General features: G+C 60.9%; 211 protein-coding genes, 8 tRNA genes, 3 rRNA genes and 1 riboswitch (1 of these 223 running past the window's edge). Of the genes, 95 read left to right on the top strand and 127 right to left on the bottom strand.

Translation table 11 applies throughout. The features are described 5' to 3' along the window. The 8 genes from REH59_RS02920 to REH59_RS02885 all read left to right on the top strand — a co-directional run. Positions 1–947, top strand: the 3' portion of a protein-coding gene (locus REH59_RS02920) for a 3-oxoacyl-ACP reductase (protein WP_014861047.1). Its footprint begins 406 nt before the window's first position; only the last 947 of its 1353 coding nucleotides appear in the window; its start codon lies off the left edge, out of view; its stop codon occupies positions 945–947. Between the two features lie 2 nt (positions 948–949). Continuing rightward, positions 950–1801 (top strand): MaoC family dehydratase, encoded by an 852-nt coding sequence (locus REH59_RS02915; RefSeq protein WP_047605346.1) that lies wholly within the window; start codon positions 950–952, stop codon positions 1799–1801. Between the two features lie 78 nt (positions 1802–1879). Then, entirely contained in the window at positions 1880–2185 is a 306-nt protein-coding gene (locus tag REH59_RS02910; protein ID WP_003255298.1) for a MazG-like family protein, read from the top strand. Further along, complete coding sequence (locus tag REH59_RS02905; RefSeq protein WP_014861045.1) at positions 2182–2931, top strand: methyltransferase domain-containing protein; 750 nt, start codon at positions 2182–2184, stop codon at positions 2929–2931. Before REH59_RS02910 ends, REH59_RS02905 begins: the two co-directional genes overlap by 4 nt. A 22-nt stretch (positions 2932–2953) precedes the next feature. Next, entirely contained in the window at positions 2954–3589 is a 636-nt protein-coding gene (locus REH59_RS02900) for a DUF4136 domain-containing protein (protein WP_014861044.1), read from the top strand. A 19-nt stretch (positions 3590–3608) separates the two neighbouring features. Beyond that, positions 3609–4178, top strand: a complete 570-nt coding sequence (locus REH59_RS02895; RefSeq protein ID WP_012051095.1) for a DUF4136 domain-containing protein — start codon at positions 3609–3611, stop codon at positions 4176–4178. A gap of 304 nt (positions 4179–4482) precedes the next feature. Then, on the top strand, positions 4483–4953 hold the full coding sequence (locus REH59_RS02890; RefSeq protein WP_010951848.1) for an A24 family peptidase: 471 nt from the start codon (positions 4483–4485) through the stop codon (positions 4951–4953). A 119-nt stretch (positions 4954–5072) separates the two neighbouring features. After that, positions 5073–5849 (top strand): response regulator transcription factor, encoded by a 777-nt coding sequence (locus tag REH59_RS02885; protein WP_128573933.1) that lies wholly within the window; start codon positions 5073–5075, stop codon positions 5847–5849. A gap of 72 nt (positions 5850–5921) precedes the next feature. On the opposite strand, the gene REH59_RS02880 is transcribed toward REH59_RS02885, so the two are convergent. Together REH59_RS02880 and pbpC are read right to left on the bottom strand one after the other, a co-directional pair. Beyond that, complete coding sequence (locus REH59_RS02880; protein ID WP_128573760.1) at positions 5922–7586, bottom strand: ShlB/FhaC/HecB family hemolysin secretion/activation protein; 1665 nt, start codon at positions 7584–7586, stop codon at positions 5922–5924. Positions 7587–7678: 92 nt separating this feature from the next. Further along, positions 7679–10039: a peptidoglycan glycosyltransferase PbpC gene (gene pbpC, locus REH59_RS02875; RefSeq protein WP_320450384.1), complete on the bottom strand. Its 2361-nt coding sequence runs from the start codon at positions 10037–10039 to the stop codon at positions 7679–7681. 77 nt (positions 10040–10116) lie between these two features. On the opposite strand from pbpC, the gene REH59_RS02870 reads away from it, so the two are divergent. After that, positions 10117–10410 carry a hypothetical protein gene (locus tag REH59_RS02870; RefSeq protein ID WP_012270337.1) on the top strand — a complete coding sequence of 98 codons (294 nt, stop codon included), beginning with the start codon at positions 10117–10119 and terminating at the stop codon, positions 10408–10410. 151 nt (positions 10411–10561) lie between these two features. Here the strand turns inward: REH59_RS02870 and REH59_RS02865 are convergent, their stop codons facing one another. Beyond that, positions 10562–15463, bottom strand: a complete 4902-nt coding sequence (locus REH59_RS02865; RefSeq protein WP_265536591.1) for an alpha-2-macroglobulin family protein — start codon at positions 15461–15463, stop codon at positions 10562–10564. 279 nt (positions 15464–15742) lie between these two features. Between REH59_RS02865 and REH59_RS02860 the strand changes: the two genes are divergently transcribed. From REH59_RS02860 to REH59_RS02850, 3 genes are all read left to right on the top strand, one after another. Beyond that, positions 15743–17098 carry an MATE family efflux transporter gene (locus tag REH59_RS02860; RefSeq protein ID WP_014861036.1) on the top strand — a complete coding sequence of 452 codons (1356 nt, stop codon included), beginning with the start codon at positions 15743–15745 and terminating at the stop codon, positions 17096–17098. 96 nt (positions 17099–17194) lie between these two features. Next, positions 17195–17581 carry a polymorphic toxin type 44 domain-containing protein gene (locus REH59_RS02855; RefSeq protein ID WP_172402827.1) on the top strand — a complete coding sequence of 129 codons (387 nt, stop codon included), beginning with the start codon at positions 17195–17197 and terminating at the stop codon, positions 17579–17581. Positions 17582–17657: 76 nt separating this feature from the next. After that, positions 17658–17990, top strand: coding sequence for a hypothetical protein (locus REH59_RS02850; RefSeq protein ID WP_014861035.1), 333 nt, complete (start codon positions 17658–17660; stop codon positions 17988–17990). Positions 17991–18025: 35 nt separating this feature from the next. On the opposite strand, the gene speA is transcribed toward REH59_RS02850, so the two are convergent. The 4 genes from speA to REH59_RS02830 form a co-directional block, all read right to left on the bottom strand. Continuing rightward, a complete protein-coding gene (speA, locus tag REH59_RS02845) occupies positions 18026–19939 on the bottom strand; it encodes an arginine decarboxylase (RefSeq protein WP_003255317.1) in 1914 nt (637 codons plus the stop codon). A gap of 150 nt (positions 19940–20089) precedes the next feature. Then, positions 20090–20461, bottom strand: coding sequence for a translation initiation factor Sui1 (locus tag REH59_RS02840; protein ID WP_003255318.1), 372 nt, complete (start codon positions 20459–20461; stop codon positions 20090–20092). Positions 20462–20700: 239 nt separating this feature from the next. Continuing rightward, positions 20701–21234: an NUDIX hydrolase gene (locus REH59_RS02835; protein WP_003255319.1), complete on the bottom strand. Its 534-nt coding sequence runs from the start codon at positions 21232–21234 to the stop codon at positions 20701–20703. Positions 21235–21236: 2 nt separating this feature from the next. Continuing rightward, positions 21237–22304 carry a DUF2333 family protein gene (locus tag REH59_RS02830; RefSeq protein ID WP_003255321.1) on the bottom strand — a complete coding sequence of 356 codons (1068 nt, stop codon included), beginning with the start codon at positions 22302–22304 and terminating at the stop codon, positions 21237–21239. 248 nt (positions 22305–22552) lie between these two features. Here REH59_RS02830 and REH59_RS02825 point away from each other — a divergent pair, with 248 nt between their 5' ends. From REH59_RS02825 to accC, 6 genes are all read left to right on the top strand, one after another. Next, a complete protein-coding gene (locus REH59_RS02825; RefSeq protein WP_014861034.1) occupies positions 22553–23908 on the top strand; it encodes a diguanylate cyclase in 1356 nt (451 codons plus the stop codon). A gap of 143 nt (positions 23909–24051) precedes the next feature. Continuing rightward, positions 24052–26013, top strand: coding sequence for a methyl-accepting chemotaxis protein (locus REH59_RS02820; protein ID WP_014861033.1), 1962 nt, complete (start codon positions 24052–24054; stop codon positions 26011–26013). Between the two features lie 189 nt (positions 26014–26202). After that, complete coding sequence (locus tag REH59_RS02815) at positions 26203–27975, top strand: protein-disulfide reductase DsbD (protein WP_014861032.1); 1773 nt, start codon at positions 26203–26205, stop codon at positions 27973–27975. Between the two features lie 179 nt (positions 27976–28154). Then, positions 28155–28610 carry a type II 3-dehydroquinate dehydratase gene (aroQ, locus tag REH59_RS02810; protein ID WP_003255330.1) on the top strand — a complete coding sequence of 152 codons (456 nt, stop codon included), beginning with the start codon at positions 28155–28157 and terminating at the stop codon, positions 28608–28610. A gap of 100 nt (positions 28611–28710) precedes the next feature. Next, positions 28711–29172, top strand: coding sequence for an acetyl-CoA carboxylase biotin carboxyl carrier protein (gene accB / locus REH59_RS02805; protein ID WP_003255332.1), 462 nt, complete (start codon positions 28711–28713; stop codon positions 29170–29172). A 17-nt stretch (positions 29173–29189) separates the two neighbouring features. Continuing rightward, entirely contained in the window at positions 29190–30545 is a 1356-nt protein-coding gene (gene accC / locus REH59_RS02800; protein ID WP_003255333.1) for an acetyl-CoA carboxylase biotin carboxylase subunit, read from the top strand. A 496-nt stretch (positions 30546–31041) separates the two neighbouring features. Here accC and REH59_RS02795 read toward each other — a convergent pair whose 3' ends face one another. Then, positions 31042–32895 carry a sigma-54-dependent Fis family transcriptional regulator gene (locus REH59_RS02795; RefSeq protein WP_003255335.1) on the bottom strand — a complete coding sequence of 618 codons (1854 nt, stop codon included), beginning with the start codon at positions 32893–32895 and terminating at the stop codon, positions 31042–31044. A gap of 283 nt (positions 32896–33178) precedes the next feature. Between REH59_RS02795 and REH59_RS02790 the strand changes: the two genes are divergently transcribed. The 7 genes from REH59_RS02790 to REH59_RS02760 all read left to right on the top strand — a co-directional run bounded on the left by REH59_RS02790 (position 33179) and on the right by REH59_RS02760 (position 41129). Beyond that, entirely contained in the window at positions 33179–34234 is a 1056-nt protein-coding gene (locus tag REH59_RS02790) for an ATP-NAD kinase family protein (RefSeq protein ID WP_014859888.1), read from the top strand. A gap of 22 nt (positions 34235–34256) precedes the next feature. Next, positions 34257–35234, top strand: coding sequence for a thiamine pyrophosphate-dependent dehydrogenase E1 component subunit alpha (locus REH59_RS02785; protein ID WP_003255338.1), 978 nt, complete (start codon positions 34257–34259; stop codon positions 35232–35234). Between the two features lie 33 nt (positions 35235–35267). Beyond that, the gene (locus REH59_RS02780) at positions 35268–36290 is read left to right on the top strand and encodes an alpha-ketoacid dehydrogenase subunit beta (RefSeq protein WP_003255340.1); all 1023 of its coding nucleotides are present in this window, start codon (positions 35268–35270) and stop codon (positions 36288–36290) included. After that, entirely contained in the window at positions 36287–37393 is a 1107-nt protein-coding gene (locus REH59_RS02775; RefSeq protein ID WP_003255342.1) for an acetoin dehydrogenase dihydrolipoyllysine-residue acetyltransferase subunit, read from the top strand. Before REH59_RS02780 ends, REH59_RS02775 begins: the two co-directional genes overlap by 4 nt. Before the next feature lie 52 nt (positions 37394–37445). Then, positions 37446–38510 (top strand): 2,3-butanediol dehydrogenase, encoded by a 1065-nt coding sequence (locus REH59_RS02770; protein WP_223279163.1) that lies wholly within the window; start codon positions 37446–37448, stop codon positions 38508–38510. A gap of 213 nt (positions 38511–38723) precedes the next feature. After that, complete coding sequence (locus REH59_RS02765) at positions 38724–40457, top strand: C13 family peptidase (protein WP_088513626.1); 1734 nt, start codon at positions 38724–38726, stop codon at positions 40455–40457. Between the two features lie 27 nt (positions 40458–40484). Beyond that, positions 40485–41129, top strand: a complete 645-nt coding sequence (locus tag REH59_RS02760; RefSeq protein ID WP_003255346.1) for an oxidoreductase — start codon at positions 40485–40487, stop codon at positions 41127–41129. A 106-nt stretch (positions 41130–41235) separates the two neighbouring features. Here the strand turns inward: REH59_RS02760 and REH59_RS02755 are convergent, their stop codons facing one another. The 4 genes from REH59_RS02755 to REH59_RS02740 all read right to left on the bottom strand — a co-directional run bounded on the left by REH59_RS02755 (position 41236) and on the right by REH59_RS02740 (position 45577). Further along, the gene (locus tag REH59_RS02755) at positions 41236–41523 is read right to left on the bottom strand and encodes a YceK/YidQ family lipoprotein (RefSeq protein ID WP_004577011.1); all 288 of its coding nucleotides are present in this window, start codon (positions 41521–41523) and stop codon (positions 41236–41238) included. After that, positions 41520–42149, bottom strand: a complete 630-nt coding sequence (ubiX, locus tag REH59_RS02750; protein WP_003255348.1) for a flavin prenyltransferase UbiX — start codon at positions 42147–42149, stop codon at positions 41520–41522. Before ubiX ends, REH59_RS02755 begins: the two co-directional genes overlap by 4 nt. After that, entirely contained in the window at positions 42146–43495 is a 1350-nt protein-coding gene (gene mpl / locus REH59_RS02745) for a UDP-N-acetylmuramate:L-alanyl-gamma-D-glutamyl-meso-diaminopimelate ligase (protein WP_265536590.1), read from the bottom strand. Before mpl ends, ubiX begins: the two co-directional genes overlap by 4 nt. A gap of 66 nt (positions 43496–43561) precedes the next feature. After that, on the bottom strand, positions 43562–45577 hold the full coding sequence (locus REH59_RS02740; RefSeq protein WP_230064818.1) for a sigma-54-dependent Fis family transcriptional regulator: 2016 nt from the start codon (positions 45575–45577) through the stop codon (positions 43562–43564). A gap of 254 nt (positions 45578–45831) precedes the next feature. Between REH59_RS02740 and REH59_RS02735 the strand changes: the two genes are divergently transcribed. The 14 genes from REH59_RS02735 (at position 45832) to REH59_RS02670 (ending at position 60988) form a co-directional block, all read left to right on the top strand. Then, positions 45832–47352 (top strand): aldehyde dehydrogenase family protein, encoded by a 1521-nt coding sequence (locus REH59_RS02735; RefSeq protein ID WP_014861396.1) that lies wholly within the window; start codon positions 45832–45834, stop codon positions 47350–47352. Positions 47353–47578: 226 nt separating this feature from the next. Further along, positions 47579–49027 (top strand): ethanolamine permease, encoded by a 1449-nt coding sequence (gene eat, locus REH59_RS02730; protein WP_003255355.1) that lies wholly within the window; start codon positions 47579–47581, stop codon positions 49025–49027. 46 nt (positions 49028–49073) lie between these two features. Next, on the top strand, positions 49074–50468 hold the full coding sequence (locus tag REH59_RS02725; RefSeq protein WP_003255356.1) for an ethanolamine ammonia-lyase subunit EutB: 1395 nt from the start codon (positions 49074–49076) through the stop codon (positions 50466–50468). Between the two features lie 8 nt (positions 50469–50476). Beyond that, a complete protein-coding gene (gene eutC / locus REH59_RS02720; protein ID WP_003255358.1) occupies positions 50477–51295 on the top strand; it encodes an ethanolamine ammonia-lyase subunit EutC in 819 nt (272 codons plus the stop codon). A 107-nt stretch (positions 51296–51402) separates the two neighbouring features. Then, positions 51403–51861, top strand: a complete 459-nt coding sequence (locus REH59_RS02715; RefSeq protein WP_003255360.1) for a GNAT family N-acetyltransferase — start codon at positions 51403–51405, stop codon at positions 51859–51861. A gap of 217 nt (positions 51862–52078) precedes the next feature. Beyond that, positions 52079–52726 carry a DedA family protein gene (locus REH59_RS02710; protein ID WP_003255361.1) on the top strand — a complete coding sequence of 216 codons (648 nt, stop codon included), beginning with the start codon at positions 52079–52081 and terminating at the stop codon, positions 52724–52726. Between the two features lie 20 nt (positions 52727–52746). Then, complete coding sequence (locus REH59_RS02705) at positions 52747–53562, top strand: zinc-dependent peptidase (protein WP_014861393.1); 816 nt, start codon at positions 52747–52749, stop codon at positions 53560–53562. 92 nt (positions 53563–53654) lie between these two features. After that, positions 53655–54182 carry an inorganic diphosphatase gene (ppa, locus tag REH59_RS02700; RefSeq protein ID WP_003255365.1) on the top strand — a complete coding sequence of 176 codons (528 nt, stop codon included), beginning with the start codon at positions 53655–53657 and terminating at the stop codon, positions 54180–54182. Between the two features lie 186 nt (positions 54183–54368). Further along, on the top strand, positions 54369–55070 hold the full coding sequence (locus REH59_RS02695; protein ID WP_014861392.1) for a LexA family transcriptional regulator: 702 nt from the start codon (positions 54369–54371) through the stop codon (positions 55068–55070). Positions 55071–56027: 957 nt separating this feature from the next. Continuing rightward, positions 56028–57989, top strand: a complete 1962-nt coding sequence (locus REH59_RS02690) for a copper resistance system multicopper oxidase (RefSeq protein ID WP_265536589.1) — start codon at positions 56028–56030, stop codon at positions 57987–57989. Beyond that, the gene (locus tag REH59_RS02685; protein ID WP_128573901.1) at positions 57986–58321 is read left to right on the top strand and encodes a hypothetical protein; all 336 of its coding nucleotides are present in this window, start codon (positions 57986–57988) and stop codon (positions 58319–58321) included. Before REH59_RS02690 ends, REH59_RS02685 begins: the two co-directional genes overlap by 4 nt. Continuing rightward, on the top strand, positions 58311–59246 hold the full coding sequence (locus REH59_RS02680) for a copper resistance protein B (protein WP_003255369.1): 936 nt from the start codon (positions 58311–58313) through the stop codon (positions 59244–59246). Before REH59_RS02685 ends, REH59_RS02680 begins: the two co-directional genes overlap by 11 nt. A 9-nt stretch (positions 59247–59255) precedes the next feature. Next, positions 59256–60029 (top strand): c-type cytochrome, encoded by a 774-nt coding sequence (locus REH59_RS02675; RefSeq protein ID WP_014862080.1) that lies wholly within the window; start codon positions 59256–59258, stop codon positions 60027–60029. A gap of 494 nt (positions 60030–60523) precedes the next feature. After that, positions 60524–60988 (top strand): hemerythrin domain-containing protein, encoded by a 465-nt coding sequence (locus tag REH59_RS02670; RefSeq protein ID WP_003255371.1) that lies wholly within the window; start codon positions 60524–60526, stop codon positions 60986–60988. Positions 60989–61164: 176 nt separating this feature from the next. Here the strand turns inward: REH59_RS02670 and REH59_RS02665 are convergent, their stop codons facing one another. Next, positions 61165–63342 carry a TonB-dependent siderophore receptor gene (locus REH59_RS02665; protein WP_047605332.1) on the bottom strand — a complete coding sequence of 726 codons (2178 nt, stop codon included), beginning with the start codon at positions 63340–63342 and terminating at the stop codon, positions 61165–61167. Between the two features lie 181 nt (positions 63343–63523). Here REH59_RS02665 and REH59_RS02660 point away from each other — a divergent pair, with 181 nt between their 5' ends. The 3 genes from REH59_RS02660 (at position 63524) to REH59_RS02650 (ending at position 66538) form a co-directional block, all read left to right on the top strand. Continuing rightward, complete coding sequence (locus tag REH59_RS02660; protein WP_012051067.1) at positions 63524–64216, top strand: response regulator transcription factor; 693 nt, start codon at positions 63524–63526, stop codon at positions 64214–64216. Continuing rightward, complete coding sequence (locus REH59_RS02655; RefSeq protein ID WP_003255374.1) at positions 64216–65544, top strand: HAMP domain-containing sensor histidine kinase; 1329 nt, start codon at positions 64216–64218, stop codon at positions 65542–65544. The genes REH59_RS02660 and REH59_RS02655 overlap by 1 nt, the downstream gene beginning before the upstream one ends. A gap of 100 nt (positions 65545–65644) precedes the next feature. Continuing rightward, complete coding sequence (locus REH59_RS02650; RefSeq protein ID WP_014862078.1) at positions 65645–66538, top strand: alpha/beta hydrolase; 894 nt, start codon at positions 65645–65647, stop codon at positions 66536–66538. A 21-nt stretch (positions 66539–66559) separates the two neighbouring features. On the opposite strand, the gene REH59_RS02645 is transcribed toward REH59_RS02650, so the two are convergent. Further along, positions 66560–67540 carry a zeta toxin family protein gene (locus REH59_RS02645; RefSeq protein WP_012051064.1) on the bottom strand — a complete coding sequence of 327 codons (981 nt, stop codon included), beginning with the start codon at positions 67538–67540 and terminating at the stop codon, positions 66560–66562. Positions 67541–67689: 149 nt separating this feature from the next. Continuing rightward, a riboswitch (FMN riboswitch) is annotated at positions 67690–67831 on the top strand. An 80-nt stretch (positions 67832–67911) separates the two neighbouring features. On the opposite strand from REH59_RS02645, the gene ribB reads away from it, so the two are divergent. The 5 genes from ribB to REH59_RS02620 all read left to right on the top strand — a co-directional run bounded on the left by ribB (position 67912) and on the right by REH59_RS02620 (position 74310). After that, positions 67912–68562, top strand: a complete 651-nt coding sequence (ribB, locus tag REH59_RS02640) for a 3,4-dihydroxy-2-butanone-4-phosphate synthase (protein WP_003255379.1) — start codon at positions 67912–67914, stop codon at positions 68560–68562. Between the two features lie 165 nt (positions 68563–68727). Continuing rightward, a complete protein-coding gene (locus REH59_RS02635) occupies positions 68728–68970 on the top strand; it encodes an exodeoxyribonuclease VII small subunit (protein WP_003255380.1) in 243 nt (80 codons plus the stop codon). Beyond that, complete coding sequence (ispA, locus tag REH59_RS02630) at positions 68967–69854, top strand: (2E,6E)-farnesyl diphosphate synthase (protein ID WP_014862077.1); 888 nt, start codon at positions 68967–68969, stop codon at positions 69852–69854. Before REH59_RS02635 ends, ispA begins: the two co-directional genes overlap by 4 nt. 176 nt (positions 69855–70030) lie before the next feature. Beyond that, positions 70031–71926: a 1-deoxy-D-xylulose-5-phosphate synthase gene (dxs, locus tag REH59_RS02625; protein WP_014862075.1), complete on the top strand. Its 1896-nt coding sequence runs from the start codon at positions 70031–70033 to the stop codon at positions 71924–71926. A gap of 512 nt (positions 71927–72438) precedes the next feature. Further along, on the top strand, positions 72439–74310 hold the full coding sequence (locus REH59_RS02620) for a TonB-dependent receptor domain-containing protein (protein WP_128573747.1): 1872 nt from the start codon (positions 72439–72441) through the stop codon (positions 74308–74310). Here the strand turns inward: REH59_RS02620 and REH59_RS02615 are convergent. From REH59_RS02615 to nrdR, 12 genes are all read right to left on the bottom strand, one after another. Then, a complete protein-coding gene (locus REH59_RS02615; protein WP_014860924.1) occupies positions 74288–75100 on the bottom strand; it encodes a cobalamin-binding protein in 813 nt (270 codons plus the stop codon). The two genes, REH59_RS02620 and REH59_RS02615, sit on opposite strands and share 23 nt — an antisense overlap. After that, positions 75100–75519: a hypothetical protein gene (locus REH59_RS02610; protein ID WP_014860923.1), complete on the bottom strand. Its 420-nt coding sequence runs from the start codon at positions 75517–75519 to the stop codon at positions 75100–75102. The genes REH59_RS02615 and REH59_RS02610 overlap by 1 nt, the downstream gene beginning before the upstream one ends. Further along, the gene (gene ribA, locus REH59_RS02605; RefSeq protein WP_003255389.1) at positions 75516–76133 is read right to left on the bottom strand and encodes a GTP cyclohydrolase II; all 618 of its coding nucleotides are present in this window, start codon (positions 76131–76133) and stop codon (positions 75516–75518) included. Before ribA ends, REH59_RS02610 begins: the two co-directional genes overlap by 4 nt. 181 nt (positions 76134–76314) lie before the next feature. Next, entirely contained in the window at positions 76315–77058 is a 744-nt protein-coding gene (locus REH59_RS02600; protein ID WP_003255390.1) for a substrate-binding periplasmic protein, read from the bottom strand. 16 nt (positions 77059–77074) lie between these two features. Next, positions 77075–77578 (bottom strand): phosphatidylglycerophosphatase A, encoded by a 504-nt coding sequence (locus tag REH59_RS02595; RefSeq protein WP_003255391.1) that lies wholly within the window; start codon positions 77576–77578, stop codon positions 77075–77077. Next, a complete protein-coding gene (thiL, locus tag REH59_RS02590) occupies positions 77575–78543 on the bottom strand; it encodes a thiamine-phosphate kinase (RefSeq protein ID WP_011953348.1) in 969 nt (322 codons plus the stop codon). The genes REH59_RS02595 and thiL overlap by 4 nt, the downstream gene beginning before the upstream one ends. Before the next feature lie 18 nt (positions 78544–78561). Further along, positions 78562–79062 (bottom strand): transcription antitermination factor NusB, encoded by a 501-nt coding sequence (nusB, locus tag REH59_RS02585; protein ID WP_003255393.1) that lies wholly within the window; start codon positions 79060–79062, stop codon positions 78562–78564. Then, positions 79059–79535 (bottom strand): 6,7-dimethyl-8-ribityllumazine synthase, encoded by a 477-nt coding sequence (gene ribE, locus REH59_RS02580; protein WP_003255395.1) that lies wholly within the window; start codon positions 79533–79535, stop codon positions 79059–79061. The genes nusB and ribE overlap by 4 nt, the downstream gene beginning before the upstream one ends. 91 nt (positions 79536–79626) lie before the next feature. Further along, positions 79627–80718: a bifunctional 3,4-dihydroxy-2-butanone-4-phosphate synthase/GTP cyclohydrolase II gene (gene ribBA, locus REH59_RS02575; RefSeq protein WP_003255398.1), complete on the bottom strand. Its 1092-nt coding sequence runs from the start codon at positions 80716–80718 to the stop codon at positions 79627–79629. A gap of 18 nt (positions 80719–80736) precedes the next feature. Further along, positions 80737–81402 (bottom strand): riboflavin synthase, encoded by a 666-nt coding sequence (locus REH59_RS02570; protein WP_003255399.1) that lies wholly within the window; start codon positions 81400–81402, stop codon positions 80737–80739. Between the two features lie 42 nt (positions 81403–81444). Next, positions 81445–82575 (bottom strand): bifunctional diaminohydroxyphosphoribosylaminopyrimidine deaminase/5-amino-6-(5-phosphoribosylamino)uracil reductase RibD, encoded by a 1131-nt coding sequence (gene ribD, locus REH59_RS02565; protein WP_014860920.1) that lies wholly within the window; start codon positions 82573–82575, stop codon positions 81445–81447. 2 nt (positions 82576–82577) lie between these two features. Then, the gene (nrdR, locus tag REH59_RS02560) at positions 82578–83042 is read right to left on the bottom strand and encodes a transcriptional regulator NrdR (protein ID WP_003255402.1); all 465 of its coding nucleotides are present in this window, start codon (positions 83040–83042) and stop codon (positions 82578–82580) included. A 106-nt stretch (positions 83043–83148) separates the two neighbouring features. Here nrdR and REH59_RS02555 point away from each other — a divergent pair, with 106 nt between their 5' ends. From REH59_RS02555 to trxA, 3 genes are read left to right on the top strand one after another with little or no spacing between them, the layout of a single operon-like run. Beyond that, entirely contained in the window at positions 83149–83595 is a 447-nt protein-coding gene (locus REH59_RS02555; RefSeq protein ID WP_003255404.1) for a YbaY family lipoprotein, read from the top strand. A 3-nt stretch (positions 83596–83598) separates the two neighbouring features. Continuing rightward, positions 83599–84255 (top strand): class I SAM-dependent methyltransferase, encoded by a 657-nt coding sequence (locus REH59_RS02550; protein ID WP_003255405.1) that lies wholly within the window; start codon positions 83599–83601, stop codon positions 84253–84255. Positions 84256–84286: 31 nt separating this feature from the next. Next, a complete protein-coding gene (trxA, locus tag REH59_RS02545; protein WP_014860919.1) occupies positions 84287–85159 on the top strand; it encodes a thioredoxin in 873 nt (290 codons plus the stop codon). Positions 85160–85416: 257 nt separating this feature from the next. On the opposite strand, the gene REH59_RS02540 is transcribed toward trxA, so the two are convergent. After that, a complete protein-coding gene (locus REH59_RS02540) occupies positions 85417–85761 on the bottom strand; it encodes a hypothetical protein (RefSeq protein WP_003255407.1) in 345 nt (114 codons plus the stop codon). Between the two features lie 130 nt (positions 85762–85891). On the opposite strand from REH59_RS02540, the gene REH59_RS02535 reads away from it, so the two are divergent. From REH59_RS02535 to REH59_RS02515, 5 genes are all read left to right on the top strand, one after another. After that, positions 85892–86467, top strand: a complete 576-nt coding sequence (locus REH59_RS02535; RefSeq protein WP_004576907.1) for a DUF2796 domain-containing protein — start codon at positions 85892–85894, stop codon at positions 86465–86467. Next, positions 86468–87178 carry an ABC transporter ATP-binding protein gene (locus REH59_RS02530; RefSeq protein ID WP_014860917.1) on the top strand — a complete coding sequence of 237 codons (711 nt, stop codon included), beginning with the start codon at positions 86468–86470 and terminating at the stop codon, positions 87176–87178. After that, positions 87178–88443 carry an ABC transporter permease gene (locus REH59_RS02525; protein ID WP_014860916.1) on the top strand — a complete coding sequence of 422 codons (1266 nt, stop codon included), beginning with the start codon at positions 87178–87180 and terminating at the stop codon, positions 88441–88443. The genes REH59_RS02530 and REH59_RS02525 overlap by 1 nt, the downstream gene beginning before the upstream one ends. A gap of 126 nt (positions 88444–88569) precedes the next feature. Beyond that, positions 88570–89082 carry a DUF3299 domain-containing protein gene (locus REH59_RS02520; RefSeq protein WP_014860915.1) on the top strand — a complete coding sequence of 171 codons (513 nt, stop codon included), beginning with the start codon at positions 88570–88572 and terminating at the stop codon, positions 89080–89082. Positions 89083–89191: 109 nt separating this feature from the next. Further along, the gene (locus REH59_RS02515; protein WP_003255412.1) at positions 89192–89875 is read left to right on the top strand and encodes an OmpW/AlkL family protein; all 684 of its coding nucleotides are present in this window, start codon (positions 89192–89194) and stop codon (positions 89873–89875) included. Here the strand turns inward: REH59_RS02515 and REH59_RS02510 are convergent. Next, the gene (locus tag REH59_RS02510) at positions 89863–91068 is read right to left on the bottom strand and encodes an MFS transporter (protein WP_014860914.1); all 1206 of its coding nucleotides are present in this window, start codon (positions 91066–91068) and stop codon (positions 89863–89865) included. The two genes, REH59_RS02515 and REH59_RS02510, sit on opposite strands and share 13 nt — an antisense overlap. Positions 91069–91171: 103 nt before the next feature. Here REH59_RS02510 and REH59_RS02505 point away from each other — a divergent pair, with 103 nt between their 5' ends. Beyond that, positions 91172–91615 carry a winged helix-turn-helix transcriptional regulator gene (locus tag REH59_RS02505; RefSeq protein WP_010951791.1) on the top strand — a complete coding sequence of 148 codons (444 nt, stop codon included), beginning with the start codon at positions 91172–91174 and terminating at the stop codon, positions 91613–91615. 30 nt (positions 91616–91645) lie between these two features. On the opposite strand, the gene REH59_RS02500 is transcribed toward REH59_RS02505, so the two are convergent. Next, positions 91646–92578 (bottom strand): NAD-dependent epimerase/dehydratase family protein, encoded by a 933-nt coding sequence (locus REH59_RS02500; RefSeq protein WP_003255418.1) that lies wholly within the window; start codon positions 92576–92578, stop codon positions 91646–91648. Beyond that, positions 92571–93455: a sugar nucleotide-binding protein gene (locus tag REH59_RS02495; RefSeq protein WP_003255419.1), complete on the bottom strand. Its 885-nt coding sequence runs from the start codon at positions 93453–93455 to the stop codon at positions 92571–92573. Before REH59_RS02495 ends, REH59_RS02500 begins: the two co-directional genes overlap by 8 nt. A 258-nt stretch (positions 93456–93713) precedes the next feature. On the opposite strand from REH59_RS02495, the gene REH59_RS02490 reads away from it, so the two are divergent. Genes REH59_RS02490 through REH59_RS02480 form a run of 3 tightly spaced genes read left to right on the top strand, consistent with a single transcriptional unit; the run spans position 93714 to position 96417 of the window. Then, complete coding sequence (locus REH59_RS02490; protein WP_014860912.1) at positions 93714–94754, top strand: TauD/TfdA family dioxygenase; 1041 nt, start codon at positions 93714–93716, stop codon at positions 94752–94754. Positions 94755–94771: 17 nt separating this feature from the next. Beyond that, positions 94772–95563: a TSUP family transporter gene (locus REH59_RS02485; RefSeq protein ID WP_014755162.1), complete on the top strand. Its 792-nt coding sequence runs from the start codon at positions 94772–94774 to the stop codon at positions 95561–95563. A gap of 8 nt (positions 95564–95571) precedes the next feature. Beyond that, positions 95572–96417 carry an alpha/beta hydrolase gene (locus tag REH59_RS02480; protein WP_004576901.1) on the top strand — a complete coding sequence of 282 codons (846 nt, stop codon included), beginning with the start codon at positions 95572–95574 and terminating at the stop codon, positions 96415–96417. Positions 96418–96428: 11 nt separating this feature from the next. On the opposite strand, the gene REH59_RS02475 is transcribed toward REH59_RS02480, so the two are convergent. After that, positions 96429–97238, bottom strand: a complete 810-nt coding sequence (locus REH59_RS02475) for a helix-turn-helix domain-containing protein (RefSeq protein ID WP_003255426.1) — start codon at positions 97236–97238, stop codon at positions 96429–96431. A gap of 178 nt (positions 97239–97416) precedes the next feature. Between REH59_RS02475 and REH59_RS02470 the strand changes: the two genes are divergently transcribed. Both REH59_RS02470 and REH59_RS02465 read left to right on the top strand, forming a co-directional pair. Continuing rightward, positions 97417–98859: an alanine/glycine:cation symporter family protein gene (locus REH59_RS02470; protein ID WP_010951788.1), complete on the top strand. Its 1443-nt coding sequence runs from the start codon at positions 97417–97419 to the stop codon at positions 98857–98859. A gap of 63 nt (positions 98860–98922) precedes the next feature. Next, a complete protein-coding gene (locus tag REH59_RS02465) occupies positions 98923–99921 on the top strand; it encodes an asparaginase (protein WP_011953333.1) in 999 nt (332 codons plus the stop codon). Between the two features lie 106 nt (positions 99922–100027). Here the strand turns inward: REH59_RS02465 and REH59_RS02460 are convergent. The 9 genes from REH59_RS02460 to REH59_RS02420 all read right to left on the bottom strand — a co-directional run bounded on the left by REH59_RS02460 (position 100028) and on the right by REH59_RS02420 (position 110936). Further along, positions 100028–100123: transfer RNA gene (locus REH59_RS02460), tRNA-Sec, on the bottom strand. 6 nt (positions 100124–100129) lie between these two features. Beyond that, positions 100130–102049, bottom strand: a complete 1920-nt coding sequence (gene selB, locus REH59_RS02455; RefSeq protein ID WP_014860910.1) for a selenocysteine-specific translation elongation factor — start codon at positions 102047–102049, stop codon at positions 100130–100132. Next, positions 102046–103473 (bottom strand): L-seryl-tRNA(Sec) selenium transferase, encoded by a 1428-nt coding sequence (gene selA / locus REH59_RS02450; RefSeq protein WP_014860909.1) that lies wholly within the window; start codon positions 103471–103473, stop codon positions 102046–102048. The genes selB and selA overlap by 4 nt, the downstream gene beginning before the upstream one ends. A 144-nt stretch (positions 103474–103617) precedes the next feature. Beyond that, a complete protein-coding gene (gene fdhE, locus REH59_RS02445; RefSeq protein WP_014860908.1) occupies positions 103618–104544 on the bottom strand; it encodes a formate dehydrogenase accessory protein FdhE in 927 nt (308 codons plus the stop codon). A gap of 4 nt (positions 104545–104548) precedes the next feature. Continuing rightward, the gene (locus tag REH59_RS02440; protein ID WP_003255435.1) at positions 104549–105205 is read right to left on the bottom strand and encodes a formate dehydrogenase subunit gamma; all 657 of its coding nucleotides are present in this window, start codon (positions 105203–105205) and stop codon (positions 104549–104551) included. Continuing rightward, positions 105202–106152: a formate dehydrogenase subunit beta gene (fdxH, locus tag REH59_RS02435; RefSeq protein ID WP_003255436.1), complete on the bottom strand. Its 951-nt coding sequence runs from the start codon at positions 106150–106152 to the stop codon at positions 105202–105204. The genes REH59_RS02440 and fdxH overlap by 4 nt, the downstream gene beginning before the upstream one ends. Next, on the bottom strand, positions 106152–109220 hold the full coding sequence (fdnG, locus tag REH59_RS02430) for a formate dehydrogenase-N subunit alpha (protein ID WP_146034175.1): 3069 nt from the start codon (positions 109218–109220) through the stop codon (positions 106152–106154). Before fdnG ends, fdxH begins: the two co-directional genes overlap by 1 nt. Positions 109221–109367: 147 nt before the next feature. After that, positions 109368–110129 (bottom strand): SDR family NAD(P)-dependent oxidoreductase, encoded by a 762-nt coding sequence (locus tag REH59_RS02425; protein WP_003255442.1) that lies wholly within the window; start codon positions 110127–110129, stop codon positions 109368–109370. A gap of 21 nt (positions 110130–110150) precedes the next feature. Next, positions 110151–110936, bottom strand: coding sequence for a sulfite exporter TauE/SafE family protein (locus tag REH59_RS02420; RefSeq protein WP_003255443.1), 786 nt, complete (start codon positions 110934–110936; stop codon positions 110151–110153). 200 nt (positions 110937–111136) lie between these two features. Here REH59_RS02420 and REH59_RS02415 point away from each other — a divergent pair, with 200 nt between their 5' ends. Continuing rightward, the gene (locus REH59_RS02415) at positions 111137–112519 is read left to right on the top strand and encodes a PLP-dependent aminotransferase family protein (protein WP_003255445.1); all 1383 of its coding nucleotides are present in this window, start codon (positions 111137–111139) and stop codon (positions 112517–112519) included. Between the two features lie 296 nt (positions 112520–112815). On the opposite strand, the gene REH59_RS02410 is transcribed toward REH59_RS02415, so the two are convergent. The 8 genes from REH59_RS02410 to REH59_RS02375 all read right to left on the bottom strand — a co-directional run bounded on the left by REH59_RS02410 (position 112816) and on the right by REH59_RS02375 (position 122780). Next, positions 112816–115104 (bottom strand): ATP-dependent DNA helicase, encoded by a 2289-nt coding sequence (locus REH59_RS02410; protein ID WP_319006593.1) that lies wholly within the window; start codon positions 115102–115104, stop codon positions 112816–112818. Continuing rightward, positions 115101–115538, bottom strand: a complete 438-nt coding sequence (locus REH59_RS02405; protein WP_319006592.1) for a VPA1267 family protein — start codon at positions 115536–115538, stop codon at positions 115101–115103. The genes REH59_RS02410 and REH59_RS02405 overlap by 4 nt, the downstream gene beginning before the upstream one ends. Further along, positions 115538–115951 (bottom strand): hypothetical protein, encoded by a 414-nt coding sequence (locus tag REH59_RS02400; protein WP_319006591.1) that lies wholly within the window; start codon positions 115949–115951, stop codon positions 115538–115540. Before REH59_RS02400 ends, REH59_RS02405 begins: the two co-directional genes overlap by 1 nt. A 1-nt stretch (position 115952) precedes the next feature. After that, positions 115953–117950: an integrase gene (locus tag REH59_RS02395; RefSeq protein ID WP_319006590.1), complete on the bottom strand. Its 1998-nt coding sequence runs from the start codon at positions 117948–117950 to the stop codon at positions 115953–115955. Beyond that, positions 117943–119475 carry a site-specific integrase gene (locus REH59_RS02390; RefSeq protein ID WP_320450586.1) on the bottom strand — a complete coding sequence of 511 codons (1533 nt, stop codon included), beginning with the start codon at positions 119473–119475 and terminating at the stop codon, positions 117943–117945. Before REH59_RS02390 ends, REH59_RS02395 begins: the two co-directional genes overlap by 8 nt. Position 119476: 1 nt before the next feature. Further along, entirely contained in the window at positions 119477–120688 is a 1212-nt protein-coding gene (locus tag REH59_RS02385; RefSeq protein WP_319006589.1) for a site-specific integrase, read from the bottom strand. A 142-nt stretch (positions 120689–120830) separates the two neighbouring features. After that, complete coding sequence (locus REH59_RS02380; protein WP_003255446.1) at positions 120831–121376, bottom strand: single-stranded DNA-binding protein; 546 nt, start codon at positions 121374–121376, stop codon at positions 120831–120833. 9 nt (positions 121377–121385) lie between these two features. Next, a complete protein-coding gene (locus REH59_RS02375; protein ID WP_014860904.1) occupies positions 121386–122780 on the bottom strand; it encodes an MFS transporter in 1395 nt (464 codons plus the stop codon). A gap of 129 nt (positions 122781–122909) precedes the next feature. Between REH59_RS02375 and uvrA the strand changes: the two genes are divergently transcribed. After that, positions 122910–125744 carry an excinuclease ABC subunit UvrA gene (gene uvrA, locus REH59_RS02370; protein ID WP_014860903.1) on the top strand — a complete coding sequence of 945 codons (2835 nt, stop codon included), beginning with the start codon at positions 122910–122912 and terminating at the stop codon, positions 125742–125744. Between the two features lie 72 nt (positions 125745–125816). On the opposite strand, the gene bfr is transcribed toward uvrA, so the two are convergent. From bfr to tyrS, 56 genes are all read right to left on the bottom strand, one after another. Beyond that, the gene (gene bfr / locus REH59_RS02365) at positions 125817–126281 is read right to left on the bottom strand and encodes a bacterioferritin (protein ID WP_003255449.1); all 465 of its coding nucleotides are present in this window, start codon (positions 126279–126281) and stop codon (positions 125817–125819) included. Positions 126282–126444: 163 nt separating this feature from the next. Then, a complete protein-coding gene (locus REH59_RS02360; protein WP_014860902.1) occupies positions 126445–127884 on the bottom strand; it encodes a catalase in 1440 nt (479 codons plus the stop codon). Positions 127885–128056: 172 nt separating this feature from the next. Further along, entirely contained in the window at positions 128057–128443 is a 387-nt protein-coding gene (gene rplQ / locus REH59_RS02355) for a 50S ribosomal protein L17 (protein ID WP_003255451.1), read from the bottom strand. 42 nt (positions 128444–128485) lie between these two features. Continuing rightward, positions 128486–129487, bottom strand: coding sequence for a DNA-directed RNA polymerase subunit alpha (locus REH59_RS02350; RefSeq protein WP_003255452.1), 1002 nt, complete (start codon positions 129485–129487; stop codon positions 128486–128488). 22 nt (positions 129488–129509) lie between these two features. After that, positions 129510–130130, bottom strand: a complete 621-nt coding sequence (rpsD, locus tag REH59_RS02345) for a 30S ribosomal protein S4 (protein WP_003255453.1) — start codon at positions 130128–130130, stop codon at positions 129510–129512. 15 nt (positions 130131–130145) lie between these two features. Next, on the bottom strand, positions 130146–130535 hold the full coding sequence (rpsK, locus tag REH59_RS02340) for a 30S ribosomal protein S11 (protein WP_003255454.1): 390 nt from the start codon (positions 130533–130535) through the stop codon (positions 130146–130148). Positions 130536–130553: 18 nt separating this feature from the next. After that, the gene (rpsM, locus tag REH59_RS02335) at positions 130554–130910 is read right to left on the bottom strand and encodes a 30S ribosomal protein S13 (protein ID WP_003255457.1); all 357 of its coding nucleotides are present in this window, start codon (positions 130908–130910) and stop codon (positions 130554–130556) included. A 131-nt stretch (positions 130911–131041) separates the two neighbouring features. Then, on the bottom strand, positions 131042–131158 hold the full coding sequence (gene rpmJ / locus REH59_RS02330; RefSeq protein ID WP_002555468.1) for a 50S ribosomal protein L36: 117 nt from the start codon (positions 131156–131158) through the stop codon (positions 131042–131044). Positions 131159–131186: 28 nt separating this feature from the next. Next, positions 131187–132518 carry a preprotein translocase subunit SecY gene (gene secY / locus REH59_RS02325; protein WP_003255459.1) on the bottom strand — a complete coding sequence of 444 codons (1332 nt, stop codon included), beginning with the start codon at positions 132516–132518 and terminating at the stop codon, positions 131187–131189. Continuing rightward, positions 132519–132953, bottom strand: coding sequence for a 50S ribosomal protein L15 (rplO, locus tag REH59_RS02320; RefSeq protein ID WP_003255461.1), 435 nt, complete (start codon positions 132951–132953; stop codon positions 132519–132521). It lies immediately after the preceding gene. 3 nt (positions 132954–132956) lie between these two features. Continuing rightward, entirely contained in the window at positions 132957–133133 is a 177-nt protein-coding gene (gene rpmD / locus REH59_RS02315; protein WP_003255463.1) for a 50S ribosomal protein L30, read from the bottom strand. A 2-nt stretch (positions 133134–133135) separates the two neighbouring features. Then, complete coding sequence (gene rpsE, locus REH59_RS02310) at positions 133136–133636, bottom strand: 30S ribosomal protein S5 (RefSeq protein WP_003255465.1); 501 nt, start codon at positions 133634–133636, stop codon at positions 133136–133138. Between the two features lie 3 nt (positions 133637–133639). Next, the gene (gene rplR / locus REH59_RS02305) at positions 133640–133990 is read right to left on the bottom strand and encodes a 50S ribosomal protein L18 (RefSeq protein WP_003255467.1); all 351 of its coding nucleotides are present in this window, start codon (positions 133988–133990) and stop codon (positions 133640–133642) included. Between the two features lie 10 nt (positions 133991–134000). Then, positions 134001–134534, bottom strand: coding sequence for a 50S ribosomal protein L6 (gene rplF / locus REH59_RS02300; protein ID WP_003255469.1), 534 nt, complete (start codon positions 134532–134534; stop codon positions 134001–134003). A 12-nt stretch (positions 134535–134546) separates the two neighbouring features. Continuing rightward, entirely contained in the window at positions 134547–134939 is a 393-nt protein-coding gene (gene rpsH / locus REH59_RS02295; protein ID WP_003255471.1) for a 30S ribosomal protein S8, read from the bottom strand. Positions 134940–135147: 208 nt separating this feature from the next. Further along, positions 135148–135453 (bottom strand): 30S ribosomal protein S14, encoded by a 306-nt coding sequence (rpsN, locus tag REH59_RS02290; RefSeq protein ID WP_003255472.1) that lies wholly within the window; start codon positions 135451–135453, stop codon positions 135148–135150. Between the two features lie 13 nt (positions 135454–135466). Beyond that, positions 135467–136006, bottom strand: a complete 540-nt coding sequence (gene rplE, locus REH59_RS02285; RefSeq protein ID WP_003255474.1) for a 50S ribosomal protein L5 — start codon at positions 136004–136006, stop codon at positions 135467–135469. A gap of 20 nt (positions 136007–136026) precedes the next feature. Then, positions 136027–136341: a 50S ribosomal protein L24 gene (gene rplX, locus REH59_RS02280; protein ID WP_003255476.1), complete on the bottom strand. Its 315-nt coding sequence runs from the start codon at positions 136339–136341 to the stop codon at positions 136027–136029. Between the two features lie 11 nt (positions 136342–136352). Continuing rightward, positions 136353–136721, bottom strand: a complete 369-nt coding sequence (rplN, locus tag REH59_RS02275) for a 50S ribosomal protein L14 (RefSeq protein WP_002555479.1) — start codon at positions 136719–136721, stop codon at positions 136353–136355. A gap of 23 nt (positions 136722–136744) precedes the next feature. Further along, positions 136745–137011 (bottom strand): 30S ribosomal protein S17, encoded by a 267-nt coding sequence (rpsQ, locus tag REH59_RS02270; RefSeq protein WP_003255478.1) that lies wholly within the window; start codon positions 137009–137011, stop codon positions 136745–136747. 2 nt (positions 137012–137013) lie between these two features. Beyond that, entirely contained in the window at positions 137014–137205 is a 192-nt protein-coding gene (gene rpmC / locus REH59_RS02265; RefSeq protein ID WP_002555481.1) for a 50S ribosomal protein L29, read from the bottom strand. Next, entirely contained in the window at positions 137205–137618 is a 414-nt protein-coding gene (gene rplP, locus REH59_RS02260; protein ID WP_003255479.1) for a 50S ribosomal protein L16, read from the bottom strand. Before rplP ends, rpmC begins: the two co-directional genes overlap by 1 nt. 12 nt (positions 137619–137630) lie before the next feature. Beyond that, complete coding sequence (gene rpsC, locus REH59_RS02255; RefSeq protein WP_003255481.1) at positions 137631–138317, bottom strand: 30S ribosomal protein S3; 687 nt, start codon at positions 138315–138317, stop codon at positions 137631–137633. Between the two features lie 13 nt (positions 138318–138330). Then, on the bottom strand, positions 138331–138663 hold the full coding sequence (gene rplV, locus REH59_RS02250) for a 50S ribosomal protein L22 (RefSeq protein WP_003103908.1): 333 nt from the start codon (positions 138661–138663) through the stop codon (positions 138331–138333). Between the two features lie 11 nt (positions 138664–138674). Then, positions 138675–138950, bottom strand: coding sequence for a 30S ribosomal protein S19 (gene rpsS / locus REH59_RS02245; RefSeq protein WP_003255482.1), 276 nt, complete (start codon positions 138948–138950; stop codon positions 138675–138677). A 16-nt stretch (positions 138951–138966) separates the two neighbouring features. Beyond that, positions 138967–139791, bottom strand: coding sequence for a 50S ribosomal protein L2 (gene rplB, locus REH59_RS02240; RefSeq protein WP_003255483.1), 825 nt, complete (start codon positions 139789–139791; stop codon positions 138967–138969). A 14-nt stretch (positions 139792–139805) separates the two neighbouring features. Beyond that, the gene (gene rplW / locus REH59_RS02235) at positions 139806–140105 is read right to left on the bottom strand and encodes a 50S ribosomal protein L23 (protein WP_003255484.1); all 300 of its coding nucleotides are present in this window, start codon (positions 140103–140105) and stop codon (positions 139806–139808) included. Continuing rightward, entirely contained in the window at positions 140102–140704 is a 603-nt protein-coding gene (gene rplD, locus REH59_RS02230; RefSeq protein ID WP_003255485.1) for a 50S ribosomal protein L4, read from the bottom strand. Before rplD ends, rplW begins: the two co-directional genes overlap by 4 nt. Positions 140705–140716: 12 nt before the next feature. Continuing rightward, the gene (gene rplC, locus REH59_RS02225; RefSeq protein ID WP_003255486.1) at positions 140717–141352 is read right to left on the bottom strand and encodes a 50S ribosomal protein L3; all 636 of its coding nucleotides are present in this window, start codon (positions 141350–141352) and stop codon (positions 140717–140719) included. An 80-nt stretch (positions 141353–141432) separates the two neighbouring features. Then, positions 141433–141744 carry a 30S ribosomal protein S10 gene (gene rpsJ / locus REH59_RS02220; protein ID WP_003186070.1) on the bottom strand — a complete coding sequence of 104 codons (312 nt, stop codon included), beginning with the start codon at positions 141742–141744 and terminating at the stop codon, positions 141433–141435. 142 nt (positions 141745–141886) lie between these two features. Beyond that, positions 141887–143080, bottom strand: coding sequence for an elongation factor Tu (gene tuf / locus REH59_RS02215; RefSeq protein WP_003255489.1), 1194 nt, complete (start codon positions 143078–143080; stop codon positions 141887–141889). Positions 143081–143107: 27 nt separating this feature from the next. Beyond that, on the bottom strand, positions 143108–145255 hold the full coding sequence (gene fusA, locus REH59_RS02210; RefSeq protein WP_003255490.1) for an elongation factor G: 2148 nt from the start codon (positions 145253–145255) through the stop codon (positions 143108–143110). Between the two features lie 30 nt (positions 145256–145285). Next, positions 145286–145756, bottom strand: coding sequence for a 30S ribosomal protein S7 (gene rpsG / locus REH59_RS02205; RefSeq protein ID WP_003246741.1), 471 nt, complete (start codon positions 145754–145756; stop codon positions 145286–145288). 106 nt (positions 145757–145862) lie between these two features. Next, complete coding sequence (gene rpsL / locus REH59_RS02200; protein WP_003255492.1) at positions 145863–146234, bottom strand: 30S ribosomal protein S12; 372 nt, start codon at positions 146232–146234, stop codon at positions 145863–145865. 211 nt (positions 146235–146445) lie between these two features. Further along, entirely contained in the window at positions 146446–150645 is a 4200-nt protein-coding gene (rpoC, locus tag REH59_RS02195) for a DNA-directed RNA polymerase subunit beta' (protein WP_003255493.1), read from the bottom strand. 64 nt (positions 150646–150709) lie between these two features. Continuing rightward, positions 150710–154783, bottom strand: coding sequence for a DNA-directed RNA polymerase subunit beta (gene rpoB / locus REH59_RS02190; protein ID WP_003255495.1), 4074 nt, complete (start codon positions 154781–154783; stop codon positions 150710–150712). A gap of 220 nt (positions 154784–155003) precedes the next feature. Beyond that, positions 155004–155369 carry a 50S ribosomal protein L7/L12 gene (rplL, locus tag REH59_RS02185; RefSeq protein WP_003255496.1) on the bottom strand — a complete coding sequence of 122 codons (366 nt, stop codon included), beginning with the start codon at positions 155367–155369 and terminating at the stop codon, positions 155004–155006. Positions 155370–155445: 76 nt separating this feature from the next. Beyond that, the gene (rplJ, locus tag REH59_RS02180; protein ID WP_003255497.1) at positions 155446–155946 is read right to left on the bottom strand and encodes a 50S ribosomal protein L10; all 501 of its coding nucleotides are present in this window, start codon (positions 155944–155946) and stop codon (positions 155446–155448) included. Between the two features lie 197 nt (positions 155947–156143). After that, positions 156144–156839 carry a 50S ribosomal protein L1 gene (gene rplA / locus REH59_RS02175; RefSeq protein ID WP_003255499.1) on the bottom strand — a complete coding sequence of 232 codons (696 nt, stop codon included), beginning with the start codon at positions 156837–156839 and terminating at the stop codon, positions 156144–156146. Next, positions 156839–157270 carry a 50S ribosomal protein L11 gene (gene rplK / locus REH59_RS02170; RefSeq protein WP_003255500.1) on the bottom strand — a complete coding sequence of 144 codons (432 nt, stop codon included), beginning with the start codon at positions 157268–157270 and terminating at the stop codon, positions 156839–156841. Before rplK ends, rplA begins: the two co-directional genes overlap by 1 nt. A gap of 119 nt (positions 157271–157389) precedes the next feature. Continuing rightward, on the bottom strand, positions 157390–157923 hold the full coding sequence (gene nusG / locus REH59_RS02165; protein WP_003255501.1) for a transcription termination/antitermination protein NusG: 534 nt from the start codon (positions 157921–157923) through the stop codon (positions 157390–157392). 9 nt (positions 157924–157932) lie between these two features. Then, positions 157933–158301 carry a preprotein translocase subunit SecE gene (secE, locus tag REH59_RS02160; protein WP_003255502.1) on the bottom strand — a complete coding sequence of 123 codons (369 nt, stop codon included), beginning with the start codon at positions 158299–158301 and terminating at the stop codon, positions 157933–157935. A gap of 44 nt (positions 158302–158345) precedes the next feature. Continuing rightward, positions 158346–158421 (bottom strand) — tRNA-Trp (locus tag REH59_RS02155). A 54-nt stretch (positions 158422–158475) separates the two neighbouring features. Next, positions 158476–159669 (bottom strand): elongation factor Tu, encoded by a 1194-nt coding sequence (tuf, locus tag REH59_RS02150; protein WP_003255489.1) that lies wholly within the window; start codon positions 159667–159669, stop codon positions 158476–158478. Positions 159670–159747: 78 nt separating this feature from the next. After that, positions 159748–159823: transfer RNA gene (locus REH59_RS02145), tRNA-Thr, on the bottom strand. A gap of 29 nt (positions 159824–159852) precedes the next feature. Next, positions 159853–159926 (bottom strand) — tRNA-Gly (locus REH59_RS02140). A gap of 24 nt (positions 159927–159950) precedes the next feature. Further along, a tRNA-Tyr gene (locus REH59_RS02135) sits at positions 159951–160034 on the bottom strand. A gap of 152 nt (positions 160035–160186) precedes the next feature. Next, positions 160187–160612, bottom strand: a complete 426-nt coding sequence (locus tag REH59_RS02130) for a hypothetical protein (RefSeq protein ID WP_003255504.1) — start codon at positions 160610–160612, stop codon at positions 160187–160189. Positions 160613–160619: 7 nt separating this feature from the next. Next, positions 160620–161369, bottom strand: a complete 750-nt coding sequence (locus REH59_RS02125) for a pantothenate kinase (RefSeq protein ID WP_004575793.1) — start codon at positions 161367–161369, stop codon at positions 160620–160622. Further along, on the bottom strand, positions 161359–162318 hold the full coding sequence (gene birA, locus REH59_RS02120) for a bifunctional biotin--[acetyl-CoA-carboxylase] ligase/biotin operon repressor BirA (protein WP_121784231.1): 960 nt from the start codon (positions 162316–162318) through the stop codon (positions 161359–161361). The genes REH59_RS02125 and birA overlap by 11 nt, the downstream gene beginning before the upstream one ends. Positions 162319–162501: 183 nt before the next feature. Next, positions 162502–162617, bottom strand: a 5S ribosomal RNA gene (rrf, locus tag REH59_RS02115). A gap of 131 nt (positions 162618–162748) precedes the next feature. Further along, positions 162749–165641 (bottom strand): 23S ribosomal RNA (locus REH59_RS02110). Between the two features lie 234 nt (positions 165642–165875). Further along, positions 165876–165951 (bottom strand) — tRNA-Ala (locus tag REH59_RS02105). Positions 165952–165957: 6 nt separating this feature from the next. Further along, positions 165958–166034, bottom strand: a tRNA-Ile gene (locus REH59_RS02100). Between the two features lie 77 nt (positions 166035–166111). Continuing rightward, positions 166112–167648, bottom strand: a 16S ribosomal RNA gene (locus REH59_RS02095). Together the 16S, 23S and 5S rRNA genes with 2 tRNA genes alongside form the textbook arrangement of a ribosomal RNA operon. Before the next feature lie 573 nt (positions 167649–168221). Then, positions 168222–169421, bottom strand: coding sequence for a tyrosine--tRNA ligase (tyrS, locus tag REH59_RS02090; RefSeq protein WP_004574941.1), 1200 nt, complete (start codon positions 169419–169421; stop codon positions 168222–168224). 213 nt (positions 169422–169634) lie between these two features. Between tyrS and REH59_RS02085 the strand changes: the two genes are divergently transcribed. Both REH59_RS02085 and REH59_RS02080 read left to right on the top strand, forming a co-directional pair. Next, entirely contained in the window at positions 169635–171056 is a 1422-nt protein-coding gene (locus tag REH59_RS02085; RefSeq protein WP_003255509.1) for a peptidoglycan DD-metalloendopeptidase family protein, read from the top strand. Between the two features lie 3 nt (positions 171057–171059). Continuing rightward, positions 171060–172151 carry an anhydro-N-acetylmuramic acid kinase gene (locus REH59_RS02080; protein WP_014861772.1) on the top strand — a complete coding sequence of 364 codons (1092 nt, stop codon included), beginning with the start codon at positions 171060–171062 and terminating at the stop codon, positions 172149–172151. A gap of 59 nt (positions 172152–172210) precedes the next feature. Here REH59_RS02080 and erpA read toward each other — a convergent pair whose 3' ends face one another. Together erpA and argC are read right to left on the bottom strand one after the other, a co-directional pair. Then, complete coding sequence (gene erpA / locus REH59_RS02075; RefSeq protein ID WP_003255511.1) at positions 172211–172561, bottom strand: iron-sulfur cluster insertion protein ErpA; 351 nt, start codon at positions 172559–172561, stop codon at positions 172211–172213. A 147-nt stretch (positions 172562–172708) separates the two neighbouring features. Then, positions 172709–173743, bottom strand: coding sequence for an N-acetyl-gamma-glutamyl-phosphate reductase (gene argC / locus REH59_RS02070; protein WP_003255512.1), 1035 nt, complete (start codon positions 173741–173743; stop codon positions 172709–172711). 142 nt (positions 173744–173885) lie between these two features. Here argC and hemJ point away from each other — a divergent pair, with 142 nt between their 5' ends. The 6 genes from hemJ (at position 173886) to REH59_RS02040 (ending at position 178312) form a co-directional block, all read left to right on the top strand. Further along, positions 173886–174311, top strand: coding sequence for a protoporphyrinogen oxidase HemJ (hemJ, locus tag REH59_RS02065; protein WP_003255513.1), 426 nt, complete (start codon positions 173886–173888; stop codon positions 174309–174311). A 28-nt stretch (positions 174312–174339) separates the two neighbouring features. Next, entirely contained in the window at positions 174340–175296 is a 957-nt protein-coding gene (locus REH59_RS02060; RefSeq protein WP_014861771.1) for an NAD(P)H-dependent flavin oxidoreductase, read from the top strand. Between the two features lie 67 nt (positions 175297–175363). After that, a complete protein-coding gene (locus tag REH59_RS02055; protein ID WP_014861770.1) occupies positions 175364–176146 on the top strand; it encodes an SDR family NAD(P)-dependent oxidoreductase in 783 nt (260 codons plus the stop codon). Between the two features lie 63 nt (positions 176147–176209). Continuing rightward, positions 176210–176548, top strand: coding sequence for a histidine triad nucleotide-binding protein (locus tag REH59_RS02050; protein ID WP_003255518.1), 339 nt, complete (start codon positions 176210–176212; stop codon positions 176546–176548). A gap of 65 nt (positions 176549–176613) precedes the next feature. Continuing rightward, positions 176614–177261 (top strand): 2-polyprenyl-3-methyl-6-methoxy-1,4-benzoquinone monooxygenase, encoded by a 648-nt coding sequence (gene coq7, locus REH59_RS02045; protein ID WP_003255520.1) that lies wholly within the window; start codon positions 176614–176616, stop codon positions 177259–177261. A 10-nt stretch (positions 177262–177271) separates the two neighbouring features. Further along, positions 177272–178312: a hypothetical protein gene (locus REH59_RS02040; RefSeq protein WP_003255522.1), complete on the top strand. Its 1041-nt coding sequence runs from the start codon at positions 177272–177274 to the stop codon at positions 178310–178312. 76 nt (positions 178313–178388) lie between these two features. Here REH59_RS02040 and REH59_RS02035 read toward each other — a convergent pair whose 3' ends face one another. After that, on the bottom strand, positions 178389–178811 hold the full coding sequence (locus REH59_RS02035; RefSeq protein ID WP_004376171.1) for an OsmC family protein: 423 nt from the start codon (positions 178809–178811) through the stop codon (positions 178389–178391). Between the two features lie 191 nt (positions 178812–179002). On the opposite strand from REH59_RS02035, the gene crp reads away from it, so the two are divergent. Beyond that, positions 179003–179647 (top strand): cAMP-activated global transcriptional regulator CRP, encoded by a 645-nt coding sequence (crp, locus tag REH59_RS02030; RefSeq protein WP_003255524.1) that lies wholly within the window; start codon positions 179003–179005, stop codon positions 179645–179647. Here the strand turns inward: crp and REH59_RS02025 are convergent. The 4 genes from REH59_RS02025 to REH59_RS02010 form a co-directional block, all read right to left on the bottom strand. Continuing rightward, positions 179644–180348, bottom strand: a complete 705-nt coding sequence (locus REH59_RS02025) for a lipoate--protein ligase family protein (RefSeq protein WP_003255526.1) — start codon at positions 180346–180348, stop codon at positions 179644–179646. The two genes, crp and REH59_RS02025, sit on opposite strands and share 4 nt — an antisense overlap. A gap of 147 nt (positions 180349–180495) precedes the next feature. Beyond that, positions 180496–181329, bottom strand: coding sequence for an indole-3-glycerol phosphate synthase TrpC (gene trpC, locus REH59_RS02020; RefSeq protein WP_003255528.1), 834 nt, complete (start codon positions 181327–181329; stop codon positions 180496–180498). Beyond that, positions 181326–182375 (bottom strand): anthranilate phosphoribosyltransferase, encoded by a 1050-nt coding sequence (trpD, locus tag REH59_RS02015; RefSeq protein WP_003255529.1) that lies wholly within the window; start codon positions 182373–182375, stop codon positions 181326–181328. Before trpD ends, trpC begins: the two co-directional genes overlap by 4 nt. A gap of 9 nt (positions 182376–182384) precedes the next feature. Beyond that, positions 182385–182978: an aminodeoxychorismate/anthranilate synthase component II gene (locus REH59_RS02010; protein WP_004574924.1), complete on the bottom strand. Its 594-nt coding sequence runs from the start codon at positions 182976–182978 to the stop codon at positions 182385–182387. 367 nt (positions 182979–183345) lie between these two features. Between REH59_RS02010 and estP the strand changes: the two genes are divergently transcribed. Continuing rightward, entirely contained in the window at positions 183346–185235 is a 1890-nt protein-coding gene (gene estP, locus REH59_RS02005; protein ID WP_014861767.1) for an esterase EstP, read from the top strand. Positions 185236–185619: 384 nt separating this feature from the next. On the opposite strand, the gene trpE is transcribed toward estP, so the two are convergent. The 9 genes from trpE to REH59_RS01960 form a co-directional block, all read right to left on the bottom strand. Continuing rightward, a complete protein-coding gene (gene trpE / locus REH59_RS02000) occupies positions 185620–187101 on the bottom strand; it encodes an anthranilate synthase component I (RefSeq protein WP_003255536.1) in 1482 nt (493 codons plus the stop codon). A gap of 69 nt (positions 187102–187170) precedes the next feature. Next, positions 187171–187989, bottom strand: coding sequence for a phosphoglycolate phosphatase (locus tag REH59_RS01995; protein ID WP_003255538.1), 819 nt, complete (start codon positions 187987–187989; stop codon positions 187171–187173). Continuing rightward, entirely contained in the window at positions 187986–188660 is a 675-nt protein-coding gene (rpe, locus tag REH59_RS01990; protein WP_003255539.1) for a ribulose-phosphate 3-epimerase, read from the bottom strand. The genes REH59_RS01995 and rpe overlap by 4 nt, the downstream gene beginning before the upstream one ends. A gap of 149 nt (positions 188661–188809) precedes the next feature. Next, positions 188810–189637 (bottom strand): ABC transporter permease, encoded by an 828-nt coding sequence (locus tag REH59_RS01985; protein WP_003255542.1) that lies wholly within the window; start codon positions 189635–189637, stop codon positions 188810–188812. Between the two features lie 10 nt (positions 189638–189647). Continuing rightward, positions 189648–190895, bottom strand: coding sequence for an ABC transporter permease (locus REH59_RS01980; protein WP_003255544.1), 1248 nt, complete (start codon positions 190893–190895; stop codon positions 189648–189650). A gap of 60 nt (positions 190896–190955) precedes the next feature. Next, the gene (locus REH59_RS01975; RefSeq protein ID WP_010951750.1) at positions 190956–191990 is read right to left on the bottom strand and encodes an ABC transporter substrate-binding protein; all 1035 of its coding nucleotides are present in this window, start codon (positions 191988–191990) and stop codon (positions 190956–190958) included. Positions 191991–192030: 40 nt separating this feature from the next. Further along, positions 192031–193155: an ABC transporter ATP-binding protein gene (locus REH59_RS01970; RefSeq protein ID WP_003255547.1), complete on the bottom strand. Its 1125-nt coding sequence runs from the start codon at positions 193153–193155 to the stop codon at positions 192031–192033. A 295-nt stretch (positions 193156–193450) separates the two neighbouring features. Further along, positions 193451–194083 carry a response regulator transcription factor gene (locus REH59_RS01965; RefSeq protein WP_173401663.1) on the bottom strand — a complete coding sequence of 211 codons (633 nt, stop codon included), beginning with the start codon at positions 194081–194083 and terminating at the stop codon, positions 193451–193453. A 7-nt stretch (positions 194084–194090) separates the two neighbouring features. Next, positions 194091–196478, bottom strand: coding sequence for a PAS domain-containing sensor histidine kinase (locus tag REH59_RS01960; protein WP_128573657.1), 2388 nt, complete (start codon positions 196476–196478; stop codon positions 194091–194093). Positions 196479–196573: 95 nt separating this feature from the next. Between REH59_RS01960 and REH59_RS01955 the strand changes: the two genes are divergently transcribed. Then, positions 196574–197572, top strand: a complete 999-nt coding sequence (locus tag REH59_RS01955; RefSeq protein ID WP_014860201.1) for an alpha/beta hydrolase family protein — start codon at positions 196574–196576, stop codon at positions 197570–197572. Between the two features lie 27 nt (positions 197573–197599). Here REH59_RS01955 and REH59_RS01950 read toward each other — a convergent pair whose 3' ends face one another. Genes REH59_RS01950 through REH59_RS01940 form a run of 3 tightly spaced genes read right to left on the bottom strand, consistent with a single transcriptional unit; the run spans position 197600 to position 200056 of the window. After that, entirely contained in the window at positions 197600–198367 is a 768-nt protein-coding gene (locus REH59_RS01950; protein ID WP_003255552.1) for a TerB family tellurite resistance protein, read from the bottom strand. A gap of 1 nt (position 198368) precedes the next feature. Next, a complete protein-coding gene (gene murU, locus REH59_RS01945; RefSeq protein ID WP_003255553.1) occupies positions 198369–199040 on the bottom strand; it encodes an N-acetylmuramate alpha-1-phosphate uridylyltransferase MurU in 672 nt (223 codons plus the stop codon). Further along, the gene (locus REH59_RS01940) at positions 199037–200056 is read right to left on the bottom strand and encodes an aminoglycoside phosphotransferase family protein (protein WP_014860202.1); all 1020 of its coding nucleotides are present in this window, start codon (positions 200054–200056) and stop codon (positions 199037–199039) included. Before REH59_RS01940 ends, murU begins: the two co-directional genes overlap by 4 nt. Positions 200057–200186: 130 nt before the next feature. Here REH59_RS01940 and REH59_RS01935 point away from each other — a divergent pair, with 130 nt between their 5' ends. The 11 genes from REH59_RS01935 to REH59_RS01885 all read left to right on the top strand — a co-directional run bounded on the left by REH59_RS01935 (position 200187) and on the right by REH59_RS01885 (position 214232). Then, positions 200187–202994 (top strand): LPS-assembly protein LptD, encoded by a 2808-nt coding sequence (locus tag REH59_RS01935; protein ID WP_014860203.1) that lies wholly within the window; start codon positions 200187–200189, stop codon positions 202992–202994. Continuing rightward, complete coding sequence (surA, locus tag REH59_RS01930) at positions 202969–204294, top strand: peptidylprolyl isomerase SurA (protein ID WP_019750284.1); 1326 nt, start codon at positions 202969–202971, stop codon at positions 204292–204294. Before REH59_RS01935 ends, surA begins: the two co-directional genes overlap by 26 nt. After that, positions 204291–205280 carry a 4-hydroxythreonine-4-phosphate dehydrogenase PdxA gene (pdxA, locus tag REH59_RS01925; protein WP_014860204.1) on the top strand — a complete coding sequence of 330 codons (990 nt, stop codon included), beginning with the start codon at positions 204291–204293 and terminating at the stop codon, positions 205278–205280. Before surA ends, pdxA begins: the two co-directional genes overlap by 4 nt. Next, positions 205277–206080, top strand: coding sequence for a 16S rRNA (adenine(1518)-N(6)/adenine(1519)-N(6))-dimethyltransferase RsmA (rsmA, locus tag REH59_RS01920; RefSeq protein WP_003255558.1), 804 nt, complete (start codon positions 205277–205279; stop codon positions 206078–206080). The genes pdxA and rsmA overlap by 4 nt, the downstream gene beginning before the upstream one ends. Before the next feature lie 197 nt (positions 206081–206277). Then, a complete protein-coding gene (gene apaG, locus REH59_RS01915) occupies positions 206278–206658 on the top strand; it encodes a Co2+/Mg2+ efflux protein ApaG (protein WP_003255559.1) in 381 nt (126 codons plus the stop codon). After that, positions 206658–207524, top strand: a complete 867-nt coding sequence (locus REH59_RS01910) for a symmetrical bis(5'-nucleosyl)-tetraphosphatase (protein WP_004576191.1) — start codon at positions 206658–206660, stop codon at positions 207522–207524. The genes apaG and REH59_RS01910 overlap by 1 nt, the downstream gene beginning before the upstream one ends. Before the next feature lie 14 nt (positions 207525–207538). Continuing rightward, entirely contained in the window at positions 207539–207871 is a 333-nt protein-coding gene (glpE, locus tag REH59_RS01905; RefSeq protein ID WP_003255562.1) for a thiosulfate sulfurtransferase GlpE, read from the top strand. Between the two features lie 284 nt (positions 207872–208155). Continuing rightward, a complete protein-coding gene (locus tag REH59_RS01900; protein WP_003255563.1) occupies positions 208156–210078 on the top strand; it encodes a PrkA family serine protein kinase in 1923 nt (640 codons plus the stop codon). Between the two features lie 155 nt (positions 210079–210233). Continuing rightward, positions 210234–211505 (top strand): YeaH/YhbH family protein, encoded by a 1272-nt coding sequence (locus REH59_RS01895; RefSeq protein WP_003255564.1) that lies wholly within the window; start codon positions 210234–210236, stop codon positions 211503–211505. Next, positions 211502–213070: a SpoVR family protein gene (locus tag REH59_RS01890; protein ID WP_003255566.1), complete on the top strand. Its 1569-nt coding sequence runs from the start codon at positions 211502–211504 to the stop codon at positions 213068–213070. The genes REH59_RS01895 and REH59_RS01890 overlap by 4 nt, the downstream gene beginning before the upstream one ends. Before the next feature lie 55 nt (positions 213071–213125). Further along, on the top strand, positions 213126–214232 hold the full coding sequence (locus REH59_RS01885) for a multifunctional CCA addition/repair protein (protein ID WP_014860205.1): 1107 nt from the start codon (positions 213126–213128) through the stop codon (positions 214230–214232). A 186-nt stretch (positions 214233–214418) separates the two neighbouring features. Here REH59_RS01885 and folK read toward each other — a convergent pair whose 3' ends face one another. Both folK and folB read right to left on the bottom strand, forming a co-directional pair. Further along, the gene (folK, locus tag REH59_RS01880; protein WP_010951738.1) at positions 214419–214928 is read right to left on the bottom strand and encodes a 2-amino-4-hydroxy-6-hydroxymethyldihydropteridine diphosphokinase; all 510 of its coding nucleotides are present in this window, start codon (positions 214926–214928) and stop codon (positions 214419–214421) included. Then, a complete protein-coding gene (gene folB, locus REH59_RS01875; protein WP_004576188.1) occupies positions 214919–215275 on the bottom strand; it encodes a dihydroneopterin aldolase in 357 nt (118 codons plus the stop codon). Before folB ends, folK begins: the two co-directional genes overlap by 10 nt. Positions 215276–215349: 74 nt before the next feature. On the opposite strand from folB, the gene plsY reads away from it, so the two are divergent. After that, entirely contained in the window at positions 215350–215919 is a 570-nt protein-coding gene (plsY, locus tag REH59_RS01870; RefSeq protein WP_004576187.1) for a glycerol-3-phosphate 1-O-acyltransferase PlsY, read from the top strand. 17 nt (positions 215920–215936) lie between these two features. Here the strand turns inward: plsY and tsaD are convergent, their stop codons facing one another. Continuing rightward, positions 215937–216962, bottom strand: coding sequence for a tRNA (adenosine(37)-N6)-threonylcarbamoyltransferase complex transferase subunit TsaD (tsaD, locus tag REH59_RS01865; protein ID WP_011953302.1), 1026 nt, complete (start codon positions 216960–216962; stop codon positions 215937–215939). Between the two features lie 204 nt (positions 216963–217166). Here tsaD and rpsU point away from each other — a divergent pair, with 204 nt between their 5' ends. The 6 genes from rpsU (at position 217167) to REH59_RS01835 (ending at position 225769) form a co-directional block, all read left to right on the top strand. Beyond that, complete coding sequence (rpsU, locus tag REH59_RS01860; protein ID WP_003255575.1) at positions 217167–217382, top strand: 30S ribosomal protein S21; 216 nt, start codon at positions 217167–217169, stop codon at positions 217380–217382. 304 nt (positions 217383–217686) lie between these two features. Next, a complete protein-coding gene (dnaG, locus tag REH59_RS01855; protein ID WP_003255577.1) occupies positions 217687–219669 on the top strand; it encodes a DNA primase in 1983 nt (660 codons plus the stop codon). 67 nt (positions 219670–219736) lie between these two features. After that, entirely contained in the window at positions 219737–221587 is a 1851-nt protein-coding gene (gene rpoD, locus REH59_RS01850) for an RNA polymerase sigma factor RpoD (protein ID WP_003255578.1), read from the top strand. 127 nt (positions 221588–221714) lie between these two features. Continuing rightward, the gene (locus REH59_RS01845) at positions 221715–225458 is read left to right on the top strand and encodes a bifunctional diguanylate cyclase/phosphodiesterase (RefSeq protein ID WP_003255580.1); all 3744 of its coding nucleotides are present in this window, start codon (positions 221715–221717) and stop codon (positions 225456–225458) included. A 16-nt stretch (positions 225459–225474) separates the two neighbouring features. After that, a tRNA-Ile gene (locus REH59_RS01840) sits at positions 225475–225551 on the top strand. Positions 225552–225610: 59 nt separating this feature from the next. Further along, positions 225611–225769, top strand: a complete 159-nt coding sequence (locus REH59_RS01835) for a hypothetical protein (protein ID WP_004576185.1) — start codon at positions 225611–225613, stop codon at positions 225767–225769. Between the two features lie 343 nt (positions 225770–226112). Here the strand turns inward: REH59_RS01835 and REH59_RS01830 are convergent, their stop codons facing one another. After that, complete coding sequence (locus REH59_RS01830) at positions 226113–226667, bottom strand: serine acetyltransferase (protein WP_014860207.1); 555 nt, start codon at positions 226665–226667, stop codon at positions 226113–226115. Between the two features lie 187 nt (positions 226668–226854). Between REH59_RS01830 and REH59_RS01825 the strand changes: the two genes are divergently transcribed. The 3 genes from REH59_RS01825 to REH59_RS01815 all read left to right on the top strand — a co-directional run bounded on the left by REH59_RS01825 (position 226855) and on the right by REH59_RS01815 (position 230120). Then, positions 226855–227316, top strand: coding sequence for an Lrp/AsnC family transcriptional regulator (locus REH59_RS01825; RefSeq protein ID WP_011953292.1), 462 nt, complete (start codon positions 226855–226857; stop codon positions 227314–227316). Positions 227317–227628: 312 nt separating this feature from the next. Next, the gene (locus REH59_RS01820) at positions 227629–229311 is read left to right on the top strand and encodes a flavin monoamine oxidase family protein (RefSeq protein ID WP_003255585.1); all 1683 of its coding nucleotides are present in this window, start codon (positions 227629–227631) and stop codon (positions 229309–229311) included. A gap of 14 nt (positions 229312–229325) precedes the next feature. Continuing rightward, on the top strand, positions 229326–230120 hold the full coding sequence (locus REH59_RS01815; RefSeq protein WP_003255587.1) for a carbon-nitrogen hydrolase family protein: 795 nt from the start codon (positions 229326–229328) through the stop codon (positions 230118–230120). Positions 230121–230197: the final 77 nt, after the last annotated feature.

Raw genomic sequence — 230197 nt, 5'->3', positions numbered from 1 at the left:
CACTGGCCAGCGTTGCACAGCGTGCCCTTGAGGGCTTCAGCCGCTCACTGGCCAAGGAACTGCGCAACGGCGCCACTGCCCAGCTGTTGTATGTCACCCCCGGTGCCGAAGATCAGCTGGAAGGCGCCCTGCGCTTCTTCCTCTCGCCGAAGAGTGCCTTCATCTCTGGCCAGGTACTGCGCCTGCAAGCCTGCACCGGCCAGGTGGAGGACTGGACCCGCCCACTCGGCGGCCGCCGTGCGCTGGTCACGGGGGCTGCGCGCGGTATCGGCGCCGCCATTGCGGAAACCTTGGCACGGGACGGCGCCGATGTACTGCTGCTGGATGTACCGCAGGCCAGCCAGGACCTCGACGCCCTCGCTGCACGCCTCGGCGGCAAGGCACTGCCACTGGATATATGCGCTAGCGATGCGGCAACGCAACTGCTCGCGGCCCTGCCCGACGGCATCGATATCGTGGTGCACAACGCCGGTATCACCCGCGACAAGACACTGGCCAACATGACGCCGGAATACTGGGACGCCGTGCTGGCCGTGAACCTCAAGGCACCGCAAGTGCTCACCCAGGCGTTGTATGACAACGGCGCGCTGGGGGAAAACGCGCGCATCACCCTGCTGGCCTCGGTCAGCGGCATTGCCGGCAACCGCGGGCAGGCCAACTATGCCGCGAGCAAGGCCGGGCTGATCGGCCTGGCCCAGGCCTGGGCGCCACGGCTTGCCGAGCGCGGTGGCAGCATCAACGCCATCGCCCCCGGTTTCATCGAAACCCACATGACTGCAGCCATGCCCATGGGCCTGCGCGAGGCGGGCCGGCGCTTGAGTTCGCTGGGCCAGGGTGGGCGCCCGCAGGATGTCGCCGAAGCCATTGCGTGGCTCAGCCAGCCAGGCTCCGGGTCGGTTAACGGCCAGGTGCTGCGGGTGTGCGGCCAGGCACTGATGGGGGCTTGAACATGAGCCGACAATGGCACGACCTGCACAACCCGGCCGCCCGCGCCAGCCTGTACCTGCGCGCAGCCAGCAAACGCTCCATCAGCGGCGACCGGCTGCCGGACGATGGCCTGCGCTGTTTCATGCGGGTCCAACCGGGCAATCTGGGTGCCTATCGAAGGCTTTGCCACTTTCCCGATGATGGCCGCCTGCCGGGGACCTATCCTCATGTGATGGCGTTTGCCCTGCAATTGCAGCTGATGACAGCCGATGATTTCCCCTTCCCGCTGCTGGGTCTGGTACACCTGCACAACCGCATCGAAGTGCTGCGCCCCCTGGGTGGTGTCGAAGGGCTGCGTTTTGCGGTGTACGCGCACAACCTGCAGCGCCATGCCAAAGGTGGCACCTTCGACCTGGTCACCGAGGCTGAAGATGGCATCGGCCTGCTCTGGCGCGAGACCAGCCGCATGTTGGTGCGTGGCTTGACCCTGGAAGGCGAGGCAAGTGAGCCCGCCGACACGGCGCCTGATTCATTGCCCGAGGCCACCCGCTGGTATGCCGACAGTGATATCGGCCGGCGATATGCCAGGGTGTGCGGGGATTACAACCCTATCCACCTCAGTGCTGTCAGTGCGCGGTTATTTGGCTTTCCAACGGCCATTGCCCATGGCATGTGGACCAAGGCCATGGCCTTGGCCGCGCTGCGCGGGCACTTGCCGCACAGTGGCTTTGCCTTTGAGGTGGACTTCCGCAAGCCGGTCAGGTTGCCTTCAGAGGTGGTGCTCAGTGCCAGTGAAGCGGGCCCTTCGGGCCAACTGCGCCTGGACGGGCACGGGGACGTGCTGCATATGGTCGGCCGTTGGGAGTGCCTGTAGGGCCGGGCCTGTCCTGGCGGTATACGCTTGCTTTGCATCGGGCCTGGGCAGAAGCTATGCAGCAATAGGAGACCCCCGATGAACCTGCAAGAACTCACCCAACGCCTGCATCAGATCCGCGATACCAATGACTGGCGCGGCTTCCACAGCCCGAAGAACCTGGCCATGGCCGCCAGCGTCGAAATGGCCGAACTGGTAGAAATCTTCCAGTGGCTGAGCGAGGACGAATCGCGCCAGCTGCCTGCCGACAAACTGGCCCACGCCGGCCAGGAAATCGGTGACGTGGTGCTCTACCTGTTGCTGCTGTGCAGCGAACTGGGTCTGGACATGGACCAAGTGGTGCGTGCCAAGCTGGCCGACAGCGAGAGGCGCTTCGCCCGATGAACGACCGTCATTTCGATGAGCTGGCCACTCGCTTTGCCGAAAAGATCTATGGCGGCGCCAAGGGTGCGATCCGCCTGGCCGTGCTGCAGGCCGACCTGGCCGAAGCGCTACCCGACCGCCCGCTACGCATCCTCGACATCGGCGCCGGATTGGGCCACATGGCCCTGTGGCTGGCCGAGCGCGGCCACCAGCTGACCCTGGCCGAACCCGCGGCGCCCATGCTCGACGGCGCCAGGGCGCGCTTTGCCGAAGCCGGCCAGACCGCGACCTTCATCCAGGCGCCCTGGCAAGACCTGCTCGGTCAGCTGACCGAGCGCTACGACCTGGTGCTCTGCCACGCCGTGCTCGAATGGCTGGCCGAACCCGAGAGCATCCTGCCGGTGCTGCACCAGTTCACGGCCCCCGGCGGTTGGTTATCGCTGGCCTTCTACAACCGCGACGCACTGGTCTATCGCAACCTGCTCAAGGGCCATTTCCGCAAGTTGCGCAGCAACCGGCTGGAAGGTGAAAAGCAGAGCCTGACCCCACAGAAACCGCTTGATCCACGCGAACTCAAGGCGCAACTTGAGCCTATGTGGCAGGTTGAAAGCGAAAGCGGCGTGCGGGTGTTTCACGACTATATGCCCAAGGAATTCCAGAGCAAGGCCGAGCTGCTCGACCTGTTGGAAATGGAACTGGCCCACCGTCGCCACCCCACCTTCGCCGGGCTTGGCCGCTACCTGCACTGGGTTTGCCGCCCCCGCTAATCCGCCGCGCCAGGAGGAACACATGCCGTACCGTCTGTTGTGCCTGGCCCTGCTGCCCATTGCCCTGGCTGGCTGCCAGGGCAGCAACCCTTATGTGGCCAGCAGCCGCCCGTTACCACCAGCCCCTGCCCAGGCGGCCACCACCTTCGACGCCAGTGCATACCCTGCGCCCGCTCGTGATTATGGGCACTACCGCAGCTGGAGCTGGCGCAACGGCCAGTTGCCCAGCGGCGCTGTCGATGCCGACCCGGCGCAACTGGCCGATGCCGTCAGCGGTGCGCTCGACCAGCATGGCCTGCGCCCCGCTCTCACAGGCCCTGGCGACTTGCTGGTGAGCGCCGATATGCGCCTGGAAAAACGCTTGCGCCAAGTGCGTGACTACGACACCTACGACCCCTACTACGGGCCGTATCCCTATGGGGGGGTCGGCTATGGCGGCTACCGCCACGGTTATGGAGGCTATGCCAGCGTGCCCATCGTGCGTACCTACGAGGTCGAAGTCCTGGTGGTGCGCATCGACTTGTACGACGCCCGCAGCGGCCAGCCGGTCTGGAGCGCCAGCGCCGAAAGCAGCAGCAACAAGGACTCGCCCCGCGAACGCGAAAGTGCCTTGCGCGATTCTGTGCACAAGGCACTCAGCGGCTATCCTCCCAGTTAATAGCTAACGGAGAACCATCATGTTGCGCCGTCTCGTTCTACTGTCATTCGCGTTAGTGCTCGCTGCCTGCTCGAGCAATAACGTCCAGCAGGATTTCGATGCCAGCCGCGATTTTGCCGCCTACCGCAGCTGGGCATGGCAGGAGCCAGGCCTGCAGTACCGCCCGGATGACCCGCGGATCAAGAGCGACCTCACCGAGCAGCGCATTCGCCAGGCGGTGGCAGACCAACTCGACCAGCGCGGCCTGCGTCCGGTACAAGGCGGAGCGCGGCCCGACCTGGCAGTACGCACATACCTGATCGTGGAGCAGCGCCAACAACAGATCACCACCAACTACGGCGGTGGCTGGGGTGGCTACTGGGGCGGCTACTGGGGTGGCCCGATGTACAACGAAACCCGCAGTGTCGACTACAAGGTCGCCACCATCCAGGTCGACATGTTCGATGGGCGTGACGGCAAGCTGGTATGGCGCGGCAGTGCCGAGCAGATCATGAACAACTACCCGCCAAGCCCGGAAGAACGTAACAGCGCAATCCGCAACACCGTGGCCAAGGTGCTGGGCAACTACCCACCGGGCAGCAAAAAATAGCGTTGGACCGCGGCTTTGCATGCACCGTGGCCCTGCGGGAGCGGGTTTACCCGCGAAGCAATTGACCCGGTGCATGGCACCGGCTTTGCGGATGTTCGCGGGTGAACGCACGCCTACATAGATGGCGATTCCGAGTACGACTGCGTCACCGACCTGGCCTGTGTCAGCTACGACAAAATCCATTCCACGCACGCCTTTTTTCCGATGCCAACCGCACTCCCCCGCACGTTCCCGTCTATCTTCATTTAAGGAAACCTGACTGACCGGGTAGAAGTGTTCAACATTTGGGAAAGGCGACCTGCCAATGCAAAGCATTGTTCTCCTGCTGTGGCTTGCCTTGTGCTCCGAACAGGATGTGCGTCAACGCCAGATCTCCAACGTGCTGACCCTGGGGGCGGCTGGCTGCGCCCTGGCCTGGCTGTTCAGCACCGGTCACAGCTGGATAGGCGCCGAAGCCAGCGAGGCCGGTTGGGCGCTGGCCATCGTCATGCTGCTGACCCTGCCAGGCTACATGCTCGGCCGCTTCGGCGCCGACGACGTCAAGCTCATGGGCGCCCTGGCCTTGGCCACCAGCCCGCAATATGTGCTCGGCACCTTCATTGGCGCGGGTGTCACTGTACTGGTCTGGCTACTGACCCGCCGCCGCCTGTGGACGCTGCTCAACCCCAAGGTAAAGAAGCGTTTGCAGGCCCTGACCGAAGAAATGGGCGACAAGCAGGCGTTCGTGCCCTATGTGTTATCAGGTTTTCTTCTAACGGCCGTATGGATCCAATAAGCCTTCCAGTGGTCCGATAACCTGTACACGCCTTGTACATATTCGCTGAGTGCGACTACTTTTAAGCTGCCAGAGCGTCTGGCACGGGAGCAGGGCCGTATAAGAACAGGGAGTTGATCGTGTCCAGATCAGTGAGTGAAGTAAAGGTGTTGGTGGTTGATGACCAACCGGTCATTGTCGAACAGCTGAGTGAATTCCTTCAAACCAAGGGCTATACCTGCGTTACAGCCCTCTCAACCGACGAAGCCATTGAGCACTATGTGGCAGACCCGACCATCGGCTTGCTCATCTGTGACCTGCACATGCCAGATCGGGATGGCATCGAGCTGGTGCGCGCCTTGAAGGAAATCAACGGCAGCCAGCGCACGTTCGAAGCCATCATGTTGACAGGGCGGGCCGAGAAACAGGACTTGATCCGGGCGATACGCGAAGGTTTTGCCGATTACTACCAGAAGCCGATGGACCTTGATGAACTGCTGGCAGGCGTCCGTCGGCAAGAAGCGGCTTTGCTGGAGCGCCAGCGCAACCTCCGTGACCTGGGTGGGCTGAACCAGCGCCTGCAGGAACTGGCCGAGTCGGTGGACGAACTGTATCAGGACCTGGAAAAAGCCCGTGGCCAAGGCACCCACCGGCGTGCCAGTGATGCAGAAGAAAGCGAAAGCGAGCTGCCAGCAGCGTTCGAGAAACTGTCACCACGCCAGCTGGAAGTAGCGCGCCTGGTAGGCAAGGGCAAGACCAATTACCAGATCGCCTGCGAACTGGGCATTACCGAAAACACCGTGAAGCTGTATGTGTCTCAGGTATTGCGTTTGACGCATATGCACAACCGCACCCAGCTGGCTCTGGCGCTGACCCCCAGCTCGTCACCCGTGCACCAGCGGTTCACGACCCATTGAGTGAAGGCTCGGCTTACCATCTGGAGCGGCTTCGTGCTGCAAAGGCTGCTCCTGCAAGCCCATAGTTGCCTGCTACAACTGGATCGCCAGGTTCAACGACAGCCGAGGCCCACGGTCCAGGCTATCCAGCGCCACATCCGCCAACGGCTTGGCCACTTCCAGCGCCACATTGAACACATGCCCACCCCCTAACCGCACACCCAGCGCCACCGACGCCAGATGGGCGTCCTCCACCGGTCCCCGGTTGTGCAAGGCCTGAGCGGTATCCACCACCGCATAGGGCTGAACCCGCGCAAGCCAGCGACTGCGCACGCTGTAGTTGAGCTCGTAAGCCACACCCCAGCCCTTGTCACCGTCCGCCTGATCGCGCGGGTAACCGCGCCCGAAATGCTGCCCGCCAAACCCCGCACGCTCGCTGTCGGGCAATCGATCATCACTCCAGTACAACGCCCCGGACACCACCCCCTGCCCGTTTTCCAACAGGGTGTCGCTCTGCAAACCGGAAAGCCGCAAGCGCAGGAAGTCGAGATCGTAGTCAGCATCGCTGCGCGCCCCCAGGTAGTCCAGCCCCTGATGGACCCCGGCACTGACGATACGCAAACGCCCCTGCTCCACCTTGCGCCAGTCACCTTCGAATGACAGCGCCCGCACATAGGTGTCGTACTTGCGAGACGATGGCTGCTCGGCCATCCGGTCTTCATCATGCTCACTGACCGAGTACACGTGCCCCTGCACCGCCAGCCACTCATTCGGCCTGACAACCACCGGCTGACGCAGGCCGATCGCATAGCGCTCACTGTCGTGCTCGCGGGTGATATCGCGGCCATCGTTCAAACGTATGCGCGTGCCGGGCTCGCTGCGGTAGCGCGACGCCGACAGCAGCAGTTGGCTACCGGCGGCGTCCAGGTACTGGCTGTAATCGAGACGCTGGTAGTAGACCCGGTCATTGCCAGGGGGCAGCAGCCAGCTGGCCCTGACACGTTCGCCATGGCGGGTCTGGGCATTGCTGGCTACGGTGATCAGGGCCTGTGCAGCATCACGGCTGGAGTCGGCCACGCTCACAGCGGCGCTGAGCGGCTTGCGCCGTGCATGCACGGTCAGCTGGGCGACACCATCGGCAGCCCGCGCCATTGCCAGTTCGGCCTCTACCACGACCCCTGGCATGCGCGTAGCCAGGCCCAGATAGCGCTCCAGCGTTTCGCGGGTCAGTGGGCGCTCGGCCTCAATGCGCGCCAGCAGCTGCTGCAAATACTCGCTGGCCGGCCCAATATCGCCGTCCACGCGGTAATCACGTACGTAACCTTCGACCAGCACCACGTTGACCCTGCCATCGGCCACATCCTGAGGAGGCAGGTAGGCATACGACAGCAAGTAGCCCTCCTGCCGGTAGCGTTGGGTCAGGCGCTGGGTGTATTGCTGCAATTCACCCACCGTGGTTTCGCGCCCGATCAGCGGCTGATAGTGTTCGCGCAGGTCGCCCAGGGGGAACACCGTGCCGCCCTCGAAGCGCACTTTATGCAGTACCAGCCGGGTGTTGGCCGGGGCCCAGTCGGGGTTGTCGATAGCCGCCCCGGCCAGCCGTATGTGGGGGCTCACAGGGGAGTAGTCCGTCATCGGCAGGTTGGCGCTGGGCAGACGCCGCTCGTACTCATGGCTGTCGAGAAACCCCGGCAACGGCTCGGCGTGGGCAGCAAGTGCCCAAAGCAGCAACATCAGGGGCACAACCAGAGGACGCATAGGGCACTCCATGTTCCCATGGGTTGCGGGGCGCCAGCCGGTCACACCCGTCACTTGCAAGCGTAGGTGCTGGCCCGGCTGTCGTCGAACACCTACTCACTGACCTGGAACGCCACCCGCGCCGTCTGACCGCTTTCGTCCAGCGCGCTGAGTTCGGCCTGCCCCACCTGTGGCAAACGCAGCAACAGGCTGTCCTGCCCCTGGGTTTCACCCAACGTCTGGCCGTTGAGGAACCACCAGCGCCGTCCACCACCCCCCAAGGCAGAGACCTGCAATTGCAACGGCTCAGTGCTGGTGGCCGGGCGGCGCAGATTGTCGCCTGGGCGCACGCCGACAATCGACAGCGGTGGTGCACTGGCCGGCGCCTGCGGCGGGCAGGCCGGGTCGATGGCCGGCAAACGTGCCATGCGCCGCTCGACACGGGGTAGCCAAGGCTCCAGCGGTGCCGGCCACAGGGCGATGTCACGCGCCTTGGCGCCCGGGCAGCTACCATCCACCCGCAAGCCCTGCTCGTTGACCCACACTTTTTCGCGCAAGCCCAGGCCCAGCGGCTGGTCGGCTGCCTGCAAGGTGGGTGGCGTGGTGCCGTCCAGGGTCCATGCAAAGCGCTGACGCCGACAGTTGGTGTCCTGCTTGCTCATCGGCTGGCCCAGCGGCCAACAGATCGCCGCAACGCCGATATTCGCAGGTACCGGCGCTACCGGGACGCTGATGCCGCGTTGGCTGTCGCGATTGCTCAACAGATCGTGCACCTGCAACATCAGCGGCGCCGCCGACGCCAGGCCGAACTGCCCAGGCACCGGTGTACCGTCGGGGCGGCCAATCCATACGCCGATCAGGTAACGCGGCCCCACGCCAATCGACCAGGCATCGCGAAAGCCGTAGCTGGTGCCGGTTTTCCAGGCCAGTAGCGGGCGCTGCACCAGTTCGGCGTGCGGGTCGCGGTCCGGGCGCGCCTGGCCACTGAGGATACGCCGGATGATCCACGCCGCCCCCGGTGACAGCAACCGGTGCTCCACCAAGGGGGCCTGTGGCTGCAAGCGCACCTGCGCACTGTTGCCACCCCGCGCCAGCGCCGCGTAGCCGCCGACCAGTTCCTCCAGCCGGCTGCCGGCACCGCCCAGGATCAACGACAGGTTGGGCTCGGCAAGGGGTGGCAGTATCAACGGCATGCCCGCCATGCGCAGTTGTGCGGCAAAGCGTTTCGGGCCGTAGGCCTCCAGCAATTGCACGGCGGGCAGGTTGAGCGACAGGGCCAGCGCCGAGCTGGCCGACACCGGCCCGCTGAACCCCATGGAGAAGTTGCCAGGGCGATAGTCGCCATAGCGTCGTGGAACATCCTGCAACAGCGATTCGGAATGGATCAGGCCATCGTCCAGCGCCATACCGTAAAGAAACGGCTTGAGGGTCGAGCCGGGCGAACGTAACGAGCGCACCATGTCGACATGGCCAAAGCGGCGCTCATCAGACAAATCTATCGAGCCCAGGTACGCGCGCACCGCCATGCTCTGCGCTTCGACCACCAGAATGGCGGCCGAGGTACGCTCCGGCAGCCGTGCGCGCCAGCCCAGCAGCAAGTCTTCGAGGCGCCGCTGAAGCGCAGCGTCAAGCGTGGTACGGATCAGCGGCGGGCTGTCAGCGCTGTTCAGGCGCCGGGCCAACAATGGCGCCAGGGCCGGCTCCTGGCGTGGCGCCAACACCAGCGGCTCCTCGGCCGCCTCGCGAATTTGCTGGGCCGGCCATACCTGGTACTCAGCCAGACGCTGCAGCACCTTGTCCCGGGCACGCTGGGCACGCTCGGGGTGGCGGTCCGGGCGCAGCCGGCTGGGTGCCTGGGGCAGCACGGCCAGCAGTGCCGCTTCGGCAGGTGTCAGGTGCAGGGGCGACTTGCCCAGGTACGCCCAGCTGGCTGCCGCCACGCCCTGAAGCGTGCCGCCGAAAGGTGCGCGGTTCAGGTAGATCTGCAGGATGTCGCGCTTGGACAAGTGCCATTCCAGCTGCAAGGTGCGCCATAGCTGGCGCAGTTTGCCGACCAGGGTACGGTCGTGCGGGTCGAGCAGGCGTGCCACCTGCATCGACAATGTGCTGCCGCCCGACACAACACGCCCGCCGCGCAGGTTCAGCCAGGCCGCGCGGACCAATGCCAGCGGGTTGACCCCTGGGTGGTTGTAGAACCAACGGTCCTCATAAGTCAGCAAAGCCTGCAGGTAAAGCGGCGAAACCTCTTCAGGGCTTACGGGGTAGCGCCACACGCCATCAGCATCGGCAAAGCGCCACAAGGGTGTGCCGTCTTCGGCCAGCACTACCCGGGCCAGGTCATCACCCGGCAGCGGCAGCGGCAGCGGCCAGATACGATCAGCCAGCCAGAACAGGCTGCCGAGCACCAGCAGACTGATCAGCGTGGCACGCAACAACCTGCCCGCACGGCACCGTGGTCGCGCTAAGCTTGGCATCGGGAACCGACCTGGCCAGGTAATGGCCAAAGGCTTTGGGACGACAACCTCGCCGATTTTTTCATCAGGAAGCAACTATGCATGTAGAAGGTTTTTTCGAGTGGCTGGGCCAGGCACTGGGGTCGTTGATCCGCTTCATCGTCGACGCATTGAGCGGGTTGTTCAACCTGCTGGCCAATGCCGGTGGCAACTTCATCGATGGCCTGGCGCGCACCTTGGGCATGGACACTTCGCTGCTGAGCATCCTGGCCCTGATCATCGGCCTGATGCTGCTGTACTCGGCAATCCGCGCATTCATGCGCGCCTCGATCATCCTCGGAATCATCTGGCTGGTGCTGGGGCTGTGGGTGATGAGCTGGGTGATCCACTGATCTGCGCGGTCTTTGTGGGAGCGGCCTTGCGTCGCGACAGGGCTGCACAGCAGCCCCAGGCTTTCAGCTTCGCCGCTTGAATTGTCGGGGCCGCTTTGCGGCCCTATCGCGACGCAAGGCCGCTCCCACATTGTCCGCGTAGAGCGGGCCTCTAGCGGGCCTTCACCGTCATCTCCCCTTGCCCATCGCCCACGGCCTGCAGGTTCGGCCGATACATCGACTCGACCTGCGGCGGCGGCACGCGGTAGGTGCCCGGGGTCACTGCTCGCGCCAGGTACAGCAGGTGGGTGGTGCCATAGCCGTCAAGCTTGAGCGCGGCAACATAACGGTCATCACGGTACTCCTGATGCACCACGCTGGCATTCTGCATCGACTCGCGCCACGCCTTCACTGCACTGCTGGCGTTGTCCAGGCTGGCGGCGCTTTGAGCCAGGTTCTGGTTTTCCAGCTCCAGGCCGGCCGGCAGCAGGTCCACCACCAACGCATCCGGCACGCGGTCCTCAGCTTTGAGCGCCAGGTGCACCAGCACAAGGTCGCCACTGCGCAGGTTGTGCAGGTCCAGCGGCTGGCCATTCATGCCCAGGTACTCTCTGTGAATCTGCAGGCCGTTGCCGCCAGCAGCAGGTGCCTGTCGTGGGTAGCCGGACAAGGTCAGTTGCTGGTACAGCGTCTCGTTGCCTTCATTCTGCACGCTCAGAGGCGAGGCCAGTAACGGGCCTTCCAGCTTCATACCGGCCTCGGCATTGTTCAACTCGCGCACTTCACCCGCGCTGTCCAGGCGTGCCTGCCACTGGCCTTCCGGCTTGCCCAGCAGGCCACGGCCAGCGAGGAACAGTGCATTGCGCTCTTGGGTCGACAGCCAACGGTTGGCCGCCAGTTCATCCGACAAGGCGAACAGGCGCTGATCGACCTGGCTGCTGGCCAGGTTGCTTTCCTGCAGCAGCGCCAGGATCAGTGCCTGGTCACGCAGGGCGCTGCCATAATCGGCCAGCCAGCCTTTGCCACGGCTGATGCCCAGGCCCGCCTGCAAGGCTTGCTCGGCACGCGGTTTGTCGCCCATTTTGTCCAGCGCCACTGCCAGTTGTACCAGCGGCAGACCGGAGCGGGCATCAGCGCGACGTTCGAACAGCCCGCGCAGGGCACCCAACGGCGCCTGCTGGCTGCGCGACAGCACCAGCGCCGCGTAGGCCTGCACCGCAAAGCGCGTGTGGTCGGCATTTTCGCTGTAGTCCACTTCGATCAGGTTGCGTTCCTGCAGGTAACGCAGCAGGCGCTCACTGGCCTTCTTCAATGCCTCGGCGGGTACGCCATACCCTTGGTCACGGGCACGCAGCAGGAAGTCAGTCACATAGGCGGTCAGCCAGTACTCTTCCTCGCTGTCCGAACTCCACAGGCCAAAGCTGCCGTTGTAGCGCTGCATCCCCAGCAGGTGCTCGATGCCCATTTCGATCTTGCGTTTGCGCACATCCGCCGGCTCGCCCTTGATGCCAAGGCGCTTGAGGCTGTCGGCATCGGCGTACAGCGAGGGGTACAGGCCGCTGGTGGTCTGTTCGAGGCAGCCGTAGGGGTAGGCTTGCAGCGCGCGAATCTGCTCGGCAAGGTTCAGCGGCGGCCGGCTCGACAAGGCCAGGCTGGCTTCCAGGCCTGCGGGTTCGAAGGCGGCCAGGTCTGCTTCGGGCAGAGTCCACGGCTGGTCCTTCAAGGCCACACGGTAGTGCTTGAGCATTGCCGGGTAGGCCGGGCGCACGCCCAGCGTCCACTCACGTTCGAACGCATTGACCGGCTCGTTCGGCAGTTGCAGGCCCGTCACCCGGACATGCACCTTGCCCTGCCCCAGCCCCCCCTGGGCCTGCACCGGAATCATCAGCGTCGAGCGCTGCCCTTCGGCCAGGTTAACGCTCTGCACGGCATTGGCCGCCAGGCTCAGTTGCCCATCCGTGGTGATTTCGACGCTCAGTTGCTGGGCGCGGCCGGACAGGTTGGCCAGGTCCAGTGCCAGGCTGGTACGGTCGCCACCGGCCAGGAAGCGCGGGGCCGAAAGCTCGGCAATCAACGGCGCGGCGACCACGGTCTTGCCTTCGGCCATGCCGAAGTGCTCTTCGGTCCAGGCCTGCGCCATCAGCCGCAGTTCACCGTTGAAGTCGGGGATGTCGACCGTGGCCTGGCCCTCACCCTTGTCGTCCAGCGTCACCGGCAGGCTCTGCTGGGCGACGATGGTTACCGTAGTGTTGGGTCGCTTGCCCCCCTTGGCCATCGCTGCGTCACCACCGAACGCCAGGCTGGCCAGGCGGCCTTGGCCGGCCTCTATCAACTGGCCGTAGATGTCCAGTTGATCGGCACCATAGGCCTTGCGCCCGAACAGGCTGGCGAACGGGTCGGGGGTTTTGAAATCGGTGATGTTGAGGATGCCCACGTCCACCGCCGACAACAACACATGCACCTGCTTGGGCACACTGCCATCGGCGTTGGCGGCCTTTACTTTCACTGTCAAAGGCTGTTTCGGGCGCATTTTTTCCGGCGCCTGCAGGCTCAGCGCAAGCTTGCGCTCGGCGCGGTCCAGCGGCAGGTGCAGCACGCCCACGGCGCGCTTGGGCGTGGCATTGGCCTTGCGCTCACCAGGGCGGATAACCAGCGCGCTGATGTACAGGTCGTGACGGGCCCAGGCCTTGTCCAGTTGCACGTCAAAGGTCTTGCCCTCGGCGGGCACATCGATCTCCTGCCACCACAGCGGGCCATCGCTGGACCCGATCATCAGGTAGCCGCTGCCCGCAGCGGGCGGGGTGACGGTGACCTTGGCAGTAGCGCCATCGGTGTAGGAGGGTTTGTCCAGCGCCAGCTTGACCTGGTCCGGCCGCACCGCGCCGCCCTCAGCGTTGTCCTGGGCACGGTAGCCGGCCCAGAAGCGCTCACTGGACACCAGACCGGTCTGCGGGTCTTCGACCTCGACGCGGTACGGGCCCCACTCAACCTGGAAGCTGAGTTTGGCGGTGGAACCTGCCTTGACGCTGATCGTCTCTTCGTTCTGGGTCAGGAACTTCTCGTTGTAGGCGTAGCTCCAGCCGTCGCTTTGCGAGTAATTCCAGTAGTAATCGCGGCGTTCGCGAACAAGGCGCACCTTGAGCGCGTCGGCCGCCAGTTTGTTACCGTCGCGGTCGGCCACCAGGAATTCGAATTCCACGGGCCCGTCGCTATCGGTCTCCTCACCTTCGAACAGGCCTCGCAGGCCCGGCAGGCGCTCAGCCGGCCAGATAGGCTGCTCCAGGCGCCGGGTGATCGGCCGGCCACCCGACTCCTGCAGGCTGGCCTGCACGGTCAGTTGCAGCGGAGAGCGGGCTTCGGCCCAACGGCTTTCGATATCGACCACCGCCTTGCCGGCCTGGTCAAGGGTGACTTCGTCCAGTTCCAGGTCCTGGTTCAGATCGGTTTCGGTGACCGAGCCGAACTGGTAGCCAGGCAACGCCGGTACTGCCTCGCGCAGCGGGCGTACATAGGCCTGACCGCTCAGGCGGTTGCCGGCGGCCGGCGCACCATAGAGGTAACGGCCATTGACCTGGATACGCGCATCTTCATCCGGCGAAAGCGGTGTGTTGCTGCCCTTGAGCTCCAGCGCCAGGCGCTCGGGCAGGAAGTCTTCAACGAGGAATTCATAGACCTGCTTGCGCCCGCCACCCAGGTCGAGCAGCAGTTGCCAACGGCCAGTCGGGGCCTCGGTGGCCAGTTGCAACTGGTATTGGTACAAGCCATTGCTGTCGGCTTCCCAGACGAACTTGCGGCTCACCTGTTCATCCGGGCGACGCACTTCCACGCTCACCGGCTGGGCTTTGACCGGCTTGCCGTCCTGGTCGCGCAGCAGGCCGTTGAGCAGCACCGTCTCACCCGGGCGGTACAGGTCACGCGGGCCGAAGATGAAGAACTGCAGGGGGTTGGCCTGAGGCCCGGTGATGTCGAATTCGGCCAGGTCCAGGGCTGCGGTGTTCAGGCGCAGCAGCGTGGTATGCACGCCCTGGGTGGCGATCAGGGTATCGGCCTTGGGCGTGATCGGCAGCTGGGCATGCCCCTTGCCATCGCTGGTGGCCTGGGCCAGCAGCTTGCCCTTTTCGTCATGGATTTCCAGGTTGACGCCGCTCAGCGCCTTGCCGCCTTCCAGGGCTTGAGCAAACACGTCAATGCGGTCGCGGTAGCGGTGGGCCGACACGCCGATGTCGCTGAGGGTGAACAGGGTTGCCGGCTGAGAATAATCGTAGGTACCCGAGGCGCGCATCACTGCCAGGTACACGCCTGGCGCCTGCAACGGCTTGATGCCGGCAATCGGCAGCAACACGGTCTCGCGCGTGTTGCGCGCCGGGTTTAGATCGAAGCGGCCGCTGTAGACCAGCTCGGCCATGTCCAGGGTTTCCTTGGACTGGTAGTAGTACAGGCTGCTGTTGCGTCCCCAGTTGGCCAGGAAGGTCGAGAGCATGTCTGGCTTGACGCGGAAGAACTCGACATCCACTTTGTCGACGTTCAGAGCAATCACCGGCAGGCCTTCTGCCAGGCGGGTAGGCAGCAGCGAGCCGCGGCTGGCAAAGCCGATGGTCGGCTGCATGTCGCGGGTTTCCAGGCGGGTGATCGACTCGCTGTCCAGCTGCTTGCCGTTGACTGCCAGCAGCCCCTTGTCGACGGTCAGCACCAGCTTGCGCTGCGGCTCCAGGTGGCGCAGGCGCAGCTCCATCTGGTTGTCGGAGAGTTCCCAGGCGCCATCTAGCTTACCCTTGACGGTGTCGACCAGGTGCACCTTGGTAGCGAAGTCCTGCTTGGCATCCAGCGGTGCTGAGAAGCTGATCGACAGCGTTGCCGCGCCATCGAGCTGCACTTCCGACACGTCCAGCACCGTGAGTTCGCGGCCCTCGTAGCGCTTGGCGAGCACGGCCGGGTCCTCACGCTTGGGGGCGGGGGTTTCGGCGGGCGCGGGCGCCACGGTTTTCTCGACCGGCGCCGGTTTGCCCGACGTGGAAGAGTCACAGGCACTGAGCAACGCCAGCGCGCAGGCCAGCAACAATCCTTTGTTGAACATGAGATAGGAACTCTTGGGCAGCGTGTACGTGAGGGCAGCAACTATAGCGCAACGTCAGGTGCAGCACCCGGCGTTGCGCGCCAGGTCAGACCATGGTCGCGCTAAATGGTTGCCTGGTCGTTACACTGTGGCCATTCGTTAAAGGGGCCGCATGGCGTCCCTTCGCGGGCTTGCCCGCTCCCACAGGTTTGGCGCCGGCCGCAAGAGCAACACTTTCCTGTGGGAGCGAGCAAGCCCGCGAAGGGGCACACAGCGGCCCCAAAATCTCATGGAATGCACATGCCCCAACTCGCTGCCGACTGGCGCCACCGCCCCACCCACCGCAAGGTCTGGGCGCTGGCCGCGCCGATGATCCTGTCCAACATCTCGGTACCGCTGGTGGCGCTGGTCGACAGCACGGTCATCGGTCATCTCCCGCACGCCCACCAACTGGGCGCCGTGGCCGTGGGCGCCACCTTGTTCACCTTCATGGTCGGCCTGATGGGCTTCCTGCGCATGGGGTCCACCGGCTTCGCTGCCCAGGCCGCCGGCCGTGGCGACGGTGCAGCGCTACGCCAGGTACTGATGCAAGGGCTGCTGCTGGCGGTCGGCTTCGCCCTGTTGATCGGCCTGCTGGCCCTGCCCTTCAGCCAGCTCGCACTCCATGCGATGCAACCCAGCGCAGCCCTGCAGCAATCCACCGAAGACTTCTTCCATACCCGCCTGCTTGGCCTGCCTGCGGCGCTGGCCAGTTACGCGCTGGTCGGCTGGTTCCTCGGCACCCAGAACGCCAGGGCGCCACTGGCCATCCTGCTGACCACCAACCTGCTGAACATCGCCTTGAACCTGTGGTTCGTGCTGGGCCTGGACTGGGGTGTACTGGGCTCGGCGCGGGCGTCGGTAATTGCCGAATGGAGTGCCGCCCTGCTCGGTTTGGCCCTGACCCGCCCGGCCCTGCGGGCTTACCCGGGGCAGATCGTGTGGGCAGCGCTCAAGCGCTGGCAGGCCTGGAGGCCACTGCTGGCGGTGAACCGCGACATATTCCTGCGCAGCCTGGCGCTGCAACTGGTGTTCCTGCTGATTACCGTGCAGGGCGCGCGTCTGGGCGAAGCGACCGTGGCGGCCAACGCCCTGTTGCTCAATGGCCTGCTACTGACGGCCTATGCGCTGGATGGGCTGGCCCATGCGGTGGAGGCCTTGTGCGGCCATGCCATTGGTGCCCGTGACCGCGACACCTTGCGCCGCTCGCTGGTGGTCGCTTGTGGTTGGTCACTGATCACCAGCGTGGGGTTTGCCGGGCTGTTCCTGCTGGGTGGACACCTGTTCATCGACTTGCAGACCGACATCGACAGTGTGCGGGCGGCGGCTTATCCGTATTTGCCCTACCTGGCGTTGCTGCCGCTGATCGCGGTGTGGAGTTACTTGCTGGATGGGTTGTTCATCGGCGCGACCCGGGCGCGGGAAATGCGTAATGCAATGCTGGTTTCGGTGTTGATTGCGCTGCCGGTGGCACTGGCCATGAGCGGGTTGGGCAACCATGGGTTGTGGATGGCGTTTCTTGGGTTCATGGGGTTGCGGGCGGTGACGTTGGGGTGGGTTGGATGGAAACTGAAACTGGAGGGCAAGTGGGTCACAGGGCCCGGAAACACAATATGAAAAATATGCTCGATTGACTGCTTCCAAGCCTCAGGCCGATAAAGGCAGAACCCATGGAGGGGGCTCACACCAACGGCCTATGAGCAAGGAGCCATCATGTACCCTCCACCCGCGCCATCAGGTGTCTCAGTACTTAGCAACATGCACGCTGCAAGCAAAGAGCGTAACTACTTTAAAAATGGCGGCAGTGCTTTTCTAGTGTCGTGGTTCTATTCGAAGGTTCGTAATCGAGGCGAGTGGGATTACAAGCAACAGGGAAGGCAATATGAGGCTTTAGGTAATTTCAATTATGGTGCAACTGGAACTGCTGCTGGCCTTTCGGAGGAATTCCTGTTGAGGGGGGCGGGATGGGCACAGAGCCGCGCGGGGACCAGTAATTCAGCATTTGGATCATGGTGGGGCAGCTCCCCTTATGGCGACGACCCCGAGGATCAGGAATGGATCAAAAAAGGGATCGAATATGCCAAGTCATACGGGTATTAGATGGCTGATTGCTTGCCTGCTTCTGCTTATCCTCGGTCAAACCCTATGGATCTTCTCCAGAGATGCAAGGCCTGTGTTGACCAAGATTGTTTCTGAAACTCCAATTGGCAAGCAGAGTGCCATTTATGAGGTGCTCAGCGATGCTGGTGGGGCGACAGTGCCGCTGACCTACTTGTACTTTGTGGCTGAAAAACAACAGCACGATGATCGGGTCTTGAAGGGCCTTGAAAGGCTGACGCCTTTCCTGGTCACTCGCCAATCGGGCGCCGTGCTGCACGTGGAGGGCCTGAAAATAACGGCGCGGACTGAGGAGCAGGTCTATAGCTATTCGAGTACCACTCTTCTCGAAGAGGGTGGCGCAGTATTGCCCATTACAATCGAACTCACCGCGACGGCTCACCGAGAGTGATAGTCAAAGGGGCCGCGCAACGGCCCCTTTGCATTTCAGGAGGACAGGTACGAAGACCGGGTCAAGCCCAGGCGCAAGGCATCCAGATACTGGGTCCGCTCACGCGCAGTGATCTTGGCGCTGGCGACCTTGTCGCGGTAATGCGTCATCAACTCTTCCGGCGACAGGTGCACGTAGCGCAGCATGTCTTCGATGGTGTCGTGGGTTTCGATACCGGCGTGGTACACGCTGCCGTCGGCATTCTGGTAGATGTTCACCGAGTCGGTGTCACCGAACAGGTTGTGCATGTCACCCAGGATTTCCTGGTAGGCACCCACCAGGAACACGCCCAGCAGGTAATCTTCGCCTTCCTTCACCGCATGCACCGGCATGCTGGTTTCGATGCTCTGCTCGTCAACGTACTGGTTGATCTTGCCGTCGGAATCGCAAGTCAGGTCCTGCAATACCGCACGCCGCATCGGCTCTTCGTCCAGGCGGTGCAGCGGGATGATCGGCAGGACCTGGCCGATGGCCCAGGTGTCTGGCAGGCTCTGGAACACCGAGAAGTTGCAGATGTACTTGTCGGCCAGCTTGTCGTTCAGCTCGTCCAGCACCTGGCGGTGCGAGCGCTGGCGGGCTTTCAGCGAGTTGTGCAGGCGGCGGCACACGGCGAAATAGCACTGCTCGGCCAAGGCCTTCTCACCCAGGCTGATCTTGCCATCAGCGTACTGCGCGGCCACATCACCCATGTAGTGGGTGGCGCGCCAGTAGGTCTCGGTGACCATCTCGATGTCGGTCGGGCCAAGCAGGTCGACCAGCCACTGCACGGTCTCGGGCAGGGCTTCCTTGTTCTCGATGGTCGGTACGTCGTCATTGTGTTTCTCGACATCGGTGACCTGGATCACCAGCATGGCGTGGTGCGCGGTCAGCGAACGGCCACTCTCCGAGAAGATGTGCGGGTGCGGCAGGCCCTGTGCGTCGCAGAACTCCTTGAGCATGCCCACCACCACGCCGGCGTAGTCGTCCATGTCGTAGTTGATCGAGCTGGCATTGCGCGAGTGAGTGCCGTCGTAGTCCACACCCAGGCCGCCACCCACGTCGATGTGGTCGACCGGCAGGCCCAGCGCACGCAGTTCGCCGTAATAACGGATGGCTTCCTTGAAACCGTGCTGGTAGTCAGCCAGGTTGGCGATCTGCGAACCCATGTGGAAGTGCAGCAGGCGGATGCCCTGATCCAGGCCCGCATCGCGGAAGCGCTGCACCACCGAAAGCAACTGAGCGGCGGACAAACCGAACTTGGACTTCTCGCCACCGGTGTCGGCCCACTTGCTCGAGGCCAACGACGACAGGCGAACGCGCAGGCCAACCTGTGGTTTCACCTTGAGCTCGGCGGCCTCTTCGATCACCAGGGCCACTTCCGACTCTTTCTCGATGACGATGAACACATTGTGGCCAAGCTTCTGGCCCATCAGTGCCAGGCGAATGAACTCACGGTCCTTGTAGCCGTTGCAGACGATGGTGCCGCCCTTCGGCGCCAGCGCCAGCACTGCCAGCAACTCGGGTTTGGAGCCGGCTTCCAGGCCGATGGAAACGTTTTGCGTGGCGATGATGTTTTCCACCACCGCTTCCTGCTGGTTGACCTTGATCGGGTACAGCGCGGTGTACTGGCTCTGGTATTCCAGGCGCGCGATGTTGGCGTCGAAGGCACCGGTCAGCTGGCGCACACGGTCCTGCAGAATGTCAGGGAAGCGCACCAGCAAGGGCAGCGACAAGCCGCTCTGGCGCAGTTCGTCGACCTGTTCGAACAGGTCGATCGGAGCGCTTTGAGGGCCGTTGGGGCGTACTTCGACGCGCCCGGCTTCATTGATGGCGAAATAGCCAGCGCCCCAATGGCGGATGCCATAAACGCTGCGGCTGTCGGCCACGGTCCATTGGCTACCATCGTCTTTGCGTGTGCGTCGTACGGACATTCAAGTCCCCTATAGATAAGTCGAAGACACTGCCCGCAGGCAGCGGGGCGAGTGTAAAAGCTGAAAATGACGATTCATCCGTGCTCAGGCATAGACTCTGACCACGGGAACGAGTTTAGAAAGCGCTGGGCAAAAAATCGTGCGATGGCCTCAGCCGCCGGACTTTTTCGCCTTGAAACCCTGTTTGGTCAGCTCGCCGATCAACAGCTCGACATGGTCGCCCTGGATCTCGATAACCCCGTCCTTCAGGGCGCCGCCGGTACCGCAGCGGCGCTTGAGCGTGGTCGCCAGCTCCTTGAGCTGGTCGGGCGGCAGCGGCACGCCGGTGACAGTGGTCACGGTCTTGCCGCCACGGCCTTTGCTTTCGCGGCGCACGCGGGCAATGCCGTCGCCTTCGGGGATGATTTGCTGCTTGCAGGTGCAGGCGTCCACCGGCTGGCCACAGTCGGGGCAGTGCCGACCGGCGTCGGTGGAGTACACGAGACCGCCAAGGGCGGAAAAAGAAGAAGCTTTCTTGGCCACTTTTGTTCCTCGGTGCTGAGGACAAAAACTGGTCGTGCCTTGGGGTTGAGGCCGACCGCGAAGCCCCACTCTGGCAGGGGCGGCGCTACTGCTGCAAGAATTGCGGCAGCCCGAAAAGGGCGCGCAGTGTAACGATAAATACGCCGGTTGTGTAGGAGCGGGTTTACCCGCGAACAAGGGCAAAGCCCTTGCCCTGCGAAACGGGTGTCTGGGCCGGTATTTCGCGGGCAAACCCGAGCCTACAAAGTGGCCTTGTAGCGCTGCAACGCCGCCAACGAGTCCGGGCAATAAGGCTTGCTCAGGCTTTCCTGCTCAGCCTGTTCCAGACCGATGAAGCGCGCCTCGATCACCTCTTCCGGCTGCAACCGCAACGGTGCATCCGACACCGCCGAATACACCGCACACCACAAGCGGTTATCCGGCTGGTCGAAGTAGAACCGCTCGTGAAAGCGCAGCTCGGCGCCCTCGATGCCCAGCTCTTCGGCCAGCTCGCGCGCGGCCGACTCGGCATACGCTTCCCCGGCCGTGACCATGCCGCCCGCCGCCACATCCCAATACCCGGGGTACAGCGCCTTGCTCAGGGTACGCCGGTGTACACACAATTCACCGGCACTGTTGAACAGCAGAATGAACGTGCAGCGGCCAATCAGGCCACGCTCGCGCAGCTCGGCACGGGGCAAGGCGCCCAGTACCTGGTCGGTTTCGTCCACCCAGGTGACCAGCTCGCGGTCGGAAGCCGCCCGATGGGCGGCCTCGGTTGGGCTGATAGCCATCATCAACCCTGCGACAGCAGCTGACGCAGATCGATAACCGCAGCGTTGGCCCGGGAAATGTAGTTGGCCATGACCAACGAGTGGTTGGCCCACATGCCGAAGCCACTGCCGTTGAGCACCATCGGGCTCCACAGCGGCTCTTGCGAGGCCTCCAGCTCACGGATGATCTGACGCACGCTGACGGTGGCATTCTTCTTCGCCAGCACGTCGGCGAAGTCCACCTCGATAGCACGCAGCAGATGCGACAGCGCCCAGGCTTGGCCACGGGCTTCATAGAACACGTTGTCGATCTGCAGCCATGGGGTTTCCACCAGCTCCTCATCCACCTGCGGCGCCTGGCCGGCAACGACCGACTCGGTCTTCAGCGTGGTGTTGAGCTTGACCCGGCCAACGCTGGCCGACAGGCGCTGCGACAGCGAGCCCAGACGGGTGGCCACGTCACCCAGCCAGTTGTTCAGGTTGTCGGCGCGGGTATAGAAGATAGCGCCCTTGTCGCCGGCAGCCAGACGGGTCTGGTAGCGGGTCAGCGACTTGATGCCCTCTTCGAACTCCGACTCGCTCGATGGCAGGATCCAGCTCTTGTTGTCGAAGTTGAAGCGCGGCTCGGCCTTGGCCAGGTCGGCGTCTTCGGTGGACTGCGACTGCGAACGGGCGAAGTCTTTACGCAGGGCACGGGACAGGTCGCGGACCTGGACCAGCACGCCATATTCCCAGCTTGGCATGTTGTCCATCCACAGCCCTGGCGGGAAGCGGTCGTTGGAAATGTAGCCGCCCGGCTTGTTCAGCAAGGTGCCGGCCACGGTCTTGAGGGTTTCGACGGTGGTATAGCCCACCACCATCTGCTGGCCAGTACGTTCGGCTGCGGCCTGGGCGTTTTGCTGCACCGGGAACAGAGCAGGCTCCTGGCTCCAGTACCAGCCCAGGCCGATACACACCAGCAGGTACAACCCGATCAGGGTCCCCAGGGCACGGCTCCAAAGGCCGCCAAGGTAGCTACGGGCGGCAGCGCCGCGCCCGTCGACACGCTCACGGGGCTCGGCTTTGGCCTCGCGGTTTTTCCAGTCCAGCATGGCTTTGTCCTTAATCAGTCACGACGGTTCAGGGGCTTTGACCACAGGCCTGCGCTAGCGTGCCACGGGAAGCCCGAATGGCTGCACTATAAAGCAGACACCACCGTACGCATAAGCGACCATTCAGTCAGCAACTGAATATTCGTTCTGCCCGCTTTGTTGACGCAGGGCACTCACGCACGTGAAAAGAGCTGCTAGCATAGAGCCATCATTGCCCCTGCACATCCCAACCTATAAGTAGCCAGGACATGAGCCAAGCAGTCGAGCCGAGCCCGCAGTGCCCCGTCCAACAGCTGACGCGTAACGGCCTGCGCAAGGACGACCCGCTCGACCCGCTGCTGCTGCCCGTGCGCAAACCGGTGTACATCCTGCTGCAGGACCACGAGCGTGCCCAGCGCCTGGCCCAGCAACTGGAATTCTTTGGTCTGGTGGTGCAGGCGTTGCCCTGCGCTGCGGCGTTTCTCGCCTCGATCAGCGAGTACCCGCCTTCGGCCATCATCATGGATGTCGACTTCACCGGCGCCGGCCTGGGCTTGCTGCTGGCTGCTCGGGTGCAGCAGGGCCTGGCACGCGCCATTCCGTTGCTGTTCTTCAGCCATCACGAAGCCGACACCCCGACCCGTCTGGCTGCGGTACGCGCCGGTGGCCAGGACTTTCTCACCGGCAGCCTGGAAGCTTCCAGCTTGCTGGAAAAGGTCGAACTGCTGACCAACGCCACCCCGCACGACCCGCTGCGCGTGCTGATCATCGACGATTCGCGCACCCAGGCCCTGTACACCGAGCGTGTACTGGCCGGCGCCGGCATGCTCACCCGCAGCCTGACCGACCCGATCCGCACCATGGCCGAGCTTGCCGACTTCCAGCCTGACCTGATCATCCTCGACCTGTACATGCCGGCTTGCACCGGCCCGGAGCTGGCCAAGGTAATCCGCCACAGTGACCGCTATGTGAGCGTGCCGATCATCTACCTGTCTGCCGAGGACGACCTGGACAAGCAACTGGATGCCATGAGCGAAGGCGGTGATGACTTTTTGACCAAGCCGTTTCGCTCACGCCACCTGATCACTACCGTGCGCAACCGCGCCGCCCGCGCTCGCCATTTGAAGGCACGCATGGTCCGCGACAGCCTGACCGGGCTGTACAACCACACCCATATCCTGCAGCTGCTGGAAGACTGCAGCTTCCGCGCCCGCCGTGAGCAGCAGCCGTTGAGCTTTGCCATGCTCGACATCGACCACTTCAAGAAGATCAACGACCGCCACGGGCACCCCATGGGCGACCGAGTGATCAAGAGCCTTGCCCTATTCCTCAAGCAGCGCTTGCGCAAGACCGACTTCATTGGCCGCTACGGTGGCGAGGAGTTCGCCATCGTCATGCCCAATACCGCGCTGGATGCCGCACACAAGGTGCTGGACGAAATTCGCCGGCGCTTTGCCGAAATTCTCTACCCGGCGCAGCCGCGCGATTTGCAGTGCACCTTCAGTGCAGGGGTGGTGCAACTGGACGAGGGGTTGGATGCACTGACCATGGCCAGTGCAGCGGACGAGGCGCTGTACCGGGCCAAGCATGCGGGGCGTAATTGCGTCGTTCGTGTAGAGCCCTGAGATTCGCACTCACTGTGCCGGCCACACCAATAGAGGCACTGTGCCACTTTTTTCTGACACCAAGCCCCTGGCGTCATCACCCCGTCACAAAATCGCAATAACTTCAGGCGCCTACCTCTCCCCTGCGCAGGAAGTTCGCGGCTATGCGCCTGAAGTGGCTGACCAATTTCAACACCCTGTTGCTGGTGACCGTGTGTATCGCCTTGGGCGCCACCCTGTGGTGGTCGCAGCGCGCCCTCGAGCGCCCCTACCAGCTGATGGAGCGCTATCTGGGCCTGTCTCAGCAGTTCCAGAACCAGGCGGCGCGCAATATCCAGGCCTACCTGGGCAGCGGCGATGCCCTGCGTCAGGCCGCCGCCATGGAGGCGACCCAGCAGTTGCAGGCCGCACTGACGGATTGGCCCGTAGAGCTGGCCGAGAAGTTGCGCCCCAGCCTGGATAGCCTGCAGGCCTTCACCGCCAACGAACTGCTGGCCGCCGGTAAGCTGGCCGGCGACCCACAAGCCCTGCTGCTGCAAGCCGAGCGGGAGCTGGGGGCGAACTTCGAGCAGATGGCCAGCTACGCCCGCGACAGTGGCAACGCCGAGGCCAATCGCTACTTGCTGCCCTTGCTCGACGCCACCCTGCACCTGGGGCGGCTGTCATTGGCTCGCGACAAGCTGGTCAGCAGCGGCCGCCCGGAGCTGGCCGACGAGGTGGAGCGCGAGCTGCAACTGATCCGCGCCCAGGCCCAGACGGTCGACGGCCTGCCACTGCTCGGCGTAACCCGCACGGCCGAATCCGGAGCCGACGACTTCGCTGCGATGATGGGCCTGGAATCCCAGAGCAGCGCCCAGCAGGAAGACATTGCCGTGGGCCTTAAGCGTGAATTGCAAAGCCTGCTCAACCGCTACCCGGCCGAACTGCAACGCACCCGCGAACAGATCGAGCGCCGCGTCGCGCTGGCCACCACCACCGGCCAGCGCCTGGAAGCCGTACAACAGGCCATCGCCGCGCTGGAACCCGAAGTGCGCGGCCAGCATGCGAAAATCGCTGCCGAGGTGCGCATTATCCAAGGCCTCATGATCGGCCTGATCCTGCTGATCGCCCTACTGATCGACACGCTGCAACGGCGCCTGGCCCGTACCCTGACCGGACTGGCCCCGGCCCTGTCACGCTGGGCCGAGGGCGACTTCGCCCAAGCCATCGCCCTGGGCAAGACCAACCGCGAACTGCACGACATCCAGGAGTCGCTCAACCGCCTGCGTCAGTACCTGGTGGGGCTGGTCGGCACCATCCGCCATAACGCCGAGCAGGTGGCCGGCAGCAGCCACGCCCTGGCCGGCATGAGCGCTGCGCTGCACGGCGGCGCCGAGCGACAGGCCGGCGATACCGGGCAGATCCGCGATGCCTTGGGCGAGCTGGAAGCGACCATTCAACAAGTGGCTGGTGATGCCAGCGCAGCCGCCGAGGCCAGCCGCGATGCCGGGCGTGCGGTGGAACAAGGCCAGGCGGTAATCGGCCAAAGCCTGTCGGGCTTGCGTGAGCTGGTCGATGAAGTGCAAGGCAACGCCCGCATGATCGAACAATTGGCGGAAGAGTCGGCCACCATTGGCGGGGTACTGACGGTGATCCGCGCGATTGCCGAGCAGACCAACCTGCTGGCACTGAATGCCGCGATCGAAGCGGCCCGTGCCGGCGAGATGGGCCGTGGCTTTGCCGTGGTCGCCGATGAGGTACGCTCGCTGGCCCAGCGCACCACGGGGGCTACGGGCGAGATCCAGGCGTTGATCGACCGCTTGCAGCAGGCCGCCAGAAGTTCGGTGGCGGGGATGCGCGCGCAACTGGAACATGCCGAGGCCACGGCCAACCAAGCCCAGGCGGCGGATGGGGCACTGGATGAGATTGTCTGTGCCATTCGTACCATTGCCGATACGGCGGTGCGGATTGCCGATGTCACGGCGCAGCAGAGTGGCGCGGTGAGCGAGATTCGTGACCACAGCGAGCGGATTCACGCGTTGGGTGAAGACAATCTGCAGCGCATTGGCGAGGGGCGTGAACAGGGCGAACAGCTGCTGAGCCTGGGCGGTGAGCTGAACCGGGCCGTGCGAGCATTCAGGGTCTGAGTCAGCGGGGTGGTCGCCAGGACAGGTGTAGCAGTTGGGTGGTGTTTGACGGGACATGTGCTGCGCCTGGGAGATCGAGCGCCGCCCGCGCGGCGCTTCGCGGGTAAACCCGCTCCTACGTTTGTTTCGGGCCAATTATTCCTGCGCATCCGTTATCATGCCGAGCACGTTCCACCTCGCGAGTCCGCCATGCGTCGCCTGTTTTTCATGCTGTTCCTGCTGCTGGCCAGCCCTGCCTTCGCCGCAGGCCTGCTCGACAACCGCCCAAGCGCCACCCTTGGCGCCGCTTCGCTGGCCAACAACGCCGACTTTCTGCCGGTAAACGAGGCCTTCAAGCTCAACCTGGTCCAGGCCGATGCGCAAACCATCAAGCTGCGCTTCGTCGCCACCGATGGCTACTACCTCTACCGCCACCGCTTCCAGTTCCACACGGAACCGGCCGACATCACCCTGGGCACGCCGAACATCCCCAAGGGTGAGGCCAAGCACGATGAATTCTTCGGCGACGTCGAGGTGTACCACGGCGTGCTCGATATCGAGTTGCCGCGCAAAGACCCACGCGCCTTCACCCTGCTGGTGGGCTACCAGGGTTGCGCCGACAAGGGCTTGTGCTACCCGCCGGAAACCGCACGCCTGAATATCGATGGCGAAGGCGCTGCAAACACGCCTGCCACCCGCGAACACAGCTGGAACTGGAAGTCGCTGCTGCTGTTCTTCCTCGCTGGGGTCGGCCTGACCTTCACCCCCTGCGTCCTGCCAATGTTACCGATCCTTTCCGGTGTGGTGCTGCGCGGCCAGGTTGGCGGCGTGCGCGGCCTGGCGCTGTCGCTGGCCTACGTGCTGCCAATGGCCGCCAGCTTCGCGGTGCTCGGCGCACTGATGGGCCTGTTCGGCGCAAGCCTGAACCTGCAGGCGCGCCTGCAGTCGGCCTGGGTGCTGGTACCTTTCGCGCTGTTTTTCGTGGTGTTCGCCCTGGCCATGTTCGGCCTCTTCGAACTGAGGCTGCCCCAGGCCCTGAGCAACCGCCTGAACAACGTCGCCAACCACACCCGCGGCGGCTCGCTGCTAGGTGCAGCAGTGCTCGGTGTACTCTCCAGCTTGCTGGTTTCTCCATGTGTCTCGGCCCCCCTGGCCGGTGCCTTGCTCTATATCAGCGCCAGCGGCGATGCCCTAGGTGGCGCGCTCAAGCTGTTCACCCTGGGTTTGGGCATGGGTGCGCCACTGCTGCTGGTGGCCACCGGTGGCGCGGCCTGGCTGCCCAAAAGCGGCCCATGGATGAACACGGTGAAAAACGCCATTGGCGTACTGCTACTGGGGCTGGCCATCGGTTTGCTCAGCCGTGTACTGCCAGGCCCTGTGACCTTGCTGCTGGTCGGTTTCCTCGCCGCGGGTGTGGCACTGTTCCTCGGCGCGCTGGAATTCGTCGTCAAGACGGCGGCCCAGCGCCTGGCGCAACTGCTCGGCCTGGCCTTGCTGGTGTACGCGCTGGCTTGCTGGTACGGCGCACTCACTGGCCAGGGCGACCCACTGCGCCCACTGCCGGGGGCGTCACTGGCCGCCAGCGGCAGCCTCCCGACGGCAAAAGCCGATGCCTGGCAGACCATCACCACACCTGATGCTCTGGACGCAGCCCTGGCGCAAGCCCAGGCCGCCGGCCAGCCAGTGCTGCTGGACTGGTACGCCGACTGGTGCATCAGCTGCAAAGTGATCGAGCATGAGGTGCTCAATGCACCGCAAGTGCAAACACAGCTGGCCGGCTTCAAACTGCTACGTTTCGACATCACCGACAGTAATGCCGAGCAACGCACGCTGCTCGACCGCTACCAGCTGTTCGGCCCCCCCGCCCTGCTGTTTTTTGCTGCGAACGGCAGCGAAATTACCGCTGATCGGGTGATTGGCGAGATAAATGCCGGTGAATTTGCGCAGATTCTGACGCGCGTGCGTGGCAAAGTCGGTCTATAACTTCCCGCGAGCCGGGAAAAATCCTGAAATGAGTGACCGGATTTAATTATTCGGTCACATACTTCGCGCGAACCTCGGACATCGTGCTGGCTATTGCCGGGAACTGGACACTTGCCGTTGCTTTACGGCACACTCGCCGCGCTGTGTCGAATTGCCCTACAAATCCAAGGAATCCGCAGATGGCAACGCTACTGGTGCTCCACGGCCCCAACCTCAACCTGCTCGGTACTCGCGAGCCAGGCCACTACGGCGCCGTGACCCTGGCTCAGATCAACCAGGACCTGGAGCAACGCGCCCGCGCCGCAGGCCACCATCTGCAGTACCTGCAGAGCAATGCCGAATACGAACTGATCGACCGCATTCACGCCGCACGCAACGAGGGTGTGGACTTCATCCTGATCAATCCGGCTGCTTTCACCCACACAAGCGTCGCATTACGTGACGCATTGCTTGCGGTGAGCATCCCATTCATCGAAGTGCACCTGTCCAACGTGCACAAACGCGAACCGTTCCGTCACCACTCCTACTTTTCCGATGTTGCCGTAGGGGTGATCTGCGGTCTGGGCGCCAGCGGTTATCGCCTGGCCCTGGAGTCCGCGCTGGAACAACTGGCTGCCAACGCACAGCCCAAATGATGAAAACCCTGGCCTAAGTGGGCCGGGGTTCGAGAGAAACGTTTCAGATACGTTTTTTTGTATTTCGCCCCCTGACCGAACCTTTGGGAGTTGATGATTAATGGATATCCGTAAAGTCAAGAAACTGATCGAGCTGCTGGAAGAGTCTGGCATCGACGAACTGGAGATCAAGGAAGGCGAAGAGTCGGTCCGTATCAGCCGTCACAGCAAGACCCCAGCTGCCCAGCAGTTCTACGCACCGGCGCCTATGGCCGCCGCCCCTGCCGCTGCGCCGGTTGCCGCTGCTGCGCCAGCCGCCGAAGCCACTGCTGCCGCCCCGGCCCTGAAAGGCACCGTGATCCGTTCGCCAATGGTAGGTACCTTCTACCGCAAGCCTTCGCCGACCTCGCCTAACTTCGCTGAAGTTGGCCAGTCCGTGAAGAAAGGCGACACCCTGTGCATCGTCGAAGCCATGAAGATGATGAACCACATCGAAGCCGATGTTGGCGGTGTCATCGACGCCATCCTGGTAGAAGACGGCCAGCCGGTTGAGTTCGACCAGCCGCTGTTCACCATCGTTTGAATCGCGGAGAGCCAACGATGTCTGGGAAGCTCGAAAAAGTCCTGATCGCCAACCGCGGGGAAATTGCCCTGCGGATCCTGCGTGCCTGCAAAGAGCTGGGCATCAAGACCGTCGCCGTGCACTCCACTGCCGACCGTGAACTGATGCACCTGGGCCTGGCAGACGAGTCGGTCTGCATCGGCCCTGCATCGTCGAAGGATTCCTACCTGCACATCCCGGCGATCATCGCTGCCGCCGAAGTGACTGGCGCCACCGCGATTCACCCGGGTTACGGCTTCTTGGCTGAAAACGCCGATTTCGCCGAGCAGGTGGAAAAATCCGGTTTCGCCTTCATCGGCCCGAAAGCCGACACCATTCGCCTGATGGGCGACAAGGTTTCGGCCAAGGACGCGATGATCAAGTCGGGCGTACCGACCGTACCGGGCTCCGATGGCCCACTGCCGGAAGACGAAGAAGTCGCCCTGGCGATTGCCCGTGACGTCGGCTACCCGGTGATCATCAAGGCCGCCGGTGGCGGTGGTGGTCGCGGCATGCGCGTGGTGCACAAGGAAGAGGACCTGATTTCCTCGGCCAAGCTCACCCGTACCGAAGCCGGTGCTGCCTTCGGCAACCCGATGGTTTACCTGGAGAAGTTCCTGACCAACCCACGTCACGTGGAGGTGCAGGTACTGTCCGACGGCCAGGGCAACGCCATTCACCTGGGCGACCGTGACTGCTCGCTGCAGCGCCGTCACCAGAAGGTCCTGGAAGAAGCACCAGCCCCGGGCATCGATGAGAAAGCCCGCCAGGAAGTGTTCAAGCGCTGCGTCGATGCGTGCATCGAGATCGGCTACCGTGGTGCGGGTACTTTCGAGTTCCTGTACGAAAACGGCCGCTTCTACTTCATCGAGATGAACACCCGCGTGCAGGTTGAGCACCCGGTGTCGGAGATGGTCACTGGCATCGACATCGTCAAGGAGATGCTGAGCATCGCCGCTGGCAACAAGCTGTCGTTCCGCCAGGAAGACGTGGTGATCCGCGGCCACTCGCTGGAGTGCCGGATCAACGCCGAGGACCCGAAGAAGTTCATCCCGAGCCCAGGCAAGGTGAAGCACTTCCACGCCCCGGGCGGCAACGGCGTACGCGTCGATTCGCACCTGTACAGCGGTTATTCGGTTCCGCCGAACTACGACTCGCTGATCGGCAAGCTGATCACCTACGGCAAGGACCGCGACGAAGCCATGGCGCGCATGCGCAATGCCCTGGACGAGATCGTCGTCGACGGCATCAAGACCAACATCCCGCTGCACCGCGACCTGGTGCGTGATGAAGGTTTCTGCAAAGGCGGCGTCAACATTCACTACCTCGAGCACAAACTGGCCAACCAGGAGTGATCGTGTAGTGTGATGTACCAGAACCCCGGCCCTGTGCCGGGGTTTTTTATTGCCTGCCTGAAGCTGGGGCCGCGTTGCGGCCCTATCGCGACACAAGGCCGCTCCCACAGGTTGCGCGCGTGCCTCAGGACCGACGCCGTCCTTGTGGGCACCCCGGCTCTGTGCCAGGTTGTTTTATTGCCTGCCTGAAGCTGGGGCCGCGTTGCGGCCCTATCGCGACACAAGGCCGCTCCCACAGGTTGCGCGCATGCCTCAGGACCGACGCCGTCCTTGTGGGCACCCCGGCTCTGTGCCAGGTTGTTTTATTGCCTGCCTGAAGCTGGGGCCGCGTTGCGGCCCTATCGCGACACAAGGCCGCTCCCACAGGGATCGCGCCCGCTTTTAGAAATTGAGCAAGACAGTTGCTCCCACAGGTTGCGCGCATGCCTCAGGACTGACGCCGTCCTTGTGGGAGCGGCCTTGCGTCGCGAAAAGGGCGCAGCGCGCCCCCTGGGCTCTACCCCTTCATCCGCGGCATGTCGATGCGATGCTCATGCACTCGCCGATAAAGCGTCGCCCGCGAAATACCCAAAGCCCGCGCCGCATCAGCCGGCTTCCAGCGATGGCGAATCAGCGCGTCCAGCAACAGCTGCCGGGCCGGGCACGACACCCCGCTTTCAGCCGAACCAACCGCTTCACCGCGCACCTCCTGCGGCAGATCCTGAAGCCGCACCTGCCCGCCTTCACTCACCGCACAGGCATACCGCAACACCTGCCGCAGTTGGCGCAAATTGCCCGGCCAGCGATAAACCAGCAGCGCCTGCAGCGCGTCATCCGCCAACACCACCTCCACCCCGCAGGCCGCAGCCTCTTCGGCCAGCAACTGGTGAATCAGCCCCAGCCGGTCATCACGCTCACGCAAGGGGGGTAGCTCAAAGCGGGCATTGGCCAGGCGGAAGTACAAGTCTTCACGAAATCGCCCGTCCTCCACCATCGCCGCCAGATCGCGATGGGTCGCACAGATCACCTGAATATCCACCCGCTCCCGCCGCGCCGCACCCAGCGGCGCCACCTCGCCCTCCGCCAGCACCCGCAGCAGGCGGGTTTGCAGGTTCAGCGGCATGTCCCCGATCTCGTCGAGGAACAGCGTGCCGCCATCGGCCTGCTGCAACAGCCCTTGCATGCCTTTGCTGGAAGCACCGGTGAAGGCCCCGGCCACATAGCCGAACAACTCGCTCTCGATCAAGGTTTCCGGAATGGCCGCGCAGTTCAGGGTAACGAACGGGCCATCACAGCGCTGGCTTTGCTGGTGCAGCTGGCGGGCGAATACCTCCTTGCCGGCTCCGGTCTCACCCAGTACCAGCACCGCCAGGTTGCAGTCCTTGACCCGCGTGGCCAACCGCAGGTGTTGCTCGATTCGGGTGTCCTGGGCCTGGCGCAAAGGCTGCGCACGCTGGCGTTGCTGCGGTGCGCTGACCCGGCCATACAAACCGCCCAGACCAGGCAGGCGCTGGGCGGACGACGCGCTCACCCGGCGCAGTTGGTCGATGTCGAACAGTTCGCCAATATGCTCAGGCAAGCGCCCCAGGCGCTCCACCAGCCGTTGCCGCGCCAGGCTGTTGATTGCCTGCAAACGGCCATCGGCATCCCAGGCCAGCAGGTAATCGGGTTGGCTCTCCACATAGCCCGGCGTGCCATGCGCGCGCATCACCCAGTGGCCCTGGGCGCTGTGCATGAAGAAAGCGTTTTCGATTTCGCGGGCGGTCTGCTCGACCAGTTGGCGGATCAGGTGCTGGCTGCGCCGATCATCCGGCGACTGCAAGGCCGACACATCGACCACGCCCAACAACTCGCCCAACGGGTCGAACACCGGCGCCGCTGTGCAGGTCAGGCCGATGAAGGCGGCGCGAAAGTGATCGCGCTTGTGCACCGTGACCGGGGCCTTGCTGGTCAGCACCGCCGCCACACCGCATGTGCCCTCCTCGCCCTCCGACCAGCAGGTCCCCAGATACAGCCCGGCCTTGCGACAGTCGTTGCGGATGGCCGACTCGACCCGGTAATCGATGGTGCGCCCCTGGGCATCGGTAAGCAGCACGCAGTAGTCAGCGCCGCGCACCCGTTCGTGCAAGCGCGCCACGGCATCGCTGGCGATGCGCAGGAACAGCTCGGCGCGTTCGCGGCATTCGTTGAGCAGGCTTTGGGAAAGGATCCGCGGCCCCTGCTGGGAACCGGGGTCGAGGCGGTACACATCCATGGAGCGGCGCCATGAATCGAGGATCAGCGGTGGTACCGGCGCCTGCGGCAGGCGGTCGGCATTCTTCAACACCCTGCTGACGCAGTCCACATGGGCTCGGGAGTTCGCGGCAAGCATTCAGGCCCTCCGGTTCTCGTTGCTGTTTTTATCGTTGTCCGGCCATTAAGCGCCTCTGGGCATGCCCCGACAAGCACTGTGTGATTACCGGCTGGCTTGAGACGCAGCGTCTCAGCGTCTCGGCAACGCTGGCCCGGCGCTGACACCCGGCATCTCGCCGCCACACCCGTGAAGACCTGCCCGAACACGACCAGAACCCTCTAGCCCGGCCACTTCAGCCATCGCGAAGAAAGCTGGCACCCCGCTTGCTCCTGCCCTTGCAAACAAAAATACGAGGTGCGCCATGCCGCTACCCGCCCCGATTGTCGGGATCATTGCCAACCCTGCCTCTGGCCGCGACCTGCGCCGCCTGACCGCCAATGCCGGGCTCTATTCAAGCACCGACAAGGCCTCGGCTATCCAGCGCCTGCTGGCCGCTTTCGGCGCCACCGGCATTGGCCAGGTGTTGTTGCCCAGCGACATGACCGGCATCGCTGCTGCAGTGCTCAAGGCCAGCCAGGGCCCAGGGGCCCGTGACCAGCACTGGCCGGCCATCGAGATCCTCGACCTGCCACTGAGCCAGACCGTGGCCGATACCCGCCTGGCTACCCGGCGCATGGTCGAGCGCGGCGTGGCGATGATCGCCGTGTTGGGCGGTGATGGCACCCACAAGGCGGTCGCCGCCGAGGCCGCTGACGTGCCGCTGCTGACCCTGTCCACCGGCACCAACAACGCCTTCCCCGAACTTCGTGAAGCCACCAGCGCGGGCCTGGCCGGTGGCCTGCTTGCCAGTGGCCGGGTACCGGCCAGCATCGGCTTGCGCCGCAACAAACGCTTACTGGTGAACGTGCCTGAACAACAGCTGGCCGAATGGGCCTTGGTCGAGGTGGCCGTGTCGCCGCAGCGCTTCATCGGTGCCCGTGCGCTCAGCCGCAGCGAGGACCTCTGCGAAGTCTTCGCCTGCTTCGCCGAACCCCACGCCATCGGCCTGTCGGCCCTGTGCGGTCTGTGGTGCCCGGTGTCACGGCAAGACCCGCACGGCGCCTGGGTACGCCTGGCCCCCGACGCCGAACAGGCACTGTTGGCGCCGTTGGCGCCCGGCCTGCTGCAAGCCTGCGGCATCACTGCCTGCGGTCCGCTGACACCCGGCGTCGCCCAGCGCCTGAGCCTCGCCAGCGGCACCCTGGCCCTGGACGGCGAACGCGAAATCGAATTTGCCGAGCATGACACCCCCACCATCACCCTCGACCACCAAGGCCCACTCAGTGTGGACGTCGAGGCCGTGCTGGCGCATGCCGCCCGCCACCACCTGCTGGCCGTCCCGCGCGGCCACCGGTTGCACCCTGCAAACCCGTGTTGAGACAACCCCGGAGAACAACAAGATGTCCAATCAACTCAGTACTGATCAACTGCTGCATGCCTATGAAGTCATGCGGACCATCCGCGCCTTCGAAGAACGCCTGCATGTGGAGTTCGCCACCGGCGAAATTCCCGGCTTCGTCCACCTGTATGCCGGCGAAGAAGCCTCTGCAGCCGGGGTCATGGCCCACCTGCGCGACAGCGACTGCATCGCCTCGACCCACCGCGGCCATGGCCACTGCATCGCCAAAGGCGTGGACGTATACGGCATGATGGCCGAGATCTACGGCAAGAAGACCGGCGTGTGCGGTGGTAAAGGCGGCTCGATGCACATTGCCGACCTGGAGAAGGGCATGCTCGGTGCCAACGGTATCGTCGGCGCCGGCGCACCACTGGTGGCCGGGGCGGCGCTGGCGGCCAAGCTCAAGGGCCGCGATGACGTGTCGGTAGCCTTCTTCGGCGATGGGGCATCCAACGAGGGCGCCGTGTTCGAGGCCATGAACATGGCGTCGATCATGAACCTGCCCTGCATCTTCGTGGCCGAGAACAACGGCTACGCCGAGGCCACGGCCTCCAACTGGTCCGTAGCCTGCGACCACATTGCCGACCGCGCTGCCGGCTTCGGCATGCCAGGGGTCACCATCGACGGCTTTGACTTCTTTGCCGTATACGAGGCCGCCGGCGCTGCCATCGAGCGCGCCCGCTCCGGGCAAGGGCCGTCGCTGATCGAGGTCAAGCTCAGCCGTTACTACGGCCATTTCGAAGGCGATGCGCAAACCTACCGCGCCCCTGATGAAGTGAAGAACCTGCGCGAATCCCGCGACTGCCTCATGCAATTTCGCAACAAGACCACCCGCGCCGGCCTGCTCACGGCCGAGCAACTGGACGCCATCGACGCCCGCGTCGAGGACCTGATCGAAGACGCCGTACGCCGCGCCAAATCCGATCCCAAGCCACAGCCCGCCGACCTGCTCACCGACGTCTACGTCGCCTACCCCTGAGCCGCGGATTACAAGAACAACAGGAGAACCACCATGGCAAGAAAGATCAGCTACCAGCAGGCCATCAACGAAGCCCTGGCCCAGGAAATGCGTCGCGACAGCACAGTGTTCATCATTGGCGAAGACGTCGCCGGTGGCGCCGGTGCGCCCGGCGAGGATGACGCCTGGGGTGGCGTGCTGGGCGTGACCAAAGGCCTGTATCACCAATTCCCCGGCCGCGTGCTTGACGCGCCGCTGTCGGAAATCGGCTACGTCGGCGCGGCCGTCGGTGCCGCCACCCAGGGCCTGCGCCCGGTGTGCGAACTGATGTTCGTCGACTTCGCCGGCTGCTGCCTGGACCAGATCCTCAACCAGGCCGCCAAGTTCCGCTACATGTTCGGCGGCAAGGCCGTGACCCCGCTGGTGATGCGCACCATGTATGGCGCCGGCCTGCGTGCGGCAGCCCAGCACTCGCAGATGCTCACTTCGCTATGGACGCACATCCCCGGCCTGAAGGTGGTGTGCCCATCCTCGCCTTACGATGCCAAGGGCCTGTTGATCCAGGCGATCCGCGACAACGACCCGGTGATCTTCTGCGAACACAAACTGCTGTACAGCATGCAGGGCGAGGTGCCGGAAGAGGTGTACACCGTACCGTTCGGCGAAGCCAACTTCTTGCGCGATGGCGACGACGTGACCCTCGTTACCTACGGGCGCATGGTGCATGTGGCGCTGGAGGCTGCCAACAACCTGGCCCGCCAGGGCATCGACTGCGAGGTACTGGACTTGCGCACTACCAGCCCGCTGGACGAGGACAGCATTCTGGAAAGTGTGGAGAAGACTGGCCGCCTGGTGGTGATCGATGAAGCCAACCCGCGCTGCTCGATGGCTACCGACATCAGCGCGCTGGTGGCACAGAAGGCTTTTGCCGCACTCAAGGGGCCGATCGAAATGGTCACCGCGCCACATACCCCGGTGCCGTTCTCCGACGCCCTGGAAGACCTGTACATCCCTGACGCGGCGAAGATCGAAGCCGCCGTGCGCAAGGTGATCGAAGCCGCAAGGAGTGCCGCATGAGCCAGATCCATACCCTGACCATGCCCAAATGGGGCCTGTCGATGACCGAGGGCCGGGTGGACACCTGGCTCAAGCAGGAGGGTGACGAAATCAGCAAGGGCGACGAAGTGCTGGACGTCGAGACCGACAAGATCAGCAGCAGCGTCGAAGCGCCGTTCAGCGGCGTGCTGCGCCGCCAGGTGGCCAAGCCGGATGAAACCCTGCCCGTCGGCGCGCTGCTGGCGGTGGTGGTCGAAGGCGAAGCAGAAGAGGCCGAGATCGATGCCGTGGTACAGCGCTTCCAGGCCGAGTTCGTCGCCGAAGGCGGCGCCGACCAGAGCCAAGGGCCGGCCCCTCAGAAGGCGGAAGTCGGCGGGCGCCTGCTGCGCTGGTTCGAGCTGGGTGAAGGCGGCACACCGCTGGTGCTGGTGCACGGGTTTGGCGGTGACCTCAACAACTGGCTGTTCAACCACCCGGCGCTGGCTGCCGAGCGGCGGGTCATCGCCCTCGACCTGCCGGGCCACGGCGAGTCGGCCAAGGCCCTGCAGCGGGGCGACCTGGATGAGTTGAGCGAAACCGTGCTCGCCCTGCTCGACCACCTGGACATCGCCAAGGCCCACCTGGCCGGCCATTCCATGGGCGGTGCCGTCAGCCTCAACGTGGCGCGCCTGGCCCCGCAGCGGGTGGCCAGCCTGAGCCTGGTGGCCAGCGCCGGTCTGGGCGAAGCGATCAACGGGCAGTACTTGCAAGGTTTCGTCACCGCGGCCAACCGCAATGCACTCAAACCGCAGATGGTGCAATTGTTTGCCGACCCGGCGCTGGTCACCCGGCAAATGCTGGAGGACATGCTCAAGTTCAAGCGCCTGGAAGGTGTGGACCAGGCCCTGCAGCAGCTGGCAGGGGCGCTCGCCGACGGCGACCGGCAGCGCCACGACTTGCGCGGGGTCCTTGGCAATCACCCGGCACTGGTGGTGTGGGGTGGCAAGGATGCGATCATCCCGGCCAGCCACGCCGAGGGCCTGGAGGCCGAAGTACTGGTGCTGCCAGAGGCCGGCCACATGGTGCAGATGGAGGCGGCCGAACAGGTCAACCAGCAACTGCTCGCATTCCTGCGCAAGCACTAAGCCCTTTTCGTGAGCCTGGAGAACAACAATGAATGACCTGAGCCACACCCACATGCGCGCGGCCGTCTGGCATGGCCGCAACGATATTCGTGTCGAACAGGTACCTTTGCCGGCCGACCCAGCGCCGGGCTGGGTGCAGATCAAGGTGGACTGGTGCGGCATCTGCGGCTCCGACCTGCACGAATATGTTGCCGGCCCGGTGTTCATCCCGGTAGAGGCCCCGCACCCGCTGACCGGCATTCAGGGCCAGTGCATCCTCGGCCACGAATTCTGCGGCCACATCGCCAAGCTTGGCGAAGGCGTGGAAGGCTATGCCGTAGGCGACCCGGTGGCGGCAGACGCGTGCCAGCATTGTGGTACCTGCTATTACTGCACCCATGGCCTGTACAACATCTGCGAACGCCTGGCGTTCACCGGCCTGATGAACAACGGTGCCTTCGCCGAGCTGGTCAACGTGCCCGCCAACCTGCTCTACCGGCTGCCGCAGGGCTTCCCTGCCGAAGCCGGGGCACTGATCGAACCGCTGGCGGTGGGTATGCACGCGGTGAAAAAGGCCGGCAGCCTGCTTGGGCAAACCGTTGTAGTGGTGGGGGCCGGCACCATCGGCCTTTGCACCATCATGTGTGCCAAAGCCGCGGGCGCAGCGCAGGTTATCGCCCTGGAAATGTCCTCAGCACGCAAAGCCAAGGCCAAAGAGGTAGGCGCCAACGTGGTGCTGGACCCCAGCCAGTGCGATGCCCTGGCGGAAATCCGCGCACTGACTGCAGGGCTGGGCGCCGATGTGAGTTTTGAGTGCATCGGCAACAAACATACGGCCAAGCTGGCCATCGACACCATCCGCAAAGCAGGCAAGTGCGTGCTGGTGGGTATTTTCGAAGAGCCCAGCGAGTTCAACTTCTTCGAGCTGGTGTCCACCGAGAAACAGGTGCTGGGGGCGTTGGCGTACAACGGCGAGTTTGCTGACGTGATTGCCTTCATTGCTGATGGTCGGCTGGATATTCGCCCGCTGGTAACCGGCCGGATCGGATTGGAGCAGATTGTCGAGCTGGGCTTCGAGGAACTGGTGAACAACAAAGAGGAGAACGTGAAGATCATCGTTTCACCTGGTGTGCGCTGATTGCACCTTGAAGGTAACGTGGCACCTGTGGGAGCGGGCGGGCCCGCGAACAATGCAACACGGTGGAGGGCACCGGCTTCGCCGATGTTCGCGGCTGAAGCCGCTCCTACAGGGTTCGCGCCGGGTACAAGGCCTGTGCGCCGACACAGGGGCTCGCTGTCTCAGGATCCCATTCTGCGTCATACTCGGCAGACCTATTGCCCGGTCATCGCCATGCGTCCATTGCTCCCCATTACCCTGGTCCTGCTGCTCGCCGCCTGTGGCGATGGCGAATCGCTGCTCCCGCCGGACGCACGGCTGCCTGACGGTGGGCGTTACCGGGGGCAGGTGGTCGATGGCCTGCTGCAGGGTGAGGGCCGGATCGACTACCCCAATGGCAGCTGGTACGCCGGCAGCTTCAAGGACGGCCAGTGGCACGGCCAGGGCGAATGGCATGGCCAGAACGGCGAGGTCTACCGCGGCCAGTTCGCCGAGGGGCTGTTTCAGGGTTTGGGCGAGCTGACCACCCCGGGCAGCCACTATAGCGGCACCTTCCGCCACGGCCGCCGCGACGGCGAGGGCACCCTCAAGCAAACCGACCAGACCTACCGCGGCCAGTTCAAGGACGACCTGTACGACGGCGCAGGCCAACTGGAGCTGGCCGACGGCAGTCGCTACCAAGGCCTGTTCGCCAAGGGCAAGCCCAACGGCGCCGGGGTGCGCAGCGATGCCAGCGGCAACCAGTTCAGCGGCCACTTCGTCAACGGCCAGCTACAAGGCGCCGGCACCTACGACAGCGTTGATGGCGAGCAGTACATCGGCGAGTTCAAGGACAACCGCCTGGAGGGCCGAGGCCGCTACGAAAATGCCGATGGCGACGTGTGGATCGGTGAATTCAAGGACGGCTCGCTGATCGGCGAAGGCGAGTTGCTGGGCAGCGATGGCAGCCACTACAAGGGTGAGTTCGCCGACTGGCGTCTGTCGGGCCAGGGCAGCCTGCAACTGGCCGACGGCAGCAAGTACATCGGCGGTTTCCTGAACGATGCCTACCATGGCCATGGGCGGCTGATTCTGCCCAGTGGCAAGGTCGAAAGCGGAACATGGGCCAACGGCGTGCGCGTGCGCGACCAGAATGGCAAGCTGCTGCCAGACCCACTGGACCTGGCGTTGCTCAACCAGGGCCGGCTGCTGGACGAGGCGCTGGCTCGGGTACCTCGCTCGGCGCCACCGATCCAGCTGTATAGCCTGGTCGTGGCCGGCGATGGCCAGCAAAGCGTATTCCTGCGCGAAGCCGACTACGTCAGCAACCTGCTAAAGGTGCGCTTTGGCGCCCGTGGCCAAGTGACCCTGGTCAACCACCGCGACCACATGGCCACACGCCCCATGGCCACCCGCGAAAACCTCTCCCGCGCTGCCGCCACCCTGGCAGAGCGCAGCGGCCCCGAAGACCTGGTGTTCATCTACCTCACCAGCCATGGCAGCCAGGACCACCAGCTGGTGCTCGACCAGCCCCGTCTGCAACTGGCCGACCTGGCCGCTGACGAGCTGGCCACTGCCTTGGCGCCGCTGAAGGATCGCGACAAGGTCATCGTCATCTCCGCCTGCTATTCAGGGGGCTATATCGCTCCGCTCAAAGACGAGCGCACGCTCATCATGACCGCTGCCCGGGCCGACCGCGTCTCCTTCGGTTGCTCGGAGGAAGCCGACTTCACCTACTTTGGCGATGCCCTGTTCGCTGAAGCGCTGAACCAGACCGACGACCTGAAACAGGCGTTTGAACTGGCACGTGCCAGCGTTGCCGAAAGAGAACAAAGGGAAGGCTTCGAGGCCTCCGAGCCGCAGCTGTGGGCACCGCCGGCCGTGCTTGAGCACTGGCATCACCTGCGCCAGCAACAAGCCGAAGAAGCATTGCGTAACACCACACAGGCCAACGTGAGGGAACAGGCAAAAATGCCCGGCACTCACTAGACTTGTGTGTAACAAGGGAGAGACATCATGTACTTGACGCCTCAGCATGTCCTGCTTGCCGGAGCCACCGGCCTGACCGGTGAACACCTGCTAGACCGCCTGCTCAACGAGCCCACCATCACCCGTGTCCTGGCGCCTACACGCCGGCCATTGGCCGAGCACCCGCACCTGGAAAACCCGGTGGGCGACCCGGCGGTATTCCTTCCGCAACTGGCCGGGCGGGTCGACATCGCGTACTGCTGCCTGGGCACCACACTGAAGCAGGCGGGTTCCGAATCGGCTTTCCGCGCAGTGGATCTGGACATGGTGGTCGCCTTCAGCAAGCGTGCTCGAGAAATGGGCGCACGGCATCTGCTGGTGGTCAGTGCAGTGGGCGCCGACCCTAAGTCGTCAATTTTCTATAACCGGGTCAAGGGCGAGATGGAAGAAGCGCTCAAGGCTCAGGACTGGCCACAGTTGACCATCGTGCGGCCCTCGTTCCTGCTGGGCGAGCGGCTGGAGCCACGGCTCACTGAACAGCTTGTTGCGCCATTTTCCAGGTTGATACCCGGGAAGTATCGGGGAATCGAGGCTTGTACCCTGGCGCGAGCACTGTGGCGGCTGGCGCTGGAGGAAGAAGACGGCGTGCGGGTTGTGGAGTCGGATGAGTTGCGCAGGTTGGGCAAGATCTAGGCTTCGCTTGTGCTGGCCTCTTCGCGGGCACGCCCGCTCCCACTGGTGAGTAGTCACCGGAAGATTACGGAGATCCTGTGGAAGAGGGCGTGCGCGCGAAGGGCCATCACAGACCGCCGCTAGCCTGGAAGCCTATGCCGGCCGCTGTCAGCAAAGACAACGGCAGCAGCAGGGTATCGAGCAGCATGCTGCCGGGCAGATCCAGGCGCGGATACGCCGGAGCGTCCGCCCCGTAATGATCCCGCGGGCAACACCCGCCATTGATCACATACCAATCCAGCCGGGTACCGGCATACACCACCGGTGCGCCGGGCTTGTTGGCATCCAGCGTGCGCACCGTGGCGCACCCACCCAGCATCACCAGCGCCAGCAATCCCGCCAGTGCTCGCTTCAATCATCCACCCCGAAGTGGTGCTCGCCCCAACGCGGCAACATATCCTGGGGGATGTTCAGCAGGTTGAGGATACGCGCCACGACAAAGTCGACCAGGTCGTCGATGGTCTGCGGCTGGTGATAGAACCCCGGAGCCGCCGGCAGGATCACCGCGCCCATTTGCGACAGCTTGAGCATGTTTTCCAGGTGGATGGTGGAGAACGGCGCTTCGCGTGGCACCAGGATCAGCTGGCGACGCTCCTTGAGGGTGACGTCGGCAGCCCGCTCGATCAGGTTGTTGCAGGCGCCAGTGGCGATGGCCGACAAGGTGCCAGTGGAACAGGGGACCACCACCATTGCCGCCGGGGCGCCAGAACCCGAGGCTACCGGCGACATCCAGTCTTCCTTGCCATACACACGGATCTGCCCATCGGCCGCGCCGGTGTATTCAGTCAGGAAGGCCTGCATCGCCTGGGGCTTGGCCGGCAACACAACATCCGTCTCGGTGGCCATCACCAGCTGTGCGGCCTTGGAGATCAGGAAGTGCACCTCGCGGTCTTCGCGTACCAGGCAATCGAGCAGGCGAAGGCCATACTGGGCACCCGAGGCGCCCGTCATGGCCAGGGTGATGCGTTCCGGCCCGTTCACTTCAGCGCCTCGGCCAGCTTGCCGTGCAGGCCGCCGAAGCCGCCGTTGCTCATGATCACCACATGAGTGCCTGGGCGAGCCTGGCCTTTGATCCGCTCGATGATCGCTTCGAGGCTGTCGGCCACCACGCTGGGTACCTTGCACTGCGCAGCGGTGGCGGCCAGGTCCCAGCCGAGGTTGGCCGGTGCATACCAGATCACCTGGTCGGCGTCGTTGACGCTTTCTGGCAGGCCGTCACGATGGGCACCGAGTTTCATCGAGTTGGAGCGAGGCTCGATCACCGCGATCACAGGCGCCTCCCCCACCCGCTTGCGCAGGCCGTCGAGCGTGGTGGCAATGGCGGTCGGATGGTGGGCGAAGTCATCGTAGATGGTCACACCTTGTACTTCGGCAACCTTCTCCATGCGCCGCTTGACGCTCTTGAACGCACTCAGGCCGTCGATACCCATGGCCGGCACCACGCCTACATGACGCGCTGCTGCCAGGGTGGCCAAGGCATTGGCGACGTTGTGCTGGCCGGTCAGCGCCCAGTCCACCACACCCTGCACTTCGCCCTCGAACAGGACTTCAAAGCGCGAGCCATCGGGGCTGAGCAGGCGGGCTTGCCACTGGCCGCCCTCCCCGGTGGTTTGCACAGGGGTCCAGCAGCCCATGCCGATCACACGCTCCAGCGCTTGCTCGGTGGTCGGGTGGATGACCAGGCCTTCGCTGGGGATAGTCCGCACCAGGTGGTGGAACTGCCGCTCGATCGAGGCCAGGTCCGGGAAGATGTCCGCGTGATCGAACTCAAGGTTGTTGAGGATCGCGGTACGCGGGTGATAGTGGACGAACTTCGAGCGCTTGTCGAAGAAGGCGCTGTCGTACTCGTCGGCTTCCACCACAAAGAACGGCGTGTCGCCCAAGCGGGCCGACACCGAGAAGTTCTGCGGCACGCCACCAATCAGGAAGCCCGGGCTCATGCCGGCGTGCTCCAGCACCCAGGCCAGCATGCTGCTGGTGGTGGTCTTGCCGTGAGTACCGGCAACGGCCAGCACCCAGCGGCCTTGCAGCACGTGGTCGGCCAGCCACTGCGGGCCGGAGATGTAGGGCAGGCCCTTGTTCAGCACGTATTCAACCGCTGGGTTGCCACGCGACATGGCGTTGCCGATAACCACCAGGTCTGGCGCCGGATCCAGCTGGGCCGGGTCATAGCCTTGGGTCAGTTCGATACCCTGGGCTTCGAGCTGGGTGCTCATTGGGGGATAGACGTTGGCGTCGGAGCCAGTGACGCGGTGGCCAAGTTCCTTGGCCAGCACCGCCAGCGAACCCATGAAAGTGCCGCAAATACCGAGAATGTGAATATGCATGGTCGACCTCGCAAAACATCGAGGCAGGGTAGCCCAGGGCGCGACAAATCGCACCCGCTGTTTCGCTCAGTCACCCCTGGTAATGCCGTGTTTGCGCAGTTTTCGATACAAGGTATTGCGGCTGATGCCCAAGTGCTCGGCGACACGGGTGAGATGCCAGTGTTTTGCCTCCAGTACCTCCTTCAGCGCTTGCCGCTCTGCGTCGAGCAGAACCTCGGTCCCTCCAGATTCACCCACAATCTCAGCGGCACCGCCGGACCTGTGTGGGCGGGCTTGCCCGCGAACGAGGGCAACGCCCTCGCCCTCTATTGCCTGGTCGGACATCTTCGCGGGCTCGCCCGCCCCCACGGGAGGTGGGCTGGCGCGAATGACTGCGGGGAGGTCCGTAAAGGTGATGCGGGCATCTTCGCAAAGCGCCACCAGGGTACGCAGCACATTGCGCATCTGCCGCACGTTCCCCGGCCAGTTAAATGCGAGCAGCGCCTGCCGCGCCCTGGGCTCGATGTCTATGCGTTGCCCCTGCGTCTCCTGGCGTAGCAGAAAGTCCAGCAACTGCGCCTTGTCACTGCGTTCGCGCACCGCCGGCAGCGCGACCTCCAGGCCATTGAGGCGGTAATACAGGTCCTCGCGGAAACTGCCCTGTTCAACCCGTTCCAGCAGGTCACGGTGCGTAGCGCTGACGATGCGCACGTCCACCGCCTGTGGCTCTCCCCCGATCGGCACCACCTGGCGCTCCTCCAGTACCCGCAGCAGTCGGGTTTGCAGGGCAAGCGGCATATCGCCGATCTCGTCCAGCAGCAAGGTGCCGCCGTCGGCCTGCAACAGCTTGCCGCGCATGCCCTCCTTGCGCGCGCCGGTAAAACTGCCGCCGCGGTACCCGAACAGCTCACTCTCGATCAGGCTTTCCGGGATAGACGCGCAGTTGATGGCGACAAACGGCTTGCCGCGCCGCTCACTGGCCTGATGCACAGCCTGGGCGAAGGCCTCCTTGCCACAGCCGGTCTCGCCGCGCAGCAGCAATGGCACATCGCGCTCGAACACCCGCACGCTGCGGCGGAAATCATTTTGCAACGCAGGGTCCAGCAGACAGACCAGCGGCTCCACTTCACCTGCGGGCCGCGGCTGGGCGGCCGGCACCGACCACACCGGCGCCCGGGCCTGCCCCCGCAGGCTGGCGAACACCTGGCGACCGTCCAGGGTGCGCAGCGGCCAGGCAGTACTGCCGCCGGGCGTGGCACGGCTGAACATTTCGTCATGGCTGCACGCGAAAAAGCACGCCAACGGTTTGCCCAGCACGCCGCCCCGTACCGTGCCCAGCAGGTTCAGTGCGCTTTGGTTGGCAGCGCAAATGCGCCCATCGCCGTCGAACGCCAGCAAGCCTTCGCTGAACAGGCCGACCGACTCGGCTTGCAGGTGAAAACGCAATAACCATTGCTGCTCGAAATGGCGCAGGAAATAGCAGCTTTCGATCATCTTTGCCGACAGGTTGACCAACGCCATGGTGTGGAACTGGCTTTGCCGCGATACGTCGGGGCGCGCAGAGGACACGTCGAGTACCGCCAGCAGGTCGCCATGCGGGTCGAACACCGGGCTGGCCGAGCAGGTCAGCCCGGTGTGACGGCCACGGAAGTGCTCGTTCTGATGGATGGTCAGCGCCTGGCGCTCGACCAGGCAGGTGCCGATGCCATTGGTGCCCTCGCGCGCCTCGCTCCAGTCAGCGCCCAACCACAGCCCCGCACGCTCGAAGCTGCGCCGCTCGGTGGGGGTACTGACGCAATTGAGGATCACCCCACGGGCGTCGGTCAACAGCACCGCGTGGCCTGCGCCGGAAAGCTGCTGGTGCAGGCTGTTCATCTCATGGTCGGCAATTTGCAGCACCTGATGCAGGCGCTCGCGGCTTTCCAGCAGGCGCCCATGCTCAAGCACCACCGGCGCTTCGATCACCGCCGGGTCGAGGTGGTAATCCTCCAGGCAGCGCAGCCAGGAGCGGGCGATGGACGGGTCACTGCCGCCCTCCCCGGCCCCACCATGGGCAACGCTATGCACCTGCCGGGCATGGCGCGTGAAGTGATTGCTCTGCATTGTTGTAATTCTCCGCAGATAGAGCGTCAGCCCAGCATCCTCCACCCGGGTAGGCTTTGCAATGCACACGCCTGTGATGTGTCGCAAACGGCACAAAATGTCACCCCAGGCGTACCGGCACCGGTACAGCGGCCCTTGATCAGCCCCGTAAAAATGACTCAAGTCATTGATTTGCCTGGCGTGGCCAACACTGGCCCAACCCTTGCTCTATGCTTTCCAACTCCCTAAAAAGCACAATACCAAGGAGACACACCATGCGTTATGCACATCCCGGTACCGAAGGCGCGAAGGTTTCCTTCAAGAGCCGCTACGGCAACTACATCGGTGGTGAGTTCGTTACTCCGGTAAAGGGGCAGTACTTCGAAAATACCTCCCCGGTGAATGGCAAGCTGATCGCTGAATTCCCCCGCTCTACTGCCGAAGACATCGAGAAGGCCCTGGATGCCGCCCATGCTGCGGCCGACGCCTGGGGCCGCACTTCAGTGCAGGATCGTTCCAACGTGCTGCTGAAGATCGCCGACCGTATCGAGCAGAACCTCGAATTGCTGGCCATTACCGAAACCTGGGACAACGGCAAGCCGATCCGCGAAACCCTCAACGCCGACATTCCGCTGGCGGTCGACCACTTCCGCTATTTCGCTGGCTGCATCCGCGCCCAGGAAGGCGGCGCTGCCGAAATCAATGAAGGCACCGTGGCCTACCACATCCACGAGCCACTGGGCGTGGTCGGGCAGATCATCCCCTGGAACTTCCCGATCCTGATGGCTGCCTGGAAGCTTGCCCCGGCACTGGCCGCTGGTAACTGCGTGGTGCTCAAGCCTGCCGAACAGACGCCGCTGGGCATCACCGTGCTGCTCGAAGTCATTGGCGACCTGTTGCCACCTGGCGTGCTCAACGTAGTGCAAGGCTATGGCCGCGAAGCCGGTGAAGCCCTGGCCACCAGCAAACGCATCGCCAAGATCGCCTTCACCGGCTCTACCCCGGTCGGCGCGCACATCATGAAATGCGCCGCCGAGAACATCATCCCGTCCACCGTCGAACTGGGTGGCAAGTCGCCGAACGTGTACTTCGAAGACATCATGCAGGCCGAGCCAAGCTTCATCGAGAAGGCGGCAGAAGGCATGGTGCTGGCGTTCTTCAACCAGGGTGAAGTGTGCACCTGCCCGTCGCGAGCCCTGGTGCAAGAGTCGATCTATCCGCAGTTCATGGAAGTGGTGATGAAGAAGGTGCTGCAGATCAAGCGCGGCGACCCGCTGGACACCGACACCATGGTCGGCGCCCAGGCCTCGCAGCAGCAGTTCGAAAAGATCCTCTCGTACCTGCAGATCGCCCAGGACGAAGGCGCCGAGTTGCTCACCGGCGGCAAGGTCGAGAAGCTGGAAGGTTCGCTGGCTACCGGTTACTACATCCAGCCGACCCTGCTCAAGGGCAACAACAAGATGCGCGTGTTCCAGGAAGAAATCTTCGGCCCGGTGGTCAGCGTCACCACCTTCAAGGACGAAGCCGAAGCACTGGCGATTGCCAACGACACCGAGTTCGGCCTGGGCGCCGGTGTGTGGACCCGCGACATCAACCGTGCCTACCGCATGGGCCGCGGCATCAAGGCTGGCCGTGTGTGGACCAACTGCTACCACCTGTACCCGGCGCATGCCGCGTTCGGCGGTTACAAGAAGTCGGGGGTTGGGCGTGAGACGCACAAGATGATGCTGGATCACTATCAGCAGACCAAGAACCTGCTGGTGAGCTACGACATCAACCCGTTGGGCTTCTTCTAGACCGCGTCGCCTTCTTCGCGGGTAAACCCGCTCCTACAGGTCCTGCGCGGGTCTTGAATCTTGCGCAATGCCTGTAGGAGCGGGTTCACCCGCGAAGCGGCCAGGCCGGCATACCTTAAACCCAGGGCGGCAACCGTGCACCAGCCGCTCTGGCTCGCTTCCTGCAGCACCCATCACCATCGGCCCGGAACCCTTCCGGCCACCAAGAAAAAAAACAGGTGAATCTATGCCAAGCGAACATTCCGCCGGATCGCCGGCAGGCTCTTCCGTCGACTTCGAGAAAGTCGGCTCTGACTATTTCCAGCAACGTGAACTGAAAAAAGGCGCCGCCGGTTGGGTACTGCTGGTCGGCCTGGGCGTGGCGTACGTCATTTCCGGCGATTACGCCGGCTGGAACTTCGGCCTGGCGCAGGGCGGCTGGGGCGGCATGTTCCTGGCCACCTTGCTGATGGCAACCATGTACCTGTGCATGTGCTTCTCGCTGGCCGAGCTGTCGTCGATGATCCCCACCGCTGGCGGTGGCTATGGCTTTGCCCGCAGTGCCTTCGGCCCATGGGGCGGCTTTTTGACCGGCACGGCGATCCTGATCGAATACGCCATCGCCCCTGCCGCCATCGCGGTGTTCATCGGCGCCTACTGTCAATCGCTGTTCGGTATCGGCGGCTGGATGATCTACCTGGCGTTCTATATCGTGTTCATCAGCATCCACATTTTCGGCGTGGGTGAGGCACTGAAGCTGATGTTCATCATCACCGCCATCGCCGCCATTGCCCTGGCCGTATTCCTGATCGGCATGGTGCCCCATTTTGATGCAGCAAACCTGTTCGACATCGCCAAAACGGACGCCGTCGGCGCCAGCAGCTTCCTGCCGTTCGGCTATGTCGGCGTGTGGGCAGCCATCCCCTACGCCATCTGGTTCTTCCTTGCCGTCGAGGGCGTGCCGCTGGCCGCAGAAGAAACCAAGAACCCCAAGCGTGACCTGCCACGCGGCCTGATCGGCGCCATGCTGGTACTGCTGGCCTTCGCCTTGCTGATCCTGGTGGTCGGCCCGGGCGGCGCAGGCTCCGAGGCGCTGAAGGCCTCCGGTAACCCGCTGGTCGAGGCCCTGTCGAAGGCCTACGGCGGCTCCACCTGGATGGGCGGCTTCGTCAACCTGGTCGGTCTGGCCGGGCTGATCGCCAGCTTCTTCTCGATCATCTATGCCTATTCCCGGCAGATCTTCGCCCTGTCCCGCGCCGGTTACCTGCCGCGCAAACTGTCGGAAACCAACAAGAGCAAGGCCCCGGTATTGGCCTTGGTCATCCCCGGCATCATCGGGTTTGCCCTGTCGCTGACGGGCCAGGGTGACTTGCTGATCCTGGTGGCAGTGTTTGGCGCTACCCTGTCTTACGTGCTGATGATGGCTGCGCACATCACCCTGCGCATCCGCCGGCCAAAGATGGAGCGCCCCTACCGCACCCCGGGTGGCATCTTCACATCCGGCCTGGCGCTGGTGCTGGCGTGCATCGCCGTGGTCGCCGGATTCCTGGTTGACCCGCGGGTAGTCATTGGCGCTGCAGTGATCTATGCGGTATTAATTGCCTACTTTGCTTTCTACAGCCGCCACCACCTGGTTGCGGGCACACCGGAAGAGGAATTCGCCGCGATCCAGAAGGCCGAAGAGGCCCTGCACTGATCGCCGCCACCCGCCGCGGGGCAACCCGCGGCTCTGGAGATTCTGTATGGCAAGTTTCGTACACACGGTCGGCCACCTGGTCTACCGCTTCGACAGCCTCAAGGACGTGATGGCCAAGGCCAGCCCGGCACGCTCCGGGGACTGCCTGGCAGGTGTCGCGGCCAGCAACGACGGTGAGCGCGTCGCCGCGCAGATGGCGTTGGCCAATATTCCGCTGACGCACTTTCTCAATGAAGCACTGATCCCTTACGAAGCAGATGAAGTGACCCGCCTGATCATCGACACCCACGATGCCCAGGCCTTCGCCCCGGTCAGCCACCTGACCGTGGGTGGCCTGCGCGACTGGCTGCTGAGCGAGGAAGCCAACGAAGACAGCCTGCGCGCCCTGGCGCCCGGGTTGACCCCGGAAATGGCCGCTGCCGTTTCGAAGATCATGCGTGTGCAGGACCTGGTGCTGGTGGCGCAGAAAATTCGCGTGGTCACCCGGTTCCGCGGCACCATGGGCCTGCGCGGGCGCCTGTCGACCCGGCTGCAACCCAACCACCCGACAGACGAACCGGCCGGTATTGCCGCCAGCATTCTCGACGGCTTGCTGTACGGCAACGGCGACGCCATGATCGGCATCAACCCGGCCACCGACAGCATCGCTTCGATCTGCGCCCTGCTGGAAATGCTCGACGCCATCATCCAGCGCTACGACATCCCCACCCAGTCCTGCGTGCTGACCCACGTCACCACCTCGATTGAAGCAATCAACCGCGGCGTGCCACTGGACCTGGTGTTCCAGTCCATCGCCGGCACAGAGGCGGCCAACGCCGGCTTCGGCATCAACCTGAACGTGTTGCAGGAAGGTTACGAAGCAGGTCTGTCGCTGAAACGTGGCACCCTCGGGCAGAACCTGATGTATTTCGAAACCGGCCAGGGCAGCGCGCTCTCGGCCAACGCCCACCACGGCGTCGACCAGCAGACCTGCGAAACCCGCGCCTATGCCGTGGCTCGCCACTTCAAGCCGTTCCTGGTCAACACCGTGGTCGGTTTCATTGGCCCGGAATACCTCTACAACGGCAAGCAGATCATCCGCGCCGGCCTCGAAGACCATTTCTGCGGCAAGCTGCTGGGCGTGCCGATGGGTTGCGATATCTGCTACACCAACCATGCCGAAGCCGATCAGGACGACATGGACACCTTGCTGACGCTGCTGGGTGTGGCCGGCATCAACTTCATCATGGGCATCCCCGGCTCCGACGACATCATGCTCAACTACCAGACCACCTCGTTCCACGACGCGTTGTACGCGCGCCAGACCCTGGGCCTGAAGCCCGGCCCGGAATTCGAGGCATGGCTGGCCCGCACCGGCATCTTCACCCAGGCCGATGGCCGGGTGCGCTTCGGTGACAACCTGCCGCCGGCTTTCCGCCAGGCCTTGGCACAGCTTGCATAGGGACGACCATGGACCATCGCACGCCTACCCCCGACAACCCTTGGCTGGCCCTGCGCAACCTGACCCCGGCGCGCATCGCCCTGGGCCGCACCGGCACCAGCCTGCCGACCGGGGCGCAGCTGGACTTCCAGTTCGCCCATGCCCAGGCACGAGATGCCGTGCACCTGGCTTTCGACCACGCCGGCCTGGCCAGCCAGCTGAGTGACCGCGGGCGCGAAAGCCTGGTGTTGCACAGCGCTGCCAGCGACCGCCACCAGTACCTGCAGCGCCCGGACCTTGGACGGCGGCTGAACGAAGACTCGATTACGACGCTTCGCCAGCACGCCCAGGCCAACCCCGGCGGCGTCGATCTGGCCATCGTGGTGGCTGACGGCCTCTCGGCACTGGCCGTGCATCGCCACACGCTACCGTTCCTGACCCGCTTCGACGAACAGGCTGCCGCCGACGGCTGGACCAGCGCCCCGGTGGTACTGGTGCAGCAGGGCCGCGTGGCAGTGGCCGACGAGGTCGGCGAGCTGCTGGGCGCCCGGATGACGGTGATGCTGATCGGCGAGCGCCCGGGGCTGAGCTCGCCCGACAGCCTTGGCCTGTATTTCACTTACGCACCCAAGGTCGGCCTGACCGATGCCTACCGCAACTGCATTTCCAATATCCGCCTGGAGGGGCTGAGCTATGGCATGGCGGCGCACCGCCTGTTGTACCTGATGCGCGAAGCCTGCCGGCGCCAGCTTTCCGGGGTGAATCTAAAGGACGAAGCCGAGGTCCATAGCCTGGAGAATGAAGACAGCGCCAGCCAGAAAGGTAACTTCCTGCTCGGCAAAGAGTAAAAAACCTGTCACGGAAGGCGGATTGCACTTGTGCCGTGCATTGGGCAGCATGCCCTTGAACGCTGCTGGCATTCCGCTGTTTCCCAAATGGACTCTGAGGGCCGCACATGCGCATCATCAAAGCAACCCTAGAACACCTCGACCTGCTCACCCCGTTGTTCGTCAAATACCGTGAGTTCTACGGGCAGCTGCCCTATCCCGACAGCTCGCGCAGCTTTTTGGAAAAGCGCCTGAAGCGGGACGAATCGGTGATTTACCTGGCACTTCCGGATGATGACGACGGCAAACTGCTGGGCTTTTGCCAGCTGTACCCGAGCTACTCGTCGCTGTCGTTGAAGCGGGTATGGATTCTCAACGATATCTATGTAGCCGAGGACTCCCGGCGCATGCTGGTCGCCGACCACCTGATTCGCGAAGCGAAGAAAATGGCCAAAGAGACCAATGCCGTGCGCATGCGCGTGTCAACCAGCGCGAACAATGAAGTGGCGCACAAGACTTACGAATCCATCGGGTTTCGTGAGGATACCGAGTTCAAGAGCTACATCCTGCCAATCAGCCAGGATTGACTGGCACCGCCCGCTTCCACAAGCAAGGTAGTGATCCTTGTGGGAGCGGGCGTGCCCGCGAAGCGGTTGGCAAAGGAATACCCCTCTACCGTAACCCCCCGCTACAAACTCTCCGGGCATGTTCCTGACTTAGCCGTATAATGGCTCACCTGTCATGTGTGAAAATTTACCCTCCCCCCGGTAACCAAGCCTACGCCCAAGAACACAGGTGCTGTACATGGATTTCAACCCGCTGGACCTTATCCTGCATCTCGATGCCTACCTCGATCTGCTGGTCACCAATTACGGTCCCTGGATCTACGCCATCCTGTTCACCGTGATCTTCTGCGAAACCGGCCTGGTAGTGATGCCATTCCTGCCAGGCGACTCGCTGCTGTTCATCGCCGGCGCCGTGGCGGCGGGTGGCGGCATGGACCCGGTGCTGCTGGCCGGCCTGCTGATGGCCGCTGCAATCCTGGGCGACAGCACCAATTACGTGATCGGCCGAACAGCCGGCGAGCGTTTGTTCAACAACCCCAACTCCAAGATCTTCCGCCGCGACTACCTGCAGCGTACCCACGATTTCTATGAACGCCATGGCGGCAAGACCGTGACCATGGCGCGCTTCCTGCCCATCTTGCGCACCTTCGCACCGTTCGTCGCGGGCATCGCTCACATGCACTATCCACGCTTCCTCGGCTTCAGCGTTGCCGGTTCGCTGCTTTGGGTCGGCGGCCTGGTCACCTTGGGCTACTTCTTCGGCAACGTGCCGTTCATCAAGCAGCACCTGTCGCTGATGGTGGTGGGCATCATCATCCTGTCGCTGGTGCCGATGATTCTCGGCTTGCTGCGTGGGCGCCTGGGCCGTACGGCCAAGGCTCACTGAACAGGTAAAGAACAAACGGCATGTGGTCATTCAGCGCCTGGCGGCGCAAGCGTACTCTGGCGCGTTACCCGATCACGCCACAGCAATGGCAGGCCGTACGCGAGCGGCTGCCGATGCTGGACGGCATCAGCGACGCTGAAGACCGCTGGCTGCGCGAAGCCTGCATCCTGTTCCTGCTCGACAAGCACCTCACCTGCCTGCCCGGTGTCGAACTGGACGACGAGCAGCGCCTGTTGCTGGCTGCCCAGGCACAGTTACCCCTGCTTCACCTGGGTGAGCTGAACTGGTACCAAGGCTTCCACGAAATCATCCTGTACCCCGACGACTTCAAGAGCCCCCAGCGCCACCGCGATGCCAGTGGCGTGGAACATGTGTGGGACGGCGAACACAGCGGCGAAGCCTGGCAACAGGGGCCGATCATCCTGGCCTGGAACGGCGTGCAGGCCAGTGGTGGCTGGGAGGCTTACAACCTGGTCATCCATGAGCTGGCGCACAAGCTCGACATGCTCAATGGCGATGCCAACGGCCTGCCACCGCTGCACAGCAGCATGCCCGTTGATGAGTGGGCAACAGCCATGCAGCAGGCCTACGACGACCTCAACCAGCAACTGGACGCCAACCCCGACGCCGAAACCGCCATCGACCCCTACGCTGCGGAAAACCCGGCAGAGTTCTTTGCCGTTACCAGCGAGTACTTCTTTAGTGCCCCCGACCTGCTTCATCAGGCTTATCCACAGGTCTACCGCCAGTTGTCGCTGTTCTACCGGCAAGACCCGCTGGCGCGCCTGTGCCAGCTGCAGGCGGAACACCCCGAGTACCGCGAAAGCCACGCCTGACGGGCCCGCACATCAGGCCAAGCGTGGCATGCCCCGGCAGAATGTGCCTATAATCGCCGCCACTTTTTGGTCAAACACGGGGGCACTGCCCAATGAGCTACAGCAAGATTCCGGCGGGCAAAGACCTGCCGAACGACATCTACGTCGCCATCGAGATCCCGGCCAACCACGCGCCGATCAAATACGAAATCGACAAGGACAGCGACACGCTGTTCGTCGACCGTTTCATGGCTACCCCAATGTTCTACCCAGCCAACTATGGCTTCATCCCGAACACCCTGGCTGACGACGGTGACCCGCTGGACGTGCTGGTGGTTACCCCTTACCCAGTGGCCCCAGGCTCGGTTATCCGCGCCCGTCCGGTTGGCGTGCTGAACATGACCGACGACGGTGGCGGCGACGCCAAGGTCATCGCTGTTCCTCACGACAAGCTGTCGCAGCTGTACGTTGACGTCAAGGAATACACCGACCTGCCAGCCCTGCTGATCCAGCAGATCGAGCACTTCTTTGCCAACTACAAAGATCTCGAGAAGGGCAAGTGGGTCAAGATCGAAGGCTGGGAAGGCGCCGACGCCGCCCGTGCCGCGATCACCAAATCGGTCGCTGCCTACAAGGGCTGATTCCGATTGCAGGAGAAACCCCGCTTAGGCGGGGTTTTTTTATGCAGGAATGGGCAATACGCACATTACTGGTAATAAATCCTACGCCGTCCTACACCAGAGCCTTACAAACAACCACTTTTCATACAAACCCCGTCAACATCCGGTTCATATCCTGTCTGGCAATTCGCCGCTACACTCGCCGCCATGAACACTTCCGGCGACCGCCTCAGGGCCCTGCTCCAAGAATGTGGCCTGACCCCTTCCGATTTCGCCGCCCAGCGCAGCGTCACAGCACAGCACGTCAACAACTGGTTCAAACGCGGTGTACCTTTGGCCCGGCTGGATGAACTGGCCGATCTGTTCTGTGTGCACCGACGCTGGCTGCGCACCGGTGAAGGCCCCAAACACCCCAATCCACTCCTGCGCAACGGCCTTCCACGGCCAGTGCCCGCCAACCCGCTTACCCCGCTGTCGAGCCATCGTGGCCGGTTATTGAAGGTGCCCTACTACGAAGTGAGCAACGGCTTGCTGTCGCCAGTGAGCAGCAAGCACCTGCGCTTGCCGGCAAAAGCCCTGAAGGGTTTGGGTGTGCAAGCCGGCAACGCAATCTGCCTGGCAATGCCGGCCAGCAACATGCTCCCGCTGATTCCCCTGGAAGCTACCCTGGCCATTGATCTGGGCATGACCCGGGTGGTCGAGGGCGAAACCTATGCCCTGCTGCAAAACGGCATGCTCAGGGTAAACAACCTCAGTCTTGGCCCGCACGGCACCCTGTACCTGCACAGCCATGACCGGCGCAACTACACGGTCGAACGCTACACCGCTGCCCAGCGTCAGGCGCAGGGCCTGGAAATTCTTGGCTGGGTGTTCCACTGGTCACATTTCCGCCAGCAGCGGCCCAGTTGAAGCGCCCTGGGCAATTTTTTGCTGGGCATCCGCCGCCCGCCCTTGTATGCTACGCCGCACATTAAGCCCCGACCGGCGCGAGCCGCGTTCCAGAGGGCTCGGCGATATCCCACACGGGCATCTGCCATCTCTTTCAGGCCCTTGATGGCCACACAGTTAAGGCGATTGCGGCTTACCATAAATTAGTCGGAAGCGTCCCCGAGAAGCCGGCCACAAGCCGGCTTTTTAATTCCTAACCCTCTGAAGTAAAAGAGAATTTGTGCTAGGCCAAGGTCAGCCCATGCTCTGTCAAAGCACATCCCCCGCACCTATCTGTGCCAAGTCGGCATGAGAGTGAAGGCAAGCTATTTCTCACTTGGACTGAAAATCTCGGGATAGCATCGTCGAAGCCATTGACGGCTCAATAGCTTGATCACCTCAGAACTGTCGAGCAGCGTGATACACGACGGAATCGCGTCAGCATTTCATCGTAGTTTGTGAGTGATTGCGTATTGAGTCGCAAGCGAAGTGCTGTTCCTTGGTACGAGGTTACTCGGTCTTCTTTACCCGTTGCGCCAAGGGGAAGCCCTGCCCATTACTCGCAATGAAGAAATTGCCCCCTGCTCTTGGCCCTTTCAGTTTGCAGCAAGTAACGCAACCAACGGGAAGCTGACAGAAAAGTAATGTCGGGCTCAGTTATCTGACAGCATCAGGTAGCTAGATTGTCCTTGAGCATAGCGCCATCAGGCCTGTCCGCTTGATTAGGAAGGCAAGCAAACCGGCACACGAGTTGCTGAGACGCGCTTCCAAAAATGTAATTACCCCAGCATCAAAACGATGGCAGCGTCGAGCTTCTTTCCCCCGTAAAGCTTGTGCTCTTTTGAACGTCGTCGAGGCTGATGGGAGCGCTATTGAAACCGTAGGTTGCTACATCCAGCAGCCTGGACACCAGCAATCCATATGAGTGGACGCAACGGCATGCAAAGCAAAACCACCAGACGCTCCTTCGTCAAAGGCCTGGCTGCTACCGGAATACTCGGCGGGTTGGGCATGTGGCGCATGCCAGTGTGGGCGTTGAACAGTCCTGGCCAGCCGAATGTGCTGACGGGCACCGACTTTGATCTCTACATCGGTGAACTGCCGGTGAATATCACAGGTGCAAAACGGACAGCCATGGCAATCAACGGTTCTGTACCTGGCCCAACGCTTCGGTGGCGTGAAGGCGATATCGTTACGCTTCGTGTGCGCAACCGCTTGAAACAGGACACCTCGATCCACTGGCACGGCATCATCCTGCCGGCGAACATGGACGGTGTCCCAGGCCTGAGCTTCCATGGCATCGCACCAGATGGCATGTATGAGTACAAGTTCAAACTCCATCAAAACGGCACCTACTGGTACCACAGCCACTCTGGCTTCCAGGAGCAAGTCGGGGTGTATGGCGCACTGGTCATCGACGCGAAAGAACCCGAGCCTTTCGCCTATGACCGGGATTACGTGGTTATGCTCAGCGACTGGACGGATGAGGACCCTGCCCACGTTCTATCCAAGCTTAAGAAGCAGTCTGACTACTACAACTTCCACAAGCGGACCGTGGGTGACTTCGTCAACGACGTAAGCGAAATGGGCTGGTCTGCTGCGATGGCCGATCGCAAGATGTGGGCCGAGATGAAGATGAGCCCCACTGATCTCGCGGATGTGAGCGGGTATACCTACACCTACCTCATGAACGGCCAGGCTCCGGATGGAAATTGGACGGGTGTTTTCAAGCCTGGCGAGAAAATCCGGCTTCGGTTCATCAACGGCTCCGCCATGACGTATTTCGATGTACGCATTCCTGGCCTGAAAATGACAGTGGTTGCAGCGGATGGGCAGTATGTCCATCCGGTCTCGGTCGACGAGTTCCGTATCGCAGTAGCCGAAACCTACGATGTCATTGTTGAGCCAGAAGACGAACAGGCATACACCATCTTCGCTCAATCCATGGACCGTACGGGCTTTTCCAGGGGCACCTTGGCCATCCGTGAAGGCTTGCAAGCTGCTGTTCCAACCGTTGACCCACGCCCCCTCATTTCCATGAATGATATGGGCATGGACCACAGCAGCATGGCCGGCATGGATCACAGCAAAATGGCTGGCACGGACCACGGCAGCATGGCCGGCATGGATCACAGCAAGATGGCTGGCACGGACCACGGCAGCATGGCTGGCATGGATCACAGCAAGATGGCTGGCATGGACCACGGCAGCATGGCCGGCATGGATCACAGCAAGATGGCTGGCACGGACCACGGCAGCATGGCCGGCATGGATCACAGCAAGATGGCTGGCACGGACCACGGCAGCATGGCCGGCATGGATCACAGCAAGATGGCTGGCACGGACCACGGCAGCATGGCCGGCATGAGTAAGGAAATGCAGAGTCATCCAGACTCAGAGCTCAACAACCCATTGGTCGACATGCAGACGATGACCCCGACGGCAAAATTGGATGACCCGGGCATCGGGCTACGTAACAACGGCCGCCGCGTCCTGACCTATGCAGACCTGCGGAGCACCTTCATCGACCCAGATGGACGAGAGCCTAGCCGGAATATCGAGCTGCACCTGACGGGTCACATGGAGAAATTCGCCTGGTCCTTCGACGGCATCAAGTTTTCCGATGCCGCCCCCCTGCGCCTCAAGTACGGAGAGCGCCTTCGTATCACCTTGATTAACGACACCATGATGACTCACCCCATCCACCTTCATGGCATGTGGAGCGACCTGGAGGATGAGAACGGCAACTTCATGGTTCGAAAACACACCATCGACATGCCACCAGGCTCAAAACGAAGCTATCGCGTAACTGCGGATGCTTTGGGGCGTTGGGCCTATCACTGTCACCTCATGTTCCATATGGAAACGGGCATGTTCCGAGAAGTCCGTGTGGACGAATGAACGGGAGATCCGAGATGAGCAAACCAATGAAACGAAGCACGTTTTTCCTCTCCGCTGCGATGGCTGGCCTGTTTGCTATTTATGCCCCGTTGTCGTGGTCCAGCGATGACCATGAGCAGCACGCCCAGAAAACTGCCGATGCTACGAAAGGCAAAGGTTCCCAGGGCATGGATCATGGATCCATGATGGGTATGGATCATGACTCGATGAAGGGCATGGATCATGAATCCATGATGGGTATGGACCATGACTCGATGAAGGGCATGGACCACAAAAAAATGATGGAATCACATGGCAGCGACAAAGCTAAGGCAGGGAAAGATGGCCAATAGCCTGGCGCGACCATCGCTGCTGGCCTTGACCCTTTCAGCCGGCATGCTAGGCGCTGTGCCCAGCTTTGCCGCTGACGAAATGGACCATTCGGCAATGGGGCACGGGTCCATGAAAATGGGCAGGGCCCCGTCGCATGACTCGATGCCAGGCATGGACCATGGGGCGATGGATCACTCTACGATGAACCATGGCTCTGGGGAGCCTGCGACCAGCAGCCGTACCCCGATTCCCGAACTAACGGACGCGGACCGCCAAGCGGCCTTCCCCCCACTGGGCGGGCATCAGATGCACGACAGCGCGATCAACAGCTTCTTCTTGCTGGATCAACTGGAGTATCAGGACGCAGACGACGGCAGTGCGCTGTCGTGGGACGCTTCTGGCTGGATAGGCGGCGATATCAACCGGCTCTGGCTCCGCTCCGAAGGTGAACGCACTAACGGCGTCACTGAAGATGCCGAGTTGCAAGTCCTCTATGGCCGTTCTATAAGCCCCTGGTGGGATGTGGTTGCCGGGGTGCGCCAGGACTTCAAACCCGAATCCCCCCAGACCTGGGCGGCGTTCGGTATTCAGGGTATGGCACTTTACGACTTCGAAGCCGAAGCCACTGCATTCATCGGTGAAAACGGTCAGACCGCCGCTCGCCTGGAAGGCGACTACGACATTCTCCTGACTAATCGCCTCGTCCTGCAGCCAACAGTTGAAGCCAATTTCTATGGCAAGAACGATCCCGCGCGCGACGTAGGTTCCGGCCTCGCGAATACCGAAGTCGGACTGCGGCTACGGTATGAAATCGTCCGTCAGTTCGCACCCTACATAGGCGTCACCTGGAGCCGCTCCTACGGCAAGACCGCAGACTTCATCCGCGATGAGGGTGGGGATGTGGATGAAGCGCGTTTCGTTGCCGGTATCCGCATGTGGTTTTGAGAGCCTTACATGAAAAGAACAATTACAACGCTCGTAGTAGCGGGTGCCGCGGCCAGTGCAGGGGTATTGGGTGCAGCTTACCTTGGCCTGGTCAACGTCGGCGCTGACGATCCGCATTTCCCTGCAGTGCATGCATTTCTGGTCATGGCTCGGGATCGCTCCATTGAGGTACGCGCAAGAAACATCGAGGTACCGAACCTCAAGGATGAAAACCTGATTCGTGTCGGCGCCGGCAACTACAACGCCATGTGCATCGGTTGCCATCTTGCCCCTGGCGTCGAGAAAACAGAGCTCAGCCAGGCGCTTTATCCGTCTCCTCCCAACCTTGGCAAGCTTGGGGTCGGTGGTAAACCCGCCGTAGCATTCTGGACCATCAAGCACGGCATCAAAGCCTCTGGCATGCCTGCCTGGGGCAAGAGCATGGGCGATGAGTACATCTGGGGACTCGTTGCATTTCTGGATCAACTACCCCAGATGAACGCCCAACAGTACAAAGCGATGGTAGCGATCAGTGGCGGTCACCAGCATGGTGGAGGTGAAAGTGAAATGCACAGCCATGAAGGCCAACACGGCGACAACGTGCCCAATCACCCTGCAGAGGCAGTCTCGGGGAGAGATCATCATGACAGGGGACATGCAGAGGCACACCATCCCGAATCACCATCACCAGAGCCCGCACCTGAACACCACGGCCATGACGAAACCGGCAGTGATCACCACTCAAAGCCGGCGCAGAAGAAGCCTATTCACCGTGATGGTGCGGAGCATACCCATGAAGGCTGATTACGATCCGCCCATGAATCAGCCGTCATAAGTCGCAGAAAAAGCCGGTCAAAAACGACCCCAAAGTGGCGGATTTCAACGCTTTAAAAAGGTTAAAAACCAATACTAATCATATGGATAGTCTTTAAAAACCAACCATAAGCCGGCTTTTTAATTTAACAAGCCTTTAAAAACAGCAGTCACAATCCGCGGGTATCCACCCCCGACCTACGTGCACAGCACGCAGCCCCTTGCACCTCCTGTTGTGCTCAGCCCCCCGCTGTTAAGGACAGCACGCAAGCGATCCTGGTGTGTCTGCGTCTTCTTGCAATGCATAGAGACATCAAATTGATATTTCGAAATCTTCCAAGGGGGCGGTTTTTTTGAAGGTGAGCGTTTCGCACTAGACTATAATTAAAGGATTAGATGTAGGCCGACACGTGCAGCTATCCTTGGAGATTGCTTAATAATAATATTTAATCTGTAACGGCTTGGTGTAGTGATGAGGACTTAGCATGAACGCCATGTTGAAAGAGCTGCACGCCTATCATCATGAGGTGGCTACCAAAATTACTCAGATCAAAGAGTTACTGGAGAGGATAAGGCACGGATCCGCGGGTGCCGATGACTGCAAGCTGTTGTTTAAGCAGCTGGAAGCCTTGCATGGTGATGCAGAGCGACACCACCATGAAAATGAAGAGCTTATTCGGCTGGCCTTGCTGGCAACCGACGCACCGATTCACCAACGGGTCATGGCGATCGAGCAAGATCATAAAGCCTTCAAGCGAATTGCCGGACAGCTCAAGATGTTGGAGCAGTCAACGCAAGAAGCGAGAGTAATCGCCGACACGATCGAAGACTTCATCAAGAAATATTATGACCATATGGATGCCGAGGAGAATATTTTCTTTCCGGTGGCAGACAAGTGGTTGTCAGACACCCAATGGCAGGAAATAAAGCATCAATGGCACCCCGCGTAGATTTAATTTTCTTGAATTAAAAGCACGCTACTTATTAACACGCGGCCTCACAATTTTATGGCCCTGATACCCGAGGGTGCAGATACGCTCCCACGCTTCTCATCATTCAGCCTGAAGGCCGCGCCCTTTGCCGGCGCGGCCTTGTTTTATGGCGCACTTAGCAGCCACAGACTTCGTCAGAAGTCATACCGCGCCCCAACCATCATGCTGCGCGATGGCCCGTAGAAGTTGAACGTCGAGGTAGACCCCACCCGCGACAGGTAGTCCCGGTCGAACAGGTTGTTGACGTTGAGGGTGGCCGTCAGCTTCGAAGTCACCGGGTAAGACAGCATCGCATCCACCGTGGCATAGCCCGGTGCATCGATACGCACGCCGCCACTCTCGGAATGGAAGTTGCTCATCGCCGATATACCGCCACCCACGGCCAAGCCAGTCAGCGGCCCTTGGCTGATGGTGTACTTGCTCCAAAGCGAAGCCTGGTTGCGCGGCATGATGAAGAACGTGGTTTCGGCGTCCCCCTTGACGGTTTCGGTCTCCATCCACGTGTAGCCAGCCAGCAGTTCCCAGTTTGGCGTCAGCTTGCCGCTCACTTCCACTTCCGCGCCCTTCACGCGGGTCTTGCCGGATGCAACGGAGTCGGTGGTGGCCACACCATCAGCATCGTACACAGTGGTAGCGCGGTTCTTGTCGGTCAGGCGGAATACCGAGAAGCGCGTATTCAAGTCGCCGCCAAAGTAGCTGCTCTTGAGGCCGAACTCGTACTGCTCGCCTTCACGCGGTTTCAGCACCCGACCATTGCTGTCAGTGTCGGACTGCGGCTTGAACACCTGCGAATAGCTGGCGTACAGCGCGTGGTTGTCGGTCAGGTCATAGACCAGGCCACCATAAGGGGTGAAGTGGCCGTCGACGCGTTTGCTGTCATTGGTGGTGGCGCCGCTGCTAAGGGTGGTGGTGTAGAAGTCACCGCGATACCAGCTGAAGCGGCCACCGGCAATCAGCGCCAGGCGTTCCACCGGGCGGAAGGTCACTTTGGAGTACAGGCCGTACTCCTCTTCCTGCATGCCGGTCTCGGTGCTGTAGTTGGGCGACGGCTTGGCGAACTGCTTCGGCGAGTAAGTATTCACGTTGATCGCGCCGAGATTGGTGGTGCCGTTGAGGTACTCGGTGTCGTAGTTCTTGTAGTCACTCCCGACCACAAACTCGCTTACCTGCCCGAAGGTCTCGAACGGCTGGCTGTAGCTGGCGTCCAGCGAATAAGTGTCTTGCGTGAAATCACGGGCGCTGGCGCGCTCGGAGTTGGCGCCTGTGGTGGCATTGGTTGCAGTGAAGGCGTACAGATAGTTGGTGTCGCGGTGCGAGCCACGGGCCGCGACACGGCCGTAACCGCCATTGTCGAAGCGGTGTGTCAGCTCGGCGACCAAGTCGGTGGTCTTGCCGTCGAAGTAGTTCCAGTCGGCGCCCAGGAAACGCGAATGGCTGAAGTCGGGCACCTCGCCGGACAACGTGGCCGGGTAGCCGTTGTGCGGGGTGATGTTCTTCACTTCATGCATCAGGCCGAACGACAGGGTGGTGGCGTCGTCCAGGTCGATGTCCAGCGCACCGTAGTAGGTGTTGCTGGTGTTGGCGTTGTAGTCCACTTCACCATTGGTGTCGTCACGGGATGCGATGAAGCGCCCGCGCACGCGACCGGCCTCGTCCAGCGGCCCGCTCAGGTCGATTTCCTCATGATTGGTGTCCCAGGTGCCGTAGCTGCCTTCGATATGCCCCTGAAACTCGGCGGTCGGGCGCTTGCGCACCATGTTGACGATGCCACCCAGCTCGCTGGTACTGCTGAACAGCCCGGCCGGCCCGCGCATGATTTCGACGCGGTCGAACGCCGCCAACGACGGGACAGTACCGAAGATGCTGGCCATGGGCGCCGGCAGGCCGTCGATATTGAACTCGCTGTACTCGTAGCCACGGGCGTAGATCGACGAGCGGCCGCTGTCATTGGTCAGGGTGCGCAGGCCAGCGGTGTACTTGGCCAGGTCATCCAGGTGCACGAACTGGCGATCCTTGACGTAGTCCTGGGTGTAGACGGTGATCGACTGCGGGATGTCCTTGAGCGCTGCCGGCGTCTTGGTGCCCACGGTAGCGGCATCGACGCTGTAACCGCCGGTTTCTTCCGAAGGCAGCATGTCGTACAGGCGGTTGCCTTCGATGGTCAATGCAGGCAGATCAAGCGAGTTGTCTTCGGCCGCCACCTGGGCCGCTACCGTTTCGGCCACTGCCGATAAAGAAAACGGCGCCAGCAACCCCAGCGCCAGCCATCCCCGAACCCGCTGTAAGCTGCCCACACTTTTGAAACCGGTCATGACACACCCTTCGCCCAAATGATATTGAATCGCAAACGAAACAAGTTGCTTTTTGCGAACGATACCGGAGCGAAAACCAGGGTGCAGCAGGATTAACCTTCTTAACACATCAAGGCGTTGCCCTTTCCCTGCAGCCAGTGGGATGATTCGCAACTGATAAAAGTTCTCATCAAGGCTCGCCGTGCCCACCTCACTTCTCCTTGCCGAAGACGACCCACGCCTGCTTCAGGACCTGGACCGTCATTTCCGCAACCGCGGTTTCCAGGTGCACGCCTGCGCCAGCGGCACCCAGGCCCTGAATGCCATACAGCAATCGCAGTTTGAACTGGTGCTGCTGGACATCATGCTGCCAGGCATCGACGGCCTCAGCCTGCTCGACGCCCTGCGCCGCCAGCAGGCCGTGCCGGTCATGCTGATGTCGGCACTAGGGGCCGAGCAGGATCGCATCAGCGGCTTCACCCGTGGTGCAGACGACTACCTGCCCAAGCCCTTCAGCCTGGCAGAGCTGGACGCACGGGTAGATGCCTTGCTGCGTCGCGTGGCATTCGATCGTGGTACGGCGCTGCGTCCCGACGTGGGGGAGGTGATGCTGGACCACGACCGCCAGGACGTTATCCACAACGGCAACGCCGCTGGTCTTACCGCTTCCGAATTCCGCTTGCTGGTCACGCTGCTGGCCCACCCCGACGAAGCGTTGAGCAAGCCCTTCCTGTACCAGACCGTGCTGCACAGGGCCTATACCCGACTGGACCGAGGCCTGGATGTGCATGTGTGCAACCTGCGCCGCAAACTGGCCGACATCAACGCCCAGCACCTGCAGATCCAGGCCGTGCGTGGCCAAGGGTACATCCTGGTCGACACGGAGCAGACCTGATGCGTCGCCACCCGTTGCTGTGGAAACTGGCCTTGCTGCAAGTCAGCTTCTGCCTGTTGCTGATCTGGCTCATCTGGACCTGGGGCCTTTCGGTGGAACGCAGTACCTATTTTCTGTCCCAGGCCGACCAGGACTACCTGGCGCGTTATGCTCAACAGGCCGAACAGGCGTGGGAGCAGGACGGCGCAGCCGGCACCGAAGCCTGGCGCAAGCAGGTGGCACTGGCCGAGGACACCTGGGTGGCCGTGATAGGTCCACACCTTCAGAGCCTTGGCATCACCCCGCTGAGCGCCGAGGAAGCCAGCCACCTGACATTCATGCGCAAGCTCGACTGGCCGATGAGCCGGCGCCTGCAGGATGAATTGCCATACGTCAGCATCGAATTTCCGCAACACCCCGAGCATGGCCGCCTGGTGCTGCAACTGCCCGAACGGCTGCTACCCACAGGCCTGACACCCTGGACCCATGTGGTGACTCATGGCGTTGCCCCCGCGCTGCTGGCCCTGCTGCTGGGCCTTGCGCTATACCGGCACCTTGTCGTGCCGCTGAACCGCCTGCGCGACCGCGCCGACGCCCTGCGGGCCGATGACCTGGACAGCCCCGCCCTGCCCCTGCAGCAACGCCGTGATGAGCTGGGCGAACTGGCTCAGGCCTTCGAGCACATGGCCGGGCGCCTGCGCCAGAGCCTTGAGCAACAGCGCCTGCTGTTGCGCACGCTGTCTCACGAACTGCGCACGCCGCTGGCGCGGCTGCGCATCGCCCATGACAGCGACTTGCCACCGCCGCAGTTGCGCGAGCGCCTGGACCGTGAGGTGGCCGACATGCAGAAGTTGCTGGAAAACACCCTCGACCTGGCGTGGATGGACACCGAACAACCCAGCCTGTCGACCGAGCCGGTATTGGTGCTTTCCGTGTGGGAAGCCTTGTGCGAGGACGTCTGTTTCGAAAGCGGCTGGGACCGTGCGCGCCTGCCGTGTTCACTTGGCACTGACTGCCTGCTGCAGGCCCATCTGGACAGTCTGGCCCAGGCCCTGGAAAACCTGTTGCGCAATGCCATTCGCCACTCGCCGACCGAAGGCCGGGTCAGCCTTGATGGCTGGCGCGAGGGCGCATGCTGGCACCTGCGCCTGAGCGACCAAGGGCCAGGCGTACCGGATACCGACCTTGAGCGCATTTTCAAGCCCTACCAGCGCCTGGCCGACAGTGGCGCAGGCTTCGGCCTGGGCCTGGCTATCGCCCGCCGCGCCATCGAACTGCAAGGCGGGCGGTTGTGGGCCAGCAATGGGCACCCGGGCCTGTGCCTGCACATGACCTTGCCTGCGGCCTGAGACTGTTTAGAAAGTTAATGCGCTTTACGCTCGATCGGGACTGGTTATCATCTGGGCGCTCAAGCCTTGCGCTCCTTGCAAAGCCCTGACGAGACGCCCGATGAGCAAGAAGACCCTGATGCTGGCCTTGGCACTTGCCCTGGCGGCCCCTCTTGTCCTGGCCCAGCCCGAGCATGACCAGAAGATGGACACGTCGGTGTTACAGCGCCAGGACCTGGCCTATCACTTCAGCCAGCTTGATCTGGACTCGGCCGATGGCCTGCGTCACTACCGCCTGTGGGTTGGCAAGCCGAATCGTCCAGCGCCAGCATCGGGATACCCGGTGCTGTGGATGCTCGATGGGAATGCTGCACTGGGGACGCTGGATCAGCAGCAACTGGACAGGCTCGCCGCAGGCCAGGCGCCCCTGCTGGTGGCGGTGGGTTACCGGACCGAACTGCGCATCGACAGGGCCGGCCGCACGCTGGACTATACCCCGGCGCTGCCGGAGCAGGTGCAGCAGCGTGATCCGCTGACCGGCCAGCCCAGCGGCGGGGTCGATGCGTTCCTGAAGCTTCTGACCGGGCGCATGCGCACGATGGTGTCGGCTGTGGCGCCGATCGATCCGCAACGACAGACGCTGTGGGGGCACTCCTATGGTGGCCTGGCTGTGCTTCACGCACTGTTTACCTGCCCCGGCGAATTCAGCCTTTACGCTGCTGCCAGCCCGTCACTGTGGTGGCGCGATGGTGTGATTGTCCGGGAGGCGCAAGGACTTTCCTCACGCCTGGGGGAAGCGCGCCCGCACCTGTTGCTGATGCGCGGCGGGCAGGAGCCCGCCAGCCCGCATGGTTCGCCGCACGAGAACGACGAGTTGCCTGCGCGCCAACTGGCGGCAGATCTGGCCGCGATCAAAGGCCTCGACGTGCGCTTTGAGCGCTTCGAGGGTCTGGGGCATGGGCCCATGCTGGGCGCCTCCCTGCGCAGGGTGATCGAAGGCTTGTCTGGCCAGTGACCAGCCCTGTGCCTGCCCGGCTCAACGTTGCGCGTACTTGAGCACGTACAGGCACAGCTCGCGGTAGACATCGACAGGCAACTGCGACATCAGCCTCTGAGCCTGGCCGAGGGTTTTGCAATTGAGTTCGGCCATCGCCCGACGGTGTTCCGAACCCAGCAGGCCGGCATGCACCACCTGCGCATACTGAATATAGGAACAGGGGAAATCGGCCTGGGGACTGCGCTGGACCTTGAAGTTGATCTTCAGGTCTGCCCCGCGGAAGAATGCTCTGCCCTGGTAGGTCTGCTGGGGCACGAGGAGCCCTTTTTCAGGACAGGTGCTGTGACAGACCGGCAGGCTGTTCTTTTCCGTCTCCAGGCCACGTCGATAGATCACGATTTCGGAACCCGGTACCTCGATACAGGCGTTTTCGAAAGCATCGATGATGGACCTGCCATTGATTTGCGCCTCTTCGATCTGCGTCAGGCTGACCACACGCTCGATCTCATGATTGCCAACGCTGTTGACCACACGGTCCAGGGTCGACCAGTGGCTGAACTCTTTCTGACACGCTATCAGATGGACCTCGCTCTGATAGCCCTGCCGGGCGGCTTCAGGTGGAAAATCAGCGAAATGAGGGCTGTCGAGCGCGGTCTCCATGATGATGTTGTATTTGTTTTCCATCGCATACGTGCAAATCATGGCCCCCAGTCGCCAGATGAACGACTCGGTATGTTCATAGACATGCAGCACGCCTTTGTCTTCCATCGCCCGATAATGAGGGTGCAGTTCACGAAAATGGGTTTCGTAAAGGCGAACATAATTGTCGTAGCGCCCGCTCTTCAGCAGCGTGTTTTCCAGCAAGTACGTCTTACCCGAGCCTTGTGTACCGGCAATGATGAGCATTTTGGGCTTGAGCACGCCGTCGACGTAGTCGCGCTTCTTGTCGAACAAAGTGTCGACGACCTTTCTGAATGCGAGATGGAGATCGGTATCGGTAAAAGGATAGAGAGAGGACATGACGGTTCGTTTCCTAGGTTTGCCAATGTGACCGTCACGAAGGTAAGCGCTGCGGCAAGTGCAAAGGGGTAGATGGTTACTGCTGCAAGTCTCGTCGAAGGTAGTAGAACCGCGGGTTGCCACTGGGGTGGCCCTGTGCTGTATGCTGGGTCGGTCTTCAGGGCGGGGTGTAAGTCCCCACCGGCGGTAAATCGAAAGATGAGCCCGCGAGCGCCCCGACCATGTCGGGGGTCAGCAGATCTGGTGCAACTCCAGAGCCGACGGTCATAGTCCGGATGAAAGAAGGCGTCATGCAGGGGCCATCCGGGCGCCCTTGCGCGCGCATTTTGTTCGCCCCGAGACGTTCATCGATCATTCACGAGGAGCGTTTCATGTTCACCCAGCACCACACGCAATTTCCCACTGTTTCCGCCGCCATCGCCGCCTTCCAGGCCGGGCGCCCTGTACTGTTGCTCGACGATGACGACCGCGAGGACGAAGCGGACATCATTGCCGCCGCCGAGAACATTACGCTGCAGACCATGGCCATGATGATTCGCGATTGCAGCGGCATCGTCTGCCTGTGCCTGGACGAAGCCACCGTCGACGAACTGCAACTGGCACCCATGGTGCAGAACAACCAGGCCCGCCACGGCACCGGTTTCACCGTCACCATCGAGGCGGCCGAAGGTATCACCACCGGGGTTAGCGCCCAGGACCGCATCACCACCATTGACGCAGCACTGCGCTCCAGCGCCGAACAGCGCCATATCGTCAGCCCGGGGCATGTTTTTCCGCTGCGCGCCCGCAATGGCGGTGTGCTGACCCGCCGTGGGCACACCGAAGGTTCGGTAGACCTGGCGCGCCTGGCCGGCCTGCGCCCGGCAGCGGTCTTGTGCGAGCTGATGAACCCCGATGGCAGCATGGCCCGTGGCGAGCAGGTGGCGGTATATGCACGGCAGTACAATTTGCCGGTGCTGACCATCGAGGAGCTGGCGCGGTACCGTGAGGCGATGCTGGAACGGGAAGCAGAGCCGGCCTGATCCACCGAACCGGGACGCTTTGCGGTCCTTGTGAGAGCGGCCCTTTCGCGACACAGGGCCGCTCCTCCATCGGTCTGTATCAGCCGATGCAGTTGCCGGAAGTTTGCTCCCCCCGCCCCGCTCTGCTAGTGTCGCGCCGTTCTGAATGCCACCGAGACAGTCGCCATGGCCCGCAAAAAAGCCTCCCTCGATTTCGAGCAATCCCTCGCAGACCTGCAAGCACTGGTCGAGCGCCTGGAGAACGGCGAGTTGTCGCTGGAAGAGTCGCTGGCCGCCTTTGAACAAGGCATCGCCCTGACCCGTGACTGCCAGGGCGCCCTGGCCCAGGCCGAACAGAAGGTGCAAATTCTGCTGGAGCGCGACGGTGAACTGGCTGCCCAGCCCTTCGACGCGGAGCCGGAAGCATGATTGGCACCTACCAGGCCAGTTGCCAGGCCCGAGTCGACGCAGCCCTCGAACCGCTGTTCATCGCCCCGAGCAAAGAGCTGGAACGCCTCTACGCCGCCATGCGCTACAGCGTGATGAACGGCGGCAAACGCGTGCGCCCGCTGTTGGCCTATGCGGCCTGCGAAGCCTTGGGCGCCCCGGCCGAACAAGCCAACGGCGCAGCCTGCGCGGTAGAGCTGATCCATGCTTACTCGCTGGTGCATGACGACCTCCCGGCCATGGACGACGACGACCTGCGTCGCGGCCAGCCGACCACCCACAAGGCGTTTGACGAAGCGTGCGCAATCCTCGCGGGCGACGGTTTGCAGAGCCTGGCTTTCAGTGCCCTGCTCGACCCATGCCTGAGCCCTCAGATCGACAGCATTCGCCTGGCCATGGTTCAGGTACTGGCCAAAGCTGCCGGCCCGGCCGGCATGGTTGGCGGCCAGGCGATCGATCTCGGTTCGGTGGGCCAGAAGCTGGACCAGCAGGCGCTGGAGTTCATGCACAGGCACAAGACCGGCGCGCTGATCGAAGCCAGCGTACGCCTCGGCGCCCTGGCCAGTGCCCGTGCCGAACAGGCGCAGCTGGATGCCCTGCAGACTTATGCACAGGCCATTGGCCTTGCATTCCAGGTGCAGGACGACATCCTCGACGTGGAAAGCGACACTGCTACCTTGGGCAAACGCCAAGGTGCAGACATAGCGCGTGACAAACCGACCTACCCGGCCCTGCTGGGCCTGGAAGCCGCCAAAGTCTATGCAATCGAACTGCGCGACCAGGCGCTGGCTGCACTGCAAGGGTTCGGCGAAACGGCCGAACCGCTGCGGGCCTTGGCGCGTTACATCGTCGAACGCCGTAACTAAACAGCTTCACCGATCCCTGTAGGAGCAGGTTACCCGCGAATGCGATCTTGAATTTGCCGACGCATTCGCGGGTAAACCCGCCCCCACAGGGGACCGCGTAACCTGTGGTCGAATGGGCACTTTTCCCACAATGGGGTAAACTGCCGCGTCTTCACACACCTATAACGACTCGCCTGATGCCCACGACGTTTCAAGAGATCCCCCGCGAACGCCCGGTCACGCCGTTGCTCGACCGCGCTGACACGCCTGCCGGCCTGCGCCGGTTGGCCGAAGCCGACCTGGAGACGCTGGCCGACGAACTGCGCCAGGAACTGCTCTACACCGTCGGGCAGACCGGTGGGCACTTTGGTGCCGGTCTGGGCGTGATCGAGCTGACCATCGCTCTGCACTACGTGTTCGACACCCCGGACGACCGGCTGGTGTGGGACGTAGGGCACCAGGCCTACCCGCACAAGATCCTCACCGGGCGCCGTAACCGCATGCTCAGCCTGCGCCAGAAGGACGGCATCGCGGCCTTCCCGCGCCGCAGCGAAAGCGAGTACGACACCTTTGGCGTTGGCCACTCCAGCACCTCGATCAGCGCCGCGCTGGGCATGGCCATTGCTGCCCGTCTGCAGAACAGCGCACGCAAGTCGATCGCGGTGATCGGTGATGGCGCGCTGACCGCCGGCATGGCGTTCGAGGCGTTGAACCACGCCCAGGAAGTCAATGCCGACATGCTGGTGATCCTCAACGACAACGACATGTCGATTTCGCGCAACGTCGGCGGCCTGTCCAACTACCTGGCCAAGATCCTCTCCAGCCGCACCTACGCGAGCATGCGCGAAGGCAGCAAGAAAGTGCTGTCGCGACTGCCAGGCGCCTGGGAAATTGCCCGTCGCACCGAGGAATACGCCAAGGGCATGCTGGTGCCAGGCACACTGTTCGAAGAACTGGGCTGGAACTATATCGGCCCGATCGACGGCCACGACCTGCCCACCATGATCGCCACCCTGCGCAACATGCGTGACCTGAAAGGCCCGCAGTTCCTGCATGTGGTGACCAAGAAGGGCAAAGGCTTCGCCCCTGCCGAGATTGACCCGATCGGCTATCACGCCATTACCAAGCTGGAGCCGGCCGACAAGCCAGCTGCGCCGAAGAAAGCCAGCGGTCCGAAATACTCCGCAGTGTTCGGCCAGTGGCTGTGCGACATGGCCGCCGCCGACAACCGCCTGGTGGGCATTACCCCGGCAATGAAGGAAGGCTCGGACCTGGTCGACTTCAGCGAGCGCTACCCTGAGCGCTACTTCGACGTTGCGATCGCAGAGCAGCATGCCGTGACCCTGGCGGCCGGCATGGCCTGCGAGGGCAGCAAGCCGGTGGTGGCGATCTACTCCACCTTCCTGCAGCGCGCCTACGACCAGCTGATCCACGACGTGGCGGTGCAGAACCTCGACGTGCTGTTCGCCATCGACCGCGCCGGCCTGGTCGGCGAGGACGGCCCGACCCACGCCGGCAGCTACGACCTGTCGTACCTGCGCTGCATCCCGGGCATGCTGGTGATGACCCCCAGCGACGAGAACGAACTGCGCAAGATGCTCAGCACCGGCCACCTGTACAACGGTCCGGCCGCTGTACGGTACCCGCGTGGTACCGGCCCGAATGCGCCGATCAGCGGTGACCTGCAACCACTGGAGATCGGCAAGGGTGTGGTCCGCCGCCAAGGCGAGAAAGTGGCCTTGCTGGTGTTCGGCGTACAACTGGCCGAGGCCATGCAAGTGGCCGAACAGATCAACGCCACGGTGGTCGACATGCGCTTCGTCAAGCCGCTGGACGAGGCGCTGGTGCTGGAGCTGGCAGGCAGCCATGAACTGCTGGTAACCATTGAAGAAAACGCCATCATGGGTGGCGCGGGCGCTGCGGTGGGTGAGTTCCTTGCCAGCCAGGCAGTGCTCAAGCCGCTTCTGCACCTGGGGCTGCCGGATATCTATGTCGAGCATGCCAAGCCTGCGCAAATGCTGGCTGAGTGCGGGCTGGATGTGGCCGGGATCGAGGCTTCGGTGAAGGCCCGCATGGTCAAGCTCGGGCTCTAGGGCGCTTTCGCGGGTGAACCCGCGCCTACGCCGGCCTGCGCCGAATCACCGGTGCGTTTTCCACCACCGTGGTAGGAGCGGGTTTACCCGCGAATACGGTAGCGCCGGCAACGCTGAACGGCGGGTGGAAACTGACCAGCAGGGCCGGCCCTTTCGCGGGTAAACCCGCTCCTACGATGGCCTGTGCCCAATCACCGATGTGTGTCCAACCCTGATCGGGCGTAGGAGCGGGTTTATCCGCGAATACGGTAGCGGCGGCAACGCTGAACGGCGGTGGAAATTGGCCAGCAGGACCGGCCCTTTCGCGGGTGAACCCGCTCCTACGATGGCCTGCGCCCAATTACCAGTGTGTGCCCCCCTGGATCACTGTAGGAGCGGGTTTACCCGCGAATACGGTAGCGGCAACAACGGTGAACGGCGGGTGAAAATTGGCCTGCAGGCCCGGCCCTTTCGCGGGTAAACCCGCTCCTACGGGGACAGCACAGTGCTGTGGAAATCCTTTGGAACTGCCCATGAAAAAATTAGCCTGTACCACGATTCTCTGTGCCCCTACATTCCTTCTGGCCGCTGAGCGCGACGACGCCCTCAAACTCCCCGACGTGCTGATCAGCGCCAGCCGCCAGGTCGAATCGCGTACCGCCACCAGCGCTGCCAACACGGTCTTCACCCGCACCGACATCGACCGCCTGCAACCCACCAGCGTTACCGACCTGCTCTCCCGCGTGCCGGGCGTGCAAGTGGCACCTACCGGTGGCCGTGGTAGCCTGCCGGGCATCTTTATCCGTGGCACCAAGGCCGCGCAAAGCCTGGTGCTGGTCGATGGCGTGCGCATCGCCAATGCCACCTCGGGCGACAGCGGCCTGCAGTTTCTGGACATCGACCAGATCGAGCGCATCGAAGTACTGCGCGGCTCGCGCTCAGCGGTGTACGGCAGCGATGCCATTGGCGGGGTGATCCAGATCTTCACCCGACGCAGCAGTGGCCCCGGTCTGCAGCCACGCCTGCGCATGGCCGCCGGCAGCAACCAGACATTCCAACGCAGCCTGGGGCTTTCTGGCGGCAACGACACGACCCGCTTCAACCTTGGCGCCAGCCTGGACGAAACTGCCGGCATCGACTCGACCGGGCCATCCTTCGCCAGCGATGGTGACCACGACGCCTACCGCAACAAGGCGTTGAACCTGAGCCTGAGCCACACCTTCGGTGAGCGCTTCGAGGCCGGCCTGAACCTGCTCGACAGCCGTGGGCGCAGCGAGTACGACAACCCGTTCGGCGGCTTCGACCCCGTTACCTTCGAGAGCTTCGGTCAACAACCCTACACCGACTTCAGCGTCAGCAGCCTGGGCAGTTACGTTGACGTTCAGGTCACCGAAACCTGGCATTCACGCCTTGAACTGGCCCATGGCGAGAACCGAGACGACAAACGCGACAAGCTCAGCGCTGAGCGTTTCGTGTTCAACACCTATCGCGATCAGGCCACCTGGCAGAACGACCTGGCCCTCGGCGAACAGAACACCATATTGATCGGTGGCGACTGGTACGAAGACCGCGTACACGGCAGTACCGACTTCACTGAGGACAGCCGCTGGAACCGTGCCGTGTTCGCCCAGCACCGCTACCAGGGCGAGCAGATTTCCACTGAGCTGGGGGTGCGCCATGACCGCAACCAGCAGTTTGGTGGCCAGACCACCTGGAGCGGCAGCCTGACCGTACCGCTGAACGCGCACAACGATGTGCTGCTGTCCTACAGCGAAGGCTTCCGCGCGCCAACGTTCAACGACCTGTATTACCCACAGTTCAGCAACCCGAACCTGGACCCAGAGCACTCCAGAAGCTACGAGCTGCAATGGCGCAGCCAGCTGACTGCAGAGAGCCGGCTGGAGACTTCGCTATACCGCACCGACCTGCGCGACGCGATCATCTTTGGCCAGAACTCGATACCCCGTAACGTCGCCTCGGCACGAATCAATGGCGTGGAAATGGCGCTGGCGCAGCAATGGGGCGCCTGGCACAGCCAGCTTGGCCTGGCGCTGATCGACCCACGCGACCGCGACACTGGCCACACCCTCGCCCGCCGCGCCCGCCGCACCTTGAGCCTGGACCTGGACCGTGAGTTCGGGCGTTTCAGCGCGGGTGCCAGCTGGCAGGCGGTCAGCAGCAGTTATGACGATGAGGCCAACCGTAACCGCATCGGTGGCTATGGCCTGCTAGGTTTGCGCGGCAGTTGGGCGGCTAGCGACGAACTGAAACTCGAAGCCAAGCTGGATAACCTGCTGGACCGCAGCTACAGCCGCGCCCTTTATAGCTACGAGGGTGCGTATCACCCTTACCGCGAAGAGGGCCGCACTGTGCTCTTCAGCATCACCTGGACACCGGCGCTTTAGCGTCCAGCAACGCACACAAGCGGGCGGTGGCTTCGATCATCTGTCCGCTGGGGCGCTCCAGCCCTTTGTCCGGCACCACCAGCAGGCGCCCATCAGCCACCGCTCGAATCTGCGGCCAAGCCTTCCAGCTGGCCAGTTGCGCCTCATCAGCTGCCAGGATGACCTGCGGATTACGCAGCAGCACGGACTCCACATTCACCTGTGGCGCCGGCTGGCCAAGGTCGGCGAACACATTGCGCGCCCCGCACACGGCCAGGGCGTCGGTCACGACCTGTCGGCCACCGAGCGTGTACAACGGCCGATCCCAGACTTGATAAAACACCTGCAAGGGTTCGTCACGCCGATACTGCTGGCGCAGCTGCTGCAGCCGCTCACGCAGGGCTCGTGCGTAGGAATGGCCTTGCTCGGCACGCCCGATACGCCCGGCAATGGCCTCGATCTGCTCGATCAGCTGGCTGATGTCGTGGGGTTCGGCGCTGAAGGTGGCCATACCCAGGCGCTTGAGTTGGTCGCGCTGGGCCGGTGGCACACTGCCTGGCCACAGCAGCAACAGGTCGGGGCGCAGGCTGAGCAGGCGCTCCATGTCCAGTTGCCCTTGGCGCCCGACCGAAGGCAAATGGCGCAGCGCAGCCGGCCGTTCGCCACCGTCGAGCACGCCCACCAGCAGGTCGTCTGCCTGCAGCTCAAGCATGATCTCGCTCATCGAGGGGGCCAGACTGACGACACGCAGCGGTTCTGCAGCCAGTACAGTGCAGGCGAACAACGCCAGCAGGCCAGGTAGCAGTCGCATCAGCCCAGCTGGCGCGGTATGCGATAGAGGTACAGCACTACAACGGTAGACAATGCGAGGAGGATCTGCGGCACTGCCTCCAGACCGACCAGCACCGACAGTGCGGCGACCCAAGCCGGGAAGCAGGCATACAGCATGGCCATGCGCCGCACCCGCGCCAGTTCGATCCAGGCAGCGGCTTCTTCGCCCGTGCCGAGCACCTTTGAGGTGGCGATAAGTGAGCGCTTGTAGGCACCGAAGCGCGGCAGGCTGAGGAACATGGTGGCCGCACCGGCGATGAACAGTGGCATGGCCAACACCGGGATCAGTGCATCACCGCCCCCAAAGGCCCAAGCCATGACTGGCAGCGGCACCAGGCCCACCGCCAGGTACTGCCACCAGGCCAGCGCCAGGCGCCGCTTGACCTCGGCGCGAGTCACGCCTGGGGCACCTCGCCCTGGTGTTCGTTGCCCAGCATGTGGCCCAACTTGCCGGCCTTGGTCGCCAGGTAGTAGCGGTTGTGCGGATTATGCCCGGTGTGCAGCGGCACACGCTCGGCAACCACGATGTTCATGTCGGTCAGGGCTTTGACCTTGCGCGGATTGTTGGTCATCAGACGCAGCGACTTCACGCCCAGGTGCTCGAGCATCGGCAGGCATATGGCGTAGTCACGCTGGTCGGCAGCGAAGCCCAGGCGTTCGTTGGCTTCGACGGTGTCGGCGCCACCATCCTGCAGCTCGTAGGCGCGGATCTTGTTCAGCAGGCCGATGCCACGGCCTTCCTGACGCAGGTACAACAGCACCCCACGGCCTTCGCGGGCGATGGCCTGCAGCGCGGCTTCCAGCTGCGAGCCGCAGTCGCAGCGCTGGCTGAACAGTGCATCGCCGGTCAGACACTCGGAATGCAGGCGCCCCAGTACCGGCTGGCCGTCCGCGATATCACCCAGGCTGAGCACCACATGCTCACGGCCTGTGGCTTCGTCGAGAAAGCCATGCATGGTGAAGGTCGCGAAGGGCGTCGGGAGTTTAGAGGCGGCAACAAAGACGACGGGCACGTTGTGCTCCTGGAATAAGTAGGAAATTTCTCGTGGGCCGATTGTATCAGCAGGTTGGGGGATGTGGGCTGGCTGTATACGGTGGCTTAAGATCGAAAAGTTCGATACTTATTAAAAAGCCATCGCTCAATCACAAGCCCGCTGCCACAGGGGGCCGCGATGTACCTTGGTGTATTCAGCCTCAGTGCGGGTGACTACCGGCGTTGAACGGATAGGGCTGTTTCCAGTGCTCGAAAATCGGTTTCAGTTCGCCGCTACGCACCAGCTCCTTCATGCGCTTGTCGAACAGGTCGCACAGGGCCTTGGCCTGGTCGTTACGGGCAAAAGCCAGGTACAACGGCAACTCGGCCACGTGGGTACGGCGGAAGCGCTCAGGCTGGGAGGCTTGCCCTAGCACGTAGTCGACCTCGGTCAGTGCGTCGATGTAGTAGTCCACCCGGTCGTGCTCGAGCATCGGCAAAATGCCCTCGCGACGCTGGATTTCGCGGAATTCGTGCACATTGGGCAAGTAGCTGCCGTAATCATAACCACGCACCCAAGCCAACCGGTACTTGCCGATGGTATCCAGGGTAGGCGCAGGTTTGCTGGCCAGCCCCAGGGCATAAATGTGGTCCATGTCGAAGTGCCAGCGCGGGTACAGGTTGTCGTCGTTCTCTTCCTTGTACGAGCCAACCCAGGCATCAGCCTCGCCGCGCTTGACCAGGCCAACCGCCCGGCTGTAGGGCGCACTCTGGGTAACCACCTCGACGCCGGCCGGCTCGAACACTTTGCGCAGCACATCCCAGGCCACCCCGGTACCGTCGGCATTGGTGTAGTCGAGCCACTCCTCGCTAACCAGATGGATCTGTTTCGGGATACCCTCGGCAGCCGTTACCCACGGGGCAATACTCAGCAGCATTGCCAGCAGTACAGTCCTTACGGCCATTCACGCACTCCCTGTTTCAGGCAACCGCCCACACCAGAACCTGCATGCCCAGCCAGGCAAACACGCCGGCCAGGATATCGTCGAGCATGATGCCGACGCCCCCGTGCACATGACGATCGATCCAGCGGATCGGCCACGGCTTGAGGATGTCGAAGAAGCGGAACATCAGGAACCCTGCCAACAGCCACTGCCAGCCCTCCGGCACCAGCCAGAGGGTGATCCACATGCCGACAATCTCGTCCCAGACAATGCCTTCATGGTCGTGTACACGCAAGTCATTGGCAACTTTGCCGCACAACCAGAAGCCAAACAGCATGCTCACGCCGAGCAACAGCCAGTATCCCCAGTCGGGCAACATCTGCCAAAGCGGGATAAACGGTATGGCCACCAGCGAGCCCCAGGTACCTGGCGCCTTGGGCAAGGTGCCAGAACCGAAGCCAAAAGCGATGAAGTGCCACGGGTTGCGCCAGACCGAAGGCGGAACGAACTCCGCAGGCACCTGGTTGGGGTGATCGGTCACGGTCTCTCCCTAAAGTGTTGATAGCCCCGCTGGACGGGGGTTATGTCCTGGCCCTGCGCGTCGCGCAAGGTCACGCCTTGCCCTTCGAGCACACGACCGACGGTATGCACTTCGATAAAATCGAAGGCTGCCAAGGGCGCCAGCGCCTCGGGTGGCAAGGTGAAGGCCAGTACGTAATCGTCGCCACCGGTAAGCGCCGCCTGCACGGCTGCTTCACGGCCGAGGAAGGCCTCCAGAGCAGGAGACACTGGCACTTGCGCCAGGTTCACCTCCAACGCGACACCGGATGCCTTGGCAATATGCCCACAGTCGGCGAGCAGCCCGTCGGAGATGTCCAGCGCCGCCGTGGCCCGGCCACGCAGCAGGGCACCGAGGGTGAGCTGCGGCATCGGTGACCAGTAATGGGCCAGCAGCGGCTCGGCCTGCGCGGCAGGCGCCTCGCGCTCGCCCAGCACCAAGGGCAAGGCACCGGCGGCCTTGCCCAGCGAACCGCCGACACACAACAGGTCACCCGGCCTTGCACCGCTGCGGCGCAAGGCCTGGCCAGCCGGCACGCGGCCGAACACGGTGACAGTGATACTCAAGGGGCCGCGCGTCGTGTCACCACCGATCAGGCTCATGCGGCAACGGTGGGCCATGCGACCAAGGCCGTCGGCATAGGCCGCCAGCCAGTCAGGGCCAACGTCAGGGAGGGTCAGTGCGAGGGTAAAGCCGATTGCAGTCGCGCCCATGGCTGCCAGGTCACTGGCCGCCACAGCCAACGATCGCTGGCCAAGCAGCAACGGATCGCAAACAGCAGGAAAGTGCACCCCGGCGACCAGGGTGTCGGTCGACACCGCCAGTTGCTCACCGGGGGGAAGGTCCAGCAGGGCACAGTCGTCGCCGATACCCAGCGCCACGCCCTCGCCACCCTGCGCACAGGGCGCAGCGGCGAAGTAATGGTTGATCAGCTCGAACTCACCCATGACCAGGCAGCGCCAGGATCAGCGCTTGTTCGCCTTGACTTCTGCTTCACGCAGCGCCGGGGCTAGCTTGTCGAGCACGCCGTTGACGAACTTGTGGCCGTCAGTGGCACCGAAGACCTTGGCCAGCTCCACGCCTTCGTTGATCACGACGCGGTACGGCACGTCGACGCGTTTGATCAGTTCCCAGGTGGACAGACGCAGCACGGCCAGCTCGACCGGGTCGAGCTCTTCCAGTGCGATGGTCATGCAAGGCACCAGCGCTTTGTCGATTTCGCCCTTGATTGCCGGGACCCCATGCAGGATCTCGCGGAAATAGGCACCGTCGACATCGGTGAAATCGTTATCCACCCGGAACTGCGCTTCGATCTCGTTCAGCGAATGCTGGGCCATGTGCCACTGGTAGAGGGCCTGGGTCGCGAGCTTGCGGGCTTCGCGGCGCTTGGCGCTCTTGGAGGGCTTGCCGGCATCCGCAGGTTTTGGATCGCGCGGGTTGAAACGATCGCTTTCGTCGCTAATCACTTGGCCTCCAACTGCGCCAGCAGGCTGACCATTTCCAGTGCGGACAGGGCAGCTTCAGCACCTTTGTTGCCGGCTTTGGTGCCAGAACGCTCGATGGCTTGCTCGATGGAGTCGACGGTCAGTACGCCGAAGGCCACCGGAACACCGAACTCCATGGACACCTGGGCCAGGCCCTTGGTGCACTCGCCCGCCACGTATTCGAAGTGCGGGGTACCGCCACGAATCACGGCGCCCAGGGCGATGATCGCGTCGTAGGCGCCTTGCTGGGCGACCTTCTGTGCCACCAGCGGGATCTCGAATGCACCCGGGGCACGGATGATGGTGATGTCGCTTTCGCTGACACCGTGGCGTACCAGGGCATCAACGGCACCGCTTACCAGGCTTTCGACAACGAAGCTGTTGAAGCGGCCAACCACCAAAGCATAGCGACCTTTGGGGGCGATGAAGGTACCTTCGATGGTCTTCAGGGTCATTCCGATATTCTCATCTTCAAGAGCGAGGCCGCATACAAGCGGCCTCGACAGGGGTCTGGACTCGAGCAGAGGGCGTCAATGCCGCCTCAAGTCACTCGGAGGGCACGTATTCTACAACTTCCAGATCGAATCCGGATATCGCGTTGAACTTCATCGGCGAACTCATCAGGCGCATCTTGCGCACACCGAGGTCGCGCAGGATCTGCGAACCGGCCCCCACGGTGCTGTAGGTAGTCGGTGCCTTGGCCGGTGCATCGCCCGCGCTTTCGCGGATGTGCGCCAGCAGCACGTCGCCGTCCAGCGGGTGCCCCAGCAGCAGCACCACGCCACTGCCGGCTTCGGCCACTGCGGCCATGGCCGCGCGCAAGCTCCAGCGGCCTGGCTGCTTGACCAGCAGCAGGTCACGCAGTGGGTCCATATTGTGTACCCGTACCAAGGTCGGCTCTTCGGCGCAGATCTTGCCCAGGGTCAAGGCCATGTGCACGTCGCCTTCGACCGCGTCACGGTAGGTGACCAGGTTGAACTCACCCAGCTCGCTCTCCACCGATTGCTCGGAAACACGCTGCACGGTGCGCTCGTGGATCATGCGGTAGTGGATCAGGTCGGCGATGGTGCCGATCTTCAGGCCGTGCTCGGCGGCGAACACTTCCAGTTCGGCGCGGCGCGACATGGTGCCGTCGTCGTTCATCACTTCGCAGATCACGCCGCTTGGCTCGAAACCGGCCATGCGCGCCAGGTCACAGGCGGCTTCGGTGTGGCCGGCACGCGCCAGCGTACCGCCTGGCTGGGCCATCAGCGGGAAGATGTGACCAGGGCTGACAATGTCTTCGGCCTTGGCGTCCTTGGCAGCAGCAGCCTGCACAGTGCGGGCGCGGTCGGCGGCGGAAATACCGGTGGTGACGCCCTCGGCGGCCTCGATCGACACGGTGAACTTGGTGCCGAAGCCCGAGCCGTTGCGCGGTGCCATCAACGGCAGCTTCAGCGTTTCGCAACGCTCGCGGGTCATCGGCATGCAGATCAGGCCACGGGCATGCTTGGCCATGAAGTTGATGTGCTCCGGCTGGCAGCATTCGGCCGCCATGATGATGTCGCCTTCGTTCTCGCGGTCTTCGTCATCCATCAGGATGACCATTTTGCCCTGGCGGATGTCTTCGACCAGTTCTTCGATGCTGTTGAGCGCCACGCGGCACCCCCTTCTCAATCAGGATTTCAAGAAGCCATTGGCGGCCAGGAAGCTTTCGGTAATGCCACTGCCCTTGCTCGGTTCGGCGGCCTTGTCACCCAGCAGCAAGCGCTCCAGGTAACGGGCCAGCAGGTCGACCTCAAGGTTTACCCGACGCCCTGCACGGTAATCGGCCATGATGGTTTCGGACAGAGTGTGCGGGACAATGGTCAGCTCGAACTCGGCGCCATTGACCTCATTGACCGTCAGGCTGGTGCCGTCGACGGTGATCGAACCCTTGTGGGCGATGTACTTGGCCAGTTCCTTCGGTGCACGCACACGGAACTGGATGGCGCGGGCGTTATCGCTGCGCGAAATGATTTCGCCAACCCCGTCGACGTGGCCGCTGACCAGGTGCCCGCCCAGGCGGGTGGTGGGGGTCAGGGCTTTTTCCAGGTTGACCTTGCTGCCGCTCTTGAGGTCGATGAAGGCGGTGCGCTTGAGGGTTTCGACGCTGACATCGGCCCAGAAGCCGTCGCCCGGCAGTTCTACGGCCGTGAGGCATACACCGTTGACGGCGATGCTGTCGCCGAGCTTGACGTCCCCCAGGTCGAGCTTGCCGGTTTCTACGTAGACGCGCACGTCACCACCCTTGGGAGTCAGGCTGCGGATGGTGCCGATGGATTCGATGATGCCGGTGAACATGGGGACTTCCTCAAAAACGGTTTGCGCGGGGCAAGCCCGGCATTATACGCCGGGCGCTGGCAGGGGGATGGCCGTGACCCGCCAGTCATCGCCCACTGCGCGCATTTCGGTAATTTTCAGCCGTGGTGCTTCGCTCATCTTGTCCATCGGCCAGTCCAGCAGTGGCCGGGCCTGAGAGCCCAGGAAGGTGCCAGCGACGAACAGCTGGTACTCGTCGACCAGGCCTTGCCGAGCGAAGGCACCGACCAGGCCGGCACCGGCTTCCAGCAGGATTTCGTTGACGCCGCGGGCAGCCAGGGCGCGAAGCAGCGCCGCCAGGTCGACCTGGCCATTGTCGCCCGGCAAGCTGAGCAATTCGTGGCCGGCAGCGGCATAGCGCGGGTCATCTGCGACAGCCGTCACCACCAGCGCTGGGCCCGCCTGGAAGAACGGCGCCGCCAGTGGCAGGCGCAGGCGGCCATCGACCAGCACCCGCAAGGGTGTGCGACTGAGTGCCAGGGCGGTTGTTTCGGCATCCAGGCCCAGCTCGGCGCCACGCACGGTCATGCGTGCGTTGTCTGTCAGCACGCTGGCGGCGCTGGTCAGCACCACGCTGGAGCGGGCGCGCAAGCGCTGCACGGCTGAGCGCGCGGCCGGCCCGGTGATCCACTGGCTTTCACCACTGGCCATGGCAGTGCGGCCATCCAGGCTCATGGCCAGCTTGGCGCGAACGAACGGCAGGCCGTGCTCCATGCGCTTGAGGAAGCCTGGGTTGAGGGCGCGGGCCTCGGCTTCGAGCACTCCGCTGGCCACTTCGATTCCGGCTTCGGCCAGGCGCCGCAGGCCCTGCCCCGCCACTTGTGGGTTAGGGTCCTGCATGGCGGCTACTACGCGCGCCACGCCGGCCTTGACCAGTGCTTCGGCACACGGTGGCGTACGGCCATGGTGGCTGCATGGTTCCAGGGTGACGTAGGCACAAGCACCGCGGGCAAGTTCACCGGCCTGGCGCAGAGCATGCACTTCGGCATGGGGCTCGCCGGCGCGCACGTGCCAGCCTTCACCGACCACTTCGCCATCGCGCACGATCACGCAGCCTACGCGCGGGTTCGGGTGGGTGGTGTACAGGCCTTTACGCGCCAGCTCCAGCGCGCGGGCCATGTAGTGAGCGTCGAGAATGGCAGCTTGGCTGGGCATGTTCACTCTTTAGCTGGCTCACGGGCCAGGCGGTCGATTTCTTCGCGGAACTCGTCGAGGTCCTGGAAGCGCCGGTACACCGAAGCAAAGCGGATATAGGCCACTTCATCGAGTTTGCGCAACTCGGCCATGACCATTTCACCGACCACCAGCGATTTGACTTCGCGCTCGCCTGTGGCACGCAGCCGGCTCTTGATGTGCGCCAGCGCAGCTTCCAGGCGCTCGACGCTGACCGGACGCTTTTCCAGGGCCCGTTGCATACCAGCGCGCAGCTTTTCTTCGTCGAAGGGCTGGCGCGTGCCGTCCTGCTTGATCAGCCGGGGCAGCACCAGCTCGGCGGTTTCGAAGGTGGTGAAGCGCTCGCCGCAGGCCACGCATTCACGGCGGCGGCGCACCTGCTCGCCCTCGGCGACGAGGCGAGAGTCGATGACCTTGGTGTCGTTGGCACCGCAAAAGGGACAGTGCATGGTGGCAGGCAACAAAAAAAGGGAGGGCCATGGTAGCGCATTGCACTGGCAAGACAAGCCAAAGGGGTTAACATCCATGGGAAATATGCCCGTGAAGGACTCCCCCATGCACTACCGAGCGCTCGTCGTGCTGTGCTGCGCCGCTCTGCTTGCCGCCTGCGGCAGCGACAGGCCAAAGACCGACAACCCAGTGCCCGCGCCAGCCCCTTCGGCCAAGGCCGAAGTGCTGGGCCCGCTGCCGGCCTACCAGCGCGAGCTGAGCGGCACCTTGCTGGAAATTCCGGCGGGTGCCGAGGTGGAACTGGCCTTGCTGGTGATCGACGAACGCGACCGCCCACAGCGCCTGCTGGCCAGCAGTAATCTGACCGGTACCGGCCAGGCACTGCCCTACCACCTGCGCTTCAACCCCGAAGCCTTCCCGCCCGGTGCCCGGGTCGAACTGCGTGGCCGCGCCAGCAACTCCGGCCAGCTGATCATGCACCTGCCCCCGGTGCGCATTACCCAAGCACAAACCCAGGCCACCGGCCCGCTGCGTTTCGAGAAGGCGCCTTAAGTGATGCCGCTGGCCCTGCAACAGGCCCTCAGCGGCCTGATCGGCGAAGCACGCCTGATCGTCAGCGAACTGCCCGACTGTGACCTGAAGCTATGGCTGATCGACGACCAGAACATGGATCGCGCCTTCAGCAGCGAAGAAACCCGGCGCATTCTTGAAGAACCTCCCTATTGGAGCTTCTGCTGGGCCAGCGGGCTGGCAATGGCCCGCTACCTGGCCGAACGCCCGGAGTGGGTGGCGGGCAAGCGCGTGCTGGACTTTGGCGCCGGCTCTGGTATCGCCGGCATTGCTGCTGCACGCGCCGGTGCACGGGAAGTGGTGGCCTGCGACCTCGACCCGCTGGCCCTCGATGCCTGCCGTGCGAATGCAGCACTGAACGGGGTGACATTACGCTACAGCAGCGATTTTTTTGCCGAGGAAGACCGCTTCGACCTGATCCTGGTTGCCGATGTGCTGTACGACCGCGCCAACCTGCCGCTGCTGGATGCCTTCCTGAGCCGCGGTCGACAGGCCTTGGTGGCCGACTCGCGGGTACGTGACTTTCACCACCCGTTGTACCAGCAATTGGGCGTGCTCGAAGCACTGACCCTGCCGGACCTGGCCGAGCCACACGAATTCCGCCGGGTCAGCCTGTACCACGCCAGCCGCGACACCTTATAGTGGTGCCATACACGAGTTTGCGAGAGTCGCGATGACCCAAGACACGCCTTACATTTTCGACGCCACCGATACCAACTTCCAGCAACTGGTGATCGAGAACTCCTTCCACAAGCCAGTGCTGGTGGACTTCTGGGCCGAGTGGTGCGCGCCGTGCAAGGCGCTGATGCCATTGCTGGCAAAGATTGCCGAGGGTTACCAGGGCGAACTGCTGCTGGCCAAGATCAACTGCGACGTGGAGCAACAGGTGGTTGCCCAGTTCGGCATCCGTAGCCTGCCGACAGTGGTGCTGTTCAAGGACGGTCAGCCGGTGGACGGTTTTGCCGGGGCGCAACCGGAGTCGGCGATCCGCGCCATGCTCGAGCCGCATGTACAACTGCCAGCCGCGCCCACCGCCTCGCCACTGGAGCAGGCAAAGGCGCTGTTTGCCGAAAGCCGTTTTGCCGAAACCGAAGCGCTGTTGCAGGCGCTGCTGGGTGAGGACAACAGCAATGTCGAGGCGCTGATCCTGTATGCCCGCTGCCTGGCCGAGCGTGGCGAGCTGGGCGAAGCGCAAGTGGTGCTGGATGCGGTCAAGACTGACGAACACAAAGCTGCACTGGCCGGTGCCAAGGCCCAGCTGACCTTCCTGCGCCAGGCTGCCAGCCTGCCGGAAGTGGCAGACCTTAAAAGCCGTCTGGCGCAGAACCCGCAAGACGACGAGGCGGCTTATCAGCTGAGCATTCAGCAACTGGCGCGCCAGCAGTATGAGGCGGCGCTGGACGGGCTGCTGAAGCTGTTCCAGCGTAACCGTGGCTACGAGAACGGGCTGCCGCAGAAGGCGCTGTTGCAGGTGTTCGAATTGCTGGGTGGCGATCACCCGCTGGTTGGTGTTTATCGTCGCAAGCTGTCGGCGGCGATGTTCTGAGTGACCTTGAAGCCTGCGCTGGACCTGTGAGAGCGGGCATGCCCGCGAGGAACCAGCGCAGTGGAGGCACCGGCTCTGCCGGTGTTCGCGGGTAAGCCCGCTCCTACAGGCGAGCGCGCAGGCTTTTCAGAATTTGAGAGCGGGCATGCCCGCGAAGAAGCCAACGCAGTGGCTGGCACCGGCTCTGCCGGTGTTCGCGTGTAAACCCGCTCCTACAGGCGAGCGCGCAGGCTTGGCTCCAACAGCGAAAACAGCACTCACCCCACCCAGTGATACATCGGCGCATCCACGCCACTTTCTACCTTTACCTCACTGCTGTGCCGCAAGCGCACCAGCAACCGTTTACCCGCCGCCGTACTCCCCGCCAACCCTTCCAGCCGGTCCAGCAATTCCGGCCCGCTCATCTGTCCTGCCAGACGCAACACATCACGCGCCGCAGCCCACTGACCGTCATCTTGGCGCGGCGCGACCACCGCAGCTGTCGCGGCCGCCTGGGCTACCATCGGCACCTCGGTCTGCCGCCCCAGTTGCGCCCACTCTTCAGGCGTCAGCTCGATGGTCAGGTCCACCGGCCAATCACCAATCTGTCCACGAATTCTCATGATGCATTCCTTGAGCCCAAATCAATGCAGCCATGCTACCGCAACATGAAACATGCGCCACACAGGCTGGCGGCACGCCAAGAAGCTGTTATAACATAACTCTATCTTTCAGCCCGCTCCGGAGTCGTCCATGCGTCGCCTGCTGCTCGCCCTGCCCTTCGCTTTGCTGCCACTGGCCGTGGCCCATGCTCACGATGACCATGATCATGACCACACCCACGGCTCCCTCGGCGCCCACGAGCATGGCGTAGCCAAGCTCAACGCAGTACTCGATGGCAATACCTTGGAACTGGAACTGGACAGCCCGGCAATGAACCTGGTCGGCTTCGAGCATGCCGCCAGCAGCGATGCCGACAAAGCCAAAGTCGCCGCCGTGCGCCAGCAACTTGAACAACCACTGAAGCTGTTCGGCCTTTCCGCCGCCGCAGGCTGCAAGGAAGACCAGCAGGCACTGGAAAGCCCTCTCTTCGGTGACGCCTCCAAGGCCGACGACGAGGGTGACGAGCACGAGCACGGCCATCAGCACAGCGACATCGGCGCCCATTATCAGCTGACTTGCGCCAACCCCGACAAACTGACAGAGCTGGACCTGGCGCCGCTGTTCAAGGCCTTCCCCGCCACCCAGAAAATCAACGTGCAACTGATCGGCCCCAATGGCCAGAAAGGCGTGGAAACCACGCCGGCCAAGGCAGCGGTCGCCTTCTGAATGAACCAGCCGTTGATCGATCTGCATGACCTGATGTTCGCCTGGCCAGGTCACCCGCCGCTGCTGGATATTCCGGCATTACGCCTGGACGCTGGTGAAGCGCTGTTTCTCAAGGGCCCCAGCGGCAGTGGCAAGACGACCTTGCTGGGCCTGCTGGGTGGGGTGAACGTGCCGGTCCAGGGCCGCATCCAGTTGCTCGGTCAGGACCTTGGCAGCCTGAGCCAGGGCGCCCGCGACCGCTTTCGGGTCGATCACACCGGGTATATCTTCCAGCAGTTCAACCTGCTGCCGTTCCTCTCGGTACGTGAAAACGTCGAGCTGCCCTGCCGCTTCTCGCGCAGCCGCAAGGCCCGCGCCGAGCAGCGCCATGGCAGTGTTGACCAGGCGGCCAGCACGCTGCTGACCCACCTGGGCCTGGGCGACCCTGCCATGCTCGCCCGCCGCGCCGACAGCCTGTCGATCGGCCAACAGCAACGGGTCGCCGCCGCCCGCGCACTGATCGGCCAGCCTGAGCTGGTGATTGCCGACGAACCGACCTCGGCACTGGATGCAGACACCCGCGAAGCGTTCATCCGCCTGCTGTTCGATGAGTGCCGTGCCGCCGGTGCCAGCTTGTTGTTCGTCAGCCACGACCAGAGCCTGGCACCGCTGTTCGACCGCCACCTGTCGCTTGCCGAACTGAACCGCGCCGCCAAGCCCCAGGAGGCCTGATGTACCTGCTCCGCCTTGCCTTGGCCAGCCTGGCCAACCGCCGCTTCACGGCGTTTCTGACCGCCTTTGCCATTGCCCTGTCGGTGTGCCTGCTGCTGGCTGTCGAGCGGGTCCGTACCGAAGCCCGTGCCAGCTTCGCCAGCACCATCAGCGGCACCGACCTGATTGTCGGTGCACGCTCCGGCTCGGTGAACCTGCTGCTGTACTCGGTGTTCCGCATTGGCAACGCGACCAACAACATCCGCTGGGACAGCTTTCAGCACTATGCGCAGGACACACGGGTGAAGTGGGCAATCCCGATCTCGCTGGGCGACTCGCACCGCGGTTACAGAGTGATGGGTACCACCACGGATTACTTCAGCCATTACCAGTACGGCCGCCGCCAGCACCTGGAACTGAGCCAGGGGCGTACGTTCGCCAACGACCCGTTCGAAGTGGTGCTCGGCGCCGAAGTGGCCGAGGCATTGCACTACAAGCTGGGTGACAAGCTGGTGCTGGCCCACGGTGTGGCCGCAATCAGCCTGGTCAAGCACGACGACAAGCCGTTTACCGTGGTCGGCGTACTCAAGCGCACCGGCACACCCGTCGACCGCACCCTGCATATCAGCCTGGGCGGCATGGAAGCGATCCATATCGACTGGCACAACGGCGTACCCGCCCGTGGCGCCGGCCGCATCAGCGCCGAGCAGGCCCGCACCATGGACCTGCAACCTGCCGCCATCACTGCGTTCATGCTTGGCCTTAACAGCAAGATCGCAACCTTCAGTTTGCAGCGAGAGATCAACGAGTACCGCAGCGAGCCGCTGCTGGCGATCCTGCCAGGGGTCGCCCTGCAGGAGCTGTGGAGCCTGATGGGCACTGCAGAACAGGCATTGTTCGTGGTGTCACTGTTCGTGGTGCTGACCGGTTTGATCGGCATGCTCACGGCGATTCTCACCAGCCTCAACGAACGCCGCCGAGAGATGGCGATACTGCGTTCGGTCGGGGCCCGGCCTTGGCATATTGCGGGGTTGCTGGTACTGGAAGCACTGTCACTGGCCTCGGTCGGGATCGTGGCCGGGCTTGGCTTGCTATATGCGGGTATCGCCCTGGCGCAGGGTTATGTGCAGGCCAACTATGGTTTGGACTTGCCACTGGCTATGCCGAGTACCCATGAATGGACCTTGCTGGCTATCATCCTGGGGGCCGCGTTGCTGATGGGCAGCGTGCCGGCGTGGCGGGCTTACCGGCAATCGCTGGCCGACGGCCTGTCCATACACCTCTGAGTGCGCGTAATGATCAAACACCTCACCGCCTGCTTCGCGGGCACGCCCGCTCCCACAGGGAGCCCCGCAGGCTTCGGAGCGTGTGCAGTACCTGTGGGAGCGGGCATGCCCGCGAAGAGGCCGGCAATGCACATGCTGCTGGCCTTGTTGTTGCTGGTAGCGATGCCTATATGGGCCGCCGAACCCAAGGAGCTGGACTGGCCCGCCCTGATCCCCGAAGGCGCCCCGGTCATCCCGCCGCAACTCACCCCGCTGCACGACATGTCACAGCTCAGCAACGCCCTGTCTGCCGAATCCGCCCCACCTGCGCGCCAACAGGCGCCCGACGCGCCAGTGGTAAAAAGCCTCGACGGCCAACAGGTCAAACTACCCGGCTACATCGTGCCACTGGAGGTCAGCGAAGAAGGCCGCACCACCGAATTCCTGCTGGTCCCTTACTATGGCGCGTGCATCCACGTGCCGCCGCCACCGCCGAACCAGATCGTGCACATTTTCAGCGAGATGGGCGTGCGCGTCGAAGACCTCTACCAGCCCTACTGGATCGAGGGAAAGATGCAGGTTAGAGCTTCCAGCAGCGAGTTGGCCGACGCCGGCTACCAGATGGAAGCCGAGAAAATCTACGCTTATGAGCTGAGATGAGAACTGTTTCGAATTCGTGAAGACGCTTCTTTGAGCTGGGTCAAACTTTCCGTTTAACCAGCTCCGTACCATTGGACCACTCGATTAATAACGTCCTTTGGGAGCTTCCATGAACAAGTCCTTGCTGGGTGCCTCGCTTGTGGCCCTTGCGCTCGCCGCCCCTGCCGCCCACGCCTATCAGGCGGGGGACATGATCCTGCGCGCAGGCGCCATCACCACCGCCCCGAACGAGAGCAGCGGCGACCTCAAGTTCGACGGCAACAAGGTGTCGGGCACCAAGGCGACCCTGGACAGCGATACCCAGTTGGGCCTGACCTTTGCCTACATGCTCACCGACCACATCGGCCTGGAGCTGCTGGCAGCGACCCCGTTCAAGCACACCGTCGCCGTAAAAGGCCTGGGCGGCGGGCTGGACGGCAAGCTGGCAGACATCAAGCAACTGCCACCGACGCTGTCGCTGCAGTACTACCCAATGGAACCGAATTCGCGCTTCCAGCCGTACGCTGGCGTCGGTATCAACTACACCCTGTTCTTTGACGAAGACTTGAGCAGCGCACGCAAGCAACAAGGCTTCAGCAACCTCAAGCTGCAGGATTCGGTAGGTATCGCCGGCCAACTGGGCATGGACTACTTGCTGACCGACAACCTGCTGGTAAACGCCTCGGTCTGGTACGTCGACATCGACACCAAGGCCAGCGTCAACGGCCCGACCGCCCTTGGCTACAGCAAGACCAAGGTCAACGTCGACGTCGACCCATGGGTATACATGGTCGGCCTTGGCTACAAGTTCTGACCTGAACATCGCAGGGCGGCCTCGGCCGCCCTCGCGCGTTGCAGCCATAGCCAGTAGCACAGTGCGACGGCACTGATGCCCACGCCAAGCCCACACACGGCAACCCAGCCCCAGTGTGCAAACACCCAGCTCGCCAACACCGCCCCCAAACCGCTGCCCAGCGAATAGCAACACATGTAGGCGCCGATCAATCGGCTAGCCATCGCACCACGTCCGGCCAGCAACAGGCTCTGGTTGGTGACATGCACTGCCTGCACGGCAAAGTCCAGCATCAGCACACCCAGCACGAAGGCCAGCAATGAATGCTCGACGAACGCTGTTGGCAGCCACGACAGCGTCAGCAGGGCCAACGACACCCCGGTCGTACGCTCCCCCCTTCCAAGGTCGGCCAGACGACCGGCATGCGAAGCCGCCAGCGTACCCGCGACACCTGCCAGGCCAAACAGGCCGATCTCGGTATGGCTCAGCGCCAGCGGCGCAGCACTGAGCGGCATGACCATGGCACTCCACAGCACGCTGAATGCGGCGAAGATCAACACACCGAACACGCCGCGCTGGCGCAGCAACCGGTCGTGCCGATACAGGCTGAACTGAGCCATGATCAGCGCCCGGTAACCCGGCCGACTCCTCATCGGCTGCCCGCCGGGCAGACTGCGCCACAGCACCAGCGCCAACATCATCAAGAGCCCTGCGGCGACCAGGTACACACTTCGCCAACCGGCCAGGTCAGCGAGCCCGCCCGAAGCCAGCCGTGCCAGCAGAATACCCAGCACCACACCACTGGTGACGGTGCCTACCGCCTGCCCTTGCTGGCCAGGTGAGGCCAGGCTCGCGGCATGAGCCACCATCACCTGCACCATGACTGCCATCAACCCGGCGATAGCCAGAGCCAGCAGCAATATTGCCCAGTTCGGCGCCATGCCAACGCCGACCAGCGCAAGCGCCGAGAACAGCAACTGGCCAAGCAACAGACGTTTACGGTCGACCAAGTCCCCGAGCGGCACAATCAGTAGCAGCCCCAGGGCGTAACCCCCCTGGGTCGCGCCAACGACCCAGCCAATCTGCTGCTGCGCCACCCCCAACTCAGCAGCCATCGACTCAAGCAGCGGTTGAGCGAAGTACACCGTCGCCACAGCCATCGCACTGGTGGTGGCAAGCAACAGGGTTATCCAGCGTGTCAGCGAAGGTGTCATCGGGCAAAACCTCTGGAATCTGGTTTCAATTTGAAACCACATGCTGGCTATTTAGCAAATGTGGTTTTAATCTGCAACCAGGTAATCAAGACAGGCTTGCCCCATGCTCGATGAAAACAATGCGCAGTGCCCCGTGGCCCGCGCTCTGGAGGTGCTGGGTGACCGTTGGGCGCTGATGATCCTGCGCGATGCCTTTGACGGCCTACGGCGTTTCAGTGAATTTCAGAAGAACCTGGGGCTGGCGAAGAACATCCTCACCTCGCGGCTAAAGCTGTTGGTGGAAAGTGGGTTGCTGATGACACAGCCGGCGTCGGATGGCAGTGCCTATAAAGAATATGTGCTGACCGACAAAGGGCGGTCGGTGTTTCCAGTGGTGGTTGGTTTGAGGCAGTGGGGGGAGCGGTTTCTGTTCGAGGCGGGAGAAGCGCGTTCGGAACTGGTGGACGGCGTGACGGGGCAGGCGCTTGAAATATTGCAGGTCCGTGGCCAGGATGGGCGGGTCTTACATCCCGAAGATTGCCAGCGCAGAAGGGTGCGGCATGGGTGATGTCAGGGCTGCTGAGCAGCCCCGCGGGGCTCAGCCTTTACCGAGAAGCTTTGTCAGGCCTTCAACCATCGGCGTTACCTGCGCAAATTTGAACCGCGCCAACAACCGCTGGTTATCCGCTCGCGAATGGCGGATATCACCCGATCGCGCCGCCGCATAGCTGATCGCTGGCAAGCTCCCAACAACCTTCTCCAGCGCAGCCAGCAACTGGTTCAGTGAGGTCGCCTGGTTCAGCCCGATATTCACCGCCCCCTCCTCGACCTGCGGCTGCTCCAGTGCCTGCACCATCACCTGCACCAGGTCGCCCACGTAAAGGAAGTCACGGGTCTGCTCGCCGTCACCGAACACTGTAATCGGCAAGCCCTGCACAGCGCGCTCGCAGAAGATGCTGATCACCCCGGAATACGGTGAGGAAGGGTCCTGCCGTGGCCCGAAGATATTGAAGAAGCGAAACACCACCGGCTCCAGACCATGCTGGCGACGGTAGAAGTCCAGGTACTGCTCACTGGCCAGCTTGTCCACGGCATAAGGGGTCAACGGCGCCTTGGGCGTGTCTTCGGAAATCGACTCCCCTTCACCATTGTTGCCGTACACCGCTGCGCTGGAGGCGAAGAGCACCCGGCGCACGCCATGCACGCGCATGGCTTCGCAAACGTTGAGGGTACCGATGAAGTTACTCTGGTGGGTACGCACCGGGTCTTCGACCGAGGCCTGAACCGACGCTACCGCCGCCAGATGCACCACAGCACGGCAGCCAGCCGCAGCCTGAGTGACCAGCCCTGCATCGGCAACATCACCTTCGATCAGTTCCAGCCGTGGGTGGTCGACCTGCAGATTGCTTCGCCGGCCGGTGGAGAAGTCGTCGAGAATGCGTACGGCGTAGCCTTTGTCCAACAACGCATCGCACAGGTGGGAGCCAATGAAGCCGGCACCGCCGGTGATCAGGATGGGGGCGTCAGCCATGGCGGTAGAACCGGTCCAGTAGAGGTGGCAAACCAGCGCGCCAGGCACGCGGCTTGATACCGAAGGTATGAAGGATTTTCTTGCAGGCCAGTACCGCGTGCTGTGGCTCTTCGCTGGCATCCGGGCGCGCGGCATGGGCCTGCGGCGTGGGGGCCTGAACGGCCAGCTGGCGGTATTGACCGGCCTCGGCGAGGATCGCCTGGCCCAGCGCCAGCGGCGTGGTCGCCTCATTGCCGGCGTAATGGTAGGTGCCCCACAGCGGCGCATTGCAATCCAGTTGCTTGAGCACCGACAGGATCACTCGGGCGGCATCATCAACCGGCGTCGGGTTGCCACGTCGATCATCGGCCAGCAGCAGTTCCTGTGGTTGCTCGGCACGGGTCAGGAAGCGGCCCAACGCGCCATCGATGCTCTCGTCCAGCAACCAGCCAAAGCGCAGCAACACATGCTGCGGGCAGGCCGCACGCACGCTCTGCTCGATGCGCCATAGGGCCTGGCCACGCAAGCCCAGCGGCACTGGCTCGTCCTTTTCGCTATAGGCCGTGGCCCGCGAACCATCGAACACACGGTAGCTGGAGGGCTGCACCAAGGTGATCTGATGGTGCTGGCACAGCTCTGCCAACCGCTCCACCGCCCGCTCCTGTTGAGCCAGGCGCTGCTCGCTGACCGACTCGGCCTGGAACCAGTCGAAGTAATAGGCCAGGTTGACCAGCGCGTCGGGGCGATGGTCATCGAGCAGCTGAGTGAGGCTTGAGGGCGCCCAGCCGTTCTCGGGCGGGCGCGGTGCCAGGAATGCGATGTCCTCCTCGGCCCCAAGACGAATCAGCGCTTGCCCGAGGGCATTGCCACCACCCAACAGCATTAGGCGCATACGCATAGAGTCAGCAGATCCGGAGAGGTTGATGAGAAAAAAGAGTCATTTTGCGGTTTCCTGCCCGGGAAGTCCAACACCGGCCCCGTTCGATGCCACAGGGCGTGATTCCACAGTTTCACCGCTCAATACCGCTACAGACAGAAATTTCCTACGACACACGAGGAATGGGCTGACTACCACGTCACGGCATAACTGCATTGAATAGTCGACTCCCCACTTGCCAGCCAGGGAGTTTCACACAAAAACGACAAGGAACGTTCGATGCCTCATTCGGAAGCTGCCTATCTGGATTTCTACCCAGAGCAAAGCCAGGCCATAGCCTTTGCAAGCCAAACCCTTGCTGATTTGGGTGGACCGGAGGCTAAAGGAGTAGCACTTCAGGCTCGTATATTCGCCGATCAACTCGAAAAAGCCTTGAGTGAAGAACAGCGTGCGCTCCTACAGCGCTTCAGTGAAGGCCATCTATCTGCCTTGATGTACAGGCAGATGCACTGTGCCAACGAGTCAATACCAGAATACCTACCCGACATTACCGCCCTGGCGCAAAGCCCTCGCTGCCAATACCTTGCCTCGCGCAATCAACTCCTGCTGGAGCTCGTACGCCACCGCAGTTTCGCCTTCGATATCGACAACAATGGCAAACAGGTCCGCCTGGTCGGCAACTTCAAGGGCGGTGGCCGCGTCCCGCGACCCGACGAAGATCCCTGCCTGGAGGTTGAAACCAGCTCGCATGCGGGCTTGCGCTTAGGGCCACACACTGAAGCACCTTACAACTGCTCAACAAACGCCAGCAACGCTCACTCCCCTGCGCCCTCAGCACTGATTCTCACTGCGCGCTGGAACCCCGCCAATGAACCTACGAATGTCTTCCCACTCCGGGAAATCATCGAACGCTTGAGTAGCCTGGACACACTTGCGCTGACTTCAAAGTCTTTCGACTTCACACGCAGTGACTGCTTCGCTCAGGGACAGGGCAGTGCTGGCAAAGCAGTTTCAATGCTGCAGTTCGAGCCCAATGGTGGTTTCTCTGTTCGATACAACAGCTATCGCTTCAGTCTGAATGAACGTGCCTGCAGCGCTGCGGCGCGCGCTTTCAACGCCTTTCAAAAAGCACTGAGCACTGCACAACCGCTGACGTTTACCCTGCAACCTGACAGCGCATTGTTGATCAACAACAGCCGAGCCTTGCACGGCCGCGACAAGGTCCAGGACAACCGGCGCCTGCTTATCCGTCAATTCGGATACTCCCCCTTCGCCGTACCGTTGGTGCTCGCTGAAGACCCGCTGCTGGTACGTGGTTGAGCACAGGAAAATACCCCATGATCGAAATCGACTTGACGTTTGTTCTGCTACTCGCACTGGTTGCACTGATGGCCGGCTTTTTTGATGCTATCGCCGGCGGCGGTGGCCTTATCACGCTCCCGGTGTTGTTTATTGCCGGTGTAGAACCCTTGGCAGCTATTGCCACTAACAAGTTCCAGGCAGCTTCGGCTACGGTTTCGGCTACGTGCGCCTTCGCCCGCAAAGGCATGATCGACTGGAGACGAGGCAGTCCCATGGCTGTCATGGCGTTTATCGGCGGGGCGCTGGGGGCCTTGTCGATAACTTACGTCCCCAAAAGCGTTCTGCAGGCGTGCGTCCCACCACTGCTGATCCTGATCGCCGCCTACTTTGCCTTCAGTCCAAAGCCGAATGAACAAGCGCGCAAGGCAAAGGTATCGACTAGCCTATTCTGCGTGACGGCTGCACCCATCATTGGCTTTTATGACGGCATCTTCGGCCCTGGAGTCGGCTCGTTCTTCATGCTGGCCTGCGTGGTCCTCTTGGGCCAGCACCTCATTCAAGCCGTATGCACCAGCAAGCTTTTGAACGCGGCCTGTAACCTGGGCGCATTGTCAGTTTTTTCTCTCAGCGGGGCGATCATCTGGCCGCTGGCGCTGGCAATGGCGCTCGCCGCCTTTCTGGGCGCACAATTGGGGGCTCGCTGCGCAGTGCGCTTCGGCTCGCGCCTCATAAAACCGCTGCTGGTCAGTGTCTGCTGCATCATGGCACTCAAACTGCTGCTCGATACCGGCAACCCGCTCGGCGAATGGCTCAACCAGTTCTTCTAGAGAGCACCATGCACATTCAAAAGGCTTCCCCGCAGCGCGTGAAGTGGCAGTTTGACGAGCCCGCCCCGGGCAAAGAGCTGTTCATCAATGAAGTCTTTGAAAACTACCAGCAACAGGCGCGATTGCTGGTACCTGATATCGAGCGCGCAGCCCCCGCATTCGTTTTGGGGGGCGCGCGTTCCGACTTTACCCGGCTCAACCCTCTGCTTTATCGCCTGCAAACCGCAGGCATTGGTTCACTCACTGGCAATCTGTCAGGTCATAGCCTCGCCAGCGAGCCAGGCGCAACGGCGCCGTCACTGGCGACGAACCTTGATGAAGCAAAGCGTTTCCACGCGCATATCGCGCCTCGATGCCGAACGCTCATTGGCCACAGCCTTGGCGCGGCCATTACGCTTAAGCTTGCAGCACAGTTGCCACAAGTGGACAGCATCGTATTGATCTGCCCTGCTGTTTATCCAGACGATGCCCACCAGGCGCCGTTCGGCCCGGCGTTCACTGCCGCCATCAACAAGCCTTTCGGTTTTCTGGAGAGCGATAGCTACACCTTCCTCAACCAGTTTCGAGGAAGAGTATTGATGGTGATCGGCGAGTACGACGGGCTCAACTCCCAGCGATTCGGCAAAGGCCCCGGCACCAGCGCTGGCAACCTGTGGCTTGCTGGCACTGAACGCTATAGCCCGATTCCTGAAGAAGTTACCCTCGCCTTGATGCGAGCAGTTTCAGCGTCACGTTTGCAATGCCTGTTTCTTACCGACTGCGACCATGGCATCGCGGCTCATTTGCGCAGTACTCCAACAATAGCGGACCAGGTTGCGGACGCAGTAGCAACGTTCATCCTCGACAATGCTTGAGGCGTTGAGCATTACTCGATCTCGAACAGACCGTTGCGCAACGGCGCCACACTCAACCGCTCACGCACATCGTCATCTATACGCGGATCATCCGGCCGGTACAGTTTCACCTGCCGATACGCATTGATGCGATTGATCTCCTCGCCCAGGTATTCCCACACCACCCGGGTACAGGCCGGGTTGCGCCGGTCACCGCTGGATACGCCGGCCTTCAGGCCATTCAGCCGGGTAATGCGGCTTTTGAAGCTGGGGATGAGGATGGTCTGGCTCATTTCGTTGAACGTCAGCGACTCGTAATCGATGAGGAACATCCGGTCCTGCAGCTGGAACGCCGCACCCAAGTAGCGGCAACGTACCTCGGCATGCTGATCGGTGGCGCTGGAGCGCTCCTGCCGTTCCTGGCGCTCGAACAGAAAACGGCCGCGCTCTTCCCACAGGTGCACCAGCGACACGAGGGTCGTGCCCGGCACCGACATGCAGTTGGAGTACTCGAAGTAGTAACCGCAATAGCGCGAAAGGTTGCCGCCATGTTCGTGCAACGGGCGGAACAACTCGCTGATCGGGTCACTGGGTTGCTGGGCCTGGGGCGATACCCGCGCACCGATCAGACGGGCGAACTGCTCGGCGGGCAGGTTCAGTTCGTAATCCTCGACACCGAAGAAGTCGCCGATACGCTTCAGGTTGAAAGCCGTCGGACGGCTTTGCCCGCTCAGGTACTTGTTGAACTGCGCGCGGTTGATCGACAGCTGGCGGCAAACTTCGGAAATAGAGCGGTAGTGACTGCAGGCAAGTTTGAGGTTTGTAGCGAAGTGATCGCTCATATGCGGAATCCAGGTGACGCGAATGACGCCATTGTAGCATCAAGTCGCATCAAGTCAGAGCAATCCGCGAAATTGTAACCACTCTTGTCATAGCCAACCATGCGCCCCAACGAATAGCGGTGCGCCTGCCGTCCGCTGGTCTTTCCACACGAAGAATAAGAATCGAGGTCATTTTCCAATGCTCGAAGTAATCAACGATTTCCTTTCGGGGAAACTCCTCATCGTGCTGATCGTCGGGCTGGGTAGCTACTTCACCATTCGCTCCCGGTTCGTCCAGTTCCGCCACTTCACCCATATGTTCAGCGTGTTCAAGGAATCGCTGCGTGGCCAGGCAGGCCAGCTGAGCTCCTTCCAGGCCCTGATGCTGAGCCTGGCCGGCCGCGTGGGCGCCGGCAACATCGCCGGTGTCGGTATCGCAGTGACCCTGGGTGGCCCTGGTGCCGTGTTCTGGATGTGGGTTACCGCACTGGTGGGCATGTCCAGCAGCTTCTTCGAGTGCACCCTGGCCCAGGTGTACAAGCGCGCTGATGGCGACGGCCTGTACCGTGGCGGCCCGGCCTACTACATCCAGCACGGGCTGAAGCGCAAGAGCATGGCCATCGTGTTCTCGATCTTGCTGCTGGTCACCTACGGCTTCGCCTTCATCGGCCTGCAGTCGTACACCGTCACCCACTCGCTGCAGAATGCCTTTGCCTTCGACCCAAGCCACACCGGTATTGTGCTGGCCGTACTGCTGGCCATCACCTTCATCGGCGGCATCAAGCGCATCGCGGCAGTGTCGGACCTGCTGGTACCCGTCAAGACCCTGGCCTACATCGGCGTGACCCTGTACGTGATCGGCACCCAGATCGAACACGTGCCAGCCATGCTGGAAACCATCTTCAAGAGCGCCTTCGGCCTCGACCCGGCGTTTGCCGGCCTGCTCGGCAGCGCCATCGTCATGGGCGTGAAACGTGGCGTGTTTGCCAACGAAGCAGGCCTGGGCAGTGCGCCGAACGTCGCCGCCGTGGCCGCGGTGAAACACCCGGGCGCGCAGGGCGTGGTCCAGGCCTTCAGCGTGTTCCTCGACACCTTCGTGATCTGCACCTGCACCGCCTTGCTGATCCTGCTGTCGGGCTTCTACACCCCGGGCTTCGAAGGTGACGGCATCGTCCTGACCCAGAACTCGCTGGCCGCCGTAGTCGGTGACTGGGGGCGCGTGTTCGTTAGCGTGGCGCTGTCGCTGTTCGTCTTCACCTGCATCCTCTACAACTACTACCTCGGCGAGAACAGCCTGCAATTCCTCAGCCGTAACCGCGTAGTGTTGATGGTGTTCCGTGGCCTGGTACTGGCACTGGTCGTGTGGGGTTCGATGCAAGACCTGTCGACCGTGTTCGCCTTCGCCGACATCACCATGACCTGCCTGGCCTTCGTCAACCTGGTGGCCCTGGCCCTGCTGTTCAAGGTCGGCCTGCGAGTCATGCGCGACTATGACGACCAGCGCAAGGCCGGTGTAAAGCAGCCTGTGTTCGACTCGTCCAAGTTTGCCGACCTGGACCTGGACCGCAATGCCTGGCCTGCCAATCCGCAGGTGGAAACAGCCACTGACAAAGCAGTCGGCCAAGTTCAGACGCAGCGCTGATATCCTCCCCTGCCCAGCCGCCCCTTCCGCGGGCGGCTTTTCTTTGTCCGCTCACCGCTACGGATGCTTTCCATGCGCGCAGTAAAGAATCTTCTCGTTCTCTATACCGGTGGCACCATCGGCATGCTCGAAACCCCCGAAGGCCTGGCACCGGCCGGTGGTTTTGACGCGCGGATGCGTGAACACTTTGCCCAGATGGCCAATGCACCCCAGGTGCAATGGACACTGCACGAGCTGAACCCGCTGCTCGACAGCGCCAATATGCAACAGCACAACTGGCTGGCGATGCGCGATGCCATCGTCGCGGCGGTGGATGTCGCGGGCCACGATGGCGTGTTGGTGCTGCACGGTACCGATAGCATGGCCTACAGCGCTGCTGCGTTGTCGTTCCTGTTGCTGGGCCTGCCAGCACCGGTAGTGCTGACCGGCTCGATGCTGCCGGCAGGTGCCCCGGACAGCGATGCCTGGGACAACCTGTGCGGCGCATTGCGCCAGTTCGAACACGGCCTGGAAGATGGCGTGCAGCTGTACTTCCACGGTCAGCTGCTGCATGGCTGTCGGGCGTCGAAGCTACGCAGCGAAGCGTTCGATGCCTTTGCTGCGCTGCCACGCCACCGTGACGCTGAGCGGGCCGATACGATCCCTGCCGAGCTGGGCTACAAGCAACCGCGCAAACCGGTCAACCTGGCGGTTGTGCCGGTGTTCCCGGGGCTTCAGGCCGGGCATTTGCAGGCCTTGATCGACAGTGGTGTGCAGGGTTTGCTGCTGGAGTGCTACGGCAGCGGTACCGGGCCATCGGATGACCAGGCGCTGCTGAATGTGCTGAGCGCAGCGCGCCAGCGCGGCGTGATGCTGGCGGCTATCAGCCAGTGCCCGGAAGGCTCGGTGGTGTTCGACACCTATGCAGCGGGCAACCGCTTGCGCGGGGCCGGCCTGGTCAGTGGCGGTGGCATGACCCGTGAAGCAGCGCTGGGCAAGATGGTGGCGCTACTGGGCGCAGGGTTGGATGCTGACGCAGCGGACCGCTGGTTTGTCCTGGACCTGTGTGGCGAACGGGCTTGATCAGCGCCTTTGAGGGCCTCTTCGCGGGTAAACCCGCGCCTACGACGATTGCGTTTCCTGTGTAGAAGCGGGTTCACCCGCGAAGAGGCCCTAAAGGGTGAAAAAATGGCGGAAGGCAGCGGGAGTCGAACCTGCCCGGGAACGGCTGCCGTCCCCAACCGGGTTTGAAGCCCGGCCGCGCCACCGGGCGCGATTGCCTTCCTTGAACTCAGTGCCTGGCCTGCTGTTGGGCCAGGGCGCTGTCGGCGCGGATGTGACGCTGGTCGGCCACCCTCCGGGTCAGACCGATGCGGTCGAAGTATTCCAGAATCTGCACACTGCGCTTGCGACCGATGCCCAACATATCGCGAAACGCGGCAACCTGCACTATCTGCGTTTCGCTGGCCTGCCCCAGCATCAACGCTGCCATGCGCTGAAGCGTAGCCTCTGGATAGAACAGGTCGCGCACCACCTGATGTACCAGGCCCAGCCGGGCCAACTTGCGCAGTAACAGGCGCACATCGGCTTCGGCACGGTTCTCCTCACCCGCCAGCGTCCTGACCCAAGGTGGGTCGTATTGCCCTGCGATCAACTTCGGCTGCAGACGTGCCCACAATGCACTGTCGGCTTCGCTCAACTGCACCTTGTGGTCGGGCAGATGCAGCCATGGCCCGCTGCTGGCGATGGCGCTGTCGTCGAGCAGTTCATCCAGCAGGCTGACGAAAGCCGGCCGTTCCAGGAAGGCTACAAAGCGCCGCAGGCGATCGCGGTCCGGGCCGAGCTGGTCGGGCTCTTGCTCGTGAAAGCGCGCCAGCTGTTCCAGAACCTGCTGCTTGAGCGCCTGCCATTGGGCGTTGGCGAACAGCAGTTGGCCCTGCCGGGTGGCCACCACCCGCACATCATCCGGTAACTGCCAGGTTTCCCGCAGGCGGTTGAACTGCCGCTCGAGTCGCTGCGGGCTAATGCCGCCCGGTGCACTGGCGAGCAGTGCTGGCAGTGCCTGCTCCAGATCCGCTGCATCGCGCAGCACCTGCAACTGCTGCAGACGGGCATCGCTGCGGCGTTGGCGGCTTGGGGCGAACGGGTCGAGCACCTTGCCGCCGCCCAGTGTGCGTTGGGCGCGCTGATCGCGCAGCACCAGGCGGTCGCCGTGCACGGCCTGCAACGGCGCGTTGAGCAACAACTGGGCAAACATGCGTTGGCCGGCAGCCAGGCTTTCGCCTTCGAGCAAGGCGACCCGGGCCGTTACATCCTGGGTGCCGAGGTGCACATGCACAGCACTGAAATGTTCGAAAGCACGCTTCTCGCCAGGTAACAGGTTCAGCTCGATATCCACCCGAACACTGGGCGCATGCAACCATTCGGGCACCAGCCAGTCGCCCCGGTGCACCTGCTCCACGGCCAGGCGCTCGGCAGCGATGTTCAGCGCCACCCGTTGGCCTGCTTCTGCCACCAACGCGGCCTGGTTCTGTGCATGCAGGCCACGCACGCGTACCACCTTGCCGGCCTTGCCCAGCAACAACGTATCACCCGCACTGACCCGCCCGGCCAGTGCCGTGCCGGTGACCACCACTCCGGCGCCGGTAACCGCAAAGGCACGGTCGACGGCCAGGCGAAAACCACCGACGACACTACGCTGCCGTGTACCTGCTTCGGCCTCCAGCAGGGCCTGGCGCAACGCGTCCACGCCCTCCCCGCTGATGCTCGACAGCGGAAACTGCCGCGCACCGGCATATGGCCCAGGCGCCAGCAATTCACTGACTTGCATCTGCACCTCGGCCAGACGCGACGGCTCGACCCGGTCGCATTTGCTGATCGCCACCAAGGCCTGGGGAATGCCCAGCAGCTCGATGATCGCCAGGTGCTCACGGGTCTGCGGCATGACCCCGTCGTCGGCCGCCACTACCAACAGCACCAGGTCGATGCCATGGGCGCCGGCCAGCATGTTGTGGATAAAACGCTCGTGGCCCGGCACATCGATGAAGCCGGTCAGCGGCGCGCCTTCGCTCAGCGCCGCATAGCGGTAGCCAAGGTCGATGGTCATGCCGCGGGCGCGCTCTTCTTGCCGCTGATCGCCGGCCTGGCCGGTCAGCGCCAGCAGCAGTGCGGTCTTGCCGTGGTCGATGTGGCCAGCGGTACCAACGATCACTGCACCGGCCCCAGCTGCAGGGCTGGCAACTGGGCCAGCCACTGGGCTTCGTCATCCAGCTGGCGCAGGTCCAGCCACAGGGCATCGTCATCAATGCGGCCCAGCACCGGCACCGGTAGGTCACGCAGGGCTCGCTCCAGCACATGCAAGCTGCGCCCGCGCAACTTCTTCGACACTTGCGGGCGCAGGCACAGCGCGGCACTGGGCAAGCGTGCAACCGGCTGGCTACCACTGCCGATCATGCCCAACGCGGGCTCTACACGGATGGCCCATTGCTCGCCGAGGCGCGCCTGGAGCTCAGGCGCCAGGCGCTCGGCCTGGGCCTGGATCTCGGCTTGGCTGCGAGTCAGCAGGCGCAGGCTGGGCAGGCGCTCGGCCAGGCGATCGGGGTTACGGTACAGCGCCAGCACCGCTTCGAGTGCAGCGAGGGTGATCTTGTCGACGCGCAAGGCACGCTTGAGCGGATTTTTCTTGATCCTGGTGATCAAGTCCTTGTGGCCGACAATGATCCCGGCTTGCGGCCCCCCCAGCAGCTTGTCGCCACTGAAGGTGACGATATCGGCACCATCGGCCAGGGCCTGGCGTACCGTGGGTTCAGCGGGCAGGCCCCAGCGGGTAAGGTCGAGCAGGCTGCCGCTGCCCAGGTCTTCAAGCAGTGGCAGTTGATGTTGGTGGGCGATACGTGCCAGCTCGGCAGTAGGCACCTGGGTAGTGAAGCCCTGGATGCTGTAATTGCTGCAATGCACCCGCATCAGCAGACCAGTGCGCGGGCCGATGGCGGCCTCGTAGTCGCGGGCGTGAGTACGGTTGGTGGTGCCAACCTCGTGCAGCTTCACACCGGCACGGGCCATGATGTCGGGAATGCGGAAGGCACCACCGATCTCGATCAGTTCACCGCGAGAGATGATGCCTTCCTTGCGCGCGCCCAGGCTGTTGAGCGCTAGCAGCACGGCGGCGGCATTGTTGTTGACCACAGTGACGGCTTCGGCGCCGGTCAGCTCGCGGATCAGGCCTTCGATCAGGTCATCACGGTCGCCACGTTTGCCGGTGGCCAGGTCGAATTCCAGGTTGAGCGGGTAACGAGCCGCGGTCTGCATGGCCTCGATGGCATCTTCCGGTAGCAAGGCGCGGCCCAGGTTGGTGTGCAGCACGGTCCCGGTGAGATTGAACACGCGGCGAACCTGGCTGCGTTGCTGGAGGGCGAGGCGTTCGCCGCTGCGGCCAAGGAGGATTTCCGGAGCCAGTTCGGCGCTGCCGAGTTCGCCATGACGGGCGGGCTCGCGCAGGTCGTCGAGCAACTGGCGCAGGGTATTCAGCACGGCGTCACGGCCGTGGCGATCGATCAGAGGGAGGCAAGCCGGGTGGCGAAGGAGGGTATCGATGGACGGCAGGCGTGGGGTGTCGCTGGCAAGGCTGTTGGACATGCGGTACTACCTTGGACTGATCCGTTGTCTGTGCTGGCCCATTCACGGGTGAACCCGCTCCTACAAGTACAGCGGGTTGGCGCAATTACCTGTAGGCAGGGGTTTGACCGCGAAGAAGGCAAGTCGATCTTTCAGTGTAGACACTCACCCGCCACCGGGCCCGAGCATCAGGTTGGGCGCCAGGCGATGGAAGCCCTCCCCGTCCAGACGTATATCCAGGGCCAGGCTGGCCAGGTCATCGGCCAGCGGCTCGGCCGCCGCATCGTTCTCCAGGTAGTTCTGCTTCAGGTAGCTGGCGCACCCGGGGCAGCATTCCGCGCGCAGCGGCGCTTTGCCTGGCGCATGGCGATCATCCTCAAGGCTGGTGTAACGCAAATCCTTGCTCGACTCGCAGTACACACACTTGACCCGCACCACATGCCACTCACAGGCACACAACGAACAGGCCAGGTAACGCAAGCCGTTGTGCTTTCCACGGTTGCGCACCACCCCGGCCATCGCCGGCGAACCACAAGCCGGGCATTGGGCCAGGCTGCCGGCAGGCTTGAGCTGGTGTGCGGGCAGCGCCAGCAACCAGCTGGACCAGGCCGCCTGCAACGCGGCACCGAGAAACGGCACCAGTGCTGCAGGCACACCATCGTACTGGCCTGCCAGCAAAGCAATGCCCCAGCCCTTGCGCTGATTGTCATCACTGCCTCGTAGCACCTGCAGGGCCTCACCCATCGGGCCACGGGTTTCGCCGCTGAGGTGCTCTAGCAGTGCCTGCAACCAGACCAGCCATGGCCCTTCACGCACCAGGCTGTCAGCCGCCAGCGGCGGCAAACCATGGTCCATGCACAGGCGCTGACGCGCCTCGGCCACCGGCATGCCGCCGGGCGGGTTATCCACAAGCTGCTGCTGGATGCGGCATAACCGCGCAATCAACCTCAGGTAGTCGCCAAGCGCGTTGCCCTCAGCCAGTTGCTCCAGGCGGGCGGCGCGCAGTTCAAACAGGTTGGCGGCAGGCAGGTGCAGAAATGGCGGCGTGACTGCCGACGCTTCGATCTGCCCGGGTTCAAGTATGATGCTCAAGCGCTCATCCTTCTTTTCGTCCGTGATCACCCGGCGTCTTGTCGCCGGTCACTTCGCGGTACCACAACTCATGATGCTTGCGGGCCCAGGCGCGGCTGACCCAGCCATGCAGCATGGCGCCGATCGAGCCCTTGATCCAGATGCCGGCGTAGATGTGCACGATGATGCTGAGAATCAGCACGAAGGCCGCCAGCGCATGCAGCAGCGCAGACAAGCGAATGACATCGATGCCAAACCAATGGCTGAAGTATGCGCGCCAGATCACCACGCCACTGACCAGCAGCACCAGCATGCACACCAGCAGGGTCCAGAACAGCAGCTTCTGCCCGGCATTGTACTTGCCGATCGGCGGTACGCCCTCCTCCTCGTTGCGCATTACCCGGTCCACCCGGCGCAGCCACAGGCGGTCATTGGCGGTGATGAAGTTGGCCCGCCAGAAGCGCAATACCAGCCCGAGGAAAAACACGAACATCGCCACCCCGATGAAGGGATGCAGAATGCGCGTCCACGGCCCGCCGCCGAACAGGTTGCTGAGCCAGAATAGCGCCGGATGGAACAGCGCAAGCCCCGACAGCCCAGCCAGGATGAACAGGATCGCCACCACCCAGTGGTTGCTACGCTCGTTGGCGTTGTAGCGCAGGATGGGTTTGTTGTCGTTCATGGCCGCTGCTCCCCTTGCCCACCGGGCTGCTTCGGATCATAGACATGGACCGACGGGTCCACTTGATGCACGCTTTCGTCCGGCGGTGTCGGGTGTTCATCCTCCTCGACACGCTGTGGGCCGATCCGCACATAGTGGAAGAACCCCGCCAGCACCGCCGCGCCCATGGCCAACAGCGCCAGCGGCTTGGTGAAGCCCTTCCACAACCCCACCAACGGGCTGATCACTGGCTGGTCCGGCAGGCCGGCATACAGCTTCGGTGTGTCGGCATGGTGCAGCACGTACATCACGTGGGTACCACCGACGCCATCCGGGTCGTACAACCCGGCCTTGTCGTAGCCCCGCGACTTCAGATCGACGATGCGCTCGGCCGCATGCACTTTCATCTCGTCCTTGCTGCCGAACACGATCGCTCCGGTCGGGCAGGTTTTCACGCACGCCGGCTCCAGCCCCACGCTGACGCGATCTGAACACAGGGTGCACTTGTACGCCTTGTGGTCTTTCTGCGAGATACGCGGGATGTTGAACGGGCAGCCGGTGATGCAGTAGCCGCAGCCGATGCAGTGGTCCTGGTTGAAGTCGACGATACCGTTGGCGTGCTTGATGATCGCGCCCGGGCTCGGGCATGCCTTCAGGCAACCTGGGTCGGCACAGTGCATGCAACCGTCCTTGCGAATCAGCCACTCCAGGTTGCCGTCGTCGCGCTCGTGCTCGGTAAAGCGCATCAGTGTCCAGGTCTCGGCAGTGAGGTCCTGGGGGTTGTCGTAGGTGCCGTGGTTGTGGCCAACCTCGTCACGCAGTTCATTCCACTCCGAGCACGCCACCTGGCAGGCCTTGCAGCCGATGCACTTGGTAGTGTCGATCAGCTTGGCGACCTCCTCCTGCTGACGCACCGAGGGCGGCACGGTAGTGGTGGCCGAGCGGGCGATGATGTCTTGGCTGGCCATCAGAGTTTCTCCACTTTCACGAGGAACGACTTGGACTCTGGCGTCTGCGTATTGCCGTCACCGAGGAACGGCACCAAGGTATTGGTCAGGTAGCCATGCCGGGTAGCGCCGGTGAAGCCCCAGTGCAGCGGAATGCCGATTTGGTGCACGGTCTGATTGTTGACCTGCAGCGGGCGAATCCGCTTGGTCACCACCGCCACCGCATCGATATGCCCACGCTTGCTCGACACCCGTACCCGGTCGCCGGCCTTGATGCCTTTCTCGTTGGCCAGCACCTCGCCTATCTCGACGAACTGCTCGGGCTGGGCAATGGCGTTGAGCCGGCAATGCTTGCTCCAGAAGTGGAAATGCTCGGTCAGCCGGTAGGTGGTCGCCGCATAAGGGAACTCATCGTGCGTGCCGAGGGTGTCCCACACAGAATCGAAGATGCGCCCCGCCGGGTTGCTGGTGGCCTTCTTGTTCTGCGGGTGCAGCGGGTTGATGCCGATCGGCGTTTCGAAGGGCTCATAGTGCTCGGGGAACGGGCCTTCGGCCATTTTGTCGATGGCGAAGAAACGCGCCACGCCTTCGGGGTTCATGATGAAGGGGTTCATCCCCGCTTCGGGCGGCGAGTCGACCTTGAAGTCCGGCACGTCGGTGCCGGTCCAGGCCTTGCCGTTCCACCATACCAGGCGCTTTTTCTCCGGGTCCCACGGCTTGCCTTGCGGGTCGCTGGAGGCACGGTTGTAAAGGATGCGGCGGTTGGCCGGCCAGGCCCAGGCCCAGTTCTGCACCTGATGCATGCCATACGGGTCGCTGTTGTCGCGGCGAGCCATCTGGTTGCCCTGTTCGGTCCAGCTACCGGCAAAGATCCAGCAGCCAGACGCGGTGCTACCGTCGTCCTTGAGCTGACCAAAGCCCGCCAGTTGCTGGCCCGCCTTGATCACCGCGCCAGTCGGGTCGGTGACATCGGCCACCGCCCAGCCGTTCATCTCCTTGGCCAGCTCCTCCGGGGAGGGCTCTTCAGGGATCTTGTACGGCCAGCTGATATTCCTTATCGCGTCAGGGTAGGCGCCCCCTTCGGCCTGGTAACGTTGGCGCAGGCGCAGGAACAGCTCGCTCATGATCTGCACGTCGGTGCGCGTCTCGCCGGGGCCGTCTGCGCCCTTCCAGTGCCATTGCAGCCAGCGGCTGCTGTTGACCAGCGAGCCGTCTTCCTCGGCAAAGCAGGTCGTGGGCAAGCGGATTACTTCGGTCTGGATAGAGGCCGTGTCGACATCGTTGAACGGCCCGACGTTACGCCAGAATTCCGAGGTCTCGGTGGCCAAGGGGTCCATGATCACCAGCCACTTGAGCTTGCCCAGTGCCGCAGTGACGCGGTTTTTGTCCGGCAGCGCGGCGATCGGGTTGAAGCCCTGGCACATATAACCATTGACTTTGCCCTGGCCCATCATCTCGAACATGCGCAGCACGTCGTAGGCCGGTACATCGAGTTTGGGCAGCCAGTCATAACCCCAGTTGTTTTCCGCCGTGGCGTTGGCGCCGTACCAGGCCTTCATCAGGCTGACGTGGAACTTGCCGTAGTTCTGCCAGTACGACAACTGCCCAGGCCGCAGCGGCTTGGAAGCGCGCTTGTCGATGTAGGCGGCGTAGTCCTGCTCGGCGTCACCGGCCAGGGTCAGGTAGCCCGGCAGCGAATTGGACAGCAGGCCGAGGTCGGTCAGGCCCTGGATGTTGGAGTGCCCGCGCAGGGCATTGACCCCGCCACCGGGCATGCCGACGTTGCCGAGCAGCAGCTGGACCATGGCCGCACTGCGGATAATCTGCGCACCGATCGAATGCTGCGTCCAACCTAGCGCATAAAGGATCGTCATGGTCTTGCCCGGAACCGAGCAGGAGGCGATCTCTTCCCAGACCTTCATCATGGCGTCCTGTGGCATGCCACAGGTCATGCTCGCCAGTTCCGGGGTATAGCGGCTGTAATGCTGCTTCATCAGCTGGAACACGCAGCGAGGGTGCTGCAGTGTCGGGTCGACCTTGGCATAGCCGTCCTCACCCAGCTCGTAACCCCAGCCGGACTTGTCGGCGTACACACGCTTGGCCTCGTCGTAACCGCTGAACAGGCCATCCTCGAAGCCATAGTTCTCTTTGACGATGAACGACACGTCAGTGTAGTTGCGCACGTACTCGTGCTGGATCTTGTCGTTGCTGAGCAGGTAGTTGATCAGCCCGCCCATGAAGGCGATATCGGTGCCGGTACGGATCGGCGCGTAGTAGTCCGCCACCGAAGCGGTACGGGTAAACCGCGGGTCGACCACAATAAGCCGCGCCTTGTTGTGCGCTTTGGCCTCGGTCACCCACTTGAAGCCGCACGGATGCGCTTCTGCTGCGTTGCCACCCATCACCAGGACCAGATTCGCGTTGGCGATATCGGACCAGTGGTTGGTCATGGCGCCACGGCCGTACGTCGGGGCAAGACTTGCCACCGTCGGGCCATGTCAAACACGTGCCTGGTTATCGAACCCCAGCATGCCTGTTGCGCGGATGACCTTGTGGGTCAGGTAGCCAGCCTCGCTGGAAGCAGCGGAAGCGGCAAGAAAACCGGTGGTGAGCCAGCGGTTGACCGTTTGGCCTTGGGCATTCTTCTCGATGAAGTTGGCATCGCGGTCCTGCTTCATGAGGTCGGCGACGCGGTCCAGCGCCTCGTCCCAGCTGACCCGCACCCACTCTTTGCTGCCCGGCTTGCGAACCTCGGGGTACTGCAGGCGGCTCGGGCTGTGGATAAAGTCCAGCAAGCCGGCGCCTTTCGGGCAAAGTGTGCCGCGGTTGACCGGGTGGTCGGCGTCCCCTTCGATATGGATGATATTCTGTTTGACGTTTTTCCCCGCATCGCCCTGGCTGTACAGGATCAGGCCGCAGCCGACCGAACAGTAGGGGCAGGTGTTACGGGTTTCTTTGGTATGCGCCAGCTTGAAGTGACGCACCTGCTCGGCGAATGCCGGCGTTGGGGCCATGCCCAACGCCGCAAGGCTCGAGCCTCCAAGGCCGACGGCGGCGACCTTGAAGAACTGCCGACGGTTCAGGTCCATCGTGCACTCCTGATCAGGTGGTGGACGCGCGGAACATTGCCGGCGCCTCTTGGTAGTCACGGTGGCGGCCAATTGATGGCCGCCAAAGGATAAGACTAGTCAAGAATCCAGAAGGTGCGATGACCTGGGTCAGTGGTGCGGCCTCGATCAGGCACGTGGCAAGTTGCGCACCACATTCAGCGCCGCACTGCTCTGCGCCACAGGCATGATCTCGATGGTATTGATATTCACGTGCGCCGGCTGCTCGGCAACCCAGGCTACCGTTGCTGCGATGTCCTCCGGCAGGAGGGCCTCTACATCCCGATACAAGGCCTGCACGGCGTCCAGGTCGCCATTGAGGCGCACCACCGAGAAGTCAGTGCCTGAGCACAGCCCCGGCTCGATATTGCTCACCCGCACGCGGGTGCCAGCCAGGTCGGCACGCAGGTTGAGGCTGAACTGGCGGACGAACGCCTTGCTGGCGCCATACACGTTACCGCCCGGGTAGGGGTAAGTGCCGGCGATCGAGCCGATGTTGATGATCATGCCGCTATCGGCTTCCACCATTTGCGGCAGGATCTTGTGGGTGACCATGGCCAGGCCGGTGATGTTGGTGTCGATCATCTGCTGCCAGTTTGCGGCACTGCTGGTTTGGGCACGGTCCACGCCCAGCGCCAGCCCCGCATTGTTGACCAGCAGATCGATCTGCAGCGACGCCTCACGCAGCTGCTCGACCGCCTTCTCAAGCGATACGGGGTCAGTGACATCCAGCGCCAGCGGAATGAAATTGACGCCCAGTTCGGCCTCAAGTGCTTTCAGTTTGTCCATGCGCCTGGCGCCACCGATCACCCGGTAGCCTTTGCCGATCAGGGTGCAGCAGATGGCGCGGCCAAAGCCTGAGGAAGCACCGGTTACAAATGCGGTTTTCATTGGTTATCTCCTATCAATGGGTCAGGTCAGGTACTTCACGCCCAGGCTGATGAACAGACAGAGCATCGAGAACACCAACGCCTTGCGCACCACGTCGTTGCCTTTACGCAAGGCCAGGGAACTGCCCAGGTGGTTACCGAGGATGTTGCAGGCCACAAGTGGCAATGCCAGCAGGTAGACGACCTTGCCTGCGCTGACGAACGCCACCAAAGCACCGATGTTGGAAGCGAAGTTGAAGGTTTTGGAGTTGGCTGAACTGGAGACCAGGTCCATGCGCAGCAGGTAATGGAAAGCGATGATGAACATGCTGCCGGTACCGGGGCCGAAGAAGCCGTCATAGAAGCCGATGACCAGGCAAGTCAACGGCACTACGGTGTACAGCATTCGCGAAGACAGCTCGCGCTCCTCGACCGGACGATCCTTGGGGGTAAGGAAAATGAGAATGCCGAGCGGGATCAGTGCCAGGATGATCTTGCCCACCGTTTCCTGCGAGATCGATACGATCAGGTGTGCCCCCAGGTAGGCGCCTAATAGCGAAAACGGCACCCCCACCAACGCTACCTGCCAGACCATCTTGCTGTTGGCCAGGAAGTTGCGGATAGCCGCCAGCGTGCCGAGGGTACTGACCAGTTTTTCCTGGCCCAGTGCCACCTGGGGCGGCATGCCAACCAGCAGAAAACCCGGCACCAGGAACAAACCGCCACCCCCGGCAATGCTGTCAACGAAGCCCGCAACAAAAGCGATCGCGCCAAGCATGAGGATTGCCAGCAACCCGTGCTCCGCCCAGTAAGAACCCAACATGTCCATAGCAAAGTCCATCCAGTGGAGCGTTATGCCAGGCGCAGCCTGAGAGCGGCTGGCCTGATCGGTGCGATGATTGTAATTTCAAAAATTGAATCGATTCAATCTCAAATAAATTCAATTCAATTTAACCAATTACCATCATTACCTGCATCCGAGCTTTCATGCTAGGCTTTCGCGCTCTTGCAGAGCCTGGTGCCATCTCCATGTGGGTCCCCCAATACAGCCATCAAACACAGCCGGTTTACCTGATGATCGCTGATGCCCTTGAACAGGACATCGAACGTGGTCGGCTTGCAGAAGGCGATCGCTTACCCACGCTCAAGGACCTCGCCGAGGCGCTGAATGTAACCCCCGGCACGGTTGGCAGGGCCTACGACGAAGCAGCCAAGCGTGGTTTGGTGGCTGGCGAGGTAGGCCGAGGCACATTTGTCAGGCAACTGCGGCAGCCATTACCCGCCCCGTCGGTGCCCACACCCGTTGCCGGCGAGAGTAGCCAGATCGACCTCTCGATCATCAAGCCCAACGACGCTCACATGAGCGAGTGGCTAGGCACGGCTATCCGCGAACTGGCCGCCTCCTCGGACTTGGGGCAGGTACTCGACTATGTGACAGAAGGTGGCCACACGTCCCACAAACAAGCCGGTGCGACCTGGATACAGCGCTGGCTGCCTGATGCTCGCTGGCAGCAGGTGGTACTGACTGCTGGCGCCCAGCATGGGCTGCTGGTGGCCATCAGCAGCCTGTCGAAGAGTGACGATGTGGTGCTGTGCGAGTCGCTCTGCTACCCGGGCATCATATCCCTGGCCCACAGCCTGGGCCGGCGCCTGCGCGGCGTCGCCATGGACGAACACGGGCTCATCCCGGAGGCATTGCGCGCGGCCTGCCTGGAACACCGCCCTTCCCTGCTGGTGTGCGTCACCACGCACCAGAACCCGACCAACTCGATCATGCCCCCAGCAAGGCGCCAGGCTATCGCCGAGATCGCCCGTGAGTTCGACCTGTTCATCGTGGATGACGATATCTACGGTTTTCTCGAGCCCGACCCGGGCTACAAGCCGCTTGCAGCGTATGCGCCTGAACGCTCGGTGTACCTCACCAGCCTGTCCAAAAGCGTGCTGCCGGCACTGCGCATCGGCTACCTGTACGCCCCGCCGCAAACCCTGTCGCGGTTATCATCGATGGTACGCAGCAGCGTGTGGATGCCATCGCCACTGATGGCGCAACTGGCCAGTAACCTGATCAACAGCGGCAAGGCCGACCAGCTGGTGCGTATGCAGCAACAGGAGGCGGCCGCGCGCCAGCACATGGCCCGGGAGATTCTTGGCCAATACAAGATCCGCACCCAGCCTCACAGCTTCCATATCTGGCTGGAGCTGCCAGAACCGTGGACCAGCGACGAGTTTGCCAACCTGGCGCGTGATAACGGCGTAACGGTGGTCAGCGGCAGCCAGTTCCTGCCAGAACGCAGCCACCCCACCAGCGGTGTGCGCATCGCCCTGATGGCACCCAGCCGCCAGGCACTGGGCTTTGCCCTGACCAAGCTGGCAAGCCTGCTGGATTCGGCGGAGCCGCGGTTGTTCTACTGAAAGCGATGCCAGATACGCGGTGCTGCCCATAAAAAAACCCAGGGCAACTGCCCTGGGTTTCTGGTCTTGCTGAACGCCTTACCGCTCTGATCAGAACGGTAATGCCGACCTCTTTTCAGTTACCAGCCACTGAGTGAGTGAGTGAATCGACTGACTGACGGGGCCTGGACGGCCATTTAACATGAAGAGATAGATAGAAACGTAAAGAATTTCGTAAGGTTTTTACGTATCAGCGGGGCAAAACCTTACATTAACCCCTTTCAACTGCCGTAGGCACTCATCCGCCCAACGCTTGGTTAGGCGGCCCGTGGAAGGGTCTCAAGAGCGTCTTGAAGCATGGCCTTGAGGCCCACCTGGCGAGAGAACGCACGTGGAGGGAGAGTAATCGCTTCCCTCACTGCTTCGGCATCGCCGATGAATATGACCTGAACCTGGGCCCTGGTCAGCGCGGTGTAGACGAACGTGCGATCCAGCACCTTGGATTTCACGACGGGGATGATTACTCGTCGGAACTGAGAACCTTGGCTCTTGTGAACAGTGATCGCATACGCGTGCTGGATGAGATCTATGTCCGACTCAAACAGGTAATGCCGAGCCCCTTCGAAGTCCGCTTGGGCCAGCGCTAAACGCCAAACGGGCTTTTCCTCGGTACCTGTGTTGACCTTGATCGGCTCATTGAAGACGGTCAACAGCCGGCCTAGCCGACCATTTTGCAAATTCCGCCCCCAATCATTTGCCGTGTAGATGAGCAAGTCCCCTTCACAGAACCCTGTCTGCTCCAGTGCGCCCGTATCCTCGCTTGTCGCCAGGAGTGGGCGCGCACTTGCCACATAGCGAAGGTGGCACAGCCGGTTGATAGTCTCGACCCCCGCATAAGGGCTTGAACGAGTAGCAGCCAAGATCTGGGTGTTGTCTTTGTCCATTTCGTAGAGACGCATCGTTTCAGAGATGATTTCGGTCTCTGGGCACGGTAAGAACACCACCTCCGCCACCTCTGCAGAACTGAAGGCAGGCCACTCTCCCTCTCTGATCGCGCTTGCTGCGGCTGGGATCTCAGAGCCCTTTGCTTGACGCTTCACTTCTGTCAGGCGAGTTACAGGGATGGCCGCGAGCTGGCAAAGCACGTGGAAGACCAAGCCCGCACCAATCGGCGGGAGCTGGAATGGGTCACCAACGAGCACTAGGTGGGTTCCGCTTGGTAGCTTCTGCGTGAGTTTGTAGAACGTCACGACATCCAGCATCGAAGCTTCGTCAATGATGACGACCGGGGACTCGCCCATGTCATCTTCTGTCGCGTTTCGAAGGAAGCCAGCAATGGTCGTCGCTGACTCTTGTGTCGCCTCGGTCATACGAGCAGCCGCACGCCCCGACAGAGCCATTTGAAACCTAGGTTTGCCAAGTCTATCCAACGCCTTATACAGAGCTTTGAGGACAGTTGTTTTGCCAACGCCGGCACCACCAGTGATGATGCTGAACCGATTGGTGAATGATGTATTCACGGCTACACGCTGAGCGTCGTTCAGTGCAAAAGTGTTGAGCTTCAGATGATCGCGCTCTGACTGCTCAAAGTCAGCGATTACGCTGGCTACATCAGTCGGGAACAGGGGCTGCTGTAATACCGGCTCTCGCAGTAACGACAAGATGAATTCAGCACAGCATCGCTCCATGATGTACGTACCCGGCGCATGGAGCATCACATCGCCGCTTGCGGTATTACGGACGATGAACTGACCAGTCGACTTGCCTTGCAGCAAAGCCTTAGCTAATGCAGCAGTAGGTGCAGGATGTGGTGCCAGCAGCCTGCTGACTGTCTGATGGAGATCAGAGATGGTCGCGCAGGTGTGCCCCTTCTCGGCAGCACGATAGAGCGCTTCCTCCATGGCCGCTCTCAAGCGTCGAGGGTCATCAAGTCGAACGGAGAAACGCTCGCGCGCGATCCTGTCGACCTCCCCCCAACTACCGCAAAAACTCAGCAAACGGTATGGGTCGTCTTGCAAAGCGGAGATGGTGTTGCCCTTGTGGAACTTGATGGCCTTGCGGGCCAGATCAAGGGGAATGCCCTTGTCCTGAACAAAGCGCAGTGTCTTGGCATCGCCATTCTCGAGCCAGGCAGCAAACAGGTCAGTACGAACGCTATCAGATGGGATGATCTTGCTGATTGCATCATGGTTCGAGTTATCCAGGATGTCGTACAAAGCTTCCTGGAAGGCATCCCAAAGCTTGGTCGCTTTGACTTCACCAACACCTGGTGCATTGTCCGCGAGCCATTGGATTAGCTGGCTACCACTCGGCCGAACCAGTCGAATGTCTTGAGCGTCGACCTGAATTTCCGAGACTTTGAAGCCGGAGTGTTCACGGTGCACAACACTGCTTTCACCGTAGACTTCGTAGATTCCCCCAACCTCGACAAGCGAGCTTGGGGCCGTGCTAGCAGGAACCGCAATGACGATGGCTGTCGACCTATCGTTGAGGCCTGACTCAACATCTACCCGGTGCCCAAAGGCGATGCAGCCCTTACGATTTGCAGAACGAATACGGGTTACCCGCACAGTGATGCTGAGCAAAGAAGGGGGCTGTAGATTCATCTCGGCATCCGTCCTGTCTCGTCGAGAAATGCGGCCATTAGCTTGCAGCTCTCCAGCATCGATTTGGCCTTGCCAAGTTCGGCTCGTAGGGCAGCGTTTTCTTGCTCGAGGCTATTGAGACGTTGGCCGTCCTGCCTTCGCTGCTTTGATTGGGTATCTCTTGTGGCTAGTTTATCTGCCCCAGTTCCGCGCTCTCCGCCAGTGGCTGGAAGAACCCCTCGCTTACGCAGAGCATCCTCCAACTCCTCCAGCTCGGCTCTGATCGCCGGATTCTGGGCCAAAGCACTGCGACCAAATCCGCACTCTGCAAAGATCTCAGCGCGCTTAAGCTGACCTCGATACACGTACTCTCGAAAATCATCATCTGACTTCGATTGGGCCCATGCCCTGAACGCTACAAGGTTTTCCCCTGCCCTCTGTTGCCCATTCGCCATCAGCGCTTCTTCTCCGAAGAGTCACGGTCGATTACAGGAAGGTGTTCGTCCAGCATGGCCTTCGATACACCTCGTTTTTGGGCGTTGTACTGCCAGCGAATGAACTGTTCTATGAGCCGCTCATTCTCAGAGGTCAATCGAGCAGCCTCGCTCTCAAGCTTTCGGATTCGCTGCTCGGCAATCGCAAGGCTTTCGGGGCGTTTGGTAGGCATAAGCCCCGTCTTAAGATGCGTTTTTCTCGCGTCATATGCTGCCTTCACTGCCCGATGGGCATAGAGAGTCTGACGAGTCGGACGAAAACCAAGTACTTCCGCCCCTTCGTTGCACAGCCCCTCCCACGTAAGCTTGCCTGGCCAAGCGTCGATAAGGTCAACCAGTATTTGGATGTGACGTTCCGTTAAGTGCCTGGCCATGTCAGAACATATCCATCGCGAAATCCAGCAGAGGTAATTCAGGAACAGGCTGAGCCAGCTGCTTGGAACCCTGGCGAGCAGCAACCTCGCGCTTCAGCAAACTGTATTCCTGGTCATTGTTGAGCATGATTACGCTGCCATCGCGAACGTCGGGGTTTTCCATGATCTCGATAAGCTGATCAAGCCGCTCTAGGGTCTTAATTTGATGTTGACTCCAACGATCAGCACCAAAGTATCCCGACGCATCTGCGGCTCTGGCCTTTTCAAGCTGAACGCGAGTGAGCTGTCGCTGCATCCTTAATCGCTCCAGCTTTTCCGCGTCACCTTTCACGCACGCATGCTCCGTACAATTCAAGCAGTCCATGTGCTTTTGGCAGGGCATCATCGAGTAGTCGTGGACGCAGTAACCGTAAATTGTGACGTGGGCAATGGCATCCCCAATGGCGTCCAGATCGGCCAAGGTCACTGGGGCGTTAGCGTGAACTTTATCAAGTACCCCTTCAGGTAACGCGTTCTCGCTTATCTTGACGTACTCATCTTCAGTCATGTGGTTGTACACGACGTTCTGATGCACGTTCGCACGACCAGACCATCGCGCTATATCCAGCTGTCCGAGATTACCGCGTTGAGCAGCGGTGTTCAGCAGATGGCGAATTTGATGGGAAGTCATTGTTACTTCGGTGCCGTCCGGATTTTTATATCCGTTACGAGTCCAAATGCTCCTCTCTTGCCCATCAATAAAGTTCAAATCACTTGTGAAAGTGCTTTTGCCAGGAACCCACAGCTTCACCCTGCTGGTGGTCAAGTCAAGTCGAAACTCATGTGCCCGATAGCAGCACAGCGCCTCCGAGTACTTGAGATTTCGTTCGACGTCTAACAAAGGGAAATCTTTGGGCAATACCGAATGGCAGTACTCATTGAGAAACGAAAGCGTTAGTGGCTCATTGCGCTTTCGCCATTGTTTGTATGGTGAATATTTTTGAAAATAAGCATCGATAGCGGAACGATTGCTATCAGCACGTAATCCCAGCGCAAGGCAAACCTGGTGGTCAGTTAGAGGTGCATCCTCTGAAACGTCTGGGCACTCATCGTGTCGATAAAACTTCGTAGGATTGGTTTCATACCACCGGGCCAGAGCCCTACCTTCTTCGGAGAGTTCTGTCAGCCGCCTGACAGCTTCCTCGGTAATGTCTTCGATAAACTCAGGAACATACTTAATATCCCAACCGTAGCCTTTACCTGCAAAGAAGCGAAGTCCAAGCCGCTCAACGCCCTTAATGTCATCTTGACGATGAAAGACATTCAATGGGAGTTTTTGCACCTCAGTAATTCTTGATGGGGCAGACATTAGCAAGGCGAAGATACATGTGGTGAAACGATCACGCGGATGTAGAGAGTTGTTGGCGAACATCTCTGCCATTGCTCCCAACTGGAAATCGTCGGGGAGCTTCCCCTCACGTTTTGCTTTCGTCGCTGGATCGGTTCGGTCGATTTCCTTCGGTTTGGAAATTGGATTTTTCCACTCCAGGCGACTAGAAACGATCTTGCTTTCGTTGAGAAACTTCACCAGCTTCTCTAGGGCTTTTCCCGCCTGATATCCAGAGGCCTGATATTCCCGTGCAATACCACCAGCGACATCGAGCACCGTGGTGTCCACTAGAGTAATGTCGGCAGCGCCTTTCACAGATAGCAGTGCAGGCTCAATGCAGCGCAACGCCTTAAACTCGTTGAACAATTGAGACGGTTTAATGCCCTGTTGATAGCGAACGTACGCTTTTGCGAAAGGAAGAATCTCCGCATTGAGCAGCTGTTCCTGGCTATAACCGCGAGAAGGAGCTCCCTTGACTGTAAAGTTGCCAACCTTGGGCCAAGCATTGGAGTACCAATCTAGGTCTGCTCCAAATACTGTCAAGCGGTCGCGACACATTTCAATGAAGTCAGCGAGGTTCAGCCTGGCATCTCTTTCAGCTTTAGGTACAAAGAATATGATATCAGCCACGAGCGTTCACTCCTTTCGCCACTTGGCACCGATGAATCACATCGCTAACCGCAAGAATCAACCGGTCATTGGTTGATGCGACTTTTAGGTCACCCGTAAGGTCTCTTACACGGTCACGCTGCCCTATCAATTCCTCCAAGACTTCCTCGTGTGGCCCATCAAGCCAAGGCTGAAAGTAGGCGCAGGTATAGCAGGCAAGCGGAGCAAGCGCGTTGCAGAACCCATAGCTCCCACAACTGCCAACACCAGTTTTCCCATTCGATATTCGGCTGGATGGATCCCCTCCACGAAGCGCATCGCTCTCCGAAGAGATCAGAACTCCTCTGAACGCCTGGGCAATTGGAGCCAGTTGCATTGCGACGGCCTTATTTATCCGCTCTACAATTTCGGGAATATTTCGGACGTACACTCCGGCATTTTGTGTATCCGAATGATCGAGCGCCTCTGCAATCACATACTCGCCTTGACCCTCACGAGCCAGATTTGTTCCAAGGGTGTAGCGAAAGCGATTAGGATTTAGATGCAACGGAAACCCCGTCCGCTCACTAATTACGCCAATTGATATCCCAGCATCTCTGACGCTGAAGTATACTTCAGAAGATGTGATATGAAGTTGATCAGAACTCAGCATCGAGCGAATATCTGAAGGTGAAAGGTGATCGCTGACTTTTGCGAACAGTGGCAGTTCACCCCTTATTTCAGGCGGAATGGATTTAACCTCCAACGCTTTACAAAACTGCTCTACAACTTCATCCGCCTGCTGATTGAGCAACAGCCACAGATCTTCGATGATTGCAAACATTTTGAACGTCGAACGCCACTTCATTCCGCGCTGTTTGGCGCGTGGAAAATTGATAAAGTATTTGTTGCTGCGGTCAATAAGATCTTTTATCTTGAGCGCCGAGATCTGCGCTGGCCGCCGTCCAGTCATCGCTAGAACCATTACCAGACATGTATCTGACAGGCAAAGGCTCTTCTGCACGAATGCATGTGTAGTGGCCTCGATAACGCCCTGCATCTCAATATCTGTAAGTGGGCCTTCATCAGGGCACATTGACTGGACAGCCCTTCCCTTTTCATTACCCTTGATGACAAGGTTGTCGAGCAGCGTTAATGTCTCATTTGGGATACCTGGATACCCTAATCTCGCCCATTGCTGAATAAAAATCCGTGTGCTGGACAGATACCACTCATGAGCCTTATCCAGGCTAGCTCTATAGGAAATGATCGATTCTACCGAGAAGAGATCGCTACCGTTTAGCTCTCTTACGTAGTGTGCAACACGCTCCATCAAATTTCGTGCATGTGATGGTGCGTTGTGTTTTGCATAAAACGCCAGTACCCGGCGAAAAACACCAGAGTCACCGGGAAAGCTCTTGCAAAAACTCCCAACGGCGATGTCAATGTCTTTGCTCAATCGCCAGCGGTCATCGTCAAGTTCGACGATATAGCCTTCACGCGAGAGAAATGTCTCCCCTTGATGCTGAGGGATACCTCTGTTTGCATCCTCCGCCGAGGCGAGCATTTCACTCATCATTACCAGCTCCACTTTCACGGTTCATGTATCGCTCTTGAAGCTCTAGGCCCGCTTGCTGCGCCTTTTCCTTCGTACGCCGCCCGTTGTAGATAGATGCGGTTCCTGAAGTCTCATCCCAGCCCATCCAGTACGAACGCGTTTTTTCCTCTTCCTCAGGACTCATTCCGCGCTGCTCAGCGATGCGAGAGAATTCGTAGTTCCAGTTGTGCCGTAATGCATGGGCGTGAAAACCAGCGCCTTGGACAAGATCACCTAGTTTCACCATCCACTTGCTGAAAGCACCTATGGAGAGTGGCGCACCTTCGGTGGGGCCCGATTTATGTGTGATAAACAGGAAATCGTGCCTCCGGGCACCAGGAACTTTGCACCGTTGCTTCGAGACGTACTCGTAAACTCGTTTCATAAGCTCAGGATGGATACGCAGGCGTCTTGGCAGGGTTTTGGCGGTTGGCTGGTGTTTTCGCATATCGACGTTCGAGTCTGGACGCCGTACGACCGACATGATGTTCGCACCAAAATCGAAATCTGAAATCCGCAGATTAAGCAGCTCCCCTCGCCTAATCCCTGTCAGCTTGAGGATGAAGAAAACCAAGGCGTTCCGCAGCTGAACACCATATTCCTTAGCAGGGTTGTTCTGTGCCTCTGGCCTGAGAGCATCTTCGATTACCTGGATCACCTCGTCGGTAAGGTAGATCTCATCCCGAGCTTGCGCAGACTTTTGAGGCTTGCTGGGCCGATGCGCCTTGATTGCCTCGACCATCTTTTTGATCCGGTCGTCATCAAGGCCAGGTGCCAACCTGTGCGCTAGGAACTCAAGGTAATTGGCGACGATTGACAGCCGGAAATAATGAACGCTAGCGCCCACTACCTTCAGCTTTTTCTTGATTGGGGTGACCTTTTGCTTCTCATCGGTGAGCAGCGAGCGCTGAAGAAAGTCGCACAGGTCTCTGATTTGGTTTTGGTCGAGTAGCTCGCTACGCGAAAGTATCGACTCTGCGCTCAGGCCAGAATGAGCCTCCCAGGCGCAGAAAGCCTTGAGTGCGTTGAGCGCATTCGTGATCGAGTTAGCGGCAAGTGAGCGGGCGCGCAGCTGCCAGGTTGCGAACAGAGTGGGATAGAAAAGCGGCATCCCCTGGCCGTCGACCAAGACCGAAAACCTTTCGCCGTCCGACCCCCTAAACCTTCGGATTGTGATGTCCATGTCCGCACCAATACTTTACATTTTTACATGGTTGCAGACCAATAAAAAAACGTCAACATAAATTTTACAGTCCCAAAAACGCAAAACCCCCGCATGGCGGGGGTTCTGGCTTCAGACTTTACAAAAAAGTCCGAGGTAGTCGCTAGAACGGAATATCGTCATCGAAGCTGTCGAAGTCAGCCGCCGGCTGCGGCGCAGGCTGTTGCGGCGCTGGGCGCTGAGGGGCCTGTTGCGGGCGCTGGGCCTGCTGGCGTGGCGGTGCCTGGTTGTACTGTTGCTGCTGGCCGCCACCGTAATTGCCGCCACCCTGGTTGTATGGGTCGCCGCCCTGCTGCTGGCCTTGCGGACGACCGCCGAGCAGCTGCATGGTGCCGTTGATGTCGACGATGATCTCGGTGGTGTAGCGCTTGATGCCGTCTTTTTCCCACTCGCGGGTCTGCAACTTGCCTTCGATGTAGCACTGCGAACCCTTGCGCAGGTACTCGCCAGCGATTTCGGCAACCTTGCCGAACAGCGACACACGGTGCCACTCGGTACGCTCGACCTTCTGGCCCGACTGCTTGTCAGTCCACTGCTCGCTGGTGGCCAGGCTCAGGTTGGTCACGGCGTTACCGTTGGGCAGGTAGCGGACTTCGGGATCCTGGCCACAGGTACCGACCAGAATGACTTTGTTAACCCCACGGGCCATAACGTTCTCCTAGGCTTCGCACGCCGAAGAGGCTGGATTCACCAGTCGCTCGAGGGTCGCACGGTCCAAAATTTTCGTATCCAGTTTGATATAGATGGCGGCTTCTTCTGCCACCACCACAGCGTCGGTCACACCCGGCACGGCCATCAGGCGCTCGGTCAGGCCGGCTTCCCGGACCGCCTCAGGCGTCAGGGGCATGCGCAGGCTGGTCACATATGGCGGCTCGTTCATGCGCAAGGCGACGATCAGCCAGATAGCACACAGCACCGCGCTACCGAGGAACACCGTGTTCAGCCCACCGTGCTGGAACAACCAGCCGCCAAGGATCCCGCCTAACGCTGCACCGAGGAACTGGCTGGTGGAATACACCCCCATTGCCGTCCCCTTGCCACCGGCAGGCGATACCTTGCTCACCAGAGAAGGCAGCGAAGCCTCCAGCAGGTTGAATGCGGTAAAGAATACCACGGTGCCAATCACCAGTCCGCGCAAACCGTCAGCCCACTCCCAGAAGTATATCTCTGTCAGCAGCAGGACACTGACTGCGCCGGCCAACACTCGTTTCATCTTGCGCTTTTTTTCGCCGTAGATGATGAACGGGACCATTGCAAAAAATGAGATGAACAGCGCGGTCAGGTACACCCACCAATGCTGCTCCTTGGGCAGACCGCCACGCTCGACGAACGCCAGCGGCAGCGCAACGAAGCTGGCCATGAGGACGGCGTGCAGGATGAAAATGCTTATGTCCAGGCGCAGAAGGTCCGGATGACGCAGTGTCGGGCCGATGGCCTGGCGCGCCACCCCCGACTCGCGGTGCTGCAAAATGCTGTGGGTGTTGGGTACGACAAACGCGATCAACAGGATGCCGACCAAGGCAAGCCCGGCCGTAACCAGGAACAAACCTGACAAACCAAAGGCACTTGTCAGCAATGGACCAACGACCATGGCGACAGCAAACGACAGCCCGATGCTCATGCCGATCATGGCCATGGCCTTGGTCCGGTGTTGTTCGCGGGTGAGGTCCGACAGCAGTGCCATCACCGCGGCAGAAATTGCCCCCGCGCCCTGCAGGATGCGCCCGGCAATCACGCCCCAGATAGAGTCAGCCTGGGCCGCCAGCACACTGCCCAGGGCAAAGATCACCAGCCCCAGATAAATCACCGGCCGGCGACCGATGCGGTCGGAAACCATCCCGAACGGGATCTGCAATACCGCCTGGGTCAGGCCATAGGCACCAATGGCCAGGCCGATCAGGGCAGGCGTGGCGCCAGCCAGGTCCATGCCGTAGGTGGCCAGTACCGGCAAGACCATGAACATGCCCAGCATACGAAAGGCAAAGACCAGGGCAAGGCCGCCAGCGGCGCGGGTTTCGCCGCTACTCATACGCTCGTTGTGGGTGTCGTGCATGGATTAACCTCGTGTGAACCGGCGGCGATTCTATCAGTCCGACAGCTTGACGGCATCTACGCGACGCTTTGCCGCGTCATACTGGCGCGCCGTATACTTCCTTGTTTATGCCCGCCAAGCGAGGCCGCAGTGGACAAGATCCTGATTCGTGGGGCACGTACCCACAACCTGAAGAACATCGACCTGACCCTGCCCCGGGACAAGTTGATCGTGATCACCGGCCTGTCCGGTTCCGGCAAGTCGTCCCTGGCGTTCGATACCTTGTACGCCGAAGGCCAGCGCCGCTACGTGGAATCGCTGTCGGCCTACGCCCGGCAGTTCCTGTCGATGATGGAAAAGCCCGACGTCGACACCATCGAAGGCCTGTCGCCGGCGATTTCCATCGAGCAGAAGTCGACCTCGCACAACCCGCGCTCCACGGTCGGCACCATCACCGAAATCTACGACTATCTGCGCCTGTTGTACGCCCGCGTCGGTACTCCACGCTGCCCGGACCACGATATCCCGCTGGAGGCGCAAACGATCAGCCAGATGGTCGACCTGGTGCTGGAGCGCCCGGAAGGCAGCAAGCTGATGCTGCTCGCGCCGGTGGTGCGCGAGCGCAAGGGCGAGCACCTGGCGGTGTTTGACGAGCTTCGCGCCCAGGGCTTCGTGCGGGCCAGGGTCAACGGCAAGCTCTACGAACTCGATGAATTGCCCAAGCTGGACAAACAGAAGAAGCACAGCATCGATGTGGTGGTGGACCGCTTCAAAGTCCGCGCCGACCTGCAACAGCGCCTGGCCGAATCGTTCGAGACCGCGTTGAAGCTGGCCGATGGTATTGCCCTGGTGGCACCGATGGACGACGAACAAGGCGAGGAGACGATCTTCTCCGCGCGCTTCGCCTGTCCGGTGTGCGGCCACGCGATCAGCGAGCTGGAACCGAAGCTGTTCTCCTTCAACAACCCGGCGGGCGCCTGTCCGACTTGCGACGGCCTGGGGGTCAAGCAGTTCTTCGACACCAAACGCCTGGTCAACACGGAACTGACCTTGGCCGAAGGCGCGATCCGCGGCTGGGACCGGCGTAACGTGTACTACTTCCAGATGCTCGGTTCGTTGGCAGCGCACTACGGCTTCAGCCTGGAGGAGCCATTCGGTGAGCTGTTGGCCGAACACCAGAGGGTGATCCTGCAGGGCAGCGGCAAGCAGAGTGTCGACTTCAAATACCTCAACGACCGAGGCGATATCGTCAAGCGATCGCACCCGTTCGAAGGCATTGTGCCGAACCTTGAGCGCCGCTACCGCGAAACCGAATCGGCCACAGTGCGTGAAGAACTGGCCAAGTTCCTTGGTACGCAACCGTGCCCGGATTGCCGGGGTACGCGCCTGCGCCGCGAGGCGCGCCATGTGTGGGTGGGCGAGAAAACCCTGCCGGCGGTAACCAATTTGCCGATCGGTGAAGCCAGCAACTACTTTGGTCAACTGACCCTCACCGGCCGCCGTGGCGAAATCGCGGCAAAAATCCTCAAGGAAATCTGCGAACGACTTCAGTTCCTGGTCAATGTCGGCCTCGACTACCTGACCCTGGATCGTAGCGCCGACACCTTGTCCGGCGGTGAAGCGCAACGTATCCGACTCGCCAGCCAGATCGGCGCCGGTCTTGTGGGGGTGATGTACATCCTCGATGAACCGTCCATCGGCCTTCATCAACGCGACAACGACCGCCTGTTGGCCACCCTCAACCATTTGCGCGACCTGGGCAACACGGTGATCGTGGTGGAACACGACGAGGACGCCATTCGGCTGGCCGACTACGTGGTGGATATCGGCCCGGGCGCCGGTGTTCACGGTGGGCAGATCGTCGCCGAGGGCTCGCCTCAGGAGGTCATGGACCATCCCGATTCGCTGACTGGCAAGTACCTGTCCGGGCGCAAGAAGATCGTCGTGCCGGCCAAGCGCACACCGCGCAACAAGAAGCTGCAGCTCAAGCTCAAAGGCGCGCGTGGCAACAACCTGCAGAACGTCGACCTGGAAGTACCAATCGGCCTGCTGACCTGCGTGACTGGTGTATCCGGCTCGGGCAAATCGACGCTGATCAACAACACCCTTTTCCCCTTGGCCGCCACGGCACTCAATGGCGCAAGCAGTCTGGAAGCCGCACCGCACAGCAGCATGGACGGCCTGCAGCACCTGGACAAGGTGGTGGATATCGACCAGAGCCCGATCGGCCGCACACCACGCTCCAACCCGGCGACCTACACCGGCATCTTCACCCCGATCCGCGAGCTGTTCTCCGGTGTACCGGAGTCACGCTCGCGTGGTTATGGTCCGGGGCGTTTCTCATTCAACGTCAAGGGGGGCCGTTGCGAGGCCTGCCAGGGCGATGGCCTGATCAAGGTGGAAATGCACTTCCTGCCGGACATCTACGTGCCGTGTGACGTGTGCAAGAGCAAGCGCTACAACCGCGAAACCCTGGAGATCAAGTACAAGGGCAAGAACATCCACGAGGTGCTGGAAATGACCATCGAGGATGCCCGAGAGTTCTTCGATGCGGTGCCGGCGCTGGCGCGCAAGCTGCAAACGTTGATGGATGTGGGCCTGTCGTACATCAAACTGGGGCAATCAGCGACCACGTTGTCCGGCGGTGAGGCGCAGCGGGTGAAGCTGTCGCGCGAACTGTCCAAGCGCGATACCGGCAAGACCTTGTACATCCTCGACGAACCTACTACCGGTCTGCACTTTGCCGATATCCAGCAGCTGCTGGATGTGTTGCATCGCCTGCGCGACCACGGCAATACCGTGGTGGTGATCGAGCATAACCTGGATGTGATCAAGACCGCCGACTGGCTGGTTGACCTGGGGCCTGAGGGCGGCTCCAAGGGTGGGCAGATCATTGCCTGCGGTACGCCAGAAGAGCTGAGCGAGATGAAGCAGTCATATACCGGCCATTACCTGAAACCATTGCTGGAGCGGGACCGGGCCTAAGTGTTGCCAGCGCAATGAAAAAGCCCCTGGTACCGATGGTGCCAGGGGCTTTTACTTGAGCCTGTGGGTAACTTACATCTGCGACTGCAGGTAGTTTTCCAGCCCAATGGCCTTGATCAGGCCCTGCTGCTTCTCAAGCCAGTAGGTGTGATCTTCTTCGGTGTCGGCCAGCTGCGCACGCAGGATGTCACGACTGACGTAGTCCTTGTGCAGTTCGCATAGCTCGATGCCTTTACAAAGCGCACCGCGCACCTTGTATTCGAGCTTGAGGTCTGCCTCGATCATTTCCGGCACGGTGCTACCGACCTCCAGGTCATCCGCACGCATGTCAGGGGTCCCTTCGAGCATGAGGATACGACGCATCAGGGCATCGGCGTGCTGCGTCTCTTCCTCCATCTCGTGGTTGATGCGCTCGTAGAGCTTGGACAGGCCCCAGTCTTCGTACATGCGCGAATGAATGAAGTACTGGTCGCGTGCCGCCAGTTCGCCCTTCAGCAGCGTGACGAGATAGTTGATTACATCCGGGTGGCCTTGCATCGCCCTGATTCTCCATGTGAAAACGTCTATGCCACATAGTGTGAACCAGCTTTTGCCTATGGTCACTGAAAAACGCGCAATCAGACGCAAAAAATCGGTTAAACAGTAGTGATATTCATTGAAAAACCGCCCAAATGAGGGCGGTTCTTCTTATCACTTCGACTTAGGCGAGATTGATGCCCAAAGCCTTCGCAATCCCTTCGCCATAGGCCGGATCCGCCTTGAAGAAGTACTGTAGCTGACGCTGAATCACGTCTTCGCTGACACCCGCCATGGTACCGGCGATGTTGCTGATCAGCAGGGCTTTCTGCTCATCGCTCATCAAACGGAACAACGCGCCGGCATGACTGAAGTAGTCAGTGTCCTCACGGTGATCGTAGCGATCAGCCGAACCATTCAGGGCCAATGCTGGCTCAGCATGACGTGGCGACTGTTTCGGGGCATCGCTGTAGCTGTTTGGCTCGTAGTTCGGTGCACTACCGTAACTGCCGGTGGCCATCGAGCCGTCGCGCTGATAGCTGTTGACCGGGCAACGTGGCGCGTTGACTGGCAATTGCTGGTGGTTGGTGCCAACGCGATAGCGGTGCGCGTCGGCGTAGGCGAATACACGGCCTTGCAGCATGCGGTCCGGTGAAAGACCGACGCCGGGCACCATATTGCTCGGGCCGAACGCGGCCTGCTCGACCTCTGCAAAATAGTTGAGCGGGTTGCGGTTGAGCTCCAGCACACCCACCTCGATGAGCGGATAATCCTTCTGCGACCAGGTCTTGGTCACGTCGAATGGGTTCTCGTCGCGGCTGGCAGCCTCGGCTTCGCTCATCACCTGAATGCAGACAGTCCAGCGCGGGTAGTCGCCACGCTCAATGGCCTCGAAGAGGTCGCGCTGAGCGTAATCCGGGTCGGTACCTGCCAGGCGTGCAGCGTCTGTCGGGGTGAGGTTCTTGATGCCTTGTTGGGTCTTGAAGTGCCACTTGACCCAAGTGCGTTCGCCCTTTGCATTGATCAGGCTGTAGGTGTGGCTGCCAAAGCCATGCATGTGGCGATAGCCGTCCGGAATGCCACGGTCGGAAAAGAGGATGGTGACCTGGTGCAGCGCTTCTGGGGAATGCGACCAGAAGTCCCACATCATCTGAGCGTTCTTCAGGTTGGACTGCGGATGGCGTTTCTGGGTGTGGATAAAGTCCGGGAATTTCAGTGGGTCGCGAATGAAGAACACTGGCGTGTTGTTACCGACGATGTCCCAGTTGCCTTCCTCGGTGTAGAACTTCACCGCGAAGCCACGCGGGTCACGCTCGGTATCTGCAGAGCCGCGCTCGCCACCAACGGTGGAGAAGCGTAAGAAAGTCTCGGTTTGTTTACCGACCTCTTCGAACAGCTTGGCGCTGGTATAGCCGGTGATATCGTGAGTAACGGTAAAGGTACCGTAGGCGCCCGAGCCTTTGGCATGGACGCGACGCTCAGGAATGTTCTCGCGATTGAAATGGGCGAGCTTCTCGATCAGGTGGAAGTCGTCGAGCAACAGCGGACCGCGCGGGCCGGCGGAGCGGGAGTTCTGGTTGTCGGCTACAGGTGCACCGCTGGCGGTGGTGAGAATCTTGCTCATGGGCTCTCCTTTTCGGTCTTCAAGGGCCGGCTAATCGGCTGTAGAGAGAGTATTGACGAGCAAGATTACAGGAACAAATTCATTACATGACTTACATCAATAGAAATAAACAATAGATGTAAAAACAAAAAACCGGGCACTAGGCCCGGTTTTTTGTAGCAGACAGAACGTCTTACTCAGCAGCTTCTACAGCACCGCCGACCGGACGATCAACCAGCTCGACGTACGCCATAGGCGCGTTGTCGCCAGCGCGGAAACCGCACTTCAGGATGCGCAGGTAGCCGCCCTGACGGGTGGCGTAACGCTTGCCCAGGTCGTTGAACAGTTTGCCAACAGCGGACTTCGAACGGGTACGGTCGAAGGCCAGACGACGGTTAGCAACGCTGTCTTCCTTGGCCAGGGTGATCAGCGGCTCGGCAACGCGGCGCAGTTCCTTGGCTTTCGGCAGGGTGGTTTTGATCAGCTCGTGCTCGATCAGCGACACTGCCATGTTCTGGAACATAGCCTTGCGGTGAGAGCTGGTACGGCTCAGGTGACGTCCACTTTTACGATGACGCATGATTCATTCCTTACCAAACACTACGTTCGGTGATTACGACGATCAGGCGGTCGCCTTGTCGTCTTTCTTAAGACTTGCAGGCGGCCAGTTGTCGAGGCGCATGCCGAGAGACAGACCACGAGAGGCCAGAACGTCCTTGATTTCAGTCAGGGACTTCTTACCCAGGTTAGGAGTCTTCAACAGCTCTACTTCGGTACGCTGAATCAGGTCGCCGATGTAATAGATGTTCTCCGCCTTGAGGCAGTTGGCCGAACGTACAGTCAGTTCCAGGTCGTCAACCGGACGCAGCAGGATCGGATCGATCTCGTCTTCCTGCTCGACTACGACAGGCTCGCTGTCACCTTTGAGGTCGACGAACGCGGCCAGCTGCTGTTGCAGAATGGTCGCAGCGCGGCGGATAGCCTCTTCAGGATCCAGGGTGCCGTTGGTTTCCAGATCAATGACCAGTTTGTCCAGGTTGGTACGCTGTTCAACACGGGCGTTCTCGACCACATAGGCGATACGACGCACCGGGCTGAAGGAGGCGTCCAACTGCAGACGGCCAATGCTACGGCTTTCGTCTTCGTCGGTTTGACGGGAGTCGGCCGGCTCGTAACCACGACCACGAGCTACAGTGAGCTTCATGTTCAGAGCGCCGTTCGACGCCAGGTTCGCGATTACGTGATCGGGGTTGACGATCTCGACATCGTGATCCAGCTGAATATCGGCAGCGGTAACCACCCCCGAACCCTTTTTCGACAAGGTCAGCGTAACTTCGTCACGACCATGCAGTTTGATAGCGAGACCTTTCAGGTTCAACAGGATTTCAATTACGTCTTCCTGAACACCTTCGATCGCGGAGTACTCATGGAGTACGCCATCGATCTCGGCCTCGACTACTGCACAGCCAGGCATGGAGGACAACAGGATGCGGCGCAGCGCGTTGCCCAGGGTATGGCCGAAACCACGCTCGAGAGGCTCGAGCGTAATTTTGGCGCGGGTCGGACTGACTACCTGCACATCAATGTGGCGGGGAGTCAGGAACTCATTTACCGAAATCTGCATGGATGCACCTATTTTCTAGCCCTTACTTGGAGTAGAGCTCGACAATCAGGTTTTCGTTGATGTCGGCAGACAGGTCGCTGCGAGCAGGAACGTTCTTGAAAACGCCCGACTTTTTAGCAGCATCCACGTCAACCCACTCAACGCGGCCACGCTGGGCGCACAGTTCAAGGGCTTGAACAATGCGCAACTGGCCCAGCGATTTCTCGCGGACTGCGACCACGTCACCCGGACGAACTTGGTAGGATGGAATGTTTACAGTCTTACCGTTGACGCTGATCGCTTTGTGCGAAACCAGCTGACGGGACTCGGAACGAGTCGAGCCGAAGCCCATACGGTAAACGACGTTATCCAGACGGCACTCGAGCAGTTGCAGCAGGTTCTCACCGGTTGCGCCTTTTTTCGAGGCAGCAGCTTGGTAGTAACCGCGGAACTGACGCTCCAGAACACCGTAGATACGACGGACTTTTTGTTTCTCACGCAGCTGGGTGCCGTAGTCGGACTGACGGCCACGGCGCTGGCCGTGGATACCTGGGGCTGCTTCGATATTGCACTTCGATTCCAGAGCGCGAACGCCGCTCTTCAGGAACAGATCGGTGCCTTCACGACGAGACAGTTTGCATTTTGGACCAATGTAACGTGCCATTCTTCTGTCTCCTGATTACACGCGACGCTTCTTCGGCGGACGGCACCCGTTGTGCGGGATTGGCGTCACGTCGGTGATGCTGGCGATCTTGTAGCCGCAGCTGTTCAATGCACGAACGGCGGACTCACGACCTGGACCTGGACCCTTGACGTTAACGTCGAGGTTCTTCAGACCGTATTCCAGCGCAGCTTGACCAGCACGCTCAGCAGCGATCTGAGCTGCGAACGGGGTGGATTTGCGCGAACCACGGAAACCCGAACCACCGGAGGTCGCCCAGGACAAAGCATTGCCCTGACGGTCGGTGATGGTCACGATGGTGTTGTTGAAAGAAGCATGGATGTGGGCGATGCCATCAACCACTGTCTTTTTGACTTTCTTACGAGGACGAGCAGCAGGTTTTGCCATGTCTATATTCCTGGGCGATTACTTGCGGATCGGCTTACGCGGGCCCTTACGGGTGCGTGCGTTGGTCTTGGTGCGCTGACCGCGAACCGGCAGACCTTTACGATGACGCAGGCCGCGGTAGCAACCCAGGTCCATCAAGCGCTTGATCTTCATGTTGATGTCACGACGCAGGTCACCTTCGGTGGTGAACTTCGCGACTTCGCCACGCAGGGTTTCGATTTGCTCGTCGCTCAGATCCTTGATCTTAGCGGCTGGGTTTACACCAGCGTCTGCACAAATCTTCTGTGCAGTTGTGCGACCGACACCATAGATGTAGGTCAGCGAGATAACAGTATGCTTGTTATCTGGAATGTTGACGCCTGCAATACGGGCCATTCAGTGGGACTCCAATTGACAGCTACCTACGCCCCGGAAGCCAAGAAATAGGGCGCGAGATAATATCGCTGTAGAAACGAATAATCAACCCAGCAGCACACTAGCTGCTGGGTTTGAAGCGCAGATCACACTCAGCCTTGGCGCTGTTTGTGACGCGGTTCCGCGCTGCAGATCACTCGTACGACGCCTTCGCGACGGATGATCTTGCAGTTACGGCACAGCTTTTTCACCGATGCACGAACTTTCATTACCGACTCCTCGAACCTTAGGGGCGTATCAGCGCAGCAAACCGCTGCCACCGTAGCCTTTCAGGTTGGCTTTCTTCATCAGGGATTCGTACTGGTGCGAAACGAGGTGCGATTGTACTTGGGACATGAAGTCCATCACAACCACTACCACAATCAGCAACGAGGTCCCGCCAAGGTAGAACGGCACATTTGCTGCCACCACCAGGAACTGGGGCAGAAGGCAGACGGCCATCATGTAAAGAGCACCGAACATGGTCAAACGGGTCAGAACGCCATCAATGTAGCGCGCCGACTGCTCACCAGGACGGATACCCGGAATAAAGGCACCGGACTTCTTCAGGTTTTCCGCTACGTCTTTCGGGTTGAACATCAACGCTGTGTAGAAGAAGCAGAAGAAAATGATCCCTGCACTAAACAGCAGAATGTTCAACGGCTGACCAGGAGCGATCGACTGCGAGATGTCCTGCAGCCAGCCCATACCTTCGGACTGACCAAACCAGGCACCCAGCGAAGCCGGGAACAGCAGAATGCTGCTCGCGAAAATGGCCGGGATAACCCCCGCCATGTTCACCTTCAGCGGCAAGTGGCTAGTCTGCGCAGCGAAGACCTTGCGGCCCTGCTGACGCTTGGCGTAATGAACGGCGATACGACGCTGACCACGCTCAATGAACACCACAAAACCGATAATCGCTACTGCCAGCAAACCGATGGCGACCAAGGCGAAAATGTTGATATCGCCTGTGCGTGCAGACTCGAAAGACTGCCCGATTGCTCTCGGAAGACCGGCAACGATACCTGCGAAGATCAACATCGAGATACCGTTGCCCACACCGCGCTCGGTGATCTGCTCGCCCAGCCACATCATGAACATCGCGCCTGCCACGAAAGTGGAAACAGCGACGACGTGGAAGCCCAGGCCTGCAGAAAACGCCACGCCCTGGTTGGCCAGGCCAATGGACATGCCAATGGCTTGGACCAGTGCCAGGATAACGGTGCCGTAGCGGGTGTACTGGCTGATCTTGCGACGGCCAGCTTCACCTTCCTTCTTCAACTGCTCCAGTTGCGGGCTGACCGCCGTCATCAACTGCATGATGATCGATGCCGAGATGTACGGCATGATCCCCAGTGCAAAGATGCTCATGCGCTCGAGCGCGCCACCGGAAAACATGTTGAACAAGCTAAGAATGGTCCCCTCATTCTGCCGAAACAGATCCGCCAGACGGTCCGGATTGATGCCGGGAACCGGGATATGCGCACCTATCCGATAGACGATGATCGCCATGAACAGAAAGCGCAGACGAGCCCAGAGTTCCGACATCCCGCCCTTACCGAGCGAAGAGAGAGCACCTTGCTTAGCCATTTATTCCTCGAATTTGCCGCCAGCTGCTTCGATAGCCGCACGCGCACCCTTGGTGGCTGCGATACCCTTGATGGTGACTGCGCGAGTAACTTCGCCAGACAGCATGATTTTCACACGCTGAATGTGCTGGTTGATCACGTTGGCATCCTTCAGGGATTGCACGGAGATCACGTCGCCTTCCACTTTGGCCAACTCGGACAGACGCACTTCAGCGCGGTCCATGGCTTTCAGGGAAACGAAGCCGAACTTCGGCAGGCGACGGTGCAGCGGCTGTTGACCGCCTTCGAAGCCAGGAGCGATCGAACCACCCGAACGGGAAGTCTGACCTTTGTGGCCACGGCCGCCGGTCTTACCCAGACCGCTACCGATACCACGACCTGGACGATGCTTCTCGCGACGGGAACCCGGCGCTGGACTCAGATCATTGAGTTTCATCGATTAGCCCTCGACCTTCAGCATGTAGTAAGCCTTGTTGATCATCCCGCGGTTCTCGGGAGTATCCTGGACTTCTACAGTGTGACCGATGCGACGCAGACCCAGGCCTTTAACACACAGCTTGTGGTTAGGCAGACGGCCCGAGACGCTCTTGATCAGCGTTACTTTTACGGTTGCCATGATCAGAAGATCTCCTCGACGCTCTTGCCACGCTTGGCGGCAATGGATTCAGGAGATTGCATGGCTTTCAGACCCTTGAAGGTGGCGTAAACCACGTTCACTGGGTTGGTCGAACCGTAGCACTTGGCCAGAACGTTCTGAACACCAGCAACTTCCAGGACAGCACGCATTGCGCCACCGGCGATGATACCGGTACCTTCCGAGGCAGGCTGCATGTAAACCTTCGAGGCGCCGTGGGCAGCCTTGGTGGCGTACTGCAGGGTGGTGCCCTTCAGGTCAACCTGGATCATGTTGCGGCGAGCAGCTTCCATGGCCTTCTGGATCGCGGCTGGTACTTCGCGCGACTTGCCACGGCCGAAGCCAACACGACCTTTACCATCACCAACCACGGTCAGCGCGGTGAAGGTGAAGATACGGCCGCCTTTTACGGTTTTGGCAACGCGGTTAACTTGAACCAGCTTCTCGATGTAGCCTTCGTCGCGCTTTTGATCGTTATTTGCCATAACTTAGAACTCCAGCCCGCCTTCACGAGCAGCATCAGCCAGCGCTTTGACGCGGCCATGGTACTTGAAGCCGGAACGGTCAAAGGCAACTTGAGATACACCGGCGGCTTTCGCACGCTCAGCTACCAGCTTGCCAACCTTAGTGGCCGCGTCGATGTTGCCAGTGGCGCCATCACGCAGGTCTTTGTCCAAGGTCGAGGCGCTTGCCAGAACCTTGCTGCCGTCGGCCGAAATGACCTGGGCGTAGATGTGCTGCGAGGAGCGGAACACGCACAGGCGCACGACTTCGAGTTCGTGCATCTTGAGACGTGCTTTGCGAGCGCGACGCAGTCGAATAACTTTTTTGTCGGTCATTTACTAGGCCCTACTTCTTCTTGGCTTCTTTACGACGGACTACTTCGTCCGCGTAACGCACACCTTTACCTTTGTAAGGCTCTGGCGGACGGAAGTCGCGGATTTCAGCGGCCACCTGACCTACCAGCTGCTTGTCGATACCCTTGATCAGGATGTCGGTCTGGCTAGGTGTTTCAGCGGTGATACCGGCTGGCAGTTCGTAGTCCACTGGGTGAGAGAAGCCCAGGGCCAGGTTCAGGACGGTGCCTTTAGCCTGTGCCTTGTAACCAACACCGACCAGCTGGAGCTTGCGCTCGAAGCCTTGGCTTACGCCTTGGACCATGTTGTTGACCAGAGCGCGGGTGGTACCGGCCATGGCACGAGCTTGCTGGTCACCATTGCGAGCGACGAAACGCAGCTCACCAGACTCTTCGGTAACTTCAACAGACGAGTGAACGTTCAGTTCGAGAGTACCTTTGGCACCCTTCACCGAAAGCTGCTGGCCGGCGAATTTGACTTCGACACCGGATGGCAGCTTAACGGGGTTCTTAGCGACGCGAGACATGTCTATCCCCCCTTAGAACACTGTGCACAGAACTTCGCCGCCGACACCGGCAGCGCGCGCAGCGCGATCAGTCATCACACCTTTGTTGGTGGAGACGATAGACACGCCCAGACCGCCACGTACTTTCGGCAGATCGGTGACGGCCTTGTACTGGCGCAGGCCTGGACGGCTGGAGCGCTTCAGTTCCTCGATGACCGGACGGCCTTCGAAGTACTTCAGTTCGATCGACAGGGAAGGCTTGGCCTCACCAGTTACCTGGTAGCCAGCGATGTAACCTTCGTCCTTCAGAACTTTGGCAACCGCGACCTTCAGGGTAGAGGAAGGCATGCTTACGACGGACTTTTCAGCCATCTGGGCATTACGGATGCGAGTTAGCATGTCCGCTAACGGGTCCTGCATACTCATGGGCTAGATGCTCCTGATACAAGAATTATTAGCCTTGCGGCTATGACAACCACCCGAACGGTTTGGGCAAAAACCCAGGCTCAGGTGAGCCGGTCATTCTAGACACAAGGCAGAAACGAAACAAGCCCCATATAGGGGCTTGTTTGTTGGCAAGGTCACCGGCGGTCGGAAGATTGCTCTCCTTCCACCCGTGCCTTGCCTGCAGCGATTACCAGGAGGCCTTGACCAGGCCTGGTACGTCACCGCGCATTGCAGCTTGACGCAGCATGTTACGGCCCAGGCCGAACTTACGGTATACACCGTGAGGACGACCGGTCAGGCGGCAACGGTTGCGCAGGCGCGAGGCGCTAGCGTCGCGTGGCTGCTTCTGCAGAGCGACAACGGCAGCGAAACGCTCTTCTGGAGAGGCGTTCAGGTTGACGATGGTCGCTTTCAGCTCAGCACGCTTCTTGGCGAACTTTGCTACCGTGAGCTGACGCTTCAGCTCGCGGTTTTTCATGCTCTTCTTGGCCATTTTCCTACTCCAATCAGTTGCGGAACGGGAACTTGAAAGCACGCAGCAGAGCGCGGCCTTCGTCGTCCGAACGAGCAGTGGTGGTCAGGGTGATGTCCAAACCGCGCAGAGCATCGATCTTGTCGTAGTCGATTTCCGGGAAGATGATCTGCTCTTTCACGCCCATGCTGTAGTTGCCACGACCATCGAAGGACTTGGCATTCAGGCCGCGGAAGTCGCGAACCCGAGGCAGGGAGATCGCCAGCAGGCGGTCCAGGAATTCGTACATCTTGTCGCTACGCAGGGTCACCTTGACGCCGATCGGCCAGCCTTCGCGGACTTTGAAGCCAGCGATGGATTTGCGAGCGAAAGTCACGACCGGCTTTTGACCGGTGATCTTTTCCAGGTCGGCAACAGCGTGCTCGATGACTTTCTTGTCGCCGATCGCTTCGCCCAGACCCATGTTCAGGGTGATCTTGGTAACGCGCGGAACTTCCATCACGTTCGACAGCTTAAGTTCTTCCTTAAGCTTAGGAGCGATTTCGTTCCGGTAAATCTCTTTCAGTCGTGCCATGGTCTTCTACCTAGCAGTGTTCAAGCATCAACCGCTTTTTGGGTCGACTTGAAGACACGAATTTTTTTACCGTCTTCTACTTTGAAACCAACGCGGTCAGCCTTGTTGGTTTCACCGTTGAAGATGGCAACGTTGGAAGCGTGCAGAGGCGCTTCTTTCTCGACGATACCGCCCTGTACGCCCGCCATCGGGTTAGGCTTGGTATGACGCTTGACCAGGTTCACGCCACCGATAACCAGACGGTCATCAGCCAGAACCTTCAGCACCTTACCGCGCTTACCTTTGTCTTTGCCGGCGATCACGATGATCTCGTCGTCACGACGAATCTTTTGCATGTCGGATCTCCTTACAGCACTTCAGGGGCGAGCGAGACGATCTTCATGAACTTCTCAGTACGAAGTTCACGGGTCACTGGCCCGAAGATGCGAGTGCCGATCGGCTCTTGCTTGTTGTTCAGCAGAACAGCAGCGTTGCCGTCGAAACGAATGATGGAACCGTCAGCGCGACGAACACCATGACGGGTACGTACGACGACAGCGGTCATCACCTGGCCTTTTTTGACCTTACCGCGCGGAATTGCTTCCTTGACGGTTACTTTGATGATGTCACCGATACCGGCGTAACGGCGGTGCGAACCGCCGAGTACCTTGATGCACATGACGCGACGAGCGCCGCTGTTATCGGCCACATCGAGCATGGATTGAGTCTGAATCATAAAATTTCTCCGACCCCTAGCCCTTAGACTTCAACAGCGCGTTCGAGGACTTCAACCAGTGCCCAGGACTTGGTCTTGGCCAGCGGACGGGTTTCACGGATGGAAACCTTGTCGCCGATCTTGCACTGGTTGGCTTCGTCGTGCGCGTGCAGCTTAGTCGAACGCTTAACGTATTTACCGTAGATCGGGTGCTTTACGCGACGCTCGATCAGAACGGTGATGGTCTTGTCCATTTTGTCGCTGACGACACGGCCAGTCAGCGTACGGACGGTTTTTTCAGCTTCAGCCATGATCACTTACCTGCCTGCTGGTTGAGCACAGTTTTCACGCGAGCGATGTCACGCTTAACTTGCGAGAGCAGGTGCGACTGCCCCAACTGGCCAGTTGCTTTCTGCATACGCAGATTGAACTGGTCGCGCAGCAAGCCGAGCAGTTGCTCGTTCAGTTGCTGTGCCGATTTTTCACGAAGTTCATTCGCTTTCATCACATCACCGTCCGCTTAACAAAGGAGGTGGCGAGAGGCAGCTTTGCAGCAGCCAGGGCGAAAGCTTCGCGCGCCAGCTCTTCAGAAACACCCTCGATCTCGTACAGGACTTTGCCTGGCTGGATCTGGGCAACCCAGTATTCCACGGAGCCCTTACCTTTACCCATACGAACCTCAAGAGGTTTTTTGGAGATCGGCTTGTCCGGGAACACACGGATCCAGATCTTACCGCCACGCTTAACGTGACGGGTCAGCGCACGACGTGCGGACTCGATCTGGCGAGCGGTGAGGCGACCGCGAGCAACAGCTTTCAGGGCGAATTCGCCGAAGCTGACTTTGCTACCGCGCAGTGCCAGACCACGGTTGTGGCCAGTCATCTGCTTGCGGAATTTTGTACGCTTTGGTTGCAACATTTGGCGTACCCCTTACTTAGCAGCTTTTTTACGAGGCGCTGGTGCTTGTGGTTTCAGTTCTTCTTGGCGACCACCAATAACTTCGCCTTTGAAGATCCAAACCTTCACACCGATCACACCGTAAGTGGTGTGAGCTTCGTAGGTGTTGTAGTCGATATCGGCACGCAGGGTGTGCAGAGGCACACGACCTTCGCGATACCACTCGGTACGAGCAATCTCAGCACCGCCGAGACGACCGCTCACCTGGATCTTGATGCCCTTGGCACCAATACGCATGGCGTTCTGTACCGCGCGCTTCATGGCGCGACGGAACATTACACGGCGTTCCAGCTGCTGAGCTACGCTCTGCGCAACCAGCATAGCGTCGAGTTCCGGCTTGCGGATCTCTTCGATGTTGATGTGCACAGGCACACCCATCTGCTTGGTCAGGTCCTGACGCAGCTTCTCGACATCTTCACCTTTCTTACCGATAACGATACCGGGACGAGCGGTGTGGATGGTGATGCGTGCAGTTTGAGCCGGACGATGAATATCGATACGGCTTACGGACGCGCTTTTTAGTTTGTCTTGGAGGTACTCACGCGTTTTCAGATCCTTCAACAGGTAATCTGCGTAAGTAGCACCGTCTGCGTACCAGACGGAGGTGTGCTCCTTGACGATTCCCAGGCGAATGCCAGTGGGATGTACTTTCTGACCCATCTGATCGACTCCGTTACTTGTCCGCAACCTTGACAGTGATATGGCAAGACCGCTTGACGATGCGATCAGCACGGCCTTTGGCACGTGGCATGATGCGCTTCAGCGAACGCCCTTCGTTGACGAAGACGGTGGAGACCTTCAGGTCATCAACGTCTGCGCCTTCGTTGTGTTCGGCGTTGGCTACGGCCGACTCGAGGACTTTCTTCATGATTTCAGCGGCTTTTTTGCTGCTGAAGGCCAACAGGTTGAGCGCTTCGCCCACCTTCTTCCCGCGAATCTGGTCGGCGACCAAGCGGGCTTTCTGGGCGGAGATGCGAGCGCCCGACAACTTAGCGGCTACTTCCATTTCCTTACCCCTTAACGCTTGGCTTTCTTGTCAGCCACGTGCCCGCGATAGGTGCGGGTACCGGCGAACTCGCCCAGTTTGTGGCCGACCATGTCTTCGTTCACGAGAACTGGAACATGCTGGCGACCGTTGTGAACCGCGATGGTCAGACCGACCATTTGTGGCAGGATCATCGAACGGCGCGACCAGGTTTTAACTGGCTTGCGATCGTTCTTCTCCACCGCCACTTCGACCTTCTTCAACAGGTGAAGATCGATAAAAGGACCTTTTTTCAGAGAACGTGGCACTGTCGTATCCCTCTAGTTACTTGCGACGACGGACGATCATGTTGTCGGTACGCTTATTACCACGGGTTTTAGCACCCTTGGTTGGGAAGCCCCATGGCGATACCGGATGACGACCACCGGAGGTACGACCTTCACCACCACCGTGTGGGTGGTCAACCGGGTTCATGGCAACACCACGAACGGTTGGGCGAACGCCGCGCCAGCGTTTGGCACCAGCTTTACCCAGCGAACGCAGGCTGTGCTCGGAGTTCGAGACTTCGCCCAGGGTCGCACGGCACTCAGCCAGGACTTTACGCATTTCACCAGAGCGCAGACGCAGGGTCACGTAGACACCTTCGCGAGCGATCAGCTGAGCCGAAGCACCAGCGGAACGAGCGATCTGAGCACCTTTACCCGGCTTCAGTTCGATGCCGTGAATGGTGCTACCTACTGGAATGTTGCGCAGTTGCAGGGAGTTACCGGCCTTGATTGGGGCCAGGGCACCTGCGATCAGCTGGTCGCCAGCGCTCACGCCTTTAGGCGCGATGATGTAGCGACGCTCACCGTCTGCGTAGCACAGCAGGGCGATGTGAGCAGTACGGTTTGGATCGTATTCGATACGCTCGACAGTGGCTGGAATGCCATCTTTGTCGTTGCGACGGAAGTCGACCAGACGGTAATGCTGCTTGTGACCACCACCAACGTGACGAGTGGTAATGCGGCCATTGTTGTTACGACCACCAGACTTCGATTTTTTCTCGATCAGCGGTGCGTGAGGAGCGCCTTTGTGCAGCTCCTTGTTGACCACCTTGACCACGAAACGGCGGCCAGGGGAAGTCGGTTTGCATTTAACGATTGCCATGATGCACCCCTTCCTTACTCAGCACTGCTGCTGAAATCGAGATCTTGGCCTGGCTGAAGGGAGACGATCGCCTTCTTCCAGTCATTACGCTTGCCCAGACCACGTGCGGTACGCTTGGTTTTACCCAGAACGTTAACAGTCGACACGTTTTCAACTTTTACGTTGAACAGGCCTTCGACAGCTTTCTTGATTTCCAGCTTGGTTGCATCAGTAGCAACCTTGAATACGAACTGGCCTTTTTTCTCAGCCAGAACGGTAGCCTTCTCGGAAACGTGCGGGCCAAGGAGGACTTTGAATACGCGTTCCTGGTTCATCCCAGCAGCTCCTCGAATTTCTTCACGGCCGAGACAGTGATCAACACTTTCTCGTATGCGATCAGACTGACCGGGTCGGAACCTTGTACGTCACGTACATCGACGTGCGGCAGGTTACGAGCAGCCAGGTACAGGTTCTGATCAACAGCGTCGGAAACGATCAATACGTCGCTCAGACCCATGCCGTTCAGCTTGTTCAGCAGATCTTTGGTTTTCGGTGCTTCAACAGCGAAGTCCTGAACCACGACCAGACGGTCGCTACGCACCAGCTCAGCGAGGATGGAGCGCAGAGCTGCGCGATACATCTTCTTGTTGAGCTTTTGCGAGTGATCTTGAGGGCGAGCTGCGAAGGTTACACCACCGCCACGCCAGATCGGACCACGAGTGGTACCAGCACGAGCACGGCCAGTACCCTTCTGACGCCATGGGCGCTTACCGCCACCAGCCACGTCGGAACGGGTCTTCTGCTGCTTGGTGCCCTGACGGCCGCCGGCCATGTAGGCCACGACTGCTTGGTGAACCAGCGTCTCGTTGAATTCGCCACCGAAAGTCAGTTCGGAAACTTCGATCGCCTGAGCGTCATTTACATTAAGTTGCATGTCAGTTTCCCCTTAACCGCGAGCCTTGACAGCTGGACGTACAACCACGTCGCCGCCAGTAGCGCCAGGTACGGCACCCTTGATCAGCAGCAGGTTGCGTTCAGCGTCTACGCGAACTACTTCCAGGGACTGAACAGTCACGCGCTCGGCGCCCATGTGACCGGACATTTTCTTGCCCTTGAACACACGACCAGGAGTCTGGCACTGGCCGATGGAACCAGGAACACGGTGCGACACGGAGTTACCGTGGGTGTTGTCCTGACCACGGAAGTTCCAGCGCTTGATGGTACCGGCGAAGCCTTTACCTTTGGACTGACCAGTAACGTCAACCAGCTGGCCTGCAGTGAAGAGTTCAGCTTTGATCAGATCGCCAGCCTGGAAATCGCCTTCTTCAAGACGGAACTCCCAAACACCGCGACCAGCGGCAACGTTGGCCTTGGCGAAGTGGCCTGCCTGAGCGGCAGTCACACGCGAAGCACGACGCTCGCCGACAGTGACTTGCACTGCACGGTAGCCATCGGTTTCTTCAGTTTTGAACTGGGTGACGCGATTCGGCTCGATCTCAATGACCGTGACCGGAATGGAGACACCTTCTTCGGTGAAAATGCGGGTCATACCGCACTTGCGACCGATTACACCAATAGTCATGTTGTAAACCTCATGAGTGTACGGGGCTTTCACCCGCTATGGCCGCCCATTTCAGAGCGTTACACGACTAGACCGAAGTCTTAGCCGAGGCTGATCTGTACTTCCACACCTGCCGCCAGATCAAGCTTCATCAGCGCGTCAACGGTTTTATCCGTTGGCTGGACGATGTCCAGAACACGCTTATGAGTGCGAATCTCGTACTGGTCACGCGCGTCTTTGTTGACGTGCGGGGAAACCAGAACGGTGAAACGCTCTTTGCGGGTAGGCAGTGGAATTGGACCACGCACTTGTGCACCAGTACGTTTCGCGGTTTCCACGATTTCCTGGGTGGATTGGTCGATCAGGCGATGGTCGAAAGCCTTCAACCTGATACGGATTTGCTGATTTTGCATTGGATTTCAGACTCCAGGCTGTTCCCAACGGACGCACTACGCCCGCTAAAAGGAGGCGTGATTCTATAGACGCCCCCAATTAGTGTCAACCCAATAAAAAAAACCCCCGCTGAGCGGGGGTTTTTTTCAATCGGTCGAGTGATTACTCGATGATTTTGGCCACAACGCCGGCGCCGACGGTACGACCGCCTTCACGGATAGCGAAGCGCAGACCGTCTTCCATTGCGATGGTCTTGATCAGGGTAACAGTCATCTGAATGTTGTCACCTGGCATTACCATTTCAACGCCTTCCGGCAGTTCGCAGTTACCGGTCACGTCAGTGGTACGGAAGTAGAACTGTGGACGGTAGCCTTTGAAGAACGGAGTGTGACGGCCGCCTTCTTCCTTCGACAGGACATAGACTTCTGCGGTGAACTTGGTGTGCGGCTTGACCGAACCTGGCTTGACCAGAACCTGACCACGCTCAACGTCGTCACGCTTGGTGCCACGCAGCAGAACGCCGCAGTTCTCGCCAGCACGACCTTCATCCAGCAGCTTGCGGAACATCTCAACACCGGTGCAGGTGGTGGTGGTGGTGTCACGCAGACCAACGATTTCCAGCGGATCCTGAACGCGGACGATACCACGCTCGATACGACCGGTAACAACGGTACCACGACCCGAAATCGAGAACACATCTTCGATCGGCATCAGGAACGGCTGGTCGATGGCACGAACTGGCTCAGGAATGTAGCTGTCCAGAGTTTCTACCAGCTTCTTAACAGCGGTAGTGCCCATTTCGTTGTCGTCTTTGCCTTCCAGCGCCATACGAGCCGAACCGATGATGATCGGGGTGTCGTCGCCTGGGAAGTCATAGGTGGACAGCAGGTCGCGAACTTCCATCTCGACCAGTTCCAGCAGCTCAGCGTCGTCCACCAGGTCAGCCTTGTTCAGGAAGACCACGATGTACGGAACGCCTACCTGACGGGACAGCAGGATGTGCTCACGGGTTTGTGGCATCGGACCATCGGCGGCCGAGCAAACCAGGATCGCGCCGTCCATCTGGGCAGCACCGGTGATCATGTTCTTCACGTAGTCAGCGTGACCTGGGCAGTCAACGTGAGCGTAGTGACGAATGGTCGAGTTGTACTCAACGTGAGCGGTGTTGATGGTGATACCGCGCGCTTTTTCTTCCGGAGCCGAGTCGATCTTGTCGAACTCAACGATTGCCGAACCGAAAACTTCGGAGCAAACGCGAGTCAGAGCTGCGGTCAGAGTGGTCTTACCGTGGTCAACGTGGCCGATGGTGCCGACGTTAACGTGGGGAAGGGAACGATCAAATTTTTCTTTAGCCACGACAGTGAACCTCTTGCCTAAAGGGGATTAGCCTTGTTTTTTAACGAGTGCTTCGACGATGTTCGACGGAGCTTCGGCGTATTTGGAGAATTCCATGGAGTAGCTTGCGCGACCCTGAGACATGGAACGAACGTCGGTTGCGTAACCGAACATCTCTCCGAGCGGTACTTCAGCACGGACGACACGGCCAGAGACCGACTCATCCATACCCTGGACCAGACCACGACGACGGTTCAGGTCACCCATCACGTCACCCAGGTAGTCTTCCGGGGTTACAACTTCGACTTTCATGATCGGCTCGAGAACCACGCCACCGCCCTTCTGGGCCAGTTGCTTGGTCGCCATCGAAGCAGCGATTTTGAACGCCATTTCGTTGGAGTCGACGTCGTGGTACGAACCGTCGAATACCGCGGCCTTCAGGCCGATCAGAGGATAACCGGCAACAACGCCGTTTTTCATCTGCTCTTCGATACCCTTCTGGATCGCAGGGATGTATTCCTTAGGAATCACACCACCAACGACTTCGTTGGAGAACACCAGACCTTCAGTGATGTTGCCCTTGTCGTCCACGTCCGGCTCGGAGAAGCGAACCCAGCAGTGACCGAACTGACCACGACCACCCGACTGACGAACGAACTTGCCTTCGATCTCGACGTTGGATTTGGTGATCTTCTCGCGGTACGAAACCTGCGGCTTGCCGATGTTGGCTTCGACGTTGAATTCGCGCTTCATGCGGTCAACGAGGATATCCAGGTGCAGCTCACCCATACCGGAGATGATGGTCTGACCGGTTTCTTCATCGGTCTTGACGCGGAACGATGGGTCTTCCTGAGCCAGCTTGCCCAGTGCGATACCCATCTTCTCCTGGTCCTGCTTGGTTTTCGGCTCTACAGAGAGCGAAATCACAGGCTCAGGGAAGTCCATACGCTCAAGGATGATCGGCTTGTCGGCGTTGCACAGGGTATCACCAGTGGTGACGTCCTTCATGCCGATCAGAGCAGCGATGTCGCCTGCACGTACTTCTTTGATCTCTTCACGCTGGTTGGCGTGCATCTGGACCATACGACCAACGCGCTCTTTCTTGCCCTTGACCGAGTTGATGACGGAGTCACCGGAGGTCAGGAAGCCCGAGTAAACGCGAACGAAGGTCAGAGTACCAACGAACGGGTCGGTGGCAATCTTGAAGGCCAGGGCCGAGAACGGCTCGTCGTCGTCAGCATGACGCTCGTCGAATTGCTCTGGCTTGACTTCGTCCTTAGGCACATCGATCAGGTCAGGGTGGATACCCTTGATCGCCGGGATCTCGGTCGGAGCTGGCAGGAAGTCGATAACGGCGTCGAGAACCAGGGGAACACCCTTGTTCTTGAACGACGAACCGCAGACAGCCGGAACGATCTCGCTGGCCAGGGTGCGCGCGCGCAGGCCTGCCTTGATCTCTTCGACGGACAGCTCACCTTCTTCAAGGTACTTGTTCATCAGCTCTTCGGTGGCTTCGGCGGCGGCTTCAACCATGTTGTTGCGCCATTCGTTAGCCAGCTCGACCATATCCGCAGGAATTTCTTCCTCGCGGTAGGTAGTACCCTTGTCGTCGTCGTTCCAGTAGATAGCCTTCATCTTGATCAGGTCAACCTGACCCTGGAAGTTATCTTCCGAACCGATGGCCAGCTGAACAGGAACCGGAGTGTGACCCAGACGGTTCTTGATCTGACCTACGACGCGCAGGAAGTTTGCACCAGCACGGTCCATCTTGTTCACGTAAACAACACGCGGAACGCCGTACTTGTTGGCCTGACGCCATACGGTTTCGGACTGCGGCTCAACGCCGGAGGTGCCACAGAACACAACGACCGCGCCGTCGAGTACACGCAGCGAACGCTCTACTTCAATGGTGAAGTCAACGTGGCCAGGGGTATCGATGACGTTTACGCGGTAGTTGTCATACTGACCACGGGAACCCTTCCAGAAGGTGGTAACGGCAGCGGAGGTAATGGTGATACCCCGCTCCTGCTCCTGCACCATCCAGTCGGTGGTCGCGGCGCCGTCATGCACCTCGCCCATTTTGTGGCTCAGACCTGTGTAGAACAGGATCCGCTCGGTAGTGGTGGTCTTGCCCGCGTCAACGTGGGCACAGATACCAATGTTACGGTAGCGGTTAATTGCTGTAGTACGAGCCATAAAGCCCTCGCAAAAAGATTGATGCTTGAATTAGAAGCGGTAGTGCGAGAACGCTTTGTTGGCTTCAGCCATACGGTGAACGTCTTCACGCTTCTTGACTGCAGCACCCTTGCCTTCGGCAGCATCCAGCAGCTCGCCGGCCAGACGCAGAGCCATCGACTTCTCGCCGCGCTTGCGGGCGTAGTCTACGAGCCAGCGCATTGCCAGAGCGTTACGACGGGATGGACGAACTTCAACCGGAACCTGGTAAGTGGCACCGCCGACACGACGGGACTTTACTTCGACCAGCGGAGCGATGGCGTCGAGAGCTTTCTCGAAGATTTCCAGGGGGTCGCTGTTCTTGCGTGCTTTGACGGTATCCAGGGCACCGTAAACGATGCGCTCGGCTACGGCCTTCTTGCCGCTTTCCATCACGTGGTTCATGAACTTCGCGAGGATCTGGGATCCGTACTTCGGATCGTCAAGGATCTCACGTTTTGCTGCTACACGACGTCTTGGCATGATAAGCCCTCAAACGGTCTTCAGGTTAGCCCGGGACCAGGTCATTCGACCCACGCCCGACCTTACTCTTATCGACTCAAAAAAATGGATGTCTGCAAACGACCGATTACTTCGGACGCTTGGTACCGTACTTCGAACGACCCTGGTTACGGCCTTTAACGCCCGAAGTATCCAGAGAGCCGCGAACGGTGTGGTAACGAACACCTGGCAAGTCTTTTACACGGCCGCCACGAATCAGGACGACGCTGTGCTCTTGCAGGTTGTGGCCTTCACCACCGATGTACGAGGAAACCTCGAAACCGTTGGTCAGACGCACACGGCATACTTTACGCAGTGCCGAGTTAGGTTTTTTCGGCGTGGTGGTGTACACACGGGTGCACACGCCACGACGCTGCGGGCAGTTCTGCAGCGCAGGAACGTCGGACTTCTCGACCGAACGCTTACGCGGCTGACGTACCAGCTGGTTGATAGTTGCCATCTACTAGCTCCACTGATTGTCTTGCGACTCTATTGTCTTGCAAGAAAGCCAAAAATTGGCGAGACGGAGCCTCACCAAATTTAAGGGTACAAAAGTCTAAAGAGGATCTTGCACCCAGTCAAGACGAGGCCCCGGCCCTCCCCGCCCGATCATCGGCAACATTTCATGTCGCCGATGCTCGCCCGAGGCTTGCCGGGGCCTTGCCCTGTACTTAGTTACCGCTGGAATTCAGCGCTTCGGTCAGTGCAGCTTCCACTTCACTGGCGCTTACACGCAGCGGTTTGTCGGCATCACGGCGACGCTTACGCTCGCTGTGGTAGGCCAGACCAGTACCAGCCGGGATCAGACGACCCACGACCACGTTCTCTTTCAGGCCGCGCAGGTAGTCGCGCTTGCCGGTTACAGCCGCTTCGGTCAGTACGCGGGTGGTTTCCTGGAAGGAAGCCGCGGAGATGAACGACTCGGTGGACAGCGAGGCCTTGGTGATACCCAGCAGCACACGGGTGAACTTGGAGATGAACTTGTCCTCGCCAGCGAGACGCTCGTTCTCTACCAACACCTGGGTCAGTTCCATCTGGTCGCCCTTGATGAAGCTGGAATCGCCCGACTCGGAGATCTCGACCTTGCGCAGCATCTGACGCAGGATGGTCTCGATGTGCTTGTCGTTGATCTTCACGCCTTGCAGACGGTAAACATCCTGGATCTCGTTGACGATGTACTTCGCCAGCGCGCTCACACCCAGCAGACGCAGGATGTCATGCGGATCGCTCGGGCCGTCGGAGATAACTTCGCCGCGGTTTACCTGTTCACCTTCGAAGACGTTCAGGTGGCGCCACTTCGGAATCAGCTCTTCGTACGGATCGCTACCGTCGGTCGGAGTGATCACCAGGCGACGCTTGCCCTTGGTCTCTTTACCGAATGCGATGGTGCCGCTGACTTCAGCCAGAATCGAGGCTTCTTTCGGACGACGCGCTTCGAACAGGTCGGCAACACGCGGCAGACCACCGGTAATGTCACGGGTCTTCGACGTTTCTTGCGGGATACGCGCGATAACGTCACCAACACCGATCTGCGCACCGTCAGCCACACCGACAAGGGCGTTGGCTGGCAGGAAGTACTGGGCAGGTACGTCAGTACCTGGCAGGTACAGGTCCTTGCCTGAGGCATCGACCATCTTGATTGCTGGACGGATTTCCTTGCCTGCGGCAGGGCGATCCTTGACGTCCAGTACTTCAATGTTGGTCAAGCCAGTCAGTTCATCGGTCTGACGCTTGATGGTGATGTTTTCTTCCATGCCCACGAAGGTCACGGTACCTTTGAGCTCGGTAACGATCGGGTGAGTGTGCGGGTCCCACTTGGCGACGATGGCGCCAGCTTCGACCTTTTCACCTTCCTTGACCGAAATCACCGCACCGTAAGGCAGCTTGTAGCGCTCACGCTCACGACCGAACTCGTCGGCAATCGCCAACTCACCCGAACGCGATACGGCAACCAGGTTACCGTCGGCACGCTCAACCTGCTTCAGGTTGTGCAGACGCACCATACCGCCATTCTTCACCTGGACGCTGTCGGCAGCCGAAGTACGGCTTGCGGCACCACCGATGTGGAACGTACGCATGGTCAGCTGGGTACCCGGCTCACCGATCGACTGTGCAGCGATAACGCCGACAGCTTCACCGATGTTCACCTGGTGACCGCGAGCCAGGTCACGACCGTAGCACTTGGCACAGATGCCGTAGCGGGTTTCGCAGTTGATCGGCGAACGCACGATCACTTCGTCGATGCTGTTCAGCTCGATGAACTCAACCCACTGCTCGTCGACCAAGGTACCGGCCGGAACGATAACGTCCTCGGTACCTGGCTTGAACACGTCACGGGCGATGACACGACCCAATACACGCTCACCCAGCGGCTCTACAACGTCGCCGCCTTCGATGTGTGGCGTCATCACCAGGCCCTGATCGGTGCCGCAGTCGATCTCGGTCACAACCAGATCCTGGGCAACGTCCACCAGACGACGAGTCAGGTAACCGGAGTTAGCGGTTTTCAGTGCGGTATCCGCCAGACCCTTACGAGCACCGTGAGTCGAGATGAAGTACTGAAGTACGCTCAGACCTTCACGGAAGTTCGCAGTGATCGGCGTCTCGATGATGGAGCCGTCCGGCTTGGCCATCAGACCACGCATACCGGCCAGCTGACGGATCTGGGCTGCGGAACCCCGCGCACCCGAGTCAGCCATCATGTACATCGAGTTGAAGGACTCTTGCTCGACTTCCTTGCCTTCGCGGTCGATGACCTTCTCTTTCGAGAGGTTGGCCATCATCGCCTTGGACACTTCGTCGTTCGCCTTCGACCACAAGTCGATGACCTTGTTGTACTTCTCGCCCTGGGTTACCAGACCGGAGGCGTACTGGCTCTCGATTTCCTTCACTTCGTCGGTAGCGTTACCGATGATGCGGGCTTTCTCGTCCGGGATAACGAAGTCGTTAACACCGATGGAAACGCCGGAAATGGTCGAGTAAGCGAAACCGGTGTACATCAGCTGGTCGGCGAAGATAACGGTCTCTTTCAGACCAACCACGCGATAGCACTGGTTGATCAGCTTGGAGATCGCCTTTTTCTTCATCGGCTGGTTGACCACGTCGTACGGCAGACCTGCTGGCACAACCTGGAACAGCAGCGCACGGCCGACGGTGGTGTCGACGATGCGGGTGTTCTTGACCACCGAGCCATCACGCTCTTTCACGGTTTCGTTGATACGAACCTTGATTTTCGCGTGCAGGGCGGCTTCGCCGGCGCGGAATACGCGGTCGACTTCCTGCAGGTCGGCGAACACGCGACCCTCGCCCTTGGCATTGATCGCTTCACGGGTCATGTAATACAGACCCAGTACAACGTCCTGCGACGGAACGATGATTGGCTCACCGTTGGCTGGCGACAGGATGTTGTTGGTCGACATCATCAGCGCACGCGCTTCGAGCTGGGCTTCCAGGGTCAGCGGCACGTGAACGGCCATCTGGTCGCCGTCGAAGTCGGCGTTGTACGCAGCACAGACCAGCGGGTGCAGCTGGATAGCCTTACCTTCGATCAGTACGGGTTCAAACGCCTGGATACCCAGACGGTGAAGAGTCGGTGCACGGTTGAGCAGTACGGGGTGTTCGCGAATCACTTCGGCGAGAACGTCCCACACCTCTGGCAGCTCGCGCTCGACCATCTTCTTGGCAGCCTTGATGGTGGTCGCCAGACCACGCATTTCCAGCTTGCCGAAAATGAACGGCTTGAACAGCTCGAGGGCCATCTTCTTCGGCAGACCGCACTGGTGCAGACGCAGGGTCGGACCTACGGTAATTACCGAACGGCCGGAGTAGTCAACACGCTTACCGAGCAAGTTCTGACGGAAGCGACCTTGCTTACCTTTGATCATGTCGGCCAGGGACTTCAGCGGACGCTTGTTCGAGCCAGTGATGGCGCGACCACGGCGGCCGTTGTCCAGCAGGGCGTCGACCGCTTCCTGCAGCATGCGCTTTTCGTTGCGCACGATGATGTCCGGCGCCGACAGATCCAGCAGGCGCTTCAGACGGTTGTTACGGTTGATCACCCGACGATACAGGTCGTTCAGGTCGGAGGTCGCAAAACGGCCACCATCCAGCGGCACCAGCGGACGCAGGTCCGGCGGCAGCACTGGCAGAACGGTCAGGACCATCCACTCAGGCAGGTTGCCCGAGCCCTGGAAAGCTTCCATCAGCTTCAGACGCTTGGAAAGCTTCTTGATCTTGGTTTCCGAGTTGGTCTGCGGAATTTCTTCGCGCAGGCGGCCGATCTCGTGCTCCAGGTCGATAGCGTGCAGCAGCTCGCGGACAGCCTCGGCACCCATGCGGGCGTCAAAGTCATCACCGAACTCTTCCAGCGCTTCGAAGTACTGCTCGTCGTTCAGCAGCTGGCCCTTTTCCAGGGTAGTCATGCCCGGGTCGATAACGACATAGCTCTCAAAGTAGAGCACGCGCTCGATATCACGCAGGGTCATGTCCATCAGCAGGCCGATACGGGACGGCAGCGACTTCAGGAACCAGATGTGGGCAACCGGCGAGGCCAGCTCGATGTGCGCCATGCGCTCACGACGAACCTTCGCCAGGGCAACTTCAACGCCGCACTTCTCGCAGATTACGCCGCGGTGCTTGAGGCGCTTGTACTTGCCGCACAGGCACTCGTAGTCCTTGACTGGGCCAAAGATCTTGGCGCAGAACAGGCCGTCACGCTCAGGCTTGAACGTACGGTAGTTGATGGTTTCCGGCTTCTTAACTTCACCGAACGACCACGAACGGATCATTTCAGGCGACGCCAGACCGATGCGGATGGCGTCGAACTCTTCGACTTGACCCTGGTTTTTCAGCAAATTCAGTAGGTCTTTCAAGGCCTTTCCTCCTGGCGGAGCAGGGAGCGGGCATTACCTGCCCCACTCCCCTTCGCGTCACGTGTTATTCGGTTTCCAGATCGATATCGATACCGAGCGAACGGATCTCTTTGATCAACACGTTGAAGGACTCGGGCATGCCCGGCTCCATACGGTGATCGCCATCCACGATGTTCTTGTACATCTTGGTACGGCCGTTCACGTCGTCCGACTTCACTGTGAGCATTTCTTGCAGGGTGTATGCCGCGCCGTATGCTTCCAGCGCCCACACTTCCATCTCCCCGAAACGCTGACCACCGAACTGTGCCTTACCACCCAGCGGCTGCTGGGTAACCAGGCTGTAGGAACCAGTGGAACGCGCGTGCATCTTGTCGTCCACCAAGTGGTTCAGCTTGAGCATGTACATGTAACCAACGGTCACAGGACGCTCGAACTTGTTGCCGGTACGGCCGTCGAACAGCACCATCTGGCCGCTCTCTGGCAGGTCGGCCAGCTTCAGCATGGCCTTGATCTCGCGCTCCTTGGCACCATCGAAGACCGGGGTAGCCATCGGCACGCCTTTCTTCAGGTTGTTAGCCAGGGCCAGGATCTCTTCGTCGGTGAACTCGTCGAGGTTTTCCTGACGACCGCCGATCTCGTTGTAGACCTCGGTCAGGAACACGCGCAACTCAGCGGCTTTACGCTGCTCTTCGAGCATGCGGTCGATCTTCTCGCCCAGGCCCTTGGCCGCGAGGCCCAGGTGGGTTTCAAGGATCTGACCAACGTTCATACGCGAAGGTACACCCAGCGGGTTCAGTACGACGTCAACCGGAGTACCGTTGGCATCGTGCGGCATGTCTTCAACCGGCATGATGACCGAGACAACACCCTTGTTACCGTGACGACCGGCCATCTTGTCACCCGGCTGGATGCGACGGCGGATTGCCAGGTAAACCTTGACGATCTTCAGTACGCCCGGTGCCAGGTCATCGCCCTGCTGCAGCTTGCGCTTCTTGTCTTCGAACTTGTCGTCCAGCAGACGGCGACGGTCGACGATGTACTGCTGAGCCTTTTCCAGCTGCTCGTTCAGTGCATCTTCAGCCATGCGCAGTTTGAACCACTGGCCGTGCTCCAGACCGTCCAGCACCTCGTCAGTGATCACGGTGCCTTTCTTCAGGCCCGCACCACCATCAACCACCTGACCGTTCAGGGCAGAACGCAGACGCTCGAAGGTTGCACCTTCAACAATGCGGAACTCTTCGTTGAGGTCCTTGCGGATCTCGTCGAGCTGCATCTTCTCGATGGCCAGCGCGCGGCTATCGCGCTCCACGCCATCACGGGTGAAGACCTGTACGTCGATGACAGTACCCTTGGTGCCGGTTGGCACACGCAGGGAGGTGTCCTTAACGTCGCTGGCCTTCTCACCGAAGATTGCGCGCAGCAGTTTTTCTTCCGGAGTCAGTTGGGTTTCGCCTTTTGGCGTGACCTTGCCGACCAGGATGTCGCCAGCGCCAACTTCAGCACCTACGTAAACGATACCGGCTTCGTCCAGCTTGTTCAGTGCGGCTTCACCCACGTTCGGGATGTCCGCAGTGATTTCCTCTGGGCCGAGCTTGGTGTCACGCGCCACACAGGTCAGTTCCTGAATGTGGATGGTGGTGAAGCGATCTTCCTGAACAACACGCTCGGACAGGCAGATGGAGTCTTCGAAGTTGAAGCCGTTCCACGCCATGAACGCGATGCGCATGTTCTGACCCAGAGCCAGCTCACCCATGTCGGTGGACGGGCCGTCGGCCATGATGTCACCACGCTGAACCTTGTCACCTTTGCTCACCAGCGGACGCTGGTTGATGCAGGTGTTCTGGTTCGAACGGGTGTACTTGGTCAGGTTGTAGATATCCACACCTGCTTCGCCGGTTTCCACTTCGTCGTCGGCAACGCGAACAACGATACGGCTAGCGTCGACCGAGTCGATCACACCACCGCGGCGAGCAACCACACAGACACCGGAGTCACGGGCAACGTTGCGCTCCATGCCGGTACCTACCAGCGGCTTGTCGGCACGCAGGGTTGGTACAGCCTGACGCTGCATGTTCGAACCCATCAACGCACGGTTGGCGTCGTCGTGCTCGAGGAACGGAATCAGCGACGCTGCAACGGAAACAACCTGCTTCGGCGAAACGTCCATCAGGGTGACGTCTTCCGGCGCCTTGACGGTGAATTCGTTCAGGTGACGAACTGCTACCAGCTCATCGATCAGTTGCTTCTTGTCGTTCATCGCGGCCGAAGCCTGCGCGATGACGTGATCCGCCTCTTCGATTGCCGACAGGAACACGATGTCGTCGCTGACAACGCCTTCCTTCACCACGCGGTACGGGCTTTCCAGGAAGCCGTACTGGTTGGTGCGGGCGTAGGCCGCCAAGGAGTTGATCAGACCGATGTTCGGACCTTCAGGGGTCTCGATCGGGCATACACGGCCATAGTGGGTCGGGTGTACGTCACGGACTTCGAAGCCGGCACGCTCACGGGTCAGACCGCCAGGGCCGAGTGCAGAGACGCGGCGCTTGTGGGTAATCTCCGAGAGAGGGTTGTTCTGGTCCATGAACTGGGACAGCTGGCTGGAACCAAAGAACTCTTTCACCGCCGCCGCTACCGGCTTGGCGTTGATCAGGTCTTGCGGCATCAGGCCTTCGCTTTCCGCCATCGACAGGCGTTCCTTGACCGCGCGCTCGACACGCACCAGGCCAACACGGAACTGGTTCTCGGCCATCTCGCCGACGCAACGTACGCGGCGGTTACCCAGGTGGTCGATGTCGTCGACGATACCTTTGCCGTTACGGATATCGACCAGGGTCTTCAGAACCTCGACGATGTCTTCCTTGCTCAGCACGCCCGAACCCTCGATCTCGGTACGACCGATACGACGGTTGAACTTCATGCGGCCTACGGCGGACAGATCGTAACGCTCGGCACTGAAGAACAGGTTGTTGAACAGGGTCTCGGCTGCATCCTTGGTTGGCGGCTCGCCTGGACGCATCATGCGGTAGATCTCGACCAGAGCTTCCAGCTGGTTGCTGGTGGTATCGATCTTCAGAGTGTCAGAGATGAACGGACCGCAATCGATGTCGTTGGTGTACAGGGTCTCGATACGGACAACCTGCGCCTTGGCGACCTTGATCAGCAGCTCGGTGGTCATCTCGGTGTTGCATTCGGCGAGAATTTCGCCGGTAGCCGGATGCACGATAGCCTTGGCGGTAGTGCGGCCCAGGACGTATTCCATTGGAACGTCCAGTTGCTTGACGCCGGCCTTCTCGAGCTGGTTGATGTGGCGCGCGGTAATACGGCGGCCTTGCTCGACGATGACTTTGCCGGTTTCGTCATGGATGTCCATGACTGCAACTTCACCACGCAGACGCTGTGGCACCAGTTCCAGGCTGAGTTTTTCGCCGGAAATGTGGAACACGTTGGTGGTGTAGAAGGTATTCAGCACTTCTTCAGTGCTGTAACCCAGGGCGCGCAGCAGCACCGAGGCCGGCAGTTTGCGGCGACGGTCGATACGCACGAACACGCAGTCCTTCGGGTCGAACTCGAAGTCCAGCCAGGAACCGCGGTAAGGGATGATGCGAGCGGAGTACAGCAGCTTGCCCGAGCTGTGGGTCTTGCCACGGTCGTGGTCGAAGAACACACCAGGCGAACGGTGCAGCTGGGAAACGATCACACGCTCGGTACCGTTGATAACGAAGGTACCGTTCTCAGTCATCAGGGGGATTTCACCCATGTAGACTTCTTGCTCTTTGATGTCCTTGATCGCTTTGTTCGACGATTCCTTGTCGAAGATGATCAGGCGCACCTTGACCCGCAGTGGGACCGCGAAGGTCACGCCACGCAGGACACATTCCTTCACATCGAAGGCGGGTTCGCCCAGGCGATAGCCTACGTACTCCAGGGCAGCATTGCCGGAGTAGCTGATGATCGGGAATACCGATTTGAAGGCCGCGTGCAGGCCGACGTCGCGGAAGTGATCCTTGGATGCTCCCGCTTGCAGGAATTCGCGATACGAATCCAGCTGGATGGCCAGGAGGTAAGGCACATCCATGACGTCCGGCAACTTGCTAAAGTCCTTGCGGATACGTTTTTTCTCAGTGTATGAGTAAGCCATCAGCGTTCCCCAGCTTGGTCACCTGCTTGTTTGGCTTCTCCCGGCGGGAGCAGCCAGAAAATCGTGCAAACCCCTTGGTTTGCGCCACCCACATGGGTGTCTTGCAGCTCGTTATCGGGACCGGCCTGACCGGCCACCAATAACGGAAAAAGGCCGGTGGCATAAGCCACCAGCCATCAGCCTTTCGCTCAACGCTCAGGCTGGCATCGCAAGGTCGAGATTACTTCAGCTCGACTTTAGCGCCTGCTTCTTCCAGCTTCTTCTTAGCGTCTTCAGCGGCTTCTTTCGAAACGCCTTCAGCTACAACCTGAGGAGCGCCATCGACTTTCTCTTTGGCTTCTTTCAGGCCCAGACCGGTCAGTTCGCGAACGGCTTTGATCACGTTCACTTTCTTGTCGCCGGCTTCAACCAGAACAACGTTGAACTCGGTCTGCTCTTCAACAACGGCAGCAGCAGCAGCTGGGCCAGCAGCGGCAACAGCAGCGGTAACGCCGAAGGTTTCTTCCATTGCTTTGATCAGCTCAACAACTTCCAGAACGGTTTTCTGGCCGATTGCTTCGATGATTTGTTCGTTAGTCAGAGACATGACTCAATCCTGTATTGGGGTGACAGCCTACGCAGCCATCAAATTAAACGTATGATTTTGAAAGAGTTCGCACGCCTTAGGCGGCGGTAGCTTCTTTCTGGTCGCGAATGGCTGCCAGAGTACGAGCCAGCTTGCTGGTGGCGCCTTGAATAACGCTCATCAGTCGTGCAATAGCTTCGTCGCGGGTCGGCAGGGTAGCCAACACGTCGATCTGGTTCGCTGCAATGAAATTGCCGTCAAACGCAGCTGCCTTGATCTCGAACTTGTCCTGACCCTTGGCGAACTCTTTGAACAGACGAGCAGCAGCGCCCGGGTGTTCGTTGGAGAAAGCAATCAGGGTCGGGCCTTTGAACGCGTCGTTGAGGATCGAGAATTCGGTGCCTTCAACAGCGCGCTTGAGCAGGGTATTACGCACTACACGTACGTATACGCCAGCTTCGCGGGCCTCTTTACGGAGTCCGGTCATTGCGCTTACAGTCACACCACGGGCATCAGCCACGACAGCGGACAGAGCGACTTTGGCAGCCTCGTTGACTTCAGCGACGATGGCCTTCTTGTCTTCGAGTTTAATTGCCACGGGTTTACTCCTGGTTTTTACCGTTTCATCTGGCCGAGGCCGGATGTCGTTTTGGTGTCTGATTCGGTAACGAATCGGGAGCACCATCTGCGTGGGCTGATATTTTAAGGCTTGCGCCGCCTACGGTCTTGGATAGCCCCCGCCAGGCAGGGACCCCAATTTTTGCTGGCGGCGCGACTGGTCGCGCCGCCATGTTCTTACACGTTCAGCGAGCTCTGATCGATGACCAGACCTGGGCCCATGGTGGTGCTCAGGGTAACGCGCTTAACGTAGATACCTTTCGAGGAAGCTGGCTTGATACGCTTCAGGTCAGCGATCAGGGCTTCAACGTTTTCCTTCAGCTTGTCAGCTTCAAAGCCGATCTTGCCAACGGAGGTGTGGATGATACCGTTTTTGTCGGTACGGTAGCGAACCTGACCAGCCTTGGCGTTTTTCACGGCAGTGGCTACGTCTGGGGTCACGGTACCAACTTTCGGGTTAGGCATCAGGCCGCGAGGACCCAGAACCTGACCCAGCTGACCTACAACGCGCATGGCATCAGGCGATGCGATAACGACGTCATAGTTCAGGTCGCCGCCTTTCATTTCGGCAGCCAGATCGTCCATACCTACGCGATCAGCGCCGGCAGCCAGAGCAGCTTCAGCAGCTGGACCCTGGGTGAAGACAGCAACGCGAACGGTCTTGCCAGTGCCGTGTGGCAGCACGGTAGCGCTACGTACGACCTGGTCGGATTTACGCGGGTCAACACCGAGGTTAACAGCGATGTCGTAGGACTCGACGAACTTGGCAGCAGGCAGCGAGGCCAGCAGAGTTGCCGCTTCTTCGAAGTTGTAGGCCTTGCCTGCTTCGATTTTCTCGGCGATTGCCTTTTGGCGTTTGGTCAGCTTAGCCATTACACACCCTCCACGTTCAGGCCCATGCTGCGGGCAGAGCCAGCGATGGTGCGTACAGCAGCGTCCAGGTCAGCGGCAGTCAGGTCAGCCTGTTTGGCTTTCGCGATGTCTTCCAGCTGAGCACGGGTAACGGTACCGACTTTAACGGTGTTCGGGCGAGCCGAACCACTGGTCAGGCCAGCAGCTTTCTTCAGCAGAACCGAGGCAGGGGTGCTCTTGGTCTCGAAGGTGAAGCTACGGTCGCTGTAGACAGTGATGATCACTGGAGTCGGCAGGCCGGCTTCTTGACCCTGGGTACGGGCGTTGAAGGCCTTGCAGAATTCCATGATGTTCACACCATGTTGACCCAGAGCTGGACCAACGGGTGGGCTTGGGTTGGCCTGGCCGGCCTTAACTTGCAGCTTGATGTAAGCCTGAATCTTCTTAGCCATGAGCTACTCCAAAATCGGGTACGAACGCCTGATGGCTCCCCGGATGACTTGCGTTTTATCCCAGTGACGACAAAACCCCGCAGCACACAGGGCTGCGGGGTATGGGATGCTTCGTCCGCCTAGACCTTTTCGACCTGGCTGAACTCGAGCTCCACCGGAGTAGAGCGACCGAAAATGAGCACCGCAACCTGCAGGCGACTCTTTTCGTAGTTAACTTCTTCGACACTACCATTGAAGTCAGCGAACGGACCATCAATGACTCGAACCACTTCACCTGGCTCGAACAGCGTCTTGGGCTTCGGCTTATCGCTACCGTCGGCAACGCGACGCAGGATGGCCTCAGCTTCTTTATCGGTAATCGGCGCAGGCTTGTCAGCAGTACCGCCGATAAAGCCCATCACGCGAGGGGTGTCCTTGACCAAGTGCCAAGTCCCTTCATTCATCTCCATCTGGACCAGTACATAGCCAGGGAAGAATTTACGCTCACTCTTGCGCTTCTGGCCATTGCGCATTTCGACGACTTCTTCGGTCGGGACCAAGATCTCGCCGAAACCGTCTTCCATGCCAGCCAGCTTGACGCGCTCGATGAGGGAGCGCATTACATGCTTCTCGTAACCCGAGTAAGCATGCACAACATACCAACGCTTAGCCACGGGACACCTTTAGCCAACGATCAAGGAGACCGCCCAGCCGAGCAGGGAGTCGAGCCCCCACAGCAGCAGTGCCATAACCAGCACGACAGCCACGACAATCAGCGTGGTCTGGGTGGTTTCCTGGCGGGTCGGCCACACGACTTTACGAATCTCGGTACGAGCTTCCTTCGCCAACGCAAAGAACGACTTGCCCTTCGCAGTCTGCAGAGCTACAAAGCCCGCGACAGCAGCAAGGACGAGAAGCACAAGAACGCGATACAGGATTGGAGAGGCGGAGTAATATTGATTACCCACGACACCAACAACCACCAAAGCCACTACAGCCAGCCACTTGAACAGATCAAAACGCGATTCTTGGGCTTCAGTTTTGGGGGTCATCGAGGAGGATCCTGTAAGAAGAAAGCCATCACACCGAGGTGAAATGGCAGGTCAGGAGGGAATCGAACCCCCAACCTACGGTTTTGGAGACCGTCGCTCTGCCAATTGAGCTACTGACCTGTAACGCTGTATCAGGCCGGCCATTATACCGGCCTGATCAAGTAAATCAACTACTTATTCAATAATTTTTGCTACGACACCGGCGCCGACGGTACGACCGCCTTCACGGATAGCGAAGCGCAGACCGTCTTCCATTGCGATGGTCTTGATCAGGGTAACAGTCATCTGAATGTTGTCACCTGGCATTACCATTTCAACGCCTTCCGGCAGTTCGCAGTTACCGGTCACGTCAGTGGTACGGAAGTAGAACTGTGGACGGTAGCCTTTGAAGAACGGAGTGTGACGGCCGCCTTCTTCCTTCGACAGGACATAGACTTCTGCGGTGAACTTGGTGTGCGGCTTGACCGAACCTGGCTTGACCAGAACCTGACCACGCTCAACGTCGTCACGCTTGGTGCCACGCAGCAGAACGCCGCAGTTCTCGCCAGCACGACCTTCATCCAGCAGCTTGCGGAACATCTCAACACCGGTGCAGGTGGTGGTGGTGGTGTCACGCAGACCAACGATTTCCAGCGGATCCTGAACGCGGACGATACCACGCTCGATACGACCGGTAACAACGGTACCACGACCCGAAATCGAGAACACATCTTCGATCGGCATCAGGAACGGCTGGTCGATGGCACGAACTGGCTCAGGAATGTAGCTGTCCAGAGTTTCTACCAGCTTCTTAACAGCGGTAGTGCCCATTTCGTTGTCGTCTTTGCCTTCCAGCGCCATACGAGCCGAACCGATGATGATCGGGGTGTCGTCGCCTGGGAAGTCATAGGTGGACAGCAGGTCGCGAACTTCCATCTCGACCAGTTCCAGCAGCTCAGCGTCGTCTACCAGGTCAGCCTTGTTCAGGAAGACCACGATGTACGGAACGCCTACCTGACGGGACAGCAGGATGTGCTCACGGGTTTGTGGCATCGGACCATCGGCGGCCGAGCAAACCAGGATCGCGCCGTCCATCTGGGCAGCACCGGTGATCATGTTCTTCACGTAGTCAGCGTGACCTGGGCAGTCAACGTGAGCGTAGTGACGAATGGTCGAGTTGTACTCAACGTGAGCGGTGTTGATGGTGATACCGCGCGCTTTTTCTTCCGGAGCCGAGTCGATCTTGTCGAACTCAACGATTGCCGAACCGAAAACTTCGGAGCAAACGCGAGTCAGAGCTGCGGTCAGAGTGGTCTTACCGTGGTCAACGTGGCCGATAGTGCCGACGTTAACGTGGGGAAGGGAACGATCAAACTTTTCCTTAGCCATCGATACAATCCTCCGCAGAAGAAATAGTCTTGCGCTGATAAAACAAAGGCAGATATTTTCATATCTGCCTTGTTTATATGGAGCTCTTGAGCGGACTTGAACCGCTGACCTCACCCTTACCAAGGGTGTGCTCTACCAACTGAGCTACAAGAGCGAAACACTTTGTGCAAAATCCAGCAAACTTGGAGCGGGTAGCGGGAATCGAACCCGCATCATCAGCTTGGAAGGCTGAGGTTCTACCACTAAACTATACCCGCGGAGCTTGCGGCTCTCGCTAAAACTGGTGGAGGGAGAAGGATTCGAACCTTCGAAGCTCTCGCAACGGATTTACAGTCCGTCCCCTTTGACCGCTCGGGAATCCCTCCAGATGTGGCCGGCATTCTATTTGTCTGCCGTCCTAGTGTCAAGCGTTTTTTCAAATTTTTTCAATCAAATCTGAAACTTAGCTGCTTTGACACCGCTTCCAGCTCTACCACCTGAGTGGTGTTCCCTGTGAAGCGGGCGCCATTCTATCAAGCTATTCGCCAGTTGCAATACCCTGGCAGAAAATAATTTTATGTTTTAAGTCTTTGAAATCATTGGAAAGAGCCAAGAGCACCGTTTGGTCCAACAAACGCTCGCTTTCTGGAGCAACCTTGAGCCAGCGACCATCCGCCCCAGGCAGCTGTCCTGCAACCGGCGAGGTGGCAATATCCAGACTCAGCAGGCGTTGACGCAGCGCATCCAACTGCTCCTGCCCCTTCACGCCTCCGACTACCAGGCATTCATCACGACGCTTGGGCGGTGCCGACACACCTGTCTCACGCAACAGACGGATTTCTTGCTGATTCCCCTTGTACAGCGACAATGGGGCGACTTCCTTGACCTTCAGCGGGGCTTCCTGCTGATGCCATACGTAGTAAAAGACGTTGAGCACCAGTAACAGCAGAAACAACCAGCGCATAGGCACCTCAATCCAATGGGCAGGCCATTGCCAGGCCAACGAAAACCAGGTCAGGCACGACCCGCGCCTGTGGCAGGGCCGCCCTCACCAGCGGCGCATCACCGCCAGTGAGGAACACGGTGAACTCCTCACCCCATAGCACACGAGCCTGCTCAAGCTGGGTGTAGGCAAAGCCCTGGAGCATCAATACGCAACCGCGCTCCACCGCTTCGACAGTCGAGCGACCTGGTGACAAGCTGTTCAATGCGCGCTCCGCAGAGGCATCGTCATAGCGGATACGACGGGTGTGAGTGCGCAGCTGGCTACGCATCAATGGCATACCCGGGCAGATGTAGCCCCCCAGATGCTCGCCATCTGCAGACACGAAGTCCGCTTTGGCCGCGGTACCCAGGTCAATCACCAGGCACGCGCCCTTGGCCAGGTGAAATGCCCCCAGCGCCGCCAGCCAACGATCCATACCCAGACGCTGATAGTCGTCATAGCCATTGCGCACACCTGCCATTTCACGGACAGGGTGGGCAACTCTTGCCTGCACGGCAAATGCCTGAGCAATCAACGCGCAAAGCGCATCGGTTTCTTCTTCGCTGCGCACACTGACAATACGGCATCCCGTGAGGCGTACTGAAGCGAGCGCAGCCACTTCGGCCACCAGCGCCTGGTCGGAATCGACGATCCCGCCACCTTCAATCACAGCATCGGCGACATGGATCACCCGCCACTTGATGAAGCTGTTACCGCAATCGAGCTCAAGAATCATCACGCAACCTCAAACTGAGCTCACCACCACTGAAGCTCTTTTCCATCCCGTCCACCTCAAGGCGCAAACCACCCTGCCCGTCGACGCCAAGAACCACACCATCAATACGTGTACTACCAGCAACAAGCGATACATTGCGCCCCTGCCACAAGTGTGCCTGCTCCCACTCCTCCTGGAATGCAGCAAAGCCGTAGCGGCGATGGCGCGCCAATTCGTGCTGTAGCTGCTGACTGAGCAGCGCTACCAAGTGATTGCGATCTATGGCTGCTCCAACCTCACGCCGCATAGAGGTCCACTGCTGATCGACCTGTTCGTTTACCTGCATGTTTACATTGACACCAATGCCTAGCACTACATGACAGACATCTGCAGGATCGCCCACCAACTCCAGGAGAATCCCGGTGATCTTCTGCCCACGCACCAGCACATCGTTAGGCCATTTGAGCCCGACATCCTTTACACCGAACGCCTGCAAGGTGCGCATTACCGCCAACCCCACTACCAAGCTCAACCCCTCGAGCTGACGCATGCCTCCATCGACGCGCAGCACCAGGCTGTAATAGAGATTTTCAGCAAATGGACTGACCCACTGCCGGCCGCGCCGACCGCGTCCGGCGCTCTGGCGCTCAGCCAGAACCAGGAATGGAGCCGCCTGCCCTTCACTGGCAAGGCGCAAGCCTTCGGCATTGGTCGAATCGATGGTTTCGTGGATGAATACCGGCCACTGTTCGCCCACGGCGAACTCGGCGATTGCCTGGGCCTCAAGCAAAGCCAGTGGCACGGCCAACTGGTAACCGCGCCCACGAACCTTGTGAATGGTGAGGTTCAGCTCACTTTCCAGATGCTGCAGCTGCTTCCAAACTGCGCTGCGACTCACCCCTAGGGCTGCCCCCAGAGCTTCTCCGGAATGGAACCGACCGTCCTTGAGGAGATTCAACAACTTCAGCATGCCAGTCTCGACTTGGAATAAGGGAGGCATGATAGCCATGGGCTGTTGGCTTGCATAGGAAAAGGGCCTGCAGGAGAGGCCTTGTATCGCAATCACAGAGAGAAGCAGTGGCAGGCCAGGCTTTTTTGCCCAAATAGACAAAACCCCTACCTGCATGCGCAGATAGGGGTTTTGCGAAATGAATCTTGACGATGACCTACTCTCACATGGGGAAACCCCACACTACCATCGGCGATGCATCGTTTCACTACTGAGTTCGGGATGGGATCAGGTGGTTCCAATGCTCTATGGTCGTCAAGAAATTCTGTTGCCAGAATGTCCAGATGGACAGCCCAGCGAATTCGGATATGCGATATTTGTGGTCTTACGAATTTTCGGGTCTTTCGTCTTCACCACCGCAATCTGCGTCAGCAAATTGCTTGGGTGTTATATGGTCAAGCCTCACGGGCAATTAGTATTGGTTAGCTCAACGCCTCACAGCGCTTACACACCCAACCTATCAACGTCGTAGTCTTCGACGGCCCTTCAGGGGATTCAAGATCCCAGTGAGATCTCATCTTGAGGCAAGTTTCCCGCTTAGATGCTTTCAGCGGTTATCTCTTCCGAACATAGCTACCCGGCAATGCCACTGGCGTGACAACCGGAACACCAGAGGTTCGTCCACTCCGGTCCTCTCGTACTAGGAGCAGCCCCTCTCAAATCTCAAACGTCCACGGCAGATAGGGACCGAACTGTCTCACGACGTTCTAAACCCAGCTCGCGTACCACTTTAAATGGCGAACAGCCATACCCTTGGGACCGGCTTCAGCCCCAGGATGTGATGAGCCGACATCGAGGTGCCAAACACCGCCGTCGATATGAACTCTTGGGCGGTATCAGCCTGTTATCCCCGGAGTACCTTTTATCCGTTGAGCGATGGCCCTTCCATACAGAACCACCGGATCACTAAGACCTACTTTCGTACCTGCTCGACGTGTTTGTCTCGCAGTCAAGCGCGCTTTTGCCTTTATACTCTACGACCGATTTCCGACCGGTCTGAGCGCACCTTCGTACTCCTCCGTTACTCTTTGGGAGGAGACCGCCCCAGTCAAACTACCCACCATACACTGTCCTCGATCCGGATAACGGACCTGAGTTAGAACCTCAAAGTTGCCAGGGTGGTATTTCAAGGATGGCTCCATGAGAACTGGCGTCCCCACTTCAAAGCCTCCCACCTATCCTACACAAGCAAATTCAAAGTCCAGTGCAAAGCTATAGTAAAGGTTCACGGGGTCTTTCCGTCTAGCCGCGGATACACTGCATCTTCACAGCGATTTCAATTTCACTGAGTCTCGGGTGGAGACAGCGCCGCCATCGTTACGCCATTCGTGCAGGTCGGAACTTACCCGACAAGGAATTTCGCTACCTTAGGACCGTTATAGTTACGGCCGCCGTTTACCGGGGCTTCGATCAAGAGCTTCGCTTGCGCTAACCCCATCAATTAACCTTCCGGCACCGGGCAGGCGTCACACCCTATACGTCCACTTTCGTGTTTGCAGAGTGCTGTGTTTTTAATAAACAGTCGCAGCGGCCTGGTATCTTCGACCGGCATGGGCTTACGGAGCAAGTCCTTAACCCTCGCCGGCGCACCTTCTCCCGAAGTTACGGTGCCATTTTGCCTAGTTCCTTCACCCGAGTTCTCTCAAGCGCCTTGGTATTCTCTACCTAACCACCTGTGTCGGTTTGGGGTACGGTTCCCAGTTATCTGAAGCTTAGGAGCTTTTCTTGGAAGCATGGTATCAACCACTTCGTCGCCTAAAGGCAACTCGTCATCAGCTCTCGGCCTTGAAATCCCGGATTTGCCTAAGATTTCAGCCTACCACCTTAAACCTGGACAACCAACGCCAGGCTGGCCTAACCTTCTCCGTCCCTCCATCGCAATAACTGGAAGTACAGGAATATTAACCTGTTTTCCATCGACTACGCTTTTCAGCCTCGCCTTAGGGACCGACTAACCCTGCGTCGATTAACGTTGCGCAGGAAACCTTGGTCTTTCGGCGTGCGAGTTTTTCACTCGCATTGTCGTTACTCATGTCAGCATTCGCACTTCTGATACCTCCAGCAAGCTTCTCAACTCACCTTCACAGGCTTACAGAACGCTCCTCTACCGCATCATCATACGATGATACCCGTAGCTTCGGTGCATGGTTTGAGCCCCGTTACATCTTCCGCGCAGGCCGACTCGACTAGTGAGCTATTACGCTTTCTTTAAAGGGTGGCTGCTTCTAAGCCAACCTCCTAGCTGTCTAAGCCTTCCCACATCGTTTCCCACTTAACCATGACTTTGGGACCTTAGCTGACGGTCTGGGTTGTTTCCCTTTTCACGACGGACGTTAGCACCCGCCGTGTGTCTCCCATGCTCGGCACTTGTAGGTATTCGGAGTTTGCATCGGTTTGGTAAGTCGGGATGACCCCCTAGCCGAAACAGTGCTCTACCCCCTACAGTGATACATGAGGCGCTACCTAAATAGCTTTCGAGGAGAACCAGCTATCTCCGAGCTTGATTAGCCTTTCACTCCGATCCACAGGTCATCCGCTAACTTTTCAACGGTAGTCGGTTCGGTCCTCCAGTCAGTGTTACCTAACCTTCAACCTGCCCATGGATAGATCGCCCGGTTTCGGGTCTATACCCAGCGACTAAACGCCCTATTAAGACTCGCTTTCGCTACGCCTCCCCTATTCGGTTAAGCTCGCCACTGAATATAAGTCGCTGACCCATTATACAAAAGGTACGCAGTCACCTAACAAAGTAGGCTCCCACTGCTTGTACGCATACGGTTTCAGGTTCTATTTCACTCCCCTCTCCGGGGTTCTTTTCGCCTTTCCCTCACGGTACTGGTTCACTATCGGTCAGTCAGTAGTATTTAGCCTTGGAGGATGGTCCCCCCATATTCAGACAAAGTTTCTCGTGCTCCGTCCTACTCGATTTCATTGATAAGAGATTTTCGTGTACGGGGCTATCACCCACTATGGCCGCACTTTCCAGAGCGTTCCACTAATCTCAAACCAACTTAAGGGCTGGTCCCCGTTCGCTCGCCACTACTAAGGGAATCTCGGTTGATTTCTTTTCCTCAGGGTACTTAGATGTTTCAGTTCCCCTGGTTCGCCTCTTGCACCTATGTATTCAGTACAAGATAACCAGCTTATGCTGGCTGGGTTCCCCCATTCAGAGATCTCTGGATCACAGTCTGTTTGCCGACTCCCCAAAGCTTATCGCAGGCTACCACGTCTTTCATCGCCTCTGACTGCCAAGGCATCCACCGTATGCGCTTCTTCACTTGACCATATAACCCCAAGCAATCTGGTTATACTGTGAAGACGACATTCGCCGAAAATTCGTACGTTGCTCTTTCGAGCAGAACTCACAAATTTTACCTTAGCCTGATCCACCAGCAGTGAAACTGGTGTTCAGTCTATATCTATCACATATCCGAATTTTTAAAGAACGATCTGACAAAAGCCAGAAATCAACATTCGACACGAATGCTCATTTCTGAGTTTGATCAAGGTACAGCAAGTGGTGGAGCCAAGCGGGATCGAACCGCTGACCTCCTGCGTGCAAGGCAGGCGCTCTCCCAGCTGAGCTATGGCCCCGCATATTGGTAGGTCTGGGCAGATTTGAACTGCCGACCTCACCCTTATCAGGGGTGCGCTCTAACCAACTGAGCTACAGACCTATATAGGGTCTTGATCGTCTTCGACAATGAATCAAGCAATTCGTGTGGGAGCTCATCAGCAGGCTGATGTCGTCGATTAAGGAGGTGATCCAGCCGCAGGTTCCCCTACGGCTACCTTGTTACGACTTCACCCCAGTCATGAATCACACCGTGGTAACCGTCCTCCCGAAGGTTAGACTAGCTACTTCTGGTGCAACCCACTCCCATGGTGTGACGGGCGGTGTGTACAAGGCCCGGGAACGTATTCACCGCGACATTCTGATTCGCGATTACTAGCGATTCCGACTTCACGCAGTCGAGTTGCAGACTGCGATCCGGACTACGATCGGTTTTGTGAGATTAGCTCCACCTCGCGGCTTGGCAACCCTCTGTACCGACCATTGTAGCACGTGTGTAGCCCAGGCCGTAAGGGCCATGATGACTTGACGTCATCCCCACCTTCCTCCGGTTTGTCACCGGCAGTCTCCTTAGAGTGCCCACCATAACGTGCTGGTAACTAAGGACAAGGGTTGCGCTCGTTACGGGACTTAACCCAACATCTCACGACACGAGCTGACGACAGCCATGCAGCACCTGTGTCAGAGTTCCCGAAGGCACCAATCCATCTCTGGAAAGTTCTCTGCATGTCAAGGCCTGGTAAGGTTCTTCGCGTTGCTTCGAATTAAACCACATGCTCCACCGCTTGTGCGGGCCCCCGTCAATTCATTTGAGTTTTAACCTTGCGGCCGTACTCCCCAGGCGGTCAACTTAATGCGTTAGCTGCGCCACTAAAATCTCAAGGATTCCAACGGCTAGTTGACATCGTTTACGGCGTGGACTACCAGGGTATCTAATCCTGTTTGCTCCCCACGCTTTCGCACCTCAGTGTCAGTATCAGTCCAGGTGGTCGCCTTCGCCACTGGTGTTCCTTCCTATATCTACGCATTTCACCGCTACACAGGAAATTCCACCACCCTCTACCGTACTCTAGCTTGCCAGTTTTGGATGCAGTTCCCAGGTTGAGCCCGGGGCTTTCACATCCAACTTAACAAACCACCTACGCGCGCTTTACGCCCAGTAATTCCGATTAACGCTTGCACCCTCTGTATTACCGCGGCTGCTGGCACAGAGTTAGCCGGTGCTTATTCTGTCGGTAACGTCAAAACAGCAAGGTATTAACTTACTGCCCTTCCTCCCAACTTAAAGTGCTTTACAATCCGAAGACCTTCTTCACACACGCGGCATGGCTGGATCAGGCTTTCGCCCATTGTCCAATATTCCCCACTGCTGCCTCCCGTAGGAGTCTGGACCGTGTCTCAGTTCCAGTGTGACTGATCATCCTCTCAGACCAGTTACGGATCGTCGCCTTGGTGAGCCATTACCCCACCAACTAGCTAATCCGACCTAGGCTCATCTGATAGCGCAAGGCCCGAAGGTCCCCTGCTTTCTCCCGTAGGACGTATGCGGTATTAGCGTTCCTTTCGAAACGTTGTCCCCCACTACCAGGCAGATTCCTAGGCATTACTCACCCGTCCGCCGCTGAATCAAGGAGCAAGCTCCCGTCATCCGCTCGACTTGCATGTGTTAGGCCTGCCGCCAGCGTTCAATCTGAGCCATGATCAAACTCTTCAGTTCAATACTGCTTGGGTTTTTAAGAAACCCTAAACTTGGCTCAGCAATCTCAAATGACTATGTGATTTCTCGCATGGTCACTTGTGATGCTGATAATCTTTTTGACTATCAGTCCGTACTCACAAGCACCCACACGAATTGCTTGATTCGATTTGTTAAAGAGCGTTTGGTTAAGAGCCTTTCGTCTCAACCGAGGCGCGCATTCTACGCTTTCCTCAGAGCCTGTCAAGCGTTTATTTTGAAGTTTTTTGCGAGAAACTCGTTTAGCTTCAAACACTTGGCTCGCTGCGATCTCTCGTAGCGGGAGGCGAATCATACAGCACTTGGAAGCGCTGTCAACCACCATTTCAACCGCTTTCGATCATTCGATCGTAGCCCTTCCAGCCTTTGCCCTCACTACTTAACTCATTGAATCTCAAGGAGCTTTTCGTTCCGATGTCGCTGGAAGTGGGGCGCATTATAAGGGGATTCGAGAGGGCGTCAACCTTTAATTTCAAGAAACCTTAATATTGCTGAAAACGAAGCGGGGAGGCCTATCGGCCTCCCCGCTTCTATATAGCTAAACCATCCAGGCAATTACTCTGCCTTGAGGGTGACCCGGCCAAACGACTTCTTGCCCGCCTGGCACACATGCGTAGCACCAAGGACAAACATGAAGTCCTTGTCGACCACTGCACCATCAACCTTCACCGCGCCGCCACTCAGCAAATCTCGCGCCTGAGCCGAGTTCTTGACCAGACCAGCCCGATTCAACACCGCAGCAATTGGCAGGTCTTCCGCCGCAGCCACTTCGATCTCCGGCAAGTCTTCCGGCAGCTCGCCTTCCTTCATACGGTTACCGGCAGCACGGTGAGCATTGGCTGCAGCCTCCTCACCGTGGAAGCGCGCCACAATTTCTTCCGCCAGCTTGATCTTGATGTCACGTGGGTTGGCGCCATTGGCAACATCGGCCCGGAACTGCTCGATTTCTTCCATCGAACGGAAGCTCAGCAGCTCGAAGTAACGCCACATCAGGGTATCCGGGATCGACACCAGCTTGCTGTACATCACCCCTGGCGCTTCCTGGATGCCGACATAGTTGCCCAGCGACTTCGACATCTTCTTCACACCGTCGAGCCCTTCGAGCAGTGGCATGGTCACGATGTTCTGCGCTTCCTGCCCATAAGACCGCTGCAGTTCACGCCCCATCAGCAGGTTGAACTTCTGGTCGGTACCACCCAGCTCAACATCCGCCTTCAGCGCCACCGAGTCATAGCCTTGCACCAGCGGGTAGAGGAACTCGTGGATGGCAATCGGCTGATTGGTGGTGTAACGCTTGTCGAAGTCATCACGCTCCAGCATGCGCGCGACGGTGTACTGCGAAGCCAGGCGAATGAAGTCGGCAGGGGTCAGCTTGTCCATCCACGTGGAGTTGAACGCGACTTCAGTCTTGGCCGGGTCAAGAATCTTGAACACCTGCTGCTTGTACGTCTCGGCGTTCTCCAGCACCTGTTCGCGGGTCAGCGGCGGGCGCGTGGCGCTCTTGCCACTCGGGTCACCGATCATGCCGGTGAAGTCACCGATCAGGAAGATGACCTGGTGGCCCAGATCCTGGAACTGGCGCAGCTTGTTGATCAGCACCGTGTGACCCAGGTGCAGGTCCGGAGCGGTCGGGTCGAAGCCGGCCTTGATGCGCAGAGGTTGGCCGCGCTTGAGCTTCTCCACCAGTTCCGACTCGACCAGTACTTCTTCCGCACCGCGCTTGATAAGCGCCAGCTGCTCTTCAACCGACTTCATAGACAAACCCGCAAGGCTCAGATTCAGGGGGAGCCAACCATACAAGATCGGCCGTCAAATACAAGTTTCGCAAAGGAATGTGACCCGAACACAGGCTTGCGGCGTCTACGCGCCCTTGCGTGAAAATGGATTTGGTTATATTTTATACAGTTATTTCATCTTCATCATGTCATTCATCTTTTCCATTTCACCTTTTTCAAAGTCACCTTGCCCATGACCAACGAACCGCCTAAAGCGCCCCCGCTTTATCCGAAGAGCCATCTGTTGGCCGCCAGCGGCATCGCCGCCCTGCTCAGCCTGGCTTTGCTGGTATTTCCTTCCAGCGAAGTGGAAGCCAAGAAAACTACCCTCAACCTCGAGCTCGAAAGCCCTGCCGAGCAGCTGAAAGACGAATCCCGCGCTGCGCCCCTGGTGCAAAGCGAAGGTGAGCAAGGCTCGCCTTTCGCCCAGATCGAAGAGGCTACCCCCGAAACCCAGAAGGCCGATCAACAGGCCCCGGCTGCCGAACCGGTTGCCGAGGCCGCCAAGGAGCCTGGCCACCGCGAAGTCACCGTGGCCCGCGGCGATACCCTGTCCACCCTGTTCGCCAAGGTCGGCCTGCCCGCCAATGCTGTGCATGACTTGCTGGCCAGCAACAAGCAGGCCAAGCAATTCAGCCAGCTCAAGCACGGCCAGGTCTTGCAGTTCGAGCTCGACAAGGATGGCCAGCTGGCCAGCCTGCACAGCAAAGTCAGCAACCTCGAAACCATTCGCCTGACCAAAACCGCCAAGGGCTACACATTCAACCGTGAAATCAGCAAGCCGGTGATACGCACCGCCTATGCCCACGGCGTGATCAAGAGCTCGCTGTCAGCTTCCGCCCAGCGCGCCGGCCTGTCCCACAGCATGACCATGGACATGGCCCGCGTGCTGGGTTACGACATCGACTTCGCCCAGGATATTCGCCCAGGGGACGAGTTCGACGTGGTCTACGAACAGAAGGTGATGGACGGCAAGGTCGTCGGCACCGGTAACATCCTCTCTGCGCGCTTCACCAACCGCGGCAAAACCTACACTGCCGTGCGCTACACCAACAAGCAGGGCAACACTACCTACTACACCGCCGACGGCAACAGCCTGCGCAAGGCATTCATCCGCACCCCGGTGGACTTCGCCCGCATCAGCTCGCGCTTTTCCGCCGGTCGCAAGCACCCCATCCTGAACAAGATCCGCGCCCACAAAGGCGTCGACTACGCGGCCCCACGAGGTACGCCGATCAAGGCAGCCGGTGACGGTCGCATCGAACTGGCCGGGCGCCGTGGTGGCTACGGCAATACCGTGATCATTCAGCATGGCAACCGCTACAAGACGCTGTATGGCCACATGCAGGGCTTTGCCAAAGGCATCAAGACCGGCAGTACGGTCAAACAGGGCCAGATCATTGGCTACATCGGCACTACCGGCCTGTCCACCGGCCCACACCTGCACTACGAGTTCCAGGTCAACGGCGTGCACGTCGACCCGCTGAGCCAGAAGGTGCCAATGGCTGACCCGATTGCCAAGAACGAGCGTCAGCGCTTCCTGCAGCAGAGCCAGCCGCTGATTGCCCGCATGGATCAGGAAAAGGCCACCCTGCTCGCAGCGAACAAGCGCTAACCCATGGCGCTCTACCTGGGGGTGATGTCCGGTACCAGCCTCGATGGCCTGGATATCGCCCTGATCGAACAAGGCGAGCAGCTTGAACTGCTCGCCACCCACTACCTGCCCATGCCCCCGGACCTGCGCAAGGACCTGCTGGCCCTGTGCAGCAGCGGCACTGACGAGATTGCCCGTGCCGCACTGGCGGAAAACCGCTGGGCCAGCCTGGCCGGCGAAGGTATCCACCAACTGCTGGCTCGCCAGGGACTGAAGCCCGAAGCCATTCGCGCCATCGGCAGCCACGGCCAGACCATTCGCCATGAACCGTCCCGCGGCTTTACTGTGCAGATCGGTAACCCCGCACTGCTCGCCGAGCTGACAGGCATCAGCGTGGTCGCCGACTTCCGCCGTCGCGATGTGGCTGCCGGAGGCCAGGGCGCGCCACTGGTACCGGCCTTCCACGAAACCCTGTTCAGCCAGCTTGGCCGACGCCTGGCAATCCTCAACGTAGGCGGTTTCAGCAACCTCAGCCTGATCGAGCAGGACAAGCCAGTTCATGGGTTCGATTGCGGCCCGGGGAACGTGCTGCTGGATGCCTGGATCGAGCGCGAGCACGGCCACGCCTACGATGCAGATGGCGCCTGGGCTGCCTCGGGTGTGGTTCAGCACGGGTTGCTCAGCGCACTGATGGCTGACCCGTTCTTTGCCGGCAGCGGCCCCAAGAGTACCGGCCGCGAGGTGTTCAACCTGCCTTGGCTGGATCGCCACCTGGCCAACCTGCCGGCATACCGGGCCCAGGACGTGCAGGCGACACTGCTGGAGCTGACCGCACGCAGCATCATCGATTCGCTTGGCAAAGCCCAGCAAAGCACCGAAGCGCTGTTGGTCTGTGGTGGGGGCGCCCGCAACGGCGCGCTGATGGCCCGTCTTGGCCAGCTGCTACCGGCGGCCCGTGTTGCAAGCACTGGCGCCTATGGCGTAGACCCGGACTGGGTCGAAGCCATGGCCTTCGCCTGGCTGGCTCACTGCTGCCTGGAGGGTATCGCCGCCAACCGCCCCAGCGTCACTGCCGCCAAGGGCCTGCGCGTACTGGGCGCAATCTACCCGGCATAGCCGCTACGCCAGAAAGCAAAACGCCGCGCAATTGCGCGGCGTTTTCGTATGCCCAGCCCTTAGATCGAGAACGACGACCCGCAACCGCAGGTGGTCGCGGCATTCGGGTTCTTGATCACGAACCGCGAACCTTCCAGGCCTTCCTGGTAGTCCACTTCGGCACCCGCCAGGTACTGGAAACTCATCGGGTCGACCACCAGGGAAACGCCCTCGCGCTCGACAATGGTGTCATCTTCGGCCACGTCTTCATCGAAGGTGAAGCCGTACTGGAAGCCGGAGCAACCGCCACCGGTAACGAACACTCGCAGCTTCAGACGCTCATTGCCTTCCTCATTGACCAGGTTCTTCACCTTCTGGGCTGCCCCGTGGGTAAATTCCAGACCGGTAGGGGTGAAGGTTTCGACGCTCATGTTGATTCTCCCGGCGCGGTAGCCGCCATAAAACTCGATGACGCGCATTATCCGCTTTCCCGAGAAAATCGGTCAAGAATTGTGCGGCTTTAGTCGCGACCTGCAAAAAGGCCCGCACGACGCGGGCCTTTTCCAATGCTGGTGGCCTTACGGCAGCAAGCCGGCATGGGACAGGCCCATGCGTTCATCCAGCCCGAACAGGATGTTGAGGTTCTGCACCGCCTGGCCGGAGGCGCCCTTGACCAGGTTGTCGATCACCGACAGCACCACCACCAGGTCACCACCCTGCGGGCGATGAACGGCAATGCGGCAGACATTGGCACCACGCACGCTGCGGGTTTCCGGATGGCTGCCAGCTGGCATCACGTCGACGAACGGTTCATCGGCGTAGCGTTTCTCGAACAGCGCCTGCAGGTCGACCGAGGTATCGACCACGTTTGCGTACAGGGTGGCGTGGATACCACGGATCATCGGCGTCAGGTGCGGCACGAACGTCAGGCCGATATCCTTGCCTGCGGCCAGGCGCAAGCCCTGGCTGATTTCTGGCAAGTGACGATGCCCCTTGACTGCATAGGCCTTCATGCTCTCGCCGGCTTCGCAGAACAGCGAACCGACCGCGGCGCCACGGCCAGCACCGCTGACACCCGACTTGCAGTCGGCGATCAGGCGCGACGCGTCGGCCAGGCCCGCTTCCAGCAGCGGCAGGAAGCCCAGCTGGGTGGCAGTCGGGTAGCAACCCGGCACAGCGATCAGACGCGCCTGGCGGATCTTCTCGCGGTTCACTTCTGGCAGGCCGTATACCGCGTCCTTGAGCAGCTCTGGCGCGCCATGGGGCTGGCCATACCATTTGCCCCACTCGGCGGCATCCTGCAGGCGGAAGTCGGCAGACAGGTCGATCACCTTGGTGCCGGCCGCCAGCAGCTCACCGGCCAGGGCGTGGGCAACACCATGCGGGGTGGCGAAGAACACCACGTCGCAGGCCCCCAGAGCCTTGCTGTCCGGCACGCTGAACGCCAACCCGTCATAGTGGCCGCGCAGGTTCGGGTACATGTCCGCCACCGCCACGCCCGCCTCGGAGCGCGAAGTAATGACCGCCACTTCGGCCTGTGGATGCTGTGCCAGCAGACGCAACAGTTCGACGCCGGTGTAACCCGTGCCGCCGACGATACCGACCTTGATCATAACGCTTGCCCCTTATCAACGAGCCGTCTGGAAAGCGCACGATAATAGGGGCGCAGGGCGCCTGTAACAACTCTTCGGGTGACCCTTCGGGCGCTTGACCACTACTATCTGACGACCGTGATTACCTGAAGGAACTCCCTCCATGCTTTACCTATGGATCAAAGCGCTGCATATCGTCAGCGTGGTCTGCTGGTTCGCCGGCCTGTTCTACCTGCCCAGGCTGTTCGTCTACCACGCCCAGAGCCAGGACAGCATCAGCCAGGAACGCTTTGCGACCATGGAGCGCAAGCTGTACCGCGGCATCATGAATCCGGCGATGATCGCCACCTACGTTTTTGGCGCCTGGATGCTGTACCTCACCCCCGGCTGGCTGAGCCAGGGGTGGCTGCATGCCAAGCTCACCCTGGTGATCCTGCTGACCGGCTACCATCACGTGTGCGGTGCCCAGCGCAAACGCTTCGCCAATGGCACCAACACCCGCAGCCACGTCTACTATCGCTGGTTCAACGAAGTGCCCGTGCTGATCCTGCTGGGTATCGTCATTCTGGTGGTGGTGAAACCGTTCTGACATAGCCACCCGCTCAAGGAGCCTTGCCATGTCGCTACCTGCCTCGCTCGAACAACGCCTGCGGCTGCCCGTGGTTGCCGCGCCGATGTTCCTCATCTCCAACCCCCAACTGGTGCTGGCCTGCTGCGCCAGCGGCGTGGTTGGCAGTTTCCCGGCCCTGAACCAACGCGACAGCGCTGGCTTCAAGGCTTGGCTGGAAGAGATCGAGGCTGGCCTGGCTCAACTGCAGGCGCCAGCGCCCTACGCCGTCAACCTGATCGTCCACCCGACCAACCCGCGCCTGCAGGCCGACTTGGCCTTGTGTGTCGAACACCGTGTACCAATCGTTATCACCAGCCTGGGGGCGGTAAAGGAAGTGGTCGATGCCGTACACGCCTACGGCGGCCTGGTGCTCCACGATGTCACCACCCGCCGGCATGCCGAAAAAGCCGCCGAAGCGGGTGTCGATGGCCTTATCGCCGTCGCCGCAGGCGCAGGCGGCCATGCCGGCACCTGGAGCCCGTTCGCCCTGGCCGCAGAAATTCGCCAGTTCTTCGACAAGACCCTGCTGCTGGCTGGTTGCATTAACCACGGCCACGAAATCCTGGCCGCACAACTGCTGGGGGCGGACCTGGCGTACATGGGCACGCGCTTCATCGCCACCACAGAAAGCCAGGCTCAGGGCGCCTACAAACAGATGCTGCTGAACGCCCATGCCGCCGACATCATCCACACACCCGTGGTGTCCGGCATCCCCGCCAGCTTCCTGCGCCAGAGCCTGGAGCAGGCCGGCTACGACATGAACACCCTCAAGGGGGGGCAGGTGCAAGGCAAGCTCAAACCGATCGATGACGAAGCCAAGGCCTGGAAGACCGTATGGTCAGCGGGCCAGGGCGTCGGTGCAATCCATGACCTGCCCAGCGCCAGCGCATTGATCGAGCGCCTGCATGGCGAGTACCGACAAGCCCTGGAACGCTGCCAGGTTTTGCGCGCCCGCGCCTTGTAGCAAAAGGCAACACCTTGCACGGGCAAGTTGTACACTAGGCGCCCTCTTCCGCCCCCAGGAGCCTTGCATGACCCGTTACGCCATGATCACTGGTGCTTCCAGCGGCCTGGGCCTGGCCTTGGCGGAAGCGCTGGCACGGCGCGGGCGCAACCTGATCCTGGTGGCACGCCAACGAGAAACGCTGGAGCCTGTCGCCATCGAGCTGACCCAGCGTTTCGGTGTCGAGGTGCTGTTCCGCGCCTGCGACCTCAGCCAGCCGTTGCGCCTTTCAGGCTTCGTGCTAGAGCTGGAAGAAGGTGAGCGGCGTATCGATTTGCTGGTCAACTGCGCGGGCTTGCGCACCTATGGGCCGTTCCTGGCCCATGAATGGGCCGACGAACAGGATCTGCTGGAAGTCAACGTGCTGGCCCTGAGCCGCCTGTGTCACGCCATCGGTAACCTGATGGCTGTGCAGGGTGGCGGGCAGATTCTCAACGTCGCCGGCCTGGCCGGGGTGGCGCCTGGCCCATGGATGGCCGCCTATGCCGCCAGCAAGGCCTATGTGCTGAGCTTTTCACAGGCCCTGCGCGAAGAACTCAAGCGCACCGGCATCAAGGTCTCTGTACTGTGCCCTGGCCCGGTACGTTCCGCACGCCGGCGCATTGCGCGGCTCGATGGCAAGCCGCGCTGTCTCAGCCCCGAGGAAGTGGCGCTGTACACCGTGCGGGCACTGGACAAGAACCGCGCACTGATCATGCCTGGCCGGCGCAACCGCTGGCTGGCGTTCGCACCGCGGCTGTTGCCGCGCTGGCTGGTGCGCAAGCTGGCCGGGGTCATCCACCGCCGCTATTGCCCCTTAGGCATGGAATAGCCACTGGGCGAGCGGCGCCCGGCTGAGTACACTCGGCCCGACCCTCACCATGGAGCAAGTGCTGTGGACGATCTATTCCTCAAAATCATCAACCGGGAAATCCCGGCAGATATCATCTATGAAGACGACCAGATCCTGGCCTTCAAGGACATTGCACCCGCGGCACCGGTACATTTTCTGGTCATCCCGAAAAAGCACATTCGCACCCTCAATGACCTGACCGAAGAAGACAAGGCCCTGGCTGGCCACATCCTGTTCACCGCCCAGCGCCTGGCTGTCGAACAAGGCTGCGAGGAAGGTTTCCGCGTGGTCATGAACTGCAACCCCAAAGGCGGCCAGACTGTCTACCACATCCATATGCACGTGCTTGGCCAGCGCCAGATGAACTGGCCTCCGGGCTGACCCACGGCAAGCGACCCCGCCGCTATTGCGGTAAACTGTCGGGCACATTCTTGCGGAGGTGCCCGATGGCTACCGAACGTCACTACTCGCCGCTCGACCGCTTGTTGCTGCAGGCCGATACCGCCATGCGCACCTTGCTGCCTTTCAGCGGCCAACCTGCCCGGCCATCGCCGGCCATCGTCCAGCCAGACGTTGACCTGGACGAGCAACAGGCCCGCCATATTGCCGGGCTGATGCGCATCAACCATACCGGTGAAGTCTGCGCCCAGGCGTTGTACCAAGGCCAGGCCCTGACCGCCAAGCTGCCCGAAGTGCGCAAGGCCATGGAGCATGCCGCTGAGGAAGAAATCGACCACCTGGCCTGGTGCGAGCAGCGCATTCGCCAGCTGAACAGCCACCCGAGCGTGCTCAACCCTCTGTTCTACGGCATGTCGTTCGGCATTGGCGCACTGGCCGGGCTGGTCAGCGACAAGGTCAGCCTGGGCTTCGTCGCCGCTACCGAACATCAGGTGTGCAAGCACCTCGACGAGCACCTGGAGCAACTCCCGCACGAAGATGAAAAATCCCGGGCCATTCTCGAGCAGATGCGCATAGACGAAGAGCAGCACGCCGAGTCTGCGCTGGAAGCCGGTGGTTATCGCTTCCCGGCCCCCGTCCGCTTTGGCATGAGCTTGCTGGCCAAGGTCATGACCAAGAGCACATACCGCATCTGAAGGCATCACCATGACGGATCGATTCGACGCCAAGGACCTGGCGCGCGCCGTGCAAGCAGGCATTCTCCAACCAGGCCAGGACCAAAGCCTGTTGGCATTCCTGCGCCAGCAACCCGCACCACGTGGCAGCTTTCAGCTGGCCCATGTTGCCTTCTACTTTGGCGCCATGCTGATCATGGCGGCAATGGGCTGGTTGCTCACCGAGGCCTGGATGAGCCTCGGTGACGGCGCGCTGTTGATCATCGCCAGCCTCTATATCCTGCTGATCACCTTGTTCGCCCTCAATCTGCAACGCCGCGCCCAGCCCGTCGCTGCTGGCGTGCTGGCAGCAGTAGCCGTCAGCATCGTGCCGCTGGCGGTATTCGCTATCGAACGCATGCTCGGCTGGTGGCCACTGGACGATGCGCAGGCTGACTACCACCAGTACTATACCTACGTGCAAGGCGGCTGGCTGGCGATGGAAGCAGCCACGGTGCTTGCCGGGCTGCTAATGCTGCGACTGATCCCCTACCCGTTCGTCGTCATGCCAATGGCCGTGGCCTTGTGGTTCATGTCGATGGACCTTAGCGAGTGGTTCTTCGGCTCACCGTTCAGTTGGGAGCAGCGTCGCCACGTCTCCCTGTGGTTTGGGCTGGGCTTGCTGGTGGTTTTCCTCGTGATAGACGGCCGCACACGTGAGGACTACGCCCGTTGGGGTTACCTCGCCGGGCTGGCAGCGTTCTGGGGCGGGTTGACGCTACTGGACAGCGGCAGTGAGTTGGGCAAGGCCATGTACTGCCTGATCAACATTGCGCTGATGGGCATGGCGGTGCTGCTGCGTCGGCCGGTGTTCATGGTGTTTGGTGCGCTGGGGGTGGCGGCTTATCTGGGATATCTGTCGTACGAGGTGTTTGCCCAGTCGTTGCTGTTCCCGTTGGTGCTGACCATGATCGGGCTGGGGGTTATCTGGCTTGGCCTGGTTTACCAAAAGCGCCGGGAGCGGTTGAGCCAGGCGCTAAGAAGCAGTCTTCCGCAATGGTTGCGGATGGCCCTTCCGGCCCTGCGCGACTGAAGCTCGCCCGGGCCGCAGGTGGGAGCGGGCTCACCCGCTTCCACAAGGGCTGCAAAGCGGCCCCGGAATCTCAGCCTTAACCCAGCTCTACGATTTCATACCCATGGGTAATCTCAACCCCGGCACGCTCGAGCATGATCGAAGCCGAGCAATACTTTTCCGCCGACAGTTCCACTGCCCGCTTGACCTGCGCTTCTTTCAGCCCCCGCCCCTTCACCACGAAGTTCATGTGAATCTTGGTGAACACCTTCGGGTCTTCGCTGGCGCGCTCTGCCTCCAGAAATGCCTCACAGCTTTCCACTGCCTGGCGCGACTTCTTCAGAATGCTCACCACGTCAAAGCTGCTGCAGCCACCCAGGCCCAGCAACAGCATTTCCATCGGTCGCACGCCCAGGTTGCGGCCGCCGGCCTCGGGCGGGCCGTCCATTACGACGACATGGCCGCTCCCCGATTCGCCGAGGAACATTGCCTCACCGGCCCACTGGATACGTGCCTTCATCTACCCGGACTCCTGATTTTCGGAAAAGGGTGTCAGCTTAGACCTTGTGCGGCTGTGGGAAAAGCACGAGATGTGTCGGTTTAGTACCGAAACATCTCGTAGTGTCTGATAAGCTGGCGCCAAATGACTGGCGCTCTCCGTCAGCCAACCTCTATAAAAAGCCTATGCGTCGTATCGAACAGGATTTCGTGATGGTTGCCTCCGCCCTACCCGCCAAGATAAAGAACATCGACAAGCTGCTGGTACACTGCCAGCGCCGCCGCTACACCGCCAAAAGCAACATCATCTGCGCCGGCGACCGGGCCGAGACACTGTCTTTTATCATCAAGGGTTCGGTCACCATCCTCATCGAGGACGACGACGGCCATGAAATGATCATCGCCTACCTCAACAATGGCGATTTCTTTGGCGAGCTAGGCCTGTTCGAGCCCGTTGATGGCGAGCAGCAGCGCAGTGCCTGGGTACGCGCCAAGACCGAATGCGAAGTGGCCGAAATCAGCTACGAAAAGTTTCGCGAACTGGCGCGCCAGGACCCTGAAATCCTCTACGCCCTGGGCAGTCAAATGGCCCAGCGCCTGCGCAACACTACGCGCAAGGTTGGCGATTTGGCATTTTTCGACGTGACCGGGCGAGTTGCCCGTTGCCTGCTGGAACTGTGCAAGCAGCCCGACGCCATGACCCACCCCGATGGCATGCAAATCAAGATTACCCGTCAGGAAATCGGCCGAATCGTCGGTTGCTCTCGGGAAATGGTCGGCCGCGTTCTCAAAGACCTCGAGGAACGCAGCCTGGTGCAGGTCAAGGGCAAGACCATGGTGGTCCACGGTACCCGCTAGTCCTTGGGCAACTCGGCCAGCACCTTGGCGTAGGCCTGCGAAAGGCGCTCGAACCAGGGCGCTGCCGGCGCCACTTCGTGCAAGGCGATGTGCGCATCGGCGCGACAGCGTTGCTCCAGCTCACAGCACTCGTTGAAGCGGTTGACCGCCGCCACCATCGACTCACGCTCGTTGTCCAGCAGCAGCGCACCGTGCACCAGCACCACAGGGCGCTTGCCACCCAGGCCCTGACGCCAGCGCTGGGCGGTACCCACCAATTTGCGGCCATTGAGGTTGACGTTGTAGCGGCCATCGCAGAAGGCCCCGTCGATTTCCCCGACTGACGCCACCCCGCCCCACTCGCGCAGCACATCGCACAGCGGCAGACACAGGCGCTCGTAGGCATTTTCGATACGGCCGTGGTCGCCTTCACTGCGCGGCGCGGCGTAGACCAGTGCAACGTTCACCGTCGAATGCGACTGAGGCACCGGCTCACCGCCAGTTTCTCGCAGCAGCACCGGCCAGCCAGCAATAGCCAATTCCGCGCAGGCGACCTCGAAGTTGCCCAGCCGGCTCATGCGTCGAGGCATGACCAGCGCGTGGTCGGTGGGGCGCCAGAACAGCACACCATTCTCGCGTTCGCCGCGGCAGACGGCGGCCAGCAGTTCCTGCTCGGCGTGCAGGCCTTGTTCGACGCTCAGGGCCAGGGGTTGATCGGTCATTGATCCACCTATGATGTTGATTTCAAGGGCCTCTTCGCGGGTTAACCCGCTCCTACAACAGGGCGCGTACCTGTGTGGGGGCGGGCTTGCCCGCGACACGGCCATTACAGGTACAAAAAAGCCGGCAAAAACGCCGGCTTCATTTGATCAGTCCAGTTGCTGAACAGTCTTCTTCACCTGCTCGGGGAAGAACAGCCGCTGTAATTCCAGGCCAGGCTGCTCGGCGCGCATGAACGCCTCTCCCACCAGGAACGAGTAAACCTCGTTGATTGCCATCAGCTCCACATCGGCCCGGTTGAGAATACCGCTTTCGGTAATCGCCAGACGGTCACGCGGAATGCGCGGCAGCAGGTCAAGGGTGGTTTCCAGGCTGACTTCGAAGGTGTGCAGGTTGCGGTTGTTCACCCCAACCAGCGGTGTATCCAGGGTTTTCAGCGCGCGCTCCAGTTCATCGCCATCGTGCACTTCTACCAGCACGTCGAGGCCGACGTCCTTGGCGGTGGCCGCCAGTTCAGCCATCTTCACGTCATCCAGCGCCGACACGATCAGCAGTACGCAATCTGCGCCCAGGGCCCGGGCTTCGACGATCTGGTAAGGGTCGACCATGAAGTCCTTGCGAATCACCGGCAGCGAAACCGCCGCGCGGGCCTGCTGCAAGTACTCATCGGCACCCTGGAAATAATCGACATCGGTCAACACCGACAGGCAGGTGGCCCCGCCCTTCTCGTAGCTGACCGCGATTTCCGCTGGCACGAAGTGCTCGCGGATCACGCCCTTGCTTGGCGACGCTTTCTTGATTTCGGCAATCACCGCTGGCTGCTTGCGCTTGGCCTGCTCGATCAGCGCGTTGGCGAAGCCTCGCGGGGCGTCAGCGGCCTTGGCCAGGCCCTCCAGTTCGGCGAGGCTGACGCGCGCACTGCGCTCGGCCACTTCCTGAAACTTGCGGGCAATGATCCTTTCCAGCACCGTCGGCACACTCATGCTTCGTTCTCCACCTTGAATACTGCAGTAAAGGCACCCAATTCCTGCAGCTTTTCCCAGGCCAAGCCGGTGTGCAGTACATCATGGGCCAGTTCTACACCGGCTTTCAGGCTCATGGCATGGTCAGCGGCATACAGCGCCGCGCCGGCATTAAGCACGATCATCTCGGCGGCCTTCTGACCGTCCTCGGTCTTGCGCCGGCCCAGCGCATCGCGGATCAACTCCAGCGAAGCCTGAGGGCTCTCGACAGCCAGGCCATGAAGGCTCTGGCTCTTCATGCCGAGGTCTTCCGGCTCTACCCAATATTCAGTGATTTCGCCGTTTTTCAGTTCGGCAACGAAGGTGGGCGCAGCCAGGCTGAACTCGTCCAGACCATCCTTCGAGTGCACGACCAGCACATGCTTGCTCCCCAGGCGCTGCAGCACCTCAGCCAGCGGGCGGCAAAGGGTTTGTGCGAACACACCGACCACCTGGTGCTTCACTCCGGCCGGATTCGTAAGCGGGCCGAGCATATTGAACAGGGTGCGCAACCCCAGTTCTCGACGTGGGCCAGCGGCATGTTTCATGGCCGAGTGGTGACTTTGCGCGAACATGAAGCCGATGCCCAGGCTGTCGATGCAGCGTGCCACTTGAGTCGGCGTCAGGTTCAGGTAGATGCCGGCAGCTTCCAGCAGGTCGGCACTGCCGCTCTTGCCCGATACTGCGCGGTTACCATGCTTGGCCACGGGGCAACCCGCCGCCGCCAGGACGAAAGACGAAGCGGTGGACACGTTGAAGATGTTGGCGCCATCACCGCCGGTCCCGACAATATCGACGACACCATCGAGGCTTTGCAGCTCGACCTTTTCGGCCAGCTCACGCATCACCGACACCGCACCGACGATTTCGTCGATGCTTTCGCTTTTCATGCGCATGCCCATCAGGAAAGCGCCTATCTGCGCCTCGCTGCACTGACCGGTCATGATCTGGCGCATGACCTCGCGCATTTCTTCGGTAGTAAGGTCCAACTGGCCGACGATACGGCTCAACGCACTCTTGATATCCATGTTCGATCCTTAACGGCGGCCGCCGGTCTGCTTGAGGAAGTTGGCGAACAGTTCGTGGCCCTGCTCGGTCAGGATCGACTCAGGGTGGAATTGCACCCCTTCGATATTCAGCGTCTTGTGGCGCAGGCCCATGATCTCATCGACCGAACCGTCGGCATGGGAGGTCCAGGCGGTCACTTCCAGGCAGTCGGGCAAGGTTTCACGCTTTACCACCAGCGAGTGGTAACGGGTCACGGTCAGCGGGTTGTTAAGGCTGGCGAACACGCCCAGGTCGCGGTGATATACCGGGCTGGTCTTGCCGTGCATGACCTGGCGTGCACGTACAACGTCGCCGCCAAAGGCCTGCCCGATTGACTGGTGGCCCAGGCATACGCCGAGGATTGGCAACTTCCCGGCGAAATGCAGGATGGCCTCGATGGACACGCCCGCCTCGCTTGGGGTGCATGGGCCCGGGGATACGACGATGCGCTCAGGGTTGAGGGCCTCGATCTGAGCGATGGTCAATTCGTCATTGCGAATGACCTTGACCTCGGCACCCAGCTCGCCAAGGTACTGAACGACGTTGTAAGTGAATGAGTCGTAATTGTCGATCATCAGTAACATGGTGTTAAACCTCTTGAATCTACTGACTTCATGATTCGAACCTTCCTGCACCAGCCACAGGCGCGGCTTTGCCACAACAGGCGGTAAACGAGAAGGCAAACGGGGGCGGGCCGGGCGGGCCGGCAGGAGATAAAGTCAGGCGCGCCAACGCCAACGGGCGTGGGCCTTGATTACGCGCATCAAGAGTTTGCTGACGATCAACACAGGATAGGTCTCGCTCATACGTCCCGGCACAGTAGCCTACCGGGGCGACGGGCGCAATATGCCTGTAAACACGGGGAAACGAATGGACTTGGGAGCGAAGCACTACGATTTGCTAAGGTCGATGGGGTTGTCCTGATAAAAACAAAGAAAAGGATGTTCCCTGATGCGAAAAGCCCCGTTATTGCGCTTTACCCTCGCTTCACTGGCCTTGGCCTGTAGCCAGGCGTTGGCCGGCCCTTCGCCCTATTCAACCCTCATCGTGTTTGGCGACAGCCTCGCCGATGCAGGGCAGTTTCCCGACCTGAGCGGCGGTACCCCAGGCGCGCGTTTCACCAACCGCGATGCCGACGGCAACTTCGCTCCGGTGTCACCGATGATCCTCGGTGGCCGCCTGGGCGTCGCGCCTGGCGACCTGAACCCGTCGACATCCATAGGCATCCAGCCCGATGGTAATAACTGGGCAGTTGGCGGGTACACCACCCAACAGATCCTGGACTCGATCACGACAACGTCCGAGACCGTCATCCCACCAGGAAACCCCAATGCCGGGTTGGTGCTGCGCGAGCGCCCCGGCTACCTGGCCAACGGCCTGCGCGCCGACCCAAATGCCTTGTATTACCTGACAGGTGGCGGTAACGACTTCCTGCAGGGCCTGGTGAATAGCCCGGCCGACGCCGTAGCCGCCGGCGCCCGCCTGGCTGCCAGCGCCCAAGCCCTTCAGCAAGGAGGCGCGCGCTACATCATGGTCTGGCTGCTACCTGACCTCGGCCAAACGCCCAATTTCAGCGGCACGCCACAGCAAAACCCACTGTCACTGCTCTCCGCTGCGTTCAACCAGTCACTGATCAGCCAGCTAGGGCAGATCGATGCCCAGATCATTCCACTGAACATCCCTGTGCTGTTGAGCGAGGCGCTGTCCAGCCCCAGTCAGTTCGGCCTGGCCAGCGACCAGAACCTGGTCGGTACCTGCTACAGCGGTGATAGCTGCGTGGAAAACCCGGTGTACGGTATCAACGGCACAACGCCAGACCCGACCAAACTGCTGTTCAACGACTCGGTCCACCCGACCATCGCGGGTCAGCAGCTGATTGCCGATTACGCCTACTCGATCCTCGCAGCCCCCTGGGAACTGACCCTGCTACCGGAAATGGCCCACGCCAGCCTGCGGGCTCATCAGGATGAGTTGCGCAATCAGTGGCAGACGCCTTGGCAAGCCGTTGGCCAATGGCAAGCCTTTGTCGCCAGTGGCGCTCAGGACCTGGACTTCGACGGCCAGCGCAGCGCGGCCAGCGGTGACGGCCGCGGCTACAACCTGACCGTGGGCGGCAGCTATCGCCTGAACGACGCCTGGCGCCTGGGCCTGGCCGGCGGTGCGTACCGGCAGAAGCTGGAAGCTGGCGAACAGGATTCGGACTACAAGCTGAACAGCTATATGGCCAGCGCCTTTGCCCAATACCGTCAGGACCGATGGTGGGCCGACGCGGCGCTGACCGCCGGGCACCTGGACTACAGCGACCTCAAGCGTACCTTCGCCCTGGGCGTGAATGACCGCAGTGAAAAAGGCGACACCGACGGCGAGGCCTGGGCAATGTCCGGGCGGCTGGGCTACAACCTGGCGGCCGACACCAGCAACTGGCAGTTGGCACCTTTCATCAGTGCCGACTATGCGCGGGTGAAGGTGGATGGCTACGAAGAGAAGAGCGGGCGCTCGACGGCGCTTGGCTTCGATGACCAGGAGCGCACGTCACGTCGCCTGGGCGTGGGGTTGTTGGGCAGTGTGCAGGTACAGCCAAATACCCGGCTTTTTGCCGAGGTGGCGCAGGAGCATGAGTTTGAGGACGACGAGCAGGATGTGACGATGCACCTGACCAGCTTGCCGGCGAATGATTTCACCCTGACCGGGTATACGCCGCACAGCGACCTGACCCGGGCGAGCCTGGGTGTGAGCCATGAACTGGTGGCAGGGGTGCATTTGCGCGGGAACTACAATTGGCGCAAGAGTGATGAGTTGACGCAGCAGGGCGTTAGCGTGGGGGTTAGCGCGGACTTCTGAATTGCTGGGGGCCGCTTTGCGGCCCATTCGCGGGTAAACCCGCTCCTACGACGGCCCCGTATACCTGAGGCTTGCGCATCCCTTGTAGGAGCGGGTTTACCCGCGAATACGGTGGCGGCGGCAACGGTGAACCGCGGGTGGAGATTGGCCAGCAGGCCCGGCCCATTCGCGGGTGAACCCGCTCCTACGACGGCCCCGTATACCTGAGGCTTGCGCATCCCTTGTAGGAGCGGGTTTACCCGCGAATACGGTGGCGGCGGCAACGGTGAACGGCAGGTAGAAATTGGCCAGCAGGCCCGGCCCTTTCGCGGGTGAACCCGCTCCTACACAACCTTGTAGGAGCGGGTTTACCCGCGAATGGGCTGCGCAGCAGCCCCAATCAATTTATCTGGCGGAAGTCTGCTCTGCCAACGCCACTGCACGGAACATCGCCCGGCGCTTGTTGATGGTTTCTTCCCATTCCAGCGCCGGCACCGAGTCGGCAACGATGCCGCCACCGGCCTGCACATGCAGCTCGCCATCCTTGATCACCGCAGTACGAATGGCAATTGCGGTATCCATGTTGCCGTTCCAGGCAAAATAGCCGACAGCACCGCCGTAAACCCCACGCTTGACCGGTTCCAGCTCGTCGATGATCTCCATCGCGCGGATCTTGGGCGCACCCGACAAGGTGCCAGCCGGCAGAATCGCCCGCAGTGCATCCATCGCCGTCAGGCCTTCACGCAGCTGGCCGGTAACGTTGGAAACAATGTGCATCACGTTGGAGTAACGCTCGATCACCATCTTCTCGGTCAGGCGCACACTGCCGGTCGAAGACACACGGCCGACATCGTTGCGGCCCAGATCGATCAGCATCAGGTGCTCGGCAATTTCCTTGTCGTCCGACAGCAGGTCGTCTTCCAGCGCACGATCGGCCTCTTCGGTCGCACCACGCGGGCGGGTACCGGCAATCGGGCGCACGGTGACCAGGTTGTCCTCGACACGTACCAGCACTTCGGGCGAGCTGCCGACCACATGGAAGTCACCGAAGTTGAAGAAGTACATATATGGCGTCGGGTTGAAGCAGCGTAGCGCGCGATACAGGTCGATAGGCGCAGCCTTGAAGTCGATCGACATGCGCTGCGACGGCACCACCTGCATACAGTCCCCGGCCAGGATGTATTCCTTGATACGACCGACGGCGTTTTCGTAATCCTCGCGGGTGTAGCTGGAGCGGAACGCCGGCTCGGCCGCCGGCGGGCCGCTCAGGTCCAGGCCGCGGCGTGGGGTGATTGGCTGGCGCAAGGTTTCCAGCAAACCTTGCAGACGTGCCTGGCCCTGTTCGAAGGCCTGATCTTCAGCGGGGTCGACCAACACGATGGCGTGCATCTTGCCCGCCAGGTTGTCGAACACCACCACCGCGTCGGACACCATCAGCAGGATATCCGGTACGCCCAGCGGGTCCGGGTTGGGGCTGGCGCCCAGACGCTTTTCTACATAACGAACGCAGTCGTAGCCAAAGTAGCCAACCAGGCCGCCATTGAAACGCGGCAGGCCGGGGATATCGGCAACTTTGTAGCGGTCCTTGAAGGTTTCAACGAATGCCAGCGGGTCTTCGACCTCGCAGCTTTCCACCTCGACGCCATCGTGCAGGATGCTGACATGGTAGCCATGCACACGCATCACGGTGCGCGATGGCAAGCCGATCATCGAGTAACGGCCCCACTTCTCGCCGCCCTGCACCGATTCGAGCAGGTACGAGTTGGGCTGGTCAGCCAGTTTCAGGTAGATCGACAGCGGCGTGTCGAAGTCGGCCAAGGTTTCACAGGCCAAGGGAATACGGTTGTAGCCGGCAGCGGCCAGGCGCAGGAATTCTTCGCGGTTCATGAGTGGTCTCGTGGCAAGCAGCAATAGGTCAGGCAAACGGACGGGCCGGCACACGCCGGCAGGCTGAAGTCAGGCGCGCCAACGCCAACGGGCCAAGGCCTTGATGACTTTCATCCAGAATTTGCCAGTAACCGCCACGGTGGACTCTCTGTCTTGTGAGGCTTGAAGGTCCGCCAACGTTATCCCAGTGGCCGGGTCTGCGCAACCGGGCAGCAATGCGCGCAGGTCGTCGATTACCAGGCTGGGGGATTCGTCGTCGATCGGCCGGCCATGGTTATAGCCGTAGGTCAGGCCCACGCATTGCACGCCAGCCGCCTTGGCCGCCTGCACGTCACTGCGCGAATCACCGACAAACAGGGACTGCTGCGGGGTGACACCGGCCATCTGCATGACGAACAGCAACGCCGCCGGGTCGGGCTTTTTCTGCGGCAGGGTGTCGCCACCAATGATCCAGCGGAAGAAATTACCGATCTTCATCTGGTCCAACAGTGGGCCAACAAAGCGCTCAGGCTTGTTGGTAATCAGCGCCATCTCCACGCCCTGCTTGCGCAGCCAGCGCAGGGTGTCGCGCACACCGGGGTAGACCACGGTAAGTTCATGGCTTTCGGCATAAGCGTCCATGAACAGCGCCAGCGCCTGTTCTGCCAGCGCATCGTCCACGTCGGCATGGTCGATGCCGCCCGCCAACGCGCGGCGCACCAGCACCTGGGCGCCATTGCCAACCCAGTGGCGCACTGCCTCAAGGCCAGCAGGCGGGCGCCCCAGTTCGAGCAGCATGCGGTCCACGGCGGCGGCCAGGTCAGGCACGGAATCGATCAGGGTACCGTCCAGATCGAACATTACCAGCCTTGGCAGCTCCCCCGGGAACAGCTGCTCGAAGCCACTCATGGGCGGGCCAGGGCCAGTTCGGCGCGCATCTTGGCGATCACTTCCTGGTAGTCCGGGGCGTTGAAGATCGCCGAGCCGGCCACGAAGGTATCGGCGCCAGCGGCAGCGATCTCGCGGATGTTGTTGACGTTCACGCCACCATCGATCTCCAGACGGATATCACGGCCACTGGCGTCGATCAGCGCACGCGCTTCGCGCAGCTTGTCGAGGGTGCCGGGGATGAACTTCTGCCCGCCGAAGCCTGGGTTGACGCTCATCAGCAGCACCATGTCGATCTTGTCCATCACATACTTCAGGGCGTCCAGGCTGGTGGCCGGGTTGAACACCAGGCCGGCCTTGCAACCACCATCCTTGATCAGCTGAAGCGAACGGTCGATGTGCTGCGTGGCTTCAGGGTGGAAGGTGATGTAGGTGGCACCCGCTTCGATAAAGTCGCCAATGATGCGGTCAACCGGGCTGACCATCAGGTGCACGTCGATCGGCGCAGTAACGCCGTACTTGCGCAGAGCGGTGCAAACCATCGGACCGATGGTCAGGTTGGGGACATAGTGATTGTCCATGACATCGAAGTGGACGATGTCTGCACCCGCAGCCAATACCTTGTCGACGTCCTCACCCAGGCGGGCAAAATCGGCAGAGAGAATGGAGGGGGCAATAGCGTAGGGCTGCATGGCGCACCTGTTGGCAGAGTCACGGTGGCGCGCATTGTAACTCAGGGAAAGCGATGAAGGCTGATTGGTATCAATTGGTGTCGACCAGCGCAACCTGTGCCGGCCTCCGCGACTTTAGCCGCGAAGAGGCCGGCACAGGCAACCCATCATCAAGCTGGCTGTTGAGTCCTCAGCTTCTCACTACGCCCACGCAACCATTCCAGGGTCAGCAGCAACAACACCGAGAACGCAATCAGCAAGGTCGCCGCCGCGGCAATGGTCGGGCTCAGGTTCTCGCGAATACCACTGAACATCTGCCGCGGCAGAGTTGCCTGTTCCGGCCCGGCGAGGAACAGCGTCACCACCACCTCGTCAAACGAGGTGGCAAAGGCAAACAGGGCGCCCGAGATGACACCGGGCGCGATCAGCGGCAGGGTCACCCGACGGAAAGCCAGCAGAGGCGAGGCTCCCAGGCTGGCCGCCGCACGCACCAGATTGTAGTTGAACCCCTGTAGCGTCGCCGACACGGTAATGATGACGAACGGCACACCCAGTACCGCATGCACCAGAATCAGCGAGGTGAAACTGTTGCCCATGCCCAGAGGGGCGAAGAACAGGTAACTGGCCACCCCGATGATCACTACCGGCACCACCATGGGCGAGATCACCAGCGCCATCACCAGCGACTTGCCGGGGAAATCGCCACGGGTCAGGCCGATGGCCGCCAACGTGCCGAACACCATGGCCAGCACCGTGGCCGCTGGGGCAACGATGATGCTGTTTTTCAACGCCCGCATCCATTCGGCCGAGCCGAAGAAGTCCTGATACCACTGCAGCGAGAAGCCCTGCAGCGGGTACACCAGGAAGCTGCCACTGTTGAACGACAGCGGCACGATCACCAGCACTGGCAAGATCAGGAACAGCAGGATCAAGCCGCAGAGAATACGCAGGCTGTAGAACCAGACCCGCTCCACGGGCGACATGTATGGGCTCAGCATGACAGGCTCCTCAGCTCAGGCGCAGACGGCTGGCGCCGACCAGCCAGCTATAGATCAGGTACAACAGCACGGTCGCCAGCAGCAACAGCCCGCCCAGTGCGGTGGCCATGCCCCAGTTAATGCTGGTGTTGGTGTAGAAGGCGACGAAGTAGCTGACCATCTGGTCGTTGGGGCTACCCAGCAGCGCCGGGGTGATGTAGTAACCGATGGCAAGGATGAACACCAGCAGGCAACCGGCGCCAACACCGGCGTAAGTCTGCGGGAAGTACACCCGCCAGAAACTGGCGAACGGGTGGCAGCCCAGCGAGATCGCCGCACGCATGTAGCTCGGGGAAATACCCTTCATCACGCTGTACAGCGGCAGGATCATGAACGGCAGCAGGATGTGCACCATCGAGATGTAGACACCTGTGCGGTTGAACACCAGCTCCAGCGGCTGGTCGATGATGCCCATGGCCATCAGCGCGCTGTTGATCAGCCCGCCCGACTGCAGCAGCACGATCCAGGCCGCCACCCGCACCAGGATCGATGTCCAGAAAGGCAACAGCACCAGAATCATCAGCAGGTTGCTCTGCCGGGTCGGCAGGTTGGCCAACAAGTAGGCCAGTGGGTAGGCCAGTACCAGGCAGATAGTGGTAATCACCACCCCCATCCACAGGGTACGGATAAAAATGTCCAGGTAAATGGCCTGGTCCGGGGTGGCCTTGGCCAGCTCACCAAGGTCATCGATGCGATGGTCCACTGAGGCCAGCAGGTAGAAAGAAGTCACCGAACTGGTATTGCGGCGGATCGCCTGCCAATAAGCCGGGTCACCCCAACGCTCGTCGACAGCCTGCAACGCATCCTTATAAGAGGCAGGCTCAGCCTTGAAGGGCAGTGCACGGGCAGTCTTGGTCAACAAGCTGCGGTAACCGGCCAGCTCCATGTTCAAGCGTTTGGAAAGGTCACCAAGGGTCTGGTTCTTGCGCGACTCGGCCAAATCCTGGCTCAGCGCCTTGTAAACGTCCTCGCCTGGCAGGCTTTTGCCATCCCACTGGCTGATGACTTCCACCGTGCGCGGCAGGCCGCCGACCACTTCAGGGTTGCCGACGCTCTTGTACAGCAGCGCCGCAATCGGCACCAGGAACACCAGCAGAAGAAACAGCGCCAGCGGCGCGATCAACGCCTGCGCCTTCCAGCGGTTGACCCGCTCGGCGTGTTTGAGGCGCTGCTTGAGACTTGAACCTGCGCCTTCGTTGAGGGGCACTGCAATGGCCATGGCGAACTCCGCAATACAGGCTGAATTGGGGGCCGCTTTGCGGCCCCACACACTGGACGTTTACTTCTTCGCCGCCCAGGCGTTGAAGCGTTGCTCCAGCTGCTCGCTGTTGTCGGCCCAGAACGCCACGTCGATCTGCACCTGGTTGGCAATGTTCTCAGGCGTGGTCGGCATGTCTTTCTTCACTTCGTCCGACAGCAGGCTCACGGCCTTGGAGTTGGCCGGGCCATAGGCGATGTTTTCGGAGTAGATCTTCTGCTGCTCGGGCTTGACGCTGTAGGCGATGAACTTCTTCGCCTCTTCGACGTTTTTGGCGCCTTTAGGAATTGCCCATGCATCGAAGTCGTAGATGCCGCCGTTCCACACCACCTTGAGGTTGCTTTCTTTCTGCACAGCGGCAATACGGCCGTTGTAGGCAGAGCTCATGACCACGTCGCCAGAGGCCAGGAACTGCGGTGGCTGTGCACCCGCTTCCCACCACTGGATGCTGGGCTTGAGTTCGTCGAGTTTCTTGAAGGCGCGGTCCTGGCCTTCCTTGGTTGCCAGCACTTTGTAGACGTCCTTGGGCGCAACGCCGTCGGCCATCAGTGCAAATTCCATTGTGTACTTGGCGCCCTTGCGCAGGCCGCGCTTGCCCGGGAACTGCTTGGTGTCCCAGAAATCGGCCCAGCTGGTGGGGGCGGTCTTGAGCTTGTCGGCGTTGTAGGCCATGACCGTGGACCAGACGAAGAAGCCCACGCCGCAAGGCTGAATGGCACCAGGCACGTAGTCGGCTTCATTGCCGAACAGGGCTGGATCGAGCTCTTCGAACATGCCCTCGTCGCAGCCGCGCGCCAGCTCTGGCGACTCAACCTCTACCAGGTTCCACGACACACTCTTGGTGTCGACCATCGCCTTGACCTTGGCCATTTCGCCGTTGTACTCACCCGCGACAATCTTGCCATTACCCGCTTTTTCCCAGGGTTCGTAGAACGCTTTGACCTGGGCAGCCTTGTTGGCGCCCCCGAACGAGATCACGGTGAGGTCTGCGGCCATGGCCTGGCCAGCGGTGAACAGCCCCAAAGCCAGGGCGGTCAGTTTCAACTGCTTGCGCATTATTATTCTCTCCACAGTACAGGGTTGGTGAAGCAATCCATCAATGGGCTTCGGCAATCGGATCGAGCGCGCGGGCGTGCTCCACCTCCCAGCCCAGCGGTACTACATCGCCCACGGCCAACGCCGGGTCGAGCTCGGCAATAGGCTGCTTCACGAAGAAGTCGCCTTTGCCGCAAACCTCCAGACGCACCCGCACGTGGTCGCCCAGGTAAATGAATTCGGCCACCCGGCCAGAGAACCGGTTCACGCAGCTTTCACTGTGGCCGTTCAGACGCACGCGTTCCGGGCGTATCGACAGGGTCACCGGCTCGCCGGCCTGGCCGACATTCACCGCCAGCGCCTCGACCCGCTCACCGCGAGGCAACTGCACCTGGCAACGTTTGCCATCGCTGGCCAGCAGGGTGCCGCTGATGCGGTTGTTCTCGCCGATGAAGTTGGCGACGAAGGTGTTGCAAGGCTCTTCGTACAGCGTGCGCGGGTCGGCGATCTGCTGGATTTCGCCCTGGTGGAACACCGCCACGCGGTCGGACATGGTCAGCGCTTCGCCCTGGTCGTGGGTCACGTACACCACGGTTACACCCAGGCGCTGGTGAATGTGCTTGATCTCCATCTGCATGTGTTCGCGTAGCTGCTTGTCCAGCGCGCCAAGTGGCTCATCCATCAGCACCAGTTGCGGCTCGAACACCAATGCCCGGGCCAGCGCCACACGCTGCTGCTGGCCGCCAGACAGCTGGCCGGGGTAGCGTTTGGCGAAAGCGTCGAGCTGGACCATGTTCAGCACACGTTTGACCCGCTCGCTGATGTCGGTCTTGCTCAGGTTGCGCACGGTCAGCGGAAAGGCCAGGTTCTCGGCCACGGTCATGTGCGGAAACAGCGCGTAGTTCTGGAACACCATGCCGATATCACGCTTGTGCGGCGGCACGTTGTTGATCGAGCGGCCGCCAAGCTGGATTTCACCGGCGGTGGGGGTCTCGAAGCCCGCCAGCATCATCAGGCTGGTGGTCTTGCCCGAGCCGGACGGGCCAAGCAGGGTGAGGAACTCGCCCTTGCGGATATCCAGGTTGAGGTCTTTGACGATCAGCGACTCGCCGTCGTAGCTCTTCTGCACACCACGGAAGCTGACCAGCGTTTCGCCGGTTGCAGCGTTCGACTTCGCCTCGCTCATGCCTGCACCTTCTTGTTGGATGACTGCGTAGGCAAAAGAGTAGAAGAGACGCAAGCGCCCGAAAATCGGGGGTACTGAGAGAATGCCATCATCCGGATGGAAGATTTGTTGTAGGGATCGCCCTACAAGGATGGCGGGATTGGAATGCCCTTGCGAGCCAACCACGAAACCTGTGGGAGCGGGCATGCCCGCGAAGAGGCCGGCTCAGCCATAGAGATCAGCAGGCCAGGCTCGTTCGCGGGCATGCCCGCTCCCACAGAGGATTCGGGAAGTTTCGGGCACCCGTATGTCGCAATCAGACCAGCTTGTGCTCCATGGCGTACTTCACCAGCTCCGCCAGCGAGTTCACTTTCAACTTCTGCATCAGGCGTGCCTTGTGGGTGCTGATGGTCTTGCTCGACAGCGCCAACTGCTGGGCGATGTCGTTGACGTTGGCGCCTTGGGCCAGGCGCTCGAACACCGAAAACTCCCGCTCCGAGAGCAATGTGTGCAACGGCCGGGATTCGGTGAGGCCTACTTCGAACACCATGCGGTCGGCCAGCGACGGGTCGATATAACGCCCGCCACCGGCCACCCGACGAATCGCTGTCAACAACAACGCCGGATCACTGTCTTTGGTGGCATAGCCCGCCGCACCGGCCTTCAGCGCCCGCGCCGCCATCTGTGCCTCGTCATGCATCGACAACATCAGGATCGCTGGAGCATCGTGCAACGCACGGATACGCGGGATCGCCTCCAGGCCGTTCACACCCGGCATCGAGATGTCCAGCAGTACCACCTCGCACGGTGTGTGGCGCAGGGTTTCGAGCAACTGCTCGCCATTACCGGCCTCCCCCGCCACTTGCATGTCCTTGGCCAGGCCAATCAACTGCTTGATGCCTTCACGGACAATGGTGTGGTCTTCGGCCACCAGTACTCGAATCACGATTGCTCTCCTACTCCAATGGAATGGCCACGCTCAGGCTGGTGCCTTCGCCCGGCTCGCTTTCCAGCGTCATGCTCCCCCCCAGCATCAGCACCCGCTCGCGCACACCCACCAGGCCAAACGAGGTAGGCCGGGTCTGCTCGCGGCAAAAGCCTTGGCCATCATCACTGACCGTCATGCGCAACTGTCCGCCCTCACGTACCAGCTCAATCTCTACGCTGTGCGCCTGGGCGTGACGCATCACATTGGTCAGCGCCTCCTGGAGGATACGAAACAGCCCGGTGGCCTTGGCATCACTCAATGCTGGCAGATTATCGGGCACTTGCACCAGACAGGGGATTTGCGTGCGTGCCTCGAAACGCCGCGCCTGCCATTCGATGGCCGAGGCAATGCCGGCATCGAGGATCGGCGGACGCAAGGCAGTGGCGACATCGCGGACCAACTGGAACAACTGGGCAATCAGGCGTTTCATGCTCGCCAGGCGATCATTCAGGCCAGGGTCCAGCTCGGCATAGGCCAGCTCGCACATCGACACTTCCAGCTTGAGCACGGTCAGCATCTGCCCCAGCTCATCATGCACTTCCCGGGCGATACGGGCTTTTTCTTCTTCACGCACGCTCTCCAGGTGGGCCGAGAGTTCGCGCAGCTGCTCCTGGGACTTTGCCAGCGCCAGCTCGGCCCGCTTGCCCTGTGTGATGTCCCAGACTACACCGTCCCACACCACCTGGCCGTTGCCCAGATGCCGGGCGCTAGCCTTGATATCGGCCCAGCGCTGTTCGCCCTGCCGGGTGAGGATGCGCCCCTGCCAGGACCAGTCCTGGTCGCTGGCCAGGGCCAGGTCCTGCACCTTGTGATAATCAGCACGGTCCTCGGGGTGCACCAGGTTGCGCAGGCCCATCTGCGGGTGCTGGATCTCGCTGGGTGCATAACCCACCAATGCCTCGCTACCCTCACTGATATAGGGGAACTCCAGATCGCCCTCGGCTGGGTCACGTTCCAGGCGAAACACCAACCCTGGTACGTTGCCAGCAATGCCCTTGAGCCGCGCCTCGCTTTCGCGAAGGGCCGCCAAGGCACGGTGGCGCTCAGTGACATCGGCGAGGTAGACCACCAGATATTCGGAATCACGAAAGCGCAGAAAGCTCAGTGACAGCTCCACGGGTAGCAAGCTTTGATCAGCCCGCCGGCATTGCGTCTCAAACTGACCGACACCCCCCGCCCCTGTCCGCGCCCCTTTCCACAGCTCCAGCCAACGGTCCATGTTCAGGCTCGGCTCGAAGTCGCTCAGCGGCCGCTCCAGCAACGCCCCTTCGCTGTAGCCCAACATGCGCTCGGCGGCATGGTTGGCGTAACGCACATGGCTGTCCCAGTTGACCCAGAGGATACCCACGGTGCTCTGATCGATGGCGAACTGGCTCAGGCGCAACGCCTCTTCGCGCACCTGGCGCTCAACAAGGCTTTCCCGCGCGGCCAACAGGCTGCGCTCCAGCTGGCGTTGCTGACGGCGTTGCCACACCAGCGTGGCCAAGGCACACAACAGCAACAGACCGAACAGCAAGGCCATGTTCTGCCAGAAGCCCGGCGACTCGCTCAGGCGCGGGTACTTCGGCTGCAACCAGCGCTGATGCAGTTGTTCCAGCTCCTTGGCCGGCACTGCCTGCAAGCCACGTTCAAGTACATCGGCCAGCAGCGGCCAGTCGCGCCGCGAACCGATACGCAACAGCTGCGGCAGGCCAATATCGCCAACCACCGCCAGCTCACCGAACTCGCTCTCGCGGGACAGGCGGCTGAGCTGCGCTTCATCCAGCACGGCGAAACTGGCCTGGCCACCTACCACCAGTTGCAAGGCCTCACGATCGTCGGGCACCCCCTGCAGGTTGAGGTTGCCGTAGTTGCCGCGCAGGTAATCCGCCAGCGGGCTGGGCATGCGCACCGCCACGCGTTGCTCGGCTTCAAGCTTTTCCAGCTCCACGGCCATGGCCCCGGTGCGCGGCCCCACCACCAGCTGTGGCACGCGCATGTACGGGTCGCTAAATAGCCACAGGCGCAGGCTGGCTGGCGTCTGGGTAAGGCCAGGGGCGAAGTCGATTTCGCCGCTTTGCAGGGCATGTTCCAAACTGGCCTGGTCACTGAAGTTACGCCAGGTGAGGTCCAGCCGCAGCGCCTGCGCCAGGCTGTTCACCAGCTCCACATTGGCCCCATACAGTTGCTGCAGACGCCGGTCGAACTGGGCGTAGGGCGCCTGCAACACCAGGCCGACACGCAGGCTGCGGTGGGTGTCCAGCCACTGCTGCTGGTCAGGCTCCAGCACCACAGTTGGCATTGCCTCGGGCTTGGCCCAGGCAATCAAGGGCAGCCACAAGCAGCCGATAACCAACAGGCGACGCACTCGCTTCATCTATACGCTCGACTTGGCAAAGACGGCCATGCAGCATGGCCGTCACGGGCAAATACTATTAGGCTGCCGGTTTCATTCTGGCCTTGGGTTGACTCATGTCCACACTTTATCGCACGACGCTGGCAATGTGCTGCCTGGCCTCGGTCCTTCCACTCGGCGCCCTGGCCGCCGATGCCGAAAAACCACCTGCAAATACCATGGCACCGGCTGCCGAGGCCCCACGCCCACCCTTGCTGGAACGCAGCCAGGAGGATGCACTGGCACTGGAGCGGCTGCTGCCCAAGGCTGAGCAGCAGACCCTGCAGGCCGGTGCCGACAGCTTCCTGGCCCTGTGGAAGCCGGCCAACGACAACGATCCGCAAGGGGCGGTGATCATTGTCCCCGGTGCAGGCGAAACGGCCGACTGGCCAAATGCAGTCGGCCCACTGCGGCAAAAATTCCCGGATATCGGCTGGCACAGCCTGAGCATCAGCCTGCCCGACCTGCTCGCAGACAGCCCGCAAGCACGGGTCGAAGCCACACCACCGGTAGCGCCTGCGCCAGACAAAGGCGAAAGCGCACCGGTCAAAGACGTGCCGGCCGACGCCAACGCCAACGTGGCCCAAGCCACCGCGGCCGATGCCGATACAGCAGAAAGCACCGATGCCGAACAAGCCAGCGAGCAGGCCGACCCGGCAGATGCCGAACGCATCTTCGCCCGCCTGGATGCCGCCGTGGCGTTCGCCCAACAACACAATGCCCGCAGCATCGTACTGATCGGCCATGGTAGCGGTGCATATTGGGCGGCGCGCTACCTGAGCGAGAAGCAGCCACCGCAGGTACAAAAACTGGTGATGGTCGCTGCACAGACCCCTGCACGGGTGGAGCAGGACCTGGAAAGCCTGGCCCCAACCTTGAAGGTACCCACGGCCGATATCTACTACGCCACCCGCAGCGCTGACCGCAACGCAGCCCAGCAACGGCTGCAGGCCAGCAAGCGGCAGAAGGATAGCCAGTACCGACAATTGTCATTGATTGCCATGCCAGCAAACAAAGCGGCGGAACAAGAGCAATTGTTCCGCCGGGTGCGGGGGTGGATGAGCCCTCAGGGCTGAGTTCGGCTTGATCCTTGTGGCGGGGCGTCAAAGGCCGCGCCGCTTGCGGATCATGGCATAGGCCTGGTGCAACTCACGGGTGCGTGCGGTCGCTTCACGCACCTGCGCCTCGCTGGCACCAGTACCCGCCAGCTTGTCCGGGTGATGCCGACTGACAAGCCGACGATACGCCTGCTTGACCTTATCGGTGTCGGTGTCTGCGTCCACCGCCAGCAAGCGCAACGCTGCCGCGTAGGTCATGGGCACGCTTTCTGCGCCCGTGGCCTTGCGCGGCTCGTACTCCAGCGACATAGCCTGCACCTGGCGTCGGCTCATGCCCAGCTTCTGCCCCCAGTCGAGCAGCAGCTCACGCTCCTTGTTGCCCATCTTGCCGTCAGCCCAGACCATGCGCCAACAGGCCCGCAAGGTACCTTCCGCCGCGTGGGGCTGCTGACTGATGCGCCGCAGGTGCCCGCCAAGCCGGTCCTTGCCCGCCTTGCCACGGTTGAACGCATTGATGGCGCGCAGCCGGGCTGCCTCGGCCAGGTCCAGGCGCACCATCTCCTGACGCGCCTGCTGGATATGCTGCTCGGCTACCCGGCCATCGCACTTGGCCAGACGCCCGAGCATCACGAACAACAACTCGTCGTCGCGTAATGCGGGGCGCCCACCCAGGCGTTCGCGCATGTCTTCCCAGCCTTGCAAGCGCAGCCGGCGGTCAATGGCCTGCCCAAGCAACGCACCGAGCAAGGCACCCGGTATGCTCGCAACGGCAAAACCGGCACTCACACCAATCACCGTGCCTGGCCACCACATGTCAGGCGCGCTCGCCAATCAGAGACTCAGCCTCGGCCAGGCGTTCAAGCGTGCCAACATCCACCCAGTGCCCACGGTAGTGTTCGCCAGATACCTTGCCGGCCGCCATCGCCTGGCGCAGCAACGGTGCCAGCTTGAAGGCACCCGCCTGGCAACCTTCGAACAGCGCCGGGTGCAGCACCGAAATGCCGCTGAAGGTCAGCGTGCCTGGCGCGTCATCGCCGTCAACGACCTGCTCGCCCATCAGGCGGAAGTCACCGCGGCCGTGATGGCCAGGGTTGTCGACCAGCACCAGGTGAGCCAGGCCTTGCAGGGGAGCCTGCAGACGCGCGAAGTCGTAGTCGGTCCACACATCGCCATTCACCAGCAGGAACGGCGCCTCACCCAACAAAGGCAGGGCCTTGAAGATGCCGCCGCCGGTTTCCAGCGGTTCACCTTCAGGTGAATAGCGGATGCTCAGGCCGAAGCGGCTACCGTCGCCCAGATGGTCCTCGATCTGCTGGCCAAGCCAGGCATGGTTGATCACCACTTCGGTCACGCCCGCTGCCGCCAGGGCGCGCAGGTGGTACTCGATCAGCGGCTGGCCGGCGACCGGGACCAACGGTTTTGGGGTGTGCAGGGTCAGCGGGCGCATGCGCTCGCCCTTCCCCGCAGCCAGGATCATGGCCTTCATGCACGCGCTCCGGCCCGCAACTCGGCAATCAGCTCACCCAGCTCCGCCAATTCGGGCCGGCGACCGATCACTTCATTTATATAGGCGAAGAAACGCGGCACGTCGCCCAGGTAACGCGGCTTACCGTCGCGGTGGCAGATACGGGCGAAGATGCCGATCACCTTCAGGTGCCGCTGCACGCCCATCAGGTCACTGGCGCGGTGGAAGGCTTCGAACTCGGCGTGCACCGGGATGCCAGCCGCCTGCGCCTGCTGCCAGTAGTCGCTCAGCCAGCCTTCGACCCGCGCCTGCGGCCAGCTGACAAAGGCGTCCTTGAACAGGCAGGTAATGTCGTAGGTGACCGGGCCGTATACCGCATCCTGAAAGTCCAGCACACCAGGGTTGGGGGTGCTCTGCATCAGGTTGCGCGGCATGTAGTCACGGTGTACCAGCACCTTGGGTTGCGCCAGGGCGCTGTCGATCAGCAACTGGCTGACGCGCTGCCAGGTGGCCTTCTGTGCCTCGGTGAAGGTCAGGCCCAGCTCACGCCCAACGTACCATTCGGGGAACAGTTCCACTTCACGGCGCAGCAGGGCGTCATCGTAGCTGGGCAGCGGCGCGTCCATCGGCAAACGCTGGAACTTCAGAAGGGCATCGATGGCGTCGGCGAACAGGCCATCGGCGTTGTCGGCATTGATGATGTCAAGGTATGTCTGAGTGCCCAGATCCCCAAGCAGCAAAAAGCCGCGTTCCAGGTCCTGGGCGTGGATCAGCGGCACATGCACGTCAGCGCTGGCCAGCAGGTGGTCGATGGCGACGAACGGTCGGCAGTTCTCCTGCGGGGGGGGCGCATCCATGATGACGAAACTGTGGCCAGCGCCCTGCCAGCGGAAATAGCGGCGGAAGCTGGCGTCGCTGCTGGCAGCGGTCAAGCTGCCTGCAGGCACCTCGCCCCAGGCGTTGTCACGGAAAAGATCATTGAGCTGCTCATCGAGCCAGACCGTCAGTTGTTGCAGGCGTACATCGTGTTCAGGCATTGCAAGGGTCTCCGACGGCCCTAGCCGTCAAGCGGGTCATGCTTTATTATCCAGCATCTTTTTCAGACCATCGAGAGGCGTGCGGCCCCACACGCGGGCAGATGGCACGCAGGAAGCCCGGACTAATAAGATGGCATTGAAATCCCCCGCGTTTCGTAGAAAGTTTCCGTTGCTGGTAACCGGCGGTCTGCTGGCCCTGCAACCTCTGGCCACCTCATACGTAGTGGCAGCCGAACAGTTCGACTGCCAAGTGTCCGCCGCCGGTGGTTGGGACTGCAAGCCCAAAACCCCAGTCAACAACTTGCCACCGCGCCCGGTGCACGAAGGTGCAGCCGTCAGCTCCGGTACCGAAGCGGCGGGCGAAGCCGAAACTGCGGACCGGCCCGTGCTGGTTACCGAGGCCAAGGGCCGTGGTCTGAAGTCGCGCAGCGAAGACTACAGCCACCTGGACTGGGTTCCGCGTGAAAAGCTCACCGCCGCGCAGCTGGCTGAAACCGGCCCGTACTGCGGTGGCGCGTATATCGAGCCAACCCGCCCGGGCATGGCCGACACCACGCCGAAGGACGAGTCGCCAACCTACATCAATGCCAAGGTATCCAAGTACCAGCAGGAGCAGCAGGTCGCTACCCTCGCCGGTGACGTGGTGATGCGCCAGGGCAGCATGCAGGCCGAAGCCGACGAGGCCAACCTCTACCAGGCCGAAAACCGTGGCGAGCTCAAGGGCAACGTCAAGATCCGTGACAACGGTTCGCTGGTGGTCGGTGACGAAGCCCAGATCCAGCTCGACACTGGCGAAGCCCAGGTCGACAACGCCGAATACGTGATGCACAAGTCGCACATCCGCGGCAGTGCCCTGTACGCCAAGCGTGGCGAAAACGCCATCATCCGCCTCAAAGACGGTACGTACACCACCTGCGAACCGGGCAGCAACGCCTGGCAGCTGAAGGGCAACAACATCACCCTGAACCCGGCCACCGGTTTCGGTACTGCGACCAACGTTACGCTACGGGTCAAGGATTTCCCGGTGTTCTATACACCGTACATCTACTTCCCGATTGACGACCGTCGCCAGTCCGGTTTCCTGCCGCCGTCGTTCAGCACCAGCAGCGACACCGGCTTCATGCTGGTCACGCCGTACTACTTCAACCTGGCGCCTAACTACGACGCCACGTTGTACCCGCGCTACATGGCCAAGCGCGGCCTGCTGATGGAAGGCGAGTTCCGCTACCTGACACCTTCCAGCGAAGGCCAGTTCGGCGGCGCCTACCTGAACGACAAGAACGACGACCGCAAAGATCAGACGGATTACAAAGATCAGCGCTGGATGGTCAACTGGCAGCACAAGGGTGGCCTGGACGAACGCCTGATGACCGAGGTGGACTACACCGACATCAGCGACCCGTTCTACTTCCAGGACCTGGAAACCGACCAGATTGGCGTGGAAAGCCGCGACCTGCTGAACCAGCAGGGTGCGTTGACCTACCGCGGCGACAGCTACACCGCGCGGTTGAATGTGCATGCCTACGAGATGGCGACCATCTCGCAGATCACGCCGTATGATCGCCTGCCGCAGCTGACCCTGAACGGTACGCTGCCGTTCCAGCCTGGCGGTTTGAACCTTGGGTACGAGACTGAAGCTGTTCGTTTTGATCGTGACCTGAAGGACGATTTCGTTCTGGACGAAGATGGCAATCCAGACGCCAGCGCCGGCGTACCCGGTCGTCGTCTTGACGAAAATATCTTCGGTGTAGCGCGTGCCAACGGTACCCGCCTGAACGTCGCCCCGTCCATCAGCCTGCCGATGGAGGCCAGCTACGGCTACATCACGCCGAAGCTGAAGTACATGTATACCCATTACGACCTTGACCTGGATAGCAAGGGCAAGAGCGACATTGCTGCCGCGAACGCAGACACACTGGACGTGTTCGGCGACTACAAAAGCAACCTGAACCGCGATATCCCGATTTTCAGCGTCGACAGCGGCCTGTATTTCGACCGCAACACCTCGTTGTTCGGCACCAACTACCGCCAGACCCTCGAACCGCGCATGTTCTACCTCTATGTCCCGTACAAGGACCAGATGGACATCCCGCTGTTCGACACGGGTGAAACCCTGTTCAGCTACGACTCGCTGTTCCGTGACAACCGTTTCAGTGGTACCGACCGCATCGGCGACGAGAACAAGCTGTCGCTGGGCGTGACCACCCGCTGGATCGAGGAGAACGGCTTCGAGCGCCAGAACTTCAGCATCGGCCAGGCCTACTACTTCAAAGACCGCAAGGTCCAGCTGCCAGGCATCGACTACCGCACCCGCAAGGACGCGCAGTCCGATGTATCGCCATACGCCCTGGTGTACAACTACTACTTCAACCGCGACTGGCGCCTCAATTCGGACTTCAACTGGGACCCGGACAGCCGCAGCACCCGCTCGGGCAGCGCGATGTTCCACTACCAGCCTGAAGACAACCCGAACAAAATCGTCAACCTCGGTTATCGCTACCGTAACGACACCATTGCCTACGACTCGACCACGGGTACCTGGAAAGTGGGCGGCGGTGACTATGGCACCCCGGGCGATCCGAACTACATCAAGGATTACTACAAGATCCAGCAGCACGACTTCTCGGTCATCTGGCCGATCGTGCCGCAGTGGAACGTAATCGCTCGCTGGCAGCATGACTACAACCGCAACCGTACCCTGGAAGCCATGGGTGGTTTCGAATACGACAACTGCTGCTGGAAGCTGCGCCTGATCAACCGTTACTGGATCGACTACGACGATTTCAGCCAGGCCCTTCCACAGAACGAAAAAGGCGACCACGGTGTCTTCCTTCAGATCGTCCTGAAAGGCCTCGGCGGCGTAGTTGGCAACAAGGTCGAGTCTTTCCTCGACCAAGGCATTCAAGGTTACCGTGAACGTGAAGACCAAGCTTATTGATCGTCTGCGCCCAGTGTTGCTGGGCGTCGCTTTGCTGAGTGGCGCGGTGCATGCCGCGGTGCAACCTCTTGATCGCGTGGTGGCTATCGTCGACAACGACGTGGTCATGCAAAGCCAGCTGGACCAGCGTGTCCATGAGGTCCAGCAAACCATCGCCAAGCGCGGCGGCGGCGTGCCGCCGACCAGCGCTCTGGAACAGCAGGTACTGGAACGCCTGATCGTCGAGAACCTGCAGCTGCAGATCGGCGAGCGCTCTGGCATCCGCATCACCGACGAAGAGCTGAACCAGGCCATTGGCACCATTGCCCAGCGCAATGGCATGTCGCTGGACCAGTTCCGCGCGGCGCTGGCCCATGACGGCCTGTCGTTCGACGACGCTCGCGAGCAGGTCAAGCGCGAGATGATCATCAGCCGCGTGCGCCAACGCCGCGTTGCCGAACGCATTCAGGTGTCCGAGCAGGAAGTGAAGAACTTCCTGGCCTCGGACCTGGGCAAGATGCAGATGTCGGAAGAGTACCGCCTGGCCAACATCCTCATCCCGACCCCGGAAGCCGCCAACTCGGACGATATCCAGAAGGCTGCGCGCAAGGTCGGTGACGTGTACCAGCAACTGCGCCAGGGTGCTGACTTCGGCCAGATGGCGATTGCCAACTCGGCCAGCGAAAACGCCCTGGAAGGCGGCGAGATGGGCTGGCGTAAAGCCGGTCAGCTACCACCCGACTTCGCCAAGATGCTCAGCAGCATGCCGGTGGGCGAAATTACCCAGCCTATTCGCATCCCCAACGGCTTCATCATCCTCAAGCTCGAGGAGAAGCGCGGCGGCAGCGAGAACGTACTGCGTGACGAAGTGCATGTACGCCACATCCTGATCAAGCCAAGCGAGATCCGCAGCGAGGCGGCCACCCAGCAGCTGGCCGAGCGCCTGTACGATCGGATCAAGAACGGCGAAGACTTCGGCGAACTGGCCAAGAGCTTCTCGGAAGACCCGGGTTCGGCACTCAACGGCGGCGACCTCAACTGGGTCGATCCGAACAGCCTGGTACCGGAGTTCCGTGAACAGATGGCCAATGCCCAGCAAGGCGTGGTGACCAAACCGTTCAAGACCCAGTACGGCTGGCACGTTCTGGAAGTGCTGGGCCGCCGCGCCACCGACAGCACCGAGCAGGCTCGCGAACAGCAGGCCCTGAGCGTACTGCGCAACCGCAAGTACGACGAAGAGCTGCAAACCTGGCTGCGCCAGATCCGCGATGAAGCCTACGTTGAAATCAAGCTGCCTGGCGCTGACCAGGCCGCCCAGTGAAGCCCCTGCGCTTCGCCGTCACACCCGGCGAGCCGGCCGGCATAGGCCCCGACCTGTGCCTGCTGCTCGCCGCAGACGCCCAGCCCCACCCCCTGATCGCCATCACCAGCCGTGACCTGCTCGCCGAGCGGGCCACGCAGCTGGGGCTGGCCGTCAGCCTGCTGCCGGTAGCCCCGGGCCAATGGCCTGACCTCCCGGCACCCGCAGGTAGCCTGTACGTCTGGGATACCCCCTTGGCGGTCCCGGTGGTGCCAGGCCAGCTCGACAAGGCCAACGCAGCGTTCGTGCTGGAAACCCTGACCCGCGCCGGGCAAGGCTGCCTGGACGGGCACTTCGCCGGGATGATCACGGCCCCGGTGCACAAGGGTGTGATCAACGAAAGCGGTATCGCCTTTTCCGGGCATACCGAATTCCTTGCCGAACTGACCCGCACCGCACAAGTGGTAATGATGCTGGCCACCCGCGGCCTGCGCGTGGCCCTGGTGACCACGCACCTGCCACTGCGTGATGTTGCCGACGCTATCACTGCAGAGCGCGTCGAACGTGTAACCCGTATCCTGCATGCCGACATGCGCGACAAGTTTGGCATTGCCAACCCGCGTATCCTGGTGTGTGGCCTCAACCCGCACGCGGGCGAGGGCGGCCACCTGGGCCGCGAAGAAATCGACATCATCGAGCCGACCCTGGCCCGCCTGCGCACCGAAGGCATGGACCTGCGCGGGCCGCTGCCGGCCGATACCCTGTTTACCCCCAAATATCTGGAGCACTGCGATGCGGTGCTGGCGATGTACCACGACCAGGGCCTTCCCGTACTCAAGTACAAAGGCTTCGGCGCAGCAGTGAACGTGACCTTGGGCCTGCCAATCATCCGCACGTCGGTTGACCACGGCACCGCCCTGGACCTGGCCGGCACTGGCAAAGTCGACACCGGCAGCCTGCGCGTCGCACTGGAAACCGCCTACCAGATGGCCGAGAACCGACCATGAACGAGCAATACCAACACCGGGCGCGCAAGCGCTTCGGCCAGAACTTCCTGCACGACGCCGGTATCATCGACCGCATCCTGCGTGCCATCAACGCCAAGGCCGGCGAACACCTGCTGGAAATCGGCCCGGGCCAAGGCGCCCTGACCGAAGGCCTGCTGGGCAGTGGCGCACAGCTGGACGTGGTGGAGCTGGACAAAGACCTGGTGCCGATCCTGCAGCACAAGTTCGCTGATCGCAGCAACTTCCGCCTGCACCAGGGCGACGCCCTGAAGTTCGACTTCAACCAGCTGGGCGTGCCGCCGCGCAGCCTCAAGGTGGTTGGCAACCTGCCCTACAACATCTCCACCCCGCTGATCTTCCACCTGCTCAGCCACGCCGGGCTGATCCGCGACATGCATTTCATGCTGCAGAAGGAAGTGGTCGAGCGCATGGCCGCCGGCCCTGGCGGCGGTGACTGGGGGCGCTTGTCGATCATGGTGCAGTACCACTGCCGCGTGGAGCACCTGTTCAATGTCGGCCCTGGTGCCTTCAACCCACCCCCGAAAGTGGATTCGGCAATCGTCCGCCTGGTGCCGCACGAAGTGCTGCCGTTCCCGGCCAAGGACCACCTGCTGCTGGAGCGTGTCGTTCGCGAAGCGTTCAACCAGCGCCGCAAGACGCTGCGCAACACCATGAAAGGCCTGCTGGACAGCGCCGCCATCGAGGCTGCCGGCGTTGATGGCAGCCTGCGCCCTGAACAGCTCGACCTGGCAGCCTTCGTGCGCCTGGCTGACCAGCTGGCGGATCAGCAACAAGCCTGATTTAGCCTGTACCGGCCGCTTCGCGGGCCACAAGGGATCGCACAACCCTCAAATCCTGTGCGACCCCTTGTAGGAGCGGGTTTACCCGCGAAGAGGCCGGCACAGACAACACACCCCCCAAGCCCGATCACCGCTGGCCCTCCCCCCTCCCAATGGCCTAGACTGCATTATTGCGTCAGTTCGCCCAAGGCCCTTGCATGTCCGACCCCCGCTATCAAATCGACGTCAGCGTCGTGACCCGCTACCTGAAAGAACAATCCGACCCCGAAAACAGTCGCTTCGCTTTCGCCTACACCATTACCGTGCAGAACAACGGCTCGCTCAGCGCCAAGTTGCTGTCGCGCCACTGGCTGATCACCAACGGTGACGGCGAGGTAGAGGAAGTCCGCGGCGCCGGTGTGGTCGGTCAGCAACCCAACATCGACCCAGGCCAGAGCCACACTTACAGCAGTGGTGCCGTCATCAGCACCCGCGTTGGCACCATGCAGGGCAGCTACCAGATGTTCGCCGAAGACGGTAAGCGCTTCGACGCCGAGATTGCCCCCTTTCGGCTGGCAGTGCCCGGAGCGCTGCACTGATGGCCACCTACGCCGTCGGTGACCTGCAGGGCTGCCTGCAGCCACTCAAATGCCTGCTCGATCGCGTCAGTTTCAACCCCGCCGTCGACCGCCTGTGGCTGGTCGGCGACCTGGTCAACCGCGGCCCCGAGTCACTGGAAACCCTGCGCTTCCTGTACTCGATCCGTCATTCACTGGTCTGCGTGCTGGGCAACCATGACCTGCACCTGCTGGCCGCCTGGCACAACGTCGAGCGCCTCAAGAAAAGCGACACACTGCGCGAGATCATCGAAGCGCCGGACGCCGACCAGCTGTTCGACTGGCTGCGCCAGCAGAAGCTGCTGCATTACGACGAGCCCCGCGGCATCGCCCTGGTTCATGCCGGCATACCGCCACAATGGACCCTTGGCAAAGCCCTGGAGCTCGCTGCCGAGGTCGAGGAAGTGCTGCGTGACGACACCCGCCTGCAGCTGTACCTCGACGGCATGTATGGCAACGAGCCGAACAAGTGGAGCAAGAACCTCGCCGGCGTCGAACGCCTGCGGGTCATCACCAACTACTTCACCCGCATGCGCTTCTGCACGGCCGATGGCAAACTCGACCTCAAGAGCAAGGAAGGCCTGGGTAGCGCGCCCAAAGGCTACAAAGCCTGGTACGCGCACAAGGACCGCCGCTCACGCCACGTGAAGATCATCTTTGGCCATTGGGCCGCTCTGCAGGGTGAGGTCACCGAGCCCGACGTCATCGCCCTGGACACTGGCTGCGTATGGGGCGGCGCCATGACCCTGTACAACGTCGACAGCGGCGAATACCACCGCTGCGACTGCGCCGACGACGGCACCCTGCGCCAGCCGGCACAACCCACTACACTCAACGACCACACCTGAAGGAAGTAGTACCCATGAGCGAATTCAAGCGCATCCCTCCTGAGCAGGCCTTGGAGCTTCGCAAGAAAGAAGGTGCGGTCGTCGTCGACATTCGCGACCCACAGGCCTTCGCCGCCGGCCACATCACCGGCGCCCGGCACCTGGATAACCACTCGGTCGCCGATTTCATCCGCAACGCCGACCTCGACGCGCCAACCCTGGTGGTCTGCTATCACGGCAATTCCAGCCAAAGCGCTGCCGCCTACCTGGTAGGCCAGGGTTTCTCCGACGTGTACAGCGTGGACGGCGGCTTCGAACTGTGGCGTGCGACCTACCCGGCCGAGACCGCCCAAGGCAGCACTGAATAATTTTTTTAATTTTTCCTGCAGCCCGCGCCCCGTGCGGGCTTGCGGCTTATCTGACGAACGGTCATTCGTAACTTCTGCCCTCCTCGCCCCTTGACCTTGCAGATAACCAACTACGCTTAAGCTCAGGCCATCCAAAAAAGGGGAGAGCCGGTACACCGGCGTGCGGGTCATCGGTAGCGTTACAGGGTGTTCTGGGGGGTATACAGCAATCGGCCAACCCGGTTGCATGCCAGCATCAGCTGACTGATCCGGCGTCGTCTCCACGTATCGAGCGAGGTGACGTCATGAGTATTTTTAGCCACTTCCAACAACGTTTCGAGTCTACGCGCCAGGAAGAACTCTCGCTGCAGGAGTACCTCGAGCTGTGCAAAGAGGATCGCAGTGCCTACGCATCGGCGGCCGAACGGCTGTTGCTGGCCATCGGTGAGCCAGAACTGATCGACACCTCTACCAACTCCAGGCTGTCGCGCATCTTCTCCAACAAGGTTATCCGCCGCTATCCGGCCTTTGCCGACTTCCATGGCATGGAAGAGTGCATCGACCAGATCGTGTCGTACTTCCGCCACGCCGCCCAAGGCCTGGAAGAGAAGAAACAGATCCTCTATCTGCTGGGCCCGGTAGGCGGCGGCAAGTCCTCGCTGGCGGAAAAACTCAAGCAGCTGATGGAAAAGGTGCCGTTCTACGCGATCAAGGGCTCGCCGGTATTCGAGTCACCTCTGGGCTTGTTCAATGCCACCGAAGATGGGGCCATTCTCGAGGAAGAGTTCGGCATCCCACGGCGCTACCTCAATACCATCATGTCGCCTTGGGCCACCAAGCGCCTGCAGGAGTTTGGCGGGGACATCTCCAAGTTCAAGGTGGTGAAGCTGTACCCGTCGATTCTTAACCAGATCGCCATTGCCAAGACCGAACCCGGCGATGAAAACAACCAGGACATCTCGGCCCTGGTCGGCAAGGTCGATATCCGCAAACTTGAGGAATACCCACAGAACGACGCCGATGCTTATAGCTACTCGGGCGCGCTGTGCCGGGCCAACCAGGGCCTGATGGAATTCGTCGAAATGTTCAAGGCGCCGATCAAGGTCCTGCACCCCTTGCTCACCGCCACCCAGGAAGGCAACTACAACAGTACTGAAGGCCTTGGGGCGATTCCCTATACCGGGATTCTGCTGGCGCACTCCAACGAATCGGAGTGGCACACCTTCCGTAACAACAAGAACAACGAAGCGTTCATCGACAGGATCTATATCGTCAAGGTGCCGTACTGCCTGCGGGTCAGCGATGAAATAAAGATCTACGACAAACTGCTGGTCAACAGCTCGCTGTCCAAGGCCCACTGTGCACCCGATACGCTCAAGATGCTGGCTCAGTTCACGGTGCTTTCCCGCCTGAAAGAGCCAGAGAACTCCAATATCTATTCCAAGATGCGCGTTTACGACGGGGAAAACCTCAAGGACACCGATCCAAAGGCCAAGTCGATCCAGGAATACCGGGACTCTGCGGGTGTCGACGAAGGCATGAACGGCCTGTCGACGCGCTTCGCCTTCAAGATCCTGTCCAAGGTGTTCAACTTCGACCCACACGAAATTGCCGCCAACCCGGTGCACCTGCTGTATGTCCTCGAACAGCAGATCGAACAGGAACAGTTCCCGGCTGAAGTGCGCGAACGCTATCTGCGCTACCTGAAGGAATACCTGGCACCGCGCTACATCGAGTTTATCGGCAAGGAAATCCAGACCGCCTACCTGGAGTCCTACAGCGAATACGGCCAGAACATCTTCGACCGCTACGTGTTGTATGCAGACTTCTGGATCCAGGATCAGGAATACCGCGACCCGGAAACCGGCGAAATTCTCAACCGCATTGCGCTCAACGAGGAACTGGAAAAGATCGAGAAACCGGCTGGCATCAGCAACCCGAAAGACTTCCGCAACGAGATCGTCAACTTCGTACTGCGCGCACGCGCCAACAACAATGGCAAGAATCCAAGCTGGCTGAGTTATGAAAAGCTGCGGGTCGTGATCGAGAAGAAAATGTTCTCCAACACCGAAGACCTGCTGCCGGTCATCAGCTTCAACGCCAAGGCCAGCAAAGAGGACCAGAAGAAACACAACGACTTCGTCACCCGGATGGTGGAGCGTGGCTATACCGACAAACAGGTGCGCCTGCTGTCGGAATGGTACCTGCGGGTCAGGAAATCGCAATAAAGCGGCAAGCTACGAGCCGCAAGCTGCAAGCTGCCTGGCGTTGGCATTGCTGCCCGCGTCACAGCTTGCAGCGGCGGTGGCTGCTCTTTCTTGCAGCTTGAAGCTTGTGGCTTGCAGCTTGTGGGTTGCAGCTGCATCCAGTCACCGGAGGGACCATGAGCTACGTTATAGACCGACGCCTGAACGGCAAGAACAAGAGCACGGTCAACCGCCAGCGCTTCCTGCGGCGGTACCGCGAACATATCAAGAAGGCCGTCGAAGAGGCGGTGAGCCGCCGTTCCATCATGGATATGGAACACGGCGAGCAGATCAGTATTCCCGGGCGCGACATCGACGAACCCGTCTTGCATCATGGTCGTGGGGGCAAACAGACCATCGTGCATCCTGGCAACAAAGAGTTCACTGCCGGTGAACACATCCCACGGCCGCAAGGCGGTGGAGGCGGTGGCGGTCGCGGCAAGGCCGGCAATTCCGGCGAGGGCATGGACGAGTTCGTCTTCCAGATCACCCAGGAAGAATTTCTCGAATTCATGTTCGAAGACCTTGAGCTACCCAACCTGGTCAAACGTCACCTGACTGGCGCCGATACCTTCAAGACTGTTCGCGCCGGCATCGCCAACGAAGGCAACCCGTCACGCATCAACATCGTGCGCACCCTGCGCTCGGCCCATGCCCGGCGTATCGCCCTGACCGGCAGCAGCCGCGCCCTGCTGCGCGAAGCACAAAAGGAACTCGATCGCCTGCGGGTCGAAGAGCCAGACAATTTCACCGATATCCAGGAAGTCGAACAGGAAATCGAGCGCCTGAAGGCACGTATCAACCGCCTGCCCTTCCTCGACACCTTCGACCTCAAGTACAACCTGCTGGTCAAGCAACCCAACCCCAGCTCGAAGGCAGTGATGTTCTGCCTGATGGACGTATCCGGCTCGATGACCCAGGCCACCAAGGACATCGCAAAGCGCTTCTTCATCCTGCTGTACCTGTTCCTCAAGCGTAACTACGAGCGCATCGAAGTCGTGTTCATTCGCCACCACACCAGTGCTCGGGAAGTCGATGAAGAAGAGTTCTTCTACTCGCGGGAAACCGGCGGCACCATCGTCTCCAGTGCCCTCAAGCTGATGCAGGAGATCATGGCCGAGCGCTACCCGGCCAGCGACTGGAACATCTATGCCGCGCAGGCTTCTGATGGCGACAACTGGAACGACGACTCGCCCATCTGCCGCGACATCCTCTCCAAACAGATCATGCCGCATGTGCAGTACTACACTTACGTTGAGATCACCCCCCGTGAACACCAGGCGCTGTGGTATGAATACGAGCGTATCGGAGATGCTTTCCCCGACACGTTCGCCCAGCAGCAGTTGGTATCGGCCGGCGATATCTACCCGGTCTTCCGTGAACTCTTCCAGCGCAGGTTAGCCACATGACCGCCAGAGCACAGAGACGCCAACCCATTTCCACTGGGTCCGAGTGGACGTTCGAGCTGATCCAGACCTACGACCGGGAAATCAGCCGCTTGGCCGAGCGTTACGCCCTGGACACCTACCCCAACCAGATCGAGGTCATCACTGCCGAACAGATGATGGACGCCTACGCCTCGGTCGGCATGCCGCTGGGCTACCACCACTGGTCCTACGGCAAGCAGTTCCTCAGTACGGAAAAGTCCTACAGCCGCGGCCAGATGGGCCTGGCCTACGAGATCGTGATCAACTCCGACCCTTGTATCGCCTACCTGATGGAAGAAAACACCATGTGCATGCAGGCACTGGTGATTGCGCACGCGTGCTACGGCCATAACAGTTTTTTCAAAGGCAATTACCTGTTCCGTACCTGGACTGACGCCAGTTCGATCATCGACTATCTGGTGTTCGCCAAGCAGTACATCGCCCAGTGCGAGGAGCGCCACGGTATCGATGCTGTGGAGGACTTGATCGACTCCTGCCATGCCCTGATGAACTACGGTGTCGACCGCTACAAGCGGCCTTACCCTATTTCTGCCGAAGAAGAGCGGCGCCGGCAACAGGAGCGCGAAGAGCACCTTCAGCGTCAGATCAACGACCTTTGGCGAACAATTCCGAAAAACGCCGAAAAGGGCAACGACCGCGATGAGGGGCGCTTCCCCGCCGAACCGCAGGAAAACATCCTGTATTTCATCGAGAAGAACGCCCCGCTGCTTGAACCCTGGCAGCGTGAAGTAGTGCGCATCGTGCGCAAGATCGCCCAGTACTTCTACCCGCAGCGCCAGACCCAGGTGATGAACGAAGGCTGGGCAACCTTCTGGCACTACACCCTGATGAACGACCTGTACGACGAGGGGCTGATTACCGAAGGCTTCATGATGGAGTTCTTGCAGTCGCACACCAGCGTGGTGTTCCAGCCCGGCTTCGACAGCCCGTACTACAGCGGCATCAACCCCTACGCGCTGGGCTTTGCGATGTACACCGACATCCGCCGCATGTGCGAAAACCCCACCGAAGAAGATCGCCACTGGTTCCCCGACATTGCCGGCAGTGACTGGCTTTCTACCATCAAGTTCGCCATGAGCAGCTTCAAGGACGAGAGCTTCATCCTGCAGTATCTGTCGCCCAAGGTGATGCGCGACCTCAAGTTGTTCAGCATCCTCGATGACGACCAGCGCGACGACCTGCTGGTGCCCGCCATCCATGATGAGGCCGGCTACCGGGTGATTCGTGAGCAGCTGGCAGCGCAGTACAACCTGGGCAACCGTGAACCGAACGTACAGATCTGGAGCGTCGACCGCCGCGGAGACCGCTCGCTGACCCTGCGACACCAGCAACACAACCGCAAACCGCTGGGCGACTCGACCGACGAAGTGCTCAAGCACCTGCATCGCCTGTGGGGCTTCGATATCCACCTGGAGACCGTGCAAGGCGAGCAAGTGATGAGTACTCACCACATGCCGCCGCGCGGCGAGCATAGCGAAAGCGCCGACTACGGTCGCATGGACCTGGCCGTTATCCACCACCTCTGATGCGCCCCCATGACCGCCGACGGGTTATCCTGTCGGCAGTTATGGAGAGCTGCACATGCACATCTACAAAGTTGGCGGCGCCGTGCGCGACCGCCTGCTCGGCCGCCCTGTCAGCGATATCGACTGGCTGGTGGTGGGCGCTACCGTCGAAGAAATGCTCGCCAAGGGCTATCGGCCGGTGGGTGCCGATTTTCCGGTGTTCCTGCACCCGAAAACCGGTGAGGAATACGCCCTGGCGCGCACCGAGCGCAAGAGTGGGCGAGGCTACGGCGGGTTCACTTTTCACGCCAGCCCCGACGTAACCCTGGAAGAGGACCTGATCCGTCGCGACCTCACCATCAATGCGATGGCCGAGGATGAGGCGGGCACGGTCTACGACCCCTACCAAGGCAGGAACGATCTGGATCAACGCCTGCTACGCCATGTTTCCCCGGCATTCGCCGAAGATCCTTTGCGCGTGCTGCGTGTTGCACGCTTTGCTGCCCGTTACGCACCACTGGGGTTCCGGGTTGCCGATGAAACCTTGGCGCTGATGCGCCAGATCAGTGCCTCGGGCGAACTGCAGGCACTCACTGCCGAGCGCAGCTGGAAGGAAATCGAGCGCGCGCTGATGGAAGTGCAACCGCAGGTGTTCTTCAAGGTGCTGAGCGCGTGCGGGGCCCTGCAGGAGCTGCTGCCAGAGCTCGATGACAGCTCCCGGACATTGGCGGCGCTGGAGCAGGCAGCGGTGCACGCACAACCGCTGCACGTGCGCTGGGCCTGCCTGTTGCGGGGGTTGTCACCGACATCAATCAAAGCCGTCAACCAGCGCCTGAAGGCACCGCGTGAGTGCCAGGAACTGGCCATGCTGACCGGGGAATGCCTGGCGCAGGGCAATCAGGCGCTCGAACTGCCTGCCACGGCACTGCTGGAGCTGTTGCAGAAGTTCGATGTGTACCGACGGCCGCAGCGATTTGAGGATTTTTTGATCGTTTGCGAGATGGCAGCGCGGGGCGATGGCGAGCAGGGTTACCCACAGGCCGATTACCTGCGAGGCGCAGCAGCGGCGGCGCGAGCGGTGGATGTGAAGCCGTTGGTGCAAGCCGGGCTGACGGGTCAGGCGCTGGGCGAAGCACTCAAAGGTGAACGGCTGAAAGCGCTCGAAGCTTACCAGCGCGGTTAGACCTACCGGCCTCTTCGCGGGTAAACCCGCTCCTACAGGGGCACACATCGAGGGTTGGGCACAGCCCGTTGTAGGAGCGGGTTTACCCGCGAAAGGGCCAGACCTGCTGGCCAATTTCCACCCGCGGTTCACCGTCGCAGCCGCCACCGTATCCGCGGGTAGACCCGCGAAGAGGCCGATACAGGCTTAAGCGGGCGTCAACTGCAACCCGCGCCACTCAAAGGCGACCGGGGCCAGTACCTGATCGATCTGCGCTTCCTGCCACAGCTGCGCCATGCACTTGCCCACCCCCGGATGCACCAGGTCGGGTGCCAGCAACGACAGCGGCCACAGCACAAAAGCGTTCTTCAGGATCTCGGCCCGGGGCAGTACCAGCCCATCGAAGGTACCGTGCAAATCGTCATACATCAGCACGTCGATATCCAGCGGCAACCCTTTGCGGTCCGGGGCATAGCGGCCATTGTCGGCCTCGATGAACTTCAGCCGGCGGTCCAGCTCGATCAACGGCAACGCGGTTTGCCCGGTCACCACGAAGTTGATGAACGGCCCGCTCTTGATGCCCACCGCCTGGCTTTCGAATGCCGGCGAACAGCGCATGTCGGTCAGGATGCCAGCCAACGCATCGAGCCCGGCGCACAAATGCGCCTCACGGTCGATATTGCTGCCCAGGCCCAGGTAAACCGTGCTCAAAGACATCCGCGCTCGATCTCCACGCCTACACCACCACGGGCCGCGGGCACCGCGCCCGGCTTGGTCAGCTTCAAGCGCACCCAAGGGATGTGGAACTCGTCCATCAAGGTTGCCACCAGTCGCTCGGCAAATGTTTCAACCAGCTCGAAACGGGCCTGTTCGGCAAACGCCTGGATGCGCGCCGACACACTGGCGTAATCCAGCGCCAGGTTCAGGTCGTCTCCGGCGGCGGCCGGGCGGTTGTCCCAGGCAAAGCTCAGGTCCAGGCGCAAGCACTGGCGAATATCCCGCTCCCAGTCATAGGCACCGATAACGGTATCGACTTCCAGGCCTTCGATGAACACTCTGTCCAAGCACTTCTCTCCACAGCACGACAAGGGCGACTGGCGCCGTTAGAATCAGGGCGTCCTCGCCCGGAATAGTTAGCATGTTTTGGTTACTGGCGTTGCTCGCCTACCTGCTCGGCTCGCTGTCCTTCGCCATTGTTCTCAGCCGCCTCTCGGGCAGCCCGGACCCGCGTTCCAGCGGCTCAGGCAATGCCGGCGCCACCAACATGCTACGCCTGGCAGGCCGTAAACTGGCGATCCTGACCCTGCTTGGCGACCTGTGCAAGGGCCTTTTGCCGGTATTGCTCGCCCGCGTTGCCGGGCTGGACCTGCACGCGCAGGCCTGGGTGGGCATATGCGCGGTGCTGGGCCACCTGTTCCCCCTGTACTTCCGTTTCAAGGGCGGCAAGGGCGTGGCGACGGCTGCCGGCATGCTCATGGGCCTGTATTTCCCGGCCGCGCTGCTGGCCATCGGCGCCTGGCTGCTGACCTTCTACCTCACGCGTACCAGCTCACTGGCCGCACTGATTGCCACGCCACTCACCTTGCCATTGCTGGCCTGGCGCGAGCCCGAAGCCCTGCTGCCGATCAGCGTACTGACTGTGATGATCGTGTGGCGCCACCGCAACAACCTGCGCGACTTGTTTGCAGGGCGCGAACGGCACTTCTGAACCTTCGACGCGCTGCCTTACAGCGGCGGCAACTGTTCCATCGGCCAGCGTGCCTGCACGCTGATCGCCAGGTCTTGCTGCTGCCCGGCCAGCAGGCGTTGGCAACCGGCGTAGGCGATCATCGCACCATTGTCGGTACAGAATTGCGGGCGCGCGTAGTACACGTTGCCCTTGATGCTACCGAGCATGTCCTCCAGGGACGCGCGCAGGGCCTTGTTGGCACTCACGCCACCCGCGATGACCAGCCGCTTGAGGCCGGTCTGCTTGAGCGCCCGCTTGCACTTGATGGTCAAAGTCTCCACCACCGCCTGCTGGAATGCCAGGGACAGGTCGCAACGGGTTTGCTCACTGTCGTCGCCAGCATTCTTGCATTGCTGCCAAGTGTTCAGGGCGAAGGTCTTGAGGCCACTGAAGCTGAATTCCAGGCCTGGCCGATCGGTCATTGGCCGCGGGAAGACGAAGCGCCCGGCCACACCTTGTTCGGCCAGACGCGCAATTTCCGGACCGCCTGGGTAATTGAGGCCGATCAGCTTGGCAGTCTTGTCGAACGCTTCACCGGCAGCATCGTCCAGGCTCTCACCCAACAGTTCGTACTGACCGATGCCATCGACCCGAACCAGCTGGGTATGGCCACCGGAAACCAACAAAGCGACGAACGGAAACGCTGGCGGGTTTTCTTCCAGCATGGGCGCCAGCAGGTGACCCTCCATGTGGTGCACACCGATCGCCGGGATGTCCCAGGCAAAGGCCAGCGCCTGGGCGCAGGAAGCGCCCACCAGCAAGGCGCCGACCAGGCCGGGGCCCGCGGTGTAGGCGATGGCGTCGATTTCGGTGGCAACGCAGCCTGCCTCGTCCAGCACCTGGCGGATGAGCGGCAGCATTCGCTTGACGTGATCACGCGAGGCAAGCTCGGGCACCACGCCGCCGAAGACGCGGTGCAGGTCGATCTGGCTGAACAGTGCGTCGGCCAACAAACCGCGTTCACTGTCGTATAATGCGACGCCGGTTTCGTCGCAGGATGTTTCCAATCCCAGTACTAGCATGGGCTCGTCCCTTGTGGGGGCTGAATTCGAAGCCGCGCATGATAGTCCCCGTGTCGGGTGCCGACCAGCGGTTTTCGATCAGAGGCTTTGCATTCCGGCTTGCTAAGGGTTAACATCCGCAACCCTTGAAAACCGACGTTCTCCAGCACACCTTTGTTTTGCCAGGAGCACGTCTACCCCGGTAATGAATTAAGGTAGCCCTGGATGCCAGCCGTCAAAGTTAAAGAGAACGAACCCTTCGACGTAGCTCTGCGTCGTTTCAAGCGCTCCTGCGAAAAAGCCGGTGTACTGGCTGAAGTTCGTAGCCGCGAGTTTTACGAGAAGCCGACCGCAGAGCGTAAGCGCAAAGCAGCTGCTGCTGTTAAGCGTCACGCCAAGAAAGTTCAGCGCGAACAGCGCCGCGCCGTTCGTCTGTACTAATACAGACGTTCAACGCAAAGCTTCTGCCCTGCCCGGCTAACCCCCGGGCGATGGCAGTGGTCGTTTCAAACTTGAGCAGCTAGCTCAAGGCCCTGCACAAGCTTCATGCGAACTGCATCATGGGCAACCTGCCTGAAACGTCAGAGCTGGTCCTCCTTGCTGTATGACCAGACGTGCACGTCCGACTGACGAGCCCTTAGGGGCTGGCGACGAGCACACATTCCCTCGCACTTCCCCAAGCAGCACTCGCCCCCTTCGGCGCGTGAGCGATTAGACTTGCCAGTTGCCAGATAACGAGACTGCCATGGCCGGGCTGATTCCCCAGAGTTTCATTGACGACCTGATCAACCGCCTCGACATCGTCGACGTGGTGAGTTCGCGCGTCCAGCTGAAAAAAACCGGCAAGAACTACTCGGCCTGCTGCCCGTTCCACAAAGAAAAAACCCCGTCCTTCACGGTCAGCCCCGACAAGCAGTTCTACTACTGCTTCGGCTGTGGCGCCGGTGGCAACGCCTTGGGCTTTGTCATGGACCACGACAACCTGGACTTCCCCCAGGCCGTCGAGGAACTGGCACGCGCCGCTGGCATGGAAGTCCCCCGCGAGCAAGGCCGCCGCGACCAGAAGCCGCGCCAGCCCACTGACTCGCCACTGTACCCGCTACTGGACGCCGCCTCGGAGTTTTACCGCCAGGCCCTGCGCAGCCACCCGTCACGCAAGGCAGCGGTGGACTACCTCAAGGGCCGCGGCCTGTCCGGGGAAATTGCCCGCGACTTCGGCCTGGGCTTTGCCCCGCCCGGCTGGGACAACCTGCTCAAGCACCTGGGTGCCGACACCCTGCAGCAGAAGGTGATGATCGATGCCGGCCTGCTGATCGAGAACGCCGAGAGCGGCAAGCGCTACGACCGCTTCCGCGACCGGGTGATGTTCCCGATACGTGACAGCCGCGGGCGCATCATCGCCTTCGGTGGCCGGGTGCTCGGCGACGACAAGCCCAAGTACCTGAACTCCCCGGAAACCCCGGTGTTCCACAAGGGACAGGAGCTGTACGGGCTGTACGAGGCGCGCAAGCACAACCGCAACCTCGACGAGATCATCGTCGTCGAGGGCTACATGGACGTCATTGCCCTGGCCCAGCAAGGCCTGCGCAATGCCGTGGCCACCCTTGGCACCGCCACCAGCGAAGAGCACCTCAAGCGCCTGTTCCGCGTAGTGCCCAGCGTGCTGTTCTGTTTTGACGGTGACCAGGCTGGGCGCAAGGCGGCCTGGCGCGCACTGGAATCGACATTGTCGAACCTGCAGGACGGCCGTCGCGCGCGCTTCCTGTTCCTGCCCGAAGGCGAAGACCCGGACAGCCTGGTGCGTGCCGAAGGTACCGACGCCTTCATGGCCCGTATCAACCAGCACGCCCAACCGCTGGCCGACTACTTCTTCGAGCAACTTGGCGTCGAAGCCGACCCGCGCTCACTGGAAGGCAAGGCGCATATGGCGACCTTGGCCGCACCGTTGATCGAAAAGATCCCCGGCGCCAACCTGCGTCAGCTGATGCGCAACCGCCTGAAGGAAATCACCGGCCTCGACCCGCAGCAGGTCGAGCAGCTGGCGCAACAAGCGCCGGCGACCAGCAGCATGCCGGACTACGACCCTGGCTACGACTACGACGCCATGGCCAGCTACACCCCCGACTACGGCGACATGCCGCAGCACGACTATGCCCCCGTTCACCAGGAGCAGGCATGGAAACCCAACAAGGGTGGTAGCAAGAAGCCGTGGAGTGACAAACCCTGGGACAAGAACCGCAAGGGCGGCAAGCCCTGGCAGCAACGCGACGAAGCACCTCCCCGCGTGCCAGCACCGGTCGAGCCGCCCACCCTGGCCGCGCTGCGCACCCTGCTGCACCACCCACTGCTGGCAGGCAAGGTGGAAGATGCCAGCCACTTCGCCGACGAAGAACACCTGTACAGCCAGCTGCTGGTGGCGTTGATCGAAGCCGCGCAGAAAAATCCTGGGCTAAGCTCAATGCAGTTGATCGCACGTTGGCATGGCACCGAACAGGGCCGCCTGCTGCGGGCCCTGGCGGAAAAGGAATGGCTTATCGTGGCCGACAACCTTGAACAACAGTTTTTCGACACTATAACTAGCTTGTCCGCCCGCCAACGCGAGCGCAGCCTGGAACAACTGCTCAGGAAATCACGTCAAAGCGAATTGACCAGCGAGGAAAAAACCCAGCTCCTTGCCCTGCTGAGCCGAAATGTTCCCGCACAAACGCCGACCTCATCTGGCGCGTGAGGCCCATGCTCGGGTATAATCCTCGGCTTGTTTTTTGCCCGCCAAGACCTTCAGTGGATAGGGTGTTATGTCCGGAAAAGCGCAACAGCAGTCTCGTATCAAAGAGTTGATCACCCGCGGTCGTGAGCAGGGCTACCTGACTTACGCGGAGGTCAACGACCACCTGCCTGAGGATATTTCAGATCCGGAACAGGTGGAAGACATCATCCGCATGATCAACGACATGGGGATCAACGTATTCGAGAGTGCTCCGGATGCGGATGCCCTTCTGTTGGCGGAAGCCGACACCGATGAAGCCGCGGCCGAAGAAGCCGCTGCTGCATTGGCGGCAGTTGAAACCGATATCGGCCGCACGACCGACCCGGTGCGCATGTACATGCGCGAAATGGGTACTGTCGAGCTGCTGACCCGCGAAGGCGAGATCGAAATCGCCAAGCGTATCGAGGAAGGCATTCGTGAAGTCATGGGCGCTATCGCCCACTTCCCGGGCACTGTCGACTACATTCTCGGCGAATATGATCGCGTCACCACCGAGGGTGGCCGCCTGTCGGACGTCCTCAGCGGTTACATCGACCCTGACGACAACATTGCCGCGCCAACCGAAGAAGTGCCGATCCCAGGCGCCAAGGCCGCTGCGGCGAAGGAAGAGTCCGACGACGACGAAGAAGAATCCGAAAGCGGTGACGACGAGGAAGAGGCCGAGAGCGGCCCGGACCCGGTAGTCGCAGCCCAACGCTTCGGTGCGGTATCCGATCAGCTTCAGGCGACCTCCAAGGTCCTGAAGAAAAATGGTCGTAACCACAAGGAAAGCATCGAGGCCCTGCAGGCCCTGGCTGACCTGTTCATGCCGATCAAACTGGTACCGAAGCAGTTCGAGGTACTGGTCGAGCGTGTACGTGATGCCCTGAACCGTCTGCGGCAGCAAGAACGCGCCATCATGCAGCTCTGCGTACGTGACGCCCGCATGCCGCGAGCCGACTTCCTGCGCATGTTCCCAAGCAACGAAACCGACCAGACCTGGAGCGGTGACCTGGCCAAGCGCAACACCAAGTGGGCTGCCGCCCTGGGTGAAAAGAACGCTGCCATCGTCGCTTGCCAACAGAAGCTGATCGACCTTGAGACCGAAACCGGCCTGACCGTTGCCGAGATCAAGGAAATCAACCGTCGCATGTCGATCGGTGAAGCCAAGGCCCGCCGCGCCAAGAAAGAAATGGTCGAGGCGAACCTGCGTCTGGTGATTTCCATCGCCAAGAAGTACACCAACCGTGGCCTGCAGTTCCTCGACCTGATCCAGGAAGGCAACATCGGTCTGATGAAAGCGGTGGACAAGTTCGAATACCGTCGCGGCTACAAGTTCTCGACCTATGCCACCTGGTGGATCCGTCAGGCGATCACCCGTTCGATCGCCGACCAGGCACGCACCATCCGGATTCCGGTGCACATGATCGAGACGATCAACAAGCTCAACCGTATTTCCCGCCAAATGCTGCAGGAAATGGGTCGCGAACCGACTCCGGAAGAGCTGGGCGAGCGCATGGAAATGCCTGAGGACAAAATCCGCAAGGTACTGAAGATCGCCAAAGAGCCGATCTCCATGGAAACCCCGATCGGTGACGACGAAGATTCGCACCTGGGCGACTTCATCGAGGACTCGACCATGCAGTCCCCGATCGACGTAGCCACGGTCGAAAGCCTCAAGGAAGCCACCCGTGACGTGCTCTCGGGCCTGACCGCACGTGAAGCCAAGGTGCTGCGCATGCGTTTCGGTATCGACATGAACACCGACCACACCCTCGAAGAGGTGGGCAAGCAGTTTGACGTAACGCGTGAGCGGATCCGTCAGATCGAAGCGAAGGCGTTGCGCAAGCTGCGCCACCCGACTCGCAGCGAGCACCTGCGCTCCTTCCTCGACGAGTGATGACAAAACCCCGGCCCAGGCCGGGGTTTTTCTTTAGTGGCCCGAGACATAAAGCCCGCCTTCCGTTGCACACCTGCAGCAATGCCCGTCTACACTCGACTGCAGACCACCTGAGTGCGAGGCTGCCATGTCCTTGAAGCCGGCCATTCTGTTGCTGATCCTGATTTTGTGGAACACAACGGCCGGCGCCCTGACCCTGACAGATGAGGAGAACGCCTGGCTGGCTGCCCACCCGCAGCTGAAACTGGGTGTAGACGCCTCTTGGCCACCGTTCGAGTTTCGCGACCAGGAGGGCCGGTACCAGGGATTGGCCGCCGACTACATCGCCATGATCCAGCAGCGCCTGGGCGTGACGTTCAAACCGGTCGAACCCAGCAGCTGGACCGAGGTGCTGGCGCAAGCGCGGGAAAGCCGTATCGACCTGCTGCCCGGCATCATGTCCACCCCCGAACGCCAGGGCTTCCTGGCTTTCACTCGCCCGTACCTCGACTTCCCCATTGTCATCCTCGCGCACAAAGGCGGCGCACAACCGCGCAAGCTGGCTGACCTGTACGGCCTGAAAATTGCCGTGGTCGAGAACTACGCCCCGCACGAGTTGCTGCGTACCCACCACCCGGACCTCAACCTGGTTGCCCTGCCAAATGTCAGCTCCACGCTGCAAGCCCTGGCCACCGACCAAGTGGATGCCGTGGTCGGCGACCTCGCTTCCAGTATCTGGAGCCTGCGCCAACTCAAGCTCGACGGCCTCTACGTCAGCGGCGAAACACCCTACCGCTACCAGTTGGCGATGGCCGTTCCCCGCGACAAGAGCGTGCTGGTCGGCATCCTCGACAAAGTGATGGCCGACATGAGCAGCAGCGAAATCAGCCAGATCCAGCAGCACTGGGTGGGTAATGTGGTCGACCAGCGGATGTTCTGGTCCGACCTGCTGGTGTATGGCCTGCCAACGGTGCTGTTGCTGATGGCTGTGCTGGCAGTGGTCATTCGCATCAACCGCCGGCTCAGCTCGGAAATTTCCCGGCGCATCGCCCTTGAGCAAGAACTGCGCAGCAGCGAGTACCACTACCGCGGCCTGGTCGAGAGCCTGTCAGCCATCGCCTGGGAAGCCGATGCCAACGACTTCACCTACAGCTACGTTTCACCCCATGCCGAAGATCTGCTCGGCTACCCATTGAGTGACTGGCTCAGGCCCGGTTTCTGGCGCAGTATCCTGCACCCGGAGGACGCGCTCTGGGCCCAGGCCTACTGCGACAGCGAGACCGCAGCGGGGCGCGACCACAGCCTGGACTACCGGGTGATCCGGGCTGACGGTCAGCCCCTTTGGATACGCAACATCGTCAGTATGATCGAGCACGGCCACCAGCCAGTGATGCGCGGGCTGATGATCGACATCAGCGAAACCAAGCGCACGGAGGACGCCCTGCGTCTGTCCGAACAGAAGTTCGCCTCGGTATTCCAGCAGTGCCCCGATATCTTGCTGATCGCTCGCCACAGCGATGGCTGCCTGCTGGAGGTGAACGAGGCTTTCGAAGAGCAGATCGGACTGCCCCCAGACCAGGTCATAGGCCGCACTGCCACCGACCTTGACCTGTGGGGCGTAGAGGGCAGTGGCCCGCTCCTGCTTCAAAGGTTGCACCAAGGGGGTATCCGTAACCTGGAAATGAGCTTCCGCCGCAGCAACGGCCAACTGTTCACTGGCCTGACTTCGGCTGAAACCTTCGAACTGGACGGCACACCCGCGCTGGTAGTGGCGGTACGCGACATCAGCCAGCTCAAGGAGACCCAGCAGCAGCTTCAAACTTCTGAAGAAAAGTTCGCAAAGGCCTTCCACGCTTCGCCCGACGGCCTGCTGCTGTCGCGCCAGAGCGACGGCTTGCTGCTGGAGGTGAACGAAGGCTTCTGCCGCCTCACCGGCTACGACCTCAACCCAACCATTGACCAGACCTCGCTGGACCTGGGTATCTGGGTCGACCTCAACGAGCGCAAACGCCTGGTCGACCAGCTCAACCGTGACGGCTTCGTGCGCGACTTCACCTGCCATATCCGCCGCAGCGACGGGCAGATCCGACTGTGCGAGCTGTCCGCCCGGCCCCTGCCGATTACCGGCGTCGACTGCATGCTGACCATCGCCCGCGACATCACCGAGCGTCACCTGATGCAAGAAAAACTGCAGCTGGCCGCCACTGTGTTCGAGAACACTGCCGAAGGGGTGCTGATTACCGACATTGACCAGCGCATCAGTGCCGTCAACCGCGCCTTCAGCGAGATCACCGGCTACAGCGAGATCGAGGCCCTCGGCCAGACCCCGCGCCTGCTCGCCTCTGGCCAGCACGACAGCGCTTTCTATCTGGCCATGTGGCACCAGCTTACCGCCGAGGGCCACTGGCAAGGCGAAATCTACAACAAGCGCAAGAACGGCGAACTTTACCCAAGCTGGCTGACCATCAGCGCCGTGCGCAACAGCGACCGCGAGATCACCCACTTCGTGGCGGTTTTTGCAGACATCTCCAGCATCAAGCATGCCCAGGCCAAACTCGACTATCAGGCCCACCACGACCCGCTGACCGGCCTGCCCAATCGCACCTTGTTCGAAAACCGGCTGCAGGGCGTACTCACCTGCGCGCAGGTGTCCAACCGCCAAGGCGCAGTGCTGTTCCTGGACCTCGACCGCTTCAAGCACATCAACGACAGCCTTGGCCACCCGGTCGGCGACCTGCTGCTCAAGGGCATCGCCCAGCGCCTGAAAGAGCAGGTACGCGATGTTGACACCGTAGCCCGCCTGGGTGGCGACGAATTCATCATTCTGCTGCCCGGCTTGCACAAGCCCAGTGACGCCAGCACTATCGCCAACAAACTACTGGCCTGCTTCAACGCACCGTTCCAGGCCGGCGAGCATGAGTTTTTCACCAGCGCCAGCATCGGCATCAGTCTTTACCCACAGGATGGCACTGACGTCTCCACACTGATCCGCAACGCCGACGCCGCCATGTACCGCTCCAAAGCCAAAGGCCGCAACCGCGTCGAAGCCTACACCCGCGACCTCACCGCCCAGGCCAGCGAGCGCATCGCCCTGGAGCATGAGCTGCGCCGGGCCGTCGAACGCAACGAAATGAGCCTGTGCTTCCAGCCCAAGCTCAGCCTGAAGACCCAGAGCCTGGTGGGTGCCGAAGCGCTGATCCGCTGGAGCCACCCGACCTTTGGTGAGGTACCGCCGGAACACTTCATCCACTTGGCGGAAGAAAATGGCACCATCCTGCAGCTCGGCGACTGGGTACTGGAGCAAGCCTGCCGGCAGATGCAGGCCTGGAAGCAGCACTACGAACCCTTCGGCCCGCTGTCGATCAACCTTGCCGGCGCCCAGCTGCGCCACCCACACCTGGCACGGCGCATCGAACAACTGCTCAAGCACTACCAGCTGAGGGCCGGTGACCTGCAGCTGGAAATCACCGAGAACTTCATCATGAGCCAGGCAGAGGAGGCCTTGGCCGTGCTGTACCAACTGAAAAAACTGGGTGTACAGCTAGCCATCGACGACTTTGGCACCGGCTATTCCTCTCTGAGCTACCTGAAGCGCCTGCCGCTGGACATCCTCAAGATCGACAAGTCGTTCATCCGCGGCCTGCCCGACGATCCACACGACGCCGCCATTGCCCGGGCGATCATTGCCTTGGGCCGCAGCATGCAGTTGACCATCATTGCCGAAGGCGTGGAGAACCAGGCCCAGCAACGTTTTCTGGCGGCCGAGGGCTGCGAGCAGATCCAGGGCTACATCGTCAGCCTCCCGCTACCGCCAGAGGAATTCGCGGCCGCGTTTCTTCGCATAGCACTATCGGATCTTTCAGATGGCACAGGTGCGAAACCCTCGTTATAATCCGCCCACTTACTGAGGGCCTATAGCTCAGTTGGTTAGAGCAGAGGACTCATAATCCTTTGGTCCACGGTTCGAGTCCGTGTGGGCCCACCAGCTTACAAGCCGCGCACTGCGCGGCTTTTTCATGCCCGCAAGAAATAAATGTTCGGGGCGTGTACATCCAGCGCAGCGGCGCCGAGCGCATGACCTTGGAAGTGGCGCTGAAACACCATCTCAGCGAAATCAGCCCCACCAAGAAGCCGATCACCCAGCACGCCGATAATCGCGGAAAGGTGCCCTATCGATACTTCAAGCCAAACACCCTAGCTTGAGGATCAGACAATGAGCCGAATAGCCGCCATTATCAGCTCACAAAATGAGCCGAATATGCTCGCTAATCGGCTCACAGATGAGCAAGCCTATGAATGAACCTGGGCCTGCCCCGTGACAACGGACGCCAAGAAGCTGGCTACAGAGCCAACTGCCTTAAGCCTTTTGCGTATTCGTTCGGCGTGCTCATCACTGGCGCGGCGCCTGGGGATAAACGAAGAAGGCCGCACCACTGCACGATCCAGTCCATCGGGCGAGGCCATCAACCATGGGCAACCCCATCAGAACCCTCCCAGCCTGCTCCACCGCCCCCTCTGCCAACGTCCGCAAATGTACCGCTGTTGGTTAATCCCCTCCCGGACGCATCTCGACCTGCCGTGGGTTGTAGAAGGTCATGCCACGCGGAATATCCCGCGTAACCAACGACATCGCGCCAATCACCACGTCATCGCCAATGTCGATGCGATCAGCAACGATGCAACTGTTGGCGCCCATGCTCACGTTGTCACCAATGCGCAGTGCGTACTCCTGCAACCCCAGGGTCTTGATGCCGATCGAGCAGCTCTGCCGGATGAAGAAATTGCGCCCGATGCTGACGTACCGGGTAATCACCACCCCCGGCAGGTGCGCGATGCGCAGGCCGGGGGCAATCTGGGCGCCGATGTCGATGTCCACCCCATACTTGAGGTTGAGCCGCTGTTGCATGCGCCGGGCGTGACGCCGGGCAAGGCCGCCGCGGGCGTCGAGGTACTGGGCCAGGCGATAGGCGAAGAGGAAACGCAGTTTGTTGTCCTTGCGTGCGCGGCGCAGCACGTTGAACAGCAGGCTGATTGGGCGTCCGGGCCTTTTCTTGTTGGAGACTTCCAGTCGCCAGCATTCGAGCAGGTGGTCGAGGTTCACGCTGAGGTTCCCGTTGAACTAGCACTTCATCATGCCGAATTAATGCCGAAGACGCAGCCTTCGGACATGCGCGGCCGTTCTAACCCAAAGTGCCAAGCCGACGCCGTCAACGGTGATCGACTGTACCTGGCCTTGCCCTGATTGGCACAGGCTGGCTAGGCTAGCGGGCCAACCGTAGAGACTCGCCATGTCGGATGCCCGCTCCATCACGCTGGATGAAATCGATCGCCAGCTGATCGCCCTGCTGCAGATCAATGCCCGCGAAAGTGTCGCCACCCTCGCCCGCCAGCTGGGCATCGCCCGCACCACCGTCAATTCGCGCCTGGAGCGTCTGGAGAAGAACAAGGTTATCTCCGGCTATGGCGTACGCCTGGGCCAGAGTGTGATAGGCGGCGGGTTGCAGGCGTATGTCGGGATCAAGGTGCAGCCACGCTCCGGCAAGGACGTGGTGCGGCGCCTGAGTGCCATGGGCCAGGTGCAGCAGCTGTGTGCGGTAAGCGGCGAATTCGACTATGTGGCCTGGCTGCGTACGGACTCGCCCGAGCAGCTGGATCAGTTGCTCGACCAGATTGGCAGTGTCGACGGGGTGGAGAAAACCACCACGTCGATCATTCTCAGCAGCAAGGTGGACCGTGGACAGCCGCTTTGAACGGACTGGCGCTCGGGTGGGGTTATCGATGAGGCCGGTTGTAGGAGCGGGTTTACCCGCGAATGGGGCAGAGAATCTACCGACGCATTCGCGGGTGAACCCGCGCCTACAAAGGGCCAGGGCGGTTTGTGAACTACCTCGACCGCCTGCCTCGTCTTAATGAACATAAGCTTAATCATTACGACGAAACTAACTACATTCAGACAACACTCTGCACCTTAATTACGAACACCTCACTCCCTAAAATGACAGCCGGGCATCTCCTATACTCAGGCTCCGCTCCTCGCGCAGCCTCTCTGGCAAGGTCATTTCATGAACAAGAAGAACCGCCACCCCGCCGACGGCAAGAAGCCGATCACCATTTTCGGCCCGGACTTCCCTTTTGCTTTCGACGACTGGCTGGAACACCCGGCAGGCCTGGGCAGCATTCCGGCTGAGCGCCATGGGGAAGAGGTGGCCATTGTCGGTGCCGGTATCGCCGGCCTGGTAGCGGCCTACGAGCTGATGAAGCTGGGCCTCAAGCCGGTGGTGTACGAGGCTTCCAAGCTGGGCGGCCGGCTGCGCTCGCAAGCCTTCAATGGCACTGACGGGATCGTTGCCGAGCTGGGTGGCATGCGCTTCCCGGTGTCGTCCACCGCCTTCTACCACTACGTCGACAAGCTGGGCCTGGAAACCAAGCCCTTCCCCAACCCGCTGACCCCAGCTTCGGGCAGCACGGTGATCGACCTGGAAGGCCAGACCTACTACGCCGAGAAGCCCACCGACCTGCCGCAACTGTTTCATGAGGTAGCCGACGCCTGGGCCGATGCGCTGGAGAGTGGTGCGCAGTTCGCCGATATCCAGCAGGCCATCCGCGACCGTGATGTACCGCGCCTGAAGGAACTTTGGAACAAGCTGGTGCCGCTGTGGGACGACCGCACCTTCTACGACTTCGTCGCCACCTCGCGCTCTTTTGCCAAGCTGAGCTTCCAGCACCGCGAAGTGTTCGGCCAGGTCGGTTTCGGCACCGGCGGTTGGGACTCGGACTTCCCCAACTCGATGCTGGAAATCTTCCGCGTGGTGATGACCAACTGCGACGACCACCAGCACCTGGTGGTCGGGGGCGTGGAACAAGTGCCACAAGGCATCTGGCGCCACGTACCGGAACGCTGCGTGCATTGGCCAGAGGGCACCAGCCTGAGCACGCTGCATGGCGGCGCACCGCGTACCGGGGTCAAGCGCATTGCCCGCGCCGCCGATGGCCGCCTGGCGGTCACCGACAACTGGGGCGATACCCGCCACTACAGCGCAGTACTCGCCACCTGCCAGACCTGGTTGCTGACCACCCAGATCGACTGCGAGGAATCGCTGTTCTCGCAAAAGATGTGGATGGCCCTGGACCGTACCCGCTACATGCAATCGTCGAAAACCTTCGTCATGGTCGACCGCCCGTTCTGGAAGGACAAGGACCCGGAAACCGGCCGTGACCTGCTGAGCATGACCCTCACCGATCGCCTCACCCGCGGAACTTACCTGTTCGACAACGGCAACGACAAGCCCGGGGTGATCTGCCTGTCGTACTCGTGGATGAGCGACGCGCTGAAGATGCTGCCGCACCCGGTGGAGAAACGCGTACAACTGGCCCTGGATGCGCTGAAGAAGATCTACCCGAAGACCGATATCGCCGGCCACATCATCGGCGACCCGATCACGGTTTCCTGGGAGGCCGACCCGTACTTCCTCGGCGCCTTCAAAGGCGCGCTTCCGGGCCATTACCGCTACAACCAGCGCATGTACGCGCACTTCATGCAGCAGGACATGCCGGCGGAGCAGCGCGGTATCTTCATTGCCGGTGACGACGTGTCATGGACCCCCGCCTGGGTTGAAGGCGCGGTGCAGACGTCGCTGAATGCGGTGTGGGGTATCATGAACCACTTTGGTGGCCACACCCACCCCGACAACCCCGGCCCGGGCGATGTGTTCAACGAAATCGGGCCGATCGCCCTGGCGGATTGAGACAAGGAGGCACCATGCGCATCGCTCTGTACCAGGGCGCACCCAAGCCACTGGATGTGCCCGGCAACCTGCAACGGCTGCGCCACCAGGCGCAGCTGGCAGCCGAACGCGGCGCACAGTTGCTGGTGTGCCCGGAGATGTTCCTGACCGGCTACAACATCGGCCTGGCCCAGGTCGAGCGCCTGGCCGAGGCCGCCGATGGCCCGGCAGCCATGACCGTGGTAGAGATCGCCCAGGCGCACCGCATCGCCATTGTCTATGGCTACCCGGAGCGCGGTGACGACGGGGCGATCTACAACAGCGTGCAGTTGATCGATGCGCATGGCCGCAGCCTGAGCAATTACCGCAAGACGCACCTGTTCGGTGAACTGGACCGCTCGATGTTCAGCCCAGGTGCCGACCACTTCCCGGTGGTGGAACTGGAAGGCTGGAAGGTTGGCCTGCTGATCTGCTACGACATCGAGTTCCCGGAGAACGCCCGACGCCTGGCGCTGGATGGCGCCGAGCTGATCCTGGTGCCGACGGCGAACATGACGCCGTACGACTTTACCTGCCAGGTGACCGTGAGAGCGCGGGCACAGGAAAACCAGTGCTACCTGGTATATGCCAACTACTGCGGTGCGGAAGACGAGATCGAGTATTGCGGGCAGAGCAGCATCATCGGCCCGGATGGCAGCTTGCTGGCCATGGCCGGGCGGGATGAGTGCCAGTTGTTGGCAGAGCTTGAACATGAGCGGGTGGTGCAGGGGCGCACGGCGTTTCCCTACCTGACCGATTTGCGCCAGGAGCTGCACCTGCGTAAAGGCTGACAAGGGCCGCTATGCGGCCCATTCGCGGGCACGCCCGCTCCCACGGGGTCTGCGCTGCCTTTCATACCGGCGCCCTA

Origin of the sequence: Pseudomonas sp. BO3-4, assembly GCF_034044115.1 — a bacterium.
Classification (GTDB): Bacteria; Pseudomonadota; Gammaproteobacteria; order Pseudomonadales; family Pseudomonadaceae; genus Aquipseudomonas; species Aquipseudomonas alloputida.
Note: the sequence above shows the minus strand (reverse complement) of the source record. Positions and strands in the feature narration are given on the sequence as shown.

Coding starts and splice junctions, on each gene's coding strand:
- REH59_RS02915 (WP_047605346.1), top strand. CDS start 950: ATGAGCCGACAATGGCACGACCTGCACAACCCGGCCGCCCGCGCCAGC.
- REH59_RS02910 (WP_003255298.1), top strand. CDS start 1,880: ATGAACCTGCAAGAACTCACCCAACGCCTGCATCAGATCCGCGATACC.
- REH59_RS02905 (WP_014861045.1), top strand. CDS start 2,182: ATGAACGACCGTCATTTCGATGAGCTGGCCACTCGCTTTGCCGAAAAG.
- REH59_RS02900 (WP_014861044.1), top strand. CDS start 2,954: ATGCCGTACCGTCTGTTGTGCCTGGCCCTGCTGCCCATTGCCCTGGCT.
- REH59_RS02895 (WP_012051095.1), top strand. CDS start 3,609: ATGTTGCGCCGTCTCGTTCTACTGTCATTCGCGTTAGTGCTCGCTGCC.
- REH59_RS02890 (WP_010951848.1), top strand. CDS start 4,483: ATGCAAAGCATTGTTCTCCTGCTGTGGCTTGCCTTGTGCTCCGAACAG.
- REH59_RS02880 (WP_128573760.1), bottom strand. CDS start 7,586: ATGCGTCCTCTGGTTGTGCCCCTGATGTTGCTGCTTTGGGCACTTGCT.
- pbpC (WP_320450384.1), bottom strand. CDS start 10,039: ATGCCAAGCTTAGCGCGACCACGGTGCCGTGCGGGCAGGTTGTTGCGT.
- REH59_RS02870 (WP_012270337.1), top strand. CDS start 10,117: ATGCATGTAGAAGGTTTTTTCGAGTGGCTGGGCCAGGCACTGGGGTCG.
- REH59_RS02865 (WP_265536591.1), bottom strand. CDS start 15,463: ATGTTCAACAAAGGATTGTTGCTGGCCTGCGCGCTGGCGTTGCTCAGT.
- REH59_RS02860 (WP_014861036.1), top strand. CDS start 15,743: ATGCCCCAACTCGCTGCCGACTGGCGCCACCGCCCCACCCACCGCAAG.
- REH59_RS02855 (WP_172402827.1), top strand. CDS start 17,195: ATGTACCCTCCACCCGCGCCATCAGGTGTCTCAGTACTTAGCAACATG.
- speA (WP_003255317.1), bottom strand. CDS start 19,939: ATGTCCGTACGACGCACACGCAAAGACGATGGTAGCCAATGGACCGTG.
- REH59_RS02835 (WP_003255319.1), bottom strand. CDS start 21,234: ATGGCTATCAGCCCAACCGAGGCCGCCCATCGGGCGGCTTCCGACCGC.
- REH59_RS02830 (WP_003255321.1), bottom strand. CDS start 22,304: ATGCTGGACTGGAAAAACCGCGAGGCCAAAGCCGAGCCCCGTGAGCGT.
- REH59_RS02825 (WP_014861034.1), top strand. CDS start 22,553: ATGAGCCAAGCAGTCGAGCCGAGCCCGCAGTGCCCCGTCCAACAGCTG.
- REH59_RS02820 (WP_014861033.1), top strand. CDS start 24,052: ATGCGCCTGAAGTGGCTGACCAATTTCAACACCCTGTTGCTGGTGACC.
- REH59_RS02815 (WP_014861032.1), top strand. CDS start 26,203: ATGCGTCGCCTGTTTTTCATGCTGTTCCTGCTGCTGGCCAGCCCTGCC.
- aroQ (WP_003255330.1), top strand. CDS start 28,155: ATGGCAACGCTACTGGTGCTCCACGGCCCCAACCTCAACCTGCTCGGT.
- accB (WP_003255332.1), top strand. CDS start 28,711: ATGGATATCCGTAAAGTCAAGAAACTGATCGAGCTGCTGGAAGAGTCT.
- accC (WP_003255333.1), top strand. CDS start 29,190: ATGTCTGGGAAGCTCGAAAAAGTCCTGATCGCCAACCGCGGGGAAATT.
- REH59_RS02795 (WP_003255335.1), bottom strand. CDS start 32,895: ATGCTTGCCGCGAACTCCCGAGCCCATGTGGACTGCGTCAGCAGGGTG.
- REH59_RS02790 (WP_014859888.1), top strand. CDS start 33,179: ATGCCGCTACCCGCCCCGATTGTCGGGATCATTGCCAACCCTGCCTCT.
- REH59_RS02785 (WP_003255338.1), top strand. CDS start 34,257: ATGTCCAATCAACTCAGTACTGATCAACTGCTGCATGCCTATGAAGTC.
- REH59_RS02780 (WP_003255340.1), top strand. CDS start 35,268: ATGGCAAGAAAGATCAGCTACCAGCAGGCCATCAACGAAGCCCTGGCC.
- REH59_RS02775 (WP_003255342.1), top strand. CDS start 36,287: ATGAGCCAGATCCATACCCTGACCATGCCCAAATGGGGCCTGTCGATG.
- REH59_RS02770 (WP_223279163.1), top strand. CDS start 37,446: ATGCGCGCGGCCGTCTGGCATGGCCGCAACGATATTCGTGTCGAACAG.
- REH59_RS02765 (WP_088513626.1), top strand. CDS start 38,724: ATGCGTCCATTGCTCCCCATTACCCTGGTCCTGCTGCTCGCCGCCTGT.
- REH59_RS02760 (WP_003255346.1), top strand. CDS start 40,485: ATGTACTTGACGCCTCAGCATGTCCTGCTTGCCGGAGCCACCGGCCTG.
- mpl (WP_265536590.1), bottom strand. CDS start 43,495: ATGCATATTCACATTCTCGGTATTTGCGGCACTTTCATGGGTTCGCTG.
- REH59_RS02740 (WP_230064818.1), bottom strand. CDS start 45,577: ATGCAGAGCAATCACTTCACGCGCCATGCCCGGCAGGTGCATAGCGTT.
- REH59_RS02735 (WP_014861396.1), top strand. CDS start 45,832: ATGCGTTATGCACATCCCGGTACCGAAGGCGCGAAGGTTTCCTTCAAG.
- eat (WP_003255355.1), top strand. CDS start 47,579: ATGCCAAGCGAACATTCCGCCGGATCGCCGGCAGGCTCTTCCGTCGAC.
- REH59_RS02725 (WP_003255356.1), top strand. CDS start 49,074: ATGGCAAGTTTCGTACACACGGTCGGCCACCTGGTCTACCGCTTCGAC.
- eutC (WP_003255358.1), top strand. CDS start 50,477: ATGGACCATCGCACGCCTACCCCCGACAACCCTTGGCTGGCCCTGCGC.
- REH59_RS02715 (WP_003255360.1), top strand. CDS start 51,403: ATGCGCATCATCAAAGCAACCCTAGAACACCTCGACCTGCTCACCCCG.
- REH59_RS02710 (WP_003255361.1), top strand. CDS start 52,079: ATGGATTTCAACCCGCTGGACCTTATCCTGCATCTCGATGCCTACCTC.
- REH59_RS02705 (WP_014861393.1), top strand. CDS start 52,747: ATGTGGTCATTCAGCGCCTGGCGGCGCAAGCGTACTCTGGCGCGTTAC.
- ppa (WP_003255365.1), top strand. CDS start 53,655: ATGAGCTACAGCAAGATTCCGGCGGGCAAAGACCTGCCGAACGACATC.
- REH59_RS02695 (WP_014861392.1), top strand. CDS start 54,369: ATGAACACTTCCGGCGACCGCCTCAGGGCCCTGCTCCAAGAATGTGGC.
- REH59_RS02690 (WP_265536589.1), top strand. CDS start 56,028: ATGCAAAGCAAAACCACCAGACGCTCCTTCGTCAAAGGCCTGGCTGCT.
- REH59_RS02685 (WP_128573901.1), top strand. CDS start 57,986: ATGAACGGGAGATCCGAGATGAGCAAACCAATGAAACGAAGCACGTTT.
- REH59_RS02680 (WP_003255369.1), top strand. CDS start 58,311: ATGGCCAATAGCCTGGCGCGACCATCGCTGCTGGCCTTGACCCTTTCA.
- REH59_RS02675 (WP_014862080.1), top strand. CDS start 59,256: ATGAAAAGAACAATTACAACGCTCGTAGTAGCGGGTGCCGCGGCCAGT.
- REH59_RS02670 (WP_003255371.1), top strand. CDS start 60,524: ATGAACGCCATGTTGAAAGAGCTGCACGCCTATCATCATGAGGTGGCT.
- REH59_RS02665 (WP_047605332.1), bottom strand. CDS start 63,342: ATGACCGGTTTCAAAAGTGTGGGCAGCTTACAGCGGGTTCGGGGATGG.
- REH59_RS02655 (WP_003255374.1), top strand. CDS start 64,216: ATGCGTCGCCACCCGTTGCTGTGGAAACTGGCCTTGCTGCAAGTCAGC.
- REH59_RS02650 (WP_014862078.1), top strand. CDS start 65,645: ATGAGCAAGAAGACCCTGATGCTGGCCTTGGCACTTGCCCTGGCGGCC.
- REH59_RS02645 (WP_012051064.1), bottom strand. CDS start 67,540: ATGTCCTCTCTCTATCCTTTTACCGATACCGATCTCCATCTCGCATTC.
- ribB (WP_003255379.1), top strand. CDS start 67,912: ATGTTCACCCAGCACCACACGCAATTTCCCACTGTTTCCGCCGCCATC.
- REH59_RS02635 (WP_003255380.1), top strand. CDS start 68,728: ATGGCCCGCAAAAAAGCCTCCCTCGATTTCGAGCAATCCCTCGCAGAC.
- ispA (WP_014862077.1), top strand. CDS start 68,967: ATGATTGGCACCTACCAGGCCAGTTGCCAGGCCCGAGTCGACGCAGCC.
- dxs (WP_014862075.1), top strand. CDS start 70,031: ATGCCCACGACGTTTCAAGAGATCCCCCGCGAACGCCCGGTCACGCCG.
- REH59_RS02620 (WP_128573747.1), top strand. CDS start 72,439: ATGAAAAAATTAGCCTGTACCACGATTCTCTGTGCCCCTACATTCCTT.
- REH59_RS02615 (WP_014860924.1), bottom strand. CDS start 75,100: ATGCGACTGCTACCTGGCCTGCTGGCGTTGTTCGCCTGCACTGTACTG.
- REH59_RS02600 (WP_003255390.1), bottom strand. CDS start 77,058: ATGGCCGTAAGGACTGTACTGCTGGCAATGCTGCTGAGTATTGCCCCG.
- thiL (WP_011953348.1), bottom strand. CDS start 78,543: ATGGGTGAGTTCGAGCTGATCAACCATTACTTCGCCGCTGCGCCCTGT.
- ribE (WP_003255395.1), bottom strand. CDS start 79,535: ATGACCCTGAAGACCATCGAAGGTACCTTCATCGCCCCCAAAGGTCGC.
- REH59_RS02570 (WP_003255399.1), bottom strand. CDS start 81,402: ATGTTCACCGGCATCATCGAATCCATCGGCACCATCCGCAGCCTGACT.
- ribD (WP_014860920.1), bottom strand. CDS start 82,575: ATGCCCAGCCAAGCTGCCATTCTCGACGCTCACTACATGGCCCGCGCG.
- nrdR (WP_003255402.1), bottom strand. CDS start 83,042: ATGCACTGTCCCTTTTGCGGTGCCAACGACACCAAGGTCATCGACTCT.
- REH59_RS02555 (WP_003255404.1), top strand. CDS start 83,149: ATGCACTACCGAGCGCTCGTCGTGCTGTGCTGCGCCGCTCTGCTTGCC.
- REH59_RS02550 (WP_003255405.1), top strand. CDS start 83,599: ATGCCGCTGGCCCTGCAACAGGCCCTCAGCGGCCTGATCGGCGAAGCA.
- trxA (WP_014860919.1), top strand. CDS start 84,287: ATGACCCAAGACACGCCTTACATTTTCGACGCCACCGATACCAACTTC.
- REH59_RS02540 (WP_003255407.1), bottom strand. CDS start 85,761: ATGAGAATTCGTGGACAGATTGGTGATTGGCCGGTGGACCTGACCATC.
- REH59_RS02535 (WP_004576907.1), top strand. CDS start 85,892: ATGCGTCGCCTGCTGCTCGCCCTGCCCTTCGCTTTGCTGCCACTGGCC.
- REH59_RS02530 (WP_014860917.1), top strand. CDS start 86,468: ATGAACCAGCCGTTGATCGATCTGCATGACCTGATGTTCGCCTGGCCA.
- REH59_RS02525 (WP_014860916.1), top strand. CDS start 87,178: ATGTACCTGCTCCGCCTTGCCTTGGCCAGCCTGGCCAACCGCCGCTTC.
- REH59_RS02520 (WP_014860915.1), top strand. CDS start 88,570: ATGCACATGCTGCTGGCCTTGTTGTTGCTGGTAGCGATGCCTATATGG.
- REH59_RS02515 (WP_003255412.1), top strand. CDS start 89,192: ATGAACAAGTCCTTGCTGGGTGCCTCGCTTGTGGCCCTTGCGCTCGCC.
- REH59_RS02510 (WP_014860914.1), bottom strand. CDS start 91,068: ATGACACCTTCGCTGACACGCTGGATAACCCTGTTGCTTGCCACCACC.
- REH59_RS02505 (WP_010951791.1), top strand. CDS start 91,172: ATGCTCGATGAAAACAATGCGCAGTGCCCCGTGGCCCGCGCTCTGGAG.
- REH59_RS02500 (WP_003255418.1), bottom strand. CDS start 92,578: ATGGCTGACGCCCCCATCCTGATCACCGGCGGTGCCGGCTTCATTGGC.
- REH59_RS02495 (WP_003255419.1), bottom strand. CDS start 93,455: ATGCGTATGCGCCTAATGCTGTTGGGTGGTGGCAATGCCCTCGGGCAA.
- REH59_RS02490 (WP_014860912.1), top strand. CDS start 93,714: ATGCCTCATTCGGAAGCTGCCTATCTGGATTTCTACCCAGAGCAAAGC.
- REH59_RS02485 (WP_014755162.1), top strand. CDS start 94,772: ATGATCGAAATCGACTTGACGTTTGTTCTGCTACTCGCACTGGTTGCA.
- REH59_RS02480 (WP_004576901.1), top strand. CDS start 95,572: ATGCACATTCAAAAGGCTTCCCCGCAGCGCGTGAAGTGGCAGTTTGAC.
- REH59_RS02475 (WP_003255426.1), bottom strand. CDS start 97,238: ATGAGCGATCACTTCGCTACAAACCTCAAACTTGCCTGCAGTCACTAC.
- REH59_RS02470 (WP_010951788.1), top strand. CDS start 97,417: ATGCTCGAAGTAATCAACGATTTCCTTTCGGGGAAACTCCTCATCGTG.
- REH59_RS02465 (WP_011953333.1), top strand. CDS start 98,923: ATGCTTTCCATGCGCGCAGTAAAGAATCTTCTCGTTCTCTATACCGGT.
- selA (WP_014860909.1), bottom strand. CDS start 103,473: ATGTCCAACAGCCTTGCCAGCGACACCCCACGCCTGCCGTCCATCGAT.
- REH59_RS02440 (WP_003255435.1), bottom strand. CDS start 105,205: ATGAACGACAACAAACCCATCCTGCGCTACAACGCCAACGAGCGTAGC.
- fdxH (WP_003255436.1), bottom strand. CDS start 106,152: ATGGCCAGCCAAGACATCATCGCCCGCTCGGCCACCACTACCGTGCCG.
- REH59_RS02425 (WP_003255442.1), bottom strand. CDS start 110,129: ATGAAAACCGCATTTGTAACCGGTGCTTCCTCAGGCTTTGGCCGCGCC.
- REH59_RS02420 (WP_003255443.1), bottom strand. CDS start 110,936: ATGGACATGTTGGGTTCTTACTGGGCGGAGCACGGGTTGCTGGCAATC.
- REH59_RS02415 (WP_003255445.1), top strand. CDS start 111,137: ATGTGGGTCCCCCAATACAGCCATCAAACACAGCCGGTTTACCTGATG.
- REH59_RS02410 (WP_319006593.1), bottom strand. CDS start 115,104: ATGAATCTACAGCCCCCTTCTTTGCTCAGCATCACTGTGCGGGTAACC.
- REH59_RS02405 (WP_319006592.1), bottom strand. CDS start 115,538: ATGGCGAATGGGCAACAGAGGGCAGGGGAAAACCTTGTAGCGTTCAGG.
- REH59_RS02400 (WP_319006591.1), bottom strand. CDS start 115,951: ATGGCCAGGCACTTAACGGAACGTCACATCCAAATACTGGTTGACCTT.
- REH59_RS02390 (WP_320450586.1), bottom strand. CDS start 119,475: ATGCTCGCCTCGGCGGAGGATGCAAACAGAGGTATCCCTCAGCATCAA.
- REH59_RS02385 (WP_319006589.1), bottom strand. CDS start 120,688: ATGGACATCACAATCCGAAGGTTTAGGGGGTCGGACGGCGAAAGGTTT.
- REH59_RS02380 (WP_003255446.1), bottom strand. CDS start 121,376: ATGGCCCGTGGGGTTAACAAAGTCATTCTGGTCGGTACCTGTGGCCAG.
- REH59_RS02375 (WP_014860904.1), bottom strand. CDS start 122,780: ATGCACGACACCCACAACGAGCGTATGAGTAGCGGCGAAACCCGCGCC.
- bfr (WP_003255449.1), bottom strand. CDS start 126,281: ATGCAAGGCCACCCGGATGTAATCAACTATCTCGTCACGCTGCTGAAG.
- REH59_RS02360 (WP_014860902.1), bottom strand. CDS start 127,884: ATGAGCAAGATTCTCACCACCGCCAGCGGTGCACCTGTAGCCGACAAC.
- rplQ (WP_003255451.1), bottom strand. CDS start 128,443: ATGCGTCATCGTAAAAGTGGACGTCACCTGAGCCGTACCAGCTCTCAC.
- REH59_RS02350 (WP_003255452.1), bottom strand. CDS start 129,487: ATGCAGATTTCGGTAAATGAGTTCCTGACTCCCCGCCACATTGATGTG.
- rpsD (WP_003255453.1), bottom strand. CDS start 130,130: ATGGCACGTTACATTGGTCCAAAATGCAAACTGTCTCGTCGTGAAGGC.
- rpsK (WP_003255454.1), bottom strand. CDS start 130,535: ATGGCAAAACCTGCTGCTCGTCCTCGTAAGAAAGTCAAAAAGACAGTG.
- rpsM (WP_003255457.1), bottom strand. CDS start 130,910: ATGGCCCGTATTGCAGGCGTCAACATTCCAGATAACAAGCATACTGTT.
- rpmJ (WP_002555468.1), bottom strand. CDS start 131,158: ATGAAAGTTCGTGCATCGGTGAAAAAGCTGTGCCGTAACTGCAAGATC.
- secY (WP_003255459.1), bottom strand. CDS start 132,518: ATGGCTAAGCAAGGTGCTCTCTCTTCGCTCGGTAAGGGCGGGATGTCG.
- rplO (WP_003255461.1), bottom strand. CDS start 132,953: ATGAAACTCAATGATCTGAGTCCAGCGCCGGGTTCCCGTCGCGAGAAG.
- rpmD (WP_003255463.1), bottom strand. CDS start 133,133: ATGGCAACCGTAAAAGTAACGCTGATCAAGAGCGTCTCGGGCCGTCTG.
- rpsE (WP_003255465.1), bottom strand. CDS start 133,636: ATGGCAAATAACGATCAAAAGCGCGACGAAGGCTACATCGAGAAGCTG.
- rplR (WP_003255467.1), bottom strand. CDS start 133,990: ATGACCGACAAAAAAGTTATTCGACTGCGTCGCGCTCGCAAAGCACGT.
- rplF (WP_003255469.1), bottom strand. CDS start 134,534: ATGTCTCGCGTCGCTAAGAACCCCGTTAAGCTGCCATCCGGTGTCGAA.
- rpsH (WP_003255471.1), bottom strand. CDS start 134,939: ATGAGTATGCAGGACCCGTTAGCGGACATGCTAACTCGCATCCGTAAT.
- rpsN (WP_003255472.1), bottom strand. CDS start 135,453: ATGGCCAAGAAGAGCATGAAAAACCGCGAGCTGAAGCGTCAGCTCACG.
- rplE (WP_003255474.1), bottom strand. CDS start 136,006: ATGGCACGACTGAAAGAGATTTACCGGAACGAAATCGCTCCTAAGCTT.
- rplX (WP_003255476.1), bottom strand. CDS start 136,341: ATGCAAAAGATTCGTCGTGACGACGAGATCATCGTGATCGCCGGCAAA.
- rplN (WP_002555479.1), bottom strand. CDS start 136,721: ATGATTCAGACTCAATCCATGCTCGATGTGGCCGATAACAGCGGCGCT.
- rpsQ (WP_003255478.1), bottom strand. CDS start 137,011: ATGGCTGAAGCTGAAAAAACCGTCCGTACGCTGACTGGCCGTGTCGTC.
- rpmC (WP_002555481.1), bottom strand. CDS start 137,205: ATGAAAGCGAATGAACTTCGTGAAAAATCGGCACAGCAACTGAACGAG.
- rplP (WP_003255479.1), bottom strand. CDS start 137,618: ATGTTGCAACCAAAGCGTACAAAATTCCGCAAGCAGATGACTGGCCAC.
- rpsC (WP_003255481.1), bottom strand. CDS start 138,317: ATGGGTCAGAAAGTACATCCCACTGGCATTCGCCTGGGAATCGTCAAG.
- rplV (WP_003103908.1), bottom strand. CDS start 138,663: ATGGAAGTAGCCGCTAAGTTGTCGGGCGCTCGCATCTCCGCCCAGAAA.
- rplB (WP_003255483.1), bottom strand. CDS start 139,791: ATGGCAATCGTTAAATGCAAACCGACTTCCCCTGGCCGCCGTTTCGTG.
- rplW (WP_003255484.1), bottom strand. CDS start 140,105: ATGAACCAGGAACGCGTATTCAAAGTCCTCCTTGGCCCGCACGTTTCC.
- rplD (WP_003255485.1), bottom strand. CDS start 140,704: ATGCAACTTAATGTAAATGACGCTCAGGCGATCGAAGTTTCCGAACTG.
- rplC (WP_003255486.1), bottom strand. CDS start 141,352: ATGACTATTGGTGTAATCGGTCGCAAGTGCGGTATGACCCGCATTTTC.
- rpsJ (WP_003186070.1), bottom strand. CDS start 141,744: ATGCAAAATCAGCAAATCCGTATCAGGTTGAAGGCTTTCGACCATCGC.
- fusA (WP_003255490.1), bottom strand. CDS start 145,255: ATGGCTCGTACTACAGCAATTAACCGCTACCGTAACATTGGTATCTGT.
- rpsG (WP_003246741.1), bottom strand. CDS start 145,756: ATGCCAAGACGTCGTGTAGCAGCAAAACGTGAGATCCTTGACGATCCG.
- rpsL (WP_003255492.1), bottom strand. CDS start 146,234: ATGGCAACTATCAACCAGCTGGTACGTCAGCCGCGTAAGCGTTCGGTC.
- rpoB (WP_003255495.1), bottom strand. CDS start 154,783: ATGGCTTACTCATACACTGAGAAAAAACGTATCCGCAAGGACTTTAGC.
- rplL (WP_003255496.1), bottom strand. CDS start 155,369: ATGTCTCTGACTAACGAACAAATCATCGAAGCAATCGGCCAGAAAACC.
- rplA (WP_003255499.1), bottom strand. CDS start 156,839: ATGGCTAAGCTGACCAAACGCCAAAAGGCAATCGCCGAGAAAATCGAA.
- rplK (WP_003255500.1), bottom strand. CDS start 157,270: ATGGCTAAGAAGATTCAGGCTTACATCAAGCTGCAAGTTAAGGCCGGC.
- secE (WP_003255502.1), bottom strand. CDS start 158,301: ATGACCCCCAAAACTGAAGCCCAAGAATCGCGTTTTGATCTGTTCAAG.
- tuf (WP_003255489.1), bottom strand. CDS start 159,669: ATGGCTAAGGAAAAGTTTGATCGTTCCCTTCCCCACGTTAACGTCGGC.
- REH59_RS02130 (WP_003255504.1), bottom strand. CDS start 160,612: ATGCGCTGGTTGTTTCTGCTGTTACTGGTGCTCAACGTCTTTTACTAC.
- REH59_RS02125 (WP_004575793.1), bottom strand. CDS start 161,369: ATGATTCTTGAGCTCGATTGCGGTAACAGCTTCATCAAGTGGCGGGTG.
- birA (WP_121784231.1), bottom strand. CDS start 162,318: ATGCTGAAGTTGTTGAATCTCCTCAAGGACGGTCGGTTCCATTCCGGA.
- tyrS (WP_004574941.1), bottom strand. CDS start 169,421: ATGAAGTCGGTTGAAGAGCAGCTGGCGCTTATCAAGCGCGGTGCGGAA.
- REH59_RS02085 (WP_003255509.1), top strand. CDS start 169,635: ATGACCAACGAACCGCCTAAAGCGCCCCCGCTTTATCCGAAGAGCCAT.
- REH59_RS02080 (WP_014861772.1), top strand. CDS start 171,060: ATGGCGCTCTACCTGGGGGTGATGTCCGGTACCAGCCTCGATGGCCTG.
- erpA (WP_003255511.1), bottom strand. CDS start 172,561: ATGAGCGTCGAAACCTTCACCCCTACCGGTCTGGAATTTACCCACGGG.
- argC (WP_003255512.1), bottom strand. CDS start 173,743: ATGATCAAGGTCGGTATCGTCGGCGGCACGGGTTACACCGGCGTCGAA.
- hemJ (WP_003255513.1), top strand. CDS start 173,886: ATGCTTTACCTATGGATCAAAGCGCTGCATATCGTCAGCGTGGTCTGC.
- REH59_RS02060 (WP_014861771.1), top strand. CDS start 174,340: ATGTCGCTACCTGCCTCGCTCGAACAACGCCTGCGGCTGCCCGTGGTT.
- REH59_RS02055 (WP_014861770.1), top strand. CDS start 175,364: ATGACCCGTTACGCCATGATCACTGGTGCTTCCAGCGGCCTGGGCCTG.
- coq7 (WP_003255520.1), top strand. CDS start 176,614: ATGGCTACCGAACGTCACTACTCGCCGCTCGACCGCTTGTTGCTGCAG.
- REH59_RS02040 (WP_003255522.1), top strand. CDS start 177,272: ATGACGGATCGATTCGACGCCAAGGACCTGGCGCGCGCCGTGCAAGCA.
- REH59_RS02035 (WP_004376171.1), bottom strand. CDS start 178,811: ATGAAGGCACGTATCCAGTGGGCCGGTGAGGCAATGTTCCTCGGCGAA.
- crp (WP_003255524.1), top strand. CDS start 179,003: ATGGTTGCCTCCGCCCTACCCGCCAAGATAAAGAACATCGACAAGCTG.
- REH59_RS02025 (WP_003255526.1), bottom strand. CDS start 180,348: ATGACCGATCAACCCCTGGCCCTGAGCGTCGAACAAGGCCTGCACGCC.
- trpC (WP_003255528.1), bottom strand. CDS start 181,329: ATGAGTGTGCCGACGGTGCTGGAAAGGATCATTGCCCGCAAGTTTCAG.
- trpD (WP_003255529.1), bottom strand. CDS start 182,375: ATGGATATCAAGAGTGCGTTGAGCCGTATCGTCGGCCAGTTGGACCTT.
- REH59_RS02010 (WP_004574924.1), bottom strand. CDS start 182,978: ATGTTACTGATGATCGACAATTACGACTCATTCACTTACAACGTCGTT.
- estP (WP_014861767.1), top strand. CDS start 183,346: ATGCGAAAAGCCCCGTTATTGCGCTTTACCCTCGCTTCACTGGCCTTG.
- trpE (WP_003255536.1), bottom strand. CDS start 187,101: ATGAACCGCGAAGAATTCCTGCGCCTGGCCGCTGCCGGCTACAACCGT.
- REH59_RS01995 (WP_003255538.1), bottom strand. CDS start 187,989: ATGAGTGGCTTCGAGCAGCTGTTCCCGGGGGAGCTGCCAAGGCTGGTA.
- rpe (WP_003255539.1), bottom strand. CDS start 188,660: ATGCAGCCCTACGCTATTGCCCCCTCCATTCTCTCTGCCGATTTTGCC.
- REH59_RS01985 (WP_003255542.1), bottom strand. CDS start 189,637: ATGCTGAGCCCATACATGTCGCCCGTGGAGCGGGTCTGGTTCTACAGC.
- REH59_RS01980 (WP_003255544.1), bottom strand. CDS start 190,895: ATGGCCATTGCAGTGCCCCTCAACGAAGGCGCAGGTTCAAGTCTCAAG.
- REH59_RS01975 (WP_010951750.1), bottom strand. CDS start 191,990: ATGCGCAAGCAGTTGAAACTGACCGCCCTGGCTTTGGGGCTGTTCACC.
- REH59_RS01970 (WP_003255547.1), bottom strand. CDS start 193,155: ATGAGCGAGGCGAAGTCGAACGCTGCAACCGGCGAAACGCTGGTCAGC.
- REH59_RS01960 (WP_128573657.1), bottom strand. CDS start 196,478: ATGAAGCGAGTGCGTCGCCTGTTGGTTATCGGCTGCTTGTGGCTGCCC.
- REH59_RS01955 (WP_014860201.1), top strand. CDS start 196,574: ATGTCCACACTTTATCGCACGACGCTGGCAATGTGCTGCCTGGCCTCG.
- REH59_RS01950 (WP_003255552.1), bottom strand. CDS start 198,367: ATGTGGTGGCCAGGCACGGTGATTGGTGTGAGTGCCGGTTTTGCCGTT.
- murU (WP_003255553.1), bottom strand. CDS start 199,040: ATGAAGGCCATGATCCTGGCTGCGGGGAAGGGCGAGCGCATGCGCCCG.
- REH59_RS01940 (WP_014860202.1), bottom strand. CDS start 200,056: ATGCCTGAACACGATGTACGCCTGCAACAACTGACGGTCTGGCTCGAT.
- REH59_RS01935 (WP_014860203.1), top strand. CDS start 200,187: ATGGCATTGAAATCCCCCGCGTTTCGTAGAAAGTTTCCGTTGCTGGTA.
- rsmA (WP_003255558.1), top strand. CDS start 205,277: ATGAACGAGCAATACCAACACCGGGCGCGCAAGCGCTTCGGCCAGAAC.
- apaG (WP_003255559.1), top strand. CDS start 206,278: ATGTCCGACCCCCGCTATCAAATCGACGTCAGCGTCGTGACCCGCTAC.
- REH59_RS01910 (WP_004576191.1), top strand. CDS start 206,658: ATGGCCACCTACGCCGTCGGTGACCTGCAGGGCTGCCTGCAGCCACTC.
- glpE (WP_003255562.1), top strand. CDS start 207,539: ATGAGCGAATTCAAGCGCATCCCTCCTGAGCAGGCCTTGGAGCTTCGC.
- REH59_RS01900 (WP_003255563.1), top strand. CDS start 208,156: ATGAGTATTTTTAGCCACTTCCAACAACGTTTCGAGTCTACGCGCCAG.
- REH59_RS01895 (WP_003255564.1), top strand. CDS start 210,234: ATGAGCTACGTTATAGACCGACGCCTGAACGGCAAGAACAAGAGCACG.
- REH59_RS01890 (WP_003255566.1), top strand. CDS start 211,502: ATGACCGCCAGAGCACAGAGACGCCAACCCATTTCCACTGGGTCCGAG.
- REH59_RS01885 (WP_014860205.1), top strand. CDS start 213,126: ATGCACATCTACAAAGTTGGCGGCGCCGTGCGCGACCGCCTGCTCGGC.
- folK (WP_010951738.1), bottom strand. CDS start 214,928: ATGTCTTTGAGCACGGTTTACCTGGGCCTGGGCAGCAATATCGACCGT.
- plsY (WP_004576187.1), top strand. CDS start 215,350: ATGTTTTGGTTACTGGCGTTGCTCGCCTACCTGCTCGGCTCGCTGTCC.
- tsaD (WP_011953302.1), bottom strand. CDS start 216,962: ATGCTAGTACTGGGATTGGAAACATCCTGCGACGAAACCGGCGTCGCA.
- rpsU (WP_003255575.1), top strand. CDS start 217,167: ATGCCAGCCGTCAAAGTTAAAGAGAACGAACCCTTCGACGTAGCTCTG.
- dnaG (WP_003255577.1), top strand. CDS start 217,687: ATGGCCGGGCTGATTCCCCAGAGTTTCATTGACGACCTGATCAACCGC.
- rpoD (WP_003255578.1), top strand. CDS start 219,737: ATGTCCGGAAAAGCGCAACAGCAGTCTCGTATCAAAGAGTTGATCACC.
- REH59_RS01845 (WP_003255580.1), top strand. CDS start 221,715: ATGTCCTTGAAGCCGGCCATTCTGTTGCTGATCCTGATTTTGTGGAAC.
- REH59_RS01825 (WP_011953292.1), top strand. CDS start 226,855: ATGTCGGATGCCCGCTCCATCACGCTGGATGAAATCGATCGCCAGCTG.
- REH59_RS01820 (WP_003255585.1), top strand. CDS start 227,629: ATGAACAAGAAGAACCGCCACCCCGCCGACGGCAAGAAGCCGATCACC.
- REH59_RS01815 (WP_003255587.1), top strand. CDS start 229,326: ATGCGCATCGCTCTGTACCAGGGCGCACCCAAGCCACTGGATGTGCCC.